This is a genomic window from Rhodoplanes azumiensis (assembly GCF_042682915.1).
Lineage (GTDB): Bacteria > Pseudomonadota > Alphaproteobacteria > Rhizobiales > Xanthobacteraceae > Rhodoplanes > Rhodoplanes azumiensis.
This window is the reverse complement of the sequence record NZ_JBHUIW010000005.1, coordinates 1-211628: the sequence shown is the minus strand read 5'-3', so window position 1 is coordinate 211628 and position 211628 is coordinate 1. Positions and strand designations below refer to the sequence as shown.

General features: G+C 69.8%; 180 protein-coding genes, 2 tRNA genes and 2 pseudogenes. 106 read left to right on the top strand and 78 right to left on the bottom strand.

All coding sequences use genetic code 11. The features are described 5' to 3' along the window. Positions 1 to 38: 38 nt before the first annotated feature. From ACFSOX_RS07315 to uvrB, 3 genes and pseudogenes are all read right to left on the bottom strand, one after another. Positions 39 to 1142 (bottom strand): annotated as a pseudogene (locus ACFSOX_RS07315) (HWE histidine kinase domain-containing protein); the annotation flags it as partial. Between the two features lie 13 nt (positions 1143 to 1155). Beyond that, entirely contained in the window at positions 1156 to 6102 is a 4947-nt protein-coding gene (locus ACFSOX_RS07310) for a HAMP domain-containing protein (protein ID WP_378477139.1), read from the bottom strand. 589 nt (positions 6103 to 6691) lie between these two features. Then, complete coding sequence (gene uvrB / locus ACFSOX_RS07305; RefSeq protein WP_378477138.1) at positions 6692 to 9970, bottom strand: excinuclease ABC subunit UvrB; 3279 nt, start codon at positions 9968 to 9970, stop codon at positions 6692 to 6694. A gap of 192 nt (positions 9971 to 10162) precedes the next feature. Here uvrB and ACFSOX_RS07300 point away from each other — a divergent pair, with 192 nt between their 5' ends. Beyond that, positions 10163 to 10561 (top strand): PPOX class F420-dependent oxidoreductase, encoded by a 399-nt coding sequence (locus tag ACFSOX_RS07300; RefSeq protein ID WP_378477137.1) that lies wholly within the window; start codon positions 10163 to 10165, stop codon positions 10559 to 10561. Between the two features lie 139 nt (positions 10562 to 10700). On the opposite strand, the gene ACFSOX_RS07295 is transcribed toward ACFSOX_RS07300, so the two are convergent. Beyond that, positions 10701 to 11417, bottom strand: coding sequence for a transporter substrate-binding domain-containing protein (locus ACFSOX_RS07295; RefSeq protein ID WP_378477136.1), 717 nt, complete (start codon positions 11415 to 11417; stop codon positions 10701 to 10703). Between the two features lie 243 nt (positions 11418 to 11660). Between ACFSOX_RS07295 and ACFSOX_RS07290 the strand changes: the two genes are divergently transcribed. Next, positions 11661 to 12776, top strand: a complete 1116-nt coding sequence (locus tag ACFSOX_RS07290) for an FRG domain-containing protein (protein WP_378477135.1) — start codon at positions 11661 to 11663, stop codon at positions 12774 to 12776. Between the two features lie 124 nt (positions 12777 to 12900). Continuing rightward, a complete protein-coding gene (locus tag ACFSOX_RS07285) occupies positions 12901 to 13134 on the top strand; it encodes an FmdB family zinc ribbon protein (RefSeq protein ID WP_378477134.1) in 234 nt (77 codons plus the stop codon). 109 nt (positions 13135 to 13243) lie between these two features. On the opposite strand, the gene ACFSOX_RS07280 is transcribed toward ACFSOX_RS07285, so the two are convergent. Next, the gene (locus ACFSOX_RS07280; RefSeq protein WP_378477133.1) at positions 13244 to 13543 is read right to left on the bottom strand and encodes an antibiotic biosynthesis monooxygenase family protein; all 300 of its coding nucleotides are present in this window, start codon (positions 13541 to 13543) and stop codon (positions 13244 to 13246) included. An 858-nt stretch (positions 13544 to 14401) separates the two neighbouring features. Here ACFSOX_RS07280 and ACFSOX_RS07275 point away from each other — a divergent pair. After that, complete coding sequence (locus ACFSOX_RS07275; RefSeq protein WP_378477132.1) at positions 14402 to 14791, top strand: H-NS histone family protein; 390 nt, start codon at positions 14402 to 14404, stop codon at positions 14789 to 14791. Positions 14792 to 14897: 106 nt separating this feature from the next. Here the strand turns inward: ACFSOX_RS07275 and ACFSOX_RS07270 are convergent, their stop codons facing one another. Beyond that, positions 14898 to 15605: a class I SAM-dependent methyltransferase gene (locus ACFSOX_RS07270; protein WP_378477131.1), complete on the bottom strand. Its 708-nt coding sequence runs from the start codon at positions 15603 to 15605 to the stop codon at positions 14898 to 14900. A 1-nt stretch (position 15606) separates the two neighbouring features. Continuing rightward, positions 15607 to 16749 (bottom strand): BtaA family protein, encoded by a 1143-nt coding sequence (locus ACFSOX_RS07265; RefSeq protein ID WP_378477130.1) that lies wholly within the window; start codon positions 16747 to 16749, stop codon positions 15607 to 15609. A 516-nt stretch (positions 16750 to 17265) separates the two neighbouring features. On the opposite strand from ACFSOX_RS07265, the gene ACFSOX_RS07260 reads away from it, so the two are divergent. The 13 genes from ACFSOX_RS07260 (at position 17266) to ACFSOX_RS07200 (ending at position 36402) form a co-directional block, all read left to right on the top strand. Continuing rightward, positions 17266 to 19311, top strand: a complete 2046-nt coding sequence (locus tag ACFSOX_RS07260) for an AGE family epimerase/isomerase (protein WP_378477129.1) — start codon at positions 17266 to 17268, stop codon at positions 19309 to 19311. A 60-nt stretch (positions 19312 to 19371) separates the two neighbouring features. Then, positions 19372 to 20919 carry a type 1 glutamine amidotransferase domain-containing protein gene (locus tag ACFSOX_RS07255; RefSeq protein WP_378477128.1) on the top strand — a complete coding sequence of 516 codons (1548 nt, stop codon included), beginning with the start codon at positions 19372 to 19374 and terminating at the stop codon, positions 20917 to 20919. Positions 20920 to 21144: 225 nt separating this feature from the next. Continuing rightward, the gene (locus tag ACFSOX_RS07250) at positions 21145 to 21843 is read left to right on the top strand and encodes an EthD domain-containing protein (RefSeq protein WP_378477127.1); all 699 of its coding nucleotides are present in this window, start codon (positions 21145 to 21147) and stop codon (positions 21841 to 21843) included. 202 nt (positions 21844 to 22045) lie between these two features. Then, positions 22046 to 24478: an alpha-amylase family glycosyl hydrolase gene (locus tag ACFSOX_RS07245; protein WP_378477126.1), complete on the top strand. Its 2433-nt coding sequence runs from the start codon at positions 22046 to 22048 to the stop codon at positions 24476 to 24478. A 326-nt stretch (positions 24479 to 24804) separates the two neighbouring features. Further along, positions 24805 to 25140 (top strand): chaperone NapD, encoded by a 336-nt coding sequence (locus ACFSOX_RS07240; RefSeq protein ID WP_378477125.1) that lies wholly within the window; start codon positions 24805 to 24807, stop codon positions 25138 to 25140. Beyond that, on the top strand, positions 25137 to 25418 hold the full coding sequence (locus ACFSOX_RS07235) for a chaperone NapD (RefSeq protein WP_378477124.1): 282 nt from the start codon (positions 25137 to 25139) through the stop codon (positions 25416 to 25418). Before ACFSOX_RS07240 ends, ACFSOX_RS07235 begins: the two co-directional genes overlap by 4 nt. 2 nt (positions 25419 to 25420) lie before the next feature. Further along, a complete protein-coding gene (gene napA / locus ACFSOX_RS07230; protein WP_378477123.1) occupies positions 25421 to 27940 on the top strand; it encodes a nitrate reductase catalytic subunit NapA in 2520 nt (839 codons plus the stop codon). 42 nt (positions 27941 to 27982) lie between these two features. After that, entirely contained in the window at positions 27983 to 28738 is a 756-nt protein-coding gene (gene napG, locus ACFSOX_RS07225) for a ferredoxin-type protein NapG (RefSeq protein ID WP_378477122.1), read from the top strand. Beyond that, a complete protein-coding gene (gene napH, locus ACFSOX_RS07220; protein WP_378477121.1) occupies positions 28735 to 29715 on the top strand; it encodes a quinol dehydrogenase ferredoxin subunit NapH in 981 nt (326 codons plus the stop codon). Before napG ends, napH begins: the two co-directional genes overlap by 4 nt. A 28-nt stretch (positions 29716 to 29743) precedes the next feature. Continuing rightward, positions 29744 to 30229, top strand: coding sequence for a nitrate reductase cytochrome c-type subunit (locus tag ACFSOX_RS07215; RefSeq protein ID WP_378477120.1), 486 nt, complete (start codon positions 29744 to 29746; stop codon positions 30227 to 30229). 64 nt (positions 30230 to 30293) lie between these two features. Further along, on the top strand, positions 30294 to 31031 hold the full coding sequence (locus ACFSOX_RS07210; protein ID WP_378477119.1) for a NapC/NirT family cytochrome c: 738 nt from the start codon (positions 30294 to 30296) through the stop codon (positions 31029 to 31031). A gap of 930 nt (positions 31032 to 31961) precedes the next feature. Next, positions 31962 to 33194 (top strand): efflux RND transporter periplasmic adaptor subunit, encoded by a 1233-nt coding sequence (locus ACFSOX_RS07205; RefSeq protein WP_378477118.1) that lies wholly within the window; start codon positions 31962 to 31964, stop codon positions 33192 to 33194. 16 nt (positions 33195 to 33210) lie between these two features. After that, the gene (locus tag ACFSOX_RS07200) at positions 33211 to 36402 is read left to right on the top strand and encodes a multidrug efflux RND transporter permease subunit (RefSeq protein WP_378477117.1); all 3192 of its coding nucleotides are present in this window, start codon (positions 33211 to 33213) and stop codon (positions 36400 to 36402) included. Between the two features lie 6 nt (positions 36403 to 36408). Here the strand turns inward: ACFSOX_RS07200 and ACFSOX_RS07195 are convergent, their stop codons facing one another. Further along, on the bottom strand, positions 36409 to 36750 hold the full coding sequence (locus ACFSOX_RS07195; protein ID WP_378477116.1) for a hypothetical protein: 342 nt from the start codon (positions 36748 to 36750) through the stop codon (positions 36409 to 36411). Positions 36751 to 37004: 254 nt separating this feature from the next. On the opposite strand from ACFSOX_RS07195, the gene ACFSOX_RS07190 reads away from it, so the two are divergent. The 6 genes from ACFSOX_RS07190 (at position 37005) to ACFSOX_RS07165 (ending at position 42769) form a co-directional block, all read left to right on the top strand. Continuing rightward, the gene (locus ACFSOX_RS07190; protein WP_378477115.1) at positions 37005 to 37901 is read left to right on the top strand and encodes a LysR family transcriptional regulator; all 897 of its coding nucleotides are present in this window, start codon (positions 37005 to 37007) and stop codon (positions 37899 to 37901) included. 497 nt (positions 37902 to 38398) lie between these two features. Further along, positions 38399 to 39277, top strand: a complete 879-nt coding sequence (locus ACFSOX_RS07185) for an amidohydrolase family protein (RefSeq protein WP_378477114.1) — start codon at positions 38399 to 38401, stop codon at positions 39275 to 39277. Between the two features lie 26 nt (positions 39278 to 39303). Continuing rightward, positions 39304 to 40329, top strand: a complete 1026-nt coding sequence (locus ACFSOX_RS07180) for a Bug family tripartite tricarboxylate transporter substrate binding protein (RefSeq protein ID WP_378477113.1) — start codon at positions 39304 to 39306, stop codon at positions 40327 to 40329. A gap of 202 nt (positions 40330 to 40531) precedes the next feature. Further along, entirely contained in the window at positions 40532 to 41248 is a 717-nt protein-coding gene (locus ACFSOX_RS07175; RefSeq protein ID WP_378477112.1) for a PIG-L deacetylase family protein, read from the top strand. Further along, positions 41245 to 41940 (top strand): 4-carboxy-4-hydroxy-2-oxoadipate aldolase/oxaloacetate decarboxylase, encoded by a 696-nt coding sequence (locus tag ACFSOX_RS07170; protein WP_378477111.1) that lies wholly within the window; start codon positions 41245 to 41247, stop codon positions 41938 to 41940. Before ACFSOX_RS07175 ends, ACFSOX_RS07170 begins: the two co-directional genes overlap by 4 nt. Positions 41941 to 41983: 43 nt before the next feature. Further along, positions 41984 to 42769, top strand: a complete 786-nt coding sequence (locus ACFSOX_RS07165; protein ID WP_378477110.1) for an SDR family oxidoreductase — start codon at positions 41984 to 41986, stop codon at positions 42767 to 42769. Positions 42770 to 42920: 151 nt separating this feature from the next. Here ACFSOX_RS07165 and ACFSOX_RS07160 read toward each other — a convergent pair whose 3' ends face one another. The 5 genes from ACFSOX_RS07160 to ACFSOX_RS07140 form a co-directional block, all read right to left on the bottom strand. Then, positions 42921 to 44033, bottom strand: coding sequence for an OmpA family protein (locus ACFSOX_RS07160; protein WP_378477109.1), 1113 nt, complete (start codon positions 44031 to 44033; stop codon positions 42921 to 42923). Between the two features lie 1392 nt (positions 44034 to 45425). Next, a complete protein-coding gene (locus ACFSOX_RS07155) occupies positions 45426 to 46718 on the bottom strand; it encodes a DUF3422 family protein (protein ID WP_378477108.1) in 1293 nt (430 codons plus the stop codon). Positions 46719 to 46949: 231 nt separating this feature from the next. Further along, entirely contained in the window at positions 46950 to 48233 is a 1284-nt protein-coding gene (locus tag ACFSOX_RS07150; protein ID WP_378477107.1) for a TRAP transporter large permease, read from the bottom strand. Positions 48234 to 48357: 124 nt separating this feature from the next. Then, positions 48358 to 48894: a TRAP transporter small permease gene (locus tag ACFSOX_RS07145; RefSeq protein WP_378477106.1), complete on the bottom strand. Its 537-nt coding sequence runs from the start codon at positions 48892 to 48894 to the stop codon at positions 48358 to 48360. A gap of 160 nt (positions 48895 to 49054) precedes the next feature. Next, entirely contained in the window at positions 49055 to 50089 is a 1035-nt protein-coding gene (locus ACFSOX_RS07140) for a DctP family TRAP transporter solute-binding subunit (protein ID WP_378477105.1), read from the bottom strand. A gap of 80 nt (positions 50090 to 50169) precedes the next feature. Between ACFSOX_RS07140 and ACFSOX_RS07135 the strand changes: the two genes are divergently transcribed. The 3 genes from ACFSOX_RS07135 to ACFSOX_RS07125 all read left to right on the top strand — a co-directional run bounded on the left by ACFSOX_RS07135 (position 50170) and on the right by ACFSOX_RS07125 (position 51352). Then, a complete protein-coding gene (locus ACFSOX_RS07135; RefSeq protein ID WP_378477104.1) occupies positions 50170 to 50544 on the top strand; it encodes a type II toxin-antitoxin system RelE family toxin in 375 nt (124 codons plus the stop codon). Positions 50545 to 50548: 4 nt separating this feature from the next. Beyond that, positions 50549 to 50923: a helix-turn-helix transcriptional regulator gene (locus tag ACFSOX_RS07130; RefSeq protein ID WP_378477103.1), complete on the top strand. Its 375-nt coding sequence runs from the start codon at positions 50549 to 50551 to the stop codon at positions 50921 to 50923. 96 nt (positions 50924 to 51019) lie between these two features. After that, positions 51020 to 51352 carry a hypothetical protein gene (locus ACFSOX_RS07125; RefSeq protein ID WP_378477102.1) on the top strand — a complete coding sequence of 111 codons (333 nt, stop codon included), beginning with the start codon at positions 51020 to 51022 and terminating at the stop codon, positions 51350 to 51352. Between the two features lie 31 nt (positions 51353 to 51383). Here ACFSOX_RS07125 and ACFSOX_RS07120 read toward each other — a convergent pair whose 3' ends face one another. After that, entirely contained in the window at positions 51384 to 52490 is a 1107-nt protein-coding gene (locus ACFSOX_RS07120) for a lysylphosphatidylglycerol synthase transmembrane domain-containing protein (protein WP_378477101.1), read from the bottom strand. A 293-nt stretch (positions 52491 to 52783) separates the two neighbouring features. On the opposite strand from ACFSOX_RS07120, the gene ACFSOX_RS07115 reads away from it, so the two are divergent. Then, the gene (locus tag ACFSOX_RS07115; RefSeq protein WP_378477100.1) at positions 52784 to 53839 is read left to right on the top strand and encodes a glycosyltransferase family 4 protein; all 1056 of its coding nucleotides are present in this window, start codon (positions 52784 to 52786) and stop codon (positions 53837 to 53839) included. On the opposite strand, the gene ACFSOX_RS07110 is transcribed toward ACFSOX_RS07115, so the two are convergent. The 3 genes from ACFSOX_RS07110 to ACFSOX_RS07100 form a co-directional block, all read right to left on the bottom strand. Further along, the gene (locus ACFSOX_RS07110) at positions 53727 to 54920 is read right to left on the bottom strand and encodes a hypothetical protein (RefSeq protein ID WP_378477099.1); all 1194 of its coding nucleotides are present in this window, start codon (positions 54918 to 54920) and stop codon (positions 53727 to 53729) included. The genes ACFSOX_RS07115 and ACFSOX_RS07110 overlap by 113 nt on opposite strands. Before the next feature lie 85 nt (positions 54921 to 55005). Then, positions 55006 to 55257, bottom strand: a complete 252-nt coding sequence (locus ACFSOX_RS07105; RefSeq protein ID WP_378477098.1) for a DUF2249 domain-containing protein — start codon at positions 55255 to 55257, stop codon at positions 55006 to 55008. A 10-nt stretch (positions 55258 to 55267) separates the two neighbouring features. Beyond that, positions 55268 to 55636: a metal-sulfur cluster assembly factor gene (locus ACFSOX_RS07100; RefSeq protein WP_378477097.1), complete on the bottom strand. Its 369-nt coding sequence runs from the start codon at positions 55634 to 55636 to the stop codon at positions 55268 to 55270. Between the two features lie 169 nt (positions 55637 to 55805). On the opposite strand from ACFSOX_RS07100, the gene ACFSOX_RS07095 reads away from it, so the two are divergent. Continuing rightward, positions 55806 to 56060: a DUF1858 domain-containing protein gene (locus ACFSOX_RS07095; protein ID WP_378477096.1), complete on the top strand. Its 255-nt coding sequence runs from the start codon at positions 55806 to 55808 to the stop codon at positions 56058 to 56060. Between the two features lie 243 nt (positions 56061 to 56303). On the opposite strand, the gene ACFSOX_RS07090 is transcribed toward ACFSOX_RS07095, so the two are convergent. Together ACFSOX_RS07090 and ACFSOX_RS07085 are read right to left on the bottom strand one after the other, a co-directional pair. Continuing rightward, the gene (locus ACFSOX_RS07090; protein ID WP_378477095.1) at positions 56304 to 57002 is read right to left on the bottom strand and encodes a Crp/Fnr family transcriptional regulator; all 699 of its coding nucleotides are present in this window, start codon (positions 57000 to 57002) and stop codon (positions 56304 to 56306) included. 37 nt (positions 57003 to 57039) lie between these two features. Continuing rightward, positions 57040 to 58008: a LysR family transcriptional regulator gene (locus ACFSOX_RS07085; protein WP_378477094.1), complete on the bottom strand. Its 969-nt coding sequence runs from the start codon at positions 58006 to 58008 to the stop codon at positions 57040 to 57042. 76 nt (positions 58009 to 58084) lie between these two features. Between ACFSOX_RS07085 and ACFSOX_RS07080 the strand changes: the two genes are divergently transcribed. Genes ACFSOX_RS07080 through ACFSOX_RS07060 form a run of 5 tightly spaced genes read left to right on the top strand, consistent with a single transcriptional unit; the run spans position 58085 to position 63773 of the window. Further along, on the top strand, positions 58085 to 58993 hold the full coding sequence (locus ACFSOX_RS07080; RefSeq protein ID WP_378477093.1) for an HTD2 family dehydratase: 909 nt from the start codon (positions 58085 to 58087) through the stop codon (positions 58991 to 58993). Further along, positions 58990 to 60246, top strand: a complete 1257-nt coding sequence (locus tag ACFSOX_RS07075; protein WP_378477092.1) for a CaiB/BaiF CoA transferase family protein — start codon at positions 58990 to 58992, stop codon at positions 60244 to 60246. Before ACFSOX_RS07080 ends, ACFSOX_RS07075 begins: the two co-directional genes overlap by 4 nt. Then, a complete protein-coding gene (locus ACFSOX_RS07070; protein WP_378477091.1) occupies positions 60243 to 61223 on the top strand; it encodes a Bug family tripartite tricarboxylate transporter substrate binding protein in 981 nt (326 codons plus the stop codon). The genes ACFSOX_RS07075 and ACFSOX_RS07070 overlap by 4 nt, the downstream gene beginning before the upstream one ends. Positions 61224 to 61272: 49 nt before the next feature. Further along, on the top strand, positions 61273 to 62187 hold the full coding sequence (locus ACFSOX_RS07065) for an HpcH/HpaI aldolase/citrate lyase family protein (protein ID WP_378477090.1): 915 nt from the start codon (positions 61273 to 61275) through the stop codon (positions 62185 to 62187). A gap of 53 nt (positions 62188 to 62240) precedes the next feature. After that, positions 62241 to 63773 carry a bifunctional metallophosphatase/5'-nucleotidase gene (locus ACFSOX_RS07060; RefSeq protein ID WP_378477089.1) on the top strand — a complete coding sequence of 511 codons (1533 nt, stop codon included), beginning with the start codon at positions 62241 to 62243 and terminating at the stop codon, positions 63771 to 63773. A gap of 237 nt (positions 63774 to 64010) precedes the next feature. On the opposite strand, the gene ACFSOX_RS07055 is transcribed toward ACFSOX_RS07060, so the two are convergent. Continuing rightward, positions 64011 to 65105: a DUF2336 domain-containing protein gene (locus ACFSOX_RS07055; protein WP_378477088.1), complete on the bottom strand. Its 1095-nt coding sequence runs from the start codon at positions 65103 to 65105 to the stop codon at positions 64011 to 64013. A 396-nt stretch (positions 65106 to 65501) separates the two neighbouring features. Between ACFSOX_RS07055 and ACFSOX_RS07050 the strand changes: the two genes are divergently transcribed. Continuing rightward, positions 65502 to 67025 carry an acetyl-CoA hydrolase/transferase family protein gene (locus tag ACFSOX_RS07050; RefSeq protein WP_378477087.1) on the top strand — a complete coding sequence of 508 codons (1524 nt, stop codon included), beginning with the start codon at positions 65502 to 65504 and terminating at the stop codon, positions 67023 to 67025. Positions 67026 to 67560: 535 nt separating this feature from the next. Further along, complete coding sequence (locus ACFSOX_RS07045; RefSeq protein WP_378477086.1) at positions 67561 to 70206, top strand: bifunctional diguanylate cyclase/phosphodiesterase; 2646 nt, start codon at positions 67561 to 67563, stop codon at positions 70204 to 70206. A 49-nt stretch (positions 70207 to 70255) separates the two neighbouring features. Here the strand turns inward: ACFSOX_RS07045 and ACFSOX_RS07040 are convergent, their stop codons facing one another. Then, positions 70256 to 71296 (bottom strand): DMT family transporter, encoded by a 1041-nt coding sequence (locus tag ACFSOX_RS07040; protein WP_378477085.1) that lies wholly within the window; start codon positions 71294 to 71296, stop codon positions 70256 to 70258. Positions 71297 to 71394: 98 nt separating this feature from the next. After that, a complete protein-coding gene (locus ACFSOX_RS07035) occupies positions 71395 to 72309 on the bottom strand; it encodes a hypothetical protein (protein WP_378477084.1) in 915 nt (304 codons plus the stop codon). Between the two features lie 565 nt (positions 72310 to 72874). Between ACFSOX_RS07035 and ACFSOX_RS07030 the strand changes: the two genes are divergently transcribed. The 6 genes from ACFSOX_RS07030 to ACFSOX_RS07005 all read left to right on the top strand — a co-directional run bounded on the left by ACFSOX_RS07030 (position 72875) and on the right by ACFSOX_RS07005 (position 77722). Beyond that, a complete protein-coding gene (locus ACFSOX_RS07030) occupies positions 72875 to 73030 on the top strand; it encodes a hypothetical protein (RefSeq protein ID WP_378477083.1) in 156 nt (51 codons plus the stop codon). A 43-nt stretch (positions 73031 to 73073) separates the two neighbouring features. Further along, positions 73074 to 73730: a bifunctional 4-hydroxy-2-oxoglutarate aldolase/2-dehydro-3-deoxy-phosphogluconate aldolase gene (locus tag ACFSOX_RS07025; protein ID WP_378477082.1), complete on the top strand. Its 657-nt coding sequence runs from the start codon at positions 73074 to 73076 to the stop codon at positions 73728 to 73730. Between the two features lie 35 nt (positions 73731 to 73765). Beyond that, on the top strand, positions 73766 to 74869 hold the full coding sequence (locus ACFSOX_RS07020; protein WP_111359615.1) for a sugar kinase: 1104 nt from the start codon (positions 73766 to 73768) through the stop codon (positions 74867 to 74869). A 174-nt stretch (positions 74870 to 75043) separates the two neighbouring features. Next, a complete protein-coding gene (locus tag ACFSOX_RS07015; protein ID WP_378477081.1) occupies positions 75044 to 76414 on the top strand; it encodes a hypothetical protein in 1371 nt (456 codons plus the stop codon). Between the two features lie 144 nt (positions 76415 to 76558). Beyond that, positions 76559 to 77335, top strand: coding sequence for a 3-ketoacyl-ACP reductase (locus ACFSOX_RS07010; RefSeq protein ID WP_378477080.1), 777 nt, complete (start codon positions 76559 to 76561; stop codon positions 77333 to 77335). A 126-nt stretch (positions 77336 to 77461) separates the two neighbouring features. Beyond that, positions 77462 to 77722 (top strand): hypothetical protein, encoded by a 261-nt coding sequence (locus ACFSOX_RS07005; RefSeq protein WP_378477079.1) that lies wholly within the window; start codon positions 77462 to 77464, stop codon positions 77720 to 77722. Between the two features lie 755 nt (positions 77723 to 78477). Here ACFSOX_RS07005 and ACFSOX_RS07000 read toward each other — a convergent pair. The 4 genes from ACFSOX_RS07000 to ACFSOX_RS06985 all read right to left on the bottom strand — a co-directional run bounded on the left by ACFSOX_RS07000 (position 78478) and on the right by ACFSOX_RS06985 (position 81570). Further along, positions 78478 to 78555: transfer RNA gene (locus tag ACFSOX_RS07000), tRNA-Gly, on the bottom strand. A gap of 56 nt (positions 78556 to 78611) precedes the next feature. Then, on the bottom strand, positions 78612 to 79424 hold the full coding sequence (locus ACFSOX_RS06995) for a DUF2927 domain-containing protein (RefSeq protein ID WP_378477078.1): 813 nt from the start codon (positions 79422 to 79424) through the stop codon (positions 78612 to 78614). Between the two features lie 67 nt (positions 79425 to 79491). Then, complete coding sequence (locus ACFSOX_RS06990) at positions 79492 to 80745, bottom strand: coiled-coil domain-containing protein (protein WP_378477077.1); 1254 nt, start codon at positions 80743 to 80745, stop codon at positions 79492 to 79494. A gap of 216 nt (positions 80746 to 80961) precedes the next feature. After that, on the bottom strand, positions 80962 to 81570 hold the full coding sequence (locus ACFSOX_RS06985; protein ID WP_378477076.1) for a DUF1134 domain-containing protein: 609 nt from the start codon (positions 81568 to 81570) through the stop codon (positions 80962 to 80964). 207 nt (positions 81571 to 81777) lie between these two features. Between ACFSOX_RS06985 and ACFSOX_RS06980 the strand changes: the two genes are divergently transcribed. After that, complete coding sequence (locus ACFSOX_RS06980; protein WP_378477075.1) at positions 81778 to 82182, top strand: YHS domain-containing (seleno)protein; 405 nt, start codon at positions 81778 to 81780, stop codon at positions 82180 to 82182. A 46-nt stretch (positions 82183 to 82228) separates the two neighbouring features. On the opposite strand, the gene ACFSOX_RS06975 is transcribed toward ACFSOX_RS06980, so the two are convergent. Beyond that, on the bottom strand, positions 82229 to 83089 hold the full coding sequence (locus tag ACFSOX_RS06975) for a 3'(2'),5'-bisphosphate nucleotidase CysQ family protein (RefSeq protein WP_378477074.1): 861 nt from the start codon (positions 83087 to 83089) through the stop codon (positions 82229 to 82231). Between the two features lie 114 nt (positions 83090 to 83203). Here ACFSOX_RS06975 and chpT point away from each other — a divergent pair, with 114 nt between their 5' ends. From chpT to ACFSOX_RS06945, 6 genes are all read left to right on the top strand, one after another. Further along, positions 83204 to 83920 carry a histidine phosphotransferase ChpT gene (chpT, locus tag ACFSOX_RS06970; RefSeq protein ID WP_378477073.1) on the top strand — a complete coding sequence of 239 codons (717 nt, stop codon included), beginning with the start codon at positions 83204 to 83206 and terminating at the stop codon, positions 83918 to 83920. A gap of 359 nt (positions 83921 to 84279) precedes the next feature. After that, positions 84280 to 87015: a hybrid sensor histidine kinase/response regulator gene (locus tag ACFSOX_RS06965; RefSeq protein WP_378477072.1), complete on the top strand. Its 2736-nt coding sequence runs from the start codon at positions 84280 to 84282 to the stop codon at positions 87013 to 87015. Positions 87016 to 87026: 11 nt separating this feature from the next. Beyond that, a complete protein-coding gene (locus tag ACFSOX_RS06960; protein WP_378477071.1) occupies positions 87027 to 87491 on the top strand; it encodes a chemotaxis protein CheW in 465 nt (154 codons plus the stop codon). A 74-nt stretch (positions 87492 to 87565) separates the two neighbouring features. After that, complete coding sequence (locus ACFSOX_RS06955; RefSeq protein ID WP_378477070.1) at positions 87566 to 87952, top strand: response regulator; 387 nt, start codon at positions 87566 to 87568, stop codon at positions 87950 to 87952. Positions 87953 to 88030: 78 nt separating this feature from the next. Next, positions 88031 to 89221, top strand: coding sequence for a protein-glutamate methylesterase/protein-glutamine glutaminase (locus ACFSOX_RS06950; RefSeq protein ID WP_378477069.1), 1191 nt, complete (start codon positions 88031 to 88033; stop codon positions 89219 to 89221). Beyond that, on the top strand, positions 89218 to 90108 hold the full coding sequence (locus ACFSOX_RS06945; RefSeq protein WP_378477068.1) for a CheR family methyltransferase: 891 nt from the start codon (positions 89218 to 89220) through the stop codon (positions 90106 to 90108). Before ACFSOX_RS06950 ends, ACFSOX_RS06945 begins: the two co-directional genes overlap by 4 nt. Before the next feature lie 110 nt (positions 90109 to 90218). Here ACFSOX_RS06945 and ACFSOX_RS06940 read toward each other — a convergent pair whose 3' ends face one another. The 4 genes from ACFSOX_RS06940 to fliI form a co-directional block, all read right to left on the bottom strand. Then, entirely contained in the window at positions 90219 to 91589 is a 1371-nt protein-coding gene (locus ACFSOX_RS06940; RefSeq protein ID WP_378477067.1) for an anti-sigma factor domain-containing protein, read from the bottom strand. Next, entirely contained in the window at positions 91582 to 92166 is a 585-nt protein-coding gene (locus ACFSOX_RS06935; RefSeq protein WP_378477066.1) for an RNA polymerase sigma factor, read from the bottom strand. The genes ACFSOX_RS06940 and ACFSOX_RS06935 overlap by 8 nt, the downstream gene beginning before the upstream one ends. Before the next feature lie 181 nt (positions 92167 to 92347). Next, positions 92348 to 92764, bottom strand: coding sequence for a flagellar export protein FliJ (gene fliJ / locus ACFSOX_RS06930; protein ID WP_378477065.1), 417 nt, complete (start codon positions 92762 to 92764; stop codon positions 92348 to 92350). 102 nt (positions 92765 to 92866) lie between these two features. Next, positions 92867 to 94189, bottom strand: coding sequence for a flagellar protein export ATPase FliI (gene fliI, locus ACFSOX_RS06925; RefSeq protein WP_378477064.1), 1323 nt, complete (start codon positions 94187 to 94189; stop codon positions 92867 to 92869). Between the two features lie 409 nt (positions 94190 to 94598). Between fliI and ctrA the strand changes: the two genes are divergently transcribed. Beyond that, the gene (gene ctrA / locus ACFSOX_RS06920; RefSeq protein ID WP_111359911.1) at positions 94599 to 95300 is read left to right on the top strand and encodes a response regulator transcription factor CtrA; all 702 of its coding nucleotides are present in this window, start codon (positions 94599 to 94601) and stop codon (positions 95298 to 95300) included. Positions 95301 to 95710: 410 nt separating this feature from the next. Here ctrA and ACFSOX_RS06915 read toward each other — a convergent pair whose 3' ends face one another. The 4 genes from ACFSOX_RS06915 to flhA all read right to left on the bottom strand — a co-directional run bounded on the left by ACFSOX_RS06915 (position 95711) and on the right by flhA (position 101890). Further along, the gene (locus ACFSOX_RS06915; RefSeq protein ID WP_378477063.1) at positions 95711 to 95917 is read right to left on the bottom strand and encodes a hypothetical protein; all 207 of its coding nucleotides are present in this window, start codon (positions 95915 to 95917) and stop codon (positions 95711 to 95713) included. A gap of 504 nt (positions 95918 to 96421) precedes the next feature. Further along, the gene (locus ACFSOX_RS06910; protein ID WP_378477062.1) at positions 96422 to 97777 is read right to left on the bottom strand and encodes a dihydroorotase; all 1356 of its coding nucleotides are present in this window, start codon (positions 97775 to 97777) and stop codon (positions 96422 to 96424) included. Positions 97778 to 97945: 168 nt separating this feature from the next. After that, entirely contained in the window at positions 97946 to 99580 is a 1635-nt protein-coding gene (locus ACFSOX_RS06905; RefSeq protein ID WP_378477061.1) for an ABC transporter substrate-binding protein, read from the bottom strand. 195 nt (positions 99581 to 99775) lie between these two features. After that, positions 99776 to 101890, bottom strand: coding sequence for a flagellar biosynthesis protein FlhA (flhA, locus tag ACFSOX_RS06900; protein ID WP_378477060.1), 2115 nt, complete (start codon positions 101888 to 101890; stop codon positions 99776 to 99778). Positions 101891 to 102181: 291 nt separating this feature from the next. On the opposite strand from flhA, the gene ACFSOX_RS06895 reads away from it, so the two are divergent. From ACFSOX_RS06895 to ACFSOX_RS06885, 3 genes and pseudogenes are all read left to right on the top strand, one after another. Continuing rightward, on the top strand, positions 102182 to 103072 hold the full coding sequence (locus tag ACFSOX_RS06895; protein WP_378477059.1) for a Spy/CpxP family protein refolding chaperone: 891 nt from the start codon (positions 102182 to 102184) through the stop codon (positions 103070 to 103072). A gap of 389 nt (positions 103073 to 103461) precedes the next feature. Further along, a tRNA-Lys gene (locus tag ACFSOX_RS06890) sits at positions 103462 to 103537 on the top strand. A 338-nt stretch (positions 103538 to 103875) separates the two neighbouring features. Next, positions 103876 to 104133, top strand: a pseudogene (locus ACFSOX_RS06885) (transposase); the annotation flags it as partial. A gap of 194 nt (positions 104134 to 104327) precedes the next feature. Here ACFSOX_RS06885 and fabI read toward each other — a convergent pair. From fabI to ACFSOX_RS06835, 10 genes are all read right to left on the bottom strand, one after another. Continuing rightward, the gene (gene fabI / locus ACFSOX_RS06880; RefSeq protein ID WP_378477058.1) at positions 104328 to 105155 is read right to left on the bottom strand and encodes an enoyl-ACP reductase FabI; all 828 of its coding nucleotides are present in this window, start codon (positions 105153 to 105155) and stop codon (positions 104328 to 104330) included. Between the two features lie 77 nt (positions 105156 to 105232). After that, positions 105233 to 106408, bottom strand: coding sequence for an acetyl-CoA C-acetyltransferase (locus ACFSOX_RS06875; RefSeq protein WP_378477057.1), 1176 nt, complete (start codon positions 106406 to 106408; stop codon positions 105233 to 105235). 99 nt (positions 106409 to 106507) lie between these two features. Next, positions 106508 to 107293 (bottom strand): enoyl-CoA hydratase-related protein, encoded by a 786-nt coding sequence (locus ACFSOX_RS06870; protein ID WP_378477056.1) that lies wholly within the window; start codon positions 107291 to 107293, stop codon positions 106508 to 106510. 22 nt (positions 107294 to 107315) lie between these two features. Beyond that, complete coding sequence (locus tag ACFSOX_RS06865) at positions 107316 to 108176, bottom strand: 3-hydroxybutyryl-CoA dehydrogenase (protein ID WP_378477055.1); 861 nt, start codon at positions 108174 to 108176, stop codon at positions 107316 to 107318. Positions 108177 to 108612: 436 nt separating this feature from the next. After that, positions 108613 to 109080, bottom strand: coding sequence for a MaoC/PaaZ C-terminal domain-containing protein (locus tag ACFSOX_RS06860; RefSeq protein WP_378477054.1), 468 nt, complete (start codon positions 109078 to 109080; stop codon positions 108613 to 108615). A 29-nt stretch (positions 109081 to 109109) separates the two neighbouring features. Further along, positions 109110 to 110735, bottom strand: a complete 1626-nt coding sequence (locus ACFSOX_RS06855; protein ID WP_378477053.1) for a LytTR family transcriptional regulator DNA-binding domain-containing protein — start codon at positions 110733 to 110735, stop codon at positions 109110 to 109112. 300 nt (positions 110736 to 111035) lie between these two features. Beyond that, on the bottom strand, positions 111036 to 111704 hold the full coding sequence (locus ACFSOX_RS06850) for a 3-oxoacid CoA-transferase subunit B (protein WP_378477052.1): 669 nt from the start codon (positions 111702 to 111704) through the stop codon (positions 111036 to 111038). 18 nt (positions 111705 to 111722) lie between these two features. Next, positions 111723 to 112457, bottom strand: a complete 735-nt coding sequence (locus tag ACFSOX_RS06845) for a CoA transferase subunit A (RefSeq protein WP_378477051.1) — start codon at positions 112455 to 112457, stop codon at positions 111723 to 111725. A 99-nt stretch (positions 112458 to 112556) separates the two neighbouring features. Then, the gene (locus ACFSOX_RS06840) at positions 112557 to 113159 is read right to left on the bottom strand and encodes an acetate uptake transporter (RefSeq protein ID WP_378477050.1); all 603 of its coding nucleotides are present in this window, start codon (positions 113157 to 113159) and stop codon (positions 112557 to 112559) included. A 541-nt stretch (positions 113160 to 113700) separates the two neighbouring features. Next, positions 113701 to 115470 carry a winged helix-turn-helix domain-containing protein gene (locus tag ACFSOX_RS06835; protein WP_378477049.1) on the bottom strand — a complete coding sequence of 590 codons (1770 nt, stop codon included), beginning with the start codon at positions 115468 to 115470 and terminating at the stop codon, positions 113701 to 113703. A gap of 258 nt (positions 115471 to 115728) precedes the next feature. Between ACFSOX_RS06835 and ACFSOX_RS06830 the strand changes: the two genes are divergently transcribed. Then, positions 115729 to 118521, top strand: a complete 2793-nt coding sequence (locus tag ACFSOX_RS06830) for an autotransporter outer membrane beta-barrel domain-containing protein (protein WP_378477048.1) — start codon at positions 115729 to 115731, stop codon at positions 118519 to 118521. A gap of 55 nt (positions 118522 to 118576) precedes the next feature. On the opposite strand, the gene pyk is transcribed toward ACFSOX_RS06830, so the two are convergent. Further along, positions 118577 to 120007 (bottom strand): pyruvate kinase, encoded by a 1431-nt coding sequence (pyk, locus tag ACFSOX_RS06825; RefSeq protein WP_378477047.1) that lies wholly within the window; start codon positions 120005 to 120007, stop codon positions 118577 to 118579. A 927-nt stretch (positions 120008 to 120934) separates the two neighbouring features. Between pyk and ACFSOX_RS06820 the strand changes: the two genes are divergently transcribed. Then, positions 120935 to 122254, top strand: a complete 1320-nt coding sequence (locus ACFSOX_RS06820) for a sigma-54-dependent transcriptional regulator (RefSeq protein WP_378477046.1) — start codon at positions 120935 to 120937, stop codon at positions 122252 to 122254. Positions 122255 to 122257: 3 nt separating this feature from the next. Here the strand turns inward: ACFSOX_RS06820 and ACFSOX_RS06815 are convergent, their stop codons facing one another. After that, entirely contained in the window at positions 122258 to 123937 is a 1680-nt protein-coding gene (locus ACFSOX_RS06815; protein WP_378477045.1) for an ATP-binding protein, read from the bottom strand. Between the two features lie 427 nt (positions 123938 to 124364). On the opposite strand from ACFSOX_RS06815, the gene ACFSOX_RS06810 reads away from it, so the two are divergent. From ACFSOX_RS06810 to ACFSOX_RS06745, 14 genes are all read left to right on the top strand, one after another. Further along, the gene (locus ACFSOX_RS06810; RefSeq protein WP_378477044.1) at positions 124365 to 125726 is read left to right on the top strand and encodes a 2-hydroxycarboxylate transporter family protein; all 1362 of its coding nucleotides are present in this window, start codon (positions 124365 to 124367) and stop codon (positions 125724 to 125726) included. A gap of 110 nt (positions 125727 to 125836) precedes the next feature. Further along, a complete protein-coding gene (gene citC, locus ACFSOX_RS06805; protein ID WP_378477043.1) occupies positions 125837 to 126877 on the top strand; it encodes a [citrate (pro-3S)-lyase] ligase in 1041 nt (346 codons plus the stop codon). A gap of 64 nt (positions 126878 to 126941) precedes the next feature. Further along, positions 126942 to 127235 (top strand): citrate lyase acyl carrier protein, encoded by a 294-nt coding sequence (gene citD / locus ACFSOX_RS06800; protein WP_378477042.1) that lies wholly within the window; start codon positions 126942 to 126944, stop codon positions 127233 to 127235. Then, a complete protein-coding gene (gene citE, locus ACFSOX_RS06795; protein ID WP_378477041.1) occupies positions 127232 to 128104 on the top strand; it encodes a citrate (pro-3S)-lyase subunit beta in 873 nt (290 codons plus the stop codon). Before citD ends, citE begins: the two co-directional genes overlap by 4 nt. A 14-nt stretch (positions 128105 to 128118) precedes the next feature. Continuing rightward, positions 128119 to 129639 (top strand): citrate lyase subunit alpha, encoded by a 1521-nt coding sequence (citF, locus tag ACFSOX_RS06790; protein ID WP_378477040.1) that lies wholly within the window; start codon positions 128119 to 128121, stop codon positions 129637 to 129639. Further along, positions 129636 to 130217, top strand: a complete 582-nt coding sequence (citX, locus tag ACFSOX_RS06785; RefSeq protein WP_378477039.1) for a citrate lyase holo-[acyl-carrier protein] synthase — start codon at positions 129636 to 129638, stop codon at positions 130215 to 130217. Before citF ends, citX begins: the two co-directional genes overlap by 4 nt. 115 nt (positions 130218 to 130332) lie before the next feature. Further along, entirely contained in the window at positions 130333 to 131283 is a 951-nt protein-coding gene (gene citG / locus ACFSOX_RS06780; RefSeq protein WP_378477038.1) for a triphosphoribosyl-dephospho-CoA synthase CitG, read from the top strand. Between the two features lie 64 nt (positions 131284 to 131347). Then, the gene (locus ACFSOX_RS06775) at positions 131348 to 131932 is read left to right on the top strand and encodes an RBBP9/YdeN family alpha/beta hydrolase (RefSeq protein ID WP_378477037.1); all 585 of its coding nucleotides are present in this window, start codon (positions 131348 to 131350) and stop codon (positions 131930 to 131932) included. A gap of 230 nt (positions 131933 to 132162) precedes the next feature. Further along, positions 132163 to 133236: a hypothetical protein gene (locus ACFSOX_RS06770; protein ID WP_378477036.1), complete on the top strand. Its 1074-nt coding sequence runs from the start codon at positions 132163 to 132165 to the stop codon at positions 133234 to 133236. Between the two features lie 17 nt (positions 133237 to 133253). Next, entirely contained in the window at positions 133254 to 134375 is a 1122-nt protein-coding gene (locus tag ACFSOX_RS06765; protein WP_378477035.1) for an AAA family ATPase, read from the top strand. Between the two features lie 38 nt (positions 134376 to 134413). Next, positions 134414 to 135772, top strand: coding sequence for a vWA domain-containing protein (locus ACFSOX_RS06760; RefSeq protein WP_378477034.1), 1359 nt, complete (start codon positions 134414 to 134416; stop codon positions 135770 to 135772). Between the two features lie 148 nt (positions 135773 to 135920). Further along, the gene (locus tag ACFSOX_RS06755) at positions 135921 to 136259 is read left to right on the top strand and encodes a hypothetical protein (RefSeq protein ID WP_378477033.1); all 339 of its coding nucleotides are present in this window, start codon (positions 135921 to 135923) and stop codon (positions 136257 to 136259) included. 267 nt (positions 136260 to 136526) lie between these two features. Next, positions 136527 to 137489, top strand: a complete 963-nt coding sequence (locus ACFSOX_RS06750) for a Bug family tripartite tricarboxylate transporter substrate binding protein (protein ID WP_378477032.1) — start codon at positions 136527 to 136529, stop codon at positions 137487 to 137489. Positions 137490 to 137705: 216 nt separating this feature from the next. Further along, positions 137706 to 138767 (top strand): LacI family DNA-binding transcriptional regulator, encoded by a 1062-nt coding sequence (locus ACFSOX_RS06745; RefSeq protein WP_378477031.1) that lies wholly within the window; start codon positions 137706 to 137708, stop codon positions 138765 to 138767. 45 nt (positions 138768 to 138812) lie between these two features. On the opposite strand, the gene ACFSOX_RS06740 is transcribed toward ACFSOX_RS06745, so the two are convergent. The 6 genes from ACFSOX_RS06740 to ACFSOX_RS06715 all read right to left on the bottom strand — a co-directional run bounded on the left by ACFSOX_RS06740 (position 138813) and on the right by ACFSOX_RS06715 (position 146265). Further along, positions 138813 to 139781 (bottom strand): Bug family tripartite tricarboxylate transporter substrate binding protein, encoded by a 969-nt coding sequence (locus ACFSOX_RS06740; RefSeq protein ID WP_378477030.1) that lies wholly within the window; start codon positions 139779 to 139781, stop codon positions 138813 to 138815. Positions 139782 to 139852: 71 nt separating this feature from the next. Further along, the gene (locus ACFSOX_RS06735) at positions 139853 to 141283 is read right to left on the bottom strand and encodes a dihydrolipoamide acetyltransferase family protein (RefSeq protein ID WP_378477029.1); all 1431 of its coding nucleotides are present in this window, start codon (positions 141281 to 141283) and stop codon (positions 139853 to 139855) included. 103 nt (positions 141284 to 141386) lie between these two features. Then, positions 141387 to 142838 (bottom strand): NAD-dependent succinate-semialdehyde dehydrogenase, encoded by a 1452-nt coding sequence (locus tag ACFSOX_RS06730; protein WP_378477028.1) that lies wholly within the window; start codon positions 142836 to 142838, stop codon positions 141387 to 141389. Between the two features lie 129 nt (positions 142839 to 142967). Then, on the bottom strand, positions 142968 to 143948 hold the full coding sequence (locus ACFSOX_RS06725; protein ID WP_378477027.1) for an alpha-ketoacid dehydrogenase subunit beta: 981 nt from the start codon (positions 143946 to 143948) through the stop codon (positions 142968 to 142970). Beyond that, positions 143936 to 144964 (bottom strand): thiamine pyrophosphate-dependent dehydrogenase E1 component subunit alpha, encoded by a 1029-nt coding sequence (locus ACFSOX_RS06720; protein ID WP_378477026.1) that lies wholly within the window; start codon positions 144962 to 144964, stop codon positions 143936 to 143938. The genes ACFSOX_RS06725 and ACFSOX_RS06720 overlap by 13 nt, the downstream gene beginning before the upstream one ends. A gap of 8 nt (positions 144965 to 144972) precedes the next feature. Next, complete coding sequence (locus ACFSOX_RS06715) at positions 144973 to 146265, bottom strand: M24 family metallopeptidase (protein WP_378477025.1); 1293 nt, start codon at positions 146263 to 146265, stop codon at positions 144973 to 144975. An 89-nt stretch (positions 146266 to 146354) separates the two neighbouring features. Between ACFSOX_RS06715 and ACFSOX_RS06710 the strand changes: the two genes are divergently transcribed. From ACFSOX_RS06710 to ACFSOX_RS06700, 3 genes are all read left to right on the top strand, one after another. Continuing rightward, a complete protein-coding gene (locus ACFSOX_RS06710) occupies positions 146355 to 147497 on the top strand; it encodes an NAD(P)-dependent oxidoreductase (protein ID WP_378477024.1) in 1143 nt (380 codons plus the stop codon). Between the two features lie 116 nt (positions 147498 to 147613). Continuing rightward, on the top strand, positions 147614 to 148513 hold the full coding sequence (locus tag ACFSOX_RS06705) for an FAD binding domain-containing protein (protein ID WP_378477023.1): 900 nt from the start codon (positions 147614 to 147616) through the stop codon (positions 148511 to 148513). Continuing rightward, on the top strand, positions 148510 to 149001 hold the full coding sequence (locus tag ACFSOX_RS06700; protein WP_378477022.1) for a (2Fe-2S)-binding protein: 492 nt from the start codon (positions 148510 to 148512) through the stop codon (positions 148999 to 149001). The genes ACFSOX_RS06705 and ACFSOX_RS06700 overlap by 4 nt, the downstream gene beginning before the upstream one ends. Before the next feature lie 51 nt (positions 149002 to 149052). On the opposite strand, the gene ACFSOX_RS06695 is transcribed toward ACFSOX_RS06700, so the two are convergent. Both ACFSOX_RS06695 and ACFSOX_RS06690 read right to left on the bottom strand, forming a co-directional pair. Next, entirely contained in the window at positions 149053 to 150129 is a 1077-nt protein-coding gene (locus tag ACFSOX_RS06695; RefSeq protein ID WP_378477021.1) for a DUF2778 domain-containing protein, read from the bottom strand. Between the two features lie 171 nt (positions 150130 to 150300). Then, positions 150301 to 151275: a diacylglycerol/lipid kinase family protein gene (locus tag ACFSOX_RS06690; RefSeq protein WP_378477020.1), complete on the bottom strand. Its 975-nt coding sequence runs from the start codon at positions 151273 to 151275 to the stop codon at positions 150301 to 150303. A 262-nt stretch (positions 151276 to 151537) separates the two neighbouring features. Here ACFSOX_RS06690 and ACFSOX_RS06685 point away from each other — a divergent pair, with 262 nt between their 5' ends. Then, the gene (locus ACFSOX_RS06685) at positions 151538 to 153763 is read left to right on the top strand and encodes an alpha,alpha-trehalose-phosphate synthase (UDP-forming) (protein WP_378477019.1); all 2226 of its coding nucleotides are present in this window, start codon (positions 151538 to 151540) and stop codon (positions 153761 to 153763) included. Positions 153764 to 153815: 52 nt separating this feature from the next. Here ACFSOX_RS06685 and paaZ read toward each other — a convergent pair whose 3' ends face one another. After that, positions 153816 to 155912 carry a phenylacetic acid degradation bifunctional protein PaaZ gene (gene paaZ, locus ACFSOX_RS06680; protein WP_378477018.1) on the bottom strand — a complete coding sequence of 699 codons (2097 nt, stop codon included), beginning with the start codon at positions 155910 to 155912 and terminating at the stop codon, positions 153816 to 153818. Between the two features lie 163 nt (positions 155913 to 156075). Here paaZ and paaG point away from each other — a divergent pair, with 163 nt between their 5' ends. The 3 genes from paaG (at position 156076) to paaK (ending at position 158751) form a co-directional block, all read left to right on the top strand. Then, the gene (gene paaG, locus ACFSOX_RS06675) at positions 156076 to 156855 is read left to right on the top strand and encodes a 2-(1,2-epoxy-1,2-dihydrophenyl)acetyl-CoA isomerase PaaG (RefSeq protein ID WP_378477017.1); all 780 of its coding nucleotides are present in this window, start codon (positions 156076 to 156078) and stop codon (positions 156853 to 156855) included. A 62-nt stretch (positions 156856 to 156917) separates the two neighbouring features. Further along, entirely contained in the window at positions 156918 to 157331 is a 414-nt protein-coding gene (gene paaI, locus ACFSOX_RS06670; RefSeq protein WP_378477141.1) for a hydroxyphenylacetyl-CoA thioesterase PaaI, read from the top strand. 88 nt (positions 157332 to 157419) lie between these two features. Continuing rightward, positions 157420 to 158751 carry a phenylacetate--CoA ligase PaaK gene (paaK, locus tag ACFSOX_RS06665; protein WP_378477016.1) on the top strand — a complete coding sequence of 444 codons (1332 nt, stop codon included), beginning with the start codon at positions 157420 to 157422 and terminating at the stop codon, positions 158749 to 158751. A gap of 261 nt (positions 158752 to 159012) precedes the next feature. On the opposite strand, the gene paaE is transcribed toward paaK, so the two are convergent. From paaE to paaA, 5 genes are all read right to left on the bottom strand, one after another. Next, on the bottom strand, positions 159013 to 160131 hold the full coding sequence (gene paaE, locus ACFSOX_RS06660; protein ID WP_378477015.1) for a 1,2-phenylacetyl-CoA epoxidase subunit PaaE: 1119 nt from the start codon (positions 160129 to 160131) through the stop codon (positions 159013 to 159015). A gap of 200 nt (positions 160132 to 160331) precedes the next feature. Further along, entirely contained in the window at positions 160332 to 160835 is a 504-nt protein-coding gene (paaD, locus tag ACFSOX_RS06655) for a 1,2-phenylacetyl-CoA epoxidase subunit PaaD (RefSeq protein WP_378477014.1), read from the bottom strand. After that, complete coding sequence (paaC, locus tag ACFSOX_RS06650; protein ID WP_378477013.1) at positions 160829 to 161599, bottom strand: 1,2-phenylacetyl-CoA epoxidase subunit PaaC; 771 nt, start codon at positions 161597 to 161599, stop codon at positions 160829 to 160831. Before paaC ends, paaD begins: the two co-directional genes overlap by 7 nt. Before the next feature lie 194 nt (positions 161600 to 161793). Next, positions 161794 to 162105, bottom strand: coding sequence for a 1,2-phenylacetyl-CoA epoxidase subunit PaaB (gene paaB / locus ACFSOX_RS06645; protein WP_378477012.1), 312 nt, complete (start codon positions 162103 to 162105; stop codon positions 161794 to 161796). Between the two features lie 146 nt (positions 162106 to 162251). Then, positions 162252 to 163244: a 1,2-phenylacetyl-CoA epoxidase subunit PaaA gene (paaA, locus tag ACFSOX_RS06640; protein ID WP_378477011.1), complete on the bottom strand. Its 993-nt coding sequence runs from the start codon at positions 163242 to 163244 to the stop codon at positions 162252 to 162254. A gap of 296 nt (positions 163245 to 163540) precedes the next feature. Between paaA and ACFSOX_RS06635 the strand changes: the two genes are divergently transcribed. From ACFSOX_RS06635 to ACFSOX_RS06605, 7 genes are all read left to right on the top strand, one after another. Further along, positions 163541 to 164200: a TetR/AcrR family transcriptional regulator gene (locus ACFSOX_RS06635; protein WP_378477010.1), complete on the top strand. Its 660-nt coding sequence runs from the start codon at positions 163541 to 163543 to the stop codon at positions 164198 to 164200. A gap of 40 nt (positions 164201 to 164240) precedes the next feature. Next, positions 164241 to 165164 carry a phenylacetic acid degradation operon negative regulatory protein PaaX gene (gene paaX, locus ACFSOX_RS06630; protein ID WP_378477009.1) on the top strand — a complete coding sequence of 308 codons (924 nt, stop codon included), beginning with the start codon at positions 164241 to 164243 and terminating at the stop codon, positions 165162 to 165164. A 256-nt stretch (positions 165165 to 165420) separates the two neighbouring features. Then, on the top strand, positions 165421 to 166611 hold the full coding sequence (locus ACFSOX_RS06625; RefSeq protein WP_378477008.1) for an ABC transporter substrate-binding protein: 1191 nt from the start codon (positions 165421 to 165423) through the stop codon (positions 166609 to 166611). A gap of 132 nt (positions 166612 to 166743) precedes the next feature. Next, positions 166744 to 167616 carry a branched-chain amino acid ABC transporter permease gene (locus ACFSOX_RS06620; protein WP_378477007.1) on the top strand — a complete coding sequence of 291 codons (873 nt, stop codon included), beginning with the start codon at positions 166744 to 166746 and terminating at the stop codon, positions 167614 to 167616. 80 nt (positions 167617 to 167696) lie between these two features. Further along, a complete protein-coding gene (locus tag ACFSOX_RS06615; protein WP_378477006.1) occupies positions 167697 to 168644 on the top strand; it encodes a branched-chain amino acid ABC transporter permease in 948 nt (315 codons plus the stop codon). Then, positions 168641 to 169429 (top strand): ABC transporter ATP-binding protein, encoded by a 789-nt coding sequence (locus tag ACFSOX_RS06610; protein WP_378477005.1) that lies wholly within the window; start codon positions 168641 to 168643, stop codon positions 169427 to 169429. The genes ACFSOX_RS06615 and ACFSOX_RS06610 overlap by 4 nt, the downstream gene beginning before the upstream one ends. Then, positions 169416 to 170117, top strand: a complete 702-nt coding sequence (locus ACFSOX_RS06605; RefSeq protein WP_378477004.1) for an ABC transporter ATP-binding protein — start codon at positions 169416 to 169418, stop codon at positions 170115 to 170117. The genes ACFSOX_RS06610 and ACFSOX_RS06605 overlap by 14 nt, the downstream gene beginning before the upstream one ends. A 282-nt stretch (positions 170118 to 170399) precedes the next feature. Here the strand turns inward: ACFSOX_RS06605 and ACFSOX_RS06600 are convergent, their stop codons facing one another. The 6 genes from ACFSOX_RS06600 to ACFSOX_RS06575 form a co-directional block, all read right to left on the bottom strand. Further along, positions 170400 to 170861, bottom strand: a complete 462-nt coding sequence (locus tag ACFSOX_RS06600; RefSeq protein ID WP_378477003.1) for an MEKHLA domain-containing protein — start codon at positions 170859 to 170861, stop codon at positions 170400 to 170402. 103 nt (positions 170862 to 170964) lie between these two features. Beyond that, the gene (gene phnC / locus ACFSOX_RS06595) at positions 170965 to 171822 is read right to left on the bottom strand and encodes a phosphonate ABC transporter ATP-binding protein (protein ID WP_378477002.1); all 858 of its coding nucleotides are present in this window, start codon (positions 171820 to 171822) and stop codon (positions 170965 to 170967) included. Positions 171823 to 171830: 8 nt separating this feature from the next. Beyond that, complete coding sequence (gene phnE, locus ACFSOX_RS06590) at positions 171831 to 172652, bottom strand: phosphonate ABC transporter, permease protein PhnE (RefSeq protein WP_378477001.1); 822 nt, start codon at positions 172650 to 172652, stop codon at positions 171831 to 171833. A 195-nt stretch (positions 172653 to 172847) separates the two neighbouring features. After that, entirely contained in the window at positions 172848 to 173783 is a 936-nt protein-coding gene (phnD, locus tag ACFSOX_RS06585; RefSeq protein WP_378477000.1) for a phosphate/phosphite/phosphonate ABC transporter substrate-binding protein, read from the bottom strand. A 75-nt stretch (positions 173784 to 173858) separates the two neighbouring features. Beyond that, positions 173859 to 174602 carry a phosphonate metabolism transcriptional regulator PhnF gene (gene phnF, locus ACFSOX_RS06580; RefSeq protein ID WP_378476999.1) on the bottom strand — a complete coding sequence of 248 codons (744 nt, stop codon included), beginning with the start codon at positions 174600 to 174602 and terminating at the stop codon, positions 173859 to 173861. Between the two features lie 141 nt (positions 174603 to 174743). After that, positions 174744 to 175322 carry a MarR family winged helix-turn-helix transcriptional regulator gene (locus ACFSOX_RS06575; protein WP_378476998.1) on the bottom strand — a complete coding sequence of 193 codons (579 nt, stop codon included), beginning with the start codon at positions 175320 to 175322 and terminating at the stop codon, positions 174744 to 174746. A 395-nt stretch (positions 175323 to 175717) separates the two neighbouring features. Here ACFSOX_RS06575 and ACFSOX_RS06570 point away from each other — a divergent pair, with 395 nt between their 5' ends. The 13 genes from ACFSOX_RS06570 (at position 175718) to ACFSOX_RS06510 (ending at position 191112) form a co-directional block, all read left to right on the top strand. Further along, complete coding sequence (locus ACFSOX_RS06570) at positions 175718 to 176713, top strand: ABC transporter substrate-binding protein (RefSeq protein WP_378476997.1); 996 nt, start codon at positions 175718 to 175720, stop codon at positions 176711 to 176713. Next, positions 176710 to 177543 carry an ABC transporter ATP-binding protein gene (locus ACFSOX_RS06565; protein WP_378476996.1) on the top strand — a complete coding sequence of 278 codons (834 nt, stop codon included), beginning with the start codon at positions 176710 to 176712 and terminating at the stop codon, positions 177541 to 177543. Before ACFSOX_RS06570 ends, ACFSOX_RS06565 begins: the two co-directional genes overlap by 4 nt. A 5-nt stretch (positions 177544 to 177548) precedes the next feature. Further along, a complete protein-coding gene (locus ACFSOX_RS06560; protein ID WP_378476995.1) occupies positions 177549 to 178298 on the top strand; it encodes an ABC transporter permease in 750 nt (249 codons plus the stop codon). A gap of 16 nt (positions 178299 to 178314) precedes the next feature. Beyond that, a complete protein-coding gene (locus ACFSOX_RS06555; protein ID WP_378476994.1) occupies positions 178315 to 179043 on the top strand; it encodes an ABC transporter permease in 729 nt (242 codons plus the stop codon). Between the two features lie 99 nt (positions 179044 to 179142). Next, the gene (gene nadC, locus ACFSOX_RS06550) at positions 179143 to 179976 is read left to right on the top strand and encodes a carboxylating nicotinate-nucleotide diphosphorylase (protein ID WP_378476993.1); all 834 of its coding nucleotides are present in this window, start codon (positions 179143 to 179145) and stop codon (positions 179974 to 179976) included. Positions 179977 to 179990: 14 nt separating this feature from the next. After that, complete coding sequence (gene phnN, locus ACFSOX_RS06545; protein WP_378476992.1) at positions 179991 to 182045, top strand: phosphonate metabolism protein/1,5-bisphosphokinase (PRPP-forming) PhnN; 2055 nt, start codon at positions 179991 to 179993, stop codon at positions 182043 to 182045. Positions 182046 to 182282: 237 nt separating this feature from the next. Next, on the top strand, positions 182283 to 182795 hold the full coding sequence (locus ACFSOX_RS06540; RefSeq protein WP_378477140.1) for a (2Fe-2S)-binding protein: 513 nt from the start codon (positions 182283 to 182285) through the stop codon (positions 182793 to 182795). Further along, a complete protein-coding gene (locus ACFSOX_RS06535) occupies positions 182795 to 186451 on the top strand; it encodes a molybdopterin cofactor-binding domain-containing protein (protein WP_378476991.1) in 3657 nt (1218 codons plus the stop codon). The genes ACFSOX_RS06540 and ACFSOX_RS06535 overlap by 1 nt, the downstream gene beginning before the upstream one ends. A 388-nt stretch (positions 186452 to 186839) precedes the next feature. Next, on the top strand, positions 186840 to 188339 hold the full coding sequence (locus ACFSOX_RS06530) for a 6-hydroxynicotinate reductase (protein WP_378476990.1): 1500 nt from the start codon (positions 186840 to 186842) through the stop codon (positions 188337 to 188339). Next, positions 188336 to 189283, top strand: coding sequence for a UPF0280 family protein (locus tag ACFSOX_RS06525; RefSeq protein ID WP_378476989.1), 948 nt, complete (start codon positions 188336 to 188338; stop codon positions 189281 to 189283). Before ACFSOX_RS06530 ends, ACFSOX_RS06525 begins: the two co-directional genes overlap by 4 nt. Then, on the top strand, positions 189265 to 189849 hold the full coding sequence (locus tag ACFSOX_RS06520) for an amino acid synthesis family protein (RefSeq protein ID WP_378476988.1): 585 nt from the start codon (positions 189265 to 189267) through the stop codon (positions 189847 to 189849). Before ACFSOX_RS06525 ends, ACFSOX_RS06520 begins: the two co-directional genes overlap by 19 nt. Further along, a complete protein-coding gene (locus ACFSOX_RS06515; RefSeq protein ID WP_378476987.1) occupies positions 189846 to 190430 on the top strand; it encodes an amino acid synthesis family protein in 585 nt (194 codons plus the stop codon). Before ACFSOX_RS06520 ends, ACFSOX_RS06515 begins: the two co-directional genes overlap by 4 nt. A 238-nt stretch (positions 190431 to 190668) precedes the next feature. After that, positions 190669 to 191112 (top strand): MarR family winged helix-turn-helix transcriptional regulator, encoded by a 444-nt coding sequence (locus ACFSOX_RS06510; RefSeq protein ID WP_378476986.1) that lies wholly within the window; start codon positions 190669 to 190671, stop codon positions 191110 to 191112. A 71-nt stretch (positions 191113 to 191183) separates the two neighbouring features. Here the strand turns inward: ACFSOX_RS06510 and ACFSOX_RS06505 are convergent, their stop codons facing one another. Then, the gene (locus ACFSOX_RS06505; RefSeq protein WP_378476985.1) at positions 191184 to 192377 is read right to left on the bottom strand and encodes an amidohydrolase family protein; all 1194 of its coding nucleotides are present in this window, start codon (positions 192375 to 192377) and stop codon (positions 191184 to 191186) included. Between the two features lie 173 nt (positions 192378 to 192550). Here ACFSOX_RS06505 and ACFSOX_RS06500 point away from each other — a divergent pair, with 173 nt between their 5' ends. Beyond that, positions 192551 to 193324 carry a ferredoxin--NADP reductase gene (locus tag ACFSOX_RS06500; protein WP_378476984.1) on the top strand — a complete coding sequence of 258 codons (774 nt, stop codon included), beginning with the start codon at positions 192551 to 192553 and terminating at the stop codon, positions 193322 to 193324. Between the two features lie 175 nt (positions 193325 to 193499). On the opposite strand, the gene ACFSOX_RS06495 is transcribed toward ACFSOX_RS06500, so the two are convergent. From ACFSOX_RS06495 to ACFSOX_RS06475, 5 genes are all read right to left on the bottom strand, one after another. Beyond that, entirely contained in the window at positions 193500 to 194225 is a 726-nt protein-coding gene (locus ACFSOX_RS06495) for an ABC transporter ATP-binding protein (protein WP_378476983.1), read from the bottom strand. Then, entirely contained in the window at positions 194222 to 195028 is an 807-nt protein-coding gene (locus tag ACFSOX_RS06490; RefSeq protein ID WP_378476982.1) for an ABC transporter ATP-binding protein, read from the bottom strand. The genes ACFSOX_RS06495 and ACFSOX_RS06490 overlap by 4 nt, the downstream gene beginning before the upstream one ends. Then, positions 195025 to 196935, bottom strand: a complete 1911-nt coding sequence (locus tag ACFSOX_RS06485) for an ABC transporter permease (RefSeq protein WP_378476981.1) — start codon at positions 196933 to 196935, stop codon at positions 195025 to 195027. The genes ACFSOX_RS06490 and ACFSOX_RS06485 overlap by 4 nt, the downstream gene beginning before the upstream one ends. A 302-nt stretch (positions 196936 to 197237) precedes the next feature. After that, the gene (locus ACFSOX_RS06480; protein ID WP_201159684.1) at positions 197238 to 198386 is read right to left on the bottom strand and encodes an ABC transporter substrate-binding protein; all 1149 of its coding nucleotides are present in this window, start codon (positions 198384 to 198386) and stop codon (positions 197238 to 197240) included. Positions 198387 to 198786: 400 nt separating this feature from the next. Then, positions 198787 to 200190, bottom strand: a complete 1404-nt coding sequence (locus ACFSOX_RS06475; protein WP_378476980.1) for a sodium:solute symporter family protein — start codon at positions 200188 to 200190, stop codon at positions 198787 to 198789. Between the two features lie 361 nt (positions 200191 to 200551). Between ACFSOX_RS06475 and ACFSOX_RS06470 the strand changes: the two genes are divergently transcribed. Together ACFSOX_RS06470 and ACFSOX_RS06465 are read left to right on the top strand one after the other, a co-directional pair. After that, a complete protein-coding gene (locus ACFSOX_RS06470) occupies positions 200552 to 201469 on the top strand; it encodes a LysR family transcriptional regulator (RefSeq protein ID WP_378476979.1) in 918 nt (305 codons plus the stop codon). 83 nt (positions 201470 to 201552) lie between these two features. Continuing rightward, positions 201553 to 202671 (top strand): pyridoxal phosphate-dependent aminotransferase, encoded by a 1119-nt coding sequence (locus tag ACFSOX_RS06465; protein WP_378476978.1) that lies wholly within the window; start codon positions 201553 to 201555, stop codon positions 202669 to 202671. 21 nt (positions 202672 to 202692) lie between these two features. On the opposite strand, the gene ACFSOX_RS06460 is transcribed toward ACFSOX_RS06465, so the two are convergent. Both ACFSOX_RS06460 and ACFSOX_RS06455 read right to left on the bottom strand, forming a co-directional pair. Then, positions 202693 to 202875 carry a hypothetical protein gene (locus ACFSOX_RS06460; RefSeq protein ID WP_378476977.1) on the bottom strand — a complete coding sequence of 61 codons (183 nt, stop codon included), beginning with the start codon at positions 202873 to 202875 and terminating at the stop codon, positions 202693 to 202695. A gap of 257 nt (positions 202876 to 203132) precedes the next feature. Continuing rightward, on the bottom strand, positions 203133 to 203345 hold the full coding sequence (locus ACFSOX_RS06455) for a hypothetical protein (protein WP_008385021.1): 213 nt from the start codon (positions 203343 to 203345) through the stop codon (positions 203133 to 203135). A 183-nt stretch (positions 203346 to 203528) separates the two neighbouring features. On the opposite strand from ACFSOX_RS06455, the gene ACFSOX_RS06450 reads away from it, so the two are divergent. Beyond that, complete coding sequence (locus ACFSOX_RS06450; RefSeq protein ID WP_378476976.1) at positions 203529 to 203924, top strand: rhodanese-like domain-containing protein; 396 nt, start codon at positions 203529 to 203531, stop codon at positions 203922 to 203924. Positions 203925 to 203967: 43 nt separating this feature from the next. On the opposite strand, the gene ACFSOX_RS06445 is transcribed toward ACFSOX_RS06450, so the two are convergent. The 3 genes from ACFSOX_RS06445 to ACFSOX_RS06435 form a co-directional block, all read right to left on the bottom strand. Then, positions 203968 to 204345, bottom strand: coding sequence for a YbaN family protein (locus ACFSOX_RS06445; RefSeq protein ID WP_378476975.1), 378 nt, complete (start codon positions 204343 to 204345; stop codon positions 203968 to 203970). Positions 204346 to 204472: 127 nt separating this feature from the next. Further along, positions 204473 to 205837, bottom strand: coding sequence for an Hsp70 family protein (locus ACFSOX_RS06440; RefSeq protein WP_378476974.1), 1365 nt, complete (start codon positions 205835 to 205837; stop codon positions 204473 to 204475). Positions 205838 to 205924: 87 nt separating this feature from the next. Then, positions 205925 to 206710: an SOS response-associated peptidase gene (locus ACFSOX_RS06435; RefSeq protein ID WP_378476973.1), complete on the bottom strand. Its 786-nt coding sequence runs from the start codon at positions 206708 to 206710 to the stop codon at positions 205925 to 205927. 126 nt (positions 206711 to 206836) lie between these two features. Here ACFSOX_RS06435 and ACFSOX_RS06430 point away from each other — a divergent pair, with 126 nt between their 5' ends. The 7 genes from ACFSOX_RS06430 (at position 206837) to ACFSOX_RS06400 (ending at position 211535) form a co-directional block, all read left to right on the top strand. Further along, a complete protein-coding gene (locus ACFSOX_RS06430) occupies positions 206837 to 207343 on the top strand; it encodes a hypothetical protein (protein ID WP_378476972.1) in 507 nt (168 codons plus the stop codon). 12 nt (positions 207344 to 207355) lie between these two features. Further along, positions 207356 to 207796 (top strand): NUDIX hydrolase, encoded by a 441-nt coding sequence (locus ACFSOX_RS06425; RefSeq protein ID WP_378476971.1) that lies wholly within the window; start codon positions 207356 to 207358, stop codon positions 207794 to 207796. 65 nt (positions 207797 to 207861) lie between these two features. Further along, positions 207862 to 208248 carry a TIGR02301 family protein gene (locus ACFSOX_RS06420; RefSeq protein WP_378476970.1) on the top strand — a complete coding sequence of 129 codons (387 nt, stop codon included), beginning with the start codon at positions 207862 to 207864 and terminating at the stop codon, positions 208246 to 208248. Between the two features lie 613 nt (positions 208249 to 208861). Beyond that, complete coding sequence (locus tag ACFSOX_RS06415) at positions 208862 to 209110, top strand: hypothetical protein (protein WP_378476969.1); 249 nt, start codon at positions 208862 to 208864, stop codon at positions 209108 to 209110. 148 nt (positions 209111 to 209258) lie between these two features. Next, the gene (ygfZ, locus tag ACFSOX_RS06410; RefSeq protein ID WP_378476968.1) at positions 209259 to 210161 is read left to right on the top strand and encodes a CAF17-like 4Fe-4S cluster assembly/insertion protein YgfZ; all 903 of its coding nucleotides are present in this window, start codon (positions 209259 to 209261) and stop codon (positions 210159 to 210161) included. A 13-nt stretch (positions 210162 to 210174) separates the two neighbouring features. After that, the gene (locus ACFSOX_RS06405; RefSeq protein ID WP_378476967.1) at positions 210175 to 210891 is read left to right on the top strand and encodes a DNA-3-methyladenine glycosylase I; all 717 of its coding nucleotides are present in this window, start codon (positions 210175 to 210177) and stop codon (positions 210889 to 210891) included. 2 nt (positions 210892 to 210893) lie between these two features. Continuing rightward, complete coding sequence (locus ACFSOX_RS06400) at positions 210894 to 211535, top strand: YfbR-like 5'-deoxynucleotidase (RefSeq protein ID WP_378476966.1); 642 nt, start codon at positions 210894 to 210896, stop codon at positions 211533 to 211535. The last annotated feature ends 93 nt before the right edge of the window (positions 211536 to 211628 follow it).

Below are 211628 nucleotides of genomic sequence, written 5' to 3'. Positions count from 1 at the left end.
CAGAAATTTCATCCGACACGCAGGCTATGCACCAACGTGAGCGAAAACCGGTCTAATTCCTCGTCGACCAGGCGGCGGACGTCGGCGCCCTCCCAGCGCGATTCGGAGAGCAGCGTGTGGGCCTGGGCGAGCGCCCGGATGCGCCCTTCGACCGCGGCCATGTAGGTCTGCGGATCGCGTGCATTGGTCAGCCGCACGATCGCCTGCACGATGGCCAGCGCGTTGCGGGCGCGGTGATCGACCTCGCGGGCGAGCAGGAGCTGGCGCTCCTCGGCGAGCTTGCGGTCGGTGATGTCGATGGTCACGCCGCTGACCCGCGCGACCGCACCGCGCGCGTCGCGGGTCACGGCGGCGGCGCAGATGCACCAGCGCTGCGCCCCGTCCGGACGCACGATGCGGACCTCGACCTGAAACGTCTGGCGGTCCGGCTCGGTGCGCAGCAGCGTGCGGATGCGATCGATGTCCTCGGCGAGGAGCAGCGGCCGCACCGTCGAGAGGCTCGGCCGGAAGCTCGCCGGATCGACGCCGAAGATGCGGAACTGACCCGGATCCCACAGGCACTCGCCGGTCGTCACGTCGAGATCCCACGCGCCCATCTGGCCGGCGGCGAGCGCGACGCTGCGACGCCGCTCGCTCTCCCGCAGCCGCTCGGTCGAGGCTTCGAGCGCCGCGGTGCGCTCGGCGACGCGCCGCTCCAGCTCGCGCGCGGCGGCCTCGAGCTGACGCGTCTTGCGGAACAGGTCGACGAACACCCGCACTTTCGCGCGCAACACTTCGGGGATGACGGGCACCGGCACGTAGTCGACCGCGCCCATGGCGTAGCCGCGCACCCGATCCTCGTCGGAGAGATGCACGGCCGAGATGAAGATGATGGCGGTCTGCTCGAAACGTGGATGATCGCGGATCATCCGGGCGAGCTCGAAGCCGTCGAGATCCGGCATGCACACGTCGACCAGCACGACGGCGACGTCGGTGCGCAGCAGATGACGCAGCGCCTCTTTGGCCGAGGTCGCGGTGATCAGCCGCTCGCCGAGCTCGCGCAGGATCACCTCGTAGCTCATCAGCTTGGCCGGCTGGTCGTCGACCAGGAGGATGTCGACCGGATCCGGCCGGGTGGCCTCGCGCGGCTGCGGGTCACGCATCTCCATGGTCCCCTCAGCGATGCAGCCAGAGGCGCAGCGCCGAGAGGAGCTGCTCGGTGTTCACGGGCTTGGCGAGATAGTCCGAGGCGCCGGCCTCCAGGCAGCGCTCGCGGTCGCCCTTCATGGCCTTGGCGGTGAGCGCGATGATCGGCAGCCGCCCGAAGCGCGGGTCGCGCCGGATCGTCGCCATGGTCTCGTATCCGTCCATCTCCGGCATCATGATGTCCATCAGCACGAGCGCGAGATCATCGGTCGCCTCGATCGTCTCGATCGCCTCGCGGCCCGTCGTCGCGGTGAGCACCCGCATGCCGCGCCGTTCCAGCACGCTGGACAGCGCGAAGATGTTGCGCGGATCGTCGTCCACCACCAGCACGGTGCGGCCGACGAGGCGATCGTCGGACTGGTGCAGCCGCTCCAGCATGCGGCGTCGCTCCGGATTCAGCCGCGCGATTTCCCGGTGCAGCACCAGCGCGGTCTCGTCGAGCAGACGCTCCGGCGACTCGACGCCCTTGACGACGATGCCGCGCGCCGCCTTGCGCAGCCGCGCATGTTCCTCGGCGTCGAGCGCCCGGCCCGTGTAGACGACGACCGGGATCTCGGCGAGCGACGGGTCGACGCTCATCGCCTCCAGCACGGCGAACCCCGTCATGTCCGACAGGCGCAGATCGAGCACGACGCAATCGTGCGGCATGTCGCGCAGTGCGGCGAGCGCGGCGTGCCCGGTCTCCGCGGCGGCGATCTCGATGTCGTCGTCGCCGAGGAGCTCGCCGACGGCGGTGTGGGTGGCGCGATCGTCGTCGACGATCAGGAGGCGCTTGCGCCGCGGCGCCGCGAAGGCCTGGAGACGGTCCAGCGCCGCCGCGAGCTGTTCCGCCGTCGCAGCCTTGCTCAACACCGCGAAGGCGCCGCGCGCGAGGCCGTCCATGCGCTCTTCGTCGACGCTGACGACCAGGACCGGGATGTGGCGGGTCAGCGGATCCTGCTTGAGGCGGCCGAGGACGCTCCAGCCAAGCATGTCGGGCAGATGGATGTCGAGCGAGATGGCGGCCGGCCGGTGGCGCCGGACGAGCTCCGGCACCTCGGCGCCGCGGGCGGCGATCACCACCTTGAAGCCGCGGCGGTGGGCGAGATCGGCGAGGAGCCCGGCATGGTGCACGTCGTCCTCGACGATCATCAGGACGGCGTCGCCGTCGGTGATGTCGTGACGGTCGTCGCGCACCGGCAGGGGGGGCGGCCCGCTCTCGGGGCGTGTGGTCTCGACATCCTGTGTCTGCACGGGTGCGGCGACGACAGGCAGCGGGCGGCGCGGCGGCGACGCCTCGGAAGCCGGCCGCGGCACCGACGGGCCGGTGTAGCGGGCCGGCAGGTAGAGCACGAAGGTGCTGCCGGCACCGGGCGTCGAGTGGAGCTGTATCTCGCCCCCGAGCAGGGCGGCGAGCTCGCGGCTGATGGCGAGGCCGAGCCCGGTGCCGCCGAACCGGCGGCTGGTCGAGGCATCGGCTTGCTGGAACGCCTCGAAGACGATCTTCTGCTTGTCGCTCGGGATGCCGATGCCGGTGTCGGCGACCTCGAAGGCGACCACGCTCGCGGCGCGGCCCAGCACCGGGTGAGTGGGTGTCCAACCCGATGTCGCGGGGCCGACCGTGAGCCGCACCGAGCCGCGCTCGGTGAACTTGAACGCGTTCGAGAGCAGGTTCTTCAGCACCTGCTGCAGGCGTTTCGGATCTGTGACGATGCTGCGCCCGAGCCGCGCGTCGGCGTCGACCGAGAAGGCGAGCGAACGCGTTTCCGCCTCGTGACGGAACGGCCGCGCCACCGCCTCGACGAGGTCGGAGAACAGCAGCTCCTCGGCCTCCACCGTGACGGTGCCGGACTCGATCTTGGAGAGATCGAGAATGTCGCTGATCAGGTTGAGCAGATCCGTGCCGGCGCCGTGGATGGTGCGGGCGAACTCGACCTGACGGGCCGAGAGGTTGGCGTCCGGGTTGTCGGCGAGCTGCTGGCCGAGAATCAGGATCGAGTTGAGCGGCGTTCGCAACTCGTGCGACATGTTGGCGAGGAACTCGGACTTGTACTTGGAGGTCAGCGCCAGCTCGGCCGCCTGCTCCTCGAGGGCGCGGCGGGCCTGCTCGATCTCCTGGTTCTTGCGCTCGACCTCGACGTTGCGCTCGGCGAGCTGCGCCGCCTTCTGCTCGAGCTGCTCGTTGGTCTGCTGCAGCTCGCGCTGCTGCGCCTGCAGCTCGGCGGCGAGCTGCTGCGACTGCTGCAGCAGGCCTTCGGTCTGCATGGTCGCCTCGATCGAGTTCAGCACGATGCCGATCGAGTCGGTGAGCTGCTCCAGGAAGGTGATCTGCAGCGGCTTGAAGCTCTCGATCGAGGCGAGCTCGATCACGGCCTTCACCTGGTTCTCGAACAGCACCGGAAGCACGACGATGTTGCGCGGCGTGGCCCGGAACAGCGACGAGACGATGGGCGGCGAGTCGGCCGGGATGTCGGTGACGAGCTGACGGCGCTTGTCGAGGGCGCACTGGCCGGCCAGTCCCTCGCCCGGCAGGAGGATCGGCTTGTGCCCGTCGTCCAGGCTGTCGGCATAGGTGGACAGGAGGCGCAGCCGCGGCACCGCGTCCATCTCCATCTGATAGATGACGCCCTGCTGGGCGCCGACCAGCGGGGTCAGCTCGTCGAGCAGCAGGCGACCCACCGTGCCGAGATCGCGCTGGCCCTGCAGCATCGCGGTGAAGCGGGCGAGGTTCGTCTTCAGCCAGTCCTGCTCGGTGTTGCGCTCGGTGGTGAGGCGCAGGTTGTCGATCATGGTGTTGATGTTGTCCTTCAGCTGCGCCACCTCGCCGCGCGCATCGACCTGGATCGAGCGGGTGAGGTCGCCCTTGGTCACGGCGGTCGCCACCTCGGCGATGGCGCGCACCTGGTTGGTCAAGTTCGCGGCGAGCAGGTTGACGTTGCCGGTGAGATCCTTCCAGGTGCCGGCGGCACCCGGCACCGCGGCCTGACCGCCGAGCCGGCCCTCGACGCCGACCTCGTGGGCGACGCGCGTCACCTCCGAGGCGAACGAGCGCAGCTGCTCCACCATGGTGTTCAGCGTCTCCTTCAGGAGCAGGATCTCGCCGCGCACGTCCACGGTGATCTTCTTCGACAGGTCGCCGCCGGCGATGGCGGTCGCCACCTCGGCGATGTTGCGCACCTGCGCGGTGAGGTTCGACGCCATGAAGTTGACGTTGTCGGTGAGATCCTTCCAGGTTCCCGCCACGCCGGGAACTTGTGCCTGACCGCCGAGCTTGCCCTCGGTGCCGACCTCGCGGGCGACGCGCGTCACCTCGGCCGCGAAGGCGTTGAGCTGGTCCACCATGGTGTTGATGGTGTTCTTCAGCTCCAGGATTTCGCCCTTCACGTCGACCGTGATCTTTCGCGACAGGTCGCCGCGTGCGACGGCGGTGGTGACTTCGGCGATGTTGCGCACCTGGGTCGTGAGATTCGCCGCGAGCAGGTTGACATTGTCGGTGAGATCCTTCCAGGTGCCGGCGACGCCCGGCACGTTGGCCTGGCCGCCGAGCCGCCCTTCGGTGCCGACCTCGCGGGCGACGCGCGTGACCTCCGAGGCGAAGCCGTTGAGCTGATCGACCATCGTGTTGAGCGTGTCCTTCAGCTCCAGAATCTCGCCGCGCACGTCGACGGTGATCTTGCGCGAGAGATCCCCCTTGGCGACCGCGGTCGCCACCTCGGCGATGCTGCGCACCTGCGCTGTCAGGTTCGAGGCCATCGAGTTGACGCTGTCGGTCAGATCCTTCCAAGTGCCGGCGACGCCCGGCACGGTCGCCTGGCCGCCGAGCTTGCCGTCGGTGCCGACCTCGCGGGCGACGCGCGTCACCTCGGAGGCGAAGCCGTTGAGCTGGTCCACCATCGTGTTGATGGTGTCCTTCAGCTCCAGAATCTCCCCGCGCACGTCGACGGTGATCTTTCGCGAGAGATCGCCGCGCGCCACCGCGGTGGTCACCTGGGCGATGTTGCGTACCTGGTCGGTGAGGTTGCCGCACATGGCGTTCACCGAGTCGGTCAGATCCTTCCAGATGCCGGCGACGCCGGGCACCAGCGCCTGGCCGCCGAGCTTGCCGTCGGTGCCGACCTCGCGGGCGACGCGCGTCACCTCGGAGGCGAAGCTGCGGAGCTGGTCGACCATCGTGTTGATGGCCTCCTTGAGCTGCAGGATCTCGCCCCGGACGTCCACGGTGATCTTCTTGGAGAGGTCGCCGTTCGCGACCGCGATCGTCACCTCGGCGATGTTGCGCACCTGGGCCGTGAGGTTGCCGGCCATCGAGTTCACCGAGTCGGTGAGATCCTTCCACACGCCGGAGACCTCGCGGATCTGCGCCTGGCCGCCGAGCTTGCCCTCGGTGCCGACCTCGCGGGCGACACGCGTCACCTCGGCCGTGAACACGCCGAGCTGCTTGATCATGGTGTTGACGATGGTGGCGGCTTCCAGGAATTCGCCTTCGAGCGGGCGACCGTCGACCTCCAGCCGCACCGTCTTCATCAGGTCGCCTTGCGCCACCGCGGCCACCGCGCGGGTCACCTCCTTGGTCGGCCACAGGAGGTCGTCGATCAGGTCGTTGACCGACGTTTCCATGTCGGCCCAGGCGCCGATGGCGGGGCTGAAGCGCACGCGATGGCGCGTGCGGCCCCGGCGCCCGACCACGTCGCCGACGCGCGCGAGCTCGGTCGCCATGCGCTCGTTGGTGGCGGCGATCTCGTTGAACGTGTCGGCGATCTTGCCGGCGAGCCCGACATGATCGCCGCGCATGCGCACCGAGAAGTCGCCGCTGCGCATCGCCTGGAGGGCGGCGAGCAGCGCGCGCAGCCCGTCGTCGTCGATGTCGCTGGCGATGGTGCGATCCGGTTTGGTCGTGCCGCCGTCGGCCAGGTCCGATGCGAGCACGGAGGGAACCATCGGAGGATCGACGTCGTTGCTCCGAGTCTCGCGCCTCGCCGTCATCTGACGCTCCTTGCTGATCCCCACCCGGAACCGGCTTGCGGGCAGTTCGATACCTCCGTCGCGGACGCGCTGCGCAGGAGTACCGTTCCGACGAACACGCCGAGCAGCTTTCGGTTCCGCTGAAAGAACTCAACGACCGGACTTTTCATCCGGTTCCGTCGCGCGGGAGGGCGTTCGTGTGAGATGTCGATCGTGATCGGTCGCCGATCGTGATGGTCGGCGTCGTCAGCGGCCGGCACGAGACCGTCCGATGGCGGACGGACGTCGCTCATTCGACGGTGAGCCCGCCGGTCGGACATCGCGCGGACCAGATTGGCACGTCCGCAGCCGCGAGGCGCGGTAGGACGGTGCCGGCCATCGAACCGTGCACACGCGATCGAGGAGAGGGCGGGGGCATGCACCCGAAGTCGAGACGGCGACATGCCGCCCTGTGCACCGCCGATACGGCGTCATTGTGATGACGGGTGACGGCGACGCGCGATCGGCGGCGGCGACGGAGGTTTTCCTCGATGCGAGCGCGAGGCGAAGACGGCGCTTCCGAAAATCACCTCCGGCGCGGCTTGAAGCCGCCGCGTTGTCCCGGGCGGCCCATGGTGGAGCGCGGGCCGGCCGGTCTGTCGCCGGGCCCCGAGCCCTCCTCGCCGCTAGCGCGCGTCGGCTTCGCGCGACCGAACGGGATCGACTCGACGCCCGGGCCCATCTCGTCCAGCGACGGTTTTCGCGGGCGCTTCACGTCGCCGCGCTTCGCGTCACGCCCCTCGGCGTCACGTCCCTTGGCGTCACTTCGCTTCGCGTCCGGGCGATGCACGCCGCGCTCGTGCCATAGGGCGATGCCCATCTCGTCGAGGTCGGGCTTGTGCGGGCGGGCACGGGCCGGCGACGCGAGCGCCGCGCGGGCCTTGGCGAGATCCACCACCTTGGCGGTCGGGTCGTCAGTGACGGCGAGGTTGGTGGCGCGCAGGCGCTTCACCTCGTCGCGCATCCGCGCCGCCTCCTCGAAGTTCAGGTCGGCCGCGGCCTCGCGCATGCGGGTCTCGAGGTCGGCGATGACGGCCTCGAGATTGTGCCCGATGGTGGCCGCCTCCTCGAAGCCGCCGGCGGCCGACAGGCCGTCGCCGCGTCCGGTCGCGACCAGAACGTGATCACGTTCGTAGGGGCTGTCGAGAATGTCGGCGATGCCCTTCTTGACGCTCTCCGGCGTGATGCCGTGCTCGGTGTTGTAGGCCTGCTGCTTCTCGCGCCGGCGATTGGTCTCCGCCATCGCCCGCTCCATCGAGCCGGTGACGTGATCGGCGTAGAGCAGCACCTTGCCGTCGACGTTGCGGGCGGCGCGGCCGATGGTCTGGATCAGCGACGTCTCGCTGCGCAGGAAACCCTCCTTGTCGGCGTCCAGGATCGCCACCAATGCGCATTCGGGAATGTCGAGGCCTTCGCGCAGCAGGTTGATGCCCACGAGCACGTCGAAAGCACCCAAGCGTAAATCGCGAATGATCTCGATGCGCTCGATGGTGTCGATGTCGGAGTGCATGTAGCGCACCCGCAGGCCCTGCTCGTGCAGATACTCGGTCAAGTCCTCGGCCATGCGCTTGGTCAGCACGGTGACGAGCGACCGGTAGCCTTGGGCCGCGACCTGGCGCACCTCGCCGACCAGATCGTCGACCTGGGTGCGCGCCGGCCGCACCTCGACCGGCGGGTCGATCAGGCCGGTCGGTCTGATCACCTGCTCGGCGAACACGCCGCCCGATTCCTCCATCTCCCAGCCGCCCGGCGTCGCCGAGACCGCGATCGTCTGGGGCCGCATCGCGTCCCACTCCTCGAAGCGCAGCGGTCGGTTGTCCATGCAGGAGGGCAGGCGGAAGCCGTACTCGGCGAGCGTCGCCTTGCGGCGGAAGTCGCCCCGGTACATGCCGCCGATCTGCGGCACCGTGACGTGACTCTCGTCGATGAAGACGAGGGCGTTGTCGGGCACGTACTCGAACAGCGTCGGCGGCGGCTCGCCCGGCTTTCGCCCGGTCAGATAGCGCGAGTAGTTCTCGATGCCGGCGCAGCTGCCGGTCGCCTCCATCATCTCCAGGTCGAACAGCGTGCGCTGCTCGAGCCGCTGCGCCTCCAGGAGCCGCCCGGCGTCGGTGAGCTGGGCGAGCCGCCAGCGCAGCTCCTTCTTGATGCCGTCGATCGCCTGCAGGAGCGTCGGCCGCGGCGTCACGTAGTGCGAGTTGGCGTAGATCTTCACGAACGACAACTCGTCGGTCTTGTGACCGGTGAGCGGGTCGAACTCCTCGATGCTCTCCACCTCGTCGCCGAACAGGTTGATGCGCCAGGCGCGGTCCTCGTAGTGGGCCGGAAACACGTCCACCGTGTCGCCGCGCACCCGAAACGTGCCGCGGGAAAAATCGGGGGTGCGCTTGTAATGCAGAGCGACGAGGTCGCCGATCAGCCGGCGCTGGTCGATGCGGTCGCCGCGCTTCAGCGTGAAGGTCATGGCCGAGTAGGTCTCGACCGAGCCGATGCCGTAGATGCACGACACCGAGGCGACGATCACGACGTCGTCGCGCTCCAGGAGCGCGCGCGTCGCCGAATGGCGCATGCGGTCGATCTGGTCGTTGATCGACGATTCCTTCTCGATATAAGTGTCGGTGCGCGGGACATAGGCTTCGGGCTGATAATAATCGTAGTAGCTGACGAAATACTCGACGGCGTTGTCGGGAAAGAAGCTCTTGAACTCGCCGTAGAGCTGCGCCGCCAGCGTCTTGTTCGGCGCCAGGATGATGGCGGGGCGCTGCGTCGCCTCGATCACCTTGGCCATCGTGAAGGTCTTGCCCGAGCCGGTGACGCCGAGCAGCACCTGGGTCTTGTCGTGGCGTCGGATGCCCTCGACCAGCTCGGCGATGGCGGTCGGCTGGTCGCCCTTCGGCTCGAAGTCGGACTTCACGACGAGGCGGACGCCGCCCTCGCTCTTCTCCGGCCGCGGCGGTCGGTGCGGCGTCCAGGCTTGGTCGGCGAGCTCGGCCCGCCCCTCGCGCAAGAGCTTTTCCAGCGACGCCGCCGTCGCCGTGGTGCCGAGCTCGGACAGCGCGGGTTTTGCGGGACGGCGGCGCGTCGGTTTGTCTTCTGGAGCGCCGGCGTCGGGATCCGCCGGCTCCCTCCCCCCTTGTGGGGGAGGGTTGGGGAGGGGGGTAGCCGCCGGCGCAGCGCTGGCGGTCTCCGAATCGTCGCCGGTCAGTCCCAGCGCGCGGGCGAGCTCGGGCGAGGCCTCGCGCAGCTCCTCGGCGTCGAGATACGTCGCCTGCGGCGCCTCGCCGAAGCTCAGCCGGCCGGGCTCCTCGGGAGGCTGCCAGGGCGAGACCCGCCGCCGCTCGCGGTCTCCCTCCCCTGCGAGCGGGGGAGGGGCGGGGAGGGGGCGCGGCGCGCCCGTGGACTTCCGCGCCGTGTGAGCGGCCGAAAAGTCGGAGCGGCGGTCACGCGAGTTGTCGGGCGGCGGCTGCAGCCGGGGGGACGCCTCGTTGCGTTCGATCGGTTTCTCGGGCTCGGATCGCCTCTCCCCGGGGGGGAGAGGCCGACGACGCGCAGCGTCGGCGGGTGAGGGGGCTGATGACTCCCGTCGGCCCCCCCTCACCCGCGCCTTCGGCGCGACCTCTCCCCGCAGGGGAGAGGTGGAAGAAGGCGAGCGCGGGTCCAGCCCGGTCTGCGAGCCAAGGCCGGCTTCGCCGCGGGCGATGCCGGGATTGAGCAGCGCCTCCAGGGCGGGCGCGATCGGCGGCAGGGTCTCGCGGGACGCCTTGGCCCGGGTCGGGCGGGCGGGGTCTTTGGGGGGCTTGGCCATGGGCCGCAATATGGGCCGGCGCGCGTGGCGGGGAAAGGGTGGGCCGGCCCCCCGACCGGACCTGTCAGCCTGGACCTGTCAGCCTGGACCTGTCAGCCCGCACCTGTCAGCGGGTGCGGGTCACCCTATATACCTCCGAGCCGGCGGCGCGCCGGCGCGCCGAGAAACCGTCAGAACCCCGGGAGACACTCGATGCTCACGCCTCCGGATGCCTATCTCGATCTCTTGAAGGACAAGAAAGCCTTCGCCAGCATCGCCACCGTGATGGCCGACGGCTCGCCCCAGGTGACGCCGGTGTGGTTCGACTACACGGACGGCGTGGTGCGGGTGAACACCGCCAAGGGGCGGGTGAAAGCCAAGACGCTCACGCCCGGCAAGCCGGTGGCGCTCGCCATCATCGATCCCGACAACCCCTATCGCTATTTGCAGATTCGCGGCACGGTCCGCAGCGTCACAGAGGACGGCGCCGACGCCCATATCGATGCGCTCGCCAAGAAGTATCTCGGCGTCGACACCTATCCGTACCGCCAGCCCGGGGAGCAGCGGCTGTCGATCGCCATCGAGCCGAAGTCGGCCTCGGGCATGAACTGAACCGGCCTGTCATTCCGGGGCGCGCGCATGCGCGCGAACCCGGAATCCAGGCACGAAGAACAAGCGTGCCGCTGGATTACGGGTTTGCCGCTGTGCGGCGCCCCGGAATGATCATGTCATCGCGGCCGTCGGTTCCATCTCACGGCGCCACCAGGCTCGGCGACTGGCCGCTCGCCGCGAGTTCCCGGGCGACGAAGCCGTTGCGCTTCATCTCGGCGATGAAGTCTTGCAGAAAGGCGAGCCCGGCGGCGCGGCCCTTGGGCACGGCGACCGCCTGCTCGATGCCGACGAAGCGGCCCGGCATGACCCGGTAGCCCGGATGCGACTCGGCGAAGGCGACCAGCTCCTGGCGCACGCCGGCGACCGCCTCGAGCCCCTCCTTCAGGAACATGGCGCGTGCCTCCGGCCCGCTCGGGGCGAGCACCAGCGCGGCCTGCTTCAGCGTGCGGGTGAGATGCAGCTCGTAGGCGCTGCCGCGGGCGCCGGCGATGCGGACGCCCGGTCGGTCGACGTCGCCGACGTCCTGCAGGGGCGAATGGTCCGGGACCAGGCAGCCGGCCTCGATCAGCACATAGGGCGCGGTGAAGTCGAGCTCGGCGGCGCGCACCGGATCGATCGCCATGAAGGCGACGTCCCATTCGTCGCGGGCGAGAGCCTCGAACACCTTGCCGGCCGCCTTGTAGGTCGCGAACTCGACCGGCACGCCGAGCCGATCGGCGAGCGCGCGCGCCAGCGCCGCCTGGGTGCCGCGCGGCTCGCCCGTCGTCGGATCCTGCTGGGCCAGCACGGCGTTGCCGAAATTGATGGCGGCGCGCACGCGGCCCTTGGGCGCGAGCGCGTTAAGCACGTCCTGCATCGGGGGCTCCTTCCCGGCCAAGTGGGTTCCTGGCTTTGTGGGCGGACCGCCGGCCGGTCGGGGCGCCGAACGTCCGTCGTCGTCGTTACTATGGTTTCGGCGGGCGGGATACAGGCCCGCGTCCCCGGGCGCCGCGGGCGATCCGCGTCTTAGGGGGCGTGTGGAAAACGTGTGTGATCATGTTTACACGTGAAACGTGTCCTATCATTATAGGACAACCTTTGTGTGCCGAGCAGGTGGCCCATGTCCGCGTCGCTGACCAGCAAGCTCTGGCGCCGGGAGCGTGTGTCGAGCTGGCTCGAGTTTCAGACGACCATCGCCCCCTTCCTGAACGGCGAATGGCTGTTTCGTGGCGTCGCCTCGGTGCGCCATACGCTCGTGCCCTCGGTCGGGCGCCCGCGTGAGGGCTTCACCTATTCGGTCGCGCTGGAGGAGGCGCTGCTCGATCAGTTCAAGCGCGAGGCGCTGCCGTTTCTGGACCATCGGCCGATCACCGAATGGGAATGGCTGGCGCTCGCCCAGCATCACGGGGTGCCGACGCGGCTGCTCGACTGGTCGGAGTCGCCGTCCGTCTCGTTGTTCTTCGCCGTGTGGGGCAACGACCACGACGACGCCGGGCTCTACATCGTCCGGCGGCCGAGCGCCGTCGTGGCGCTCGACTGTCATCCCTTCAAGGTTCGTAAGGTGTCGTTCTTCTACCCGGGCTACGTCACGCCGCGCCTCGTCTCGCAGCGCGGCCTGTTCACGGTCCATCCGAAGCCGGACGAGCCCTACCGCTGCGGCGAGATGAGGCAGATCGTCATCGACAAGAGCTGCAAGCCGGATTTTCGCCGCAAGCTCGATTCGAGCGGGATCCATCACGCGGCGATCTTCATGGATCTCGACAGCCTGTCGCGCCGGCTGGTCGCCCTGCGGACCGGGTGGGGGGGCAACGGTGCGGCGGCGCCGCGCGCGTCCCGCGACGGCGCACCGTCGCGCCGCCGCGCCGCGGCCGAGCCGGTGCGGCGCTTCGATCCGAACGATCCCAACAAGGGGCGGTTCGGGGGCGTGCCGGCGCGGGACGGCCTGGTTCTCACGGCGCGGGTGAAGGAGATCGAGGCGGACTGGTACAGCATCGCCCTGGCCGTCGCCGCGGCGCCGCGCGCCAGGACGCCGCTGACCGGAACCGTCACGTTCCACCTGCACGACACCTTCGCCCGTCCGGAGCGCCCGGTCCGGGTCCGGGACGGGCGGGCGACACTCGAGGTCTGCTCTTACGGCGCCTTCACGGTCGGAGTGGTGGCCGGGCCCGGGGGCACCCGCCTCGAGCTCGACCTCGCCGACCTCGACACCGCACCGCTGCCGTTCCGGGAGCGCTGATCGCGTCAGAATCGCATCCGGGGCTGGCTCTGTCGGCGGCCGCGGCCCCTTGCGCACGCGCGCCGCGTGAGGCAAGAACCCGGCACCCCCGCGTCCAGCATTCGTTTTACACGTCGGAGGCGTCATGCCGCTCTACGGCTTCGCATGTAAAGGCTGCGGCCACATGTTCCAGACCCTGGTGCGGTCGTCGGACGTGCCGGAGTGCCCGGCCTGCGGCAGCACCGCGCTCGAGCAGCAGCTCTCGCTGATCGCCTCGCCCCAGAAAGGCGGTGCGGACGCCGAACCGGCCTGCGCCGCCGGAGCGGGCGCCTGCGGCAACTGCTGCGGCATGGGGATGGGCATGGGCGGCTGCGGCTGACGCTGCAGCCAGCACGTCGGCCCCCGGCCGGGGGGCCGCACGGGGCGGCGCATCGGCACGTAGCCCCGTCGTCGGGGCGGGGGGCGTGCCCCGCTCGGACGTCCGGATCTCAGAAGCCGTCGACGACCTGCACGACGTGCTCGACCTCGGGGGGCGCCGCGAAGGTATGGCCGACGCATTCGCGCCACGCCTGGAAATCGGGTGAGCCGCGGAAGTCGACCGTGTGGTTCTCCACCGTCTCCCATTCGACGAACAGCCGGTAGCGCGACGGCTTCTCGTGGCTCTTCTGCAGGGTCACGCCGGTGCAGCCCTTGGCGCGGCGAAACAACGGCACGGCTTTCACAACCCCCGCCTCGAACTCCGCCTCCAGGCCGGGCTTCACCTCGATCTGCGCGATTTCCAGGACCATGAACGCCTCTGCGGTCGAAAACGGGGAAACGACGGGCGGGATAATGCGTCGGAGCCGCCGGGCCGCGCAACGGCCGGTACCGCTCGCCTGACCTGCGTGTGCGACGGTCCCGTCGGCGCCGCGCGCCGCGACGTCCGGCGAAGGCGCGCGCGCCCTTTCCGTCGCGCGGCGACGCCACGGGCGATTTCGCCGCTCAAAAGCCACGGTTTCGGCCCGGGGATTTTTCCGTCCGCTCCGACGTGTGGACCCGAAAAGCCGGCATCGCGCCGGCCGATCGGTCCGCGCCGGCCGGGCTTTTGATCCGGCTTTCCTTTCCGCCGGTCCGGACCGCCGCGTCCGCGCCGGTGTGTGACCGGTATCCGACAAAGCCACGCGACGATGCTGATTCGGTCGACCGGTTGCGGAGTGCGCAACCTACCGACACGGATATTGTTCCCGAAGGTCGGAAAATCGTGTGGAAAGTCGTCGCGCGAGCTTTTCAGCGGCGAGGTTTCCGAAGTGTTTCTCGCGCGTTTCCCCTTGCGGATGAGGCTAATTCTAATACAATCAGGTTTGTTTTGTGGCGTTTCGGGTCGATTTTGCGGCCGGGTCGGCGGATAGGTGCGAGGCGAGGCCCGGCCTCTACAAACCACCAGTAAGTATGTTCGTGTGGCGCAATTTTTTCGCGGCTATTCAAATACAGTTTTTCACTTGCGATACAGTCATGCACGTGAGAAGAGCCTCATTCATATCCCGCCTGCCGGTTAGTTCGCCGACCGGACCGAGATCGATCGCGCCGATATCGATCGTGACGAGGTGGCCCGTCACGAGGCCGGCTTTCGGAAGAAAACGTCACCTCCATTTCGGGAGAGTCGAACAATGGCTAATGTGAATCTCAAGGCCATGGACGTCGATGCGTTGCTCGCCTTGCGGGGCGAGATCGACGACACCCTGGAAGAGCGCAGCCGCGAGCTGAAGAAGCAGCTCAGCGCGCTGGAGACGGCCCGCGGTCGTCCGGCCCGCGGCGCGTCGGCCGGCGGTCGGTCGAGCGCCCTGAAGGGCGTCAAGGTGGCGCCGAAGTATCGCGGCCCCAACGGCGAGACCTGGGCCGGCCGTGGCGCGCATCCGAAGTGGCTTGCGGCGCTGCTCGCCGAGGGTCATTCGCTCGACGAGTTCTCGATCGAGGGCGCCCACGCGGCCGCGGTCGAGGAGGTCGCCGAGAAGCCGGCCCGCAAGGGGGGGGCCCGCGGCCGTCGCAAGCACGGCTGAGCGGCCGGCAGCCCCCGTCGCGATCAGGGCGCAGCGGCGATCCCGCCGCGGCGCCGAGCCTTCTCTTCGACGATCGGATGCGCGGCCGCAGGGGCGAGCGACGTCGTCAGCCGGCGATCCGCAGGCGGGCGCATTGTGCGTAGCCCCTGAACGGACGCTCCACCGTCAACGCCGCCCCGAGCGCTTGCGCCCGCGCGGCGAGACGCATCTCCAGATGATCTCGCGGCGTGACGTGAAACAGCGCCAGCCAGGCCCGCAGCGCGGTCCGCACGCCGCCGGGCAGGTGCTCCTGGCCGCCGAAGTCGACGATCTGCAGTTCGCCGCCCGGCGCCACCAGCCCGAGCGCGCGGTCGAGCGCGCCGTGCCAATCGGGAATCATCGACAGCGTGTAGGAGAAGTAGACGCGCTCGAACCGCGGCACGCCGAACACGGCGGCCGGGTCGAGCGTGACGGCGTCGGCCTGCGCGATCTGGATCCGCCCGCCGAGGCCGGCGCGGGCGATCGCCTCCGCGGCGCTCGTCAGCATTTCGGTCGACACGTCGACGCCGAAGAACCGGGCCTGCGGCCAGCGTCGCGCCGCCTGCACGAGGTTGCGCCCGGTGCCGCAGCCGATCTCCAGGACGCGGTCGCCGGGCCGCGGGGCGAGCCGTTCGATCAGGTCGTCGCGGCCGAGCAGATAGAATTTGCGCGTCGCGTCGTAGAGGTGCCGTTGCCGGCGGTACATCCGGTTCATCCGGGCCATGGTATCGTCGGCCCGGTTGCCGGCCGAGTCGGCGCGGTCGTCGGCGGCGCGATCGTCGACCCGTCCCGTCATCTCAGCCGGCATCGTCGAGCACGTAGAGATGGAAGCCGCCGTAGATGGCGGAGCGGTCGCGCGTCGTGAAGCCGCGCGAGGCGTCGGCCTCGTAGCGCCAGCGCGACAGGATCGTGTCGTCGAGACGGCCGGGCAGCAGGCTCGGCTCGGCGGCGGTGCGGAAGATCACCCGGGCGCCCGGCTTCGCCGTGCGGGTGATCTCGCTCCACAACGCGTCGAGCTGGGCGTCGGTCATCCAGTCCTGGGCGTCGAGCAGCACGTAGCGGTCGACCGACTGCGCCGGCTGTGCCGCCAGATGCTCGGTCATCGAGGCGTTGACCACGGCGACGCGGTTCGCCCTCGCGCTCACGGCGGCGAAATTGTCGCGCTCCAGATAGGGCGGCACCGGCGCGTGGTCGCCGTCGCCGTAACGGCGCCCGAAGGCCTGCCAGGCGAAATAGTTCTGGTCGAGGTCGAAGCCGCAGGTCAGGCGCTCGACCCGGCTGCGCAGCACCGCCGCCATGTCGCCGCCGCCCGCCGCGGCGAGAGCCGCGTACTGGGCCGGCGGGATGCCGAGGCCATAGAGCGCCACCGGCCGGTCGACGGCCCACCGCACGAAGCGCTTGTCGAACAGCGGCGCCAGCAGCGTCTGGAACAGCTCGAGCTGCTCCGCGCGCGAGCGCGCCGCCAGGACGCGGCGGAGGTCGACGCCGTAGAGGCGCGCCACGGCGTGGCCGAGCCCGATGAAGTGGCCGAGCAGACCGTGCTTGTAGACGTTGCGGGCGAACAGCGAGATGCGGCGCCGGCCGAGCCCGAAGGCGCCGCGGCCCTCCCAATAGGCACGGGTCGCCGCATCGAGGCGCGGCGCCAGATGGTTCCAATAGGCGTCGACATTGGCCGCCGCGTCGGCCGTGCCGAAGAACTGATAGAAGGCTCGCCACGACGGCAGATGCCGGGCCGCGGCGAGCTTCAGCCGCACCAGGGCGACATGCGCCGTGTTGACGTCGACGGCGGTGATTCGCGCCGGATTGGCGGTCAGGTAGGACAACACGTTGCAGCCGCCCGACGCGATCGCCACGACGTGATGGTCGGGCGCGATCTGGAGGGCCGCCATGTCGACCGCCGGATCCTCCCAGATCTGAGGATAGACCAGGCCCCGGAACATCCAGGCGAAGACGATTTCGGCGAAGCCCTGGCGGGACAGGGCGGGAGTGCGACGGACGGCGGCGCTGACGCCGCATCGGACCTTCGACGGCGAGGAGATCACACCGGGCCTCGATGACTGCGATGAAAGGGATGCGTCCAAAACGCCGCGCTACGAACGGTCGCGGTCGAACAACGGCGTGTGTATCGAGCCGCCGGTGACGCCTTCATGACAGTATGACGGGCCGCAGGGGACAGCCGCCTTCTCGCGGCGCGCCGACCGTCTGCCGAACCGCCGCCACTCGCCCGCGAAGTCGTGATCGGCGCGCTTGCAGTCTCAGGTTGCATATAGGAACTATATCTCCTATTAGTTGCGTCGCCGATTTCGCCGCGCCTGCGGTGGTGCGCCCGTCGATCGGCAGCGGGCGAGACAAAACCGGGCTGTTCCACGACCGCGCCGTCACCAGCGCGCGACCCGCGTCGCCCGCCAGGTTCGCCGCGTCGCCGAGAACCGGCCGAGCGACCAGGGAGGGTGCCGATGCGGCAGAACTTCACCCAGACCGTCACGATCGCCGGAACGGTTCGGGCGATCGACGAGGCGACCGGCAGCTTCACGATTCAGGCCCGCAGCGGCGACCAGTTCACGGCCTTCGTGGGGGTGACGACGAGCTATCAGGTGGTCACCAATCTCGACCAGATCTCGCGCGATCGCGTTCCCGATCCGGCCGCCGATCCACCTGGCACGGACGTGCAGATGGCGTTGCGCAAGTACATCCAGCGCGACCGGCCCGTCTTCGTCGCCGGGCTCTATCAGGAGGACGGCGACCGCGCCCGCTTCGAGGCGCGCACCGTCTATCTCCTGCATTCGGCCCCGGACCGTTACCTGTTCGAGGAGACCCACTGGTGGCTCGTGCAGGTCACCCAGATGGCGGACCGCATTCTCGACCATCTGTTCGACGAGCGGCGCAACTACACGATCGACGACTTCGCCAAGTTCTACCGCACCAACCTCAACATCCTGGGCCAGCCGGTCGACGACGACGTGCAGGAATGCGCGGTGCTGTCGCGCCTCCTCTACGACCTCTCGACCGCGTTCCTGATCACCGGCGCGGAGCGCTACTTCCTCGCGGCGCAGGCGGCCGTGAAGTATCTGCGCGAGGCGTTCCGCTCGTCGAGCCACGACGGCGAATACTGCTTCTGGGCCTATGGCCGCCGCCGCCATACCGAGGGCGAGAAGGGCGAAAGCCTGTTCTTCGCCTCGCAGGGGCCGGACGACGTCGGCACCATCCCGCTCTACGAGCAGATCTACGCGATCGCGGGGCTCACCCAGTACTACCGCATCACGCTGGACACCGAGGTGCTGGAGGACATCCGCCGCACCATCCAGAGCTTCCAGGCCTTCTATTGGGATCCGCCGAGCGCCACCGCCAAGGGTTTCGCCGGCAAGGGGGGCTACTACTCGCATCTCGACCCGGTGACGATGCGACCGGACACGCCGGCGCTCGGCGAGAACTGCCGGCGCAAGAACTGGAACTCGATCGGCGACCACATCCCGGCCTATCTGGTGAACTTGATTCTCACGCTCGAGCCGCTGCCGGGCGGCAGCGCGCGCCCCTACCTGGCCGATCTCCTCAAGACCGCCGTCGCCATCCTGGAGGAGACGACCACGCTGATCGTGGAGAAGTTTCCCGACCCGAGCTCGAAATACGTGAAGGAGCGCTTCCACGACGACTGGACCCCCGACCTCACCTATCGCTGGCAGCAGGACCGCGCCGTCGTCGGCCACAACCTGAAGATCGCCTGGAACCTGACCCGCTGCGCCAACTACTTCCACATGCGCAGCGCTCGCCACCGCGCCATGGGCCACCAGACGCAGGCGGTCGCCGACGACAATCACGCCAAGCGGCTCCTCCAGGTCGCCCGCAAGCTCGGCGACGACATGGCGACGGTCGGCCTCGACGCGGTGCGCGGCGGCATCTTCGACTGCGTCGAGCGCCACCCGAGCGGCGGCATGCCGATCCAGTTCGCCTGGGGCGCCACCAAGGACTTCTGGCAGCAGGAGCAGGGCGTGCTCGCCTATCTGATCCTGCACGGCGCCACGGTGGGGGACAGCAATTATCTGCAGCTCGCCCGCGAATGCGCGGCGTTCTGGAACTTGTTCTTCCTGGATCGCGAGCGGCAGGGCTATTACTTCCGCACCACCGAGAACGGGCTGCCCATCCTCGACGGCCAGTACGGCATGAAGAGCAGCCATGCGATCGGCTATCACGCCTTCGAGCTCGCCTATCTGGCGCATGTCTACATCCGCACCTTCGTCGATGCGGGGAACGGCGCCGACAACGGCTTCTGTCTCTACTTCCGCATTCGTCCGTCATCCAGCATGACGACCATCAACGTCCTGCCCGACTTCATGCCGCCGGGGCGACTGTCGATCGAGCGCGTGGTCGTCAACGGCATCGACATGACGGCGCAGCTCAAGCCCGCGAACCCTGACGACTTCCAGATCTCGCTCGCCAACCTCTCGGGCGCGCAGGACGGCGGGGCGATCGCGCTCGTCGTGCAGTTCGCGGCGATCGCCAATTGACCGTCCGACGGGTCGCACGTCGTTCCGAACGTCGTCACGCACGCCGAACAGGAGACCGTCATGTCGAACGCTCCGCTCGCCGGGAAGAAGATCGCTGTCCTGGTCGAGTCGCAGTACATCCCCGGCGAGATTCGCCTCTATCGCGAACGCTTCGCGTCCTACGGCGCGACCGTCGAGCTGGTGTCCCGGCTGTGGGGCCAGCCGACCGCACGCTTCTACTCGACCACCGAGCCGGGCGTGATCGATCACCTGGAATGGCTGGACGTCGACAAGGACGTCGATCAGGTGGCGCCCGAGGACTACGCCGCCGTGATCGTCTCGGCCAACTACGCCAGCGTGCGGCTGCGCTGGAGCGAGCGCGACGACGTGACGGGCGCCAATGCGGCCGAGGTGGCACGCAGCGTTCCGGCGGCGCGCTTCTTCCGCCGTGCCATGCAGAACAAGGCCATCGTCAAGGGCGCCGCGTGCCACGGCCTGTGGTTGCTCACGCCGGCGCCCGACCTGCTCGCCGGCCGCAAGGTGATCTGCAACAAGGTGGTGCTCGCCGACGTGATCAACGCCGGTGCCCTCTACACGCCCTGCGTGCCCGGCACGCCGGAGAAGGATCAAGTGGTGGTCGACGGCGACCTCGTCACCAACGCGTCGTGGCACGCGACCGAGGCCTTCGTCGACGCGATCAAGGACGCGATCCTGGCCGGCCCGCCGCCGGCCGTGGCCGCGCCGCTGCCGGCGCTGCCGGAGCCGCGCGGAAAGCGGCATGTGCTGGTGATGCTCTCGGAGTGGGGCTATTGGGGCGAGGAACTGATCGGACCGCTCGAGGAGTTCGATCGCGAAGGGTACACGGTCGATTTCTGCACGCCGACCGGCAAGCGGCCGAACGCGATTCCCGTCAGCATGGATCCGGACTTCTTCGATCCGCCGTTGCAGCGCCCGGTGACGTCGGCCGAGATGGCCGCCAAGGTGCGGCGCTACGACGATCCGTCGACGCCCGAGGGCGCCCGCCTGCAACACCCGATCTCGCTCGCCGCCTGGTTCCCCGAGCGGCCCTACTATTCGGCGCCCGCCTTCGTGCGGCTGCTCGAAGCCTACAACCGTTCCCTGGAGGCGGCGCGGGCGAGCATCGCGCGCTACGACGCGGTGCTGCTGGTCGGCGGCTCCGGACCGGTGGTCGACATGGTCAACAACCAGCGCGTCCACGACGTGATCCTGGCGTTCCTCGCCGCCGGCAAGCCGATCGCGGCGGAGTGCTACGGCGTCGCCTGCCTCGCCTTCGCGCGCGACATGAACATCCGCAAGAGCATCATCTGGGGCAAGCACGTCACCGGGCACTGCCTCGAATACGACTACAAGGACGGCACCGCCTTCGTGAAGGCGCGAAACACTTTCCTCGACTTCAACATGGGGCCGCCGCCCTATCCGCTGGAGTTCATCCTGCGCGACGCGACCGGCCCGGACGGCGGCTTCCACGGCAATTTCGGTCATCCGACCAGCGTGCTGGTCGATTGGCCCTTCGTCACCGGCCGCTCGACGCCGGACAGCGCGCTCACCGGCCGCAAGCTGATCGAGGTTCTGGACGGCGACCCGCCGTTGCGGCGCTGGGGGTGGTGAGGAGGAGATGCCCGCGCGGTCACGTCGCCCGTGCGTAACGTGCGCTCCGTCACCTCTCCCCAGCGGGGAGAGGTCGACGCGCGGAGCGCGTCGGGTGAGGGGGTGCCGAGGCCAGCGAACAGGCGCCGTAAGCCCTCACCCCGTTCGCGAGCTTCGCTCGCGCCAGACCCTCTTGTCGCGCAAACGCGCGACCCTCAGGGAGAGGGTCTAAGGCGAGGTCATCCCATGATCCACCAGTTCATCTTCGCGAGTCCCAAGCCCGGCCTGAGCGAGGCGGACTTCCAGCGCTATTGGGTCGAGGAGCACGCGGTGCGCTATGCGAGCCGCATCCCGCAGATCCGGAAATACAAGGTCGATACCCGCCTCGCGCGTCCTGGCGACACGGCCGAGCCCCTGTGGAGCGGCGTGGCTGAAATCTGGCTGGCGAACGAGACCGAACAGCTCGCCTCGTTGCAGTCGCCGGAGTTCATCGACGGTGCGCGCGCCGACGAGCCGCGCTGGGCGGCGTTCTGGCGCACGCTCGGGCTCGACACCACGGCGCATCTCCTGCTGCCCGGGCCGCCGGAGGCGCGCGACGCATCGCTCGTGCTGCTGTTGGTGCTGACAAAGCGGCGCGAGGGCCTGCCGCTCGGCGAATTCCGCCGCCACATGCTCGGGACACATGCGGCGCTGGCGACGGCGCTGCCGGGCGTGCGACGTTATCAGCAGGGCCATGTGCGCGATGGCGCCTACGCGGTCGGCGAGGCTCCGCTCGATTGCGTCGAGCAGTTCTGGTTCGACGATCCCGATGCGGTGACGACGGCCGAAGGCGCGATCGAGGGTGCGATGTTGGCCGCCGACTGGCGCCGCTGTGCCGAGCCGCGCTTCCTCCATCGCATGCTGGTGCGAGAGCACTGGATCATCGGGCCCGAGCCGCGGAGCTGACGGCACGGTCTTAACCTCTCCCCGCTTGCGGGGAGAGGTCGACGTTCGCGCGTTCAGCGCGGACGTCGGGTGAGGGGGGCGTCGCCGCGAGTCTCTGCCTTACGGAAGCGCTCCCTCACCCGACTCGGACCTTCGGTCCGAGCCACCTTCTCCCCGCGCGGCGGGGAGAGGGAAGAAGGGCGCCATGTCACTGGAGACCACGATGCCGATCCCCGTCCATTTCGAGTATCGCACCGGGCTGCGCCACATCGTGCTTCGCGACGTCAGGCTGGCGGGAAGCTGGGACGGCGCGGGCCGGCCGGCGGCGCAATGGACGAGCGTTCCGATGGAGCCGTTCGTCGCCGACGACGGCTGCCCGGCGTTTCGCGCCACCGTTCGGCTCGACGACGCGGCCGCCGGCCTGACGCTGCGCTGGAGCGTCACGACCGTGACGGAGGCCGGGACCGTCTCGGCGATGCCCACCGAGATCGGCGTCGCATCGTCCTCCGATCAGCATCGCGAATTCGTGCTCCGCGGGGCCGATCAGGTCGAACGCTACCATCTCACCCATTGCCGGCGGCTCGGCGCCAATCCGGTGCTCGGCGCCGACGGCACGCGGGTGCGCTTCGCCGTCTGGGCGCCGAACGCCCGCAATGTCGAGCTGGTGCGCGCGACGCTGTCCGGCCCCGACAACGAGAAGGGCGGCTACATCTTCGACGACGGGCGCGGTGTCGACTCGGCGACGGCCATGCGTCGCGACGACGACGGCATCTGGACGACGGTCGCGGCGGAGCTGCCGCACGGCGGCGACTACAAGGCCTACGACCACACGCTCTACATGTATCGCATCACCCGCGACGACGGCTCGATCGCCTATCGCACCGACCTGTTCTCGCGCTGCCAGATCGGCAGCGGCAACGTCGATCCGGCTCGCGGCCCGACCTGGTGCGGCTGCCGCAGGAGCCTCGACGGCACCAAGAGCTGCTCGGTCGTCGTCGATCCGGGCAACGTCACCAAGGCGTTCGAGTCCCGCGTGTTCCCGGAGACCGAATGGACGCCCGAGGAGGAGTTCTGGCGCGACGAGTTCGATCCGGACAACCCGGTGCCGCGCCGGCTCGACGATCTGATCATCTACGAGCTGCATGTCGACGGGCTCGCCGCCGGTCGCGGCCCGCGCGGAACCCTGAAGGACGCGATGGCGTTCCTGCCGTACCTGCGCCGGCTCGGCGTCAACGCGGTCGAGCTGATGCCGCTGGCCGAATACGAGGGCTGGGCGAGCTGGGGCTACGGCTCCTCTCACTACCTCGCCATCGAATACGCGGGCGGCGGACGTGATCAGTTCAAGTGGTTCGTGCGCGAATGCCACCGCCACGGCATCGCCGTGATCATGGACGTGGTCTACAACCACTACATCGCGGACGCCGAGCGGGCCGAATGGGCCTACGATTCGACCGCGCCCGAGCGCAACATCTGGTACTGGTACGAGGGGCGAACCTCGGACTACGCGCGGTCCGACGGCGGCTATATCGACAACATGTCGACCGGCTGGGCACCACGCTTCTGGGAGGAGAACGTCCGGAAGCTGTTCATCTCGTCGGCCGCCATGCTGGTCGACGAATTCCACGTCGACGGCTTCCGGGTCGATCAGACGACCTCGCTGCACGCCTATGCGGTGATCCATTCCGACGGGCGCCCCGCGGACCACGCCCGGATCTTCGGCCAGAAGTTCCTGCGGGAATGGACCCGCACGCTGCGGCTGGTGAGGCCGGACGTGATCCTGATCGCCGAGGATCATTCGGGCTGGCCGGCCGTGACCCAGCCGACGGCGGCCGGCGGGCTCGGCTTCGACGCCGCCTGGTATGCCGAGTTCTATCATCAGCTCGTCGGCGACGCGACCAACGACACGGCCCGCGCCCGGCTGCTGAAATTCGCCGGCTACGGCGACGACCGGCCGCTGAACATGACCTGGTTCGCCGGCACGATGGCGGCGAGCGCCCACGGCCATGTCGTCTATCACGAGTCGCACGACGAGGCCGGAAACTCGAGCTACGAGGAGAACGGCCGCAAGGTCTATTCGGCTCGGACCATCGTCACGGCGGTCGACGGCGCGCCGCTGATCGGGGCGACCCGGGACTTCGCCGAGGCGCGCACCCGCGTGATCGCGGCGCTCGGCCTGCTCGGCCCGGCCACGCCGATGTTCTTCATGGGCGAGGAGGTCGGCGCCCGCGAGCCGTATCGTTATGACGACTTCATCGCCCACCGCGAGGACTTCGAGGCGCTGGCGCAGGCCGAGGGGGCGCGGCTGTTCCGGTTTTATCAGGCCGTCATCGCGCTGCGCCGGCGCTCCGCCGCGTTGCGGTCGCACGCGCTCGACATTCTCCACGTCCACGACGCCAACCGGGTGCTCGCCTTCCGCCGCGCCGACGCCGGGCAGGAGCTCGTCGTCGTCGCGAGCCTGAACAACCACGCCTTCGCGGAGGGCTATCGTGTCCAGCATCCGCTGCTCGCCGACGGAACGTGGCGCGAGGCGCTGAACAGCGACGCCGCGGTGTTCGGCGGCGGCGGTCTCGTCGACGCCGAGCCGCTGACGAGCGCGCACGGCGCCCTCACGGTATCGCTCGCTGCCAACGCGGTCCTGGTGCTGGAGCGCATCTGACTCGGTCCGGCCTGCGAAAAGGCCGCGGCCCCCGGGCGGCGCCGGTCGCGGCCGCGCAGCGGTCCGACGGGCGTTCCCGGGGCGAGCCGCGGCCGGCGCCCGGCCCCGGCCGCGACCGGCGCCCACAGGAGGGATCCGCTGATCTCTCTGCCTGATCTGCCTGAAGGGTGCGCGCTCGAACGCACGAAAGGTGGGGAGGGACGGTCTTTCGGCGAGTTGATTGTCCGGGAGCAAGGATCGTTCCTTGGAATCTGCCTAATCAATGACCCGCTCACGTCCCCCGCGTGTGTCCCGCCCAGCCCTCCGCCCGGTCGAGACCGCACCGCATGCCCGACGTTCCGTCAGCCGCCGCCGCTGCGCTCGATCGCCGCCGTTTCCTCGGCGGTGCCTGGCGGGCCGGACCGGCCGAGCCGCCGCCGTTCTGTCCCACGGAGCATTCCCCCGCCCGGGTGCTGGTGCAGGCCGCGCCCGCCCGCCTCGATGCCGTCGCGGCCACCGTGGCGGCGATCGACGGCGTCCGTCTCGTCGACGTCCGGCCGCTCGGCCGGCTGACCGTCGCGATCGCGCCCGACACGGTCGCTGCGGCCATGGCGGCGCTCGCCGCCGTGCCCGGCGTGCTGACGGTGAGTGTCGTCGCCGCCGAACCCGAGGTGCACCCATGACCGACCGCGGCACGAATGTCTGCGGTGTCCTGGTCCACGCGGTTCCGTCGCGCGCCGACGATGTCGCGCAAGCCCTCCGGGCGATTCCCGGCAGCGAGCTGCACGCCGTGCTCGCCGGCGGCCGCCTCATCGTCACGCTCGAGGACACGGACCGGGCGACCGCGCTGTCCGGGCTCGAGACCATCCATCGCACGCCGGGCGTCGTCGCCGCGGCGCTCGTCTTTCACGGATTCGATCCGGACCGCAGCCCTGCGGATCCGCCCGTCATGGAGGCTTGAACATGTCCGAGCAGACGCGACGCGACACGATGAAGCTGGCCGCCGTGGCGGCCGCCGCGGCCGCCGCCGGCGTGACGCTCCCCGGGACGGCGGACGCGCAGGTCGCCCGCGGCGACGGCATCCGCTGGGACAAGGGCGTGTGCCGCTTCTGCGGCACCGGCTGCGGCGTGCTGGTCGGCGTCAAGGGCGGCAAGGTGGTGGCGACGCAGGGCGATCCGGACGCGCCGGTCAATCGCGGCCTCAACTGCATCAAGGGCTACTTCCTCTCCAAGATCATGTACGGCGAAGACCGCCTCACCCGGCCGCTGCTGCGCATGAAGAACGGCAAGTACGACAAGACCGGCGATTTCACGCCGGTGACGTGGGACCAGGCCTTCTCGATCATGGCCGAGAAGTGGAAGGCGGCGCTGAAGAAGAGCGGCCCCTCCGCGGTCGGCATGTTCGGCTCCGGCCAGTGGACCATCTGGGAGGGCTACGCGGCGGCCAAGCTCTACAAGGCGGGCTTCCGCTCCAACAATCTCGATCCCAACGCGCGCCACTGCATGGCCTCGGCGGTCGCTGGCTTCATGCGGACCTTCGGCATCGACGAGCCGATGGGCTGCTACGACGACCTCGAGCACGCCGACGGCTTCGTGTTGTGGGGCGCCAACATGGCCGAGATGCACCCGATCCTGTGGTCGCGCCTCACCGACCGGCGCCTCACCCACGACGGCTGCGAGGTGCACGTCCTCTCCACCTTCGAGCACCGCAGCTTCGAGCTCGCCGACAACGGCATGATTTTCGTGCCGCAGACCGATCTCGCGATCCTCAACTTCGTCGCCAACTGGATCATCCAGAACGGTGCCGTGAACCAGGACTTCGTCGGCAAGCACGTCGCCTTCGCCCACACCGTGGAGGACATCGGCTACGGGCTGCGGCCGACCGATCCGCGCGAGGTGGCGGCCAAGAACGCCTCGCACAAGGCGGGCCAAGGCGGCGCCATCGACCCGGCCGGCATGCGCGAGATCACGTTCGATCAGTACAAGGAGCAGGTGGCGAAATACACGCTCGACTATACGGCCAAGCTCTCCGGCGTCGAGCCCGACAAGCTGGTCAAGCTCGCCAGGCTCTATGCCGACCCGAAGAAGAAGGTCGTCTCCTACTGGACCATGGGCTTCAACCAGCACGCCCGCGGCACCTGGGTGAACAATCTCGTCTACAACATCCATCTGCTCACGGGGAAGATCTCGGAGCCCGGCAACGGCCCGTTCTCGCTCACCGGTCAGCCCTCCGCCTGCGGCACGGCGCGCGAGGTCGGCACCTTCGCGCATCGCCTGCCTGCCGACATGGTGGTGACGAGCCCGGCGCACCGCGCCGTCGCCGAGACGATCTGGCAGCTCCCCGAAGGCACAATCCCGGGCACGGTCGGCTATCACGCCGTCGTGCAGCACCGGATGCTCAAGGACGGCAAGCTCAACGCCTACTGGGTCCAGTGCACCAACAACATGCAGACCGCGCCGAACATGAACGGCGAGGGCCTGCCGGGCTACCGCAACCCGGACAACTTCGTCGTCGTCTCCGATCCGTACCCGACCGTGACGGCGCTCGCCGCCGATCTCATTCTCCCGACCGCGATGTGGATGGAGAAGGAGGGGGCCTACGGCAATGCCGAGCGGCGCGGCCAGTTCTGGCGCCAGCAGGTGAAGGCGCCGGGCGAGGCGCGCTCCGACCTCTGGCAGACCATCGAGTTCTCGAAATACTTCAAGGTCGAGGAGGTGTGGCCCGAGGAGCTGATCGCCAAGAAGCCGGAGCTGCGCGGCAAGACGCTGTTCGACGTGCTCTTCGCCAACGGCGCCGTGAACAAGTTCCCGCTCGCCGAGACGCAGCAGGGCTTCGACAACGACGAGTCCCGGGCGTTCGGCTTCTACGTCCAGAAGGGGCTGTTCGAGGAATACGCCGCCTTCGGCCGCGGCAAGGCGCACGACCTCGCGCCGTTCGACATCTATCACAAGGCGCGCGGCCTGCGTTGGCCCGTGGTCGACGGCAAGGAGACGCTGTGGCGCTTCCGCGAGGGCTACGACCCCTACGTCAAGGCCGGCGAGGGCGTGACGTTCTACGGCAAGCCGGACGGGCGGGCGCGCGTCATATTCTGCCCCTACGAGCCGGCCGCCGAGAGCCCGGACAAGGAGTTCGACATGTGGCTGTGCACCGGCCGCGTGCTGGAGCACTGGCACTCCGGCTCGATGACGCGCCGCGTGCCCGAGCTGCACCGCTCCTACCCGACCGCCCAGTTGTTCATGCATCCGGACGATGCGCAGAGCCGCGGGCTGCGGCGCGGCCAGTCCGTCAAGGTGATCACGCGCCGCGGCGAGGTGATCACGCGGGTGGAGACCCGTGGCCGCAACAAGATGCCGCCGGGGCTCGTGTTCATCCCGTTCTTCGACGAGGGCCAGCTGGTCAACAAGCTCACGCTGGACGCCACCTGCCCGATCTCCAAGGAGACCGATTTCAAGAAGGCGGCCTGCAAGGTGGTGCCGATCTGATCGGCCGCCCGCACCGTCGTTCCTGAACGTCCGAGCCTCGTCATGCCGACCGAGCCCGACCGCAAGACGCCGACCCGCCGCCGCTTCGTGCAGGCCACGCTGCGCACGGCGGTCGGGGCGGGCGCGTGCGGGCTCGGCCTCGCGGTTCTCTCCGGCCAGTCGCGCTCGCTGCCGGCCGACGCGCTGCGGCCGCCCGGCGCCTTGCCCGAGGCGAAGTTCCTGTCCGCCTGCGTGCGTTGCGGCCTGTGCGTGCGCGCCTGCCCCTACGACACGCTGAAGCTCGCCGATCTCGCGGCCGGTCCGGCCGGCGGAACGCCGTTCTTCAAGGCGCGAGGCATTCCGTGCGAGATGTGCGAGGACATTCCGTGCGTGAAGGCGTGCCCGACCGGCGCGCTCGACAAGAGCCTGGTCGACATCACGGCGGCCCGCATGGGCGTCGCCGTGATCGTGTCGCGCGACACCTGCCTCAATCTGCAGGGGCTGCGCTGCGACGTCTGCTACCGCGTCTGCCCCGTCATCGACAAGGCGATCACGCTGGAACAGACCCACAACCGGCGCACCGGCAAGCACGCCGTGTTCGAGCCGGTCGTCCACGCCGACGCCTGCACGGGCTGCGGCAAGTGCGAGAAGTCCTGCGTGCTCACCGAGGCGGCCATCAAGGTGCTGCCCGTGACGCTCGCGGTGGGCCGCCAGGACGAGCACTACCGTCGCGGCTGGGAGGAGAAGAAGAAGGCCGGCCGCGAGCTGGTGCCCGGCCTCATCGACCTGCCGGACCGCCTGCCGGAGCCGAAGCCATGAGTGCCAACACTCCGGCCGGCGCTCCGTCACGCCCCTCGTCGCCCGGCGCGGCCCGCGCCGCGGCGCGCGTTCCCGGCCGCGAGGCGCGCCGGCTTCACGGTGCCTGGACGGCGAACCGATATCTCGTCCTGCGCCGGCTGATCCAGCTCGGCGTGCTGGCGCTGTTCCTCTCAGGCCCGCTCGCCGGCCTATGGATCGCCAAGGGCACGCTCGCGGCGAGCCTCACGCTCGACGTGCTGCCGCTCACCGATCCCTTCGTCGTCGCGCAGTCGCTGGTCGCTCGCCACTGGCCGGAGACGACGGCGCTCACCGGCGTCGCGATCGTGATCGGCTTCTATCTGATCTTCGGCGGCCGCACCTTCTGCTCCTTCGTCTGCCCGGTGAACCCGGTCACGGACCTCGCCGCGTGGCTGCGCCGCCGGCTCGGCATCGAGAAAGGCTGGGCGATGCGGCGCGAGACGCGCTGGCTGGTCGCCCTCGCCGTCCTCGCCGCCTCTGCCGCCACGAGTACGGTCGCGTTCGAGCTGATCAATCCGGTGACGCTGATCTACCGCGCCGTCCTGTTCGGCACGCTGGCGGGCCTCCTGATCGTCGTCGCGATCTTCGTGTTCGATCTCGTCGTCGCGCGCGACGGCTGGTGCGGCCATGTCTGCCCGGTCGGCACCGCCTATGGGCTGATCGGCAAGGCGACGCTGCTGCGCGTCTCGGCGCGCGGCCGGGCGCGCTGCGACGACTGCCTCGACTGCTTCGCCGTCTGTCCCGAGAATCAGGTGATCGCGCCGGCGCTGCGCGGCCGCGACGACGCGACCCCGGTGATCCTCTCGGGCGACTGCACGGCGTGCGGGCGCTGCGTCGACGTCTGCCCGGAGCGCGTCTTCACGTTCACCCACCGCTTCGATCGGCGCGTGGATGCGGCCCTGCCGCCGTCACCGCCCGTCCCCGACGAACCCGCGCCGGCCGCGCTGGAGAAGGTCTGATCCGATGGCACATCGATGGAGGGCAACCATGGCCGAACCGCGAACCGGAGCCGGGCGCATCGCCCTGGTGGCGACACGTGTCGCGACGCTCGTCGCCCTTCTCGCCGCGACCGGGGGGATGGGGCTCGCGCAGGAGCGCACCTCGCTCAAGAGCCTGCGCGGCGACGTCGGGCTCGACGAGCTCGGCACGGTGCCGCCGGTGGTCAAGCAGGACACGCCCTCCGACGGCATGTTCGGCCGCGCCTATCGCCAGCAGCCGCCGCTGATCCCGCACCGAATCGAGACCTATCAGGTCAGCAAGGACTTCAACCAGTGCATGACCTGTCACGACTGGCCGGCCAACATCAAGGCGGGCGCCCCGAAGGTCTCCGAGACGCACTACAACGACCGCGAGGGCAACCGCCTCGACAAGATCGCGGGCACGCGGTTCTTCTGCACGCAGTGCCACGTGCCGCAGCTCGACGCCAAGCCGCTCGTCTCCAGCACCTTCCAGAACGCCACCGAAGTGAAGTGACGTCGCGCGATCGCCGGCGCGCGCCGACGCGCGCCCGTCGCGCGGCAGGACGAGGACAGAACCGATGACCGACAACCCCGCGCAACCGGCTTCCGCGGCGCCCGATGCCGCCTCCGGAACGCCCGCGAAAGCCCCGGGCCGCCTGCGCCGCCTGTGGCGCTGGTTCTGGAGTCCGTCCGGCACGCTCTCGCTCGGTGCCCTGCTGATCGTCGGCTTCCTCGGCGGCATCGTCTTCTGGGGCGCCTTCCACACCGCGATCGAGGCGACCAACACCGAGGCGTTCTGCATCTCCTGTCACGAGATGGAGGCGAACGTCTTCCGCGAGTATCGCCAGACCGTGCACTACACCAACCGCACCGGCGTGCGCGCCGTGTGCACCGACTGCCACGTGCCGAAGGACTGGACCCACAAGATGATCCGCAAGGTCCAGGCCTCCAACGACCTCCTTCAGCACATCCTCGGCACCATCGACACGCCCGAGAAGTTCAACGCGCGGCGTCTCCACCTCGCCACCAATGTGTGGCGCGCCATGAAGACGACGGACAGCCGCGAGTGCCGCAACTGTCACGACTTCATCCACATGGACTGGTCCGTGCAGGAGAAGCGTTCGGCCGAGAACCATCAGCAGGCGGTGAAGAACGCCGCCACCTGCATCGACTGCCATCGCGGCATCGCGCACCGGCTGCCGCCCGGTGCCCAGGAGGCCGCCGACAAGCTGTGGCGCGAGCTGTCCAACGGTTCCGCCGCCAAGGGCGCGCCGGCCGCGGCGGCGCCGTCCGGCGGCAGCGTCGCGGCGCGCTGACCGGGCGCTCGCGCCCGCCTTCGTCGCCGGCCGTTCCCGCGGCGCCCGTCGGTGCCCCGGGGCCTCGGACCGGTGCGCGCTGGCGAATCGACCGCTCGATCCTGATCGGCCCGCCCGCCTGCGAGGCGCGGCCGCCTGCGAGGCGCGGCCGCAGGCGGGCGGGGCTGATCCCGGCAGGGCGGGTCGCTCGACTTCGACCGCGATCGTCCAGGCGTCGCGGGGGTAAGCCCTTGCCGCCCGCCCCCCGCCGGCCGCGCGGCCGAACGCCGCACGGGTCGCTCCGGCCGCCCCGCCCGATCGCTCGCAACTCTCTCCCCGGAAACGTGTTTCTACGGATGCGGCAGGGCGAGGCGGGGCGCCCGCGCCATGCTGCGACATTGCGGCGCCCCCTGCCAGGTTGTCCGATGCATTGTCGATCTGTAGCTCTGAGAAGTGCGGATTCGGTTCCGGTCCATAAAACAGCAGAACGGTCGAAATAGAGATTAATGGCGTCTCGTATTGTCGTCTTCAATCGATACGGAATACGTGGTGGTAAAATGTTAAATCTGAAAATGTCTTATGTACTGCGCTGCAATAGAGGCAAAAATCTGCCGTATTCATCGGGCTCGGTCGAAAGCTGAACGGCTGTTAAGAAAGCCGTAACGCTGCCCAAGGAACACTCCAGGGGACATCGGGCAGCACAACGAGCGGGCGGACCGTCGGTCGAAGCCTGCCGGGCGGGGAGTTCCAAGGTTGCCGGAGTGCACGGCGCGATCGCGGACGGTGTCCGTTCGGGCCGCGAAATCGGCGTGAGGCGAGCGGACGGCCCCCGGCCGTTCGGCGGCGGAGCCGTGTTCGGGCCGCCGCGACGATATCGACGTGACGCTTGATCGACATGACGCTTGGACGACGTGACGCTTGGACGACGTGGTGGACTTTGGAGGTGACGACATGACGGTTCTCGATGTCCTGAACCGCCGGACCGGGACTGCTCTGGTGCTGCTGGCGGGCCTCGGGCTGGCGGCCTGCACCGAGGCGCAGACCGAAGTCGCCCAGACGAAGGCCGGCGCGGCGCCTCCCAAGGTGTCGGTGGTGACGCTGCAGCCGGCGCCGCGACCCTATGTCCGCGAGCTGCCGGGCCGCATCGCGCCGGTGCGCATCGCCGAGGTGCGGGCCCGCGTGTCCGGCATCGTGGTCGAGCGGCCGTTTCGGCAGGGCGCCGACGTGAAGGCGGGCGACGTGCTGTATCGGCTCGACTCGCAGCCCTACGAGGTCGAGCTCGACGCCGCCCGGGCGGCGCTCGCCAAGGCCGAGGCCGTGCTCGAGCAGTCCGAGAAGCAGGCCAAGCGCATCGAGGAGCTGCTCCTCGGCCGCGCCGCCTCGCAGGTCCAGCACGAGACCGCGGTGGCGACCTTCCGCCAGGCGCAGGCCGACGTCGCCGCCAAGAAGGCCGAGGTCGCCCGCGCCGAGCTCAATCTCGGTTATGCCAGCATCCGCTCGCCGATCGACGGCCGCGTCGGCCGCGCTCTCGTCACCGAGGGCGCGCTGGTCGGGCAGGGCGAGGCGACCCATCTCGCCACGGTCCAGCAGCTCGACCGCGTCTATGCCGACTTCACCCAGTCGGTGGAGGAGCTGCAGCAGCTCCGTCGCGACTTCGAGTCCGGGGCGCTGGAGCAGGTCGCGCCCGACACCGCCAAGGTGCGGTTGGTGCGCGCCGACGGCACGCTCTATCCGCACGCCGGCAAGCTTCTGTTCTCCGACGCCAGCGTCGATCCCTCGACCGGGCAGGTGACGCTGCGCGGCGAGTTCCCCAACCCGAACGGCGAGCTCCTGCCCGGCATGTATGTGCGGGTGCAGATCGAGCAGGGCATCGACGGCGACTCGCTCGCCGTGCCGCAGCAGGCCGTGCAGCGCGACGACACCGGCGAAAGCCGCCTGTTCCTGGTGCGCGACGACAACCGCGCGCATCCCAAGCCCGTGCGGCTCGGCCGTGTGGTGGACGATCAGTGGCTGCTGCTCGACGGTGCCCAGCCGGGCGACCGCGTGATCGTCGAGGGCTTCCAGAAGTTCGTGCCCGGCGACGTCGTCGAGCCGGTGCCGTACCGGCCCGGCCACCAGCGCCGCGCCGCGGCGGAAGCGCTCGAGGGCCGGGTCGAAGCGGACGCCACCGGCGCGTTGCGCTGACGGCGGAGCGAGCCGGATGCCGTCCTTCTTCATCGATCGGCCGATCTTCGCGGTCGTGGTGGCGCTGTTCGTCGGCCTGTTCGGGCTCTTGGCGCTGCCGTTCCTGCCGATCGCGCAATATCCGATCATCGCGCCGCCCTCGATCTCGATCTCGACCAGCTATCCGGGCGCCTCGCCCGAGAACCTGTACAACAGCGTCACCCGGCTGATCGAGGAGGAGCTCAACGGCGCGAGCGGCATCCTCAACTTCGAATCGACCTCCGACTCGCTCGGCCAGGTCGAGATCATCGCCAACTTCGTCCCCGGCACCGACCCGAGCATGGCCTCGGTCGAGGTGCAGAACCGCATCAAGCGGGTCGAGGCGCGCCTGCCGCGCGCCGTCATCCAGCAGGGCATCCTGATCGAGGAGGCCTCCAGCGCGGTGCTGCAGATCATCACGCTGTCCTCGACCGACGGCAGCCTCGACGAGATCGGCCTCGGCGACTTCATGATCCGCAACGTGCTGGGCGAGATCCGGCGCATCCCCGGCGTCGGCCGGGCGACTCTGTTCTCGACCGAACGGTCGCTGCGCGTCTGGCTCGATCCGGCCCGCCTCGTCGGCTACGACCTCACCGCCGACGACGTGACCAAGGCGATCGAGGCGCAGAACGCCCAGGTCGCCTCCGGCAGCATCGGCGCCGAGCCGAGCCGGCCCGGCCACCCGGTCTCGGCCATGGTGCTGGTCAAGGGCCAGCTCGCCTCGCCGGACGAGTTCGGGTCGATCGTGCTGCGCGCCAATGCCGACGGCTCGACGGTGCGGCTGCGCGACGTCGCCCGCATCGAGGTGGGCGGCATGGCCTATCAGTTCACCACGCGGCAGGACGGCAAGCCGGTCGCCGGCCTCTCGGTGCTGCTGGCGCCGACCGGCAACGCGCTGGCCACCGCGCGCGCCGTGCACGCCAAGATGGCGGAGCTGTCGACCTACTTCCCGCAGACCATCAAGTACGAGATCCCCTACGACATCACGCCGGTCGTGCAGGCGTCGATCACCAAGGTGCTGATGACGCTGGGCGAGGCCGTGATCCTGGTGTTCCTCGTGATGTTCCTGTTCCTGCAGAACATCCGCTACACCGTCATCCCGACGCTCGTGGTGCCGGTGGCGCTGCTCGGCACCTGCGCCGTGCTGCTGCTCGGCGGCTTCTCGATCAACATGCTGACCCTGTTCGCCATGGTGCTGGCGATCGGCATCCTGGTCGACGACGCCATCGTCGTCGTCGAGAACGTCGAGCGCATCATGACCGAGGAGCATCTCGGACCGCGCGAGGCGACCCGCAAGGCGATGAGCCAGATCTCGGGCGCCATCGTCGGCATCACGCTGGTGCTGATGGCCGTGTTCGTGCCGATGGCGTTCTTTCCCGGCTCGGTCGGCATCGTCTATCGCCAGTTCTCCGTCACCATGGTGGCGGCGATCGGCTTCTCGGCGCTGATGGCCCTGTCGCTGACGCCCGCTTTGTGCGCGACGCTGTTGAAGCCGGTGACGCATCACGGCCCCGGACGCGGCGTGTTCGGCGCCTTCAACCGTGGGCTCGACCGCGTCAAGGATCGCTACGGCCGCTTCGTCGGCTGGTCGCTGCGGCGCGCCGGCCGGATGCTGGTCGTGTTCGCCGTCATCGTCGCGGCGATGGGCTGGATGTTCGCGCGCCTGCCGGCCGGCTTCCTTCCGATCGACGACCAGGGCTTCATCACGGTCGACGTGCAGACGCCGCCCGATGCCTCGTTCAACCGCACGCTGGCGGTGGTCCAGGAGGTCGAGACGTTCCTGATGAACCGCAAGGGCGTCGACGGCGTCACGTTCCTCACCGGCTTCTCGTTCCTCGGCCAGGGCGCCAACACGGCGCAGGCCTTCGTGACGCTGGAGAACTGGTCGAAGCGCGGCCCGAACGACTCGGCCGCGGCCATCGTCGCCGACGTCAACAAGAGCCTCGCCGGCCTGAAGGACGCCCGCATCTCGGCGCTCGAGCCGCCACCGATCGACAATCTCGGCAACTCCGCGGGCTTCTCGTTCCGCCTGCAGGACCGCGGCCAGAAGGGCTATGCCGAGCTGATGAAGGCGAAGGACCAGCTCCTCGACGCCGCGCGAAAGAGCCCGGTGCTGCAGGACGTCTTCGTCGAAGGCCTGCCGCCCGCCCCGCAGGTCGAGCTGATCATCGACCGCGAGAAGGCGGCCGCGCTCGGCGTCGCCTTCCAGGAGATCAACGCGACCATCTCGACCAATCTCGGCTCCGCCTACATCAACGACTTTCCCAACCGCGGCCGCATGCAGCGCGTCATCGTGCAGGCCGACGATCGCGCCCGCATGCAGGCCGACGACATCCTCGGCTTCAACGTGCGCAACGCCAAGGGCACGCTGGTGCCGTTCTCGTCCTTCGCGACGGTGAAATGGTCGGTCGGACCGAGCCAGGTGGTCGGCTTCAACTACTATCCGTCGGTGCGCATCAGCGGCGCGGCGCGGCCGGGCTTCACGTCGGGTGACGCCATCGCCGAGATGGAGCGCATCGCGGCGACGTTGCCGCGCGGCTTCGGCTTCGAGTGGACGGGCCAGTCGCTGCAGGAGAAGGCGGCCGGCTCGCAGGCGCCGCTGCTGCTGGCGCTCTCGGCCCTCGTCGTGTTCCTGGTGCTGGCCGCCTTCTACGAGAGCTGGACCGTGCCGATCGCGGTGCTGCTGGTGGTGCCGCTCGGCATTCTCGGCGCCGTCGCGGCCGTGACGCTGCGCGGCCTGCCGAACGACGTCTACTTCACCATCGGGCTGATCACCATCATCGGTCTCGCGGCCAAGGACGCGATCCTGATCATCGGCTTCGCCCGTGACCTCAACCTCGCCGGCATGCCGCTGGTGCAGGCGACCGTCGAGGCCGCACGGCTGCGCTTCCGGCCGATCCTGATGACCGGCTTCGCCTTCGCCTCCGGCGTCGCCCCGATGGTGATCGCCTCGGGCGCCAGCGCCAAGAGCCAGCAGGCGCTCGGCACCGGCGTGCTCGGCGGCATGATCGCCGTCGTGGTGCTGGCTCTGATCATGGTGCCGGTGCTGTTCGTCACGGTGCAGCGCCTGCTCGGCAGCGAGGGCGCGCGCGGCCGTGGACTTCGCCTCCAGGCGCGGCGTCGCCTGATGCGGCACCGCCGGCGCAAGCTGCGCAAGCACGGCGTCGCGGTCGCGTCGCAGGAGGCGTGAGCCGGATCATTCGGGGCCGCTGCGGCGCCAGCGGCGGCCGGCTTCGCGGCGGCGCGCGCAGGCGCGGGCGATGCGTCGCGTGACGGTCGCGAGGCGCTCGGTCGCGACGTCGACCCGCACGGCGGCGAGGCGGTAGCGCCCACCGAAACGAGCGAGCAGGTCGCCCGGCGTCACGACCGGCGACGGGCCGGTGGCGGCGATCTCGCAGCGTCCGATCAGGGTGCCGGTCTCGCCGTCCCAGGCGGCGATCATCATGGTCGGCTGCGCCGCCGACCCGGCGCGGCTCACCGAGTAGCTGAATCCGGGATCCTCCGGATTCCGCAGCGGCATCACGATTGCGCGGCTCACGACACTGATCCTCGTGCTCGACCGGTCGGATCAGCATGCACGGACGAGTCTCACGGGCCGGGTAAGAAAGGCCCGCAGGGTGCGGCGTTTTCGCCGGTTTGGTCGAGGGCCGGTCGCCGGAATCGTGACAATTCTAGCGAAACGCGCCTCGGGCGCCTCTGCTTTGAACCACACGCATGGATTGGTTCCGGCGAGACCGTATCGGGGGTTGGGCTCTCCCGGTAAGATGCCGGGTCCGTGGTCGAGGACTCGCCGTGCGTATCGATTTCCTGGGGCTCGAAGCCTTTCTCAGCATCGCCGAGCGCGGCAGCTTCCATCGCGCCGCCGCCAACCTCAACCTCTCGCAGACGGCGCTGAGCCATCGGATGCGAAAGCTCGAGGACGATCTCGGCGTCAAGCTCTTGGTACGCACGACGCGGCACGTCGCGCTCACCCCGGCCGGCCTCGACCTGCTGCCCAAGGCGCGCCGCATCCTCGACGAGGCGGTGCGCTCCTTCGAGGACTTGCGCCGCCAGGGCCGCGCCCAGCAGGAGCGGCTGGCGATCGGCTGCCTGCCCACCATCTCGATCCGCTACATCCCGCGCGTGCTCGCCGAGTTCACCAGGATGTATCCGAGCCTCGACGTTCAGGTGTTCGACAACTCGGCCGGCGAGATCGCCGATCACGTCCAGTCGGGTCGCGCCGAGTTCGGCATCACCATCGTGTCGGTGAACCGCTGGGATCTCGAGGTGACCGAGCTCCTCAAGGAGCCGTTCGTCCTGGTGTGCCCGGCGGATCATCGGTTCGCCGCCGAGAAGGCGATCACCTGGGCGGATCTCGAAGGCCAGCCGCTGGTGCGGGTCAGTCCGCAGACCGGCAACCGCGTACTGATCGACGACGCGCTGGGGCCACGCCGCGAGACGCTGTCGTGGCGTTACGAGGTGCAGCACCTCTCCACCGCGGTCAGCCTGGTCGCCTCCGGGATCGGCCTCGCCGTGGTGCCGCGGCTCGCCGTCGAGGCGAGTGGTCGCACCGGCATCGCCACGGTTCCGCTGCGCAATCCGAGCGTGACGCGCTCGCTCGGCGTCGTGGTCAAGCGTGGTCTGCCGCTGTCGCCGGCCGCCGAGGACTTGTTGAAGCTGATCAGCCGCACCCTGCGCAGCCGCGAGTGACGGGCGGTCGCCGTCCGGGGGCTGCTCGACCACCCTCCGCTCCTGCCCGCGAGGCGAGGGGCTTTTCACAATTCGTCATCCCGGGGCGCGGACCGCAGATCCGCGAGCCCGGGATCCATCCCCCCCCGGTGTCGGTGGCTCACGAGAGACAGGGCGTATGGATCCCGGGCTCGGCGCTGACGCGCCGCTCCGGGGACGACGGGAGCCATTCTGCAAAATGCCCCAAGAGTGGGCTTGCTGCATACGCTCCCTGTGCGACCCTCGGCCTCCGGGGCGTGTGGGAGACCGTCCATAGATCGGTAACCATTCTCCGCACATTGCGATGAATATAATGCATCAATGCCCGCAATAATGTCATTTGATTGCGCCGGCGTCCGGCGTCATGGTCACGCCGCGGTTGGGTCGCGTCATCCTGATCGGTGGCCCACCCGCGTCACTGCCCCGGACCGGGCATCCCCGCCGCCCGGTCCGGTCGGCAGTCTCGCCAGAGGCCGGCCATGAGTCCCATCCCGACGATTCCCCCGCCCCATCCCGATCCGCACACGCCGGCCTTCGCCTTGCCGCCGCTCGCCTGCGACACGCACTGCCACGTGTTCGGCCCGGACGCGAAATACCCCTACGTCGCCGACCGGCCCTACACGCCGCCCGACGCGCCGCTCGCCAAGCTGCAATGGCTGCAGGAGCGCATGGGCATCGGCCGCGCCGTGCTGGTGAACGCCACGCCGCACGGCCGTGACAACCTGGTGGTGACGGACGCCATCGCGGCGAGCGGCGGCCGCTACAAGGGCGTCGCCAATGTCGATGCCAGCTTCTCGGACGCCGAGATCGCCAAGCTCTCCGCCGCCGGCATCGTCGGCTGCCGCTTCACGTTCCTGGCCCGGCTCGGCGGCCGGCCGGATCTCGCCACCTTCGAGACCGTGGTGAAGCGCATCGCGCCGCACGGCTGGCACGTCGATCTCTACCTGCCGGCCAAGGAGCTCGACACCTTCGCCCCGGTGCTCGACACCCTGCCGATCACCTACGTGATCGACCACATCGGCGTGGTCGACGCCAGGCTCGGCGTCGAGCAGGCCGCCTTCCGGGCTCTGGTCGCGCGTTACGAGCGCGACCCGAAGTGCTGGATCAAGTTGACAGGCGCCGAGCGAGTCTCGTCGTCCGGTGCGCCTTATCACGACGTCGTTCCCTTCGCGAAGCGCCTGATCGAGGTCGATCCGGACCGCCTGCTGTGGGGCACCGACTGGCCGCATCCCAACGTGCCGGCGATGCCCGACGACGGCGATCTCGTCGATCTGATCCCCCTCTACGCTCCCGACCCGGTCGTGCGGCAGAAGCTCCTGGTCGACAATCCGGCCCGTCTGTTCGGCTTCCCCGTCTGACCGTCCTCCGACGGAAAGGATCCGACATGAACAACGACAAGATCGGCGGACCGAGCCGCCGCACGCTCCTGCGCGTCGCCGCCGGCGGCCTCGTCGGCGGCCTCGCCGCCCCGCTGGCCACCCCGTTCGTCGTCTCGTCCGCGGCCTGGGCGCAGGCCAAGTATCCGGCCCGGCCCATCAAGGTCGTGGTGCCGTTCGGCGCCGGCGGCGTCGCCGACATCACGGTGCGCATCGTCACCGAGCGGCTCGGCGAGAAGATCGGCGGACGCTTCGTGATCGAGAACGCCCCCGGCGCCGGCGGCTCGCTCGCCGCGACGCGGGTCGCCTCGTCGGCGGCCGACGGCTACACGCTGGCGCTGTTCTCCAACGGCACCGCCGTCTCGGTCGGCCTGTTCAAGCAGCTGCCGTTCGATCCGGTGAACGGCTTCGTGCCGATCTCGACACTCGGCCTGTTCGACTTCGTCCTCGCGACCAACAAACAGACCGGCTACACCAAGCTCGCCGATCTGATCGCCGACGCCAAGAAGCGGCCCGGTGCGCTCAACATCGCGACCGTGATCGCCGGCTCGACCCAGAACCTGTCGGGCGTGCTGTTCAACAGCGAGGCCGACATCAAGACCGAGATCGTCGTCTACCGCACCACGCCGGACGCGCTCGTCTCGGTGCTGCGCAACGACGCCCAGCTCGTCATCGACTCCTACGCCTCGCTGAAGGGCTCGATCGAGGACAAGAACCTCGTCGCGCTCGCCACCTCGGGCGCCAAGCAGTCGCCGGTGCTGCCCGACGTGCCGCCGGTCGCCGCGACGGTGCCGGGCTTCGACGCCACCTCGTGGAACGCGCTGTTCGCCAAGTCCGGTACGCCCGAGGAGGTCGTGCGCATCCTCAATGCGAGCCTCCAGGAGGTGCTGGTCGAGGACGAGGTGAAGAGGAAGCTCCTCGAGCTCGGCATCGTCGCCTCCGCGTCCACGCCGGCCGACCTGTCGGCGCGGCTGACGAGCGACATCAAGCGCTGGTCCGCCGTCATCGACAAGGCCGGCATCCAGAAGCAGTAGTCGCGTCGGTGTTTCCGGGGCATCGTGCTCCGGAACAGAACGATCAGGTCATGGCCGGGCTCCTCACGGCCATCCATGTCTTCGGCGGAACGGACCGCAGGACGTGGATGCCCGGCACGGGGCCGGGCATGACGAGGCGGAGTAGCGGGCAGCGGAACGCTGTCGGGATTTCAAGCTCGGACAAGCTCGGAAGAGGTTCCTCATGAGCAAGACTGGTCTGGTCGTCACCGCCCATCCGGGCGATTTCGTGTGGCGGGCGGGCGGCGCCATCGCGCTGCACGCCAAGAAGGGCTACCGGATGAAGATCGTCTGCCTCGCCTATGGCGAGCGCGGCGAGAGCCAGTTCGCCTGGAAGCAGGCCGGCATGACGATGGAAAAGGTGAAGGCCGGCCGCAAGGACGAGGCCGAGCGCGCCGCCGCGATGCTCGGCGCCGAGATCGAGTTCTTCGACGCCGGCGACTATCCGCTGCGTCTGACCGAGGCGCATCTCGACCGCCTGATCGACATCTATCGCGAGCTCAACCCGGCCTTCGTGCTCACCCACGCGCTGGAAGACCCCTACAACGTCGACCATCCGGAAGCGACGCGCTTCGCCCAGGAGGCCCGCATCATCGCCCAGGCAATGGGCCACAAGCCGCACGCCGAGTACACCTACGGCGCGCCGCCCGTCTTCCTGTTCGAGCCGCATCAGCCGGAGATGTGCAACTTCAAGCCGCAGGTGATCCTCAACATCGACGAGGTGTGGGAGATCAAGCGCAAGACCTTCGAGATCCTCGCGGCGCAGAAGCATCTGTGGGCCTATTACGAGCGGGTCGCGCTGAACCGCGGCGTGCAGGGCGGCCGCAACACCGGCAAGCCGATGACCTACGGCGAGGCCTATCAGCGCCTGTTCCCGATGGCTCTGGAGGAGCTGGCATGACCGCCGGAGTCTGCGTCCGCAACATCGAACGCGCGTCGCCCGAGACCATCGCGGCGCTGGCCGAGCACGGCGTCGCCACGGTCCACGAGGCGCAGGGCCGGCTCGGCCTGATGAAGCCCTACATGCGGCCGATCTTCCCGGGCGCCCAGGTCGCCGGCTCGGCCGTCACGGTGCTGGCCCAGCCGGGCGACAACTGGATGATCCACGTCGCCATCGAGCAGCTCCGCAAGGGCGACGTGCTGGTCGTCGGCGTCACGGCCGACAACACCGACGGCATGTTCGGCGATCTGCTCGCCACCTCGCTGAAGGCGCGCGGCGGCGTCTGCCTCGTCATCGACGCCGGCGTCCGCGACGTGAAGACGTTGACCGAGATGAGCTTCCCGGTGTGGTCGCGCGCCGTCTCGGCGAAGGGCACGGTCAAGGCGACGCTCGGCTCGGTCAACGTGCCGGTGGTCTGCGCCGGGGCGCTGGTCGCGCCGGGCGACGTGATCGTCGCCGACGACGATGGCGTCGTGGTGGTGCCGCGTCGCGACGCCGACACGGTGGCGGCCGCGGCGGCCAAGCGCGTCGCCGCCGAGGAAGAGAAGCGCAAGCGGCTCGCGGCGGGCGAGCTCGGCATCGACATGTACAAGATGCGCGAGCCGTTGCTGAAGGCGGGCTTCCGCTGGGTGGACAGCCTCGACGAGGTGTGAGACGCAGTCGGTCCCGGTCATCGTCAAGAAAAAAGGGAACGACATGGATCTCGGTCTGGCGGGTAAGACCGCCCTGGTGCTCGGCGCCGGCGGCGGTCTCGGCGGCGCCATCGCGACGGCGCTCGCCGCGGAGGGCGCGCGCGTCGCGGTCGGCGACATCGACGGCGACGCGGCGCGCCGGACGGCGGCGGCGATCCAGCAGGCCGGCGGCAGCGCGCTGCCGCTGACCTGGGATCTCGCCGACCTCGCGTCGATCGAGACTCACGTATCGGCCATCGAAACGACACTCGGGCCCGTGGAGGTGCTGGTCAACAACACCGGTGGTCCGCCCCCGACGCCGGCGACCGGCCAGGATCCGGCGCTGTGGTCGAAGCACTTCCAGTCGATGGTCCTGTCCGTGATCGCGCTCACCGATCGGGTTCTGCCGCAGATGCGGGCCCGGAAGTTCGGCCGCGTCATCACGTCGACCTCGTCGGGCGTGATCGCGCCGATCCCCAATCTCGCGGTGTCGAACGCGCTGCGCCTCACGCTGGTCGGCTGGTCGAAGACGCTCGCCCGCGAGGTCGGCCGCGACGGCGTCACCGTCAACATCGTGCTGCCGGGCCGCATCGCGACGCCGCGCATCAGGTTCCTGGACGAGCAGAAGGCCAAGCGCGAGAACCGCCCCGTCGAGGACGTCTCGGCCGAGAGCACCGCGTCGATTCCGGTCGGCCGCTACGGCGAGCCGAAGGAGTACGGCGACGTGGTGGCGTTCCTCGCCTCGACCCGCGCCTCCTACGTCACCGGCTCGGTGATCCGGGTCGACGGCGGCTTCATCCCGAGCATCTGATCAGGTCGGGCCGAGGTCGAAGGAGCGTCATGGCCGGGCTCGTCCCGGCCATCCACGTTTTTCGGCGCTCGCCCGATCGGGCGCGGCCGGTCGGCCGCGCCGTGGATGCCCGGCACGAGGCCGGGCATGACGGAGCGTGTGGCTCGCGTGCTCACCGCGGCGGTTGCGGCTGGGCCTCGCCGGTCAGCAGCGGGGTGATGCGGCGGACCGTGACGCGGCGGTTTTCCCGCAGCGGGCCGTCGGTCGGCACCTTCAGATACTGCTCGCCGTAGCCCTGCGTCGTCAGGTTCTCGGCCGGCACGCCGAACTGCTGAGTGAGCACCAGCGCGACCGATTCGGCACGACGGTCCGACAGCGACAGGTTGTCGACGTCGGAGCCGACCGCGTCGGTATGGCCCTCGATCAGGAACACCTCCTGCGGGTTCGCCTGGATGGCGCGATTGAGGCCGTCGGCGATGCCGGCGAGCTTCTGCACCTGCGCCGGATCGAGCTCCCACGAGCCGGACTCGAACGTCACCGTGTCGAGGTCGACGCGCGGCATGCGATCGCGCAGCGGCGCGTTGTAGCGGATCTCGTCGAGCGTGTAGGGCCGCTCGATCGCCACGACGGGCGGTGCCGTCAAGGTCTCGTAGAGCAGCACCGGGTCGGCCCGCTCGGTCTCGACGATGTAGCGCTCGCGCGGGATCTGCACGACCGGCGGCTGCATGTTCAGCATGAACGCGCCGACGCCGAGCCCGACCGCGGCGCCGATCGCCATTCCGGTGCCGAAGCCGGGGCCCCGCCGATCGGGCGGCGGACCGCCCGGACCCCAGCCGCGCCGATTGTCGATCAGCACGTATTCGCGGCCGTCCGGCATCATGCGGGTGCGCCGGATCAGGTAGCCGTTCTCGTCCGTCACGGTGACGACGCGGTCCCCGTTCGGGCGCACGACGACCGTGACGTTCTCGCCGCCGCGCCGCTCGACCCGCACGTCGCGGGCGCCGTAGCGGAAGCGGTCGAGCTCGTTGTGGCGGATGATCGTCGTGTTGCCCTCGCGGATGATGGTCCGGTCGGGCTCGCGGATGATCGTGGTGTCGCCCTGGCGCTGTTCACGGCGCTCGCCGCGCAGCTCGTCCATGCGGCGCAGCGGCTGACCCTGCGCCGACTGCGGCGCCATGCCGGCGCCGGCGCCGGGTGGGGCGACCGGGATCGGCCGGGCCTGCTGCTGGGTCGGGGCCGGAACGCCGGCCGGCGTGAGCGGGGCGGCCTGTGTCGACGGCACCACGGCGGGGGCCGTCGGCGCCACAACCGGGGCCGTCGCGGCCGGGGCCGTCACGGTGCCCGGTGCCGTCCCCGGAGCGCCGGAAGGCGGTGCGCCCGTCCCGCCCTGGGCGGCCGGCGGCGGTCCCGGCGGCAGGCCGGGACGGCCCGGCCCACCCGGGCCTCCGAAGCCGCCCGGTCGCCCCGGAGCGCCGGGGGGGGCCCGGCGGCGGCGCGGCGACGGTCGGCGCAGTGCCGGACGGCGGTCCGGGCGGTGTCGTCTGCGCGGCCGGCGGCGTCGCGGGTGCCGGCGTCTGGGCCGCCGGCGGAGGCGGCGGTGTGGCGGGCGTCGTGGCGGGCGCGCCTTGTGCCGCGGTGGGCGGAGTCGCCGGCGTTCCCGGCGCGGCCGGCGGCGGCGCGACCGGGCGTCCCGGCACGCCGGGCGGAGTCTGGGCCGCGGGCGGCGGCGCGACGGGGCGGCCCGGCACGGCCGGCGGCACGCCCGGAGCACCCGGCCGGCCGGGCGGCGGCGTCTGCGCGGACGGCGGTGGCGGCGGGACCGGGCGGCCTGGCCGGGCGTTCGGATCGGTCAGGGCGGCAGGTGGCGGCCCTTGGCGTCCGGCCGGCGGTTGTCCCTGCACGGCGGGCGGCGACGGGCGGCTCGGCGGCGGCGGTGCCTGGACGTTCGGTGGGGGTTGGACGCCCGGCGGGCGCTGGACATTCGGCGGCACCGGCCGCTGCGGGGGCTGCACCTGGGAGGGCGGGGGCGGTGCCTGGCGCTGCGCCGGCGGCTGGGCCTGGGGCGGCGGAGGGGGCACGGGACGCGGCGCCGGCGGCTGCGCCTGCGGGGCGGGCGGCGGCGCCGGACGCTGCGCCGGAGGCGGCGGCGGCGCGCGCCTGTGCGGCGGCGGGGCAGGCGGCGCCGGCGGCTGGGCCGGGCGCTGCTGCTGCGGGGCGGGCGGCTGGCCCGGACGCGGCGGCGGCCGCTGGCCGGGCTTCTGCTCCTCGGTCGCGGGGGCCGGCGCCTGCGCCAAGGTCGGCGGGGCGACCAGCACCTGCGTTCCGACGAGACCGGACAGGACGGTGCCCGCCAGGAGCAACCGCTGAAGCTTGAACATACGCGTCCTCATGGGTGACGAGACGAGACTCGGGATCGGCGTGGAGCCGACATCGTCGGCGACGGTCGTCGCGACGACGTCATGCGAAGTCGGCGCGTCGGGGGTGCGGGCGCGGCCGTCGCACGGGCTGTCGTGGAGTGCTCCCGAGCGGGGTACGTTCCTTACGATAATCAGGAGGTTGACCGGATTACGGCGCGCCCGTGTCGGGTCTGTGCCGGTGGTCACGGACCGGTGTGCGCCACGCGATGGGGGGGCGATGTCGGCGCGCGCGGCCGGGCGGCCGCCCTTCCGAACGATCGTCAGGGCTCGCCGTGGGCGACCCGCTTGCGGAAGCCGCGCAAGCCGGCCCAGACCGCGCCGGCGACGAACGGGATCGAGGCGCCCATGGCGATCTCCGGGCTGACCGGGAACCCGGCCGTGTAGGCGCCCTTGGCCAGGTAGCCGATCAGGCCGACGACGTAATAGGTGACGGCCGCGACCGACAGGCCCTCGACGGTCGACTGCAGCTGCAGCTGCAGCTTGGCGCGGCGGTTCATCGATTCGAGCACGGCGCGGTTCTGTCGCTCGCGGGTGATGTCGACCCGGGTCGACAGGAGCTGGGTCACCCGCGCCACTCGGTCGGACAGCGACTGCTGGCGCTCCGACACCGCCTTGCAGGTGTTCATCGCCGGCACCAGCCGGCGGTCCATGAACTCACGCAGCGTCTGGATGCCCTGGATGCGCTCCTCCCGCAGCTCGGTGATCCGGCGCTGGACGAGGTCGTGATAGGCGAGCGCGGCGCCGAAGCGGAACAGGTTCGCCGCCTCGCGGCTCTCGATCTCGGCCTCGAGCCGGGTCAGCCGTTCGAGCAGCACCGGCTCGTCGGCCTCGCCGGCGGCGACCAGCGCGTCGGTGACCTGGGCGAGCTCCTTTTCGCGATCGCCGAGGAACGGTGCCAGCTCACGGGCGACCGGCAGCGCCAGCAGCGCCATCATCCGGTAGGTCTCGATCTCCAGGAGACGCTGCACCACGCGGCCCGCCTGCAGCGGCGTCATGTGCCGATCCTGGACGACGAAGCGGCCGAAGCCGTCGGCATGGATGCGCAGATCCGTGAAGGCGACGGCGGCGCGGTCCGACACCGGGCCGCCGACCAGCGCGTTGCCGCGGAACAGCGTCGCCGACACGGTGTCGGGATCGACCGGGCCGTTGTCGGCCTTCATCACGGCGGCATGCGCCGCGACGATCACCTGGCCGGGACGGGCCGCGACCCAGCTCGCCGGCGCGAGCGCGATCGCCGGCTCGGCGAACGGATCCTCGCTGCCGCCGAGCCCCGAGGCGATGAAGGTGTAGCGGGCGAACTCGCCGTGCCGCTCCCACACCAGGCGGAAGTCGCCGAGCTGGCCGGAATAGTGGTTGGCGCCGGGAAACGGCGCTGTCGCGCCGAACCGGCGGGCGAGGTCGCAGACCCCCTGCCATTCGAGCTCGCGGTCCTCCCACGGCGACACCAGCGCCAGATAGGAGACGCGGCTCGGCGTGGTCAGCGCCTCGGGCGGGCGGGCATGGACCTCGTCGCTCAGGGCGAAACGCTGGGCGTGGTCGGCCGGAAGAGACATGTCGATGTTCAGCACCAAATTCGTGTCACCAATCAGATCGCCGGACGACGAGAATCGTCCGGCAGACGATGCCCGCATACGGGCCGAGAGCCGCAACGGACCACATCATACTGCAAAATTGCGAATGCTGCACTGCAGCAGAATGGCGAAGTTCCGACCCGAAACGCCTGCTTCGTTGCCGGGCGACCCCGGCCCGCGAAATTTTCCCGATCCCGGGGATCGCGCCCGGGATCAGTACCCCAGCACGCGCGGCAGCCACAGCGCCAGCTCGGGCACCGCGATCAGCAGCACCAGCACGCCGAACATCGCGGCGATCAGCGGGCCGACCCAGCGCAGCGTCGCCTCCATGGGCACGCCGGCGATGCGGCACGACACCATCAGATTGACGGCCATGGGCGGCGTGAACTGGCCGATGGCGATCTTCAGCGTCAGCAGCACGCCGAACCACACCGGATCCCACCCGAACTTCGCCGCGATCGGCATCAGCAGCGGCAGCAGGATCAGGAAGGTCGAGACGCCGTCCAGGAACATGCCGATGACGATCAGCATGGCGATCAGCATCGCGAGGATGACGGTCTCGCTGCCGCCGGTCGCGACGATCGCGGTCGCGGCGCGGTCGAACACGCCGAGCGTCGAGCCGGCATAGCCGAAGATCGCGGCCAACGCGACGACGGTGAGGATCACGCCGGAGATCTCGGCCGCCTCGACCAGCATCTCGTAGAGGTCGCGCAGCGTGAGGGTGCGGTAGATCACGAAGCCGACGAAAAGGCCGTAGACGACCGCCATCACGGCCGCCTCGGTCGGCGTGAACCAGCCGGCCCGCATGCCCCCCAGGATCAGCACCGGCGCCATCAGGCCCCAACTCGCCTCGGCGAGCGACTTCCAGAAGGGCGGGCGCGGCAGATCCTTCTCGGCGATCCCGAAGCCGTGCTTCTGCGACATCCAGAAGATCGGCCCGAGCAGCGCCAGGCCGGCCAGGATTCCGGGGATCATGCCGGCGGCGAACAGCGCCGGCACCGAGGCCTGCGGCACCAGCACCGAATAGATGATCAGGGCGATCGACGGCGGGATCAGGATGTCGGTCGCGGCCGCGGCGCCGATCACGCTCGCCGAGAAGGCACGCGGATAGCCGGCGCGCGACAAGGCCCCGATCATGGCGCCGCCGACCGCCGCGGCGTTCGCCGGGCCGGAGCCCGAGATGCCGCCGAGAAACATGCTCACCATCACGGTGACGGCGGCGAGCGCGCCGGGACGGCGGCCGACCAGCACGGTGGCGAAGTTGACCAGTCGTAGCGCGACGCCGGAGCGATCGAAGATCGCCCCGACCAGGACGAACATCGGCACCGCGAGGAGCGGGTACTTGGCGATGCCCGTGTACGCCTGGGTCGGCACGCTCATCACGCCGAGATCGCCGAGCCAGATCGCGAGCGTCCCGGCGAGCCCGAGCGCCACCGCGACCGGCGTGCCGAGCACGAAGAGAACCATAAACCCGAGGAACAACGCCGCCGTGGTCATCGATCGGATCAGTCGAGTGAAAGAAACGCAGGGGCATGCCGCACGGCACGGCGCGTCGCCTCTCCGCGCGCGGGGAGAAGGAGCGCGGCGGCCGTCCCGTGTGGCCCTTCGGCTCGCCTCGTCATCACAGCGGCTCGATCACGTCGTGGGCCGGCCGGCGCCTCGATCGCAGCGTCCGGATCAGATGGCCGAGCGCGCGGGCGATCACGGCGAGCGAGAGCAGCGGCAGCGCGAGCGTGTAGATCCATTGCGGCTCGCCGAGCCCCGGCGACGTCACCTCGAAGCGGTACTCGTCCCACACCAGGCGGGCGCCGAGCCACACCAGGAGCCCGAACATCGCGATGGTGGCGAGGCTCGCGATCACCTCGGCGATCTTCTCGGCCGTCCGCGGCAGCAGGCCGGTGAAGAAGACGATGCGGATCTGCCGGTCGGCCGCCGTCGCGATGCCGGCGCCGAGCAGCGTCACCACCACCATCAGGGCGATCGAGAACTCCTCCGTGAAGGCGAAGGAGTAGTTGGTGAGATAGCGCGCGATCACGTTGCCGAGCGTGATCAGGCACAAGGCGGCCATCGCCGCAGCGGCCAGCACCTTCTCGAACGTGAGCGGCACCCGCACGGGCGGGTTCTTGGGCGCGATCAGCGGATCGGATTCGGCGGACATGGCACGGTCACGGCTTCGGCGTCGGCTGCATTGTCGTCCCGGGGCGGCCGAAGGCCGAGCCCGGGATCCATAGCCCCTGTCTGTCGTGAGCCAAAGGCGCTGGGGGTATGGATTCCGGGCTCACGGACCTGCGGTCCGCGCCCCGGAATGATCGCGCGCGTCACTTCCGCGCCGCCACGGCTTTCTCGGCGGCGTCGACCAGGGGGGCGCCGATGCGGGCCTTCCATTTGTCGTAGACGGCCTTGGTGGCATCCTGGAACGCCTTCTGCTCGGACGGCGTCAGCCGGATCACGGTGACGCCGAGCGCCTCGATCGCCTTCAGGGTCGCCGGATCCGTCTCGGTGATGCCGGTGCGGGCGAGGTGCTTGCTGTAGGCGCCGGCCTCGAGCGCGGTCTCGCGCAGGAGCTTCTGGTCGTCGGCCGAGAACGTGTCCCACACCGGCTTCGACACCGCGAAGATCAGCGGGTCGGCGACGTAGCCCCACAGCGTCAGGTGCTTCTGCCCGACCGTGTTGAGCTTGGCCGCGACATAGACGGCGAGCGGGTTCTCCTGGCCGTCGACCGCGCCGGTCGAAAGGGCCGGCTGGGCGTCGGCCCAGCTCATCTGGGTCGGGTTGGCGCCGAGCGCCGTGAAGGTTTCGTTGAACAGCGGCGAGCCGACGACGCGGATCTTCAGGCCCTTGAGGTCGGCGGGCGTGCGCACGTCGCGCTTGGAGTTGGACAATTCGCGAAACCCGTTCTCGCCCCAGGCGAGCGGCACCACGTCCTTGGCGCCGACGATGTCGAACAGCGTCTTGCCGGCCTCGCCGCCCGTGATGGCGTCGATCGCCGCGTGGTCGGGCATCAGGAAGGGCAGGGCGAACAGGTTGAGCTCCGCCACCTGGGGCGACCAGTTGATGGTCGAGCCGACCGCCATGTCGATGACGCCCTGGCGCATCGCCGTGAATTCCTTGGTCTGGTCGCCGCCGACCAGCTGGGCGCCCGGATAGACCTTCAGGTTGATGCGGCCCTGCGAACGCTCCTTGACGAGATCGGCCCAGCGCTGCGCCGACACGCCCCACGGGAACGGGGCGCCGAGTACCGTCGAGACCTTGTATTCGGGCTTGTAGGTCTGGGCGGCGGCGGGCGGCGGCAGCATGGCGGCGGAGGCGATCGCCGCGCCGAGGGCGAGCGCAGCGAACAGGCGCTTGGTCATGAAATGTCTCCCTGGAGTTCGGCGGTGGGGTTTTCGTCCGTCGCGGGCGGGTCGTCCAGCCATTTTCTTGCAGGGCCGGCGTGCCGGTGCAACCGCCGACAAGCCCGGCATTCCGGCGGTTCGATGCCATCTCGATCCGACTTCGACATAGCAGATCGCTATTTTGGCTCGCGTGCGTGCTAGCTGCCTGCTACTCTTTCGATATGCTCATCGCATACAGGAAATCCGCCCTGCGGGCGCTGTTGCGGATGCCGCCGAGCACGGCACGGTCGATCCGGTCGAAGATCGAGCAGTACGCGGCGGACCCGGCGAGCCTGGCGAACAACGTCAAACGGCTTCGGGGGCGCGACGGCTATCGCCTGCGAGTCGGAGACTATCGGGTGATCTTCGATCAGGACGGCGTCGTCATGGACATCATCGAGGTCGGTCTGCGCGGAAGCATCGACGAGGAATAGGACGATGACCAAGCCCTCCATCATCACGAGCCCGAGCGGCGACCGTCTGGCCGTCATTCCTCTCGACGAGTACGAGCGTCTGACCGAGGCTGCCGAGGACGCCGCGGATGTTCGTGCTTACGACGCGGCGAAGGGCCGGATCGCGGCCGGCGAGGACGAAGCCATTCCGGCCGCGTTCGTCGACCGGATCCTCGACGGCGAGAACAAGGTGCGGGTGTGGCGCGAGTTCCGCCGCATGACGGTCAAGGATCTCGCCGCCGCCGCGGGGATCACGGCCGCCTACCTGTCGCAGATCGAGACGGGGACGCGGGACGGCTCGGTCGCGACCTTCAAGAAGATCGCGACGGCGCTCAAGGTCTCGATCGACGACATCGCGTGACCGGCCGACGTTGCCGCCGTGCCGAGCCGGCGCTAGCTTTTCGTCGGGATCAGGCGAGGCCGCGCCGATCGGCGGCGCGGCGGGGGAGGCGGTGCCATGCCGGCCACCGACACGAAAGTCTACTCGATCATCGTGAAGTTCGAGGACGACGGCTCGCTCGCCCAGTGTGCGGCGGTCCGGCACGACGGTCGGCTGTGGCTGGTGCCGGAGTGGATCGACGATCCGGCGGCGCCGGTGATGCGGCCGGAGCGGATGGTGTGCATCGAGGGGCTGCCGCTGAAGGACGGCGGCACGCTCGGCGCGCGAAAATTCGACTGGATCCTGCGGCCCGAGATCCCGAAGGCCGTGCTCACCGGGCCGCTGCCGCCGCCGCCCGACTGGCCTTTGCCGGTGGTGGCGCGGCCGGACCTGCCGTTCCCGCGCGATTGATCCGACGCCTTGGCCGGCGACCGGGCGCGCGCTACGGCGCTTCCATCGCCTTGCGGCGGCGCACCGCCAGCACGCCCTCGCGAATTCCCATGATGGTCAGCGAGGTGGCGAACGGCACGACGAAATACATCAGCCGGAAGATCAGCAGCCCGGCGATGAGCTGCTCCTTGTCGAAGAAGGCGAGGCCGACCAGCATGGCGGCGTCGAACACGCCGATCGAGCCGGGCGCATGGCTGGCGAAGCCGAGCAGCGTCGCGGCGATGAAGATGCCGGCCAACGTGAAGAAGTGGATGTGCGGCTCGGCCGGCACCAGCATGAACATGGCGAGCGAGCAGAAGGTGAGGTCGGTGATGCCGATGCCGATCTGCAGCAGCGTCGAGCGGCCGCCCGGCAGCCGCACGTTGAGCTTCTTGACCCCGATGCTGCGCGGCGCGCCCCACACCCAGAAGACCCAGCCGGCGAGCCCGACCAGCAGCGTGATGCCGATCAGCCGGTTGACAGAAGGGGCGAGCTGGTCGACGGCGCCGACCGCGACCGGATCGTAGATCATGGCGAGCCCGAGCACGGCGAGATTGCCGAGCCAGAAGGTCAGGCCGGTGATGAAGCAGATCTTCGCCACGTCGACGAGGCGCAGCCCGTAGGCCGAGTAGATGCGCCAGCGGATCGCGCCGGCCGAGAAGGCGGTCGCGCCGATGTTGTGGCCGATCGTGTAGCTGGTGAAGCTCACCATCGCGGCGACCCGATAAGGGACGTGGCGGATGCCGAGCGTGCGCAACGCGAACCAGTCGTAGAGGGTCAGCGTCGCATAGGCCATGGCGACGCACAGGCCCGCCTTGACCAGGTTCTCGGGCGGGATGCTGGCGAGACCGACCCGGATCTTGTCGAGATCGATGTCGTGCAGGACGTTGTAGAGCACGACCGCCGAGATGCCGATGATCGTGCAGGCGAGCGCCGCGCCGACCCAGTTCCAGCGCACCCGGGCGAGGGCGGCGCGCACCGGGGCGAGCCAGGCGGAGCCCTTCGCCGGCGCGGTCGCGGCGTCGGGCGGATCGCCGGCCAGCGCCGCCGGATCGTCGCCGCGGGGGGGCTCGCCGGGCACGAAGGGCTCGGATCCTGGATTCAGCAAGGTCTTCGTCACACGTATTTTTCTGGCCGGCCGAAGGCCCGGGTCGCGCGGTATCGCGCCCGGCGGATCCGGATGTTTCACAGCCGTGCGACAGAGACACGACAGGGAGGCCGCCCCGTAGCATGCCGCGCCGCGCCCGTCACGGATCTCGGCGTCGCAGACGCGCCCGGGCGGGGTGCCGATCGCGGCGACCGGGCGGCCGTCACGGTCCCGTCAAGGCGGCGTCATAGACCAACGGGACAACGAGGATGAGTCGGGATGCGGCATCGTCGAGTGGACTGCGGGCCGACGCATCGGGGGGCCCCATGCGAATCCTGATCGCGACCGACGCCTGGCACCCGCAGGTCAACGGCGTCGTGCGCACCCTGCGCTCGCTCGCCGCAGCGGTGGAGACGCTCGGCGCCTCGATCGATTTCCTCACGCCGGAGGGCATGCGCACGGTGGCGCTGCCGAGCTATCCGTCGATCCGGCTCGCGGTGCCGCCGCCCGGCGCGATCGCCCGCCGGATCGACGCGATCCGGCCCGACATCGTCCACATCGCGACCGAGGGGCCGATCGGCCATCTGGCGCGGCGGCACTGCCTGCGCACCGGCCGGCGCTTCACCACGAGCTTCCACACCCGCCTCGCCGACTACGCCGCGGCGCGCTGGCCGATTCCGGCCGATCTCACCTGGGGTTGGCTGCGCTGGTTCCACAATGCCGGCTGCGCCACCATGGCGGCGACCCCGTCGCTGTGCGCCGAGCTGCAGGGGCGCGGCTTCCGCAAGGTGATGCGCTGGCCGCGCGGCGTCGACGTCACGCTGTTCCGGCCACGGCCGGATCGCGATCTCGGCCTGCCGCGGCCGGTCTTCCTCAGCGTCGGGCGGGTCGCGGTGGAGAAGAACCTCGAGGCGTTCCTGGCGCTCGATCTGCCCGGCAGCAAGGTGGTGGTCGGCGACGGCCCGGCCCGCGCCGCGCTCGCCGCGGCCTATCCGGACGTGCATTTCCTCGGCGAGCGGCACGGCGAGGCGCTGGCCGAGGTCTATGCGGCGGCCGACGTGTTCGTGTTCCCGAGCCGCACCGACACGTTCGGGTTGGTGCTGCTGGAGGCGTTGGCGAGCGGCGTGCCGGTCGCCGGCGTGCCGGTGCCGGCCACACGGGACGTGGTCGGCGACGCGCCGGTCGCGGTGCTCGACGAGGATCTGCGGGCCGCCTGCCTGGCCGCCCTCGACATCCGCTCGGCGGCCTGCCGCGACTACGCGATGACGCTCACCTGGGAAGAGAGCGCCCGGCGCTTCCTCGCCAACCTGCAGGGTGCGGGCGTGTGGACGGAGCCGACCGGCCGGCGCGAGGAGCGGCGCTCGCATCTGGCGCGGGCGTGACGGTGCCGGAAGCGGTACCCGGTCCGGCCGCCGGGCGCTTGCGCACGGTGCCGCCGACGATCAGGCCGACGAAGCCGACGAGCGCGACGAGCGTCAAGGGGCCGCTCCAGGCCCGGATCGTGTCCGCGGCCATGACGTCGCCGCCGATCCGCAACGCCACCGCGAGATGCAGCACGGCGAGCGGCAGATAGAGCCACGGCCGATAGGCGATCCGCACCCGCGCCACCGCCGGCAGGATGATCAGCGCGTGGCCGAACACCATCGACAGCACGAAGCCGATCAGCACGGCGTGGAGCGCTGCGTCGTAGCCGAACGTCGTGGTCGCCGGCGGCAGCGCGATCAGGAGCGCGCCGGCGAGGCCGAGCCAGACGTAGCCGGCCGCCATGCAGGCCGCCATGAAGCGGGTCTGGCCCGTCTGACGAATGGTGTGGCGGACCACGTCATGGCGGGCCAGCCAGACGGCCAGCGCGAGCAGAGCCACGCCGTAGACGATCGCGCCGAGCGTATCGGGAAGAGTCAGCGCAGCGCCCGCAGCGAGCAGGGCGACGCCCGCCACGAACAGGATCTCGCTGCCGCGCTTCTTGCCCATCAGCCGGCCGAGCTCGAGCCGCTCGCCCGCGATGGTGAGGACGAGAAAGCCGATCCACCAGCCGGCGACGGCGGGAATGTCGGCGCCGGCGGCCCAGAGCAGCGTGCCGACGAGCCAGGACACGGCGCCCGCCGCGAGCGTCGCGTTGAACAGGGTGCGCTGGCGCGACGTGATCACGAGCGTCACGCCGATCAGCAGCGCGGCCGACGCCGTGTAGGCGGCGGCGCCGATCGGGACCGGTGCGCCGGCGAGCAGCAGCACGGAGCCGGCTGCCGCGCAGGCCGGCGCGGCGTAGCCCCAGATGCGCCCGAAGGCGACGGCGCGTTCGAGCCCGATCACGGTGCCGAACAGGCCGCAGACCAGCAGCGCGCCGTGCAGCGCGGCGGCGTTCGCGGCGTGCGGCAGATCGAAGCCGAGCCGGAAGAGCCCGCCCCACAGGCCGCACGCCATGGCGACGATGCCGCCCGCCAGCAGGGCGACCCGCAATCCCATGCGAGACGCGGGCGCGGCGGCGTGCGGCGCCACCGGCGCGGGGGCGGGCGCGACGGTGGGCGCCGGGGTCGTCGCGAGAGCCGCCTCAGGCGGCGAGACGATGGATGCGGACGCGCCAGACATCGGGGCCTTCCTCCAGATAGCTCCAGCCGAACGCGTCCGGATGGGCGACGTCGAGATACTCGCGCAGCGGTGCCGGATCGTGCGGCGCGGCGACCACGAGGTCGGTGTCGGTCGGCAGGTCCGCGATGGTGCGGATGATGGCGCTGCGGCAGGTGCCGGGCGGCAGCGCCCGCACATCGATCAGGATCTCTTTGCTCGCGGTCTCGGTGCTCATCGGAAAGTCCTCAGCGGGTTCGCGGTGGGCGGCCGAGCAGTGCGAGGCCGCGGTCGGTGATGCGGTCCGGATCCCAGGGCGGATCCCAGACCAGGGCGACGTCGATTCGCGCGGCGTCGGGAAACCGCTCCGCCAGCGCGCTGCGGGTATCGTCGAGAATCATCTCGCCGAGCGGGCAGGCCTGGGCCGTGAGGGTGAGGGCGACCGTCACGACTTCGGCCGTGCGCCGTGCCTCGTAGACGAGGCCGAGGTCGACGACGCTCAGCCCGATCTCGGGATCGATCACGTCGTTCAACGGCTCCAGCACGTCGGGATCGAGCACGTCGCAATCCGGCGTGTCGGGGGTCGGGGAGGAGAGCGTCTGAGCTGAGAGCGTCATCGGAACCTCGCGGTGTTGCGATCACCATGACGAGGCGGCGCGCGGCGGTCTTTGCCGGGGCACAAACTGCCGTGCGATCCCGTTCCGCCGGCAGCTTGTGCCCGGACAAAGAGCGTTCTCGTGGTTCGCCCTACAGAAGCTGGGTCGCAATCGTGCGAGGAGGCTTCCGATGACGATCCGACCGAACCGCCTGGTCGCGGACGTCCTCGCCGACGCCCCGGCGACGCTGCGCGTCCTCCTCGACTTCCACATGCGTTGTGTCGGCTGCCCGATCGCGGGCTTCCACACGCTCGCCGACGCGGCCCGCGAGCACGGCGTCGATCTCGACCGCCTCCTCGCGGCGCTGCACGCAGCCGCGGCCATGCCGGCGATCGGAATGGTTCCGCCGACCGCGGCCGGCGCGCGGACGATCGAGCGCGGGTGAGGGGCGAGCGCTCTCGGATCTCGTGAGACGGCAAGCGGCGCCGAAGCTTCGGATCATACCGACGGCCTCCGGCACTGACTCTGACCGTCACCCTGAGGTGGCTGCGCGAAGCGCAGCCCTCGAAGGGCGACGGCCCGGCCCGGGCCGCATCCTTCGAGGCCCGGCTGCGCCGGGCGCCTCAGGATGACGGGTCAGGACTCAGGACCAGGCGCGACCCTCAGGGAGAGGGTTGACGCATCCTGATCATTTCTCGGCGTCGTCGGCGATCAGCAGGAGCTGATGAGGTTCGCGCACCGTGATCTTCTGGCGGCCGCTCTCGACCAGGCCGCGGTCCTCCCAGGCGCTGATGATGCGGCTGACCGTGTGCAGCGTGGTGCCGGTCATCTCGGCGATGTCCTGGCGCGAGATCGGGAAGTCGATGCGCACCCCGGTCTCGACCTTCTTGCCGGCCTGCTGGGCGAGGCGCAGCAGCGTGTGGGCGACGCGGCGCTCGACCTGCTCGGTCGACATCTCGACGACGCGGGTGTGGAGCTCCTGGATGCGGCCGCCGACCGTCTGCAGCGTGTTGGTGGCGAGCGCCGGATGCGCCGCGACGAGCCGCGCCCACGAGCCCGACGGCCACTGCAGCGCGATCGAATCGACCACCGCCACGGCGGTGCCGGGATAGGTGGTGCGGCCGATCGCCGAGGCGACACCGAACACCTCGCCGGGCGCGACGAAGCGCACCACCACCTGCTGGCCGTCCTGGGTCAGCTTGAAGACCCGCAGCCGACCGTGCAGCAGAACGAAGAACGAGTGCGCGTCGGCGTCCTGCTGGAACACGGTCGTGCCCTTGGGATAACGCACCGACTGCGCCTCCTGCAGCAGCGCCTCGCGCTGCTTCGGCGGCATGCCGGAGAACAGCGGCACGGCGGCGACCAGAACAGGATCGATGGCGGCCATCGGGAGCACCTCGGCATGCGGACGCGACGAACGTGATTTAGCACGCCGCTGCGGGAGCGTCGCCGTCCGGCGAGCCGACGGTGCTTCGATCCCGCCGTGTCCGTCCGAACGTCCGCAAGATGTCGTCCATCAGATCCTGCGCGGCGCCCGTCAGCACGCGGTCGCGCCGCCGCATCAGCCCGATGGTGCGGGTGAGCGCCGGGCGCCGCAGCGGCACCGCGACGACGCCGGCCGCCGCGGCGCCGGCGAGGGCCGATTCGGGCAGTGCCGTCAGCCCGGCGCCGGCGGCGACCAGCGCCACGGCGGTGGAGAGGTGCCGCACCTCGATGCGCCAGCTCGCCTCGACCCGGGTCTGGGCGAGGCCGGCCTCGATGATGCGGCGGTTCTCGCTCAGCGGGCCGATCGAGACGAGCGGCTCGCGGCCGAGCTCGTCCCACGACACGGCGTCGCGTCCGGCGAGCCGGTGGCCGCGCGGGCAGACCAGAAAGAACGGCTCCTCGGCGAGCGGGATGCATTCGATCTCCCACGGCTCCGAACCGATGGCGGCGAGCGCGAAGTCGAGCCGGTTCTGCTCCAGCATCGCCCGGATCTCGGTGGCCGAGAGGTCGAACACCGCGACCTCGCCGCCCTGCCAGCCCTGGCGGTGGCGGGCGAGCGCGCCGGCGAGATAGCGCACCGCCAGCGTCGGCAGGCAGCCGACCGCGATGTCGTGGCCGCGGCTCAAGTCGCCGGCCCGCCGCATGGCGTCGCGCAGGCGGCCGATCGCGGCCTGCGCCTCGGGCAGCAGGGCGGCACCGGCCGGCGTGAGCCGCACCGGCTGGGCGCGGCGGACCAGGAGCTTCTGGCCGACGATCTGCTCCAGCCGCTGCAATCGGCGGGTGAGCGCCGGCTGGCTGATGCCGAGCCGGGTGGCGGCGCGGTGGAAGGAGCCGAGGTCGGCGACGGCGATGAAGGCGTCCAGGCCGGGAAGGTCGAGATACATGGCGCGATGATGCATAGCATGCATCGAGTTGTCATCTCGTTGCATTGGACGGTGCGCCGCACCCTGTCGCAGTTTCCTCGCAAACGCACGAGGAGCCCCGATGAGCGCGACCCTGACCGACACCGCCCGGTCCAACTCCGACACCCTGCAGGGCTGGGTCGGCCGCCAGGAGGTCGCCGAGGACGAGGCGGCGGCCGTCCTGGTGCAGCGCGTTGCGGCGCTTCTCGACCGCGACCCGGCGGCGTTCCGCACCGGCGCCGCCGTGCCGGAGGGCTGGCACGTCGCCTTCTTCACGCCGCTCGCCGCGCAGTCGCAGCTCGGCCCGGACGGCCACCCCAAGCGCGGTGACTTTCTGCCCCCCGTGGCGCTGCCGCGCCGCATGTTCGCCGGGCGCCGGCTGCGCTTCCTGTCGCCGATCCGGATCGGTGCGGTGCTGCGCCGGACTTCGACCATCGCGGCGATCACGCCGAAGCGCGGCCGTTCGGGCGAGATGGTGTTCGTGCGCCTCGAGCACGTCATCGCGGCGGACGGCACGCCGGCCGTCGTCGAAGAGCAGGACATCGTCTATCGCGAGGAGGCGAGCGCGGCGCAAAGGCCCGCCGCCGCGCCGGCCGCCGCGGAGGTCACCGAGGAGCTGCCCGAGCCGAACGACCGTGAATGCTTCGTGCCGGACGCGACCACGCTGTTCCGCTACTCGGCCATCACGTTCAACGCCCACCGCATCCACTACGACACGCCCTACACGCAGGGCGAGGAGGGCTACCCGAACCTCGTCGTCAACGGTGGGCTGACCGCCCTGAAGCTGTGCGAGCTCGCCAAGCGCAACCTGCCGGGCGGCAGGCTCGGCCGGATCAGCCTGCGCAACGTCCGACCGTTCTTCCTCGGCCGCAAGGCGGAGCTGCGCAGCCGCTGGGAGCCGGACGGGCGGGTCTCGCTGTGGTCGGTCGACGAGCGCGGCCGCGTCCTCACCCAGGGCGAGGCGGCTGCCGAGCCGGGGAGCCCGGAATGATCACGTTACCCGACACGACCGCGATCGAGACGCCGTGCGAAACCGAGAAGCGCGGTCCGCTCGCCGGGATCAGAGTGCTCGACACCACCGGCGTGGTGGTCGGGCCGGTGGCGACCCTGATGCTCGCCGAGCAGGGCGCCGACGTGATCAAGATCGAGCCGCCGGAGGGCGATCTGATGCGGCGCCTCGGCGGTCGCCCGCGAAAACCCGGCATGTCGCCGAAGTTCCTGCACTTCAACCGCAACAAGCGGTCGATCGTGCTCGACCTGAAGTCCGACGAGGGGCGCGAGGTGATGACTCGCCTCGTCGCCACCGCCGACGTCTTCGTCTCCAACATGCGGCCGCGCGCGCTCCAATCGCTCGGCCTCACCTTCGCGGCGATGGCGGCGATCAATCCGCGCATCGTCCACTGCACCATCTCGGGCTTCGCCATCGGCGGCCCCTATGCCGGCGTGCCGGCCTACGACACCATCATTCAGGGGCTGTCGGGCGTCGCCGCCTGCCACGCCGAGGTGTTGGGCGAGCCGCGCTTCGCGCCCTTCGTGCTGACCGACCATCTGGTCGGCATCGTCGCGGCGCAGGCGATCTGCGCGGCGCTGCTCGGGCGTGAGCGCACCGGCGTCGGCGAGGCGATCGAGGTGCCGATGTTCGAGAACGCCGCGGCCTTCGTGCTGTCCGAGCATCTCGACCAGCGCACCTTCGATCCCGACGGCCACATGGGCGACCCGCGCATCATGAACCCGGACGCGCGCCCGCTCGCGACCCGCGACGGCTACATCTGCGTCTCCGCCAACACCGACGCGCAGACACGCGCCTTCTTCGACGCGATCGGCCGGCCCGCGCTGAAGGACGACCCGCGCTTCGCCTCGGTGGCGTCCCGGGTCGTCCATGTGCGCGAGTACTTCGCCGTGCGGGCGGAGGCGATGCGCGAGCGGACCACGGCCGAGTGGGTCGAGATCCTGCGCCGCCACGACGTGCCGGCGATGCCCTATCACACGCTGCAGAGCCTGCTCGACGATCCGCAGCTGCGCGGCTCCGGCGTGCTGACCGAAGAAATCCAGAACAACGAAGACGGCCAGGAGGAAAGCATGCTGGGGTTGCGACACCCGAACCGATATTCCAACACGGGCGTGCCCGCCTCGCGGCTGGCGCCGCGCTTCGGCGAGCACGGCGAGGAGATTCTGGCGGAGCTCGGCTTCGGGGCCGACGAGCGCCGGCGGCTGGCCGGCCGCGGTGCGGACGCCGCCGAATGAGGCGCCGCGACGTTCTGGCCGGGGCTGCCGCGATGCTCGCGGCCGGCCCGGTCGCCCCTGCCCGGGCTCAGGGCGAGCCCTGGCCGTCGCAGAACCTCAAGCTGATCGTGCCGTTCCCGCCGGGCGCCGCCAACGACACGCTCGGCCGCGCCATCGCCGATCAGCTCGGGCCGCGGCTCGGCAAGACCGTGGTGGTCGACAACCGGTCCGGCGCCGGCGGCTCGCTCGGCTCGACCACAGTCGCGCGCGCCGCGCCGGACGGCTACACGCTGCTGCTCGGCCATATCGGCACGCTCGCCGTCAATCCGGCGATCTATCCCAAGCTCGCCTACGACCCGGTGAAGGACTTCTCCCCGGTTGCCATGATCGCGGCCGTCACCAACGTGATGGTGGTGCATCCCTCGCAGCCGTTCCGCGACCTGCCGTCGCTCGTCGCGTTCGCCCGCGCGAACCCGAACAAGCTGCGCTACTGCTCGGCCGGCAACGGCAGCGCTGGCCACATCGTGATGCTCGCCTTCCTGCAGGCGACCGGGGTGCAGATGGAGCACGTGCCCTATCGCGGGCTGGCGCAGGGCCTCACCGATCTGGTCGCCGGCGTGGTCGAGCTGACCATCGGCGGCGCCCCGACCGTGATGCCGCTGGTCCAGCAGGGGCTGCTGCGCGCCATCGGCGTGTCGAGCCCGAAGCGGATGGCGACGCTGCCGGAGCTCGCGACCGTCGCCGAGACGGTGGCGCCCGGCTTCGACGTGCGACCGTGGTACGGCATCGCGGCGCCGGCCGGCACGCCGCCCGAGATCGTCTCGCGGCTCAACACCGAGATCAACGCCATCCTGGACACGCCGGCGGTCAAGAAGCGGCTCGACCAGGAGGGCGCCGAGGCGATGCCGATGACGCCGGAGGCGTTCGGCAAGCTGATCCAGTCCGAGGTGGTGCGCTGGGGCGACCTGATCCGGGCCGCCGGCATCACGGTGCAATGACGTGAGAAGAGGCGGGCGGCGCCGCGGCGCCGTCCGCCGGGGAGGCTCGATGTCGAAGACCGGACGCGCCGCGCCGTGGCGCTCGCTGATGTACGTCCCCGCCAATGTGCGGCGCTTCGTCGAGAAGGCGCCGCAGGCCGGCGCCGACGCCGTGATCCTCGACCTCGAGGATTCGGTGCCGGTGGCCGCCAAGGAGGCGGCGCGCGAGGCGCTGGCCGACTCGGTCGCGGTCGTCCGGCAGGGACCGTCGCAGGTGCTGGTGCGCATCAACCGGCCGCTGTCGCAGGCGGTGCGCGACGCCGAGGCGGCGGTCGCGGCCGGTGCGGACGGCCTCGTGCTGACCAAGGCGATGGGCCCCGAGCACGTGGCGCTGTTCGCCGAGCTGCTCGACCACCTCGCGCCGGTGCCGGACGGACAGCGTGGCGTCGTCATCGTGCCGATCATCGAGACCGCCGAGGCGGTGCCGCTGATCGGCGCGATCGCGGCCGCCTCGCCGCGCGTCGCCGGCCTGCTGTGCGGGGCCGAGGATCTGGCCGCCGAGCTCGGCTGCGCGCCGGACGACGAGACGGTGGCGATGATCAAGCGCCAGATGGTGATCGCCTGCGCGGCCGCCGGTGTGGCGCCGCTCGGGCTCTTGGGCACGGTCGCCGATTTCCGCGATCCGGAGGTGGTGCGCCGTGTCGCGCTCGCCTCCCGGCGCGCCGGCTTCACCGGCGCCACGTGTGTGCATCCGGCGATCGTGCCGATGCTCAACGCCGCCTTCGCGCCGACCGACGCGGAGGTGGACCTCGCCCGCCGTCAGGTCGAGGCGGCCGACGCGGCGGCCCGCGAGGGGCGGGGCTCCTTCGCGGTCGACGGCCGCATGGTCGACGAGCCGATTCTCCGCCGGGCTCGGCGCGTCCTCGCGTCGGTGCGCCCAGGTTCCCTCGGTCGGGTGGGTTGCACGGCGGACGAAACGCGGTAGAGACCAGGGCCGCGCACCCGGCCCGGGCCGGGTGGCGCCACCGGGAACCGTCCATGATCGCGCCTGTCGGCCTCCTGTCCCGCATCCTCGCGCTCGCCGCGCTGCTGCTCGCCGCTTGGCCCGCGCACGCCGCGAAGATCACCTTCGTGCTGGTCAACGACATCTACGAGATGGCCGACCAGCAGCTCCAGGACGGCAAGATGCGGGGCGGCTTCGCCCGCCTCGCCGCCGTGGTGAAGGCGGAGCGCGCCAAGGCGGCGGCGGGCGGCGGCACCGTGATCGTCGCCCATGCGGGTGACACGCTGTCGCCGTCGCTGATGTCGGGGCTCGACCAGGGTGCCCATATCGTGACGCTCACCAACATGGTGGCGCCCGACATCTTCGTCCCCGGCAATCACGAGTTCGACTTCGGCAAGGCGGTCTTCCTGAAGCGGATGGCCGAGGCGCGCTTTCCGCTCTACGCCGCCAATCTGCGCGCCCCCGGCGACGCGACGCTGCCCGGCTTCCAGGACCGCAGGATCGTCACGGTCGACGGGGTGAAGATCGGCCTCGTCGGGCTCACCTACGACGACACGCCGCGCGCCTCGAACCCCGAGGATCTGGTGTTCCGCAACTCCGTCGACGTGCTGAAGGACCAGGCCGCGGCGCTGCGCCGCGACGGCGCGGACTTCGTCGTCGCCGTCGTCCATGCCGATCGTGATCAGCAACGCGCCATGCTGGCGACCGGCGTCGTCGACCTCGTGCTCGGCGGGCACAACCACGATCTGTTCATCAGCTACGACCAGAACGCCGCGCTGGTCGAGTCGAGCTACGAGGCGCTGTACGTCACCGCGGTCGACGTCGACGTGACCGTGACGACCACGTCGGAGGGCCGGCGCGCGACGGCGTGGTGGCCGCAGTTCCGCATCGTCGACACCGCGACCGTGACGCCCGATCCGGAGGTCGCCGCCGCCGTGAAGGGCTTCCAGGCCGAGCTCGCCGCCGAGATGAACGTGCCGCTCGCCACCACGGCGGTCGAGTGGGACGCCCGCAGCGCGACGGTGCGGACCCGCGAGGCGGCGATCGGCAACGTCTTCGCCGACGCGGTGCGCACCACCATGAAGACCGACGCGGCGATCCTCAACGGCGGCGGCATCCGGTCCGGCCGGGTGTATCCGGCCGGCAGCGCGGTGACGCGCCGCGACGTTTTGGCCGAGCTGCCCTTCTCCAACCGCGTCGTGCCGGTCGAGATCGGCGGCACCGCGCTGCGCGAGGCGATCGAGCACGGCCTCGCCAAGCTGCCCGACGCCTCCGGCCGCTTCCCGCAGGTGTCCGGACTGACGATCGAAGCGGACGTCTCCAAGCCGGTCGGCAGCCGCGTGCTGTCGATCCTGGTCGACGGCAAGCCGCTCGACCCGCGCCGCAGCTACACGGTCGCCGTCAACGACTTCATCGCCCGCGGCGGCGACGGCTACGCCATGATGCGCGACGCCAAGCACCTGCTGCCGACCGACGACTCGCCGCTGCTCGCCAACGAGGTGATGGTGCATCTGCGCCGCCTCGGCACCGTGACGACCGGGGTGGAGGGGCGGATCCGGCTGAAGTGATCAGCACCAGGGTCGCGATGCGCCCGTCAAGGGCGTCGACACGGGAGGTGCCGATGGAAGCTTGGCCGATCGGGCTGTTTCACGGGCTGGTCGACGGTGCGATCGTCGCCGCCGTGGTTTGGCAACTCGGGTGGGGGCGCAGGCAGGACGCCGATCGGCTGGCGCGCCTGCGGCAGGCCCGCGCGACCGCGGCTCCGGCCGAGCCCGCCGATGCGGACAGACCGGAACGACCGACGGTCAGGCGTGGTCGTGACGGGTCCGTTGGAAGTCGAGGATCTGCTCGGCGGTCGTCCGCTTGATGCGGTCGAAGCTCGACTTCAGAAGGTCGAGATCCTGGTCGTGGCCGCCGTCGCCGCCGTCGGCGCCGTGCCGCATCTGCAGGATGGTGCGGGTGGTGGTCCAGCCGAAGCCGAGCGCCTTGGCCAGGAACAGGAGCGACTCGGCCCGGTTCTGCACCAGGATGCGCTCGACGGTCGGCAGCGGCAGGTCGGCGAGGCGCGCGAGCGCCGCCGTCGTGTGCTCGAACCTGCCGGCCTTCGCGAACCGCCGGGTCGCCGCCTCGGTCAGGTCGCCGGCCTTCTCCAGCGCCGCGACCTCGGCGGTCGCCGTCGCGTAGTCGGTCGATTCGGCCGCCGTGCGGGCCGCGATCGCGTGGGCGACGCGCGCCACGATGCTGTGGATGTCGCCGGGCTGCTCGGTCGGAGCGGCCTGGAGCTGGCTCCGCACCGCGTCCGACGCCTTGGCCAGCAGCCGGACGAAATGATGCCGCGGCAGATCGGCCCGACGGCCGACCCGGGTCGCCAGCACGTCGTCGCCGTCGGCGCGCTCGACCAGTGCCTCGAACCCTTCCTCGGAGAACCGCGAGCCGGCATTGTCGGCGACACTGCGCACCACCATGTCGCTGCCGCGCGTCACCAGGACGTCGGTGATCGGCTCGCTCACCACGGGCCGCTTGGTGATCGCCAGGAGATGCACCTGGCTGCCGGCGCGCGCGCAGGCGACGAGGTCCGCCTCGTCGAGCGCATCGGCGTGGATCAGCATCGGAGCGGCGACGGCCGGCGCCTCGTCGAGCGCCAAGGTGCGGGCCACCCGGGGCGGCGACACGGGCGCGCCGGCGAGCCGCCGGGCGAGCTCGCGCTTGGCCGACTCCTCGATGTCGACCAGCAGGCGGCCGAGCACGTCGTCGAACAACGCGACCTGCTCGTCGGAATACTGCACGGCGCCGTGGAGAAACAGATCCGTGACCCGCTGCAGGAGCCGGGCCCGGTCGGCGGCGGTGCCGGTCGTCAGGGTCTCGTCCAGCTCGTCGATCAGACGCGACGACTCGGCCATGTTGTCCACACGCCTTTCGACGAATGTGCGCGGCCCGGCCGGGCGCGCGGCGACGAACTCCGGCGGGCGCGACGCCGCGACGGCGTTCCGCCCCGTCCGGAGGCCAGATCACACGGCACGGTAATGGACGTGATTTGAGCATCCGTTAACGCGCATTCGAACGACCGCGCACACGACCTGCCGCGGGACCGGGCGACGTGATCAGTTTCGCGGCAGCGGACCTGCCGGGACGCGAGCTGCGAACGCAGTTCCACCATGAGGCGCGCGCCGCCGGCGCATGGGAGATATTCGAACGGCACCAGTAAGTTGTTCGTCGGATGGTTGAGCCAGGAGGGCGCGTATAAGTCGGCGGCGGCTGAATGAAGAACCGTGAACCCCCAGCATCGACGGAACGTCATGTCCAACGCCGACCGCATTCTCAATCCCGCCCTCCGCTCGAAGATCATGTCGGCCGACGAGGCCGCAGCACTGATCACGCCCGGCGCGAACGTGGGCATGAGCGGCTTCACCGGAGCCGGCTACCCCAAGGCCGTGCCGCTCGCGCTGGCGAACCGCATCGACGCCGCGCACGCCCGCGGCGAGCCGTTCCGGATCGGCGTGTGGACCGGCGCCTCGACGGCGCCCGAGCTCGACGGCGCGCTCGCCAAGGTCAATGGCTTCGCGATGCGGCTGCCCTACCAGTCCGATCCGAACTGCCGCAAGCAGATCAACTCGGGCGAGATGGAGTACACCGACATTCATCTCTCCCACGTCGCCCAGTACGCCTGGTTCGGCTTCCTCGGCCACCTCGACGTCGCCGTGGTCGAGGTCGCGGCGGTGCTGGAGGACGGTCGCCTCCTGCCGGCGAACTCGATCGGCAACAACAAGACGTGGCTCGATCAGGCCGACAAGGTGATCCTCGAGGTGAACTCGTGGGTCAATTCCGGCCTCGACGGCATGCACGACATCTACTACGGCACGCGCCGCCCGCCGGACCGCCGTCCGGTGCCGATCAACGCTCCGGGCGACCGTATCGGCGACCGCTACTACACGATCGACCCGAGCAAGATCGTCGCCGTGGTCGAGACCGACAGCCGCGACCGCAACAGCCCGTTCACGCCGCCCGACGCGAACTCCAAGCTGATCGCCGGCCACATCCTCGACTTCCTCGCCCACGAGGTGCGGCGCGGCCGCCTGCCGCGCAACATGCTGCCGCTGCAGTCCGGTGTCGGCAACGTCGCCAACGCCGTGCTGGGCGGCCTGATCGAGGGGCCGTTCGAGGATCTGACCGCCTATACCGAGGTGCTGCAGGACGGCATGCTCGACCTCATCAAGGCCGGCAAGATGCGGTTCGCCTCGGCGACCGCCGTGTCGCTCAGCCCGGATGCCGCGCTCGCCTTCAACAACGACGCCCACGAGATGAAGAAGAGCGTCATCCTGCGCCCGCAGGAGATCTCCAACCATCCGGAGGTGATCCGGCGGCTCGGCATCATCGCCATGAACGGCCTGATCGAGGCGGACATCTACGGCAACGTCAACTCGACCCATATCGGCGGCACCGCGATCATGAACGGCATCGGCGGCTCGGGCGACTTCGCCCGCAACGCCTTCCTGTCGATCTTCATGACGCCGTCGACGGCGAAGAACGGCGCCATCTCGTGCATCGTCCCGATGGTCACGCATGTCGACCACACCGAGCACGACGTGCATGTGGTCGTCACCGAGCAAGGACTCGCCGATCTGCGCGGCCTGTCGCCCAAGCAGCGCGCCAAGGTGATCATCGAGAACTGCGCGCACCCGGACTACAAGCCGGGGCTGCGCGCGTACTTCACCCGCGCGCTCGAGGAGTCGCCCGGCCGCCACACGCCGCATCTGCTCGACGAGGCGTTCCGCTTCCTGCCCGAGTGGAAGGCCCAGCAGGCGAGCCGCGCCGCCGAGTAGGACGTCGCGAGACGCTCGGTTTTCAGGAGGCACGTGGGGCGGCGTACCGGTGCGCCGCCCCACGGTTCGTTTCAGGGTGATGACGCGATCCCGATCCTCGCCCCGAGGGAGAGGGGTGCAGCGACGGCGGCCGTGGTGGCGGCCGGTCCTCGACCCGCTTGACGACGGTGGTGGGCGGCTCCATCCGGGCCGACAGCTCGTCCTTCATGGCGCCGCGGGCGACCGCCACGGTTTTGCCCGGGAGATCCGCGAAAGATTTGATCTCGGTCGCTTCGAGCGCGAAGACGCCCCGGCAAAATAAAGCAGAGGCGTGGCCCAATGTCCGCCCGCTCCGCGAGCGCCGTCGAGCGGCCTTTGCGGCTATCGAATTGTGCAGGATGATCAGCGGCATAAGCCGGACGTTTCCAGCTCCGACGGAGCCCTTGGCTTAAGTCCAAATTATCTAAGACTCGAAGGTACCCCGCACTGTTAAGCCGAATGAAACGGCGACGGAAAAAGATCGGGGCGCACTGTTAAGACACCCAAAACCAGTCCGATGACGCTGCCGATCCTCCAGTTGCCGAAGCTGATCGCCGAGCGGCGGAGCTCGGCCATATTCGGCGTCGTCATCATCGCGATGCTGTGGGCCGGCATCGCGTGGAAATACTACGAGGGTGTCCGGGTCGACGAGCGCGAGGCGGAGCGCACCAACCAGAACTTCGCCATGGTGTTCGAGGAGAACGTGCTGCGCTCGATCGGCGAGATCGACAAGGCGCTCCTCTACATGCGCCGCAGCATCGAGACCCGCAAGGACTCGACCGACTTCCACACCATCGTCGCCACCACCGACGTGCTGAGCGAGATCATCGTCCAGGTGGCGATCATCGACGCCAAGGGCATCATGCGGGCGTCGAATGCCGGCCCACAGCCGGCGCCGCCCACCGACCTGTCGGACCGCGAGCACTACCGGGTCCATGTCGACAGCCCCGACGACGTCCTGTTCATCTCCAGGCCTCTGGTCGGCCGCATCAGCGGCAAGTGGTCGGTCCAATTCACCCGCCGCTTCCTCAACACCGACGGCAGCTTCGCCGGCGTCGTGGTGGCCTCGCTCGACCCCGCCCACCTCACCCAGTTCTACGACAAGATCGATCTCGGCCCGTCGGCCTCGATCTCGCTGATCGGCACCGACGGCGTCGTCCGCTCCAGCGGCGGCAGCGCCGGCGGTCTCGGCCTCGGCACCGACCTGCGCGGCACCCGCGTGCACGACGCCATCATGGCCGGGGCGAACACCAGCTTCGACATGATCGACGGCGCATCGGGCGATCCGCGGCTCGTCACCCTCCGCAAGGTGCGGGGACACCCGCTGTGGGTGAGCGTCGCCGTCGACAAGGCGGACATCTACAAGGGCGCCATCTCGACGCTGCAGCTCCACGCCACGGTCGGTCTCCTGCTCACCGTGCTGATCCTCGTCGCCGTGAACCGCATCCTGCGCTCCGAGGCGCGCGCCGTGCAGAAGAGCGAGCAGCTCCGGCTCACCCTCGAGCATATGAGCCAGGGCATCATGCTGGTCACCCCGAGTCACGAGATTCCGGTGATCAACCGGCGCTGCGCCGAGCTGCTCGACCTGCCGCCCGAGTCCGCCGAGCATCCCCCCAGGCTCGACGATCTCGCCGAGCGGACCACCCGGCGCGGCAAGCTGCGCGACGTCGTGATGCCGGCGCGCGGCAGCGCCGACCAGACGACGACGGCGGGCCAGCGCCGTGTCACCGTGTGCGAACGCATCCTGCCGGACGGGACGGTGTTGGAGCTGCGCACCGCCCATCTCGACGACGGCAGCTTCATCCACACGCTCTCCGACATCACCCAGCGCTGGCAGGCCGAGGCGCGCGTCGCCCGCCTCGCCGCCGAGGATCCGCTCACCGGACTGCCCAATCGCCGGGTCTTCCATTCGGCGCTCGAGCAGATCGGCCGCGGCGGAACGAGCCCCGACGGTGCGCCGGTGCCGGATCACGCGGTGCTGTTCCTCGACCTCGACCGCTTCAAGGTGATCAACGACACGCTCGGCCATCGCATCGGCGACCGGCTGCTGCAGGAATCGGCGCGCCGCCTGCGTGGCGCGATCCGCGACACCGACGTGCTCGCCCGCCTCGGCGGCGACGAGTTCGCCGTGGTCGTCTCGCCGGTCGACTCGCGTGACGCGCTCGAGGCGTTGGCCGACCGGCTGGTCGAGACCATCGCCAAGCCCTGCGACATCGACGGCCACCACATCTGCCCGAGCGTCAGCATCGGGATCGCGGTCGGCCCGCAGGACGGCCACGGGGCCGACGATCTCCTGATGGCGGCCGATCTCGCCCTCTACGCCGTCAAGGCGGAGTGCCGAGGCACCCACAAGTTCTATCATCCCTCCATGAACAAGGAGGTCAACGACCGGCGCCACGTCGAGATGGATCTGCGCGAGGCGATCGACCGCGACCGTCTCGAGCTGCACTACCAGCCGATCGTCGACCTGAAGACCGGCGCCATCACGGGCTTCGAGGCGCTCGCCCGCTGGCGTCATCCCGACAACGGCATGGTGCCGCCCAACGTGTTCATTCCGGTCGCCGAGGATTCCGGCCTGATCCTGCCGCTCGGCGAATGGGCGCTGGCCGAGGCGTGCCGGCAGGCGGTGCACTGGCCGGATCGGATCAAGATCGCCGTCAACCTGTCGCCCGTTCAGCTCGCCGCCCCGAATCTCGTGGACATGGTCGAGCGGACTCTCGCCGCGACCGGCCTCGCGGCCGATCGGCTCGAGCTCGAGATCACCGAACGGGTGTTTCTCGACGACAGCGAGAAGACGCTGCGGACGCTGCGTCGCCTCAAGCAGGCCGGCATCCGCATCGCCATGGACGATTTCGGCACCGGCTACTCGTCGCTGAGCTATCTGCGCAGCTTCCCGTTCGACAAGATCAAGATCGACCGCGGTTTCGTGATGGATCTGGACGACGGTTCGGATCGGATGGCGATCGTCCAGGCGGTCGTTCACATGGCCCGCGCGCTGGGCATGCGGACGACGGCCGAAGGCGTCGAGACGCCGCATCAGCAGGAGCTGCTCGCCGCGATCGGCTGCGACGAGGCGCAGGGCTATCTGTTCAGCCGGGCCCTGCCGATCGACGAGATCGTTCGCCTGATCGCGGAATGGCCGACGAAGCGCTCGGTCGCCTGATCCGGGCGCGGGCCTTCCTCCGGTCCCTTCGCCGGCGTGTCGCCGGCGCTCAGCGGCCCGCCGACACCGACGGAACGCTCGTTCCCGGGATCGCCACCCGGCGCGCGTCGGCCTGCGCGGCGCGCTTCGTCCGTGCCTCGTGCCACAGCAGGAACAGGCCGGAGGCGACGACGACGGCGGAGCCGGCGAGCAACGCCAGGGTCGGCTGGTCGTTCCACACCAGGAAGCCGAGCAGCATCGCCCAGACGAGGCTCATGTAATAGAAGGGCGAGACCGCCGCGGTCGGGCCGAGCGACAGCGCGCGCGTCCAGCAATACTGCTGGATCGTGTTCGCCACCCCCATGCCGACCAGAAGGCCCGTGTCGATCAGGGTCGGCATGCGGAAGCCGAACACCAGAAGCCCCGCGTGGCAGACCGACATGACGACGAGCTGCCACATCAACAGCGTGTTCGGCTGTTCGGTCTTGGTCATGCCGCGCACAGCGACCGTGACGCTGCCGTACATCACGGCGTTGCCGAGCGCGTAGAGCGCGCCGAGCGACAGCGAGTCGGCGCCCGGCTCGGTGACGATCAGCACCCCGGCGAAGCCGACCACGAGGGCCGTCCAGCGCGCCGCGCCGGCTCGCTCGCCGAGCCACAGCACCGAGATCAGCGCCGCCCACAAGGGCGCCGAGAAGCCGATCGCGATGGCACCGGCGATCGGCATCATCGACACGGCGAGCACCGTCAGGGTCTGCGAGATCGCCTGCGAGACGCCGCGGGCGACGTGCTGGCCGGGCTTCCTGGTGGCGAACACCGAGAGCCCGGTGAACGGCAGCACGAACAGCGAGCAGACGAGGAGCGAGGAGAGCGAGCGGAACGCCATCACCTCGCCGACCGGGTAGATCGCCACCAGCCATTTGGCGAGCGCGCTGGAGACCGCGAACATCACGGTCGACCCGACCATGAAGAGGATGCCGAGCGGCACGTTGTCGACGCGCCGCGAGGCCGGAGCGCCCGATGCCGCGGTCGATGCCGCGGTTGATGCCGCGGCCGATGCGGCGCCGGGTGCGGCCGCGGTGGCGGGCGCCGGGAGAGCGGAGGCGGTCATGGCGGGATCCTCGTGGGGCGGCTCGGCCCCGCGAGCCGGTGCATCCGACGCGTTCGCGCGGCGCACCGCCTCGCGGCCCGGGTGTAACGCCGGTGCCATCAGTCCGGCAGGGTCTCGCCGCCGCGGCAGCGGCAGCCCTTCGGTCCACACAGCTCCTGATCGGCCGGCAGGAACCACGGCTTGACGCTGAACCCGCGCCGCAGCGAGTACATGTAGAAGATCGGCATCCGGGCCGGGAACAGGCAGCGCAGCTTGCTGCCGTTGAAGGTGACGAAAATCGCGCCCGGGAAGGCGAGCTCGACGGCCCGCTTCTCCACCATGTTCATGCGGTAGTAGGCGAGCGCGCCGTCCTCGGCCGAGCCCGCGCCGCGATACCACTTGCCGGCGCTGGCCGCGAGGCTGTCGAGCACGTCGGCCGCGACGGGCGCGTCGAGATCGGCCGGCACCGCCGCGACGCCGGCGTCCGCCACCACGCGGGACAGCCGACAGGTCTGAAAGCCGCGCCGCGTCGCCTCGTCGGCGATCGCCGCGAAGTAAGTGTCGATGCTCTCCTCCGGGTGCCCGTTGTGGCGGGCATGGGTATCGGTGAGGATCAGCGTCACGGCGACGCCGGGCCGATGCGCATCGCGCACCCGCGCCATCATGCTGCCGAGGTAGTCGAGGCACTCGATGTCCTCGACGCCGATGCTGCAGCGCGGACCCTTGCCCCAATACATCACGAAGCGCAGCGGCTCGGCGCGGCCGACCGCCGTGGCGACGACCTGCATCAGCAAGTGCGGGTTCTCGGGCTGCTCGCGCTTGAACGCCCAGGTGTTGAAGGCCCGCAGCACGGTCTCGGCCGACGGCTCGGGCGACGGACGCTGTGGCTGGCCTTTCCGCTTCGAGCGGTCGGATGGAACGATCGGGGATCGGTTGGGTGCGGGCCGCTCGAACGACGAGGGGCTGGTGGTCCAGACGCGGTCGAGATTGCCGGCCGCCGAGTCGGCGGCAGCAAGGACGGTGCTGCGGAACATGTCCCTCTCCATGTGCGGGTGAGGGTTAATATTCGTTAAGACTTCATCCTCGTCAATTTGAATTAAACTTTCAGAAAGGTTTAGCGAACGTTAACCTTAACGCCTTGATGAGTCGCTGCGCGGCCGTCAGTCTCGATCGGCGCAGCATGAAAATTATGTGTCTTTGCGCCTTCATCATTCGAACGAGTGCCGAATCCGCTCTGTCATCTTGCGGTAATGCTGTAAGTTGCTGTGCCCTGACGTCGCAGGGACCGGCTGTGCCGACGATCGACCTGGCGCGGCCCACGGCTCGCGGCCACGGCTCACGGCGCGCGACGCTTTCGACGTCTCTGTCACCGGCGCCGGAATCGTGCGTAAGAGGGCGCACCTCGCCTGACGGGGCGACGAACCAGCCATGCCGGGTCGTGGTCCCGATCTGCGTTCCGGGAAAGGCTCGCGACCTTGACGATGGGGGCGCCCCGGTGGTCTTGTAACTAGACGGTTACTTGGCCGTCGGGCCGACGTCCCGCCGGCCGCCGCTCCCTTCCCGTCCCGTCCGCCTGTTCACGCCCTGCGAGACATGCCAATGGCCAGCGACGAGCTCGCCCGAGTCGGGCAAGGCGACGCGCTCCACGCGGCCTTCGCGCGCGGCGCGACCGGGACGGGACGCGGGATCGAGATCATCGACGGCGGGCCCCGCGCGGCGGCCGCCCCGGCCGTCGCCACCGGTCGAGGAGACTGACGACATGGCACCCTTATCGGCCCCCCATTCGGCACACGATCGCATGACCGTTCTGACGGCCATGATGGACCAGGGCGTGATCCCGGTGTTCTACCACCCGGACGTCGAGGTCTGCAGGAACGTCATCCAGGCCTGCGCCGACGGCGGCGCCAAGTGCATCGAGTTCACCAACCGCGGCGACTTCGCCTCGCAGGTGTTCCTCGACGTCGCCCGCCACTTCGCCAAGGCCGATCCGAGCGTGATCATGGGCGTCGGCTCGGTCGTCGACGCGCCGACCGCCGGCATCTACATCGCCGCCGGGGCCAAGTTCGTGGTCGGCCCGCTGCTCAATCCGGACGTCGCCAAGGTCTGCAACCGGCGCAAGATCCCCTACAGCCCCGGCTGCGGGACGATGTCCGAGATCAGCCAGGCCGAGGAGCTCGGCTGCGAGATCGTCAAGATCTTCCCCGGCGACATCGTCGGCGGCCCGGCCTTCGTCAAGGCCGTGCTGGCGCCGTGCCCGTGGACCCGGTTGATGCCGACCGGCGGCGTCGACGCCTCCGAGGCGTCGCTGCGCGCCTGGTTCGAGGCCGGCGTCGTGTGCGTCGGTATCGGCTCCAACCTGATCACCAAGACGCTGCTCGAGGCGAAGGACTACAAGGGCATCGAGACGCGGGTGCGCGACACCATCGCGCTGATCCGCTCGATCCGCGGCAAGTGACCGTTCGTCGAAGCGACAATCCGGGACAAGAAAACATGAGCGAGATTCTGAAGATCCGGCCCGCCTCCGAGACGAAGTGGGACTGCTGTTCGTTCGGCGAGGTGATGCTGCGCTTCGATCCCGGCTTCGGCCGGGTGCGCAACGCCCGCTCGTTCCAGGTGTGGGAGGGCGGCGGCGAGTACAACGTCGCCCGCGCCATGCGCAAGTGCTGGGGCAAGCGCGCCACCGTCGTCACGGCGCTGCCGCAGAACGACCTCGGCTGGCTGGTCGAGGACTTCATCATGCAGGGCGGGGTCGACACCTCGCACATTCTGTGGCGCGAGTTCGACGGCATCGGCCGCAACACCCGCGTCGGCCTCAACTTCACCGAGAAGGGTTTTGGGGTGCGCGCCGCGCTCGGCTGCTCGGACCGCGGCCACTCGGCCGCGTCGCAGATCAAGCCCGGTGAGATCAATTGGGAGAAGCTGTTCGGCGAGGAGGGCGTGCGCTGGTTCCACACCGGCGGCATCTTCGCGGCGCTCGCCTCCAACACGTCGGAGGCCGTGATCGAGGCGGTCGAGACCGCGCGGAAATACGGCACCATCGTCTCCTACGACCTCAACTACCGCGCCTCGCTGTGGAAGAGCCAGGGCGGCAAGGCCGGCGCGCAGAAGATCAACCGCGAGATCGCCAAGTATGTCGACGTGATGCTCGGTAACGAGGAGGACTTCACGGCCTGCCTCGGGTTCGAGGTGGAAGGGCTCGACGAGCACATCTCGGCGATCGACCCCGTCAACTTCAAGAAGATGATCGCCACCGCCGTGAAGCAGTATCCGAACTTCAAGGTGGCGGCGACGACGCTGCGCAACGCCAAGACCGCGACCTTCAACGACTGGGGCGCCATCATCTGGGCGGGCGGGCAGTTCTACGAGGCGCCGATGCGCGAGAACCTCGAGATCTACGACCGCGTCGGCGGCGGTGACGGCTTCGCCTCGGGCCTCGCCTACGGCTTCCTCGAGGGCAAGGGCCCGCAGGCCGCGGTCGAGTACGGCGCCGCGCACGGCGCCCTCGCCATGACGACGCCGGGCGACACCTCGATGGTCAACGTCAAGGAGGTCGAGGCGATCATGAAGGGCAAGGGCGCCCGGGTGATCCGCTGACGCCGAAGCGGAACGCGCGCCCGCATTCTCGCGGGAGCGTTTCCGCATGGTCATGGCCGGGCTTGTACCGGCCATCCACGTCTGCTCGTGTCGCATCGGCCGACGATCGTGGATGGCCGGCACGAGGCCGGCCATGACGAGTCACAAAGACAGGCCAAGAGGGGGCGAACGCTCATGAAGATCGACACCGCACTCACGCCGAACGACCTTCTGCCGGCGATCCGCCGCATGTGGGATCTCTCGGCCGGCAAGATCACGGCCATCGACCGCACGATGGACCGCGCCGCCGGCGCGCCCGTCCACACGGTGGCGGGCCGGTACAAGCCGCGTGGCTGGACCGACTGGACGCAGGGCTTCGAGTTCGGCAGCGCCATCCTGCAGTTCGACGCCACCGGCGACGAGAGCTTCCTGGCGCTCGGCCTCGACCGCATCTGCTCGGACATGCCCGTGCACGTGACGCATTTCGGCGTGCACGACCACGGCTTCAACCAGGTCTCGACCTACGGCAATCTGCGCCGGCTGGTGAACGAGGGACGCATTCCGGAAGATCCCTGGCAGATGGAGTATTTCGAGCTGGCGCTCAAGTGCTCCGGCGCCGTGCAGGCCGCCCGCTGGACCGAGCTCGGCGACGGCTTCGGCTACATCCAGTCGTTCAACGGCCCGCACTCGCTGTTCATCGACACCATGCGCACGCTACGCGCGCTGGCGCTCGCCCATCAGCTCGGCCACGTGATGAAGGGCGAGGGCGACCAGGTGATCCCGCTGCTCGGCCGCCTGATCGCGCACGCCCGCACCACGGCGAAATACGGCGTCTTCTACGGCGAGGGCCGCGACATCTATGACGTGCGCGGCCGCACCGCCCACGAGGCGATCTTCAACACGGCCAGCCGGGCGTTCCGCTGCGTCGGCACGCAGCAGGGCTATTCGGGCTTCTCGACCTGGACGCGCGGCCTCGCCTGGGCGATCACCGGCTACGCCGAGCTCCTGGAGTTCATGGAGACGCTCGACGACGCCGAGGTGGAGGCGTTCGGCGGCAAGGCCGAGGTGATCGCCATGATGGAGAAGGCGGCGGCGGCGACCTGCGACTTCTACATCGCCCACACGGCGACCGACGGCATTCCGTACTGGGACACGGGCGCGCCGGATCTCGCGAAACTCGGCGATATTTATAACAAGGAGTCCGAGCCCGAGAACGACGTCGAGCCGGTCGATTCCTCGGCCGCGGCGATCGCGGCGCAAGGGCTCCTGCGCTTCGGCGCCTGGCGCGAGGCGACCGGTCGGGCCGATGCGGCGCGCTACCGCCAGGCCGGCCTCACGGTGGTGCGCACGCTGCTCTCCGATCGTTATCTGAGCATCGATCCCGATCATCAGGGGCTGGTGCTGCACAGCCAGTATCACCGCCCCAACGGCTGGGACCACGTGCCGCCGGGCCGCGCCAATCCGTGCGGCGAGGCGACCATGTGGGGCGACTATCACATGCGCGAGGTCGCCCTCTACGTGCAGCGCCTCGCCGAGAACGGCCCGTACCTGACCTTCTTCGGGTGAGGCGACTCGTCGCCACCAGACTCCGACTCGTCATGCCCGGGCTCGTCCCGGGCATCCACGACCCGACATCGCCGCGGGTCAGAGACGTGGATGGCCGGGACGAGCCCGGCCATGACGGTCGCCACGCTTCGGGAGTGAAGAACCATGAATCACAAGACCAAGCGTCGCGTCGCCCTGGTGACGGGCGGACGCCGCGGCATCGGCCTCGCGGTCGCCGAGGGCCTCGCGCGGGACGGCTACGACGTCGCCATCACAGGCACGCGCGACGACGCGGTGGCGCAGGCCGCCGTGAAGGCTCTGGAAGGCCACGGCGTCGCCGCCACCTATGTGGCCGGCAACGTGCAGGACGTCGCCGACCATGCGCGCGTGCTCGACGCGGTCGAGGCCGCGCTCGGCCCGATCGACGTGTTCGTGTCGAACGCCGGCGTCGCCCCGCCGCAACGGCTCGACGTGCTGGAGACGACGCCCGAGAACTTCGACTACGTGCTCGGCGTCAATCTGCGCGGCGCCTTCTTCCTCGCGCAGTCCGTGGCCAACCGCATGCTGAAGGTCGCGAGCGAGACGCCGCGGTCGATCGTCGTCGTGTCGTCCTGCTCGGCCGAGATGGTCTCCAACAATCGCTTGGAATACTGCATCTCCAAGGCCGGCCTCGCCATGGTGGTCGAAGGTCTCGCGGCGCGGCTCGCCGGCGACGGCATCGCGGTCTTCGAGGTGCGCCCCGGCATCATCAAGACCGACATGACGGCGGGCGTGACGTCGAAATACGACACGTTGATCGAGCAGGGCCTGGTGCCGGCGAAGCGCTGGGGCCGGCCCGAGGACATCGCCGCCGCCGTCGCGGCGCTGGCGAACCCGGCCGTGGTCTTCTCCACCGGCACGGTCGTGAACGTCGACGGTGGGCTCACCATCACGCGGCTTTAGACGCCGCTCCGCGGGGGACGGTCGCGCCGCCGCTCGAAGCGTACTCCTCCGGACCGAATCGCGGTGTCGACTCGTCTCGTCAGCGCCGCCGATGATCACCACGACCGGCCCGGGGGCCGTTCTTCGATGACGACGCTCACCGTGCTCGAGACGCTGCGCAAGGCGCGCGGCCTTGTCGCGGACGGCACCTGTTCGGGCGCGTTCGAGGCGGTGCGCTCGCTCGCCGGCGAGGCGAGTGGGCTGACCCGCGACTGCGTCTGCTACGCGCTGCTCGACACGGTGGCGACCGGAGAGGCCGTCTCGCTCGCCGGCTTGCAGCGCACCGACGGCGCGGCGCTCGCGCTGTTCGACGCCACCATCGCCCGCCTCGCCGCGCGCCTGCTCTGAGGCGGCGCGCTTCGCTTCGGGGTGCGACGATCGTTCCATCGGCCGCCGCACCGACGCCCCGATGCTGTCGGAAAATCGTCATCGAGCGTCGCTAGGGTCGCGTCGGGTGACGGGCAGTGCGCCCGGTTGCTCGCGGACCACCGGGGTCTTGGAATTCGCGTTCGAGCCCCCATATGAGGTCCGAGCGGCACGCCGACAGGCGATCGCCGCACCCGTTCTCACGCGCCGCCTGACCGCGGATGTACCGGCAGGCCTCGGCCGTGAGACGGGATCCGGCGCCGGGAGGTGCCGGCAGGCTTCCGGCCGACGACTGGTTTCCCGACAGCGCGAAACGGCCCCGACAGGGGCGGCTTCCGACCGCGCGGGATCGGATCACGGCGAGGATCGTTCATCAGGACGAGGATGCGTCGGTGCGCCGAAGGGTGTCGCCGATGGATCGGTGCGACCGGACGATCCACGCTGCCGCTCGTCGGTGCGGGGTGTCGTCCATCCCCCTCACGCGACGTCTGACCGTGGATGTACCGGCAGACGATCGCCGTGAGGCGGGATGCGCGCCGATCCTCGTCTGGTGCCGACGGGTGGTGCGAGCTCCGTCTTCTCCCGCGTCGTCTTCTCCCGCGTCGTCTTCTTCAGCGTCGTGGTCTGATCACGTCGCGCGGCATCGCCGCGCAGGCGCGCCGTCACCGTGGTCGCGGACGCAGCATTTGGTTCGACGCGGCGCTGCGCGATGCCGAGGGGCACTGCGCGAGGAGGATTGGAGGCCCAGCCTGGACTCGAACCAGGATGTGGGAGGGCGGTCGGCACTCCCCGCGTCACCATTCCGCCACCGGGCCATCATCGAAGCCTAGTTGGCGCGGCGTCTCGCCGCAACCGGAACGAATCGTTAAGCTTACTGCCGCGGCGCGGCGGCGGTTCCCTTCGGCGACGGCGCGCGGGTGCCGATCCGGCTGTTGTCGACGAACGCCCGCACCTCGGGCAGCACCGACCGAGCGATCGCGACCGCGTCGTGCCGCGTTGTGCCGGGCCGCATCCGCGGATGGTAGAGCAGGCCGAGCAGATAGCGATCGTAACGGCCGAAGCGGCCGGTGCGCACCGCGTCGTTGAACATGGTCCACGGCAGCCTGGTGTCGTCGATCGGGCCGAGTGCCTGCAGGGTCTCCTCGATCGTGCAGTCGCGGAAGATGAAGTCGGACGTGTCGGCGACCAGGATCACGGCCGCCTGGCGGATCCGGAAGGTGTCGTCGCGCACGAAACCGCTGAGGCAATCCGGCCGCAACCGGCGCAGGATCGTCTTGGCGCGTCCGGGGCCGAAGACATCGGTCACCGTGGCCGCGAGGGCGCGGCGGCGGACGATCACGACGGTGAGGTTCGCGGCGGCGCGGTCACGCGTCGTCGCGATGTCGAGGTGCTGCACGCCGCGGCCGATCTCGGCCACCACGGCCTCTGCCGTCGCGGTGCGGGCCGCCGCGACGGCAGGCGGCGCGCCGGTGGCGTCGACGAACACCCGGACCGGGCCGTCGAAGCGGCGGATGCGGTCCGTCGCGCCGGTGGCGTACTCGGCCCCGAAGGCGACGGCCAGGAAGCCACGCAGGATCTGGCGATCGGTGAAGTGTACGGGCGACGCCGCCGGCCGCGGCTCCGCGGCCGTGGCCGGGAGCGGTGCCGCCAGCGCCATGAAAGCCGTCACGCCGGAGAGGAGCATCGCGGCGGCTGCGGCCGGCGGCCGACGGCATGTCCGAGGGGACATCGGATCGCGGCCGCGCCGCCGCTCAGGGGGCGGCCGTCGCGGGCTTCGCCAGCGCGCCGTTCGCGGCGGCGGGCTGAGCGACCCGCGAGGCGCGGGCCTGCAGGGCGCGGATGCGGCTGACCAGATCGCCGCCGCGCGGCGCGCCGTCCGCCGTGGCGCGTCCCGCCGCGACGGAGCGATCTTCGGCGGCGCGATCTTCGGAGGGGCGGTCGTCGGCCAGGATCGCGGCGATCGGCGAGTCGTCGCCTTCCAGCGCCATGGTGAGGCGGACCACCTCGGCGGCGACGTCGTTGATGCGCTCGCGCAGCAGGGCGGTCTCCAGCCGCTCGGCGGCCCAGGACTCCTCGGTGCCCTTGCGGACGGCGAGAAGCTCCTGCTGCAGCCGGGCATTCTCGGCCCGGGCCGCGGCCAGCTCCTGCTCCAGCCGGGCCGCCTCGCCGCGCGAGCCCTCGACGGCGCCGGCCGCCTCCTCGCGCGCCTTACGGGCATCGTACTCGCGCTCGACCAGCATGCGGCCCTGCTCGGTCAGTCGCTCCTCCAGCTCGCGGATGCGCTTGCCGAGCCCGTCCGCCTCGCCGGTCTGCTCGGCGAGCTGGCGCTCGAGCTCGGCCGCGCGGGTACCGAGCTCGGTCGCCCGGGTCCGCTCCTGGGCGAGCTCGGCGGCGGCGGCGGCGCGCTCGCGATCGAGCCGGGTCTTGGTGTCCTTGAGGTCGTGCTGGGCTTGCTCGACCCGCGACTTGAGCGACTCGATCTGGGTCTTGAGGGTGGCGATCTCGATGCGCTGGCTGTCCGACACGGAGCTGCGCTCGGTCAGCGCCGCGGTGAGCTTGGCGAGCTCGGCCTCCTTGCCGACCAGCACGCGCTCCACCGTCTGGGCCTTGTCGCTCTTGAGCGTGTACTCGTGCTCGGTCGACTGGAGCTGCTCCTGGAGGGCCCGCTCGCGCGCCTCGATGGCGGCGAGCGCCGCGGTCTTCTCGTCCAGCTCCTGCCTGAGGCGGGCGATCGCCATCGACTTGCGGCCGAGATCGGCGAGCTGGCCGGCGGCCCGGCTCTTGAGCTGCTCGACGCTCATCTCGAGCCGGCGGGTCGACATCGCGAACTCGGCCCGGAGCTGGTCCTTCTCGGCCTGGATCTCGGCCATCGAGAACGGCGTCGAGGCCTCCAGCCGGCGGGTGGTCAAGCGGACGGCGCGGTTGTGCACCAGCGGCACGAACAGAAGGTTGAACAGGCTCGCGACCAGGAACCCGATCCCGAACAGCATGGCCTGTTCGATCATGACGAACGCCTCCGGCTCCGCGCCGCGCCGACCCCGCCGGCGGACGACTTGATGTCGCGCTTCTAAAGGGAATTCAACAACCTGACCACTGTTTTGCAAGGGGCGGGAAAGCCGTTTCGGCGGCGATCACGCAACAGTGTCCGGGCCGCATGATACCCGCGCGCCCGGTCGGCGGCTGCGCTGCGGGAACCCGGGCGAGCGCGGCGGACGACCCGATCAGAACGGGTTCCAGGTCGATTGCGGCGTGAACTTCAGGTAGCCGATGCTGGCCCCAAGCCGCAACCCGACGCCGGAGCGGATCGGCACGACCACGACATTGTTGGCGGTCAGCGCCGTCATGCCGAGCCCGCCGATGAAGTAGGCGGAGCCATCGATGCCACCGAAGCGCTGATAGATCGCTTCGGTCGCGGGCAGGTTGTAGACCAGCATCATGGTGCGGGCGCCTTCGCCGCCTACGTCCCAGCCGAACGACGGGCCCTGCCAGTACACCTTCAGGTCGCCGGCGTTCTTGGTGTAGAGCACGCCCTCGCCGTAACGCAGGCCGCCGAAGAAGGCGCCGCCGCCCTCCTCGCCGAGCACGTAGCCGTTGGGCAGGCCCCACTGGCTGGCGGCGCGCTCGACGAGGGTCGCCAGGCTGCGCGACACACCGCCGAAGAAGCGGTGGCCGGCCGAGACGATCTCGCCGGTCGTGAAGGTGTCGTTGCGCTGCGGATGCGCCGGCACCGGCTGGCTCTGCGCGACGGCCCGGATGGGCACGGCGCAGACCAGGAAGACCGTTGCGCCGAAGGTTACCGCGGCCGCGATCCGACGCCAGGCTGTGCGCATGTCCGACCTTTCCGACAACTCGACCCGGTTTTCTCGCAGTGCGCTAACGGCTTGATCACGAAGTCGCGCTAGGACTGTCGCATCCGAATCGAGAGAGCTTCCGGCAACAGTATGACGCCACGGCGGCGAACCCTGCAAACTGCGCGCCTTGCGGCCGCCCTCGTCATCGCAGTCCTCGGCCTCGCGCTCGCCCCGGCGGGCGGCCCGATGGCCGCGATCAGCGAGCGGGTCGTCACCGACCGCTATTCCGGCCTCGCCCTCGCGGGCTTCGACCCGGTCGCCTATTTCGTCGACGGCCAGCCCGAGCTCGGCCGTCCCGAGTTCGAGTACGATCACCAGGGCACGGTCTGGCGGTTCCGCAACGAAGGCAACCGCAACGCCTTCGCCGACAATCCCGGCGTCTACGGGCCGCTGTTCGGCGGCTACGATCCGGTCGGCGTCGCGCGCGGCGTATCGCGTCCCGGCCACCCCGAGATCTTCCTCGTCGTCCGCGGCCGGCTGATGCTGTTCTACAGCGACGCGGCGAAGGCGAAGTTCCTGGCCGATCCGGTCGGCGTGCTGACCGAGGCGCAGTCGCACTGGCCCAAGGTACAGAGCCAGCTCGCCCAGTGAGCCGGCGCGCCGGCTTCCGCCTTCCTGCGGGCGGCCGAAATCCGGATCACGGCCCGGGCGGCGGCGGAGCCCCCCAAGCGACGAAGCCCGACACCAGGAAACCGCGGGGGCCGTCCCCGTAGCGCAGCGGGGTGCCGTCCGGCCGCAGGACGACGCCTCCGGCGGCCGTCAGCACCGCGTCGCCGGCCGCCACGTCCCATTCCCGCACCGGCGCGAAGCGGGGATAGACGTCGGCCGTGCCTTCGGCCAACAGCCCGAACTTGAGCGCCGAGCCGCGCGGAACGCGGTCGACGACGCCGTTCGCGACGAGGAACCGGTCGCTGTCGGGATCGAGATGTGACCGGCTGACCGCCGCGACGAGCCCGTCGGCCGGGGGGCGCCGGGTCCGGATCGGCGCCGCCGGGCCGTCCGACGCGCCGGCCGGCAGGGCGACGCGCTCGGCGCCGCGCCCGACCCGGCCGCGATAGAGCACGCCGCAGGCCGGCACGAAGACCAGGCCGGCGAGCGGCCGGCGATTCCGCACGATGGCGATGTTGACGGCGTAGTCGTCGGTGCCGGCGACGAACTCGCGGGTGCCGTCGAGCGGATCGACCAGCACGAAGGGCGCGTCGCCGAAGTCGCGTCCGGCATTGTCGTCACTCTCTTCAGACACCACCGGCACGCCCGGCAGCAGCCGGGCGAGGCCGGCGAGGATCACGTCCTGGGCGGCGCGGTCCGCCGCGGTCACGGGCGAATGATCGGCCTTCTCGGTGACGGCCAGCGGCCCGCGCGCGACCTCGAGGATGGCGCGGCCGGCCCGCGACACCAGCGTCGAGAGCGCGGCGGCCAGGCGGTCGTCGACGAGGTCGTGGAGATCGTGGCGGGCGGAGCGCGGGGCGGCGTCGCGGGCGTCTCGGGTCGGCTCCATGCGGTCGGTCCGGCGGGGTGAGCGGTGGTTTGCGTTGATGCTTTGCGCCGGTGTATCACATCGCACCACCGCGGCGCGGCGCCGATTCGGTGGCCCCCGCGGAGACCCGACCCGATGTCCAGCGCAGTGCCCGGCAGCACCGTGCCCTCCAGCACCGTGACGCTCGATCCGCTCGATCTGACCGCCCTGCTGTGCTCGCGGGTCTGCCATGACCTGATCAGCCCCTCGGGCGCCATCGTCAACGGTCTCGAGGTCTTGGAGGACGCCCAGGACGAGGAGACCAAGACCTTCGCGCTCGATCTCATCAAGAAGAGCGCCGGGCGGGTCTCGGCCCGGCTGCAGTTCTGCCGGCTCGCCTTCGGCGCCGCCGGCTCGGCCGGCGCCCAGATCGATCTCGGCGACGCCGAGAAGGTGGCCCGCGGCGCCCTCGAGGACGAGAAGGTCAAGCTGTCCTGGAGCCTGCCGCGGCTGCTGCTGCCCAAGAACCGGGTCAAGCTGGTGCTCAACCTGCTGCTGCTCGCCGGCCAGACGATTCCGCGCGGCGGCACGCTCGCGATCGATCCGGTCGGCGAGGGCGAGGGCATGGGTTTCCGGGTCGAGACGCGCGGCATGAACGCGCGCGTGCCGCAGCATCTGCCCCACCTTGTCGCCGGCACGCCGGAGGATCCGGCGCTCGACGCGCATGCCGTCCAGCCGTTCTACGCCGGCCTGCTGGCGAAGGCCTGCGGGCTCGAGGTCGCCTTCGCGGTCGAGGGCGAGGCGATCGTGATCACGGCCGTCGCGCCGGCCGGTGCCGGTGCCGGCGCCGAGCCGGTGGCGAATGTCGGCTGAACGACCCTCGTACAAAAGGGTTATTTCAAGCCTTTCCGAGTGTTAGTCGAGCAGCGCGAACGCGGCGCCACGCAAAATTTTTCGCGGCCCGCGGATCGCTGCGGGGCCCCTTAAGGCAATCTTAACGGGCCCGGTCGCGTCCCCATATTCTCTCTAATTTTCAACAATTCCGATGCTTCGTCGCGGAGCCCGCGAGGGCGGGGCGCGACGAACGCCCGCGATCGTCGCGCAAGAACATCGCCAGGATGCGTGTTTCCGCGCCCTCGTCCGCAACGAAACTTAAACGCTTTCCCAAGAGACTGCATTCGCTCCCGAATTCCTCTCCGGGCTGCGCGGTCCTGTAACGCGAGTTTTATCCGATGGACGACTTGCTCCGGGAATTCCTGACCGAGACGAATGAAAGCCTCGATGTCGTCGACGTCGAACTCGTTCGTTTCGAGCAGGATCCAAACAACGCCAAGATCCTCGACAACATCTTCCGGCTCGTCCACACCATCAAGGGAACCTGCGGGTTCCTCGGGCTGCCCCGGCTCGAAGCTCTGGCGCACGCCGCCGAGACGCTGATGGGCAAGTTCCGCGACGGCACGGCCGTCACGGGCGAGGCCGTCACCCTCATCCTCTCGACCATCGACCGGATCAAGTCGATCCTGGACGACCTCGAGCAGAACCAGGAAGAGCCGGCCGGCCAGGATCGCGATCTGATCGACGAACTCGAGCGGCTCGCCATCAACGCGCCCGCGCCCGCCAAGGCGGCCGAGGCGCCGGCCCCCGCCGCGGCGGCGCCCGCCGCTCCCGCCGCTCCCGCCGCGAAGGCCGATGCCGACGTCACCAAGGGCGAGCTCACCTATCAGGTGCTGGAGCGTCAGCTGCGTCCGGGCGAGGTGTCGCTCGACGAGCTGGAGCGCGCCTTCCGCGAGACGCCCGGGCCGGTCTTCAATCCCGACATGGCGCAGACCACCTCGGCCGCCAAGGCGGCCGCCGCGCTCGCCGCCAAGGCGACCGAGCCCAAGGGCGACGACGAGAAGAGCGGCGACGGCAAGGTCGCGAACCAGTCGATCCGCGTCAACGTCGAGACGCTCGAGCACCTGATGACGATGGTGTCGGAGCTGGTGCTGACCCGCAACCAGCTGCTCGAGATCGTCCGCCGTCACGAGGACTCCGAGTTCAAGGTGCCGCTGCAGCGGCTCTCCAACGTCACGGCCGAGCTGCAGGAAGGCGTCATGAAGACGCGCATGCAGCCGATCGGCAACGCGTGGCAGAAGCTGCCCCGTATCGTGCGCGACCTCGCGACCGAACTCGGCAAGCAGATCGAGCTCGAGATGCACGGCGCCGACACCGAGCTCGACCGCCAGGTGCTCGACCTGATCAAGGATCCGCTGACCCACATGGTCCGCAACTCGGCCGACCACGGCCTCGAGTCGCCGGCCGAGCGGCGCGCGCTGGGCAAGCCGGACAAGGGCACGATCCGCCTCTCGGCCTATCACGAGGGCGGCCACATCATCATCGACATCTCGGACGACGGCCGCGGCCTCAACACCGAGAAGATCAAGGCCAAGGCCATCTCGAGCGGGCTCGCCACCGAGGCCCAGATCGAGAAGATGAGCGAGGCGCAGATCCACAAGTTCATCTTCGCGCCGGGTTTCTCGACCGCCGCCAAGGTGACGAGCGTGTCGGGCCGCGGCGTCGGCATGGACGTGGTCCGCTCCAACATCGACCAGATCGGCGGCACCGTCGACGTCAAGTCGGTGGCCTGCTCGGGGTCGAGCTTCGTCATCAAGATCCCGCTGACGCTGGCGATCGTCTCGACCCTGATCGTCGAGGCCGGCGGCGACCGCTTCGCGATCCCGCAGCTCTCGGTCGTCGAGCTGGTGCGCGCCCAGACCAACTCGGAGCACAAGATCGAACGGATCAAGGACACCCCGGTCCTGCGCCTGCGCAACAAGCTCCTGCCGCTGATCCGGCTCAAGAGCCTGCTCAAGATGGACGAGGGCGAGACGCAGTCGAACGACGACGCCGAGAACGGCTTCATCGTGGTGACGCAGGTCGGCACCCAGACCTTCGGCATCGTGGTGGACGGCGTCTTCCACACCGAGGAAATCGTGGTCAAGCCGATGTCGAGCAAGCTGCGCGACATCGCGATGTTCTCCGGCAACACCATCCTGGGCGACGGCTCGGTGATCATGATCATCGATCCGAACGGGATCGCCCGTGCGCTCGGCACCATCGCCACCACGCAGGCGCAGTCCGAGGAGAGCAACGCCGTCCAGCATCACGTCGGTCAGGACAACACGACTTCGCTGCTCGTCTTCAGGGCCGGCTCGCCGGAGCCCAAGGCGGTGCCGCTGTCGCTGGTCACCCGGCTCGAGGAGATCGACGCGACCAAGATCGAGATCTCCAACGGCCGTCGTCTGGTCCAGTATCGCGGCCAGCTGATGCCGCTGGTGCGGGTCAACGACGAGGTGCAGATCCGCACCCAGGGCACCCAGCCGCTGCTCGTCTTCTCCGACGACGGGCGCTCGATGGGTCTCGTGGTCGACGAGATCGTCGACATCGTCGAGGACACGCTCAACATCGAGGTGTCGAGCGACGTTCCGGGCGTTCTCGGTTCCGCCGTGATCAAGGGCCAGGCCACCGAAGTGCTCGACATGGGCTACTTCCTGCCGATCGCCTTCGAGGACTGGCTGCGCCGCAAGGACAAGGCGCTCGGCGGTCCGGTGACCCGCACGTTGCTGTTCGTCGACGACTCGGCGTTCTTCCGCAACATGCTCACTCCGGTGCTCAAGGCCGCCGGCTATCAGGTCACCACGGTCGCCGCCGCCCAGGAAGCGCTCGAGGTGCTGAAGTCGGGCAAGCGCATCGACGTCGTCGTGACCGACATCGACATGCCCGGCATGAACGGCTTCGAGCTCGCCCAGGCGGTGACCTCCGATCCCGAGACCAAGGACGTCCCGATCATCGCCCTGTCGGGCCTGACCTCGCCCGAGGCGATCGAGCGCGGGCGCGAGGTCGGCTTCCACGACTTCGTAGCCAAGTTCGACCGGCCCGGCCTGATCGCCGCCCTGAAGGAACAGACCGCCCACGCCGAGGCCGCGTGATGGAGACGAGGATGGCGAACGACAACACTTCGAGCGACCAGCTCACCGAATACGTCACCGTCATGCTGGGCGAGCAGCTCTTCGGGCTGCCGATCTCGCGGGTGCAGGACGTGTTCATGCTCGAGCGTCTCACGCGGGTTCCGCTCTCGCAGCCGGAGATCGCCGGCGTGCTGAACCTGCGCGGCCGCATCGTCACGGCGATCGACATGCGCCGAAGGCTCGGCCTGCCGAAGCGCGAGGACGGCAAGAAGCCGATGGCGATCGGCATCGAATCGAAGGGCGAGTCCTACGGCCTGCTGATCGACTCGGTCGGCGAGGTGCTCAAGCTCGACGAGACCGCCCGCGAGCCGAACCCGGTCAATCTCGACGCGCGGCTCGCCCGCGTGTCGGCCGGCGTCCATCGGCTCGAGGGACAGCTCCTGGTCGTCCTCGACGTCGACCGGGTGCTCGACATGGGCGAGGCCATCGCGGCCTGAGCCGAAGCGTTCAACGATTGCGGGTGCGCCGGCGGCACGATCGCGGCCGGGGCACGAGAGAGACGAGGCACGCGATGAAGACCTGTCTGGTTGTCGACGACTCGAGCGTCATCCGCAAGGTGGCGCGCCGGATCCTGGAAGGCATGGACTTCGCCATCACCGAAGCCGAGGACGGCCAGGAGGCACTCGACGCCTGCCAGCGCGAGCTTCCCGACGCGGTCCTGCTCGACTGGAACATGCCGCGCATGGACGGCTACGAGTTCCTGCGCACGCTGCGGCGCATGCCGGGTGGCGACCGCCCGAAGGTGGTGTTCTGCACCACCGAGAACGAGGTCGCGCAGATCGCCCGTGCCCTGCACGCCGGCGCCGACGAATACATCATGAAGCCGTTCGACAAGGACATCGTCGCGGCGAAGTTCCAGGAGGTCGGCCTCGTCGCCGCCGATCCGGCCCAGACCTGATCGGCGCGTCCCGGCCGGACGCTCCACGTTCGCAAGCCATCTCCGTCGTCTCTTCTGCGTAACCGAGTATCTCGCGTTATGGCACTCGCCGTCACATCCACGTCCAGGGCATCGACCGCCACCGGCGACCGGGTTCGGGTCATGGTGGTCGATGATTCGGTCGTGGTGCGCGGCCTGATCTCCCGCTGGCTCGAGGAGCAGCCCGACTTCGAGGTCGTCGCCTCGCTGCGCACCGGCCAGGAGGCCGTCGACCAGGTCGAGAGGCTCGATCCGGACGTCGCCATCCTCGACATCGAGATGCCCGTGCTCGACGGAATCTCGGCCCTGCCGCTGCTGCTCGCCAAGAAGCGCGATCTCGTCGTCATCATGGCGTCGACGCTGACGCTGAAGAACGCCGAGATCAGCCTGAAGGCGCTCTCGCTCGGTGCCGCCGACTACATCCCGAAGCCGGAGACGGCGCGCGGCGTCACCACCTCGGCCGACTTCAAGCGCGATCTCGTCGAGAAGGTCCGTCATCTCGGCTTGCGCCGGCGGCGGATGCGCGCGCCCCGTCCGGCCACGCCGGCGGCGCCGGCTCATCCCGACACGCGCCTCGCCGGCGGCGGCGCTCGTCCGTCCGTCGCGCCGCCGGCGCACACGATCGAGAAGACCGTTGCCCTGAAGCTGCGGCCGTTCTCGCACACCCTGCCGCGCGTGCTGCTGATCGGCTCCTCGACCGGCGGCCCGCAGGCTCTCAACGAGGTGATCGCGCAGCTCGGCCGCGTGATCGATCAGGTGCCGGTGCTGATCACCCAGCACATGCCGCCGACCTTCACCACGATTCTGGCCGAGCATCTGTCGCGCGCCAGCGGTCGTCCGGTTCGGGAAGCCCAGGACGGGGAACCGGTCGTCGCGGGTCGCGTCTATGTCGCTCCGGGCGCCATCCACATGCAGGTGGCCCGGCGCGACGGAAGCCCGGTGATCGTCCTGCGCGACGGTCCCCTGGTGAATTTCTGCAAGCCCGCCGTCGACCCGTTGCTGTCGACGGCCGCGCAGGTCTGGGGCGGGGCGACGCTGTGCGTCATCCTCACCGGAATGGGATCGGACGGGGCCAAAGGGGCGGCCGAGCTCGTCGCCGCAGGCGGCAGCGTCATCGCTCAGGACGAGGCCTCGAGCGTCGTGTGGGGAATGCCGGGGGCCGTCGCCCAGGCGGGATTGTGCTCCGCAATCCTGCCGCTGGGGCAGATCGCCCAGAAAGTAACGCGTATTTTCTCGGGAGAGCGCTCGTGACGCCGTTCGACTACGACTACCTGCGAAAGCTGCTCAAGGACAGGTCCGGCCTCGTGCTCTCCGCCGACAAGGAGTACCTGGTCGAGAGTCGCCTGCTGCCGATCGCCCGCAAGAACAATCTCGGCGGCCTGAGCGAGCTCGTGCAGAAGCTCAAGGGGCCGGGCTCGGAGAGCCTGCTGGTCGCCGTCGTCGAGGCGATGACCACGAACGAGACCTTCTTCCTGCGCGACAAGGTGCCGTTCGATCACTTCCGCAACTCGATCATTCCGTCGCTCCTCAAGGCACGCGAGGCGAAGCGCAAGCTGCGCATCTGGTGCGCCGCCGCCTCCACGGGGCAGGAGCCCTACTCGCTCGCCATGTGCCTGAAGGACATGGGCTCGCGGCTCGACGGCTGGCGCATCGAGATGATCGCCACCGACCTCTCGATGGAGGTGCTCGACAAGGCCAAGGCCGGCGTCTACTCGCAGTTCGAGGTGCAGCGCGGCCTGCCGATCCAGATGCTGCTGAAGTACTTCACGCAGACCGGCGAGACCTGGCAGATCTCCTCCGAGATCCGCTCGATGGTGCAGTTCCGCACGCTGAACCTGCTCGGCGACTTCACCAGCCTCGGCCCGTTCGATCTCGTCTTCTGCCGCAACGTGCTGATCTATTTCGACCAGGCCACCAAGGTCGACGTGCTGGAGCGGATCCGCAAGATCACCGAGCCGGACGGCTTCCTGGTGCTCGGCGCCGCCGAGACCGTGGTCGGCCTCACCGACGCGTTCAAGCCGGTGCCGGATCAGCGCGGCGTCTACGCCCCGAACGCCGCTTCGGCGGCGGGCAAGCCCGCAGGCTTCGCCATGCCGGCGACTCAGCGACTCGCCGCCAATTTCGGCGCGGTGCGCTGATCGGTTCGGTTCCCGCGCGGCCCAGAAGGGCCGCGACTCCCCCGACGTAGACGCCCGGCGAAAGCCGGGCGTTCTTGTTGTGCGGGGCGCGGCGGTGCTGTTGCCGGGCGTTACGGCGCGCTGCTGCCGCTCGGGGGGGCGGCGGGCATCTCGGGGACGGCTTCGATCAGGCGGCCCGAGGCGACGACCGGAGTGGAGGGGCCGTCGATCGGCGAGCCGGTCTCCGCCTCCAGCGACACCGCATAGACGGCGGCCGCGACTACGTCGGGCGGAAAGTCCGCGACCGCCGGCACGATGGTGAACTCGGCGGTGCCGAGCAGGCCGAGCGAGCGCGGCGCCGGATACTTGTCCGAGACCAGCCACAGCTCGTAGCGCTTGTCGCCTTCGTCGGCAGCCTTGACGCGGCGGACCATCAGGCTCTTGCGGTCGGGCTGCAGCGACACGATGAACGCCGGCGTCGTCCCCTCGGCCTGCAGCACCGCGACATGGCGGGCCGGGTCGGTCGGCGGCGCCGCGGGCGGGGCGGGGGACGGCGCGATCGGAACCTCGACGGTGCGCACCACCTCGCGGATCTCGACCCGGCCCGGGAGGAGGCGCAGCTCCGGCGGCAGCCGATCGGGTGCGAAAAGCGCCGCGGCGGCGAGACCGCCGAGCGCCAGAACGAAGGCCGAAAGCCCGACCGCGAGGCTGCGCCAGCGTTGCACGCTACGCACCAGCCGCCGCACCGTCGCGTCGTCGCCGCCGGTCGGCAGCGGAATCAGGGCGCCGCCGGGGGCGCCTCCCGACGGACCTGGCGCCGGTCCGATGTCCGGCACGCCGGCCGGACCGCGCGGATAACCCGGCACCGTGGCGTCTTCGTCCGGAAAGATTTTGATGTCGACCGCCGTGGTGTCGCGATCGCCGGCCGTGATCGGCGCCGGGCCGGCCGGAGCGGTCGTCGCGGCCGGTGTCCGGGGCGGGGCCGAGGCCGGGGGCGTCACGCGAGCCTCGGTCTCCGCGAGCGGCATCGCCAACGCCTCGGCGACGGCGCGCAGGACGTCGGGCGACGAGGCCGCCGGCGCGGGCGTTTTGTCGGCGCCCGCCACCGCGGGAGCGATCAGCTCCGCCGCGATCGGCTCGAACGGGGGCGGCGAGGAGGAGACCGGCGGCGTCGGTGCGGCCGCCGCGACCGGGATCTCCGGTGCGACCGGTGCGACCGGCGGCTCCGGTGCCACCGATTCCGGCACCACCGCTTCTGACACGGGTGGCGCAGCGGCAGACGGCTCCGGCAACCGGGCGCGCAGCGCCATCCAGATCGCCGCCGGCGGCGTCACCGGATCGACCATCGTGTCGAGCTCGCCGAGCCGGCGTTCCCACGCCGCGACCTGCGCCGCGAAGGCCGGATCGCGCGCGATCAGCGCGTCCGCCTCGTCGCGTTCGTCGGCGTCCAGCGTGCCGAGCACGTACTCGGCCGCCAGTCCGGCGCGGTCGTCGTCAGTCATTCCCCAAATACTCCCGCAGGTCGGCGAGCGCGCGCCGGAGCTGCGTCTTGATGGTTCCGACCGGCCGGTCGAACTCGCTCGCGAGGCCGGCGCGATCGACCCCGTTGAAATACGCGCGCAGGATCATGCGCCGGCGGTCGGGCTCCAGCCGGCCGATGGCGCCGAGCAGCTGCTTGAGCGTCTCGCTCGGCGGCGGCGCGGGCGCCGCCTCGACCTCGGCGTCGCCGTCCGATCCGGACCCGTCCTCGCCCTGTCCGCCATCCTCCGTGTCCGCGTCGCCGGGGGCGTCGCGCCCGATGGCGCCGTCGCGGCGCGCCACGGCGATCGCCTCGCGCCGGGCGATCGCCACCATGAAGGTCGTCGGCGTCGCCCGCGCCGGGTCGAACCGCGGCGCCTCGGCGAAGATGCGCAGATAGGCGTCCTGCAGCACCGCGGCGGCGACCGCGGGCCGGCGCACGATGCCGAGCACCACGGCATAGAGGCGCCCTCGCGTCGCCATGTACAGACGCTCGAACGCCGCGAGATCGCCCTTGGCGACTCCGGCGAGCAGCCACACCAGTTCGGCCGACGACAGCATCCCGGCGCCCCGTTCCCACCCGGCCGCGATTATGGCCGAAGGTCGCAGCCCCGCAAGCACCGCGGGGCGAGGGGGAGCGAGCGCCGCGGATGCGTGCCGCCGCAACGACGAAGGCCCGGGCGGCAGGCCCGGGCCTTCGTGAGCGGCAGGAAACCAGAGACCGGCAGGAGGCGGGAATCGATCAGGCGACGGCGCCGCGCGCCCGCAGGCCGGCGATCGAATCGAGCTCGTGCTGCTCGCGGGTGTTCTCGGCGACGCGCTCGCGGTGCTGGTCGCGCTCGTCGAGCAGCTCGACCTTCTTGAGCTCTTCGAACGATTCCTGCAGCGCCGCGCGGGCCTCCTCGAGCTGGCCGGACAGCTCGTCGGCCGAGCGCTTGAGGTTCTCGCGCCGCTGCATCGCGGCCTTGGCGTAGGTCGGATAGGCGAAATGCGCCGGATCGGCGATGCCGGCCCGCTCCTGCTCGACCTGGATTTCGCGGTCGAGATCGCCGGCCATCCGCAGGAACTCGGCGATCATGGTCTCGATCTGGGCGACCTTGCGACGGTGCTCGTCGACCTGAAACTTCTTGAGCCGAATAAGTGTATCGCGCGACTTCATCGACTGTTACTCCCCAGAAGCCCCGAGTGCGGCCTCGAATGCAGCCTGGCACGACAGGGCCGAGAGCCGCTCCGAACAGGTCGCCATTCTGGGAGCATAGTCTTAGTTTTCGGTTTCTGCGCCCATGAGGATTTGCTGCAATCTCCTGTAGCCGTCGGCCAGCGAGGTCGACTCGCTCTTGCCCTGCTTCAGGAAGGTCTCCAGCGGCTCGTGCAGCTTGATCGATTCGTCGACCTCGGCGCTGGAGCCGGGCCGATAGGCGCCGAGCCGGATCAGCTCCTCCATGTCGGCATAGGTCGCCATCACCTTGCGGGCCTGCATGATCACCGGCAGGTAGTCCGGGTCGCAGGCGCGCGGCATGGTCCGCGAGATCGATTTCAGGACGTTGATGGCCGGGTAGCGGCCGCGCTCGGCGATCGATCGCTCCATCACGATATGGCCGTCGAGAATGCCGCGCACCGCGTCGGCGACCGGCTCGTTGTGGTCGTCGCCGTCGACCAGCACGGTGAAGATGCCCGTGATGGCGCCCGCATTGGTGCCGGGGCCGGCCCGCTCCAGCAGGCGCGGCAGCTCGGTGAAGACGGTCGGGGTGTAGCCCTTGGAGGTCGGCGGCTCGCCGGCCGAGAGGCCGATCTCGCGCTGCGCCATGGCGAAGCGCGTGACCGAATCCATCAGCACCAGGACGCTCTTGCCGGCGTCGCGGAAATATTCGGCGATCGCCAGCGTGAGATACGCGGCCTGGCGGCGCATCAGCGCCGGCTCGTCCGAGGTGGCGACGACGACGACCGAGCGGGCGAGGCCCTCCGGCCCGAGGTCGTCCTGAAGGAACTCCTGCACCTCGCGGCCGCGCTCGCCGACCAGGCCGATCACCGAGACGTCGGCATCGACGTTGCGGGCCAGCATCGAGAGCAGGACCGACTTGCCGACGCCGGAGCCGGCGAAGATGCCCATGCGCTGGCCGCGGCAGCAGGTGATGAATGTATTGAGCGCGCGCACGCCGAGATCGATCGGCCCGCCGACCCGCTGGCGGGCATGCGCCGAGGGCGGACTGTTGCGGAAACGACACGGCGTCGGGCCAATCGGCAGCGGACCCTGCCCGTCGACCGGCTCGCCGAGCGCGTTGACGACACGGCCGAGCCACCCCTCCGAGGGGCGGACCGCGGCGGCCGCCGACATCACCACGGCGCGGCAGCCGCGGCGCACGCCCTCGAGTGCCGCGAACGGCATCAGGAGTGCGTGGTCGCCGGAAAAACCCACGACTTCACAAGGGATTGTGCGGCCCGTGGTCTCGATTCCGACACGCGCCCCGACCGACATCGCGTGCAGCGGCCCGGCCACCTCGACCATCAGGCCGCGCACGCCGACGACGCGGCCGAACACCTCGACCCCGTCGATCTCGGCGATCTGCTCGGCGAGTGTCCTCACCTGCGCCTCCTCACCTGGGCCGCCCTGCGGGGGCCGACCGATTCGCGCCACCGGGGGCCGATCCGCCGACTTTAACGCGATGTTTACCCGCACCGTTAATCATTGGATCACCGTCCTCGGGTCCATCCGGAAATCTCGTCTCCCCGCCGACGGAGGGGCGAGTCGACTGAATCGGTTACGGCCACTTCCTAAAGTGAGATGTGAGCGTGAACGTGCTCAAAAAACCATCCCGCCACAACATTTTAGGCCGATTCTGGCGAAATTGCCCAGTGGTGTCTTGCGCTGGGGAATCAGACTTTGTTAAGGATTGGCCGTTAACCTTTCGAATCAGTTGGGTCCCGAGGCGTCAGAGTTGGCCGGCAGTGCGGCGGGCCGCCCTCAATCCGACGCGGCATGGAAGGGGACTGGCATGCGCGTTCTCCTGATCGAAGACGACAGCGCGACTGCGCAATCCATCGAGTTGATGCTGAAGTCGGAGAGCTTCAACGTCTACACGACCGATCTGGGCGAAGAGGGCGTCGATCTCGGCAAGCTCTACGACTACGACATCATTCTGCTTGACCTCAACCTGCCGGACATGTCGGGCTTCGAGGTGCTGCGGGCGCTGCGGGTGTCCAAGGTCAAGACGCCGATCCTGATCCTGTCCGGCCTCGCCGGCATCGAGGACAAGGTGAAGGGGCTCGGCTTCGGCGCCGACGACTACATGACCAAGCCGTTCCACAAGGACGAGCTGGTGGCGCGGATCCACGCGATCGTGCGCCGGTCGAAGGGCCACGCCCAGTCGGTCATCCAGACCGGTGACCTGATCGTCAATCTCGACACCAAGACCGTGGAGGTCGGCGGCCAGCGGGTGCATCTGACCGGCAAGGAGTACCAGATGCTGGAGCTCCTCAGCCTGCGCAAGGGCACGACGCTCACCAAGGAGATGTTCCTCAACCATCTCTACGGCGGCATGGACGAGCCCGAGCTGAAGATCATCGACGTGTTCATCTGCAAGCTGCGCAAGAAGCTGGCGAACGCGTCGCAGGGCCGCAACTACATCGAGACCGTCTGGGGCCGCGGCTATGTTCTCCGCGAGCCGTCCGACGACGAGGCCCGCATCGCCATCTGACCCTGATCGACCAAGGGTCGCCGGCCCGGCCGGCGACCGACCTGACCGGGCTCTGCCGATCCGCTCCGTCGGTCCGTCCTTGCCGATCGCGTCGATTTCCGTCCCAGCTGTTCGGCGTTGTCCGTGAGCCGTGGGCTCTCCTCCCGAACTCGGACGTCTTCCGACCCCCGCCGCGAATGGCGGGGTTTTTGTTTTCGCGCCACGTGATTTCGGCATCGTGCCCTGGCGGCAAGCCTCTCGTGCCGATCGCTCTGGGTCTCGGTTCGCGTCGCCGGTCGACGCGCCCGGGACACGAGGAGGCGCCCGCCAACGCAAAACGGCCGGGGCGGGGCCCGGCCGTTTGCGACGTCTGGAGGTTCGACGTGACTGGCGTTCGGCGGGGCAATCGCCGAGGCCAGGAGGAAAACCGATCAGCGCACCAGGGTGCGCGCGTCCGTGGTGGAGACCATGACCTTGCCGGCCTTGATCGGGGTCGCGGCGACTCCGTAGGCGCGGGTGTCGTCCACCGCGTGCGCCGTGATGCCGATCACCATGATGGCGATCGAGGCGATCAGCGCGAGCACGACGACCTTCAGGTGGGTGACTCGGTCGGCAGTGGCGAGCGACGCGTTGTTCATGTGACCCCTCCCATCGAACGTGTCCGTTGGTCGCCGGCGATCGGGGCTCGGTTCAATCCACCTCTGTCGGTCGGGAACGCGTGTTCGGTCACGAACCCGTGTTCATCCCGGACGTGGCGTGGAAACCGAAAATCCCCGTGCAGCGCACCATCCCCTGCCGCAACAACCGATACGGGCCCGGAAGGTTTCCCCTCCGGTCGCTCACGTTGTCGTGATCGGCGACCCGAGGCAGACTATAAATCTCTTGTTCTTAGAACGATTTACAAAATTCACCAGGATTTTAATCAACTCCCCCGAAAGCGGCCTGAGGTGCTGCGGTAATGTTCCGCGCCGGATGCGGCCCGGCTGGTCGCCCACGATCAAACCCGAGCGACCAAGCCCCACGGTCCCCGTCCCGTATCCTCACGCCGTGACGATCGATGCCCTCAACTCGGTGAAAACGTTTTCACCAAGTCCGAGGCGCCATCGCCGATCCGCGCTGGTTCCGCCTCGAGGACCGACACGTCACCCCATCCCGGCCGGTACGTTGAGACAGCGGGCGGGGCGGGCCGCGGTGTCGTCGTAGGCGCCGTTCTCGGCCACCACGGCGCCGGCCACGATGGTCGCCACCGGCCAGCCCTTCAGCCGCATCCCCTCGTAGATACAGTGGCCCTTGCCCTGGTGGGTGACGGTCTTTTCGAGATCGAGGTCGACCAGCACGAGGTCGGCGTCGGCGCCGACCTGCAGGGTGCCCTTCCTCGGCGCGAGGCCGAAGCGGCGGGCCGGATTGAACGAATTGATCTCGACCAGCCGGGTGAGCGGCACACCGCGCGCGTGGTGGCCGAAATGCAGCATCAGCGGCAGCTCCCACTGGAAGCCGACCGCGCCGGGCGACTCGGTCCATAGATCGACGCCCGTCTTGGGCCGGAACGGCACATGGTCGGTGCCGATCGAGAAGATGCCGCCGTCGGCGACGCCGCGCCACAGCGCCTCCTGCTCGTCCTTGGTGCGCAAAGGCGGGCAGATCTTCGCCTTCATGTCGAGATCGGGATCGTAGGAGGTGCGGGTGAGGTAATGCGGGCAGGTCTCGATCGTGACGTCGACACCGCGGGCGCGGGCCTCGACGCCGAGCCTCACGCCGGCCCCGATGGTGGTGTGCACGACATGCAGCGGGCAGCCGGTCAGCTCGGAAAAGAAGATCATTCGGCGGATCGTCTCCTCCTCGACGAAGCCCGGCCGCGATTCCTGATAGGCGCCGAGATCCTGCCGGCCGGTCGGGCGGAGCTCGCGCTCCAGCCAGGTGCCGACCGCCGTGTTTTCGCAATGGACGTTGATGACGCCGCCGGGGATCGTCACCAGCGCCCGCATGGCCCCGAAAATCCAGCCGTCGGTCGCCGGGACGATGCCGATGGCGTTGTCGGGCTCGTAGCCGAAATAGAACTTGTAGGAGGTGACGCCCGTGTCGGCCGTGATCTGCGCCAGCCGGTGGACGTCCTCCTCGCGCTGGATGATGAAATGGAAGCCCCAGTCGATCGCCGAGCGGGTCTCGATCTGCCGGCACTTCTCGCGGAAGAAGCCGAGATGGTCGGCCGTGACCAGCGGCGTGTAGTCGAGCGCCGAGGTGACGCCGCCGACCGCCGCGGGCGGTGTCTCGGTGGCGAGATCCTCGTCGTAGGGATAGTGGAAGCCGAGATGGCAGTGGGTGTCGATCACGCCGGGCATCAGCACCCGGCCTTCGGCATCGATCACCCGCGTGGCATCCGGCAGCATCGCGTTCGCGCCCAGCATCGCGATCGTGCCGTCCACGACGGCGACGCCGCCGAAGAACTCGCCGTCGTGGCGCACGACGCGCGCATTGCGCACGACGAGATCCGTTTTCATCAGATCGTCTCCCGGGTCTCGATGCGGCTCATGCCAGTGGCCGCGAATTCAGACTCGTCGTGCCCGGCCTCGTGCCGGGCATCCACGTGTTTGATGTTGCTCTGAAGCAGTGCCGTGGATGGCCGGGACAGGCCCGGCCATGACCACGTCCGGCGCTCGGAGCCGGGATCACCCCATCGCGACCGGCGTAAAATCGGCGAACCAGTTCTGCGGCTGCACGAAGCCCTTCAGCTTGGCCGACATGGCGCGCGGATTGCGGTCGTGCACGACCATCAGGGCCACGGCGTCGTCGACCAGCAGTGCGTGCGCCTCGGCCATCGCCTGGTCGCGGGCCGCGACGTCGCGGGCGAGCTGCGCGGTCTTGAAGGCGGCGTCGACGGCCGGGTTCGCGTAGTGGCCCCAGTTGGTGCCGCGCGGCGACACCAATGCGGAGTCGAAGCAGCGGACGAAACCGCTGGTCGGATCCTGGGTCGGTAGCGACAGGTTGAGCCCGACCGGATTGTCGGCCGGCGGCTTGGCGCCGTTGCGATAGGCCGTGAACAGCGTGATGAAGTCGACCACCTGATACTCGACCACGATGCCGACCTCGGCGAGGCTCTGCTGGATCGCCTCGTTCATGGGCAGGGGCTGCATCTGGCCGCCGCCCGAGTTGGCGATCAGAATCTTGGCCCGCGCCGGCTTGCCGGCGCCGTAGCCCGCCTCGGCGAGCAGCGTTTTCGCCGCCTGCGGATCATGCTTCAGCACGAAGCCGGGCTTGCCGAACCACGGCGAGGTGCGCGGCACCAGGCCCTCGGCCGCGATCGCCGTGCCGTTGAGCATCTCGACGATGCCGGCGCGGTCGATCGCGAGATTGGCGGCCCGGCGCACCCGCTTGTCGGCGAAGGCCGAGCCTGGCAGCACCGAGAGATACCAGATCCAGGTGTGCGGATAGACGTTCTGGGTCACGGTGAAGCCGGCGCCCTTCAGGCTCGGGATCGTGTCGGGCGGCACCGACTCGATGAAGTCCACCTGACCGGCGCGCAGCGCCGACACGCGGGCCGTGCCGTCCGGGATCGGTACCAGCACGAGCGTCGCGCTCTTGGCCAGCCGCGGCTTGTCCCAATACGCATCGTTGCGAGCGAGTTCGAGGCGCACGCGCGGCTCGAGCCTGACGACCTTGAACGGCCCGGTGCCGGCGGGCTCGGCCGCGAACTTCATCCAGTCGTTGCCGAGTGCGGCGTAGCGGGCCGGGCTCGCGAACAACAGGAACGTGAGCTGATAGGGCAGCAGCGAGTCCTCGGCATGGGTGAGGATCGCGATCGTCGTCGCGTCGATCTTCTCGGCGCCCTTGACGCTCGGCAGGCGGCCCCGGATCCCGAGCGCGCGCTGGGCGAGATACTGCGGCGCCTTGTCGTCGAACACCGAGGCGAAGTTCCACACGGCGGCGTCGGCGTCGAACGGCGTGCCGTCGTGGAAGGTCACGCCGGGCCGCAGCTTGACGATCCAGCGGGTGCGGTCGGCCGGGTCCATGCTCCAGGATTCGGCGAGGCCCGGCACCAGGGTCGAGGGCTTGTCGGCACTGGACAGATCCCATGCGACCAGCGCGTCGAACACCGTGTAGCCGCCGAAGCGCAGGCCCTCGAAGCCGCCGTCCGGCCCGGCCCACAACCGCGGGACGTCGCCGAGCGACATCGCGATCGTCACCTTGGCGGCCGTCTGTGCCGCCGCGCCGTGCAGCGTGCCGAGCACGCCGGCAGCGGCACCGCCGATCAGGACGTGACGGCGCGTGAGCGCGGAGGCGCGGGCGTGCGCATGGTCGATCATGGGAACCTCCAAAGACAGCGGCGGAGCGGGGGTGTCCGGACCGGCAGGGGGTGGGGGGATCGGGCCAGAGGTGGCTCGACCGTGGCCGCCTTGCATAGCAAGTGCCGTGCCGGACATGGCCGTTGCGCCGAACGCCGAAGCGCCCCGGACGGGCCGCGTCCGGGGCGCTTCGAAGACCGCTTGACGTCCGGAGGATCAGATGCTGCCCACCGTGCGCAGCCGGGCGCGCGGGTGAATCTCGGATTGCGAGAGCACTGGCGTCTGGGCGCGGAAGCGCTCGACGATCGAGCGCACGAACGGCCGGATGCCCGGCGAGGTGACCAGCACGGGCGCCTCGCCCATGCGAGCCGCCTCCTCGAACCGCTCGCGCACCAGCGTGATGAACTCGGACAGCCGCGACGGCTGCATGGCGAGCTGGCGGTCGTCGCCCTGGCCGACGATCGATTCGGCGAAGGCCTGCTCCCACCGGGCCGAGAGCGCGATCAGCGGCAGGTGGCCGGCCGGCGTCGTGTACTGGGCGCAGATCTGGCGGGCGAGGCGGCTCCTCACATGCTCGACCAGCACGTTGGGGCTGCGCGTGAACGACAGCGCGTCGGCGACGCCTTCCAGGATGGTGCCGAGGTCGCGGATCGAGATGCGCTCGGTGAGCAGGAGCTGCAGCACCCGCTGGATGCCCGTGATGGTGATCTGCCCGGGCACGATCTCCTTGACGAGCTCGCCCTGCTCCTTGGGCAGCTCGCGCAGCAGCTTCTGTACCTCGGCGTAGGAGAGCAGCTCGGAGATGTTCGCCTTGAGCTGTTCGGTCAGATGCGTCGCCAGCACGGTCGCGGCGTCGACCACGGTGTAGCCTTTGACCGCCGCCTCCTCCTTCAGGCTCGCGTCGATCCAGGTGGCGGGCAGGCCGAACGTCGGCTCGGTGGTGTGCATGCCGGGCAGGTTCACCTGGCCACCCATCGGGTCCATCGCCATGTACTGCCCCGGCCAGACCCGCCCGGTACCGCCCTCGACCTCCTTGATCTTGATGACGTAGCTGTTGGCGTCGAGCTGCACGTTGTCGAGGATGCGCACCGCGGGCATCACGAAGCCCATGTCCATGGCGAGCGACCGGCGCAGCGCCTTGATCTGCTCGGTGAGACGATCGCTGCCGTCCGGCGAGTTGACCAGCGGCAGCAGCGCGTAGCCGAGTTCGATCTTGAGGTCGTCGATCTTCAGCGCGGCCGAGATCGGCTCCTCGGCCGGCGCCGCGGCGGCGGCCGCCGCCGAGGTGGTCGTGGCGACCTGCACCTCGTCCTTGGCGCGCTTGTCGATCACGTAGGCGAGCGCGCCGGCGCCGCCGCCGAGCAGGAAGAAGGGCAGCATCGGGATGCCGGGCAGCAGCCCCATGGCGATCATCACGGCGGCCGACATGCCGAGCGCCTTCGGATAGCCGGAGAGCTGGCGGAGCAGCACCTTGTCGGCGGCCTCCGAGAGGCCCGCCTTGGACACCAGCAGGCCGGCGGCGGTCGACACGATCAGGGCCGGGATCTGGGTGACGAGGCCGTCGCCGACGGTGAGCAGCGTGTAGGTGCGGCCGGCCTCGGCGAACGAGATGCCCTGCTGGGCGATGCCGATGATGATGCCGCCGATGATGTTGATGAAGACGACCAGCAGGCCCGCGATGGCGTCGCCGCGCACGAATTTCGAGGCACCGTCCATGGCGCCGTAGAACGAGCTCTCGTCCTCGAGGTTCTTGCGGCGGGTGCGCGCCTCCTTCTCGTCGATCAGGCCGGCCGAGAGGTCGGCGTCGATCGCCATCTGCTTGCCCGGCATGGCGTCGAGGTTGAAGCGCGCCGCCACCTCGGCGATGCGGCCCGAGCCCTTCGTGATCACCACGAAGTTCACGATCACCAGGATCGTGAACACGATGATGCCGATGACGAAGTTGCCACCCATCACGAAGTTGCCGAACGCCTCGATGACGTGGCCGGCGGCGGCCGTGCCCTCGTGGCCGTGCGACAGGATCAGGCGGGTCGAGGCGAGGTTCAGCGACAGCCGCAGCATCGTCGACATCAGGAGCACGGTCGGGAAGACCGAGAACTCCAGCGGCTTGTGGATGAACAGCGCCGTCATCAGGATCAGCACCGAGGTGATGATCGAGACCGCGAGCGCGAAATCGAGCAGCAGCGGCGGCAGCGGCAGGATGAGGACGACCAGGATGGTCATCACGCCGACGGCGAGCGCGATGTCGCCCGACCTCAGCGTGTCGCCGATCTCGCGCAGGCTCGGGAACTTGAACCCCGATCCGCCTTGACCCGCCGCAATGTCCGACATGACCTCAGCCCCGCGCACGCGCTCCGGCGAAAAAGCCGGCCCTCGGCAAAATTTGCCGGGTTCATGGTTACCGACTGGTTAACGCGGGCGTTTATTCGGGACTTTGCAGGGGATTACGGGCGGGCGTGGCGGCGGGGTGGCCCTGCGTCGCCGCCGCTCCGCCCCGGCGCCGACAAATGCGCATGGCGAAACCGTGGCCGACATTGCCGTCTCGTAATTCTTACCCAAGTTTAACTTGCCGGTTTCGAGGGCGAATACTAGCGTTCGCATAGTAATCGACGGGAGGCGGTCATGTGGAAGTCACTCCTCGCCGGCACGGCCGCGCTCGCGCTGGCGGGAACCGGGCTCTCTCTGGCCCAGCAGGGACCGGGCACTCCGACACCGCCGGCCCAGACGGTGCCCGCCCAATCCGCGCCGGCCCAGACGGCCCCGCAGGGCCGGGTCGGGTCCGGTGCGACGAGCGACATCCAGGCGTATCGCGACGCCCGCATCGCGGCGCTGCGGGCCGGCCTCGCGCTCACCCCCGAGCAGGAGAAGGCCTGGCCGGCCTTCGAGCGCGCCTGGCGGGCGTTCATGGAAGAGCGGGCCGCCGCCCGCGACGAGTTTCGCGATCCGATGCGCGAGCGCCGGGCCGACCGGGATCGCAGCGAGCGGGACCGCGGCGAGCGCGACGATCCGCTCGACCGGCTGCAGCGCTTCGCCGACCGGGCGAGCCGGCGGGCCGCCGCCCTGAAAAATCTGGCCGACGCCACGGCACCGCTGGTGAACGGGCTCGACGACGCGCAGAAGCGCCGCTTCTGGTCGCTCGCCCGGCCGTTCGGGTCCGGCTTCGCCGGCCGAGAAGGCTTCGCCGGCCGAGAGGGCTTCGCCGGGCGCGACGGCCACGGCCCGCACGGTGGTCCCGGCTGGCACCATGACGGCCGCCGGCACGATCGGTTCCACGACCACGGCCGTTACGGCTTCCGTGGCCCCGACCGGTGGCGCGACGGCGGCGACGGTTTCGGGCGCGGCTACGACCGGTATGGCCACGGTCGCGGCGACGGCTACGGCTACGGCCGGAACGACTGGCGCGACGGCCGCGGCTGGCGCGAAGGTCGCCGCGACGACGACCGCCGCGGCGACGGCCCGTTCCGCCGCCCAGACGATCGGCGTCCGCTCGGCCCGATGGAGGAGCGGCTCTGATCCGAGCCGAGTGGCAGGGTCGGTCGACGGTCGACCGGTTCCGCCAGCAGACCAAGGAGATACGGACAAGCCTCGGACGCCCCATCCCGAGGCTCGCTTAGAGGCCCGGCGTCGCACCCCGATGCCTCCCCCCAGCCCCCCAGCGACGGCAGGGCCTCGAAGGCCGCCGGGTTTCGGCCCGGCGGCCGACGCCTTTCATCGGGCCGGGCCGGCTCCGGGCGAGGCGCCGAGTGCATCGGGCCGGGCAGGGCGCGTGATCCCGACATCGGCGAAAATCGCAGCAAAACGTGGCTCCGACCGGGACGCATCCGGCGCATGCACATTTTGTGACGCGACGCGGTGGACACGGCCGGCAGCGTTTGCTACAGACGCGCGCCGCCAAGGCGTGCGGGCGCATAGCTCAGTTGGTAGAGCAGCTGACTCTTAATCAGCGGGTCCAAGGTTCGAGTCCTTGTGCGCCCACCACCGCACTCCACTTTATTCGTGCTTACCAGAGCTGTACCCGCAGGTCCGCCTCAGGGTGAGGTTTTCGTGCCACGGGTGGACGCACGAAACTGTAGCCTTTCGCGGCCGAGGGTGACTCTACGATGGCGTGGTGGGGTCGTGGACGCTGTGCGCGACGAGGAGCACCGTCCAGGAAATTCACAACCCAAGAAAGCTACAACCCAGGAAATTCACAACCCGAGTCCGGGTTCGCTCATGGGGCGAACGCGGTGGTGCTCCGCGGGCCCACGAGGGGCGGATCCATGAAATTGTCGGCGGCGTGAGAGGGGTGTGATTCACGGTTTCCGAGCGAAGCCGCGATGAACCGAGATCGCTTCTGGCTGACCGACGCGCAGTTCGAGCGCATCCGTCCGCGTCTGGCGACCGACACGCGCCGCAAGCCGCGAGCGGACGACCGTCGGCTGATCAGCATCGCGCATGGTCTCAAATCCGGCGGCCGATGGGTCGACGCGCCGGCCGTCTACGGACCGCGCAAGACGCTCCACAATCGCTTCGTCCGATGGGCCGAGAAGGGCATTTGGAAGAGGCTCCTTCAGGCCCCGGCTGCGGCGGGCGGCTGACGCCGCCGTTCCGTCGGGCGCCGCACTGCCGCGGCCGGTCACGTCTCGGGGGGGACCATCGGAGGCGTTCTGGTCGACCACGTCTCCGATGATCACCGGCGCGAAGCGTCGGCCCTGCCGCACGGCTCTCGAAGGGCTTGTCGATCCCGGCCGATCGCCGACCGGCGGAGCGCTCCCCTCGGATGGCGGGATCAGGCGATGTTGTGGAGGCCGGCGTCGACGAAGATCGTGTCACCGGTCATGCCGGACGCGCCACCACCGACGAGAAAGGCGACGGTGCGTCCGATCTCCGCGATGTCGACGAGGCGTCCGGCCGGGCTTCTCGCGACGGCGTCGGCGACGAGATCGTCGAACGCGGCGATGCCGCTCGCTGCACGAGTCTTCAGCGGTCCGGGCGAGACCGCATACACCCGGATGCCGGCCTCGCCCAGTTCGGCCGCGAGATAGCGTGTGGTCGACTGCAGGGCCGACTTCACCGGACCCATCATGTTGTAGTTGCTGACGACCTTGTCGGCCCCGTAATAGCTCATCGTCACCATGACGCCGCCGTCGCTCATCAACGGTTCGGCGAGGCGCGCCATCTCGATGAAGGAATAGCACGACACCCGCATCGCCTGCTGGAATCCGGAAAGCGAGCAGTCGATCACCCGACCGTGCAGATCGTCGCGCGGCGCGTAGGCGATCGAGTGGACGATGAAGTCGAGTCGGCCCCACTCCGCGCGAATACGCTCGAAGACGGCCTCCATCTCGCCCGGCCGCTCGACGTCGAGCGGCATCAGCAGGCTCGCACCGATCTGCTCGGCGAGCGGGCGGACGTACTTCTCGGCCTTCTCGTTGAGATGGGTCAGCGCGAGCTCGGCGCCGAAGGCGCGCAGCTTGGCGGCGCAGCCGAACGCGATGCTCTGTTCGTTCGCGACACCGACCACCAGTCCGCGCTTGCCGGCCAGCATTTCGCCGATTCGACTGTCGGGGTTCCAGACCTTCGGCAGTGGATCGATCGGCTTCGTTGCACTCGTCATGACTCGTTCCTTTCTTTCCTCGAAATCCTCGGGGGAGAGAGACGCGCGGCGCACCGCGCACCTTTCGAATCGGCGCATCAGCGCTCGAGGCACACGGCGATGCCCATGCCGCCGCCGATGCAGAGGGTGGCGAGACCCTTCTTCGCGTCGCGCCGGCGCATCTCGTGGAGCAACGTGACGAGGATGCGGGCGCCGGAGGCGCCGATCGGATGACCGAGAGCGATGGCGCCGCCGTTGACGTTCACCTTGTCGACGTCGAAGCCGAGATCGCGGTTGACCGCGCAGGCCTGGGCCGCGAACGCCTCGTTGGCCTCGACCAGGTCGAGATCGCCCGCGGTCCAGCCGGCGCGCTTCAGGGCCAGACGCGAGGCCGGGATCGGACCGGTGCCCATGATCCTGGGATCGACGCCGGCATGACCCCACGAGGCGATGCGGGCGAGCGGGGTCTTGCCCGCTTTCGCCGCCCGGCTCGCCCGCATCAGCAGCAGCGCGGCGGCGCCGTCGTTGATGCCGGAGGCGTTGCCGGCCGTCACCGTGCCGTCCTTGTCGAAAGTCGGGCGCAGCTTGGCGAGCGCCTCGAGCGTCGTGCCGTGCTTGGGGTGCTCGTCGGTGTCGACGACGACGTCACCCTTGCGAGACTTGACCGTGACCGGAACGATCTCGTCCGCGAACGTGCCGGCCTTCTGTGCGGCCTCCGCCTTGGCCTGCGACCGGCAGGCGAACTCGTCCTGCATCCGCCGCGAGATCTCCCACTGCTTGGCGACGTTCTCGGCGGTGTTGCCCATGTGATAGCCGTTGAAGATCTCCCACAGCCCGTCACGGACCATCGTGTCGAGCATCTCGAGATTGCCCATCTTCGTTCCGGCGCGCAGATGGGCGCAGTGCGGCGCGAGGCTCATCGATTCCTGCCCGCCGGCGACCACGACGTCCGAAGCGCCGGTCGCTATCGCCTGATAGGCGAGCACGACCGAGCGCAGACCCGAGCCGCACACCTGATTGATGCACGTGGCCGGGCTCTCGACCGGAATGCCGGCGCTGATGGCGGCCTGACGCGGCGGGTTCTGGCCCTGCCCTGCGGTGAGAACCTGCCCGAAGATCACTTCGGAGACCTGATCGGGCGCGACACCGGCGCGTGCGAGCGCGGCCGCGATGGCGACCCCGCCGAGCACGTGCGCCGGAACGCCGGCGAAGGCCCCGTTGAACGCGCCGATGGGCGTGCGCGCGGCCGATACGATGACGATGTCGTCCGTCATTTGGAGAAGTCCTTGATCAATGCTCCCGGATGCGACGTGGCGTCGGGACCGGTCGCGGCGTGCGCCCTCGCTTCGGGGAACACGGGAGAAACAGGGGTGTCAGCGGGTGCCGTAGACGGGCTTGCGCTTCTCGACGAAGGCGGTCATGCCTTCCTTCTGGTCGGGAGCCGCGAAGCAAAGGCCGAACAGCTCGGCCTCGTAGGCGATGGCGGATCCGAGATCGACCTTCATCCCCTCGTTGGCCGCGGCCTTGCAGTAGCCGACGGCGACCGGGCTGCGCGAGGCGATCTTCGCGGCCATCGCGAGCGCCTCCTCGAGCGCCCGACCGACCGGGACGACCTTGTTGACGAGACCGATCCGGAACGCTTCGGCGGCGTCGATGACATCGGCCGTGAAGAGCAGCTCCTTGGCGCGGCCCGTCCCGACGAGACGCGGCAGCCTCTGGGATCCGCCGAAGCCCGGCGTGATGCCGAGACTGCTTTCCGGCTGCCCGAAGCGGGCGTTCTCGGCGGCGATGCGGATGTCGCAGGCCATCGCCAGCTCGCACCCTCCACCGAGCGCGAAGCCGTTGACGGCGGCGATCACCGGCTGCGGCAGGGACTCGATGGCGGCGAAGACCTTCTGACCGAACTTTCCCCAGTTGCGCGCTTCCGTCGCCGACATCGCCTGCATCTCGGTGATGTCGGCACCGGCGACGAAGGCCTTCTCGCCGCAGCCGGTGAAGATCACCACCTGAACCGACGTGTCTTCGGCCAGGGTGCCGACCACCTTCGACAGCTCGGCGAGGGTGGCGGCGTTCAGCGCATTGAGCGCTTTCGGCCGGTCGATCGCGACGATGGCGATACCGTCCCGGTGCTCGACCAGGATATTCTCGTAGGTGTTCATGGGAACGCTCTTCGGAGGCGGATCACTTGGCGGCGTAGTCGTAGAAACCCTTGCCGGACTTGCGGCCGAGCCACCCGGCGGCGACGTACTTCTTCAACAGCGGACAGGGCCGATACTTGGGATCGCCGAAGCCCTCGTGGAGGGTGTTCATGATGGCGAGGACGGTGTCGTTGCCGATCAGGTCGGACAAGGCGAGCGGACCCATCGGGTGGTTGAATCCGAGCCTGGCGACGTTGTCGATGTCTTCGACGCTCGCCACGCCCTCCGACAGCGCGTAGACGGCCTCGTTGATCATCGGGATCATGATGCGGTTGCCGCAGAATCCCGATGCGTCGCTGACCTTCACCGTCGTCTTGCCGAGGCGGGTGACGAGCTCGTCCACCGCCGCGAAGGTCTGCGGCGACGTCGCCAGGCCGCTGATCACCTCGACCAGCTTCATCACCGGCGCCGGATTGAAGAAATGCAAGCCGATGAACTGCGCCGGCCGCCCGGTGAAGGCGGCCAGAGCGGTGATCGGCAGCGAAGAGGTGTTGCTGGACAGGATGGTGTGCTCGGGGCAGAGCGCGTCGAGAGTCGTGAAGATGTCCTTCTTGATCGCCGGGTTCTCGCTCGCCGCCTCGATCACCAGATCGACCGTCGTCGCCTCGGCATCGAGCTCGATCACGCCGGTGATGCGGCCCAGCACCGCGGCCTTCTCGTCCGCCGTCATCTTGCCTTTGTCGACGTTGCGGCCGAGAGCCTTGTCGATGCCGGCGAGACCCTTCTCGACGAGCCCGTGCTCGACGTCGCGCAGAACGACCGGGATTCCGGCCTGGGCGACGACCTGGGCGATGCCGCTTCCCATCTGGCCGGCGCCGATGACCAAGACGCGGTTGATTGGCATGTCTTTCCTCTTTCTGAACTCGGTGTTGAACGGGCCGTACGAGAGTTCGGAGGAATCGGATCGTCGCCGCGCCGGCTGCCCGGCGGTTCTCGGCGAGGTCCGGCGTCACGGTCGATTCGGGGGGCTCGATCGCGGTCGCCCGCTCTCTCGGATGGCGGATTGTCGACCCGCGGCGAGAGTCTCGGGTGACGAAAACGACCGGGCGTCCTTATTCGCTCCTGAAGCGGCGAATATCGCCGACCGGCGGACAGCGGGGGACACCGGCTGCGACGGCGGAAGACCGCATTCGGCAGACCGGGCGACGGAGCGACGAAAGGCCGGGTCGGATGCGGCGCGGCGCCGCGCGTCGGACGGCACGCGCCGTCATCGCGGTCGCCGCGCCGCCATGTCGTGACGGCACGGCCGCTTCGTCCGCGACGTGCCGAAGGGAAATCGGTCAGAACTGGACGTAGAGGCCGGCCACGGGCGTCTCGAGCCGCTTGTCGGCCGGCGCCTCGACGACCGCGAGTCCGGTGAAGGCGGTGTCGCCCTTCTGATTGATGCCGTTGCACTCGAAGGTCACCATCCTGTCGGCGGGCTCGAGCCCGACGACCGTGATCGTGACCGTCAACGTATCGCCCAGCATCACCGGTGCGGCGAATTCGATGATCTGCTTCTTGTAGACGGTGCCTGGGCCGGGAAGTTCGTTGCCGAGAAGCGCCGAGACCAGCGCGGCACCCCACATCCCGTGGCCCCTCACCCGCCGCTCTCGGGAGTCCCGCTCGAGATCGTCGTAATGGGTGGGGTTGGCATCGCCGGTCAAGACCCCGAACAGATAGATGTCTTCGACGGTCAGCGTCCGCGTGAGCTTCGCCGATTGTCCGACCCTGATTTCGTCGAACGTCTTGTTCTCGACGACGACCATGTGACTGCTTCCGCTGCTCATCCTGCTCGTCAGTCGAACTCGAAATATTTCTTCAGATGCTTGACGAAGACCCGGCTCACGGGAATCTCCGTCTTCGTCGTGCTTCTCAAGGTCAACAGGTATCCTCGATTGAACCAATTCGTGAGATACTCGATCTTGTTCATGTTGACGATGTAGTTTCGATGGCATCTCATGAACTGGCTTCCGTCGAGCTTTTCTTCCAGCTCGCTGAGGGTCGAGCGGATGGAATGCTGCCGTCCGTCCTCGGTCTGGACGAAGACGAGTCGATCCTTGGCGAAGAAGAGCTGAATGTCCTGATTGTCGATGACCTTCAGCCGGCCGGCGTGGTGGAAGCAGAATTTCTTGGGATAGTCGCGGCGCTGCTCCGGCCGTTCCGTGCCGTGGTCGAGGGTGCGCTTGCCGATGCCGGCTGCATCGCCACCTCGCATCTTCTCGACGGCGCGGTGGATGTCCATCTGCTTCAGGATGTAGTCGACGTTCTCGACCTTGATCAGGATCAGCATCCGGACGTTGCCCCAGAGGCGCCCTTTGATGAAGATCGGTGACGAGACGTCTTTCAGAATCTGGGTGCGGTCACCCAGCCTGCGGCGAAAGACCGTCACAAGGAAGGGCTTGGTCGATCTGGCGATGCGCGCCGAGATGCGGTCGCGGTGGCGGATGCGATATCGCGAATGGGTGGCGTTCCACGCCGGGTCGTTGGTCGGCGGGTGCGAGAACTTGAGATTGTTGACCGGCATGTAGGCATTGCGGTCGGTGATCGTGCAGAGGACCACGTCCGGAGCCATGGTCGAGAGGGGTTCGCAGATCGGCGGGATCAGCTTCTCGATCAGTGGGAGCCAGCGTGTCGTGTATTTCGGCGGCTCGATGTCGGGCATCTGCACATAGTCTTCGTCGAACAGCGTCTCGAGGTCGATCTCGTCGTCGTCGAGGGCCTCCTCCAGCGCCGCCGAGATGGTCTTCGCGGTCTCGATGACCACCTCGATGAACGGCGTGTCGGCGGTTTCCACCCCGCTCGCGAGGATGGTGTAGTAGAGCTCGGCTCCGAGATCGGAAAGCTGCAGGCACTGATTGGAGACGTTCTTCGAATCCTCCTTCGTCTCCAGCTCGGCGTCGTTCAGCTGGGCGACGTCCTCGAGGATCTCCTCGCAGTGCTCGCGGTTTCGGGCGGTCGACTCGGCGATGGACGCGGCGCGCCGCACCACCCGGTCACGCAGTCTGGCGACCTCGCCGAAGCCGTCCACCGCCCGCGCGATCTCGTCGAGAGCCCCCTTGATCGCCGGCAGGCGGTCCACGATCGTCGCGGTGTCCTCGATCAGGCCGATCGCTTCGCCGATGGAGCGCGTGGCCGCCGCCTGGACCTCGCTCATGCGGTCGGTGACGATGTTGGCCCCGACGAGGAGCTCGTGCGCCGAGGTGGCGATGCGGGTGTTGATCTCGGTCATGTCCTTGATCGACGAAGCCACCGCGCCGAGCAGTTCGGTCTGCTCGACGATCCGGTTGGTGATGTCCTCGACGTGACCGGTGATGTCCGCGGCGTTGATGACGACCTGATAGGAGGCGTCCGCCATGCTCTTGGCGAGGTTCAAATCGTTCGCACGAGAGCGCGTCTCACGATCCGGCAGCACTTGAAACATGGAGCACGTCCTTCTCGGGCCAGTTCACCTGGTCATTCGAACCTTGTTCCTCGCCAACGGAAGAGAGATTGGCGTACTTTCGACAAGTCATTGTGCATTCGTCGAAATCGATCGCAATCCGGCAAAGACCGGTTCCGCACCGGACGAGCGGGGGCGCAACCGGCCTTCGGAGTCACGGCACCACGACGCGGCGGTCGGGCGCCCGCACGCAACGGCAGACGCGCCCGGCACGGGGGGCCGGGCGCCGGGACGTTCGTTCCGCGTGTGCGGGCGACCCCGTGTCGTCGGGCGGGACGAGGCTCAGGCGTGCAACCGATACTCGCAGACGTCCTGCGAGACGACGAACTCGGCGTCGGTGATCTCCTTCAGTTCGTCGACCGTCAAGTTCGGGGCGATCTCCTTCAGGACGAGACCCGTCGACGTCACCTCGAAGACCGCCTTCTCCGTGATGATGGTCTTCAGCACGCCTTTGCCCGTGATCGGCAGCGTGCACTTCTTCAGAACCTTGGAGCGCCCCTTCTTGTCGGTGTGCTGGAGCACCGCGACCACCTTGCGGGCGCCTCCGACCAGATCCATGGCTCCCCCCATGCCGGGCGAGTACTTTCCGGGAGCGACGGGCATGGCCCAGTTGGCGATGCAGCCTTCCTGATCCACCTCCAGCGCGCCGAGAATGGTGGTGTCGACGTGACCGCCACGGATGATGCCGAACGACGTGGCGAGATCGAAGATCGACGCTCCCGGCAGCAGGGTGATCGGCTGCCCGCCGGCATTGGCGACGTCGCCGTCCTGCTGGCCGAGCGACGGGGTCGGTCCGAACATCAGGCAGCCGTTCTCGGACTGCAGAATGACGTTCACGCCTTCCGGAATGTGGTTGGCGACGGCGGTCGGCATGCCGAAGCCGAGATTGACGACCTCGCCGTCCGCCAGTTCGAGCGCTGCTCGCAGAGCAATGGCGTCCTTCGCTTCCATGACCTGAGCTCCTTTCTTCTACGCTGCCGTCGCGGGTGCCGCGAGGCGCCCGGTGCTCACCCAGAGGCGTTCGAAGACCGCTTGATGCTCGGCGAGCGAATGGCCTTGCACGACGGCATCGACGAAGAGGCAGGGGGTGCCGACGCGCGCCGGGTCGATATCGCCGACCTCGACGATCTCGTTGACCTCGGCCACGGTGAAATCCGCGGCCGTCGCGATCACCGGATTGCTGTTGAGGCTGACGCCGCGGTACTCGACATTGCCCATGGTGTCGGCGCGATAGCCGGCGATGAAGCCGTAGTCGGCGCGGAGCGGCACCTCGACCAGATAGGACTTGCCGTCGATCTCGAGCCGCTGCTTGCCGGCCTCCACCAGGGTTCCGAGACCGATCGGCGTCAACACCCCTCCCAGACCGGCGCCTGCGGCGCGAACCTTCTCGATCCAGGTTCCCATCGGGTAGAATTCGACGTCGAGGTCGCCGGCCTTCATCGCCTCGACGGCTTCCGGGCACGTGCCGGTATGGGCGGTGATGAACTTCCGGACCCGGCGATTCTTGAACAGCGGCGCCAGATCGAAACCGCCGCCGGGATAGGAATTGACCACCGAGACGACGGTCAGATCCGTCACGCCGCTGTCGACGATCTTCTCGATCGATCTGAGGGGAGAGCCGACGCCCAGAAATCCCCCGAACATGATGGTCGCGCCGTCCTTTATGCCGGCGATGACGTCGTCGAGTTGCCTGATTTTGCTCATGAGATGTCGTCCTTGTGGAAACGGAGTCGTCGGCGGGCCGCGACGTGGTCTCGAACCCGCGCCGTCGCCGGCGCGCGATCGCGGCGCGGCGTCACCGACTCAGAGGAGAGGCTTGCCCACGGGCAGCACGTCGCGCCCGAACATGTCGGCGAAGACGATGTGCGCCATCACGTACCAGACGCAGGCGACGGTCCCGAGCAACGAGACGGCGGACAGGGTCGTCAGCGCCGCGCCGCCGCCGAAGTGCTCGGCGACCAGCGCCACCAGCCCGACCATCAGGGTGGCGAAGGCCGCGAACAGCACCTTGCTGGTGCGCATCGAGGCGATCGTCATGATCCCGCTGTACAGCGTCCAGCCGACCAGAAACCAGCCGACATCGGTCTTGCTGGCGGGAAACAGGCCGTACTTGCCGGCGACGACGATGCCGCAGAAGGACAGCCAGAAGCAGCCGAAGCTGGTGAACACCGTGTAGCCGAAGTTGTTGCCGTTCCTGTGCTCGTGAAGACCGACCACCACCTGGGCGGCACCACCGTAGAAGACCCCCAGCCACAGCACCGGACCCATGCCGACGATCCCCAGCGCATGCAGCTGCAGCAAAAGCGTGGTCATCCCGAAGGCGGCGAGCCCGACGGCAGCCGGATTGCCCAACTTGGGAGCGGCCGCGACGAGTTGCCGAGACGGAGTTTCGTTCAGTTGCGTCATCAGGTTTCATCCCTTCTTGTAATTTCCCTGCCGGAAGCGGTCCGTCGGATGCGACAGCGGACAGGGGCCGGCGATGGTGCAGGCGCAAGCCGCCCTGCCCCCCGGAGATCCCCTCGGGATCGCGTCGGGAAGCTCACCTGCGACTGCTCGTGCGGAGGTTTAGGGTGGGATGTCGGAGATCGAGCCGGAAAAACGACCAGACGGACAAATGGGCGGCTGAAGAGCCCATAACGGCCACGGCCCGGTTCGGTTCGGCCGGATCCAGGACGCCGAGACGGTCCGCCGCAGCGTCTTCGACCCGGACAACCGGAACCATCGCCACGCCGGACTCGGCCCGATGACGCCGGACCAAGGCCGCTCCGGTCAGGCCGACGATATCCAGGCGTCCGCGAAGCGCCGCGAAGCCATCGACGGGACGAACGGATCGCGGTTCCTGAAGACTTCGTAGTTGCAGAGAAGGCGTGGAACGGCGGCGGCGAACCGGACGACGGGTCGGGCGACGGTCACGTCCGTCGGTGGACGTCACCGGCCGTTTCCAGGGTCACTGCTCGGGCAGGCCGGCCGCGACCATCAGCGTGATCAGACGGGTCGCACCCTCGACGAACAGCGGGCTGGCGTTGCGGGTCGGCGGCGCGACGGTCTTCGCCGTCGTGCCGGGCCGCAGCCGCAGGCCCTCCTGCATGGCCGCGCGCGCCTCGTCGGTCCGCCCCGCCTGCTGCAAGGCCGCGGCGAGCAGCATGTGCGAGCGCCCGGTTCCCGGCGTGATGGCGATCGACTGCTCGATCCACGGCACGGCATCGTCGCCGCGGCCGAGCATCAGCTGCGCCCAGCCGGCGCCGAGCCGCCACGTCCAGCGCGACACCGCCGGTGTGTCGAACTGGTCGGCCTGCCGGAAGGTCGCCAGCGCATCCTCGAAACGGCCGAGATGGAGCTGGCCGAGACCGATCAGATAGAGCGCGAGCCCGTTCCACGGATCGAGGCTCGCGGCCCGGGCGCAGCTCACCAGGCTCTCGACGAAACGATTGGTGGCGCTGAGGAAGCGGCACTGCGTCTCGAGCACCGCGATCGCGTTCGGCTTGGCCGCGAGGGCGCGCTCCAGCGCCGCGCCGGCCTGCGCCTCGGCGGCCGCCGCCTCGTCCGGGGTGTACCAGACCATCTGGATGCCGCGCATCTGCAGCGCCGCCAGCGCGACGGCGAGATCGACATTGTCGGGCTCGGCGGCGAGCGCGCCCTCGAGCATGGTCTGCGCCATGCCGAACCGCTCGCGCGACGTCTGGTTGATCGCGGCGGTGGCCTGCTCGATGACGACCTTGGTGCGGCCGGCGCTCGCGGCCGCGCTTTGCGATCCGGCCTCCAGGCTCTCGTTGAGCCGGCGCGCCAGCGGGTGGCCGACGCCGGCGGCGAGCCGCGACTGCTGGAGCTGCGGGTCGGGCATGTGGGCGTCGACCGAAACGGTCGCGACCGCCTGGATCTCGCCGGTCGCGGGGCGGATCAAGCGGGCGCGCAGAACCCACGATCGCCCGGCGCGCTGCAGCTCGCCGCGCAGCTCGTAGTCGGACGACGCCCGGGAAAGCGCGGCCGGCTCGGCGCGCGAGGCGCTCTCGGCGACGCGCGGCGCCACCACCCGGATGGTGTCGATGTGGGCGAAGCCGTCGGTCAGCCGCGCCGTGACGTCGGCGGCGACGCCGGCGCCGCGCGGATCGCCGCTGGCGTCGACGATCGCCGTCACGGCGAGCGTCGGCGGCGCCCGCCGGACCACGAGGTCGGGCCGGATGACCTGCGGGATGACTTGCGTGGCCGCGGCGAGCGCGACGACGGCACCGACCGCGACCCCGGCGGCGACGGCCGCCGGCCGGCGCAGGCGGGTCTTGGCCGGCGGCGTCTGGGCTCGTCCGGATGGACGATCGGCCGCCGGCTCCGGCGTGCCCCCCGTCGTGGGCGCGACCTCCGGGAGGGTCGGCTCGGCCGGCGCGGGCGCTGCCGGGCGAAGCGCCGGGGCGTCCGCCGCGACCGTCACCTCGGCCGTGAACAGGTAGCCGCGGCCGGAGACGAGCTTGACGGTCTGGCGGGTGTCGTCGCCGAGCGCCGCACGAATCTCGCGAATGCACTGGAAGAGATTGTCGTCGCCGACATGGACGTCGGGCCAGACCGCCTCCATCAGCTCCTGCTTGCGCAGAACCCGGCCGGCATTCTGAACGAGCAGCCGGAGAATCTCGAAAGTCTTCGGGCGCAGCTTCACGACCCCGGCATCGGGGCGATGCAGCTCGGCCCGGTCGAGATCCAGTCGACAGCCGCAAAAGTAAAGCATCATCCTACCGCAGGAGCCTCGTTGCTCTCCGACGCCGCGCCGGGATACCGGACAGAGTGTGCCTCGACGGTAACGACGGCGCCCTGAAAGCGCAAATTTCAGGGAAATTTCAGAATCGCATCCGCGCCGTTTCAGGACATCGCCGTTGCCGTTTCCCACCATTGCGCCAGCCGCCGGGCCTTCCCGGAGGCCGAACGAAGGTCCGCCCTGTCCCCGGTCCGGGGCGGCGTGGCCCGGGATGGCGAACGGGGAGGCCGGGCGGTGACCGAGATCGAACAACAGAAGGAGCGGCGGCGGCGCGTGCGCGCCGCCTTGCTGACGTCGACCGCGCTGGTCGTCGCCGCCGCGTGGCCGGCCGGGCCGGCGCGGACCCAGAACGCGACCTGGCTCGCCAATCCGGGCTCGGACAATTACAGCAGCGGCGGCAACTGGAGCACGGGCAGCGTGCCGACCGGCACGGCCTATTTCGACACGTCCGCCGTCACCGCCCTGTCGGTCTCGGGCAACCTCTCGATCGGCGGCTGGACGTTCAACGGCGGGGCGAACGCCTACAACTTTTCGAACTTCTATATCCTCACCTACTACGGCGCGGGCATCGCCATCAGTGGCGGCAGCGCCACCATCACCAATTACGGCGTCCTGTATTTCACCAGCACCAGCACGGCCGGGGGCGCCACCATCACAAACGTTGGCGCGGTTTATTTTTACGATTCCGGCACGGCCGGCGGCGCCAGCATCACAAACGCCATCGGGGGCCTCGTGTATTTCGCGAACAGCAGCACGGCCGGCAGCGCCACCATCACAAACGACCATGTCCTGTATTTTCAGAACACCAGCACGGCCGGTAATGCCACCATCACCAACAATGGCGGCATCTCGTTCGATCAGTCCAGCACGGCCGGCAGCGCCACCATCACCATCAACGGCAGCGTGACGTTCCACGACAACGCCACGGCCGGAAATGCCGTCTTCACCAACAACGGCGGCCTCGCCTTCGAGCACTTCAGCACGGCCGGAAGCGCCACCATCACCAACAACGTCGGCGTGTTCTTCCTCGACAACAGCACGGCCGGTAATGCCGCCATCGTCAACACCGCCGGCGCCTCGGTCGATTTCTCGAGGTCGACGGGCCAAAACGGCGACGGCAAGCTCACCGCCGGCTCGATCGCCGGCGGCGGCATGTTCCATCTCGGCGCCGTCGAGCTGACGGTCGGCGGCAACGACCTGTCGACCCTCGTGAGCGGCGTGGTCGCCGATGGCGGCGTCGGCGGCGGCACCGGGGCCTCGCTCATCAAGGCCGGCACCGGCACGCTGACGCTTGCCGGCACCAACACCTACACGGGCGCGACCGTCGTGAACGGCGGCACGGTGAGCGTCGACGGCTCGATCGCCGCCTCCAGCGGCGTGACGGTGAACGCCGGCGCGACGCTCGGCGGCACCGGCATCGTGCCGACGACCACGATCGCCGGCGGCGCGACGCTGGCGCCCGGTAACTCCATCGGCACCCTCACGGTCGCCGGTGACCTGAACTTCGCGGCCGGCTCGATCTACCGGGTCGAGGTGTCGCCGAGCGCGGCCGACCGCACCGACGTCACCGGCGTCGCGACTCTCACGGGCGCGACCGTGCAGGCGGTGGCGCTACCGGGCAGTTTCCGCCCGCGGAGCTACACGATCCTCAACGCCGCCGGCGGCTTTGGCGGCACGCAATTCGCCGGCGTGTCCGTCGCCGTCAACTTCGGCTCCGGCGTGCGCAATCCGCATCTCGCTTACGACGCCACCAACGCCTATCTGGTGCTCGATCAGGACACGCTCCAGCTCCCCGCGGGCGCGAGCGGCAACCAGTCCAGTGTGGCCAGCGCCGTCAATCGCGCGGTGGAAGGGGGCGCGACGCCACCGGCGGGCTTCGACGTGCTCCTGAACATGAGTGGGCCGCAGCTCTCGACTGCGTTGAATCAGATCTCGGGTCAGCCCGGCGCCGCCGGCACGCAGGTGTCGCTCGGCGCCATGCAGCAGTTCGTCATGATGCTCGACCCGGTCTCGGGCGACGCCGGCAATCCGGGCGGCGAGCGTGGCGTCACAGCCTACGCACCCGAGGAGGCGGCGCTGCGCGATCCCGCCCTGCGCGCCGCCTATGCGGCCGTGACCCCGGCCGACGCGCGAACGTCGCAGCAGTTCGATCGCATCGGCGAACGCTGGGGCGTGTGGGCGTCCGGTTACGGCGGAACCAGCACCGTCAACGGCAGCGGCACGGTCGGCGCGAGCGCCACCACCAGCCGGGTCTACGGCACCGTCGTCGGCGCCGACCGCCGCGTCTCGCCGGACACGCGCATCGGCGTCGCGCTCGGCGGCGCCGGCTTCGACTTCGCGGTGGCGGAGGGGCTCGGCAGCGGCCGCGCCGACGTTTTCCAAGCCGGCGTCTACGGCCGCCACGTCGCCGGCCCGGTCTATCTTTCGGGCGCGCTCGCCTATGGCTGGCAGGACGTCGAGACCGAGCGCACCGTGTCGGTCGCGGGCTTCGACAAGCTTTCGGCACGCTACAAGGCGAGCACGCTGTCGGGGCGTGCCGAGACCGGCTGGCGCATCGCGCCGTGGCCGGACGCCGCGGTCGGGCTCGCGCCCTACGGCGCCCTGCAGGTGTCGCGCTTTCTGTTGCCCGGCTATCAGGAGAGCGCCGTCGCCGGCAGTAGCCAGTTCGCGCTCGCTTACGACTCGCAGACGACGACCAATCTGCGCAGCGAGCTCGGCGTCCGGCTCGACGCCGCCGTGCCGCTCGCTCACGGCCTGCTCGGCGACGGCCTGATCACGTTGCGGGGGCGGCTCGCCTGGGCGCACGACACGAACACGGAACGGCCCGTGACGGCGGCCTTCCAGATGCTGCCGGGTGCGACCTTCACGGTGAGCGGGGCACGGCCGGCGGCCGACTCGGCGCTCGCCACGGCCGGCGCCGAGATGCGCTGGCGCAACGGCGTCTCGCTCGCCGGCACGTTCGAGGGCGAGTTCTCCGACACCACCCGCACCTATGCCGGCAAGGGCACGCTGCGTTATGCGTGGTGACCACGAGGGCGCCGCCGCGGCGCCCATCCCGCATGCGCCGAACGATCGGACCTGATCAGGCCTCGCGCCGATCGGCGATCTGCACGACGCGGAGATTGTTGGTCGTGCCGGCGCGGCCGAACGGGATGCCGGCGACGATGACGACGAAGTCGAACGGCTGGGCGAAACCCTCGCCGGCGGCGACGGCCGTGCCGCGCTCGACCATCTCCTCGTAGGAGCCGACATCGCCGGCGAGCGTGCCGTGGACGCCCCACAGGAGGCACAGGCGGCGCGCCGTCTCGCGGTGCGGCGTGATCGCCAGGATCGGCAGCGCCGGCCGCTTGCGGGCGATGCGGCTCGCCGTGGTGCCGGACGACGTGAAGGCGACGATGACGGGAGCGCCGACCGACTGGGCGAGATCGGCCGCGGCGGCCGCGACGGCGTGCGGCGCCGTCTCCTCGGTGCCGGGCTGCGAGGCCTGGACGATCGAGTGGTAGAGCTTGTGGGCCTCGGTGGCGCGGATGATGCGGTCCATCATCGCGACGGTCTCGACCGGATAGCGGCCGGTCGCCGACTCGGCCGAGAGCATCACGGCGTCGGCGCCGTCGTAGATCGCGGTGGCGACGTCGGAGGCCTCGGCGCGCGTCGGCGTCGGGGCGCCGACCATCGAGTCGAGCATCTGGGTCGCGACGATCACGGGCTTGGCGGCCTGGCGACAGGCCCGCACCAGCTCCTTCTGGCGGCCCGGGACGTGTTCGTGCGGGATCTCGACGCCGAGATCGCCGCGCGCCACCATCACGCCGTCCGAGAGCCGGAGAATGTCGTCGATCGCCTCGATGGCGCTCGGCTTCTCGATCTTCGCGATCAGCCCGGCGCGATCGCCGACCAGACGGCGCGCCTCGATCACGTCGGACGCCTTCTGCACGAAGGACAGCGCCACCCAGTCGACCCCGAGCTCGAGCCCGAAGGCGAGATCGCGGCGGTCCTTGTCGGTCAGCGGCGAGACGTCGAGCACGGTGCCGGGCAGGTTGACGCCCTTGCGGTTGGAGATGGTGCCGCCGAGCAGCACCTCGGCGTCGATCGTGTCGTCGGTCAGGCCCGTGACCTTCACACGCACCCGGCCGTCGTCGATCAGCAGCTCGTGGCCGGGCAGCACGGCGGCGAAGATTTCCGGATGGGGCAGGGGGATCGACATCGCGTCGCCGTCCGAGCCGGTGCGCACGAAGCGGATTCGATCGCCGGCCTCGACCGTGATGGCGCCGCCCGCGATGGTGCCGACGCGGATTTTCGGGCCCTGCAGATCCTGCAGGATGCCGATCGAGCAGCCCATCTCCTGCTCGAGCGCCCGGATCGCGGCGTGGACGCGGGCGTGATCCTCGTGGGTGCCGTGGCTGAAGTTCAACCGGAACGTGTCGACGCCGGCGAGCAGCAGGGCGCGCAGCATCTCCGGGGCGGCACTGGCCGGACCGACGGTGGCGACGATCTTGGCTCGACGAAAACGGCGCATGATGAACCTGCCTGTTCGAAACGCGAGGGAACGGGCGGCCGGTGCCGCCCGGTCCGGTCGCTCCGCTCCGCGAATCGATGCGGGAGCCGAGCGGGCCGGTGTTGGTAACCAGGGACGTCACGTCCCGCAATCGGCATCGCACGCGCAGCCGACCAGACCGTGATCACGTGTTCACGATGTCGCGTGTCCACGGTGTCGCGTGTCCACGGTTTCGCGTGTCCACGGTGTCGCGTGTCCACGGTGTCGCGTGTCCACGGTGTCGCGTGTCCACGGTGTCGCGTATCTACGACGTCGCATGTCCACGACGTCGCGTGCTCACGCGATCGGTTCACGCCGCCGACGGCGCGTCGCAAGCGGCGTGCCAGACCGCGGCGCGTCGGCGAGCGATCGTAACATCTTGAATGAGCTTCCATTCGTTAAGCGAGTGTGACGACCCGCGCGCGCTCCGCGACTGGATTCCCGGAAAAACCGATGAAACGGCCTCCGGCGATCCGGACATCGCCGATCGTCGCCGCCCCGACGACGCAATGCGTCGCCGACGCGCCCCTTTCATGCCGTCGGATGCAGGCTGCGGCCGCGTTCGGGACATTTTCAGAACGCGCCGGCTTCGTCCTCCGGATCGCGGATGTGCCGCAGCCGTGCCGCATATCGGACATGTGCGCCGCGGATCGAAGCGAGCGACGCCGTCTGCCATTTCGCAGATCGTCCTCCGAGACGGCTAGGCCGGAGTTCCAGCGAGTGGAACCGGAGTCGATTCATCAGAACCGAAAAACGGCTCTAAGTAGGTTGCCATATTGTTGATGATGTCGTCTCCGAACTAAACCTCCGGCGTCCGGCGCGCCGCTTGCCCGCGTCTTGCTTGCGTTCGGATCCCGAAGTGGCGTAACCCCCTCTCCCCCGTGAGCGCGCTTCGGCAGGAGGCCCGTCGTGTCCGACCCGCAGGTGCTGATCATCGAAGACGACGCCGACGTCCGGCTCGGCTGCGTCCAGGCGCTGATGCTGGAGGGCATCAGGAGCCAGGGCGTCGAGTCGACCGAGAAGGCGCAGCGTCTGCTCGGACCGGGCTTCACCGGCATCGTCGTCTGCGACATCAGGCTGCCCGGCCAGGACGGACTTTCGTTCATGCGCGAGCTCTTGGCTCAGGACGCGGCCCTGCCCGTCATCCTGGTGACCGGGCACGCCGACGTCGCCACCGCCGTGCAGGCGATGCGCGACGGCGCCTACGACTTCATCGAGAAGCCGTTCACGTCGCAGCATCTGGTCGAGGTGGTGAAGCGCGCGCTCGAGAAGCGCGCCCTCACGCTCGAAGTGCGCGGCCTGAAGAAGCAGCTCGCCGGGCTCGGCAGCCTGGAGGGCCGGATCATCGGCCGCTCCGCCGCGATCGGCGGGCTGCGCCGCACCGTGTCCGAGATCGCGCCGACGTCGGCCGACGTGCTGATCCTCGGCGAGACCGGCACCGGCAAGGAGCTGGTCGCCCGCTGCCTGCACGACGCCTCGGGCCGCCGCGGTCCGTTCGTCGCGCTCAACTGCGGCGGCCTGCCGGAGACGCTGTTCGACAGCGAGATCTTCGGCCACGAGGCGGGCGCCTTCTCGGGCGCCGTGAAGCGGCGTGTCGGCAAGATCGAGCACGCTCAGCACGGCACCCTGTTCCTCGACGAGATCGAGAGCATGCCGATCCCGATGCAGATCAAGTTCCTGCGCGTGCTGCAGGAGCGCGTCATCGAGCGGCTCGGTTCCAACCAGCAGATCCCGGTCGACTTCCGCGTCATCGCGGCGACCAAGGCGGATCTCGCCGCCGAGAGCGCCGCCGGGCGGTTCCGCAACGACCTCTTTTTCCGCCTCAACGTGGTCACGCTGGAGCTGCCGCCGTTGCGCGCGCGCCGCGAGGACGTGCCGCTCCTGTTCGAGCACTTCGTCACCCAGGCGGCGCTGCGCCACGGCCGTGAGCCGCCCGCCGTGACGGAGGCGACGGTGCGCGAGCTGATGGCGCATCCCTGGCCCGGCAACGTCCGCGAGCTGCGCAACTGCGCCGAGCGCCACGTGCTCGGCATCAAGGTGTCGACCGCGGCGAACGACCGCCCGGTGCCGCTCGCCGAGGCCGTCGACCTGTTCGAGAAGTCGCTGATCGCCGAGGAGCTGCGCCGCCAGCACGGGAACGTGCTGCGTGCCGCCAAGAACCTGTCGACCGCGAAGTCGACCCTGTTCGACAAGATCAAGAAGCACGGGCTCGACGGCGAGCCGACGTGAAGGTCACGAACTCTCGCCGACGGGCGCCTCCGCCCCGCCCGAAGCGTCGGCGAGCGGCAGCGTCAGGGTGAACACGGCGCCGCCGTCCGGCGCATCGGCCGCGGTCAGCGAGCCGCCGTAGACGCGGGCGATGTCGGCCGAGATGGCGAGGCCGAGGCCGAGCCCGCCGCCGCTCTTCGACTTGGTGGTGAAGAACGGCTCGAAGATGCGGGTGAGGATGTCGGGCGCGAATCCGGGGCCGTTGTCGGTCACGGTGAGAGCCGCGCATCCGCCCGCCGCCCTCCAGGCGATCACGGCGACGGCGTCCGTCGTCCCCCGGGTCGCGTCGAAGGCGTTCGAGATCAGATTGACGAGGATCTGCTCGATCCGGACCGCGTTGGCGTGGACGAGCACCGGCGTCTCCGACGGATCGAGCACGATCCGCATGTGCTCGCGGTCGTGGCGGTGACCGAGCAGGGCGAGCGCGTTCTCCACCGATCGGCCGAGATCGATCACCTCGCGCTCGGCGCCGGTGCGCCGCGCGAACGAGCGCAGCCGGCTGGTCAGGATGCCCATGCGGTCGACCAGGCGAACGATGCGGTCGAGATTCTCGCGCACCGTCGCCTCGTCGCCGAGGTCGAGGAAGCGCACCGAGTTCTGCGACAGGGTCGCCAGCGCCGCCAGAGGCTGGTTGAGCTCGTGGGCGATGCCGGCGGAGAGCTGGCCGATCACGGCGAGATTCTCGGTGCGGATCAGCTCCTCCTGCATCGACTTGAGCTGACGGTTCGCCTTGTCGCGTTCGTCGACCTCGGCCTTGAGCGCGGCGTTGGCGACCCGCAGCTCGGAGCTTCGCGCCTCGACCTTGCCTTCGAGATCCTCGTAGGCGCGCTCGAGCGCCGCGCGCGCGGCGTCGCGCTCGATCAGATAATTGCGGAACACGTCGACGGCGGCCGCCATGCGGCCGATTTCGTTGCTGCCCTCGAGGCCGGCCACCGACACGGTGCGGTCGCCCTCGGCGAGTCGCCGCATCGTCTCGGTGATCCGCTCGATCGGCCGGCCGATCGAGCGTACGACGATCACGACGAAGGCGGCCATCAGCACCAGCGCGAAGAAGAACAGCGTCAGGTTCAGCCGCATCGCCTGGCGGAACGTGGCGACCGCGTCGGCACCGGAGCGGTCGGCACCGCTGTTGTAGAACGCGATGGCGCGGTTGATCGCCGCGTAGACGGCGTCGAAGGCGAGCCGCGACGGACCGTTGACCAGCGCCGCGATGTCGCTCGGCGAGCGGCTCGCGAGGCCGTCGCGGATGCGGCGTTCTTCCGTCAGATAGACCTCCCAGGCCGCCATCGCGTCGGCGAAACGCTGGGTTTCTTCAGGATCGGACAGCCGGGACGAGAAGGCGCGACTGAGCTCGGCCACGTCGCTGCGCCGCCGATCCGCCGCGTCGAACACCACGGCCTGCTCGTCGAGCGTCGGCGTCAGAATGGCGCGGATGAAGCGCAGCCGGTGGCTCGCCATCACGTATTTGATCTCGGAGAGCTCGTGCACGGCCGGCAGCCAGCGCGCGTAGAGATCCTTGGTGGCGCGGTCGACGGTGGCGAGCGCATCGAGCGAGGACAGGCCGATCGCGACCAGCAGCACGAGCGAGAGCGCCATGGCGAGGATCAGCCGGGCGCGGATCGTGACGTGAGAGAAGAGCGTCAAGGCGGAACTCCGGGGATGTCGCGAGGCGCTACGTTCTGATCGGCGAGATGGCGCACCGCGCCTCCGACGTGCTGCCTCGCGTCGAGGCGCCACGCCATCCCGAGTTCTACTCATCCGAACACCGTCGCCCCGCCTCTACGCCGGCGGCCGGAACCGTGCGGATTTCCGGATTCTCGGAAATCGCTTCGCCGGACCGTCCGACGGACCGTCCGGAACGGGGTCCGCAGACATCCGGAGTCGCCGTAAATTATCACGTCTTCCTAACGACTTGGAAATCCTTCGCGGGGTGGCACGGCGATTGCGGAGCGTCTCGCGTCCGAGAGTTCGGGCGTCGTCGGAAGTCCTCGTGTCCGGTCCCGCCAGAATGTCGGAGCGGCACGAGCGGGCAGCTCGATCCCGTGAGAATCGCGGTCGTTTGGAGGATGTCATGACGTTGCAATTGGAAGGATCGCTGCCCGAGATGGCCGCGGTGGATCGGGCGAAGCCGCGCGGCACTTGGCTGCGCACCTGGTGGAAGATCGTCGACACCAATATCGGCGTCGTGCCGCTGCCGATCTTCGTCGCCCTGGTCGGTATCATCGGCTACTACTCGTATCTCGGAAAGCTCTCCGGCGAGATCACGATGGCGATCGGCATGCTGTCGGTCGGCGGCTTCGCCTGCGGGGAGCTCGGTAAGCGGATGCCGATCCTCAACAAGGTCGGTGCGGCGGCGATCTTCGCCACCTTCATCCCCTCGGCGCTGGCCTTCTATCACCTGTTGCCGGGCGAAGTGGTGCGGGTCACCACCGAGTTCTCCAAGCAGACCCAGTTCCTCTACCTGTTCATCGCCTGCATCATCGTCGGCTCGATCTTCGCGATGGACCGGCAGGTGCTGATCAAGGGCTTCCTGAAGATCTTCATCCCGCTGGCGATCGGCTCGGTCGCGGCCGGCATCGTCGGCACGCTGGTCGGCGTCGCGCTCGGCAAGTCGGCCTACGAGACCTTCTTCTTCATCGTCGTGCCGATCATGGCCGGCGGCGTCGGCGAGGGCGCCATTCCGTTGTCGATCGGCTACTCGGAGATCCTGCACCAGCCGCAGGGCGAGATGTTCGCGACCGTGCTGCCCTGCGTGATGCTCGGCAGCCTCACCGCGATCCTGCTCTCCGGCGCGCTCAACACGCTCGGCAAGCGCTATCCGCACCTCACCGGCGAAGGCCAGCTCCAGCCGGGCGTCGCGAACGACGTCGCGGCGACCGAGGAGCGGGTCGATCCCTCGACCATCGGCCCCGGCGTGGTCGCCGGCGCGCTGATCACGGCCTGCACGTTCTATCTGCTCGGCATGCTGGTCTACAAGCTCACCGGCCTGCCCGGGCCGGTCGCCATGCTGTTCCTCGCGGTCGCGATCAAGCTCGGCCGGCTGGTGTCCCCCAAGCTGCAGGCCGGCGCCGGCGTGGTCTACAAGTTCTTCCAGGTCTCGGTGACGTTCCCGCTCCTGTTCGCGGTCGGCGTCTCGATCACCCCCTGGGACAAGCTCGTCGCCGCCTTCAACTTCACCCATCTGGCGATCATCATCTCGACCGTGGTGACCCTGATGGGGACCGGCTTCCTGGTCGGCAAGCGGATCGGCATGTATCCGATCGAATCGGCGATCGTGAACGCCTGCCACTCCGGCCAGGGCGGCACCGGCGACGTCGCCATCCTCACGGCGGCGAACCGCATGGTTCTGATGCCGTTTGCGCAGATCGCCACGCGCATCGGTGGTGCTATCACTGTCACGCTGGTGCTGATCTTCCTGGCGCAGATCGTCTGAGGAGGCCCGAATCGGCGCGTCGCCCCGTGCGGCGCGCCGGTTCTTCCGAGCGGAGCACGGAGTTTCGCCGCAATCCGGCGGCACCACCCGCTCGATCGAGAGTGAATGCGATGACCGCCGAGCTGCAGTCCTACACGGTCGACCCGGCCCGCGAGCCGGACGAGCGGGAGGACATCCGGGCCTTTCTCGCGACCTGCGGTCTGGATTACGAGGTCGGCGTCCAGGCCTTCGTGGTGTTCCGGCGCGGTCATGCACTCGTCGCGTGTGCCGGGCTCGAGAAGAATATCGTGAAGTGTGCGGCGATCGCGCCCGGGCTTCGCGGCGAATCGCTCGGGCTGACGCTGCTCACCGAGATCAGCCATCTGGCTCACGAGCGCGGCCACAGCCACCTGTTCCTCTACACGAAACCGGACTGCGTCGATTTCTTCCGCGCTTGCGGCTTCTATCTGCTCGCCGAGGTGCCGGATCTCGTCGCCCTGATGGAGAACACGCCCATCGGGATTCGCACCTACTGTGATCGGCTGAAGCGACTACGCCGGCCGGGTGCGAAGATCGGCGCCGTCGTGATGAACGCCAATCCGTTCACCCGCGGCCATCGTTATCTGGTCGAGCAGGCCGCCGCGGCTTGCGACTGGCTGCACGTCTTCGTCGTCGCCGAGGATGTCTCGCTCATCTCCTACCGGGATCGCTACGCCCTCGTCGCCGCCGGCATCGCCGACATCCCGCGCACCACGTTGCACCACGGCTCCGAGTACATGGTGTCGCGCGCCACGTTCTCGGCCTACTTCCTCAAGGAGAAGGGTCTGGTCGAGAACTGCTGCACGGCGATCGATCTCCTGATCTTCCGCGAGCACATCGCCCCGGCGCTCGGCATCACGCACCGTTTCGTCGGCACCGAGCCCTTCTGCCCGACCACCTTCAAGTACAACGCCGACATGCGGGAGTGGCTGATGGGCGACGTGTCGCCGATGCCGCCCGTCGCGATGGTCGAGATCGCGCGCACCGAATGCGACGCGACGCCGATCTCCGCATCCGAGGTCCGTCGCCTCCTCGCGGCCGGCGACTTCGCCCACATCCGGCGGCTGGTGCCGCCCGCCACCCTGCAGCTCCTGGAAACCAAGTATCGCGCGCCGCGAACCTCCGCCGCCTGAGGCCCCCTGCGGGTGCTCTCCCGCCGAAGGTCGCCGACGCCGCGCAAAGCCGGAAGGACACCGCATGAAGATCGTCAGAGAGGCCCTGGCCGGGACGCTCGAATCGAGCGACCTGATGGTCAGGATATCGCCGCGCGAGGGCGAGCTCGCCATCGTGCTGCAGAGCGAGGTGGTTCATCAGTTCGGGGCGCAGATCGAGGCGGTGGTGCGCGACTGCCTGGCCAAGCTCGGCATCGACGAAGGCCTCGTGATGATCGAGGACAAGGGCGCGCTCGACTGCGTCATCGCGGCCCGGGTCCAGACGGCGGTCGCACGTGGCGTCGACGCGTGGACCGCCGACTGGAGTGCCTTGTCATGACACTTCGCCGCAGCATGCTGTTCCTGCCGGGCGCCAACGCCGCGATGCTGTCGACGGCGTTCGTCTTCAAGCCGGACACCATCATGTTCGATCTCGAGGACGCCGTCTCGCTGCGCGAGAAGGACTCGGCGCGCCTCCTGGTGTTCCACGCGCTGCGGATGCCGGTCTACCGGACCATGGAGACGGCGGTGCGCATCAACCCGCTGTCGACGCCGTTCGGCCTGAAGGATCTGGAAGCGGTGGTGCGGGCCGGCGTCGACGTCGTGCGGTTGCCCAAGACCGACACGGCCGACGACGTCCACGCTCTCGAAGCCGAGGTCGAGCGCATCGAGCGCACCTGCGGCCGCGAGGTCGGCTCGACCAAGCTGATGGCGGCGATCGAGAGCGCGTCCGGCGTCGTCAACGCGGTCGCCATCGCGACCGCCTCGAAGCGGCTGGTCGGCATCGCGCTCGCCGGCTTCGACTACGTGATGGACATGCAGACCGAGCGCGGCGACGGCACCGAGCTGTTCTACGCGCGCTGCGCCGTGCTGCACGCCGCCCGCTTCGCCAAGATCGACGCCTTCGACGTCGTCTACTCCGACGTCAACGACGACGAAGGGTTCCTCAAGGAGGTCGAGCTGATCAGGAAGCTCGGCTTCAACGGCAAGTCGTTGATCAATCCGCGCCAGATCGAGCTCCTGCACAACGCCTTCGCGCCGACCCAGGAGGAGGTCGACTACGCCCGCCGCGTCGTCGCCGCCGCCGAGAAGGGCGAGCAGCAAGGGCTCGGCGTCGTCTCGCTGAACGGCAAGATGATCGACGCTCCGGTGATCCAGCATGCGCGCGTGGTGCTGCAACGCGCCGCGGCCTCCGGCGTCCGGCAGTGAGCGAGGACGAAGCCATGACCCGCAATATCCAGACCCGTCTCGCCGGCTTCGCCGCGCCCGCCGGCGTGCCGCTGTTCGCCGGCGTCGCCGCCGCCGCGCCGTGGCTCGCCGATCGCGAGGAGAAGCACGGCCGCAAGCTGGCGAAGTCCCTCGAGGACGCGATCCGCGCCTCCGGCCTGAAGAACGGGATGACCATCTCGTTCCACCACGCCTTCCGCGAAGGTGATCAGACGATCAACTTCGTCGTCGCCAAGCTCGCCGAGATGGGATTTCGCGACCTCACGCTGGCCCCGTCGTCGCTGCTGTCGTGCAACACGCCGCTGATCGAGCACATCAAGTCCGGCGTGATCCGGCGCATCTTCACGTCGGGCATGCGCGGCAAGCTCGCCGAGGCGATCTCCAACGGCCTGATGGACGAGCCGATCAACGTCCATTCGCACGGCGGCCGGGTTCATCTGATGGACCGCGGCGAGATCGCGATCGACGTCGCCTTCCTGGGCGTCTCGACGGCCGATCCGTTCGGCAACGCCAACGCCGTGTCGGGCAAATCGCGCTGCGGCTCGCTCGGCTACGCCATGGTGGACGCCGCGCGCGCCAGGACCGTGATCCTGCTCGCCGAGGAGATCGTCGCCTATCCCAACGCCCCGGCTTCGATCCGTCAGGATCAGGTCGATCTCGTCGTCAAGGTCGACCAGATCGGCGACCCGGCCAAGATCTCGGTCGGCGCGGCGCGCATCACGTCGAACCCGCGTGAGCTCTTGATCGCCCGCTGGGCCGCGGACGTGATGGAGCATGCCGGCTATTTCGAGGACGGCTTCTCGATGCAGACCGGCACGGGCGGCTCGGCCACCGCGACGGCGCGCTTCCTCGAGCAGAAGATGCGCCGCAAGGGCATCAAGGCCGGCTTCGCGCTCGGCGGCATCACCGGCTCGATCGTCGATCTGCACGAGAAGGGCCTCGTCGGCCGCATCCTCGACACCCAGAGCTTCGACGCGGTCGCCGCGGCCTCGCTCGGCAAGAACCCCGAGCATCTGGAGATCTCCACCAACTACTACGCCAATCTCACCGCGAAGGCCGCCTCGGTCGATCAGGTCGACATGGTGATCCTCTCCGCCCTGGAGATCGACCTCGACTTCAACGTCAACGTGATCACGGGTTCGGACGGCGTCATGCGCGGCGCGTCGGGCGGACACTCCGACACGGCGGCCGGCGCCAATCTGCCGATCGTCGTCGGCCCGCTGATCCGCTCCCGCATCCCGACCGTGGTCGAGCGCTGCACCACCGTGGTGACGCCGGGCGAGACGATCGGCGTGCTGGTCACCGACCACGGCATCGCGGTCAATCCGCGCCGGCCCGAGGTCGCCGAGCTCCTGAAGGCGGCCGGCTTGCCGGTCACCACCATCGAGGATCTCTACGGCCGCGCCTGTGCGCTGACCGGCAAGCCGCAGCCGATCGAGTTCCTCGACAAGGTCGTCGGCATCATCCGCTACCGCGACGGCTCGGTGATCGACGTGGTCCGTCAGGTGAAGGGATGACGCGCGACGCGAAGGTTCCCGCGGCGGATGATCGTCGGGCCGGACCGGCCGTGACGATCGAGGCGATGCTCGCGGCGCGCGAGCGCCGCGTCGCCCGCCGTCGCGACGCCTTCGCGGTCCGTCCCGACCGCCCGCTCGTCACGCTCTCGGTGGTGATGCCGGGTCCGGTGAAGGACTGCGCCGTGAGTCGCACGGCGGCGGCTGCCGCGCGGGACGCGCTCGACCGGCTGTTCGCCGCCCGCGGCTTTGCCGCGACGAGGCTCGCGACCGAGATCGGCCCGACCGGGCCGGAAGATCTGATCGCGGTCGAGGCCGATCCGCGCGCCCTCAAGCGGGCGCTGGTCGAGCTGGAGGAACTGCATCCGCTCGGCCGGTTGTGGGATCTCGACGTCGCCGCACCGGGCGACCGGGCCGTGTCGCGCCGCGACCTCGGCCTGCCGCCGCGGCGCTGCCTCGTCTGCGACGCCCCGGCGCATGCCTGCGCCCGCTCGCGTGCGCATCCGCTCGATGCGCTGCTGACCGCGATGGAGGAGAGGGTCGATGCCTGGCAGGCGCGCATCGGCGATCCGACCCTCTGAGGTCGGCGGTCCGTTTCCCTACGTCGCGTCGTCCGCTCGTCCCCGCGTCGGCGGGGATCCAGGGCCGGCACGGCACGACGCCCCGGATGTCCGCTTGCGCGGGCATGAGCGGAGTGTGGGGCCTCGTCCGGAGACTGCAGGTCGGCCCGTTCGTCTCCGGGGGCGAGCCGACGTCGCTCGGCTCGCCGGCACGCTCGCCGATCTCGTCGTCGAGGCGCTGCTGCGCGAGGTGTGGCTGACGCCGAAGCCCGGTCTGGTCGATCGCCGCAACACCGGCTCGCATCGCGACATGGACGTCGCGACCTTCGAGCGATCGGCGGCGGCGCTGCGCCCCGGCTTCGCGGACTTCGTCATGCTCGGCGCCGAATGCGCCGCCGTGCCGGCCGATGCCGTGCTGGCGCTGGCACGCCCCGCCGGGCTCGCCTGCGAGCGCGCGATGTTTCGCGCCACCGGCGGCGTCAACACCCACAAGGGCAGCATCTTTGCGTTCGGGCTGCTGCTCACGGCGGTCGGCCGGCTGTGGGTCGCCGGCGCACCTTCGGCAGGACCGTCCATCGATGCCGACGCGGTCTGCGACGAGGTCGCCCGGATCGCCACGGGCATCGTCGCCCGCGAGCTGCGGCGGCCCGGCGAGCCGCGCACCGCCGGCGAGCGGCTGTTTCAGGCGCACGGCCTGACCGGGGCACGCGGCGAGGCGGAATCGGGCTTCGCGACGGTGCGGCACGGCGCCCTGCCGGCGCTCCAGCGCGCGCTCGCTGCCGGCCATGACGCGGACACGGCGCTCGCCGCCGCCTTCCTGCATCTTCTCGCCCGCAACGCCGACACCAACCTGGCGGCCCGCGGCGGCATCGCGGGATTGCGCTTCGCCCGCGCCGAGGCGGCGCGTGTCGAACGGGCCGGCGGCGTCGAAGCGCCCGGTTTCGTCGCCCGCATGGAGGCGCTGGACGACGCCTTCATCGCGAAGAATCTCAGTCCGGGCGGCAGCGCCGACCTGCTCGCCGTCACCTGGACGCTGCACCGGCTCCCCCGTCTTCTGCGCAGCGGCCCGGCGTCGCGGTCGTATTGAAGCAGTCGTCCGGCCCGCCTATTGTCCGGGCGGGCGTCCGCCCGACGGATCAAGGCCTTCGGAGATGATCGCGTTCCTCTCGGGAGGCACCCGGGACATTCTCGTGCAGGCCGCGAGTCGCCTCGATCTCGTGCTCGTGCCGGGATTCAAGGATTCGGGTCCGGATCATTGGCAGAGCCTCTGGCAGGACGGCCTTCCGATCTTCCAGCGCATCGCCCAGAAGCGGTGGGACGACCCCGACATCGAGCTGTGGATCGCCGCGATCCTGCGCCTGCTCGGCGAGCGCCGGCGCCCGGCCGTGCTGATCGGCCACTCGCTCGGCGCGTTGGCGGCGGCCTGCGTCGCCGGTGACCGCCATCCGCAGGTCGCCGGCCTCATGCTGGTCGCCCCGGCCGAGCCGAGCCGCTTCGAGGCGGAGGAGCGCGTGCCCGACGGGCCGCTCGGTGTGCCGGCCCTGGTGGTGGTCAGCCACAACGATCCGGTGATGCGCTTCTCCCGCGCCGAGCACTGGATCCGGACCTGGAGCGCCGTGCCGGCCGATCTCGGCGAGGCCGGGCACATCAACGCCGAAGCCGGCTTCGGCCCATGGCCGCACGGGCTCGACCTGCTCGCCGCCCTCACCGGCATGGTGCGCTTTTCGCCCGGGTGACGGCCGGTGCGACGACGCGCGGTTCGGCACGGCTCCGGAGGCTCGCATTTCGGCCACGGCGTGATCCGACGATCGGCCGGCCGCGTATCCGCCCCGGGCCGTCGCGCGTTCCGCGCAGGGGGCGGCGGAGGGCGGATCGGGACGATGTCGCCCGCGACGAGGTCGGTCGGAGCGATACCGGTCGGCACGATGCCGGTCGGGACGATGCCGGTCGGGACGATGGTGCGCGCATGACACCGATGACCCATCACGAGATCCTGCGCCTCGTCGCGCCGTTCACGCGGCGCGGCCTGCGGCTCGACCCGGCGGCGAGCGATCGCCAGAGGCGCCGCCTGGTGTTCGCGCCGCACCCCCCGGCGGCCGACCCGCACTCGACCGATGCGGGCGAGCCCGTCGCAGGCGATGCCGTGGCGGACAGGGCCGACGGTGTCGCGCCGTTCGCGAACGTCGCCGCCGGCCGCATCACCGTCGTGCTCGACGCGCCCGCGCCGGAGGCCGGCGAGGCGGCGCCGTGGCGTCTCACCCGGGTGCTCGACGATCCGGCCGGCGTCACGGCGCGGCTGGAAGCCGAGGGCCGCGATCTCGACGCGCTGCTCGACCGGCTCGCCGCGGTTGCGCCGGAACGCCACATTCGCACCGGACCCGGCTGGGTGATCGCGACGAGCTGGCGCCTCGATTCGTCCGGTGGCGGGTCGGACGCGCTGGTGCTCACCGGTGGCGTCGCCCGGCTCGGTGACGTGGTCTTGACGCTGAAGATGCCGGCGCTGCGCCGCTATCTCGCCGACCTCGAGATCACCACCGTCGACGGCAGCCGGCTCGATCTCACCGAGGATCTGCTCGCCGTGCTCGGCACCGACTGGTCGACGCTGCGACGCTACGGCACGAAATGGGTCGGCACGCTGAAGCCGCACGGTCGCGAGCCGGGACGGAGCCGTGCCGCCGAGGCGGCACTGACGACGAGCGCCGACCATCTCGCCCGCACGCTCGCCGAGCCGCCCAGTCGCTTCCATGCGCGGCTCTATCGCGCCCGCTGGGGCGTGGTGCTGCGCCGCGCCGTGCCGCTGCTCGTCAGCCTCGTCCTGCTGGTCGGCTCGCTGTTCGTCTCGAAGCTCGACCTCGATCAGAACTCCGGCCTGTGGGTGGTCATGTTCCACGCCCCGCCCTTGATGCTCGTCGTCTTCTTCTGCTTGCGCGAGATCCCGCGCATCGAGATTCCGCCGCTCCCGCGCATCTCCGCGACGGCGACATGGCGGCCGACGGACGTCCCCGGCGCGCCGGCCGCGTCCGACATGTCGCGCGGCTGAGCGGGCGGTTCGGTGCGATGCACGGAAATCCGATGAACCTCCCGCCGGTCTCGATCGCCGCCGCCAAGGCGGCGCTGACCGAGCAGTATGCCGATCCGGTGCTGCGGCGGCGCGCCTCGATGCTGTGGGGCACGCGCGGCGTCGGCAAGTCGTCGATCGTCCGCCAGGTCGCGGCGCATTTCGGCGTGCCGCTGGTCGACCTGCGGCTCACGACGATCGAGCCGGTCGACATCCGCGGCGCGATCTTCGCCGACGACACGCTCGAGAAGACCGTGTGGTTCCCGCCCGAGTTCCTGCCCGGCGCCGACCAGCCGGACGGCATCCTGTTCCTCGACGAGCTGACCGCGGCCGACCAGCGGCTCCAGATCTCGGCCTACTCGCTGATCCTCGACCGTCGCGTCGGCAACTACCGCCTGCCGGACGGCTGGCTCGTCGTCGCCGCCGGCAATGCGAGCTTCCACGGGGCGGTGAGCCACGACATGGGCACGGCGCTCGCCGACCGCATGTTCCATTTCAACATCCAGACCGCCATCGACGCCTTCCTGGCCTATGCGATCGAGCACCGTTTCGCCCCCGAGGTGATGGCCTATCTCAAGGTCCGTCCCGACAAGCTCGACGACACCCAGGCGCAGCTCGCCGCCGACCATCTGGTCGGCGCCAGCCCACGCGGCTGGGAGGACATCTCCAACGTGCTGAAGTCCGGCCTCTCCGAGGCGGGCCGGCGGCTGTTCGTGCAGGGGCGCATCGGCGCCGCCAACGCGGCCGAGTTCTTCGGTGTGCTGCGCGAGATTTCGGCCGGCGCCGACGTCGTCCGCCTGCTCGCCGCCGCGCCGGGCGCCGAGACGGCGGCGCTGCTGCCGAAGACGCTCGACGGGCTCTACGGGCTGATCTACGGCCTCTTGGCCGCAGCGACCGATGTCGTCGCGATGGGCCGCGCGGTTGCCATCGTCGAGCAGCTTCCCGACATCCGCGGGTCGGTGCCGCTGCCGATCCGCGAGGCGCAGACGCTCGCCATGGAGCTCTTGATGCAGAAGGCGCTCGCCGACGGCACCGAGGGCGCGATCCTGGCGAGCGAGGCCTACCGCCGTTACGACGCGCGGCGCGAGGACGAGCGGCGCCGCGACGGCACGGGCCGATGACGGCGGACCCGAAGGGCGCGGCCCCGACCGATACCTCTGTGTCCGGGGCGCCGGCCCTCTACGCGCATCGCGGCACCCGCGCGATCCAGCGCATGGTGGAGTTCGCGCCGTCGACCGGTGGTCTCGCGCTGTGGGTCCGGCATCACGACCTGCCGCCCGACAGCCCGGCGCCCGTCGTCCACACCGATGGTGATGCGGTTTTCTACGGCGCCGCCTTCGCGAGCCTGCCGCTCGCCCGGCAGACCGGGCTGGTCGCCCACGAGGTGCTGCACATCGCGCTCCGCCATCCGCAGCGTTTCGTCGATCTGCAGCGACTCGTCGGCGACGTCGATCTCGAGCTGTTCACGATCTGCGCCGACGCGATCGTCAACAGCACGCTCGATCATCTCGCCTGGCTGGAGCTGCCGCCCGGCGCCGTGACGCTCGATCGTCTGCTCGACCGTGCGCTCGGCGAGAAGCTCGATGTCGAGGCGGCACTGCTCGCCTGGGACGTCGAGCGGCTCTACCGGGCGATCGACGATCGGCGGCGGCCCGACCCGGAGGCACAGGCGCGCTCCAAGCGACGCGGCGATCGCGGCAGGGCGGCGCGCACCGGCGGATCGGGCGGGCGACCGGCTCCGGGCGACCCGGTGTCGCAGTTCGGCGCCCGCGAGGACGGCCCGTGCGCCGCCGCGGCCCGCGTGCTCGGCCGCGACGGGCTCGCCGATCTGCGGCCCGACCCGGCAGCCCTCGGCGCGCCCGAGGCGGAGGCCGAGGCCATGCGACAGTGGAGCGAGCGCCTCGTGCGAGGCCACGCCGGCGACGGCGCCTTCTCGATGCTGCGCGCCCTGATCGCCGATCTGCCGCGCTCCCACACGCCGTGGGAGCAGGTTCTGCGCACCCGTCTGGCGCGAGGGCTGGCGAGAAAGCCGGATCTCTCGTGGTCGCGGCCGTCGCGCTCCTATCTCGCCAACCAGAGCCGCGCCGGTGGGCGCCGAATGCCGTGGGAGCCGGGCACCACGACGGCCCGGCGGGTGCCGCGCCTCGCCGTCGTGGTCGACGTCTCCGGCTCGATCGACGACGCCCTGATGGGACGCTTCGCCGACGAGATCGACGCCATATCCCGCCGCCAGGAGGCCGGCCTCGTCTTGATCATCGGCGACGACCGGGTCCGCCAAGTCGCGCATCGCGAGCCCGGCCGCTCGGATCTCCGCGACGTCGTCTTCGAGGGCGCCGGCGGCACCGACTTCACGCCGCTCCTGGAGGAGGCCGACCGGCACGCGCCCGACATCATCGTGGTGCTGACCGATCTCGACGGCCCGGCCCGCATGCGGCCGCGCGCCCCGGTGATCTGGGCGGTGCCCCCCGCCCATGCCGGTGCTCCGGCGCCGTTCGGCGCGGTGCTGGCGCTGCGCTGACCCGCGGGCCGGCCGCACTCCACCTGCAGACCTGGATGGTCCGCCCACTTCTTGCCCGGCGCGATCCCGCCAAGCGGCACGTCCGGCTCGCCACGCGGCCGGACCGGGCCGGCGAGTTCACCTTCGCCCGGGGCCCTGGTGGTGACGCGTGGGCTCGGCCTTGAAGTGGGCGGCGGTGCCGAAGACGCACTGGCCCGACGCGCACTGGCCCGACGACGGCGAAGCGCTCGCGCGCATGCGGGAGCAGAGGGATCCGGTGTTCGGCGACCGTCCTCAGGATCTGGTGTTCATCGACACGCGCGGCACCCTCAACCGGGCCCGCATCGCGACGACGCTCGACCGCGGCCTGGTCGAGATCGAGGCCTGGTCGAGACCGAGGCGTTCCAACCGGACGCGTGGGCGAGCCTCGACGATTCGTTTTCCGCCTGGGGAACCCGCAAGGCGGCCCGTCTCCCCCACGACACCGTCGGCGCCGCGATACGATTAATCGGGAGCTAATCACCGTCCGGCGGGACCGCTGGATCGAGCTCGCATCCGTCGCCACTCTTGTCAGCGCGCGCCGAACGTCCTTACATGCCGAGTGGGGCGAACGTCGCATGCGCGCAGATTCGATCGTCGATCGAGTCGAGATGGGAGGTGTGCGGACGTGAGATCGACCGGTGTCATCCTCGTGTCGACGAACCTCGCGGGTCGGCGATCCGTAACCTCGGCGACCCGATCCGAGGCGTCTCCGTCCGGCAGCCGACGGGCCGCGATGATCGGTGTCGCCGTGGCGCTGACGTGGCCGCTGGTCGGAGCCGACGACGGCGAGGCCGTGGAGGCCTGGCCGACGCGGCCCATCACCCTGATCGTGCCGTATCCGACCGGCGGCGCCAACGACATGCTGGGGCGCCTGATCGGCCAGAAGCTCGCCGACCGACTGAAGCAGCAGATCATCGTCGACAACCGGCCCGGGGCCGGAACGCTGATCGGCGCGAGCCAGGCGGCTCGCGCCGTGCCGAACGGCTACACGCTGTTCCTCGGCGGCTTCGCCTCCAATGCCGTGACGCCGCTGCTGGTCAAGACCGACTTCCATCCGGTCGACGACTTCGCCCCGATCGGGCTGATCGGCACGGCGCCCGTGGTCGCGATCACGCACGACGGCTCGCCCTACCGGACGCTGACGGATCTGATCGAGGCGGCCAGGGCCAATCCCGGCCGCCTGACCTACGGCTCGTCCGGCAACGGCTCGCCGCTGCACATGGCCGGCGTCAGCTTCTGCCTGAAGAACAAGCTCGACATGGTCCATGTTCCCTACAAGGGCGGCAGCGCGCACATTCTCGATCTGATGGCCGGGCGGCTCGACGTCATCTTCGATTCGACCACCAATGCCACGCCGCTGATCACCGGCGGCAAGGTGCGCCCCATCGCCATCTCGGCGAAGCGACGCAATCCCGATTTCCCCGACGTTCCGACCTTCGCCGAGCTCGGCGTCGCCGATCTCGACGTCAACGGATGGTACGCGCTGTTCGCGCCGCGCCGGACGCCCACGTCGATCCTCGCGACGCTCAGCGACGCGCTGCAGGAGGCTCTCGCGGCGCCCGACGTGATCGAGCGGCTGCGCAGCGTCGGCGTGACGCCGGGCACCGGCACGCGCCGCGAGCTCGCCGACTACACGGCGCGCGAGCATGCCAAGTATCGCAATCTGGTCCGCGACGGCCGCATCAAGGCCGACTGACCGGCGCCGCGGTTCGGTGGCGTCGCGTTCCAAGTCGGTCCGTTCCAAATCGGGGCGCTCCAAGTCGGGGCGTTCAATCTCGGTCCGGTCCGCAGCGCGCCGGGCCGATGTCGCGGCGCCCTCCGTAATGCAAAGGATTGCATTGCGTCGCCTCGACCGTGCAAATACTATCTTCGCCACTCCCCGTCACGACGACGGGGCCACGGCGAACCGGACATGCGCAGCCGTCCGACCATGAGCGACATCGCCCGGATCGTCGGCGTCCACGTGTCGACGGTGTCGCGCGCGCTCGACCCCAAGACCTGTCATCTCATTTCTCCGGACGTCGTCGCCAAGATCGGCGAGGTCGCGCAGAAGCTCGGCTTCCGCCCGAACGCGGCCGGCGCCTCGCTGCGCACCAACCGCTCTCGGACGATCGGCATCGTCGTGCCGGACATCACCGACCCGGTGTTCCCGCCGATGATCCGCGGCGTCGAGGACGTGCTCAGCGAGCGCGGCTACGCCGTCGTGCTCGCCAACACGGACGGCGACGAAGGGCGCGAATCCGAGATCGTCTCCTCGATGCTGGCCCGTTCCGTCGACGGGCTCGCGCTCGCGAGCAGCCGTTTCGAGGACAAGCTCATTCCGCGCATCGGCGACGTGCCGGTCGTCACGGTGTTCCGCGAGACGAAGAAGCCGGTCGCGCCCTGCGTGATCTTCGACGAGCGCGCGGGCATTCGCCATGCGTTGACGCATCTCGTCTCGCTCGGGCACCGACGCATCGCCAACATCGCAGGGCCGCGCACGATCTCGACCGGCTACACGCGCTGGGAGGCGTTCGAGGCGACCCGGCGGGAGCTCAGGCTGCCGCTCGACAAGCGGCTGATGGTATTCGCCGACGGATTCAACGAGCAGGAGGGCGCGCGGTGCGCCGAGGCGCTGCTCGCCCGCACCAGCGACTTCACGGCGATCCTGTGCGCCAACGATCGTCTCGCCGTCGGCGTGATCGACGTGCTGCGTCGCTACGGCCTGCGCTGCCCCGAGGACGTCTCGGTCACCGGCTTCAACGACATGCCCTATGCGGACCGCTTCGTGCCGGCGCTGACGACCGTGCGAGTCCAGCAGTACAAGGCGGGCCGGGAGGCGGCGCGCTTGCTGATCGAGGCGATCGAGGGCGGCGCGGCGCGGCGGACGCGTCCGCTTCGGATCGTACTTCCGGTCGAATTGGTCGTCCGCGCCTCGACCGGCGTGGCGGCCGTGAAAGGAAAAACGCGCCGCGGGATCGCCGCGGCGCGTTGAGGGCAGGGGCGGGCGGCCGGAGGGCCGATCACTCGACACACGTGATCACTTCGCTGCGACGCCGGCCTCCTGCAGCAGCTTCGCGTAGAGCTCGACCTCGCGCTTGACCTGGGCGTCGAGTGCTTCGGGCGAGGTCGGTGCCGGCACGGCGCCCTGCTGCTTCAGCTTCTCGACCACGTCCGGCATCTTCAGGACGGTCGCCATGTCGCGGCTCACCTTGGCGATGACGTCCTTCGGCGTGCCGGCCGGCGCCAGCACGGCGAACCACGAGTCGTAGTCGTAGGACGGCACCGTCTCCTTGACGGTCGGGATGTCCGGCATCTGATCGCTGCGGGTGCCGGAGTTGATGGCGATCGCTCGCACCTTGTTGCCCGCGGTGAGCTCCTGGGCGAGCGGGATCGGCGTGAAGTAGAGCTGCGAATCGCCGCGGATCACCGCCGTGGTCGCCTCCGGCGTGCCCTTGTAGGGGACGTGCTGGACGTCGATCTTGGCGGCCTGCTTGAGCACCTCGGCCGAGAGGAACGTGGTCGAGGCGAGACCGGCGGAGGAGAAGTTCAGCTTGCCGGGCTTCTCCTTGGCGAGCGCGATGAACTCCGCGAGGTTCTTCACCGGAAGATCGGGTGGCACCACGGCGACCATCGGGACCGAGGCGATCTTGGTCACGCCGGCGAAGTCGGCCACCGGATCGAAGGAGATGTTCTTGTTGATCGTCTTCGCGATGGTGTGGCCGTTCGACGTGAGCATCAGCGTGTAGCCGTCGGCCTGGCCCTTGGCGACGCTCGTCGTGCCCGGCAGGCCGGGGCGGTTCTCGACGATGACCTGCTGCTTCCAGATCTCGGCGAGCTTGTCGGTCATGATGCGGGCGAGCGTGTCGGTGACGCTGCCGGCCGAGAACGGCACGACGATACGCACCATCTGGCTCGGCCAGTTGCCCGATGATCCCTGCGCCAGGACCGGGGCCGCGAGAGCGAGCAGCGCCGCGCCGGCGAGGGCCGCCGTCTTGTAGAATCTCATAGCCGTTCCTCCAGTTTGTTCGTTCGAAAGTCCCGCCGCTTTCGTGCGGCGGTGACGGGGGCGTCCGGACGTTACATCAGGAGCCCCGTGGGATGCTCGATCGCGTGCCTGAACGCGGCGAGAAGTCGCGCACCGAGCGCGCCGTCGACGACGCGATGGTCGCAGGAGAGGGTCACCGTCATGCGGGTCTCGAAGCGCATGCCGCCGCTCTCGGCCTCGACCGGCCGGCGCTCGGCGGCGCCGACGGCGAGCAGCGTCGACTGCGGCGGGTTGATGATGCCGGCGAACTCCCTCACGCCGTACATGCCGAGATTGGACACCGTGCCGACCCCGCCCTGGTACTCGCCCGGCTTCAGCTTCCTGGCGCGGGCGCGGGCGATCAGATCCTTCGTCTCGGCCGCGACGACGCTCATCGCCTTGCCGGCCGCGTCGTGCAGCACCGGCGTGATCAGGCCCTGGCCGTCGTCGAGCGCGACCGCGATGCCGATGTCGACACGCTCGAATCGCAGGATGCGGTCGTCCGCCCATACGGCGTTGGCGGCCGGCACGGCGACGAGGGCACGGGCCAGCGCCCGGACGACGAGGTCGTTGACCGAGAGATGCCAGGCCGGCTTGCCGTCGCCGTCGTGCGGGGCCGAGGCGTTCGCCTCCTGGCGCAGCGCGAGCAGGCGATCGAGCGTCACGTCGCACGAGAGATAGAAGTGCGGCACCGTCTGCTTGGCCTCGACGAGGCGCGCCGCGATGGTCTTGCGCATGCCGTCGGCCGGTGCCTCGACGTAGCGGCCCGCCTCGTAGAGCGCCTTGACGCGCTCGGCGCTCGGTCCGGTCGCGAGCGCGGTGCCGGCATTCGCGGCGCCGGCGTCGACGGCGGCCTGCACGTCGCGCGCGACGATGCGACCGTAGGGGCCCGTCGCCGTGATCCGCGACACGTCGATTCCGGCCTCGGCGGCGAGACGGCGGGCGAGCGGCGTGATAGTGCGGCCACCGGCGAGCCGTGCCGGGCCGAAGTTCTTCTCGGGCATGCGAACCGCATGGAACGGATCGAGCGGGCCGTTGCGCAGGCTCGACGTGACGAGCCCACTCGCGTGAGCCGGGGCCGCCGGCGGAGCTGATTTGGTCTGGGTAGGCGCCTGCGTGGGGGCAGGGGCGGAGGCTGGCGCGGTGTCGGCGGGCGGCGCGCCGGTCTCGGTGGCCGCGCCGGTCTTGGCGGCCGCGCCGGTCGCGGGCGCCGCGGCGGTGCCGTCACCGGACAGGATCGCGACGACCGCGCCGACCGGCGCGGCCTGGCCGGCCGGCACGCGGATCTCGGCCAGCACGCCGCCCGTGATCGCCGGCACCTCCATCGACACTTTGTCGGTCTCGATCTCGAACAGATTGTCGCCGGGCGCCACCGTGTCGCCCGGCTGCTTGAACCAGGTGGTGATCTTGCCTTCGGCGACCGTCTCGCCGAGCTGCGGCATCAGGATGTCCATCGTGTATCCCCGCACTCTCACGGTCGTCATGCCCGCGCGCGTCGCGGGCGTCCACGATCTATCGGTTCGACGCTGCTCGGCGTGGATGGCCGGGCGAGCCCGACCATGACGACGAGAGAGCATCTGCTCGGCATCACCAGTTCACGGAGACGTATTGCGTCTCCAGAAACTCCATCAGCCCCTCGTGCGCGCCTTCGCGGCCGAGGCCGGACTGCTTCATGCCGCCGAACGGCGCCGCCGGATCCGACATCAGGCCGCGGTTCAAGCCGATCATTCCGAAGTCGAGCTTCTCGGAGACCCGCAGCCCGCGGCTCAGATCCTTGGTGTAGAGATAGGCGGCGAGCCCGTATTCGGTGGCGTTCGCCTCACGGATCGCCTCGTCCTCGGTCCTGAAGGTCTTGATCGCAGCGACCGGCCCGAAGATCTCTTCGCGCAGCAGCTTGGCGTCGTCGGAGACATGCGTCAGCACGGTGGCCGGATAGAAGAAGCCCTTCCCGTCCGGCCGCGTGCCGCCGACCGTCACCTTGGCGCCCTTGGCGACGGCGTCGTCGACCAGCTCCTGCACCTTGTCACGAGTGTCGGCGTTGACCAGTGGACCGAGTGCGACGCTCTCGTCGAGGCCGTTGCCCATCTTCAGCGCGGCCATGCGGGCCGTGAGCTTCTCGGCGAAGGCGTCGTGGACGGCCTCGTGCACATAGAAGCGGTTCGCCGCCGTGCAGGCCTCGCCCTGGTTGCGCATCTTCGCGATCATGGCGCCGTCGACGGCGGCGTCGATGTCGGCGTCCTCGAACACCAGGAAGGGCGCGTTGCCGCCGAGCTCCATGGCGGGGCGCACCACGTTGTCGGCCGCCTCGCGCAGCAGCTTCACGCCGACCTCGGTCGAGCCCGTGAAGGAGACCACGCGCACCCGCATGTCGTGCAGCATCGCCGAGACGACGGCCCCGGAGCGGCGTGACGGTACGACGTTGACGACGCCGTCCGGCACGCCGGCCTCCTTCAGGAGCGGCATCAGGGCCAGCATGGTGAGCGGCGTCTCGGAGGCGGGCTTGAGCACCACGGTGCAGCCGGCGGCGAGCGCCGGCGCGATCTTTCGAGTCGCCATCGCGGCCGGATAGTTCCACGGAGTCACGAGACACGCGACGCCGGCCGGCCGGTGCTGCACCATGATGCGGGCGCCGGAGGAGGGTGCGTTGTAGAGCTGGCCGAGATTGCGCACGCCCTCCTCGGCGAACCAGCGGAAGAACTCGGCCGCGTAGGCGACCTCGCCGCGCGAGTCCGGCATCGCCTTGCCGTTCTCGAGCGTGATCAGCTTGGCGAAGCGCTCGCTCTCCCGGGTGAACAGCTCGAACGCCTTGCGCAGGATTTCGCCGCGCTCGCGAGGCTTCTTCGCCGCCCACTCGGCGCCGGCCGCCGCGGCCGCGTCGACGGCTGCCTTGGCGTCCTCGACGGTGCCGCTCGCAACCGACGTGATCACGTTCTCGGTCGCCGGGTCGATCACGTCGAAGCGCGATCCGTCCGAGGCCTTCTTCCAGGCGCCGCCGATCCACAGGTCGGTCGGAACCCCGGCGATCAGATTGTCGTACATGTCTCGTCCTCGAATTCTTCCGGTCGTTCCAGGGCGCTGCGAAGCCGCGAGCCTGGAATCCAGCGGCAAGTTCGGAGATCTCGGCTGGAGTCCGGGCCGGCGCGTCGCGCCGGCCCGGAGTGACCAGGATCAGCTCCCGAGACTCCGGCGGATCGTCTCGACGATCCGGGCCGGCGTCGGCAGCACCATGTCCTCGAGCGCGTCGGCGGCGGGCAGCGGAATGTGCGGCGTCGTGATCCGCACCGGCGGGCCGTCGAGATCGTAGAACGCCTCTTCGACCGCGATCGACACGATCTCGGCGCCCCAGCCGCACAGTCGCGGATTCTCCTCCACGGTGAACAGCCGGTGGGTGCGCGCGACCGAGCCGAGGATGGTCTGCATGTCGAGCGGCACCAGCGAGCGGACGTCGACCACCTCCACCTCGATGCCGTGCTCCGCCGACAACGTCTCGGCGGCGGCGAGGGCGCGCGGCACCATCAAGGCCAGCGCCAGCACGGTCGCGTCCTTGCCGGGGCGCAGGATCTTCGCGGTGCCGAGCGTGTCGACGATCTCGCCGTCCGGCACCTCGCCCTTCACGGCGTAGAGCGACTTGTGCTCGAAGAAGATCACCGGATCGGGGTCACGCACCGCGGCGGCGAGCAGGCCGACCACGTCGACCGGGCTCGACGGCGCGACGACCTTGAGGCCCGGGATCATCATGCACCAGTTCTCGACCGACTGGGAGTGCTGCGCACCGAAACGCGAGCCGGCGCCGTTGCCGGTGCGCACCACCAGCGGGCATTTCACCTGCCCGTTGGTCATGTAGCGGCTCTTCGGGAACTCGTTCGCCACGTAGTCCCAGCACACCGCGAGGAAGTCCGAGAACATGATCTCGGCGATCGGCTTCAAGCCCGTCATCGCGGCGCCCATGGCGGCGCCGAGGATCGCCTGCTCGGAGATCGGCGTGTCGCGCACGCGGATCGGGCCGAATTGATCGAGCAGCCCCACCGTCGCCTTGAACACGCCGCCCGCCTTGGCGACGTCCTCGCCGAAGAAGATCACGTCGTCGTCGCGCGCCATCTCCTGGGCGATTCCGCGGGCCACCGCGTCGCGATAGGTCAGTTCCGCCATGCCCAGCCTCCATCGGCATACACGTCGGTGAAGAGGATGTCGGCGGGCGGCATCGGCGCCGCCTTGCAGGCCTCGGTCGCCGCATCCACCATGCGGGCGACCTCCTGGTCGATACTGGTCATCACGCTCTCGGCGATGCCGAAGCTCCTCAGGCGCTCGCGGTAGATCTTGATCGGGTCGCGTTCCTTCCAGCGCTCGAGCTCGCCTTCGGGGCGGTACTTGGCGGGATCGGCACGCGAGTGGCCGCTGTGCCGGTAGGTGAGGCACTCGATCAGCGACGGGCCGTCGCCGGCCCGCGCCTTGGCGAAGGCGGCCTGCGCGGTGCGGTAGACGGCGTCGGCGTCGTTGCCGTCGACGACGATGCGGTCGAGCCCGTATGCGGTCGCGCGATCGGCGGCGGGATGCTTCACGGCCGTCACCTCGTGGATCGCCGTGTACTCCATGTAGAGATTGTTCTCGCACACGAAGACCACCGGCAGCTTCCAGATCGCCGCGAAGTTCAGCGCCTCGTGGAAGGCGCCGATGTTGGTCGTGCCGTCGCCGAAGAAGCACACCGCGACGTCGCCCGTGCCCTTGTACTGGGCGGTCAGCGCCGCCCCGCAGGCGATCGGCAGATGCGCGCCGATGATGGCGTAGGAACCCATCACGCCGTGCTCGACCGAGGTGAGATGCATCGAGCCGCCCTTGCCGCGCATCAGGCCGTTGTCGCGCTGCATCAGCTCGCCGAGCATCTTCTCGACCGAGACGCCGCGCGCGAGCGTGTGGGCATGGCCGCGATAGGTGCAGAAGGAGAGGTCGCCCGGCTTCATCGCGGTACCGAAGGCGGCGGCGATCGCCTCCTGGCCGAGTGAGAGGTGGCTCGTGCCCTTGACGAGGTTCTGCAGGAACAGGTCGTAGGCGCGCTGCTCGGCCTGCCGGATCACCTGCTGCTTGCGGTACAGCTCGAGGCGAACCGCCTCGCCGATGTCGTCGTTGCTGCGGTCGAGCACGGGGGTCTCCGCGGTCTTCTTGGCCATCGCGCGCCTCACCAGCGGCCGGCGATCGGCAGCTCTTCGGCCGGGAAGAGCGTGATCAGCTTGCAGCCCGTCGCGGTGACGACGACCTCCTCCTCGATGCGGGCGGCCGAGTAGCCGTCCTTGGCCGGGCAGTAGGTCTCGATCGCGAACACCATGCCTTCCTTGATCTCGGTCGGGTGGTCCATCGAGACGACACGCGAGATGATCGGCCGCTCGTGCAGGGCGAGGCCGAGGCCGTGGGCGAACTGCAAGCCGAAAGCGGCGAGTTCGTCCGGGAAGCCGAACTCGTCGGCCTTCGGGAACACCTCGCAGATGTGCGCCGTGGTGACGCCCGGCTTGATGCGGGCGATGGCGTTGTCGAGCCACTCGCGCGCCTGCTTGTAGGCGTCGTGCTGCACCGGCGTCGCCTTGCCGACGTTGAAGGTGCGATAGTAGCAGGTGCGGTAGCCCATGAAGGACTGGATGATGTCGAAGAATGCCTGGTCGCCGGGGCGCAGCATCCGGTCGGTGAAGTTGTGCGGGTGCGGATTGCAGCGCTCGCCCGAGATGGCGTTGATCGCCTCCACGTCGTCGGAGCCGTGCGTGTAGAGGAACTTGTTCACCTCGGCGACGACGTCGTTCTCGCGCACGCCCGGGCGCAGTATGTCCCACACGACCTGATAGGCGCCGTCCACCATGGCGGCGGCGCGGTTCAGAAGCGCGATCTCGTCGGCCGACTTGATCTCGCGCGCCTCGAGCAGCACCTGCTGGCCGTCGACGACCTTCACGCCGGCCTTCTGCAATTCGAACATCATCGGCGGCTCGACGATGTCCATGCCGATGGGCATGTCGAGGACGCCGGCCTCCTTCAGGAGCGCCGCGATCTCCTTGGCGTGCTTCTCCATCAGGCCGAAGGCCGGGTTCACGGTGCCGCGCAGGCCGACGAGGCCGGCCTTGCAGTTCTCCGGCTTCAGCCACGGTGCGTAGAGCTTGTGATGCATGGCGGCGGAGCCGAAGTCCCAGACGATCGGCTCGCCGCCGCGGGTCAGCAGCGCCCACCGCGCCAGTTTGTCGCGCTCCCACTCGCCGATCTTGGTCGAGGTGAGATAGCGGATGTTGTTGACGTCGAAGACCAGCAGCGCGCCGAGCTCGGAGTTCTCGAGCGCCTGACGAGCCCGCGACAGGCGATAGCGGTGCAGGCGGCGGTAGTCGACGCGCTCCTCGAAGTCGACCCCCATGGTTCCGAGCGCCGGCAAGGCGCGGCCCCAGTCGTGACGCGGATCGATGTCCTCGGCGCGGATGGCGCGCAGATGCTGGTCCATGCTGATCTCCCGGAAGAACGACGGCGCGGGCCCAGGGCGGCCCGTCTCGCAGGCAGATTGACATGACTTCGGGCAGCGTGCAATGAGAAATGCAAACGATTGCACGACGGCTCGTGCTGCGGCGCACAAGACGCGCCGCGATCGCCGCGGTGCCGTCGTCGACACGCCGTGCCGTCCCGTGTATCACGCCCGTCGACGTGATACACGCCACCCGGTCGGCGCCCCGAAAACGCATCCGACCGCGCGGGTCGAGAACGAGCGAGGAGAGCACGAGGATGGCGCAGAACACGCAGAAGGTCGGCTGGATCGGCATGGGCCGCATGGGCTACGCGATGGCCGAGCGGCTGGTGAAGTCCGGGCACGACGTGTCGATCTGGAACCGCACCCGGGCCAAGGCCGAGCCGCTCGCCGCCTACGGCGGCAAGATCGTCGACAAGCCGTCCGATCTGGCCGGCGTCGACGTGCTGTTCTCGATCGTGTCGACCGGCGACGATCTGAAGCAGGTCTATTTCGGCGAGAACGGCGCCGCCACCGGTGCCAAGGTGCCGCCCGTGCTGGTCGACTGCTCGACCATCTCGGTCGAGTCCTCGGCCGACATCCGCGCCGAGCTGACGAAGCGCGGCGGAGAGTTCGTCGCCTGCCCGGTGTCGGGCAACGCCAAGGTGATCAAGGCCGGCAAGCTGTCGGCGGTGGCGTCCGGGCCGGAGGCGGCGTTCCGTAAGGCCGAGGCTCTGATCAACGTGATCGCGCCGCACGGCGTCTCCTACGTCGGCGACGGCGAGCTCGCCCGCGTCTGCAAGATCGCCCACAACGTGATGCTCGGCGTCGTGATCGAGAACCTGATCGAGATCACGCTGCTGGTGAACAAGATGGGCGTGTCGCGCAGCGCCTTCCTCAAGTTCCTCAACAACAGCGTGATGGGCTCGACCTTCACGGCCTACAAGTCGCCGGCGCTGGTCAACCTCGACTGGACCACGACCTTCACGCCCGAGCTGATGCGCAAGGACATGGATCTCGGCCTCGCGCTCGGCCGCGAGATGGACGTGACCATGCCGGTGACGGCGGCGGCGCGCGAGATGATCCAGACGCATTTCGGCGCAGCGCAGCTCCAAAAGGATCCGGACGCCTATCTGGAGAAGGACTTCGCGGCCCTGATGGAGACCATGGCGCTGCTGTCCGGCATGAAGATCGAGCCCGAGAACGTGCCGACCCCGACCGGCCTCGAGCACTGATCGTTACGACGAGCCGGGGGACGGCCGCTGCCGTCCCCCGCGTTTGCCGTGCGCGGCCGTTTCGCTAAACTCCGGCGCATGCCGTCTCCCGCCCGTCCGCCCCGCCGGGGCCGCCCGTGAAGCCCGCGCCGTTCGTCCACCATGTCCCGCGCACGCTGGACGAAGCGATTGCCATGCTGGCGGACGTCGCCGATCAGGACGGGCGCATCCTCGCCGGGGGGCAGTCGCTGGTGCCGGCGATGGCGCTGCGGCTCGCCCGGCCCGCGCATCTGGTCGACATCAACGCCGTGCCGGAGCTGGCCGGTCTCGCGACGCGCGACGGCGCGCTCGTCGTCGGCGCCTGCGTGCGGCACGCGGCGTTTCATGAACCGGTCGAGCCGGGCCCGCTCGGGGCGCTGCTCGCCGACGTCGTCCGCCACATCGCCCACTGGCCGATCCGCACCCGCGGCACCATGGGTGGTAGCCTCGCCAATGCGGATCCGGCTTCCGAATGGTGCCTGGTCGCCGAGACGCTCGGCGCCGAGGTCGAGCTCGTCAGCTTGCGCGGCGGGCGCCGGCTCGGCGCGAGCGACTTCAATCGCGGCACCATGGAGACGGCGCTCGCTGCGGACGAGCTCCTGGCCTTCGTCCACCTGCCGCTGCTGCCGGAGGGCACGCGCTTCGGCTTCTGCGAGGTGAGCCGGCGCGCCGGCGACTATGCCCAGGCGATGGCGCTGGTCGTCTTCGAGCAGACGGACGGGATCATGCGCAACCTGCGCGTCGGGGTGGGCGCGGTCGAAGGCAAGCCGCGGCGAATCGCCGAGGTGGAGGCGGTGCTCGAAGGCGCGCCGCCGGACCCCGAGCTGTTCCGCCGCGCCGGCGCGGTCGCGGCCGCGCACATCGCCCCGGCCGAGCTCGACGAGGACGTGGCCGCCTACAAGCGCCACCTCGCCGGCGTCGTGGTCGAGCGTGCGCTCGTCCGCGCGATCGCCGGCGATAAGGCCGCCGCCGAACCTGCCTCCGCGGAGCCGAGATGAGAGCGCGCGAGATCACGCTGATCGTCAACGACGCGACGCATCGCGTCGCGGTCGAGCCGCGTCGAACGCTGGTCGATGTCTTGCGCGAGGATCTCCGGCTCACCGGCACGCATGTCGGTTGCGAGCACGGTGTCTGCGGCGCCTGCACGGTGCTGGTCGACGGCGATCCGGTGCGGGCCTGCCTGATGTTCGCCGTCCAGGCCGACGACAGGACGGTCCGCACCGTCGAGGGGCTCGCCGACGGCGACACGCTGCATCCGCTGCAGCAGGCCTTCGTCGATCATCACGCCCTGCAGTGCGGCTTCTGCACGCCCGGCTTCTTGATGCTGGTGGTCGGCGTGCTGGAGCGCCATCCCGATCTTCCGGACGAGGCGCTGATCGAGGTTCTGTCGTCGAATCTCTGCCGCTGCACCGGCTATCACGGCCTCGTCGCCGCGGTGCGGGCCTACGCGACGCAAATCCGCGGCACGCAAGTCCGCCGAGGATGAGCCCGTCCGGTCGGGACGAAGCTCGGAGCGTCACGATCGAAACCGAACGCCTCAGTTGGCGCCGGCTTCGGCGTACTGGTCGGTGCTGCCGTCGCTCTTGAAGAGCTTGCCGAGCGTGTCGGAGAGCCAGTTCGAGGAGGCGACCTGGGTGGCCCCGGGTGCCGAGTCGAGCCGCTCGACCACGACGATCTTGTTCACCTCGCCGCGCAGATAGGCGTCGAGGAACGCCTGGTAGTCCTTGAACGACACGCAGCCGTTCGACTGGCCGCTCGGGCCGAGCATGTAGGAATGCGCCAGGATGCCGGCGCGGCCGTACATCTTGCTCTGGTCGACCGGCGTCATCCGCAGTGCGCGCACGCCGTGGAACAGGCTCTCGCGCATCGTCAGCCGGTAGACGTTGGGCGGGGTCGCGCCGTGCATGCGCACGTTCACGTGGCGCGGATCGTCCATCTTCGGGCCGAGCCCGGAATGCGCCTCGAGCCGCTTGCCGTTCGGCATGTACACGGTCTTGGCGGTGATGTCGTAGATGGCGGTCTTCCCGTCCTCGGTGAGCGAGGGCAGCGCGTTCGGCGACAGCGCCGCGAGCTTCGGCTGCTGGCCCGGACGGACGCGACGACGGGGCTCCTCGGCGCCGGTCGGTGCGGTGCCGGACGGCGCGGTGGCCTCCTGGAGCCGGCCCATCGGGCGGGCGGTGGCGGTCTGGGCCGGGCGACCGAGCGTCACCGGCACGCTGCCGGCGCTCGCCAGCCGTAGGCCGGCGGCGGCCGCCGGGCGCGGGCCGCCGAAGCGGGTCTCGAACGAATCGGTGGGATCGAAGGCGGCGAAACGCTCGTCGAACGAGGCGCCGCGGCGGGGCTCGCCGAGCGCGGCGACGAGGTCGTCGTCCTCCATCAGGGCGCCGGCGGTGATCTCGGGATCCAGGCTGGCGAGGCGAATGCCGGACAGCGGCGCCTGTGCGGTCGGGCTCGGCAGCCGGATCAGGGCCGGGTGAATGGTGCCGAAAACCGAGAGAGTCGTGCGCTCTGCGAGCAGCCCGATGTCGGACGGCCCGGCATGCGTGCCCGGTGACTTGAGCACGAATCCCAGCGCGACGATCGCGATCCCGAACGGGATCGAGCGGACACCCACTCGAATCAAAGGCTTCCCCACCCGTGTGTCGCGCCGCTGCGGGTTTCGCCCGCGACGCACGTCCCCCGACGCAATACTAGCAAGCGCTCCGATTACGGCAACAATGGTTCGGCCGCCCTGCGATACCGCATGGCTCCCGCACGCCAGGGTGGTGGCGAAATTTACCCGGCCTTAACCATGTCGTTCGCGCGGCAGTAGAATCCGCAGCGCGCCGGGCGCGACTGTGACCCGGACCGGGGTCGCGGCGACGACCTCGCCGTCCACCGAGACCGGACGAGGCCGGTCGGTCGCGATCGTGGCGGAGCGGGTGCGCAGGGTCACGACGTCACTCGGTGCCGGTGGGACGCCCCGCAGCGCCCGCCACCAGGTCCGCAGAAGCCGATGTGGCGACGGCCCGGGAATCACGCGGACCAGCAGGTCGCCGGTCGCGAGGCCGGCGTCCGGCGCGACCAGGACGCCGCCCTGCCAGCCGCCGTTGGCCACCCGCAGGTCGAGCGCATCGAACACCGAGGTACCGCCATCGTGAGCCACGGTACAGCGGAACGGGCGGTGCCGCGCCAGCCGGCCGGCGGCGACCATCAGATAGGTGGCGCGGCCCGCCCAGCGCTTCGCCAGGTGAGCCGATCCGTGAGCCGATCCCCGCGCAATGTCGGCCGCCAGACCGATCGCGACCGCGTTGGCGAACCAGCGCTCGTCGAGCCGGCCGAGATCGATGTTCGTCGCGACGCCGTCGCGCAGCACGTCGACGGCGCGGTCCAGCTCCAGCGGCAGCCCGAGCGCCTTGGCGAAGCTGTTGGCGGTGCCGAGCGGCAACAGGCCGAGCAGCGGCCGCGCCGCCTCGCCGCGGGCCGCGACGATGCCGGCGACCGTGCTGATCGTGCCGTCGCCGCCGCCGACCACGACGAGATGATCGCGCTCGGCGGCCGCCGCCTCGGCGACGTCGCCGAGCCGCGCCGGATCCGTGACGGCGTGCGCCGCCGTGATCAGGAACCCGCGCTCGCCGAGCAATCGCAGCGCCGTGTCGAACCGACGCTGTCCGCGGCGTGAGCGCGCGTTGACGATCAGCACGACGCGGCGCGGGTGGCGCGCGTCGTCGGCCGCGTGCGATTCGCCCTCGTCGCCGTGCGTGGCGGTCACGTCGCTCATCGGTCTCCTCGCCGCACGTTCGTCGTCGTGAGATGCCGGAACGCAATGCGCGAGAGGACGTTGCGTTCCTTCGCCGGGATCCGCGCGGGGCCGATAAGCGCGGCGGTCGGTCCGGCAGGGTCGACACGGTCGCCGATTTGGTCGACAACAGGACGACCCGGGCGGCGGGGCGCCCACGGAACGGAGATCGACGCGCGGCGACGGCGCGGCCGGCAGCGAAGACGGAGGGCGTGGCGTGACGGGCGAGGCAACGACGAAGCTGATGTCGTCACGCGCGTGGTTGCGGAGCCCCACACTGCGCTACGTCGCGCTCGGCGTCGCCGCGGCTGTCGTCATGGTGATCGCGCTGGCGCCGCTCGGCTCGGCCATGGTCGAGGGCTGGTCGCGCCGCGACGTCGAGCTGCGCTCGCGCCTCGTCTTCCGCTCCATTCGTGATCAGGTCGCGGCGGGTCTCGTCGCGCCGCCCGGCTTCGACCTCGCGCCGTTCTTCGAACGGCTGTCGGAGGACGAGCGGATTCTCGGCCTCGGCTTCTGCACCGAAAACGGCACGCTGCGCTACGCGACCCGGCAGTGGCCGCAGGCGATCTCCTGCGCGAGCCTGAAGCGCGACCGCACCGACTCGTTCGCCACCGTGACGGATCAGGGGCGGCGTATTCATGTGAGCGTGTTCCCGATCGCGGCCGGGCCGGTGTCGGGTCATCTGCTGCTGCTGCACGATCTCGCCTTCGCCGACGAGCGCGCCCGCGACGCGCGCTTCTACACGATGCTCTCGGTGATCGGCGTCGCCGTCGGTCTCGGCCTGCTGGCGCTCGCCATGGTGCTGGCGCTGCAGCGCAGCTGGGTTCGATCGGTGCGCACCATGGTGGCCGACATGCGCGCCCGCGGCGTGATCGACGCGCTGCCGTCCGGCGATTCGCCGCTCGGCCGCGAGCTGCACGGCCTGCTGGAGGAGCTGCGGGTCGAGCGCACCTATGCCGACGGCATCCATGTCGAGTGGTCGCCCAAGACGCTGCACCGTTTGCTGATGGAGGAGCTGCCGGGCGCCGAGGTGCTGGTCGTCTCCAACCGCGAGCCCTACATCCACAACCGCGTCGACGGCGAGATCGTGCTTCAACGCCCGGCGAGCGGTCTCGTCTCGGCGCTGGAGCCGGTGATGCGCGCCTGCGGCGGCACCTGGATCGCGCACGGCAGCGGCTCGGCCGACCGCGATACCGTCGATCGGAACGACCGCGTGCCGGTGCCGCCCGGCGATCCGACCTACATGTTGCGCCGCGTCTGGCTCTCCGACGAGGAGCAAGACGGCTATTATTATGGCCTCGCCAACGAAGGCCTCTGGCCGCTCTGCCACATCTCCTTCGTGCGCCCGATCTTCCGCGACGAGGATTGGCGCCGCTACAGGGCCGTCAACGAACGTTTCGCCGACGCCGTCGTGCAGGAGGCGAGCCGCGACGATCCGATCGTGCTGGTGCAAGACTATCACTTCGCCCTGCTGCCCCGGATGATCCGCGAACGGCTGCCGCGTGCGACCGTGATCACGTTCTGGCACATCCCGTGGCCGAACGCCGAGACCTTCTCGATTTGCCCGTGGCGCGAGGAGATCATCGACGGACTTCTGGGCAGCACCATCCTGGGCTTCCACACGCGCTTCCACTGCAACAACTTCCTGGAGGCGGCCGACCGTTTCATGGAGAGCCGCATCGACCGCGAGCACGCCTCGGTGACGCTCGGCGGCCACGAGACCATGGTCCGCGCCTATCCGATCTCGATCGAATGGCCGCCCTCGGCGCTCGCCGGCCAGGCGCCGGTCGCCGAATGCCGGGCCGCCGTGATCGGCCGCTTCGGGCTGCCGCCCGACGCTCACATCGCGGTCGGCGTCGAACGCTTCGACTACACCAAGGGCCTTCTCGATCGCATCCACGCGGTCGACGATCTGCTCGGAACGCATCCCGAGTGGCGTGGCAAGTTCGTCTATCTGCAGGCGGCGTCGCCGACGCGCAGCAAGCTCGGCGCCTACAGCGCGCTGCAGGCAGAGACCGTGCGGCTCGCCGAGGAGGTCAACGCCAGGCATGGTCGCGACGGGTACACGCCCATCGTGCTGTCGATCCGCCACCACGAGCCGACCGAGGTGTTCGAGATCTTCCGCGCCGCCGATCTGTGCATCGTGTCGAGCCTGCACGACGGCATGAACCTGGTGGCGAAGGAGTTCGTCGCGGCGCGCGACGACGAGCAGGGCGTGCTGGTGCTCTCCGGCTTCGCCGGGGCGTCGCGCGAACTGTCCGAGGCGCTGATCGTCAACCCCTACGACACGCGCAGCATGGCGGCCGCCATGGACGCGGCGCTCCGCATGTCCACGGCCGAGCAGCGCGAGCGCATGCATCTGATGCGCGACATGGTGCGCCAGCGCAACGTCTATCGCTGGGCCGCCCAGATGCTGCTCGACGCCGCCCGCCTGCGCAAGCGCGCCCGCATCCTGGCCGGCGCGGCATGAGGCATCCAGGCGTCGCCTGCGCGAAGGGGGGCGCCGTCACCCGCCGTCACCTCTACGCCGCGGCGGCGCTGCTCGCGGCGTCGCGCCGCGCGCTCATGGTGAGCAGATCGTAGCGCGCGACGGTTTCGCCGTCCTGATTGAACACCTCGACGTCCCAGCGCACCTCGCCGTAGTCGGGCTTTCGCGCCGGCCGTTTCTCCTTGACGGTGAGCCGCACCTTGATGGCGTCGCCCGGCGACACCGGCTTCAAGAAGCGAAGATTGTCGAGCCCGTAGTTCGCGAGCAGCGGGCCGGGCGCCGGATCGACGAACAGGCCGGCCGCGAACGACAGGATCAGATAGCCGTGGGCGACGCGGCCCGGGAAGAACGGGTTCGCCTTGGCGGCGGCCTCGTCCATGTGGGCGTAGAAGGCGTCGCCCGTGAAGTCGGCGAAATGCTCGATGTCGGCGATCGTGATTTGTCGCGAGTCCGTCTCGACCGTGTCGCCGACCGCCAGTCCCTCGTAGTCGCGCTTGAATGGATGCACGGCGGCGACCGGCGCCGGTGCGCCCTTCAGCCAACGCCGCGTCAGCGCGGCGAGGCGGGCCGGCGAGCCCTGCAGCGCGGTGCGCTGCATGTAGTGGAAGACGCCGCGAAGACCGCCCATCTCCTCGCCGCCGCCGGCGCGGCCCGGCCCGCCGTGCACGAGGCCCGGCAGCGGCGAGCCGTGGCCGGTCGACTCCTTGGCGCAGTCGCGGTCGACGATCAGCACGCGGCCGTGGAACGGCGCCAGCCCGAACACCAGCGCGTCGGCGACCCGATCGTCGTGCGTGAACACCGACGCGACCAGGCTGCCCTCGCCCTTGGCGACGATCGCCACCGCCTCGTCGAGCGTGTCGTAGGGCATCACGGTCGCGACCGGGCCGAACGGCTCGACGGTGTGGACGCGCCGCGCCGCGAGCGGATCAGCGCAGGCGAGCAGCACCGGCGCCATGAAGGCACCGGTCGCCATGTCGCCGCCGATCGGCGCGGCGACGAGCGGATCGCCGGCGACGATCTCGGCTTCGGTCAGGAGGTCGGCGACCGCCTCGCGCACCGCGGCGCGCTGCGACAGCGAGGCGAGCGGACCCATGCGCACCTCGTCGTGGCGCGGATCGCCGACCGTGATCTTGTCGAGCTGCGCCTTGATCGCATCGATCACCGTGGCCTCGAGAGGCCGCGGCACGACGACGCGGCGGATCGCCGTGCATTTCTGCCCGGCCTTCACGCTCATCTCGCGCACGACCTCCTTCACGAACAGATCGAACTCCGGTGCCCCCGGCGACGCGTCCGGCCCGAGCACGGCGGCGTTGAGCGAGTCCCGCTCGGCGATGAAGCGCACCGCGTTGCGGCCGATCACCGGATGGTTGCGCAGCCGGTCCGATGTGTCGGCCGATCCCGTGAAGGACACGACGTCCTGGCCGCCGAGATGATCGAGCAGGTCGCCGGCCGCGCCGCAGACGAGCTGCAGCGCGCCCTTGGGCAGCAGCTCCGCCTCGACGATCAGTCGCACCACCGCTTCGGCCACATAGGCGGTCGCGGTCGCCGGCTTGGTGATCACCGGCACGCCGGCCAGGATCGCCGGTGCGAGCTTCTCCAGCATGCCCCAGCACGGGAAGTTGAAGGCGTTGATGTGCACGGCGACGCCGTTCAGCGGGGTCATCACGTGAAGGCCGACGAACGTCCCGCCGCGCGACAAGGGTTCGGTGTCACCGTCGATCACGAAGCGCTCGGCCGGCAGCTCGCGGCGCCCGCGTGACGCATACGCGAACAGCGTCCCGATGCCGCCGTCGATGTCGAAGAGGTTGTCGCGCTTGGTCGCGCCGGTGTCGGCCGAGAGGGCGTAGAGCTGCTCCTTGCGCTCGGACAGAAACGTCGCCAGCGCCTTCAGCCGGTCGGCGCGCTCGTGGAAGGTCAGCGCCCGCAACGCCGGCCCGCCGATCGTCCGGGCATGCCGCACCGCGGCGGAAAAGTCGACGCCGTCGCTCGACGCGAACGCCACGACCCGGCCGTCGATCGCGCTCCTGATCGCGGCGAGGCCGTGCGCCGGCGTGACCCAGCGGTCCTGCACGAAGCTCTGCAGGGTGGGCGGCGTCGTCGCGAGAGTCGGGGCGGGTGTCGGTGCGGTCATGCGGGCGTCCTCCTGCCGGGCTGCGGCGTTGTCTCGTTCGGGACGCTCCGGTACGCCCTTGCGGAACGTTGACACCGGCGCCCCGTGCGCTATCTTGGCTCGAAAGATTAACCGATCGATCGGTTAATTCAAGGGCCGCCAGAGCCCGACAAGGGAGACTCGCGTGGAGCCTTCGGTTCTCGTCGACCGGCGCGGCGGATGGGTGCGGCTCGTGCTCAACCGCCCCGACCGCCTGAACTCGTTCAACGAGGAGATGCACGAGCGCCTCGCCGCCGCGCTCGACGCGGCGGGCGCCGACGAAGCTTGCCGCGCCGTGCTGCTCACCGGCGCCGGCCGCGGTTTCTGCGCCGGCCAGGATCTGTCCGATCGCGTCGGGCCGGCCGATCTCGGCGCCACCATCGAGGCCTTCTACAATCCGCTGGTGCGGCGCATCCGCGCGCTGAAGAAGCCGGTCGTCTGTGCCGTCAACGGCGTCGCGGCCGGCGCCGGCGCCAACATCGCGCTCGCCTGCGACATCGTGGTCGCGGCGCGCTCGGCGAAGTTCATCCAGGCGTTCTCCAAGATCGGCCTCGTTCCGGACTCCGGTGGCACCTTCTTCTTGCCGCGCTTGATCGGTGACGCGCGCGCCCGCGCGTTGGCGATGCTCGCCGAGCCGCTGCCCGCCGAGAAGGCCGAAGCCTGGGGCCTGATCTGGAAGGTGCTCGACGACGCGGCGCTGGCGACCGAGGCGGAAAAGCTCGTCGCGCATCTCGCCACCCAGCCGACGGTCGGATTGGCGCTCACCAAGCAGGCCTTCGCGGCCTCGGCGACCAACGATCTCGACGCGCAGCTCGACCTCGAGCGCGATCTGCAGCGCAAAGCGGGCAGCACGCCGGACTATGCCGAAGGCGTGCGCGCCTTTCTCGACAAGCGTGCACCGAACTTCACCGGGAGGTCGTCGTGACCGCTGCCGTGGTTCCCGCGACCCGCACGGCCGAGGAGGCGGCGCGGCTCGCCGCCGACACCATGTGGGCCGGCGACGCGGCCTGCCGGAATCTCGGCATCGAGATTCTCGCCGTCGGGCCGGGCACCGCGACGCTCGCGATGAGTGTCAAGGACACGATGGTGAACGGCCACGACACGGCGCATGGCGGCTATATCTTCGCGCTCGCCGACACGGCCTTCGCGTATGCCTGCAACTCCTATGGGCTCGTCACGGTCGCGGCCCAGTGCAGCATCACGTTCATCCGCCCGGGCCGGCGCGGCGGCCGGCTGATCGCCGAGGCGCGCGAGGTGTCGCGCGCCGGGCGCAACGGCATCTACGACGTGCGCGTCTCGTCCGACGGCGTCGTGATCGCCGAGTTCCGCGGTCATTCGCGCACCATCGGCGGCTCGTTCATCGACGGCGGCGAGGGCGCGGCCGAGGCGCCCTCGGCCTGAGCGAACCCGAGAGACGTCGATGCCGGCGCCGCGCCGTGCATCGGCGACGATACATGAACAAACAAACACCAGTGGAGGAACGATGACCATGGCTCCCCCGGTTGCCGCTTTCGGCCGCAGCATCGTCGACGGCCTCGACCCCGCCGAGCGCGCCTCACGCGACGCCATTCAGTCGCTGCAGCGCGAGCGCCTCGCCTGGTCGCTCCGCCACGCCTACGAGAATGTGCCGTTCTATCGCAAGAAGTTCGAGGAGGCCGGGCTCCACCCGTCGGATTTTCGCGAGCTGTCGGATTTGTCGAAGTTTCCCTTCACGATGAAGACGGACCTGCGCGACAACTATCCGTTCGGCTTGTTCGCCGTGCCGCGTGAGAAGCTCGCGCGTATCCATGGCTCCTCCGGCACGACCGGAAAGCCGATCGTGGTCGGCTACACGCAGGCCGACGTCGACATGTGGGCCGACGTGATGGCGCGCTCGATCCGCGCCGCCGGCGTGCGGCCCGGCATGATGGTGCACGTCGCCTACGGCTACGGCCTGTTCACGGGCGGGCTGGGCGCGCATTACGGCGCCGAGCGGCTCGGTTGCACCGTCATCCCGATGTCGGGTGGCATGACCGAGCGGCAGGTCCAGCTCATCCACGATTTCCAGCCCGACGCCATCATGGTGACGCCGAGCTACATGCTCACGATCCTGGACGGCTTCACGAAGGCCGGCCTCGATCCGCGCGCCTCGTCGCTGAAATTCGGCATCTTCGGCGCCGAGCCGTGGACCAATGCGATGCGCGAGGAGATCGAGAGGGCGTTCGGACTCGACGCGACCGACATCTACGGGCTCTCCGAGGTGATCGGGCCGGGCGTCGCCCAGGAGTGCGTCGAAACCAAGGACGGGCTGCACGTCTGGGAAGATCACTTCTATCCGGAGATCATCGATCCCGTCACGGGCGAGGTGCTGCCCGACGGCGAGAAGGGCGAGCTGGTCTTCACCTCGCTCACCAAGGAGGCGTTCCCGATCGTGCGCTATCGCACCCGCGACCTGACGCGGCTGATGCCCGGCACGGCGCGCCCCGGCATGCGTCGCATGGAGAAGGTGACGGGCCGCTCCGACGACATGATCAACCTGCGCGGCGTCAACGTCTTTCCGACCCAGATCGAGGAGATCCTGCTCGCCACCGACTTCTGCTCCGGCCACTATCAGATCGAGCTGACCCGCGAGGGCCGGCTCGACGAGATGACCGTGCACGCCGAGGTGCGCGAGGACCGCGCCGACGCGGTCGATCGCGCGGCGCGCGAGAAGGAGCTGGTGCGCCACATCAAGAACCTGATCGGCGTGACGACCCGGCTCGCGCTGCATCCACCCGGCGGCGTCGAGCGCACCGTGGTCGGCAAGGCCAAGCGCATCGTCGACAACCGCCCGAAGGAGTAGGGGCGGCTGCGGCCCGGGGCGGATCACGGGATGAATTGCGGCGCCGCCGCTCCCTCTCCCCGCTTGCGGGGAGAGGGTGGCTCGCCGCGTAGCGGCGAGTCGGGTGAGGGGGCGCTGCCGCGAGTCTCTGCGTCAGCTCTCTGCATCGGGGATAGGCCCCCTCACCCGACGTCCGCGCTGAGCGCGCGAACGTCGACCTCTCCCCGCACGGCGGGGAGAGGTGCCGAGACCAAGCCCGTCCGCGGAATCGATGAACGGCATTCACACCTGATCGTAGTCGATCACCACGGTCGCTGACGTCGGACGCGCCTGGCAAGTGAGGACGTAGCCGGCCTTCAGCTCCCACGGCTCCAGCGCGTAGTTGACCGCCATCTCGACCGTGCCCTCCACCACTTTGGCCCGGCAGGTCGAGCACATGCCGCCCTTGCAGGCGAAGGGCAGATCGAGGCCGGCGCGCAGCGCGGCGTCGACGATCGCCTCGCCTTCCGCCACCGGCACGTCGCGGCGCTTGCCGTCGACGATCAGCGACGCGATGTGCGCGGGCGGTGCATCGGGCGCGACCGGCACGGGCGGCCGCGGGCGGCCGCCGAGCGCCGAGACGAAACGCTCGACATGGATGTGCGCCTCCGCAATCCCGAGCGCGCGAAGCGTCGGCACCAGCTCTTCGATCATCGCGGTCGGGCCGCACACGAAGGCGTGGTCGATCACGGCGGCCGGCACGACGCTGCCGAGGAGGCGCCGCACCTTGTCGCCGTCGAGCCTTCCGTTGAGGATGTCGAGATCCTGCTCCTCCTGGCTCAGCACGTGGAACAGCGACAGCCGACCCAGATAGCGGTCCTTCAGCTCCTCCAGCTCTTCCAGGAACAGCATGCCGGCCGTCGAGCGGTTGCCGTAGAACAGGAAGAAGCGGCTGTCGGGCTCGCGCGCCAGCACGCCGCGCAGGATCGAGATCACCGGCGTGATGCCCGATCCCGCCGCGAAGGCGACGTGCACGCGGCCGTTGCCCGGTGTGTGGGAGAGACCGAAGCGACCCGTCGGCGTCATCACGTCGAGCGTGTCGCCGGGCTTCAGATGATCGTTGATCCAGGCCGAGAACACGCCGTTCGGAACCCGCTTCACCGCGACCCGCAGCTCGCCGTCGTCGGGGCCGGCGCAGATCGAGTAGGAGCGCCGCACCTCCTCGCCGTCGATGTCCTTGCGCAGCGTCAGGTATTGTCCGGGCTCGAACTGATAATCCGCCGCCAGATGCGGCGGCACGGCGAACGCGACCGACACGGCGTCCGGCGTCTCGCGCCGGACCTCGGCGACGGTCAGCGGGTGGAAGCGGGGGACGACTCCAACTGCGGTCCGAGAATCATCTCCGGCGCCGCTGCCCCCCACCCCCGACCCCTCCCCGCCACGAGCTTCGCTCGCGGGGGGAGGGGAGTCGAGGCGCTGCGGCTCCCCTCCCCCCGTTCGCGTCAGCGAATGGCGGGGAGGGGTCGAAGGTGGGGGGCTGCTTTGCGATGCCCGCTCAGCAGCGGAATGCGGAAGGGCCGTCGATCCGTTCGCGGGGGTCATGTGTCACCTTCGGCGCATGCTCAATGGCATTTGAAATAGTCGAACGGCTCGCGGCAGGCGTTGCAGCGCCACAGCGCCTTGCAGGCCGTCGAGCCGAACTCGGCGATCGGCGCCGTGTCGGTCGCGCCGCAGTGCGGACAGGCGACCTGCTCGATGCCGAACAGGGCGCGGCGGCCGGCGCCTTTTGGGGGCGGTGCGATGCCGTAGTCCTTCAACTTGGCGCGGCCCTCGTCGCTCATCCAGTCGGTGGTCCAGGCCGGTGACAGCACGGTCTTCACGGTCGGCCGGCCGAGACCGGCCCTCTCCAGCGCGATCGCGATCTCCAACGCGATGGTGGTCATGGCCGGGCAGCCGCAATAGGTCGGCGTGATGTCGACCTCGATGCCGGCGTCGTTCACGCGCACGTCGCGCAGCACGCCGAGATCCGCGATGGTCAGCACCGGGATCTCGGGATCCTGCACGGCCCCGGCGATGCGCCACACGTCGTCGCGCAATGCTGCAGAGTCCGGGGCCTGGCTCACCACGTCGCTCCCGGGATCGTGCGCTGCAGGTATTGCAGCTCGGCGAGCAGATGGCCGAGATGCTCGCTGTGGCGGCCGCCACGCCCGCCGCTCTGCATCCAGCCGTCCTCCGGTATTTTCAGCGTGGCGCGATCCAAGACCTCGATCAGCGTCCGGCACCACGTGTCGCGCAGCGTCGCCGGATCCACGGCGACGCCGGACATGATCATCTCGCGCTCGATCTCGTCCGTGTGAAAGAGCTCGCCCGTGAACGGCCAGAGCTGTGCGAGCGCGCGCCCGGTCCGCCGTCGGCTCTCCTCGGTGCCGTCGCCGAGCCGCACCACCCATTCGGCCGAATGGCGCAGGTGATAGGCCATCTCCTTCTCGGCCTTGGCCGCGATGGCGGCGAGCGTCGGGTCGGAGGAGCCCATCATGGCGCGCCAGTAAGGGTCGGCATAGGCCGCGTAGAGGAGCTGGCGCACCATCGTCAGGGCGAAGTCGCCGTTCGGCTGCTCGACCAGCAAGAGATTGCGATAGGCGCGCTCGTCGCGCCGATACGCGAAGGCGTCCTCGTCGTGGCCCTGCGCCTCGGCCTCGCCCGCATAGGTGTAGAGTGCGCGCGCCTGGCCGATCAGGTCGAGGCCCATGTTGGCGAGCGCCATCTCCTCCTCCATCACGGGCGCCTTGCCGCACCACTCGGACAGCCGATGCCCGAGCACCAGCGCGTCGTCGGCGCGGCGCAGCACGTAGGTGACGAGCGGAGTCTCGGTGACGCGGATGCTGGTCATGAGCGGGGTCTCGGGCTGCGGTCGAGATGATTGATACGGATCACGTGGTGCAGATCACATGGTACAGATCACATGGTGTAGATCGCACGGTGCAGATCGCACGGTGATAGGGGCTCTGCGTCGATCCTGGTGTTTCCTCCCCCACAAGGGGGAGAGAGCACGCTGCGCGAGGAGAGAGGTCGCGAGACGCACGCTCACATGTGCCCGACCTCGTCGGGGATCTCGTAGAAGGTCGGATGGCGATAGACCTTCGAGGCGGTGGGCTCGAACATCATGCCCTTCTCGGCCGGGTCCGACGCCGTGATGGCGGCGGACGGCACCACCCAGATGGAAAGCCCCTCGCCGCGCCGCGTGTAGAGATCGCGCGCCGCCTGCAGGGCCAGCGTCGCGTCGGCGGCGTGCAGCGAGCCGACATGCTTGTGGGCGAGTCCGTTGCGGGCGCGGATGAACACCTCCCACAAGGGGATCTTCGGCTCGGGTTTCGCGGGCGCGGCGGGCTCTGTCACGGCGGCTCCTCGGGCGTTTCCTGATCTTGTTTGTTCGTCATTCCGGAAGCCGACCGAAGGTCGGCTGTCCGGAATCCATAGCCCCTGTTCGTGGGCATGAATTCCGGGCTCGCCGCTGCGCGGCGCCCCGGAATGACGGAGTGTTGCTACGCGGCCACGCGGTGGCGGCGCTTCTCTTTCTCGGCAAACGCCCGAGCCGCCTCGCGGACCCAGGCGCCGTCCTCCTCGGTCTGCCGGCGGCGCTCCATGCGCTGGGCGTTGCAGGGGCCGTTGCCGGCGATCACCTGCTTGAACTCCTCCCAATCGATGGCGCCGTGCTGCCAGTGACCGCTCGCCTCGTCGTATCTCAGCTCCGGGTCCGGCACCGTGAGCCCGAGGTAATGCGCCTGCGGCACCGTCGCATCGATGAATTTCTGCCGAAGCTCGTCGTTGGTGAAGCGCTTGATCTTCCACTTCGTCGACGCATCGGTGTGCTGGCTCGCGCTGTCCGGCGGCCCGAACATCATCAGGCACGGCCACCACCAGCGGTTCAGCGCGTCCTGCGCCATCTCCTTCTGGGCCGCGTTGCCGCGGCACAGGGTCAGCATGATCTCGTAGCCCTGCCGCTGGTGGAACGATTCCTCCTTGCAGACCCGGATCATGGCGCGGGCATAAGGCCCGTAGGAGCAGCGGCACAGCGGGATCTGATTCATGATCGCGGCGCCGTCGACCAGCCAGCCGATCGCCCCGATGTCGGCCCAGGTCAGCGTCGGGTAGTTGAAGATCGAGGAGTACTTGGCCTTGCCGGCGAGAAGCTGGTCGACCATCTCCTCGCGCGCCACACCGAGCGTCTCGGCGGCGGCGTAGAGATAGAGGCCGTGGCCACACTCGTCCTGCACCTTGGCGAGCAGAGCGGCCTTGCGGCGCAGCGACGGCGCCCGTGTGATCCAGTTGCCCTCCGGCTGCATGCCGATGATCTCGGAATGAGCGTGCTGGGAGATCTGGCGCACCAGCGTCCTGCGATACGCCTCCGGCATCCAGTCGTTCGGCTCGATGCGCTCCTCGGCGTCGATGCGCTCCTGAAAGGCGCGGAGCTTGTCGGCGTCCTCGATCCGGCGGTCGGCGGCGTCGGGAGCCTGAGCGAGGCCCTGCGTGTACATGCGCGTTCTCCCGGGTGTCTCGAGGTTCGTCCTCGTGCTCGTTGGTGAAAATCTTATGTAACAAGATTTGCGGCCGCAACGGCATTCTGTAACATGATCGCGAGGCGCAGCCGTTTTTGCGCGGCGTCGGTCCGCTGCTCCGGTGTTCGACCACGGACCGATCCGCGAAACGCCCGCCGGCAAGCTCTTGGTCGGACTATTGATCGACCATCCGGTTAATGTATTTTCGGGTGAGCCGCCGAAGCGACCTGCGCCGCCGGCCGCGACAATCGACCGCAGGGGAGGGGATCGCCGGAATGGCTCGCACACGCGCCCAGGATTACGACGCCAAGCGTGGGGCGATCCTGCATCGCGCCGCCGAGCTGTTCGCCCGCCACGGTTACTCCGGCACCTCGATCACCATGATCGCGGAGGCCTGCGGCATGTCCAAGGCGCTGCTTTATCACTACTACCCGGATAAGGAGGCGGTCCTCTTCGACATCCTCTCGGCGCATCTCGCGGTGCTGATCGGTGCGGTCGAGAAGGCGGCGGCCGAGAGCGCGAACGCTCCGCCGGAGGAGCGGCTCTACGCGATCGCCGCAGCGCTGCTCGACGAGTATCGCGACGCCGACGCCGAGCATCAGGTGCAGATCGCCAATCTGAAGCTCCTGCCGCAGGACAAGCAGGATCAGCTCCGCGCCATGGAGCGCACGCTGGTCGGCCATTTCTCAGAGGCGATCGCGGCGGCGGTGCCGTCGATCGGCCACGGGCCGCTGCTCAAGCCGCTCACGATGTCGCTGTTCGGCATGCTGAACTGGCATTACCTCTGGTTTCGGCCCGGCAAGGGGCTGAGCCGCGAGGATTATGCGCGTCTCGTCACGCGACTGCTCGCCAGCGGCGCGGAGGCGGCCGCCGCGGCGGTGACGTCGCCGGCCGCGGCCGTCGCGGTGCCGGCGCGCCGCGTGCGGGGCGCATGAGACCCGAACCCGCTGGACCGGGGCGCATGAGGGGCGCCGCATGAGCACGCGGAAACGCTCGGCGGCCGGCGGGGCGAGCGCGACGCCCGCCCGCAAGCTGCCGCGTGGCGCGCTCGCGCCGATTCTCGACCGGTTCCGGGCCGAGCCGTCGCGGACCTGGTCGATCATCGTCACGGTCTACGGCGACGCCATCGTGCCGCGCGGCGGCTGCGTCTGGCTCGGCACGCTGCTGGCGTTCTTCAAGGCGCTCGGCATCGCCGAGGGCGTGGTCCGCACCGCGATGTCGCGGCTGGCCGCCGACGGCTGGCTGGAGCGCCGGAAGGCCGGCCGCAACAGCTTCTACGGGCTCGCCGACAAGGGCCGCGAGACCTTCGCGGCCGCCACCCGGCACATCTATGCGGCGAGCCCGCCGGCGTTCCCCGGGCATCTCGATCTCGTCCTGCTCGCCAACGGCCCGGGCCGCGAGGCGGCGCGCGCCGCGCTCGAGGCCGCCGGCTGGGGCGCGCCGACGCCCGGCGTGTTCGTCGCGCCCGGCTGGCCGCTGCCGGCCGCGGCGCGCGACGAGCTCGCCGTGCGGGCCACGGGGGACGATGCGGCGCTGCGCGATCTCGCGGCGCGAGCCTGGTCGCTCGACGCCACGGCCGACGCCTATCACGGCTTCCTCGACACTTTCGCGCCGCTGTGCGCCGCGCTCGCCGACGGCGCCGTGCCGGACGAGGCCGAGGCGATGGTCGCCCGCGTGCTGCTGATCCACGAGTATCGCCGCATCGTGTTGCGCGATCCGCTGCTGCCGGCAGCGCTGCTGCCGCCCGATTGGCCGGGCGCCGCTGCCCGCGCTCTGTGCGCCGATCTCTATCGTGATCTGCTGGAGCCTTCCGAACGCTGGCTCGACGCCCATGCGATCGACGAGACCGGCGCTCCGCTGCGACGCGGCGGCGACGTCACGCAACGCTTCAGCGCCTGAGCGCCGCGTCCGCGACGGAAACGCACGACGAAGGTCGATCTCGGCGGTCGCGCGTCCGCGCGGTACAACCAGGGCCGCACGAGCGCCACGTGCGACCAAACGGCCGCCCCGAGGCCGTCGAGAAATCATTGACCAATCGTTCGGTTAATCTTACGCTTTGATCATGCCGCTCGTCCGCGTCCGCGGACGACGGCGCCCCGAGAAGGCGGATCAACCGCCCTCGTCGAGCCGATCGACCCTTTGGGAGCAACGCCAGATGTCTCAGTCCGCCGCCCGCCGGGCGCTGCGTGCCGCCGCCGTCCTCGCCTCCACGGCCGTGACGGCGACATTCACCACCGTCTTCACGACCGCGCCGAGCCTCGCCGCCGATCCGATCAAGATCGGGTCGGTCGTGTCGGCCACCGGCCCCGCGTCGTTCCTCGGCGATCCCGAGCAGAAGACGCTGAAGCTCTACGTCGAGGCGCTCAACAAGAAGGGTGGCCTGATGGGCCGGCCGCTCGAGCTCGTCCTCTACGACGACGGCGGCGACGCCAACAAGGCGCGCACCTTCGCCACCCGCCTGGTCGAGGACGACAAGGTCGTCGCCATGGTGGGCGGCACCACCACGGGCACCACGATGGCGATGATCCCGGTGTTCGAGGACGCCAAGATCCCGTTCATCTCGCTCGCCGGCGCGATCGAGATCGTCGAGCCGGTGCGCGCTTTCGTGTTCAAGACGCCGCACACCGACAAGACTGCCTGCCAGAAGATCTTCGAGGACATGAAGGCGCGCGGCTTCACCAAGGTCGGCATGATCTCGGGCACCGACGGCTTCGGCAAGTCGATGCGGGCCCAGTGCCTGAAGGTGGTCGGCGACTACGGCATCACGGTCGCGGCGGACGAGAGCTACGGCCCGACCGATGCCGACATGACGCCGCAGCTCAACAAGATCAAGAACACCGACGGCATCCAGGCGGTGCTCAATCCCGGCTTCGGCCAGGGCCCGGCGATCGTGACGCGCAACTACGCGCAGCTAGGCATCAAGCTGCCGCTCTACCAGTCGCACGGCGTCGCCTCGAAGAGCTTCATCGAGCTCGCCGGCCCCGCCGCCGAGGGCGTGCGGCTGCCGGCGCCCGCGCTGCTGATCGCCGACAAGCTCGCCGACAGCGACCCCCAGAAGAAGGTCGTGATGGAGTACAAGAAGAGCTACGAGAGCGCGACCGGACAGCCGGTCTCGACCTTCGGCGGCTACGGCTACGACGGCATCCAGCTCCTGCTCGCCGCCATCGAGCGGGCGAAGTCGACCGAGCCGCAGAAGATCCGCGACGCGATCGAGCAGACCAAGGGCCATGTCGGCACGACGGGCCTCTACACCATGTCGCCGAAGGACCACCTGGGGCTCGGCACCGAGTCGTTCCGCATGCTCGAGATCAAGGGCGGCGACTGGGTGCCGACCGAGACGAAGTGAGCCTCGCCTCGTCGTCGTGGCCGGGCTCGTCCCGGCCATCCACGTCTTTTCTGCCGTGCGGCAATGTCGATCGTGGATGCCCGGCACAAGGCCGGGCATGACGAGGCAGAGGGTGCCGCGCCGGGTAAGGTCATGGCCGAATTCCTCCAGCTCGTGTTCTCCGGACTGACGGTCGGCGCCGTCTACGCGCTGGTCGCGCTCGGCTTCACGCTCGTCTACAACGCCTCAGACGTGATCAACTTCGCCCAGGGCGATTTCGTCATGATCGGCGGCATGGGAACCGTGTTCCTGATGGCCGCCGGCCTCGCGCTGCCGGTCGCCGCCCTCATCGCGATTCTCGCCGCCGTTCTGGTCGGCCTGCTGCTGCACCGCCTCGCCATCGAGCCGGCGCGCGGCGCCTCGCCGGTGTCGCTGATCATGATCACGATCGGCGCCTCGATCTTCATCAAGGGCGTCGCTCAGCTCGTCTTCGACAAGCAGTTCCATTCGTTGCCCGCCTTCTCGGGCTCCACGCCGATCGCGCTCGGCGGCGCCACCCTGCTGCCGCAGAGTTTTTGGGTGATCGGCGGCATGCTGGTTCTCGTGCTCGGCCTGTGGCTCTTCCTCGAGCGCACGCTGATCGGCAAGGCGGTGCTCGCCACCGCGGCGAACCGGCTCGCCGCCAAGCTGGTCGGCATCAACGTGACGGTCGTGCTGGCGCTCGCCTTCGGCCTGTCGGCGGCGATCGGCGCGATCGGCGGCATCCTGGTCACGCCGATCACGCTGACCCGCTACGACGTCGGCACGCTGTTCGCCCTCAAGGGCTTCGCCGCCGCCATGGTGGGTGGCATGGGCAACCCGATCGGCGCCGTCGTCGGCGGCCTGCTGATCGGGCTGATGGAAGCCTTCGGCGCCGGCTACGTGTCCTCCACGTACAAGGACGCGGTCGCTTTCGTCGCCATCCTGGTGGTGCTGCTGGTGATGCCGCAAGGCCTGTTCGGCCGCCGCGCCGTGGAGCGGGTGTGATGACAGGGACGTGTGATCAGATCGCGGCGCGCTGTCGGGGGGGGGGCCGCGGCGCCCGCCGCGCAGTCGGACGTCCACTGATGATCAGAAAAATCCTCTCCTCCCGGCTCGCCGTTCTCGTGCTTCTCGCCGCGATCATCGCAATCGTGCCGGTGCTGGCGCCGTCGTCGTTCTATCTGCGGGTCGCGGCGCTCGTCTGGATCTTCTCGCTCGCCGCTCTGGGCCTCACGATCCTCACCGGCTATGCGGGACAGGTGAGTCTCGGCCACGCCGGCTTTCTCGGCATCGGCGCCTATGCGGTGGCCGTAGGGCCGGCGAAGCTCGGGCTCGATCCGCTGCTGTCGCTCGTCCTCGGCGCCGTCCTGTGCGGGCTCGTCGCCTACGCGGTCGGTCGGCCGATCCTGCGGCTCAAGGGCTACTATCTCGCCATCGCGACGCTCGGCTTCGGCCTCATCGTCGCGCTGATCCTCACGAGCGAGTCCGCCGTCACGGGCGGCCCGGACGGCATGCAGGTGCCGCGCATGGTGCTGCTCGGCTGGCGCGTCACCGGCGTCTCGACCTGGTACTGGATCACGGGCGGTGCGCTTCTGATCGGCGCCGCGCTGGCCCTCAACATTCTGGCGAGCCCGAGCGGGCGGGCGTTTCGCGCCCTGCACGACAGCGAGGTCGCAGCGGCGGGCGTCGGCATCGACGTCGCGAAGAAGAAGCTCGCCGCCTTCGTTCTGAGCGCGATCTTCGCCGGCGTCGCCGGCAGCCTGTTGGCCCTGATGAACGGCTTCATCACGCCGGACGCCGCCGGCTTCATGCACTCGATCGAGCTCGTCGCCATGGTGATCATCGGCGGACTCGGCTCGGTGGTCGGCGCCGTCGTCGGGGCTGCGTTTCTGGTCGTGCTGCCGCAGGCCCTGACCGTGCTCCAGGAGTACGAGCAGGCGGTGCTCGGGCTTCTGATCATGGTGTTCATGATCGCGCTGCCGGCCGGCATCGTGCCGTCGCTGATGCGCTTCGTTCGGGAGCGCGCCGCATGACCATCTTTCAGGTCGAGGATCTCGGCATCACGTTCGGCGGCCTGCGCGCCGTCGACGGCGTATCGTTCTCGGTCGCGCTCGGCGAGGTGTTCTCGATCATCGGGCCGAACGGTGCCGGCAAGACGACGCTGTTCAACCTCGTCACCGGTATCTACCGGCCCGGTCGGGGGCGCATCCGGCTCGCCGGCGAGGACGTGACGAATGTCGCGCCGCATCTCCTGGTCCGTCGCGGCATGGCGCGCACCTTCCAGAATCTGCAGATCTTCTTCCGCATGACGGCGCTCGAGAACGTGATGGTCGGCAATCATCTCGCCGAGCGCACCTCGTTCCTGGCCGACCTGTTCGCGTGGCCTTCGGTCGCTCGGCAGAACCGCCGCACCCGCGCCCGCGCCCTGGAGCTTCTGGAGCGCGTCGGTCTCGCCCATCACGCCGAGACGACGGCGGGCGATCTGCCCTACGGCGTGCTCAAACGTCTCGAGATCGCCCGCGCGCTCGCCGCCGATCCCAAGGTGCTGCTGCTGGACGAGCCGGCCGCCGGCTGCAACGCGGTCGAGACCGAGGCGATCGACCGGCTGATCTGCCAGATCGCCAAGGACGGCGTCGCCGTGGTGCTGATCGAGCACGACATGAGGCTCGTGATGAAGATCTCCGATCGCGTGCTGGTGCTGGCGCACGGCAAGCGGCTCGCCGAGGGGCCGCCGCGCGTCGTTCGCAACGATCCCGCCGTCATCGCCGCCTATCTCGGCGAGCACGGCGCCAGGGAGGCGGATCGTGCTCACGGTTGACGGGCTCTCCTCGGCCTATGGGCGCATCGAGGTGCTGCACGGCGTCTCGCTCGACGTCGCGGCGGGCGAGATCGTCGCGCTGGTCGGCTCGAACGGGGCCGGGAAGACGACGCTGCTGCGCACGCTCTCCGGTGTGCAGCCGGCGACCGCCGGTCGCGTCGTCTTCGAGGGCGAGGACATCGGCCGGCTGCCGGCGCACGCCCGCGTGGTGCGCGGCATCGCCCAGTCGCCCGAGGGCCGGCAGGTGTTCGGTCCGCTCACCGTCGAGGACAATCTGCGGCTCGGCGCCTTCCGCCGGAACGATGCGACCGTCGCGGCGCGGCTCGACGCCGTCTATGCGATGTTCCCGGTGCTTTCCGAGCGACGGCGCACGCCGGCGTCGAGCCTCTCCGGCGGCCAGCAACAGATGCTCGCCATCGGCCGCGCCCTGATGGCGCAGCCTAAATTGTTGTTGCTGGACGAGCCGTCGCTCGGCCTGGCGCCGCTGCTCGTCGATCAGATCCTCGCCGCCGTGGTGGATCTGAAATCGCGCGGCATCACGGTGCTGCTGGTCGAGCAGAACGCTTCGGCGGCGCTCGCCATCGCGGACCGCGGCTACGTGCTCGAGGTCGGCCACATCGTTCACGAGGGCGCGGGCGCGGCGCTGCTGCAGGATCCGAAGGTGCGGGCGGCGTATCTCGGGGTGTGAGGGTTTGTCTTTACGTGCCGCGGTGGCGAACGGGACGTCGTGCCGTGAAGCACCCCCGCCTCCCTGTCCCTCCCCGACAAGGGGGGAGGGAACGCTGGAGCCGTTGCGTCCGTTTTCTCGCACGAATTTCGAACGCCCGGAGCAGCGCGTTCGGTGTTGGTTTGAGGCTCAGTAGTTTCGGCGCTCCGCAGCCGGCTCCCTCCCCCCTTGTGGGGGAGGGGTGGGGAGGGGGGTAGGCCGCAGACTCCGTGATCGTTGGAAGCCGTAACTGTCGGCGCGGCGCTACTCCACATCCGTCCACTGTGAAAACACCGCGGCGGTGCCGCGCAGCGTGCCGGTGTGGTCGACGAGCTGCCAGACGACGCCGTCCTCGATCCAGAACGTCGCGCCCGACTTCTTCACCCGCAGGCCGCGATAGCCGGCGACGTAGCCTTGCGCCGCCACCGTGTCGAGAAAACGCTGGCGCTCGGCGCGCTCCGGCGCCTGGGCCGACAGGCGCGACGGCACGCCGACGAACGCGTCCCAGTCGTATCCGAAGCGCGCCTGCGCGGCCTTGTTGGCATAGACGAAGCGCGGATCGGCCTGCGTGTCGTGGGCGACGCAGACGAACGGCGCGTCCGCGTAGAGCCATGCAGCGTTCGTGCCGGCAGGCACGAGCGGCCGGCCGACGAGGCGTGAAAAGCTGCCTGTCAGCAGCGCGAAGAAGCTCGGATCGGTGCGCAGGTCGGCGCTGGCGGAGGACATCGTGGCGCTCGCGGAGGCGTGGGCGGACCTGCGGCGTCCATAGCGGATTCGGTGCGGCTCTCCCAGACCGCACGAGCCCGTCGTCTCGCCCCTGCTCGCCCGGTCATGCGAGGTCCAGCGCGGCCTCCGCACCGTAGACGCGCGAAAACGCCCCGTCGTCGAAGTCGCGGGCCGGCGCGTCGAGCACCAGCCGTCCGGCCCGCAACGCGACGATGCGGTCGGCATAGTCGCGCGCGAAGTCGACCTGATGGAGCGCGCACAGGACACCGATGCGATGCTCGCGGGCGATGTCGCGCAGCACGCCGATGACGTTGGCGGCCGAGCTCGGATCGAGGCTCGACACCGGCTCGTCGGCGAGCACGACGCGCGACTGCTGAGCGAGCACGCGGGCGATGGCGACGCGCTGTTGCTGGCCGCCCGACAGCGAGTCGGCGCGCTGATAGGCTTTGTCGAGCAGGCCGACGCGATCGAGCGCCGCGAGCGCGATCTGCCGGTCCGCCTGCGGAAACAGCCGGGTCGCGACGCGCCAGGTCGCGACGTGCCCGAGTCGCCCGGCGAGCACGTTGTCGAGCGCGGACAGCCGTCCGATCAGGTTGAACTGCTGGAAGATGAGGCCGATCTTTCGGCGCACGTCGCGCAGCGCGCGACCGTGCAGCGTGTCGATCCGGTGACCCAGCACCTCGACATGGCCGGCATCCGCCGTGACGAGCCGCGTGAGGCAGCGGAACACCGTGGATTTGCCGGCCCCCGATGGCCCGACCAGGGCGACGAGCTCGCCGGGCCGAACCGAGAAGGTGACGTCGTCGAGTGCCGTCGTCTCGCGATAGCGTTTCGTCACCTGCCGGAGCGCGAAGGCCGCGCCCTCGACCGGAGCGAGCGACTCCGGCCGTGCCGTCGTGGTGGCGGGGGCGGGTGCGTCGAGCGGGAGCGCGGCGAGCGGCAGATGAAGATGAGCGGTCATGGGCGTCCTCACACCAGCCGGCGGCGCAGCCAGGCCGAGAGCTGGTCGATCACCGTCACCATGATCAGCACGATGACCGACAGGGTGAGCAGCTTCTGGAAGTCGAGCAGGTCGATCGCCGCCTTGATCTCGATGCCGATGCCGCCGGCGCCGACGATGCCGAGGATCGTCGAGGTGCGAACGTTCGCCTCCCACACGTAGAGCGACACCGAGGCGAGGTTGGGCAGCACCGACGGCAGCATCGCGTAGCTGACGATCTTGGTGCGATTGGCGCCCGACATCGCGGCCGCCTCGAGCGGTGCGTTCGGGATGGTCTCGATCGCCTCGGCATCGAGCTTGGTGATCACGCCGACCGAGTGGACGATCATGCCGAGCACGCCGGCGAACGGCCCGAGCCCGACCGCGGTGACGAACAGGAGCGCGAACACCACCGTGTCGATCGCGCGGAACGTGTTGACGACCCAACGCACGGGGAACGACAAGAGCGGCGAGGGCGTGACGTTGCGGGCGACGAAGACGGCGAGCGGGAAGGCGATCAGGGTCGCGGCGGCGGTGCCCACCGTCGCGATCGCCACGGTTTCGACGGCCCGCCACGCGAACACGTCGAGATCGTCGAGATAAGGGGGCCAACCCTTCGAAGCCCACTCGAGCAGACGCGGGAAGCCGCGGGCGAGCGCGGCCGGATTCACCTCGGCGAGCTTCAGGCAGAAGGCGAACGCCACGGCGAGCGCGAGCAGCACCAGCGCCCGCACGACGACGGTGCGGGAGAGCGGGTCGAGCCGCGGCTCCAGGTAACGGCCGTCGGCGGCGCGAACGGGATGGTCGGCCAAGGCGAAGCTCCTGAAATGATCATGTCGAGTCCGGCACGACATGCCGGACCCGGACGTCGCCGGACGTGTCGGACCGGGTCAGGTCGCGCCTCGTCGGGCCGACGAAGGAATCGGTGTCCGTTCGTCCCTGCGACGGCGAGGATCCGGGTGCGACACGGTACGGCGTTCCTGGGCGGCGGATCCGGCGAAAAGGCTCTACGCCTTCAGCACGCCGAGCTCGCGCCCCATCTTCTCCAGCACCTCGTAGGGCGCGTGCGTGCCCGGCACGAAGCCGGTGTAGGGCCACGGCAGCAGCTTCCTCTGCTCGTCCGTCAGCCCGACCAGCGCGTCGCGCAGCGCGACGCGCATCTCCTCCGGGAAGCTGCGGCGCACCGCGACGACCTCGTTCGGCAGCGGATCGGACTGCCAGACGACCGTGTTGGCGTCGGCTTTCAGCGTCCCGTTGCGGATCATCGTGTTGCGGTGGATGTCCCAGCCGGTGGCGAGGTCGACCTGACCGTTCGCGGCGGCGACCTGGGCGGCGGCCGCCGAGGCGCCCTCGGCGTAACGGCCGAAGAAGGTCTTGGGCTCGAGCCCGCGCTGGCGGAACCAGTGGGTCGGCACCATCCAGCCGGTGGTCGAGCCGACGTCGAGCATCTGCATCGAGAGGCCGCGGGCGTCGTCGGGCCATTTGTCGATCTTCAGTCCGGGGCGGGCGACGATGACGGCCCGATAGGTCGGCTCGCCGTTCACCAGCATGGTGCAGGCGATGCGCGCCTCGCCCTTGGCGCGGGCCAGCACATAGCCCCACGGCCCCATCTGGGTGGCGTCGATCTGCTCGCTCGCCAGCGCCACCGAGATGCCAGCCCAGTCGTTGGCGACGGTCAGCTCGAGGCCGACGCCCATGCGGTCGGCGACGATCTTGTAGATCGGCTCCCACACCTTGCGGGTCTCGGCCTGGGTCGCCTGCTGGGGCGCGAGGCCGATCTTGATGGTCTGGCGCGCCTGCGCGCGCACGGCCGGGGCGGCCAGCGTGGCACCGGCGGCGGCCGTGGTGGCGAGGAAGCGACGGCGGTTCATCATGGGCTTGGTCTCCGGATCGGCGAGCCCGGAGGCGGACGGCACCGGGCCGATCACGGCCCCGCGCCGCATGGACGGCCGGGCAACTTGTCTAGGTTATTTGGACAAGCTGACGGAGATATGACACCTGCGCCTTCCCGCCGCGGCTCACGGGCTGTCGATCCGGAATCGCAGCCGCCCGGCCGGCACGACGTTGGAGCCGAACAGGATCGGCGCGCCGTCGCGTGCGGAATCGACGTAGCTCATCACCATGACGGGCGTGTCGGAGGCCACCGCGAGGGCCCGCGCCTCGTCCGCGCGCGGCAGCCGGCCGTCGATCCAGGTTCTGGTGCGGAAGAACTCCGGGTGGCCGAGCTCGGCGAGTGCCGGCGTGTAGCTGCGCAGGCGCCGGAACGCCTCGTCGATGCCGGCGAAACGGGCGTGCTCGAACACGTGGTAACAGTAGGCCGACACGCCCGGACCGGCGCGCCGCAGCGACTCGACGACCAGAAGCTCGGCGCCCGGCGCGATCGCGAGCAAGGCGGCGAGCTCGGCATTGGCGGTCCGCCGGGACGATCGGAGCATCTTGCCGTCCGGATGCGCGGCGAGTTGTTGCTCGAGCTCGCTCCACTTCGATTCGCGCGTCACGGCGTACTCGACCGGCCGCCGCGCCACGAACACGCCCTTGCCCTGGCGGGCGACGACGAGGCCCTCGTCGGCGAGCCGTGCCAAGGCGACCCGCACGGTGTGCCGATGCACGCCGTAGGCCTTCGCCAGCTCGGCCTCCGACGGCAGCCGGTCTCCCGGACCGTGGAAGCCCGTGCGGATCTCGAAGGTCAGGTCGATCTCGATCTGCCGCCACACCGGGACGGGCTCGCCCCGGCGCACGCGGCGGCGCGCCGCAGCCGCCATGCCGTCCTCCTGCTGCGCGCGCCTTGTGGCACGGAACCGTGCGCGAGGAAAAGGGGGCCGGCGGAGTCACGGCGCCCATGGCCGGATCGACGAACGATGGCGACGACCACGGATCGCGAGCGTCGGCCCGTCGGCGAACAGTCACGGCTCGACCGTGTCGCTCGTCATCTTGCGCAGCAGATGGACGAGCGCGACGCGCTCGACCGGATCGAGCTCACCCATCGTCAGCTCGGTGATGCGATGTGCGCTCGGCACCATGCGATCGATCATGGCCGAGCCGCGGGACGTGAGATGAACGATCACCTTGCGGCGATCACCGCCGTCGGTCGCGATCGCGACCAGGCGACGCGCCGTCAGCCGCTCGATGACGCCCCGGATGGTGCCCTGGTCGACCGCGGTCGCGCGCACGAGCTCGCTCTGCGAGCTCGGTCCGCGCTCGCGCAGGGTGCACAGCGTGACGAACTGGACGGCCGTGAGTTGTGGATCGGCGGCGTTCTGCTGGAAGATGGCGACGTGACGCTGGTAGGCGCGGCGCAGCAGATGGCCGATCTGCTCGCGGAAGTCGTAGGGTCGGGACGGCGAGGCCGCCGGGACGGTCGGTGCGGACGTCGCCGCGAAACCGTCCGCCTTCGGGGCACGGGCGTGCTCCCGTGCCGCGGACCGCAACGAGGCGCTGGCGCCGACGACCTCCGATCGAGCCTTTCGATCCTTGTATGTCATGTGTCGCCGCGGCCCTTCCGTCGCGTCCGTCGCCACCGAGACTAGTGTACACTCTTCACCTCGCACAAGCCGGACGAGCGCGTTCGGATTGAACGAATTCGCGCCGCATTGCCCGACGCGGCATCATGCGATGCACAAAATATGAAAGACGACGCGTCGACATTCCGGTTGTCGCCGCGCCTCGCGCGGTTATAGTGAGTACACTGTTCCGTGCGTGTCTGACCGAACCTGCCGTTGCCGACGCCTGCCGTCCAGGTCGTCTGGCGTCCAGGTCGTCTGCTGTTCGAGAGCTGATGTTCGAGACCTGCTGTTCGAGAGGTCTGCCGCGAAGAGACGACCGCGTGCGCGGACCGACAGGCTCCGCGGCCTGAAACCCCCACCGTGAGAGACCGGCGATGTCGTTCAAGCAAACCCTTCGTGCCTTCGTGATCGGCGCCGGGCTCTCCGGCGCCGTGCTCGGTGCGCTCGTCCCGAGCGCCTCCGCGGTCGCCGACGAGATCTCGGTGACGCAGTGGGGCACCAGCATGTACGGCGCGCCCTATGCGGTGGCCATGTCCGAAGGTCTGTTCAAGAAGGCCGGTGTCGACATCACCTCGATCATCGGCTCGGGCGGTGGCGGTACCACGGTGCGCAACCTGCTCGCCAGCGAGACGCCCTACGGCGACGTGGCGATCGCGGCCGCGTTGGCGGCGCAGCGACAGGGTCTAGACGTGATCATCGTCAACACCGGCACGCGCTCGACCGCCGAGGCGTCGCTGGTGACGATGCCGGATTCGGCCGTAAAGTCGCTCAAGGATCTGGAAGGCAAGAAGGTCGCCATCACGTCGCCCAAGGGCGTCTCCGAGATGCTGCTCCTGATGGCGCTCAAGCAGGAGGGCGTCGACGCCTCCAAGGTCGAGCGCGTCGCGTCGGGCGGCTACGTCAACGGCCTCACCATGCTGGAGCAGGGCGCGGTCGCCGCCGCGGCGCTGATCGAGCCCCTGTCGATCATCCGTGCTGCGAAGTACCGCACCGTCGTCAACTACGGCAAGCTCCTGCCGCCGATGACCACCTCGGTCGGCATCACGACTCGCGCCTTCGCCAAGAAGAATCCGGAGAAGCTGAAGGCGATCATCGCGGGCCGGGCCGCCGGCGTCGAGGCGCTCTACGCCGATCCGGCCAAGGCCGCCGAGATCGTCGGCAAGGCGTTCAAGCTCGAGCCGGCCATCGCCAAGGTCGCGGTCGACAACATGCTGGGCCCGCGCATGTGGAGCGTCGGCGAGTTCAACCAGGCCGAGCTCGATCGCACCATCGACGGGCTGCGTCTGATCGGCGAGGTCACCGGGCCGGTGGACTGGTCCAAGCTGCTCGATCCGTCGTTCCTGCCGGCTTCGATCCAGGGCAAGAAATGACCGTCGCGGCGCTCGCCGAGATCGCGCCGGTGGCGGATACCGACGATCGTCACGCCCGCCTGGCCGGCGTCACGCGGGTGTTCGGCAAGCCCGGCGCGGCGAAATCCGTCCACGCGCTCGGGCCCGTCGATCTCGATCTGCACCGCGGCGAGTTCTTCTCCGTCGTCGGACCGTCGGGCTGCGGAAAGTCGACTCTGCTCGACGTGCTGGCCGGCCTGTCGAAGCCGACCGAAGGCACGGCCGAGTTCGAAGGTCGGCCGATCGACGGCGTACCGGCCGGCGTCGGCGTGGTGTTCCAGGAGGACGCGTCGTTCCCCTGGCTCAGCGTCGCCGACAACGTCGCGTTCGGGCTTCGCCGCGCCGGTGTCGATGCGGCCGAGATCGCGCGGCGCGTCGACTACGCGATCGGCTTCATGGGTCTGCGGCAGTTCGCCGGCGCCTATCCGGCGCAGCTCTCCGGCGGCATGCGTCAGCGCGTCTGCATCGCCCGCACGCTGGTGATGCAACCGCGCCTGATCCTGCTCGACGAGCCGTTCGGTGCGCTCGATCAGCAGACGCGACTGCTGATGGGCGACGAGCTCCTGCGGCTGTGGCGCGAGACCTCGGCGACCGTGCTCCTGATCACGCACGCGCTCGACGAGGCCGCGATGCTGTCCGACCGTGTCGGCGTCATGTCGGCGCGCCCCGGCGTGTTCATCGACATCCTGGAGACCGGCTGGGAGGTCGAGCGCGACAGCCGCATCGTCTCGCATCCGCGCTTCGGCGATCTCACCGGCCATCTGTGGGAGAAGCTGCGCACCGAGTCCCTCAAGCATCTGCGCGACGGTTGATCGCGATGACACGCGAAGGCTGGATCAGGCTTCTCGTCGTCGCGCTCGCCGTGGGTGCGCTGGAGCTCGCCTGCCGGATCGACTGGATCCCGGCCTCCGTGATGATCCCGCCGTCGGCCATGGCGACGAGCCTGTGGGACATCCTGGTCTCCGGCACGCATCGGAAGGACATCCTGGTGAGCCTGCGCAGCGTCGTGGCCGCCGCGGTCCTCGCGGTCGTGCTCGGCTTCCTGATCGGCGCCGTCATCCACGCGCTGCCGTTGGTGCGCAGCGCCGTCGAGCCGCTGCTCGCCAGCTACTACGCCGTGCCGACCTTCATGTTCTATCCGGTCTTCATCATCCTGTTCGGCGTCGGGCCGGCCGCGATCGTCGCGATCGCAGTGCTGCTCGCCGTCGTCGCCATGATCTCGGCGACCCTGACCGGGCTCGATCGCATCCCGCGGGTGCTCGGCAAGACGGCGCTGATCATGCGCATGGGGCCGGTGGAGCGCGCGTTCAAGATCAGCCTGCCGGCCGCGATGCCGTACCTGTTCACCGGCGTGAAGCTCTCGGTCGCCTACGCCTTCATCGGCGTCATCGCGTCGGAGTTCATCCTGTCCGGTGCCGGCATGGGGTACGCGATCGCTTACGCCTACAACAACTTCAACAATCGCGAGATGTACGGGCTGATGCTGCTCATCGTGCTGCTCGTCACGATGGTCAACACGGCGCTCGACGCGGTCGACAAGCGCCTGCAGGCGCGGTTGCGGCGATGACGGCGGGAGCGTCCGGATGAAGAACGTGCTCGGCCCCGCCGCCGTGTTCTGTGTGCTGCTGCTCGCCTGGGAGGGGCTGCATCTCGTCGTCGCGAACAGCGGCCTGCCGTCGCCGGTGACGACGCTGTGGCGCCTCTTCGGACTGTTCGGCGAGGCCGAGTTCTGGTCGCAGGCGAGCGAGACGGCGCGCGCCTTCGCGGTCGCGGTGGTGCTTTCGACCGTCGGCGGCATCGCGCTCGGCATCCTGCTCGGGATGAACCGGACGGCGGGCGCCGTGTCGGAGCCGATCCTGGTCAACCTCTACTCGCTGCCCAAGGTGACGCTCTATCCCGTCGTGCTTCTGATCTTCGGTCTCGGCATCTCGGCGCGCATCGCCTTCGGCATCATGCACGGGATGATCCCGTTGACGCTGTTCACCATGAACGCGATTCTCCAGATGAAGCCGGTCTATCGCCGCAGCGCCGCCGTGATGGGGTTGACGCCCTGGCAGACGTCGCTCACCGTGGTGCTGCCGGCGATCCTGCCCGAGGTGATCACCGGGGCGCGGCTCGGCGTCTCGCTCTGCCTGCTCGGCGTGCTGATCGGCGAGATGTTCGCCTCGCGCAACGGGCTCGGCTACATGGTCATGCATGCGATGGAGCGCGGCGAGATGCCGACCGTGCTCGCCGTCGCGTTGCTGCTCGCCGTGGTCGCGCTCGTCGTCAACGCGCTGCTGCTGATGCTCGACCGGGCATGGCGCCATTGACCCCTCACGTCGGCCGTCCGGTTTCTTCGCTGCGCGTGGCGCAGGAGGATCGAACGGCCGTGCACCCCGCCGACGCAGAGTGAACCGAAAGGCCCGACCATGTACGACAGCTTCGCCGTCGCGCGTCTGATCGATCTCTGGCTGACCGAGGACATCGGCTACTGCGACCTCACGGCTCAGACCATGATCGAGCCGGACGAGGAGGGGCATTTCGCCATGAACGCCCGCCAGCCGATGACGGTCGCCGGCATCGAGATCGCGGCCGCCGTGTTCCGGCGCTACGAGCCGCGGCTCGCGATCGACGTGAAGGTGAAGGACGGCGACGTCGTCGGGACGGGCGCGATCCTGATGACCGTGAAGGGGCCGGCGCGCGGCATCCTCACCGGCGAGCGCACCGCGCTCAACATCGTCCAGCACATGTCTGCGATCGCCACCGAGACGGCCCGCTACGTCGCGATGATCTCGCACACCAAGGCCCGCCTGATCGACACCCGCAAGACCACGCCGGGGCTTCGTATGATCGAGAAGCACGCCGTCACCTGCGGCGGCGGGCTCAACCATAGGCTCGGCCTCGACAACGGCGTGATGATCAAGGACAACCACATCGCAGTGTGCGGTGGCATCGCGCCGGCCGTCGCGCGCGCCAAGACGAAGCTCCCGACGCTGACCAAGATCGAGGTCGAGTGCGACCGGCTGGAGCAGGTTTCCGAGGCGCTGGCCGCCGGCGCCGACGTGATCATGCTCGACAACATGTCGTGCCCCGACATGGCCAAGGCGGTGGCGCTGGTCGGCGGGCGCGTTCCTCTGGAGGCCTCGGGCGGCATTCGGCTCGACACCATCAAGGCGATCGCCGAGACCGGCGTCGACTACATCTCCACCAGCAAGATCACCCAGGCGGCCCCGGCCGTCGACATCGGTCTCGACGAGGCGTGAACGGGCGGGCAGCGATGACCCCGGGCCTTCTCTTCTTCGTCGTCGGGCCGAGCGGATCCGGCAAGGACACGCTGCTCGATGGTGCGCGCGCCGCGCTCGCGAACACGGGGCGATTCGCTTTCGCCCGTCGCGTGATCACGCGGCCGGCGGATGCCGGCGGCGAGGCGCACGAGGCCGTCGACGACGCGACCTTCGCGGCGATGAAAGGGGCGGGTGCTTTCCTGATCGACTGGGCGGCGCACGGGCTTCGCTACGGCGTACCGGTGCGTTGTCTCGACGATCTCGCCCGCGGCGTCCACGTCGTCGCCAACGGGTCGCGCGCCGTGGTGGGAGAGCTGCTCGCCCGCCTGCCCGATCTCGTCGTCGTCGAGATCACGGCGCCGCCCGACGTTCTCGCCCGGCGTCTCGCCGCGCGCGGGCGGGAGAGCGTCGACGTGATCAGGGCGCGGCTCGACCGCACGACGCCGCCGTTCCCCGAGGGTGCGGCCGTGGTGCGAGTCGCGAACAACTCGACCCCGGCAGTCGGGATCGAGCGGTTCGTCGCGGCCCTGGAGGCCCAGACGGTGCGACTGCGGCTCGAGCGTCTGCCGATCGCGGCCGGCCAGCGGGCGATCGCGGTGCTGCCGCGCGACTCCGCGGTGGTGCGGGCCGACGACTATCTCGGCCCCGGCCGCATCGACCTCGCCGCGCGGGGGCGCAGCATCAGGGCCGAGGTGGCGATCGCGGAGCCCGGCGTCGTGGCTCCCGATGCCGTCGCACTCACCCGCGAGGTGTTCGACAGGCTCGGCCTGCCGGAAGGGACACCGGTCGTTCTCACCCGCACGCCGACCCCGGCGAGCCGCACCGCCTTGCGCAAGAAAATCCGCGGCGGTTCGCTCGACGAGGCCGAGTACGCGCGCGTCGTCGGCGACATCGTCGAAGGGCGGTATCCCGACAGCGAGGTGGCGGGGTTTCTCGTCGCGGCCGACCGCGGGCTCGACGACGACGAGGTGCTGGCGCTCGCCAAGGTGCGGGCACGCTTCGCGGCGCGGATCGCGTGGGGCGAGCCGATCGTCGCCGACAAGCATTCGATGGGCGGTATCCCGGGCTCGCGCGTCACCATGGTGCTGGTGCCGATCGTCTCCGCGCACGGACTCGCGATCCCGAAGACCTCCTCGCGCGCCATCACGTCGGCGGCCGGCACGGCGGACGCGATGGAGACGCTGGCGCGTGTCGATCTCGATGTCGAGGACGTCCGTCGGGTGGTCGGGACGGCGCGTGGCTGCATCGCCTGGAACGGGCGGCTCAACCATTCGACCCTCGACGACGTGATGAACGCGATCACGCGCCCGCTCGGTCTCGAGTCGACGCGCTGGTCGGTCGCCTCGATCCTGTCGAAGAAGCTCGCCGCCGGCGCGACCCATGTGGTCGTCGATCTCCCCTATGGTCCGCGCGCGAGAATCAAGAGCTTGGTCGAGGCGACCACGCTGGCGCGGCTGTTCGAGCGGGTCGGTGAAGGGCTCGGTCTGTCGGTCGAGGCGGTGCCGACCGACGGCACGGCACCGATCGGCCGCGGCATCGGCCCGGCACTCGAGGCGCGTGACGTGATCTGGGTGCTGGAGAGCAATCCCGAAGCGCCCGGCGATCTGCGCGACAAGGTGCTGCATTTCGCCAGCCGTATTCTCGCCTGGGATCCGGCGCTCCGCGACCGTGACGTGGCGCGTCGCCGCGCCGAGGAGTTGCTCGCTTCCGGCGCCGCGCGCGAGGCGCTGGACCGGATCATCCAGGCCCAGGGGGCCCGCGAGCCGGTGCGGCCGGGGCGGCTGACCCACACGGTCGTCGCGTCGCGGCCCGGCGTCGTCGCCGACATCGACGGCTTCGCGGTCGCCGGCATCGCCCGGGTGGCGGGGGCGCCGCTCGACAAGAGCGCCGGCATCGATCTTCGCGCCCGGGTCGGCGACACCATCGGCCGCGGCGATCCGTTGTTCGTGATTCACGCGAGCTCTGCCCCGGACCTCGAAGCGGCCGCCCGGATCGCGGCGGACTTTTCGGGCTTCACGATCGGCGAAACCCGGGAGGCCTCGGCCTGATCGGGTCTCGCACGGCCGCCTCGTCGATGCCCGTTCGCTGAGCGTCGGCTGCCTCGCGACGCTGCAATGCAGCGCGTCTCGCCGCGCTGCAGCGCCGAAGACCCTCGAATCACTGCCGCCAAAGACGGCAGGACGACTGCGAACAAACAGTCGCGCACGGCCGGCTTTTTCATTAGTATACGAATGAAAACGGCGGGACGGCTCCCGCCGCACGTGCCCGCCCGGGACTGCCGCCCGATGACGACGACCCGCGACGACACCATCACGCTCAGCGTCAACGGCACCACGCACGCGCTGGCGCTGCCGGCGACGACGCCACTGCTGACGGTGTTGCGCAACGATCTCGGCCTCAACGGGCCGAAGTTCGGCTGCGGTCTCGGCGAATGCGGGAGCTGCACCGTGTTGGTCGACGGCGTCGCGGCGCGCGCCTGCGTGCTGCATATCGGCGACGTCGCGGGCCGCAGCATCACGACACTGGAAGGACTGGGCGGGCCGGACGCACTGCATCCGGTTCAGCAGGCCTTCGTCGAGATGGCCGGCGCACAATGCGGCTACTGCCTCAACGGCATGATCATGACGACGGCGGCGCTCGTCGAATCCGATCCGGAGCCGACGGAAGAGCAGATCCGCGAGGCGCTTCGTTACAATCTCTGCCGCTGCGGCACGCATGTGGAGATCCTCGCCGCAGTGCGGCGCGCCGTCGCGCATGTCGGTGCGCAACGGCGCGATGCCGAGCGGGGCGGGCGCTGATGCTGCAGCCCCAGGGCCTCACCCGAACCGACTATCTGACGCGGCGCGGCTGCCTCGCCGTGGTCGCGCCCCCGGCCGGCGTCAGGGATCCTGCGACGGCCGATCCCGAAACGCTCGAGCCGTTCGTGATCGTCGAGGCGTCGGGCGCCGTCACGGCGTTCAACGGGCATGTCGATCTCGGCACCGGCATCCGCACGGCGCTCGCCCAGATCGTGGCGGAAGAGCTCGACGTCGGCTTCGCGCGCGTCGCGATGGTGCTCGGCGACACCGCGCTGACCCCCGACCAGGGGCCGACCATCGCCAGCGAGACGATCCAGATCACGGCGCCGCCCTTGCGGCGCGCGGCCGCCCAGGCGCGGCACGCCCTGGTCGCGCGCGCTGCCGAAAAGCTCGGCGTGCCGGTGGCCGATCTGGTGGTCGAGGATGGCGTGGTGCGGCGCCGATCGGCCGCGCCGGGCCACGACGAGGTGGTGCGCGCGGCGGATGACGCGGCGGTGCTGCGCGACAACCGTTTCGTCACCTACGGCGAGCTGATCGGCGACGATCGCATCGTGCTGGCGCTGGCCGACGACGTGCCGGTGAAACCTGTGTCCGAGCACCGCATCGTCGGCCGCTCGCAGCCGCGCGTCGACATTCCGGCAAAGGCGACCGGCGGGCTCGTCTTCGTGCACGACATGCGGCTGCCCGGCATGCTGCACGGCCGGGTGGTGCGGCCGCCCTATGCGGGCGTCGACGCAGGCGATTTCGTCGGCACCAGCCTGATCAGCGTGGACGAGGGTTCGATCGCGCACATCTCCGGGATCGTCGCCGTGGTGGTGATCGGCGACTTCGTCGGCGTCGTCGCCGAGCGCGAGGAGAACGCCGAGGCCGCGATGCGGGCCCTGCGGGTCGTGTGGAAGCCGACCCCGAAGCTCCCCGACATGGGCGATCTCGCGACGACCATCACGGCGAATCCCTCGACGCCGCGCCTGCTGCTCGACCAGGGCGACGTCGATGCGGCGATCGCCGGCGCGGCCGCGCGGCTGCAGCGCACCTATGTGTGGCCCTATCACATGCACGCCTCGATCGGCCCGTCCTGCGCGGTCGCCGAGGTTTCGGACGGGCGGCTGCGCGTATGGTCCGGCACGCAGAACCCGGTTCCGCTGCGGCGCGACCTCGCCAACCTGCTCGACCTGCCGGAGAGCGCCGTCGAAGTGATCAGGATGGAGGCGGCCGGGTGCTACGGCCGCAACTGTGCCGACGACGTGACGGCCGACGCGGCGCTGCTCGCGCGCGCGGTCGGCAAGCCGGTTCGGGTGCAGCTCACCCGTGATCAGGAGCACGCCTGGGAACCGAAGGGTGCCGGCCAGGTGATGACGGTCGACGGCGGCCTGAACGCCGACGGCTCGGTCGCGGCCTACGACTTCCAGACGCGCTATCCCTCCAACGTCTGCCACACCCTGCCGCTCCTGCTCACCGGCAAGGTCGCGCCGACCCCGATGGTGGCGCAGATGGGCGACCGCACCGCCATCGGCCCCTACGACTTCGCCAACAAGCGCGTCGTCTGTCACGACATGGCTCCGATCGTGCGCGCCTCCTGGCTGCGCGGCGTCTCGGCGCTGCCCAACACCTTCGCGCACGAGTGCTACATCGACGAGCTGGCCGAGAAGGCCGGCGTCGACCCGATCGAATATCGGCTGCGCTACCTGAAGGACGAGCGCGCTCGTGATCTGGTCGAGCAGCTCGCCGACCGCGCGAACTGGGAGCCGCATGTCGGCGCCCGGCTGCGCGAGGACGAGAACGGCATCCGGCGCGGCCGCGGCTTCGCCTATGCGCTCTACGTGCACTCGAAGTTCCCCGGTTACGGCGCCGCCTGGGCCGCCTGGGTCGCGGACGTCGCCGTCGACACGACGACCGGCGAGGTCGCGGTCAGCAAGGTCACGGTCGGCCAGGACTCCGGCCTGATGATCAATCCGGACGGTGTGCGCCATCAGATCCAGGGCAACGTCATCCAGTCGACGAGCCGGGTGCTGAAGGAGGAGGTGACGTTCTCGGACGTCGCGGTGGCGAGCCGCGAGTGGGGCGCCTATCCGCTCCTGACCTTCCCCGAGCTGCCGCCGATCGACGTGATGATGGTGGAGCGGCCCAACGACGACCCGCTCGGCGTCGGCGAGTCCGCCTCGGTGCCGAGCGCCGCCGCCATCGTCAACGCGGTCTACGATGCGACCGGGGTCCGCTTTCGCGAGCTGCCGCTCACGCCCGAGCGTGTGCTCGCGGGCCTGCGCGCCGCCGGCGTCGCCCCGCCGGCGCCGGCGGCCGCAGCGCCGTGTCTGCCACCCGTCGCGACCGCAGCGAAGCCGTCGCGGCTGCGGACGATCGTGTGGCCGCTGGTCGCCGCGGCGGTCGGGGCGATCGGCTCGCTCGGCGTGATGACGTCGCCGTGGCGCGCGGCCATCGCGCCGATCGCGCGGCCCGACCCGTCGGTGTTCTCGGCGGCGACCATCGAGCGCGGCCGCGTGCTCGCGCATCTGGGCGCCTGCTTCGTCTGCCATACGGCGGAGGGCGGCGCGCCGCTCGCCGGCGGCCTGCGGCTCGACACGCCGTTCGGCGTGATCACCACGACCAACATCACCCCGGATGTCGAGACCGGTATCGGCGCCTGGTCCTATCCGGCGTTCGAGCGGGCGATGCGCGAGGGCCTGCACCGCGATGGCCGCCACCTCTATCCGGCCTTCCCGTACACGTCGTATGCGAAGACGACCGACGCCGACCTGCAGGCGCTCTACGCCTATCTGATGTCGGTGCCGGCGGTGCGCAACGCGACGCCGGCGCCGGAGTTCGAGTTCCCGTTCAACCAGCGCTGGTTGATGGCGTTCTGGAACACGATGTTCCACAAGGCGGCGCCGTTCACGCCCGATCCGGCCAAGTCCGAGCTGTGGAACCGTGGCTTCTATCTGGTCGAAGGGCTCGGCCATTGCTCGGCCTGCCACACGCCGCGCAATCTTCTGGGCGCCGAGGAGACCGGCACCCGCCGCTTCGCGGGCGGCGTCGCGGAAGGCTGGGAGGCGCCGGCCTTGAACAGCGCGAACCGAGCGCCGGTGCCGTGGGACGAGACGGCGTATTATGATTATCTACGCACCGGCTGGTCGCGCCACCACGGCGCCGCGGCCGGTCCGATGGCGCCGATCGTCGCCGAGCTGAAGGTGCTGCCCGACGCCGACATTCGTGCGATGGCGCATTATCTCGCCGCGCTCGGTGACGCGCCGAAGAGCGCGGCCGAGATCGATGCGCTGGCCGCGGCCCGCGAGGCCGCCGCGGCGGCGCGCGCGAGATCGCCGGTCTCGGTGCCGGGCGGACGCATGTTCGAAGGCGCGTGTGCGGTCTGTCACGAGCCGGGCAAAGGAATGGTGCTCTACGGCACCAAGCCGTCGCTGGCTCTGGTGACGGCCGTGCAATCCGATACGCCCGACACCGTGGTGCGGGTCATGCTCGAGGGCATCCACCCGAAAGGCCTCGGCGAGCTCGGCGCCATGCCGTCCTTCGCCGATCACATGTCCGACTGGCAGATCGCCGAGATCGTGCGTTACGTCCGCGGCCGCTTCGCGCCGGAGCGGCCGGCCTGGACGGGCCTCGAAGCGACGGTGGCGAGGCTGCGCGCACATGCGGGAGCGCGGTGATGCGAGGGACGGCGAAGCAGCCCTGCGACCTTCGTCTCGCCTCTCCCCAGCGGGGAGAGGTCGGATCTCGCGCGACGGCGCGAGATCCGGGTGTAGGGGTGCCGAACTCTCCGACTGGCGCCGTAGACCCTCGCCTCGGCGCGCTCCGACGGCGCGCCCCGACCCTCTTGTCGCGCAAGCGCGCGACCCTCGGGGAGAGGGTGAAGAGCAAGTCGCGCCGGTCCGTTCTCGCGCCGTACCTTGACAATGCTCGTGCAATGCAAGATCATTTGTGTACAAACGAAATGCCGGCCCGGCGGCCGGCCGCGACGCGCCGTTTCCCCCGGGCGCATCCGATGCGGCCCTCGCACGCTCCGATCGGCCGGACCCCGAACGAGACGAGGCCGTGATGAAGGATCCTCAGCCCGCTGCCGAGACGTCGGCCGACCTCAAGGTGCGTTGCGACGCCTGCCCGGTCGCCTGCTGGATTCGCCCCGGCCTGTCGGGCGCCTGCGATCGCTACGCCAACCGAGACGGCGAGCTGATCCGGGTCGATCCGCACGTGATCCTGGAGCGCACGCTCGACAACGGCGGCCGCGTGGTGCCGTTCAACCAGCGCAAGAGCGAGTGGGCCGGCGAGATCGTGCCGGAGGAGGAGCTGTTCGTCACCGCCATCGGGGCCGGCACCACTTATCCGGACTACAAGCCGGCGCCGTTCATCGTCTCGTCCCAGGTCGACGGCGTCGACATGGTCACGGTGGTGACGGAGGGCATCTTCAGCTACTGCGGCGTGAAGGTGAAGGTCGACACCGACCGCTTCCTCGGCCCCGAGCAGGCGACCGTGCGGGCGCAGGGCGAGGCCGTGGGCCACGTCACGACGGGCGAGTACGGCTCGCAGATGCTGTCGCTCGGCGGCGTGCACCATCTCACCGGCGGTTCCAAGAAGGAGGGCCGCGTCACCTGCGAGGCGCTGCTCGATCTCTCCAACGGCAAGCCGGTCGAGCTGACCATCGACGACGGCTCGACCATCATCGTCGAGGCCGGCAAGGCGCCGATCATCAACGGCGTGCCGGAAGAGCGCATGCGGGTCGGCTGCGGCTCGGCGACGATCGGCATCTTCGCCAAGCAGTGGTTCGGCAAGGTCGACGAGGTGGTCGTCGTCGACGATCATATCACCGGTGTTCTGTCGGAGCATGCCTCCGGCAAGGTTCTGGGCATCGCGCCGACCGGGATCAAGATGCGGGGGCGGCGCTCGACGCCGGGGCGCTACTTCCAGGTCGCCGATCCGGGCACCGGCTGGGGCGGCACCAGCATCACGGACCCGCTGTCGATCCTCGATCCGTTCGACAAGACCGTCGCGAGGCCCGGCATGACGCTGTTCATGGTCTCGACCACGGGCGAACACGCCGCCTATTTCGTGCTCGACGAGAACCTGAAGCCGGTCGAGACCGAGATGCCGGAGGTGCTGCGCGCCTCCACCGAGCGCATCAAGGAGAACTGCGAGCCGGCACTCTGCACGGTGCTGTTCATCGCCGGTGCCGGCGGCTCGCTGCGGGCCGGCGTCACCGAGAATCCGGTGCGGCTCACCCGCTCGGTGAAGGACACGCTGACCCGCGTCACCTGCGGCGGCGCACCCGTCTATGTCTGGCCGGGGGGCGGCATCACGTTCATGGTCGACGTCACGCGCCTGCCCGCCAACGCCTTCGGCTACGTGCCGACGCCGGCGCTCGTCGCGCCGATCGAGTTCACGCTGAAGCTCGACGACTATGCGGCGCTCGGTGGCCACATGGACCACGTGCGGCGTCTCGGCACGCTCGGCGATCACGACAGCAATCTGGTGCCGCCGGTCGAAGGAAACGTCTGGCCCTATGCGGCCGAGGGGCCGAGCTGGGGCCGGGGACGATCATGACGGCCGCTCCGGTCGTCTCGGCGCGCAACACGCGGCGTCCCGGCGCCCGCATGCTGCCGGACGGCCGCCGCCTGCATCTGCAGGACGGACCGATCGACCTGATCATCGAGGCGTTCGGGCCGCGCGAGATCGTCGAGGTGGCTCATAGGACCGCGTTGCAACGACTGACCGGCCTGCTCGACGCGCTGTGCGAGGAGTTGCCGGCGCTGCGGCGGCCGGTGACGACGACCTCGCCGGCGCCGACGGGGTCGGTCTCGGGCCGCATGGTCGCCGCTGTGCAGCCGTATGCGGGCAGGATCTTCATCACGCCGATGGCGGCCGTGGCCGGCAGCGTGGCGGACGAGATCGTCGCCGCGATGGTTTCGGTTGCGGGTGCCGGGCTCGTGCGGGCGTATGTCAACAACGGCGGCGACATCGCGCTCCATCTGACGCCCGGCACCCGCTTCACGACCGGCCTGGTCGACCGGCCCGATCACCCGACGATCTTCGGCACGGCCGAGATCACCGCCGATGACCCGGTGCGCGGCATCGCCACGTCGGGCGCCGGTGGCCGCAGCTTCTCGCTCGGCATCGCCGACGCCGTCACGATCCTGGCCCGCGATGCCGCGAGCGCCGATGCCGCCGCGACCGTCGTTGCCAATGCGGTGAACATCGCGCATCCCGGCATCGTCCGGATACCAGCCCGCGACATCCAGCCCGACAGCGATCTCGGCGATCTTCCGGTCACGCGCGCCGTGCCGTCGTTGGCGCAGCCGGAGATCGATGCGGCGCTCGATTCGGGTGTCGTCGTCGCGGAACAGTTGCGCGCCAGAAACCTGATCGTCGCCGCCGCGCTCCGTCTGCAGGGCACGACCCGCACCGCGGGACCGCTCCTGCGGTCGGCGATCTCCGAACCATCGTCATTCATCCGACAGGGCAATCGTTCATGGCCGACGTTCTGGTGAGAAAGCGTCTCGTCACCGTGGAGGAGATCTTTCACGAAGGCGGGCCCGTGACGGGTCGCACGATCAAGCGCGGCGCCGCCATCGCCGTGATCAAGAATCCGTTCGCCGGGCGTTATGTCGAGGACATCGCCTTCTTCATGAAGGATCTCGAGCCGCTCGGCGTGTCGCTCGCGCAGGCGCTTCTCGATGCGCTCGGCGGCGTCGCCGGGACGATCGAGGGCTACGGCAAGGGCGCGATCGTCGGCGAGGCCGGCGAGCTGGAGCACGGCGCCCTGTGGCATGTACCGGGCGGCTACGCGATGCGCGACGTGCTCGGCAGCACCAAGGCGATCGTCCCGTCGACCAAGAAGGTGGGCGGGCCGGGCACCCGGCTCGACGTGCCGATCACGCACGTCAATGCATCCTATGTGCGCACGCATTACGATGCCATGGAGGTCGGCGTGCCGGACGCGCCGCGCGCCGACGAGATCGCGCTGGTGCTGGTGATGACGATGGGTGGCCGCGTGCACGCCCGCATCGGCGGCCTTCTGGCGCATCAAATCGAGAAGTGGGATGGATTACGATGAATCTTAAAATCCGCAAGCTGGTGACCGTCGTCGACGAGACCCTCACGGAGATGGGCCACGCGGTCGAGCCGCCGGTGCGCCGTGCGGCGGCGATCGCCGTGATCGACAACCCGTATGCGGGCATTTATGTCGAGGATCTCGGGGCTCTGATCGACTTCGGCGAGGAGCTGGGCAAGCTCTTGTCCGAGCGGGCCGTGGCGGCGCTCGGTGTGCCGGGTGAGACGTGCGAGAGCTACGGCAAGGCGGCGCTGGTCGGCGCCGACGGCGAGCTCGAGCATGCCGCGGCATTGCTGCACCCCAAGATGGGGGCACCGGTGCGCAAGACGCTCGGCAAGGGCGCGGCCCTGATCCCGTCGTCGAAGAAGCGCGGCGGCCCGGGCCAGGAGCTCGACATTCCGCTCGGCCACAAGGACGCCGCCTTCGTGCGCAGCCATTTCGACGGCATGCAGGTGTCGATCAACGACGCGCCGCGCGCGAACGAGATCATGGTCGCCGTGGCGATCACCACGGGTGGTCGTCCGCTGCCGCGCGTCGGCGGCCTGAAGACGAGCGAGATCAAGGGCGAGGACGGCCTGCGTTGATGTTTGCCGGGCTCGTGGTGAGGAGCGTTCGCGGCGCGCTTGCGCGCCGCGAGCGCGTCTCGAACCATGGGCAGGCACCTCGGCCGCCGTCCTTCGAGACGCCGCCATTCAAGTCGGCTGTTACCGATTCGGCGACCCACGGGTGCCGATCTCGGGCAAGCCCGAGATCGGTGGCGACTCCTCAGGACGAGGCGGTCGGACGCACGCCGACTCGCCTGTTTGAGCACGAGGGCAGGGCATGACGAAGGTCGCGGCGACGAAGTCTCGCGCGGGCAGCTACTGCCTGGACGAGCAGGTCGGCTTCATGCTGCGCCAGGTGAGCCAGCGCCACACGGCGATCTTCGCCGAGAAGATCGGCTGCGATCTCACCTCGATGCAATGGGCCGTGCTGTCGAAGCTGCGCGAGGTCGGTGCCACCTCGCAGAACCAGCTCGGTCGCGCCACCGCCATGGACGTCGCGACCGTGAAGGGTGTGGTCGACCGCCTCACGGCGCGCGGCCTGATCAGCATCGCGCCGGATCCGGACGACGCCCGCCGTCGCCTCGTCGATCTCACGCCGAAGGGCCGCGCCTTGGTCGACGCTCACGTCGAGGAGGCGCACGCCATCTCGGACGAGACGCTCGCCCCGCTCTCCGCCGCCGAGCGCAAGACCTTCATGAGCCTGCTCGCCAAGCTGCGGTGAGTGCTGAGTCGCCCTGGTTCACCTCTCCCCGCGCGCGGGGAGAGGGAAGGACGGCGCCGTCGTGATCGAACTCACACCACCGCGGGCACCTTGGTGGCGGGTGGCGTGTTGCGGCTGCGGTCGGTGCGCACGATGCCGTCGATGACGGTCATGCCGATGCCGGGCAGGTCGCCGAGTTGGATCGACTCCAGAAAATCCTTGCCGGCCGAGTGCTGCGCCTTGTCCATCAGCACGAAGTCGGCGGCGCGGCCGGTCTCGATCAGGCCGACGTCGAGGGCGCGCATGCGGGCCGTGTTGCCGGTGGCGAAGCAGAAGGCGATCTCGGCCGGCACCTCGCCGAGCGCCGAGAGCATCGACACCATGCGGATGATGCCGAGCGGTTGGACGCCGGAACCGGCCGGGCCGTCGGTGCCGAGGATGACGCGCTCGAGCTGGCCGAGCTCGCGGGCGGTGCGCAGCGTGTACAGCGCGGCGCGCTCGTTGCCGTTGTGGACGATCTCGAGACCGCGCCGGCAGCCCTCGCAGATGCAACGGATCTCGCGGTCGGGCAGCGCGGTGTGGCCGCCGTTGATGTGGCCGACGACGTCGGTGTCGGCCTCCAGCACCATGTCGGCGCCGATCAGCCCGGAGCCCGGAATCGACGGGCCGCCGGTGTGGATGGTCGACTGGATGCCGTATTTGCGCGCCCAGGCGACCATCTCGCGCGCGTTCTTGCCGTCCTTGACGCCGCCGAGGCCGACCTCGCCCAAGAGCTTCACGCCGGCGGCGGCGAGCTCCTTGAAGTCCTCCTCGGTCATCCCGTGCTCGAGCACCGGCGCGCCGGCGTGCAGCTTCACGCCCGCCACCCGGAACGCATCGAAGCAGCGCTGCGCCGTGATCGCCATCGCCTTGAGGCCGACGATGTCGCGCGGCCGGCCCGGCGTGTGCACCTCGCCGGCCGAGATCATGGTGGTGACGCCGCCGTGCAGCGTGGAATCGATCCAGCCGAGCTGATTCTGCCGCGGCGTCCAATCGCCGGCGACGGGATGGACGTGACTGTCGATCAGCCCCGGTGCCAGCACGGTGCCGGCGGCGTCGACCACCGTGGTCGCGCCCTCGACGTCGACGTCCTTCAGCTTGCCGATCGCCGAGATTCGCCCGTCGACGGCCACGACGGTATCGGCGTCGAGAATCGGATTCTCCAGCGCACCCGACAGGAGAAGCCCGATGTTGCGGATGACCAGCTTGGTAGGACCGCTCGGTCCCGCCGGCACGTCGTGAGCCATGGTTTCTTCTCCTCGTTGCCGGACGGACCGCGCTTCGCCCCGGTATCCGGCCGTTTCGGGCCGTTGACAAGGCCGCCGCGGCTCCGTCATATTGTTAGTACACTAACGAATGTCGGTCGCCAAGGCGGTGGCCGCGACTCCCGACTTCCTGGAATTCCTCGAAGGTTCGACCCATGAGCAACTTCTTCGAAGAGCAGGTTCTCGACGTTCACCACTGGACCGACAGGCTCTTCAGCTTCTCGACGACGCGCGATCCCGGGTGCCGCTTCAAGAGCGGCCAGTTCGTGATGCTGGGCCTTCCGGGCGAAGGGCGGCCGCTCATGCGCGCCTACTCGATCGCCTCGCCGCACTATGCCGACGTGCTCGACTTCTTCTCGATCAAGGTGCCGAACGGGCCGCTCACCTCGAAGCTGCAGCAGATCCGGCCGGGCGACCGCATCGTCATCGGCCGCAAGGCGACCGGCACGCTGGTGATCGACAACCTGAAGCCCGGCGCGACGCTCTATCTGCTCGCGACCGGAACCGGCCTTGCGCCGTTCATGTCGACGATCCGGGATCCCGAGACCTTCGAGCGGTTCGAGAAGGTGGTGCTGGTCCACGGCGTGCGCACCGTCGCCGAGCTGGCCTATCGCGAGAAGATCGAGCGGGAGCTGCCGCAGGACGAGTTCCTGGGCGAGATGATCGCGCAGCAGCTCATCTACTATCCCACGGTCACGCGCGAGGAATTCCGCAACCAGGGCCGCATCACCCATCTGATCACGTCCGGAAAGCTCTTCTCCGACATCGGCCTGCCGGCGCTCGATCCGGTCCGCGACCGCGTGATGATGTGCGGCAGCCCGGCGCTGCTCGCCGACATGACGCCGATCCTCGAAGGCATGGGATTCGTCGAGGGCAACACCGGGGAGCCCGGCGACTACGTGATCGAGAAGGCCTTCGCGGAGAAGTGACGACAGCCGCCTGCGGCTCGGTCCAGTCTCTCCTTCGTCATGGCCGGGCGCGTCCCGGCCATCCACGTCCGTGACTGGTGTTCGGCAGTATCGCGGATGCCAGGCCAAAGGCCGGGCATGACGGCTCGGGGTTTGCCGGAGAGGGTCACGAACCACACGGTTCGCGACTCGGTCCTCACACGGCCAGATAGGCATCGCGCACATCGGGGCGCGCCTCGAGTTCGGCGAGCGTGCCGGTGAACTGCACGCGGCCCTTTTCGATGATCACGGCGCGATCGGAGATCAGCCGCGCGAAATGCAGGTTCTGCTCGGAGAGCAGGATCGACAAGCCTTCCTTCTTCATCGCCAGGATGGCGCTCGCCATCTGCTCGACGATCTTCGGCGCGAGGCCTTCGGACGGCTCGTCGAGCAGCACCAGCGACGGGTTGCCCATCAGGGTGCGGGCGATGGTGAGCATCTGCTGCTCGCCGCCGCTCATCCGGCCGCCCGGGCGCTTGCGCATCTCGGCGAGGTTCGGGAACAGCGTGTAGAGCTTCTCGGGCTCCCAGGTCGGCGCACCCTCGCGCGGCTTCTGGCGGCCGACCATCAGGTTCTCCTCGACGGTCAGATCGGAGAAGATGCGGCGGTTCTCCGGCACGAAGCCGAGCCCGCGCCGCGCGATCTCGTAGGTCGGCAGCGCCGTCACCTCCTCGGCGTCGAACCATACCGTGCCGGTGCGGCGCGCCACCATGCCCATGATGGAGAGGAACGTGGTCGACTTGCCGGCGCCGTTGCGGCCGAGCAGCGCGACGACCTCACCGGTGTGAACCGAGAACTCGACGTCGAACAGGATGTGGGCCTGGCCGTAGAAGGCGTTGAGCTTCACGACGTCGAGCTGCGACGTGTGCGGACGTTCGATCATCGGTGCGCCCCGGTCGATGTGGCGGCGCCCGCCGCGCCGTCCTGGTGGCGGGCGTCGTAGACGAGGCCCTCGCCGAGATAGATCGCCTGCACCTCGGGGTCGCGCCGCACCTGCGCGGGCGGTCCCTCGGCGATCAGCATGCCGCGCGACAGCACCATCAGACGGTCGGCGTGCTCGAACACCACGTCCATGTCGTGCTCGGTGAACAGGACGCCGATGCCCTCGCGCCGGGCGATCTCGGCGGTGAGCCGCATCAACTCGATGCGCTCCTTCGGCGCCATGCCGGCGGTCGGCTCGTCCATCAACAGGAGCCTCGGCCGGTTGGCGAGCGCGATCGCGAGCTCGAGCCGCTTGAGGTCGCCATAGGCGAGCTCGGCGGCGGCGCGCTCCGCATAGGCGCCCATGCCGACCAGCCCGAGCAGCCGGTCCGCCTCTTCGGCGTCCTTGGCGGCACTGCCCCAGAAGCGGCGCAGCGCGTGGGCGTGGGAGAGCAGCGCGACCTGCACGTTCTCGCGCACCGTCATCGATGCGAAGGTCGCGGTGATCTGGAAGGTGCGGCCGACGCCCATGCGCCACACGGCGCGCGGCGGCTTGCCGACGGTCGGCTCGCCGTCGATTCGGATGGTGCCGGCGTCGGGGCGGATCTGGCCGTTGAGCATGTTGAAGCAGGTGCTCTTGCCGGCGCCGTTCGGACCGATCAGCGCGAGGATCTCGCCGCGATCGAGGCCGAAGGAGACGTCGCGCACGGCCTGCACGCCGGCATAGGATTTCGAGAGGCTCTCGACCTCGAGCAGGCGGGTCACGGCTGCGCCTCCTTGATCACGGCGTCGGACGGTGCGGGCGCCGACGCGGCGGCGCGGCGGGCCGCGCGCCCGGCCTCGAAGCGCGCCCGCCAGTCGCCGAGCGTGCCGACGATGCCCTTCGGGAAGGCGAGCACGATGAACACGATGGCGGCGCCCAGCACCAGCTTCGAATAGTCGGTCTGGCTCATCAGCCAGATCGACAGCGCCTTGAACACCAGCGCGCCGACGATCGGGCCGAGCACCGTCTCGATGCCGCCGAGCAGCACCATCACGAGGCCGTCGACCGAGGTCGGGATGCCCATCACGTCGGGGAAGACGCTGCCTTTCAGGAAGGCGAACAGCGCGCCGCCGAGGCCGGCCGCGGCGCCCGCCATCACGAAGGCGACCCACTGGATGCGCTTGCGGTCGATGCCGATCGCCTCGGCGCGCAGCTCGGAGTCGCGGGTCGCCCGCAGCGCGTAGCCGAACGGCGAGAAGATCACCATCTGCAGGAAGGCGAGCGCCGGCACCACGAAGGCGAGCGTCACCCAGAAGAACGCCGCCGGTGTCGACGCGAAGGGCGCCGGCCAGATCCCCAGAATCCCGTTGTCGCCGCCCGTCACCGACACCCACTGGAAGGCGATCGACCAGACGATCTGCGAGAAGGCGAGCGTCAGCATCGCGAAATAGACGCCGGTCAGCGACACGGCGAACCAGCCGACGATCGCGGCGCCGACCGCGGCCAGCACCGGGCCGGCGCAGATCGCGAGCAGCATCGGCAACCCGGCGGCCTTCACGGCGAACGCGGCGCCATAGGAGCCGAGCCCGAAATAGGCGGCGTGGCCGAACGAGGCCAGGCCGCCGACGGTCATCAAGAGATGCAGGCTCGCCGCGAACAGCGTGAAGATCAGGAGCTCGCTGCCGACCGTGAGAGCGTAGTCGGAGAGCCACAGCGGCTGAAGCGCGACGACCAGGACGCAGGCCGCGGCGATCGTCAGCTCCGTGCGGCCGAGCGGCCGCCACGGCCGCACCGTGGCACCGACCGCCGCCTGCGCGGGGGGCGGCATCTTGCCGAACAGGCCCCACGGTCGCACGACCAGCACGATCGCCATCACGACGAAGACGAGGACCAGCGAGATCTTCGGGAAGACCAAGATGCCGAAGGCGTTGAGCTGCGAGACGATGATGGCGGCGACGAAGGCGCCCGTGGTCGAGCCGAGCCCGCCGATCACCACCACCACGAAGGCCTCGACGATGATGCGCAGATCCATCGAGTGGTTGACGGCGTCGCGCGGGATCTGCAGGGCGCCGCCGAGCGCGGCGAGGAAGACGCCGAGCGCGAACACGCCGGTGAACAGCCATTTCTGGTTGATGCCGAGCGCCGCCACCATGGCGCGGTCGTGGGTCGCGGCGCGCACCAGCACGCCCCAGCGGGTGCGGTGGAACAGCACCCAGAGCGCGGCGAGCACCAGCGGGCCGAGCACGATCAGGAACAGGTCGTAGGAGGGGATTCGCTTGCCGAACATCTCGACGGCGCCGGCGAAACCCGGGGCGCGCGGGCCGACCAGATCCTCGGGGCCCCAGATCACCAGCACCAGATCCTCGACCATCAGCGTCACGCCGAAGGTGGCGAGGAGCTGGAACAGCTCGGGCGCGTGATAGATGCGCCGCAGCAGCGTCATCTCGAGCAGCGCGCCCAGCACCGCGACGACCGCGGCGGCGGCGAGCAGCGACAGCCAGAACCCGTAGGCGCCGGCGAAGCGTTCGGTCAGCGTGTAGGCGACGTAGGCGCCCAGCATGTAGAACGCGCCGTGGGCGAAGTTCACGATGCGGGTGACGCCGAAGATGATCGACAGGCCGGAGGCGACCAGGAAGAGCGAGGCCGCGCTGGCGAGGCCGGTCATGAACTGGACGAAGACGAGCTGCATCGGCGGTCACGATCGGGTTGGGGCCGACCAGGTCGGCGAGGCTCCGCGACGCAGGCGCGGCTCTGACGGCGGGGCCGTCGTTTCGACGTCGAAAGTCACGACACGGGGGTGGGACGCATCGGTCTCCCCTGCGGCGGGGAGAGTCGGAGCTCGCGCGTATCGCAAGTGCGCAGGGCACCAGCGCACGGCACGAGCTCCGGGCGAGGGGACACGGCGGCAGGAACGGGCGCCGGCATCCATCTCGCCGTCGGAAGCGCGGGTCGGCGCGCTCCCGACGGGGCCGTCCGCGAGGGACGGTCCGCTCAGTTCTGCGGGCGCAGCTTCTTCACCTCGTCGTCGCTCGGCAGATACTTGGCGCCGTCGCGATAGCTGTAGTCGACCATGATGCCCTTGCCGTCCTTGACGGCGGTCTTGCCGACGAAGGCGCCGAGCGTCGACTGGTGATCGATGTCGCGGAACTTGACCTTGCCGAACGGGGTGCCGACCTCGAGGCCCTTGGTGGCGGCGATCAGCTTGTCGGTCTCGGTCGAGTTCGCCTTCTTCAGCACCTCGGCGGCCGAGTACATGAGCGCGTAGCCGACCACCGAGCCGAGGCGCGGATAGTCGTTGTACTTCGCCTGGTAGGCCTTGAGGAACGCCTGATGCTCCGGCGTCTCGACGCCGTACCAGGGATAGCCGGTGACGAGCCAGCCTTCCGGCGTCTCGGTCTTCAGCGGGTCGATGTACTCGGGCTCGCCGGTCAGGAACGACACCACGGTCTTGCCCTGGAACAGGCCGCGGGTGTTACCCTCGCGGACGAACTTCACGAGGTCGGGACCGAACGTGACGTTGAGGATCGCCTCCGGCTTGGTCGCGGCGAGCGCCTCGACGACGGCACCGGCATCGATCTTGCCCTGCGGCGGCCACTGCTCGCCGACCCACTCGATGTCCGGGCGCTTCTCCGACAGGAGCTTCTTGAACACGGCGACGGCCGACTGGCCGTACTCGTAGTTCGGCGCCACCGTGGCCCACTTCTTGGCCGGCAGCTTGGCGGCCTCCTCGGCCAGCATGGCGGCCTGCATGTAGTTCGAGGGCCGCAGGCGGAACGTGTAGGGGTTGCCCTTCGACCAGACGATCGCGTCGGTGAGCGGCTCGCCGGCCAGATAGTAGATCTTCTTCTGCGCCGCGAAGTCGGCGATGGCGAGGCCGATATGCGAGAAGAAGGCGCCGGTCAGCATCACCACGCCTTCCTTGGAGACCAGCTCGTTGGCCGCCGTCACGGCGTCGGCCGGCTTGCCGGCGTCGTCCTTGGAGATCACGACGAGCTTGTTGCCGTTGATGCCGCCCTTGGCGTTGATCTCCTCGACGGCGAGCTGCCAGCCCTTGCGGTAGGGCTCGGTGAAGGCGGGAAGGCCGGAATAGCTGTTGATCTCGCCGATCTTGATGTCGGCGGCGAGGAGCTGCCCGGGCATCGCCAGCGCGAAGGCGGCGGCCAGGACGTGACGGCGCGATACGGTTTTCGACACGGCGATGATCCCTCTCTTCGCTCGACAAGACCGGCTCCGACGGCCCGGGCGACGGGTCGTCGGCGTCGACGCGGATGCGTCGGGGGAGAGTGCGCCGTCGGCCTGGCTCGTCGTCCGCGAGGACCGCGAATTCGTTAGCACACTAACGGTATCAACTCCTCGTTCCCGCGCAAGGTCGAAACGCAGGCAGCGCCGTGGCATTCTTGCATATTGTTTGGACGTGTCGACCGGCAAAACGGCGAGACCGCACCGCACCGTCGCGCTTTTTCGAAGCGCTTCCGACGGATCTTTGCCTGCTTTTCCTTCAGTTTCGCCGCAGTGCGAAAACCCTGCGGGGCGCGCGTGATCAGGCCGAGGGGGTGTCGCGACGGTTGGTCGCGGCGGCGCGCAGGACGCCGAGCCCGACCACGCCGGCGCTCACCGCGAGGCCGGTCATCAGCGGGTTGATCGGCAGCGGCAGCACGAGGCGGACCAGCACGGCCGCGGCCGTGCTGCCGACGATCGAGGCGATCGCCCACGCCGCCGGCAGCCGGCCCGGGCAGAACACGGCGAGCGACAGCGGCAGGAACACGGCGGCGCCGCGCAGCGCCATCGACATGTAGTTCCAGTCGAGCACATAGGAGTCGAGCGCCGACAGCGCGATCAGCATCGACAGCACGGTGACGCCCAGGACGCAGGCGCGGTTGATGGTCAGGAGCCGCGCGTCGTCGCGCACGCCGAGCAGGCCGCGGCCGATGTCGTTGGCCATCATGGTGCCGATGCCGAGCGCGAGTCCTGCGATCGAGCCGACCACCGAGATCAGGATCCCGGCGAGCCCGATGCCGCCGATCCAGCCCGGCACGTAGCGGATCAGATAGACGGGCAGCGCGAGCACCGGCGCGAGCTCCGGATGCTTGGCGTGCATCAGCATGCCGATCGCGATCGAGGGCAGGCCGATCGGGATGGTGATCAGCGCCGCCGTCGCCGCGCCGATCGCGGCGACGCGGGTGTCGGAGGCCGCGTAGATCGCCTGCACGTAGGTCTGGGTGCAGACCACGCCGATGATCAGCGACATCAGGTTGTACAGCGTCTCGCCGGTGCCGCGGCCCCACAGGCTGAACCACGGGACGGCCGGAAAGACCGCGTCGAAGTCGGGCATCTGCCAGAGCGACACGGTGGCGTAGCCGCCGGCGATCATCAGCGACAGCCACAGCACGCCCATCTTGACGATACCGGAGACGCCCGCCCCCTTCAGGCCGCCGAACATCCCGTAGGCGACGACGAGCAGCACCAGCACCACGGCCGAGAGCCACGGCGAAAACCCGACCATCGCGACCATCAGGTGGATGCCGGCCAGCGCGCTTGCCACCGCGCTGAACAGGATGCCGAGCGACGAGACGAGACTGGTCAGCGGCCCGGCCGAGCGGCCGTAGGGGATCGTCAGATATTGCGGGATGGTCTCGAGCCCGCTCCGCCGCAGCGGGCGGGCGTAGAAGACGGCGAGTACCAGCAGCGCGAGGCCGGTGCCGAGCGTGAACCACCAGCCCGACAGCCCGACTGCGGCCGCCATCTGGGCGGTGCCGACCGTCGAGGCGCCCCCGATCGCCGTCCCCGAGATGCTGCCGGCGATCAGGATCGCGCCGGCCGAGCGGCCGTTCAGGCTGTAGGCTTGCGCGGACCGCACGTTCCGGGACGACCAGGCGCCGAACACGACGACGAGCGCGAGGGTGGCGACGAGGGCGGCGAGCTGGGCGACCGAGAGGGAGAGCATTTTCGAGACGTGCTCGCGGGGGTGGTCGCGCGTGCGGCGCGCGACGTCGGGTCGATGGTGCGATGCACCATGCGCCCGGAGCCGGCGGCAGGTCCAATGCTCAGTTGCATTTTTATAATCGCAGAAATGGATTAAAAGACATCGGCTCGCCATTCCGGGGCGAGAGCCGAAGGCTCGCGAACCCGGAATCCATTACCCCGATCCGAGTGGCTCGCGGTGGACAGGGCGTATGGGTTCCGGGCTCGGCGCACCGAAGTCGGCTTCGGCCGACTTCGGCACTCGACAAGACGGATTGCGGGCAAGCCCGGGATCCGGCGCGCCGCCCCGGAACGACGGCGTCACGTATGAAGTCGGTGCGTTCATGGACCTCAAATCCGTCCGCTGCTTCGTCGAGGTCGCCGAGAACCTGCATTTCGGCCGCGCCGCCGAGCGGCTGCGGCTCGCCCAGTCGGTGGTCAGCCGGCAGATCGCCGGGCTCGAGGCGGAGCTCGGCGTGCGGCTGATCGAGCGCCACAAGCGCGCCCCGATCCGCCTCACGCCGGCCGGCGCGCTGTTCCTCGACGAGGCACGCGCCGCCCTCGCGCAATTCGAGCGCGCCGAGCTCGTCGTCCGCCAGGCGGAGCGCGGCGAGCGCGGCCGGCTCGAGATCGGCTACGTCGCTTCCGCCACCTGGTCGGGGCTGTTGCCGTCCGCCGTGTTCGACTTCCGCCGCGCGCGGCCGGGCGTCACCGTCTCGCTCACCGAGATGGAGAGCTGGCGCCAGCTCGAGGCCCTCGCCGAAGGCCGCATCGACGTCGGCTTCCTGCGCCCGCGACCCGACTATCCGGCGAGCCTCGCGGTGCTGCCGCAGCTGCGCGAGCCGGTGCTGGTCGCGCTGCGCGCCGATCACCCGCTCGCCGCGTTGCACGGCGCGATCCCGGCGGCGCGGCTCGCCGGCGAGGCCTTCGCGGTGCCGCAGGCCGACGAGCGCGGGGGCTTCGTCGGCCACACGCTGGCGATCGGCAAGGCCGGTGGCTTCTCGCCCCGCATCGCCCATCACGTGCGCGACTTCATCTCGGTGCTGAATCTCGTCGGCGTCGGGCTCGCCGTGGCGGCCGTGCCGTCGTCGTTGCAGCGCCTGCGGCTGCCCGACGTGGTCTACCGCCCGCTCGCCGACTGCGAGGTGTTCGCCGAGCTGGCCGCCGCGTCGCGGCGCAGCGGCAACGCGGCCGTGGTGCGCAGCTTCGTTCGGGTGCTCAAGGCCCGCGGCGAGACCGTGCTGCCGGTGAGCCTCGATTGACGCGCTGCCTTACAAAGTGATTGCCACGTCGCGGCGGCGGCGGCACACAACGTCGCCCCCGCCGCTCCGCCACGGCCGAGACCATGCCCGACCGCTTCACCGCCGCCCGCTTCACCGACCTCGTCGACAGCCTACCCGCCACCGTGCCGTTCGTCGGCCCGGAGACGCAGGAGCGCGCCCGCGGCAAGGTCTTCCGCGCCCGCATCGGGGCGAACGAGAACGCGTTCGGGCCGTCGCCGTCCGCCGTCGCCGCCATGCGGGCCGCCGCGGCCGAGGCGTGGAAATACTGCGACCCCGAGAACCACGACCTGAAGCAGGCGATCGCCGCCGCCCACGGCGTCGCGCCCGAGCACGTCCATGTCGGTGAGGGGATCGACGGGATCCTCGGTCTCGTCGTGCGCATGCTGATCGCGCCGGGCCAGCCGGTCGTCTCGTCGCTCGGCGCCTATCCGACCTTCAACTTCCATGTCGCGGGGTTCGGCGGGCACCTCGTCACCGTGCCGTATCGCGACGACCGCGAGGATCCGGAGGCGCTCGTCGATGCGGCGCGCTGCGAGGGCGCCGCGCTCGTCTACATCGCCAATCCCGACAACCCGATGGGCACCTGGTGGCCGGCCGCCGACATCCGCCGCATGGTCGAGGCCGTGCCGGACGGCGCGCTGCTGCTGCTCGACGAGGCCTATGCGGAGTTCGCGCCCGACGGCGTCTCGCCCGCGCTCGATCCCGCCGACCCGCGGGTGCTGCGTCTGCGCACCTTCTCCAAGGCGCACGGGCTCGCCGGCATAAGGGTCGGCTACGCCATCGGGGCGGCACCGCTGATTCGCAGCTTCGACAAGGTCCGCAACCATTTCGGCATCAGTCGGATCAGCCAGGCCGGGGCGCTGGCGGCGATCCGGGATGCCGACCACGTCGTGCGGGTGCGCCGCGAGGTGGTGAAGGCGCGCACCCGGATCGGCGCGATCGCGCACGCGAACGGGCTCGCGGTGCTCCCCTCGGCGACCAACTTCGTCGCCGTCGACTGCGGCCGTGACGGGGCCTATGCGCGCCGCGTCCTGCAGGCACTGGTCGCGCGCGACGTGTTCGTCCGCATGCCGGGCGTCGCGCCGCTCGACCGCTGCATCAGGATCGGGTGTGGCCGGCCGGAAGAGCTGGACATTCTTGCCGCCGAGTTGCCGGCCGCGCTCGCCGAAGCGGCGGCCTGAAGGGCGCGTCCGGGCGAACGGTCAGGCTGGCCGGGAGCCGGTGTCGCTTCCCTGGCGGGGGCGGCGCGCTCGCGGTGGCAGGGTGCGGGCGAGGTGCATCATCAGGTCGATGGCGGCCGCCCGGATCAGGGTCCGTTCGTCGGCGCCCAGCGCCGGACGGGCGCCGTGCTGATCGCCCGGGGGCCCGTGTCGTCGATCGGTCATGGTCCGCTCCTGTTGCGCATCGCGGCAGGGCGGTGGTCGCCGACGGGCAGCCATCGCCTCGGTGCGCGGGGATCCGGGCCTGCGCGGAACCATCCGCGGGCCGGCGCAGGCGAACCGTTAACATCGCGCCGTCATCCCCGTTCCATGCAAAGGAGGTCGGGCCGGTATTCCGGCACGGCCGCGGTGTGTTTCGCACACTTCTCCCTGCATGCGGGGAGAGGGAGGAACAGGCGCGGCGGCGCGGTTCGATGCCTCGGTCAGTCGTGGTGGTTGTTGGTGCGGGAGTTGTCGCGGATCGCCAGCAGCCCGTCCTTGATGGCGTTGCGGATGCCTTCCTCGATCAGCGTGCGAGCGACCCCCGGCACGCTGGTGCCGTGGGTGCCCTGCCGGACCAGACGCTCCAGGTAGCCGATGGTCGCCAGCGACAGGGTGATCGGGATGCGGTCGGTCTCGGCTTTCTCGGTGGCCATGACCGAAACGTTAACCCGAGCAATCCTGTACGGAAAAGACTCTATTTCGACTCTCCGACGTGATCGCGACGTGCTCCGGACGGCCGCCGCGCCGGTCGCCGCACCGGTCTTCGCATTGCGGATCGGGCCGCAGAGAGTTAGACCGAGCCGAATATGTCTTCACCCGACGAACGAGGTTCGAGAATGGCCGGAAGCGTCAAGGACATGCTGGCGGCGGCGAATGCCGTGGTGCCGAAGATCACGCCCGACGAGGCCAAACGGATGATGGCGGACGGCGCCGTCCTGGTCGTCGACGTGCGCGACGCGCCGGAGCTCGCCGCGAGCGGCAAGGTGCCGGGTGCCATGCATGTGTCGCGCGGCATGCTGGAGTTCCGCGCCGATCCCGAGTCGCCCTATCACGACAAGGCCTTCGACAAGGCGAAGCCGGTGATCCTCTACTGCGCCTCGGGCGGCCGCTCGGCGCTCGCCGGCAAGGTGCTGAAGGACTTCGGCTACGAGCGCGTGTTCAACCTCGGCGCGTTCAAGGACTGGGTCGCGGCCGGCGGCGCCATCGACACGCCGCTCGACACCGGCATGTGACGGCGGATCTGTCGCAAAGTGCGGGTCGCGGCGCGGCCGCCGGTCAGCGCCGCACCTGCCCGCGTGGCTCGGGGCGTGTCGCCACATAGGCGGCGCAGACGACGAGGGCCGCCGCGACCGGGATCGCGACGAGCGGCCCGGGCGAGGCCGTCGTCCAGAAGATCACGAAGCCCAGCGCCATGCCGGTGCAGGCGAGGAGCTTCGAGCCGCGCGAGATCGCCCGCTGGTCGCGCCAGGCCCGCAGGGCCGGTCCGAAGCGCGGATGCGCGAGCAGCCATGCCTCCAGCCGCGGCGACGAGCGCGCGAAGCACCAGGCGGCCGCGATCAGGAAGATGGTCGTCGGCATCAGCGGCAGCACGGCGCCGATCGCGCCGAGCGCCAGCATCAGGCAGCCGAGGCCGAAATAGAGCGCGCGCGTCATGAGGCTCCGACCCGATGGTCGCGTCGTCGTTTTCGGCGCGGCCGTTCCTCGTCCCGGATCCGAGACAGGTGGTGGGTGCCTCGCCGGTGCGCAAACTCGCGGTCGATCGTCGTCCGTGGAACCCCGTTCACCCGTAGCGCCGCTGCGCCTCGATGGTGAGGCCGAGGCCGACGGCGCCGAAGCGGTCGCCGTCGACCACGGCGGCCTCGGGTAGCACGGCGCGCACCGCGGCGCGCACGCTCGGCACCAGGCTGCCGCCGCCGGTGAAGAACACCGCCTCGATCTTGCCCGGCGTCAGGCCGGCGGTCGCGATGGTCGCGGTGACGGTCGTCCGCAGCCGCTCGGCGAGCGGCGCGGTGGCGTCGTCGAACTGCGTCCGGGTCGCGGGGACGGCGAGACCCGGCTCCACCCAGTCGAGCGGGATCGTCGTCGCGGCCGCGTCGCTGAGCGCGATCTTGCCGCGCTCGACTTCGATCAGCACCGAATGGCCACGCCGCATCTCGATCAGATGGATCAGCCGGCCGAGGAGCTGCGGCGCCCGCGCCTCGCGGCGCACGAGCTTGAGCTCGGGCAGCACGGCCTTGTCGTAGAGCCGGTTGACGGTCGCCCAGGTGGAGAGGTCGAAATAGGGGCCGGACGGCACCTCGACGTCGCCGCGGTTCATCAGCGAACGGAAGCCGAGCGCCGGCATCACGGCGGCGAGCGACAGGGCGCGGTCGTAATCGGTGCCGCCGAGCCGCGTGCCGCCGCTCGCCAGGATGTCGCCCTTGCGATCGTCGCGGTCGCGCCGCTGCGGCCCGAGCCGCACGACGGAAAAGTCCGAGGTGCCGCCGCCGATGTCGGCGACGAGCGCCACGGTCTCGGCCGCGACGGCGCGCTCGTAGTCGAACGCCGCCGCCACCGGCTCGTACTGGAACGACACCTCCGAAAATCCCGCCGCGCGGGCGATGTCGGCGAGCGTCGCCTCGGCCTGGCGATCGGCGGCGTCGTCGCCGTCGACGAAGTGGACCGGGCGGCCGTGCACGACGCGGTCGAGCGGGGCGCCGCACTGCGCCTCGGCGCGCTGCTTCAGCGCCTCCACATAGGTGCGCACGATGTCGCGGAAGGCGACGCGGCGGCGGGCGAGCTGGGTCTTCTCGTCGATCAACGCGGTGCCGAGGATCGACTTCAGCGACCGCATGAAGCGGCCCTGCACGCCGTCCACATAGGCCGCGATGGCGTCGCGGCCGATCAGCGTGTGGTGGGCGTGGTCGAGCCCGAAGAACACGGCGCTCGGCACCGTCGTGCTGCCGTGGTCGAGGGCGAGCAGCACCGGTGCGCCCGCGGTCGCCAACCCCAGCGTCGAGTTCGAGGTGCCGAAGTCGAGCCCGCAGGCGCGGCCGTTCGGGGTCCGCGGGGCCGATCCTCGTGGGGCCGGCGCGGAAGAACGCGGCGCAGAGGGGCGCGGCGCAGAGGGGCGCGACGCCGGTGCTCGCGAGGACGATGGTGACATGGGGCAGGGATCCGGGTGCCGAAGGGCCGGCCTGGATAGTCGATGTGCGGGGCCGCATCAACCGGCGACGGTGCCGCGACGCAGGTGTCAGAACAGCGAGCCCTGGCCGCCGTCGGGCTTCGACGCGAGGGGCCGCCGTGGTGCGGCCCCGGCAGCGCGCTTCGCTCGGGGCCGCGGCGCGGGCACCGCAGGCACCGCGGCGGCCGACTTCTCGGCGAGCGGCGCGATCAGGTCGGGCGAATCGTTCGCGGTGCGGTTGACCGCGGTCGACACCGGCCACGTCTCCAGCAGGTCGTCCGGGGCCGGCGCGATCAGGGCGGCGGCGGTCGGTGCGTCGACGGCCGGGTCGAGCCACAGGTCGAACGCCTCGGGGGCGACGATCACGGGCATGCGGTCGTGGATGGCGCGAAGCGTGCGATTCGCCGTGGTGGTGACGATGCACACCGTCTCCAGCTCCTCGCCGTTCGGCCCCATCCAGGCCTCCCACAGCCCGGCGAAGGCGATCGGGCCGCCGCCGCGCCGGGCGATGTAGAAGGGCTGCTTCGGTCCGCCGGTCGCCTGCCACTCGAAGAAGCCGTCGGCCGGCAGGAGGCAGCGCCGCCGCTTCATGGCGTTGCGGAAGGCCGGCTTGTCGCGGACCGATTCGCCCCGCGCGTTGATGAGCAGCGGGAAGGTTCGCGGATCCTTCACCCAGGCTGGGATCAGGCCCCAGCGCAGCAGCGCGAAGGAGCGGGCGCCCTCGGCGAGTCGCACCGCCGGCACCGGCTGGGTCGGCGCGACGTTGAAGCGAGGCGGGAAGTTCGGCACCTCGCCATAACGAAATAGCGCCCTAATCGCTTCGGGCGAGGAGGTGATGGCGTAGCGACCACACATTCGTGGATTGCCTCTCCGGTGGCGTTCAGATGTGCAACCTTTAATGCGCCCTTAACCCGCCGCCCCGAGAGTTTTCTGAAAAGCGCGCAAGCCGTTCGGTCCATGAGTCAACAACCAAAACTATCCTTGGACGAGCTGCGCGCGCAGGCCCAGAACCCCGCGGTGCTGGCCAAGGCGAACATCAATCCGCTCACCCGCCTCGCGACCGATTATCTCAACCACTACAACGAAGTCATCATGCTGCTCGAGATGCTCGAGTCGTGTCCGGAGTTCGCCGCCGACATCCTCGGCTGGGAACCGCGCGGCTACGACGCCTATTTCGAGAAGTCGCACTTCAAGGACAAGGATCTCGCGCGCGTCGCCTACGAAATCGCCGAGCCGAACTCGCGGCGCGAGCTGGAAGGCATGATCGACCACATGGACGCGATCCTGGCGGCGACGCTCGATGCGCTCCGCCAGAACCTGTCGCCGACCGCGGTGGCCCGGCTCGGGACGGAATCGTCGGGCTGGCTCAAGCCGCTGGTCGCGCGGGCCGGCTCGGTGATCAACGGCGAGCACATCATGCCGGCCGCGATGTCGGACGAGACGGCGCGCCAGGACATGGTCGACGCCGTGTTCCAGCGCGGCGCCTGAGCGGGAGCGCCCGTGAGCGACGATCGGCGCTATCCCCCCCGTCCGTTCCTGGCCGTCAGCGCCGCGGTGTTCCGGGCCGGGCAGGTGTTGCTGGTCCGCCGCGCCCGGGCGCCCTCGGCGGGGCCCTGGACCCTGCCGGGCGGCGTCGTCGAGGCCGGCGAGACCCTTCACGAGGCCCTGGTGCGGGAGCTGCGGGAGGAGACCGCGCTGGAGATCGCGCCGATCGCGCTCGCCGGCCACCGCGAGGTGATCGTCCGCGACGCCGCGGGGCGGGCCGAGCGGCATTTCGTGGTGCTGTCCTTCGCGGCCTGCTGGGTCGCCGGCGAGCCGGTGCTCGACGCCGAGCTCGCAGCCTTCGCCTGGCACGATCCGGCCGCCGTCGCGGGCCTCGACACGACCGAAGGCCTGGCCGAGATCGTCGCGGCGGCGCACGGGATCGTGGGGGAGGGGTAGGAGACGCCTTGCCGCCGACGCGATTGCGTCGCAGATAGGGGCGTCGAGACCCGTGAACACCCCGCATGAACCGCGCTTTTTCCCGTTTCGCCTGTGCGCTCCTGGTCGTCCTGTCGCTCCTGCCCGCGGCTCCGGCCGCGGCCCAGCAGACGATTCCGTTCGACGGCGACCTGCGGCGCCTGTCGGAAATCCTCGGCGCGCTGCATTACCTGCGCGAGGTGTGCGGCGCCGCCGAGGGCCAGAAATGGCGCAACGAGATGCAGCAGCTCGTCGATGCGGAGGCGCCGACCGGCGCCCGCCGCGCCCAGATGATCGCCAGCTTCAACCGCGGCTACCGTCTCTACCAGCAGAGCTACCGCACGTGCACGCCGGCGGCCGACGCGGCGATTCGAAAGTACCTCCAGGAGGGCACCAAGATCGCCCGCGAGGTGACGGCCCGCTACGCCAACTGACGCCGCCGCGCGGGACGCCAAGGCGCTTCGGGCCGAGCGCCCGGCCGCCCGTTGTCCTCCGGTCTCTCGCCTCGCCATGGTGAAAATGTTTTCACCGACAGTCGCGGTGCAGGACGAGCGGCGGCACCGCAGGGCCGGGCGCGGTGCGCAACGAGCACCGCGCGCGGAGCGCCGAGCCCGCGAGGGCGGCCGCCGACTGGGCTCCCGGCCGCCCGCTGCCCCCCGCCCCAGTGAAAACGTTTTCACCTTGGTCTGGCGCGACGCGGTTGACGGCATCGGAAGGTTGTCCGGTACTGCACTCCGCACTCCGCACTCCGCACTCCGCACTCCGCACTCCGCACTCTGCACTCTGCACTCCGCACTCCGCGTAAGGATCCTCGAATTGCCTCCCCGGTCGTCCGTCCGCCCCGCTTTGGTGAAAACGTTTTCATCATGGCTGTCGCGGGGGTGGTGAGCGGCCGGCGAGGGGGGAACAAGACGGCGCGCGCCGATTTTCTGCCCATTAACCTTCCGTAAAGGATCAGCTGGTCGGGCGCCGGACATCTGGTAAGACATCCTTAAGAAACGTTGACGGCTGGGGCCGGGGACCGGGTGGTCGAGAATGTCGATGGGCATGGAAGAAGCTTCTGATCACTACTCGGATCAGGAGCAGAAGCGGGCGGCTCTCGGTCACATCAAGGAGGCTTGGGCGGAAGCTTGGGCGGACGGCATCGACGGCGACTGCCTGGCGCAGGCCTCGCTGTTCTGCGCCCTGACCGAGCTGGTCGCGACCTATGGGGAGGACGCGACGGCCCGCTTCGCCGAGGGCCTGCCGAAGCGCATCGCGGCGGGCGAGTTTTCCATCGTGCTGTCGCGCCAGTAAGGCGCCGCGCCGAAAGGCGCCATGTCGACGGACGCCGCCCCGGTGCGCGACGGCGCCGGGCGCTCACCGGACATCTGCCTGCAATCCGGCCTTGAGCCGCCGCGCCTGCCGCCCTACCTTTCGGATCGACCCTGGTCCGAACAGAATCATGCAGGTTGCGCCCCTTGCCGATCGCGGCATCGTCCTCGTCTCCGGCGACGACGCCCGCCACTTCCTCAACGGCCTGGTGACCGCGAACGTCGCGACCATGTCGCCGGCGCATCCGCGCTTCGCCGCGCTGCTCACCCCGCAGGGCAAGATCGTCGCCGACTTCATCGTCGCCGAGATCGCGGCCACCGACGGCGGCGGGTTCCTGCTCGACGTGCCGTCCGCGCTGGTCGACGGTCTGCTCGCCAAGCTCAAGATGTACAAGCTGCGCGCCAAGGTGACGGTCGAGGACCGCTCGGCCGCGCTTCTCCTGCTGGCGCTGTGGGGCGACGGCGTCGATTCGCTCGACACGGCGTTCGTCGACGGGCTCGTGCTGCGCGATCCGCGCCTGCCGGGGCTGGGGCTCCGCGCGATCGTCCCGGCCGGCACGGCGGCCGCGGTGGCCGGCCGGCTCGGCGCCGCGCTGGTCGCGCCCGAGGCCTACGAGGCGCATCGCATCGCGCTCGGCGTGCCGCGCGGCGGCGTCGACTTCGCCTATGGCGACGCCTTTCCGCACGAGACCGACATGGATCAGCTCGCCGGCGTCGACTTCAAGAAGGGTTGCTATGTCGGCCAGGAGGTGGTGTCGCGCATGCAGCATCGCGGCACCGCGCGCACCCGCGTCGTGCCGGTCACGGTCGAGGGCTTCCCGCCGCCGCCCGGCGCGCCCGTGACGGCCGGCGAGATCGCGGTTGGCACCATGGGCTCGGGCGTGGAGGGCCGCGGCCTCGCGCTGCTGCGGCTCGACCGCGTCGCCGACGCGCTCGCCGCCGGCGCGCCGCTCGTCGCCGGCGGCATCGCGCTCGTCCCGGTGAAGCCCGCCTGGGCGACCTTCGCGTGGCCTGGCGAGGCGGTGCCGGCGTGACGAGGCGCGTGTCGTGAGTTCGGTCGTGCATGCCGACGGGCTGAAGCGCTGCACCTGGCCGGGCCAGGATCCGCTCTACCTCGCCTATCACGACACCGAATGGGGCGTGCCCGAGTGGGACGACCGCGCCCTCTTCGAGAAGCTGGTGCTGGACGGCTTCCAGGCCGGCCTCTCCTGGATCACGATCCTGCGCAAGCGCGAGAATTTCCGCGCCGCCTTCGACGGCTTCGATCCGGAGAAGATCGCCCGCTACGACGCGGCCAAGCAGGCGGCGCTGATGCAGGACGCCGGCATCGTGCGCAACCGCGCCAAGATCGAAGGCGCGACGCTCTCGGCCCGCGCCTATCTGGACGCGATGGAGAAAGGCCCGGGCTTCGCGGCGCTGCTGTGGGGCTTCGTCGACGGCGCCCCGATCGTCAACCGCTTCCGCTCCAGCGCCGAGGTGCCGGCCGAGACGCCGGTTTCGCGCGCCATGTCGAAGGAGCTTTCCGGACGAGGCTTCAAGTTCTGCGGGCCGACCATCGTCTACGCCTTCATGCAGGCGGTCGGCATGGTCAACGACCATCTCGTGACCTGCCACCGCCACGCCGCGCTGGCCGGCGGCGTCCCGCGCTCGCCCAAGGCGAAGGGCCTAACGTCGAAGGCCCTGACGTCCAAGGCCCTAACGTCGAAGGCCGCGAAGACCAAGGCCGTGACGGCTGCGCCGTCGGCGCGGACGAAAAAGGTCTGATCATGCCGGCCAAGACCAAGCCTGCTCCCAAGCCCGCGCCGGCCGCGGAGGCCGAGGCGCCCCGCGCCTGGCAGCGCATGTTGTCGGGTCGGCGGCTCGACCTGCTCGATCCTTCGCCGCTCGACGTCGAGATCGAGGACATCGCCCACGGGCTCGCTCGCGTCGCCCGCTGGAACGGCCAGACCTCGGGTGACCACATCTTCTCGGTCGCGCAGCACACGCTGCTGGTCGAGGAGATCGCGCGGCGGCGCTGCGGGGCGCTCGACCGCCGGCTCGGCCTCGCGCTGCTGCTGCACGACGCGCCCGAATACGTGATCGGCGACATGATCTCGCCGTTCAAGGCCGTGATGGGCGGCGCCTACAAGAGCGTCGAGCACCGGCTTCTCGCCGCCATCCATCTGCGCTTCGGCCTGCCGCCGACGCTGCCCGACGAGACCGTGAAGATCGTCAAGGACGCCGACCGCGGCGCCGCGTTTCTCGAGGCGACCCGCCTCGCCGGCTTCGCGGTGGCGGAGGCGAGGAAGTTTTTCGGCACGCCGCCCGACCTGCCCGCCCGGATCGAGCAGGACTTCTTGCATCCCTGGCCGGCCGGCGTGGCGGAGCGACGGTTTCTCGAGCGGTTCTCGAAGATCGAGGGGGGGTAGGCCATCACGCTCCGACCTCGTCATGCCCGGCCTCGTGCCACGGCTGTCCGGCACGGATTGTGCTTTATGCGGCGAGCCTCGGTTGGTGGCGCG

Coding starts and splice junctions, on each gene's coding strand:
- citC (WP_378477043.1), top strand. CDS start 125,837: ATGACCGCCGAGCTGCAGTCCTACACGGTCGACCCGGCCCGCGAGCCG.
- napH (WP_378477121.1), top strand. CDS start 28,735: ATGAGTGCCAACACTCCGGCCGGCGCTCCGTCACGCCCCTCGTCGCCC.
- ACFSOX_RS06510 (WP_378476986.1), top strand. CDS start 190,669: ATGACGAAGGTCGCGGCGACGAAGTCTCGCGCGGGCAGCTACTGCCTG.
- ACFSOX_RS06835 (WP_378477049.1), bottom strand. CDS start 115,470: ATGATGCTTTACTTTTGCGGCTGTCGACTGGATCTCGACCGGGCCGAG.
- ACFSOX_RS07035 (WP_378477084.1), bottom strand. CDS start 72,309: ATGTTCCGCAGCACCGTCCTTGCTGCCGCCGACTCGGCGGCCGGCAAT.
- ACFSOX_RS06415 (WP_378476969.1), top strand. CDS start 208,862: ATGGAAGAAGCTTCTGATCACTACTCGGATCAGGAGCAGAAGCGGGCG.
- ACFSOX_RS06965 (WP_378477072.1), top strand. CDS start 84,280: ATGGACGACTTGCTCCGGGAATTCCTGACCGAGACGAATGAAAGCCTC.
- ACFSOX_RS06905 (WP_378477061.1), bottom strand. CDS start 99,580: ATGATCGACCATGCGCACGCCCGCGCCTCCGCGCTCACGCGCCGTCAC.
- ACFSOX_RS07005 (WP_378477079.1), top strand. CDS start 77,462: ATGACGACGCTCACCGTGCTCGAGACGCTGCGCAAGGCGCGCGGCCTT.
- ACFSOX_RS06440 (WP_378476974.1), bottom strand. CDS start 205,837: ATGTCACCATCGTCCTCGCGAGCACCGGCGTCGCGCCCCTCTGCGCCG.
- fabI (WP_378477058.1), bottom strand. CDS start 105,155: ATGACGAGTGCAACGAAGCCGATCGATCCACTGCCGAAGGTCTGGAAC.
- phnC (WP_378477002.1), bottom strand. CDS start 171,822: ATGACCGCTCATCTTCATCTGCCGCTCGCCGCGCTCCCGCTCGACGCA.
- ACFSOX_RS07025 (WP_378477082.1), top strand. CDS start 73,074: ATGACCGTTCTGACGGCCATGATGGACCAGGGCGTGATCCCGGTGTTC.
- ACFSOX_RS07200 (WP_378477117.1), top strand. CDS start 33,211: ATGCCGTCCTTCTTCATCGATCGGCCGATCTTCGCGGTCGTGGTGGCG.
- ACFSOX_RS06915 (WP_378477063.1), bottom strand. CDS start 95,917: ATGAACAACGCGTCGCTCGCCACTGCCGACCGAGTCACCCACCTGAAG.
- ACFSOX_RS07285 (WP_378477134.1), top strand. CDS start 12,901: ATGCCGCTCTACGGCTTCGCATGTAAAGGCTGCGGCCACATGTTCCAG.
- ACFSOX_RS07280 (WP_378477133.1), bottom strand. CDS start 13,543: ATGGTCCTGGAAATCGCGCAGATCGAGGTGAAGCCCGGCCTGGAGGCG.
- ACFSOX_RS07245 (WP_378477126.1), top strand. CDS start 22,046: ATGCCGATCCCCGTCCATTTCGAGTATCGCACCGGGCTGCGCCACATC.
- ACFSOX_RS06565 (WP_378476996.1), top strand. CDS start 176,710: ATGACCGTCGCGGCGCTCGCCGAGATCGCGCCGGTGGCGGATACCGAC.
- ACFSOX_RS07095 (WP_378477096.1), top strand. CDS start 55,806: ATGACGATCCGACCGAACCGCCTGGTCGCGGACGTCCTCGCCGACGCC.
- ACFSOX_RS06975 (WP_378477074.1), bottom strand. CDS start 83,089: ATGGAGCCGACCCGAGACGCCCGCGACGCCGCCCCGCGCTCCGCCCGC.
- ACFSOX_RS07070 (WP_378477091.1), top strand. CDS start 60,243: ATGAGGCGCCGCGACGTTCTGGCCGGGGCTGCCGCGATGCTCGCGGCC.
- ACFSOX_RS07115 (WP_378477100.1), top strand. CDS start 52,784: ATGCGAATCCTGATCGCGACCGACGCCTGGCACCCGCAGGTCAACGGC.
- ACFSOX_RS07270 (WP_378477131.1), bottom strand. CDS start 15,605: ATGACGGGACGGGTCGACGATCGCGCCGCCGACGACCGCGCCGACTCG.
- ACFSOX_RS06685 (WP_378477019.1), top strand. CDS start 151,538: ATGTCGTCACGCGCGTGGTTGCGGAGCCCCACACTGCGCTACGTCGCG.
- ACFSOX_RS07235 (WP_378477124.1), top strand. CDS start 25,137: ATGACCGACCGCGGCACGAATGTCTGCGGTGTCCTGGTCCACGCGGTT.
- ACFSOX_RS06840 (WP_378477050.1), bottom strand. CDS start 113,159: ATGACGCAACTGAACGAAACTCCGTCTCGGCAACTCGTCGCGGCCGCT.
- ACFSOX_RS07130 (WP_378477103.1), top strand. CDS start 50,549: ATGACCAAGCCCTCCATCATCACGAGCCCGAGCGGCGACCGTCTGGCC.
- ACFSOX_RS06775 (WP_378477037.1), top strand. CDS start 131,348: ATGATCGCGTTCCTCTCGGGAGGCACCCGGGACATTCTCGTGCAGGCC.
- ACFSOX_RS06470 (WP_378476979.1), top strand. CDS start 200,552: ATGGACCTCAAATCCGTCCGCTGCTTCGTCGAGGTCGCCGAGAACCTG.
- ACFSOX_RS06895 (WP_378477059.1), top strand. CDS start 102,182: ATGTGGAAGTCACTCCTCGCCGGCACGGCCGCGCTCGCGCTGGCGGGA.
- ACFSOX_RS07060 (WP_378477089.1), top strand. CDS start 62,241: ATGATCGCGCCTGTCGGCCTCCTGTCCCGCATCCTCGCGCTCGCCGCG.
- ACFSOX_RS06570 (WP_378476997.1), top strand. CDS start 175,718: ATGTCGTTCAAGCAAACCCTTCGTGCCTTCGTGATCGGCGCCGGGCTC.
- ACFSOX_RS06555 (WP_378476994.1), top strand. CDS start 178,315: ATGAAGAACGTGCTCGGCCCCGCCGCCGTGTTCTGTGTGCTGCTGCTC.
- ACFSOX_RS06960 (WP_378477071.1), top strand. CDS start 87,027: ATGGCGAACGACAACACTTCGAGCGACCAGCTCACCGAATACGTCACC.
- ACFSOX_RS06770 (WP_378477036.1), top strand. CDS start 132,163: ATGACACCGATGACCCATCACGAGATCCTGCGCCTCGTCGCGCCGTTC.
- ACFSOX_RS06720 (WP_378477026.1), bottom strand. CDS start 144,964: ATGGCCAAGAAGACCGCGGAGACCCCCGTGCTCGACCGCAGCAACGAC.
- nadC (WP_378476993.1), top strand. CDS start 179,143: ATGTACGACAGCTTCGCCGTCGCGCGTCTGATCGATCTCTGGCTGACC.
- uvrB (WP_378477138.1), bottom strand. CDS start 9,970: ATGGCCAAGCCCCCCAAAGACCCCGCCCGCCCGACCCGGGCCAAGGCG.
- ACFSOX_RS07275 (WP_378477132.1), top strand. CDS start 14,402: ATGGCTAATGTGAATCTCAAGGCCATGGACGTCGATGCGTTGCTCGCC.
- ACFSOX_RS06855 (WP_378477053.1), bottom strand. CDS start 110,735: ATGTTTCAAGTGCTGCCGGATCGTGAGACGCGCTCTCGTGCGAACGAT.
- phnF (WP_378476999.1), bottom strand. CDS start 174,602: ATGGCGGCTGCGGCGCGCCGCCGCGTGCGCCGGGGCGAGCCCGTCCCG.
- citX (WP_378477039.1), top strand. CDS start 129,636: ATGACGCGCGACGCGAAGGTTCCCGCGGCGGATGATCGTCGGGCCGGA.
- phnD (WP_378477000.1), bottom strand. CDS start 173,783: ATGCGGCGCGGGGCCGTGATCGGCCCGGTGCCGTCCGCCTCCGGGCTC.
- ACFSOX_RS06610 (WP_378477005.1), top strand. CDS start 168,641: ATGACCATCTTTCAGGTCGAGGATCTCGGCATCACGTTCGGCGGCCTG.
- chpT (WP_378477073.1), top strand. CDS start 83,204: ATGTCCAGCGCAGTGCCCGGCAGCACCGTGCCCTCCAGCACCGTGACG.
- ACFSOX_RS06530 (WP_378476990.1), top strand. CDS start 186,840: ATGAAGGATCCTCAGCCCGCTGCCGAGACGTCGGCCGACCTCAAGGTG.
- ACFSOX_RS07020 (WP_111359615.1), top strand. CDS start 73,766: ATGAGCGAGATTCTGAAGATCCGGCCCGCCTCCGAGACGAAGTGGGAC.
- ACFSOX_RS06710 (WP_378477024.1), top strand. CDS start 146,355: ATGCAAACGATTGCACGACGGCTCGTGCTGCGGCGCACAAGACGCGCC.
- ACFSOX_RS07180 (WP_378477113.1), top strand. CDS start 39,304: ATGAACAACGACAAGATCGGCGGACCGAGCCGCCGCACGCTCCTGCGC.
- ACFSOX_RS07110 (WP_378477099.1), bottom strand. CDS start 54,920: ATGGGATTGCGGGTCGCCCTGCTGGCGGGCGGCATCGTCGCCATGGCG.
- ACFSOX_RS06445 (WP_378476975.1), bottom strand. CDS start 204,345: ATGACGCGCGCGCTCTATTTCGGCCTCGGCTGCCTGATGCTGGCGCTC.
- napG (WP_378477122.1), top strand. CDS start 27,983: ATGCCGACCGAGCCCGACCGCAAGACGCCGACCCGCCGCCGCTTCGTG.
- ACFSOX_RS07040 (WP_378477085.1), bottom strand. CDS start 71,296: ATGACCGCCTCCGCTCTCCCGGCGCCCGCCACCGCGGCCGCACCCGGC.
- ACFSOX_RS07165 (WP_378477110.1), top strand. CDS start 41,984: ATGGATCTCGGTCTGGCGGGTAAGACCGCCCTGGTGCTCGGCGCCGGC.
- ACFSOX_RS06455 (WP_008385021.1), bottom strand. CDS start 203,345: ATGGCCACCGAGAAAGCCGAGACCGACCGCATCCCGATCACCCTGTCG.
- ACFSOX_RS06990 (WP_378477077.1), bottom strand. CDS start 80,745: ATGATCGAACAGGCCATGCTGTTCGGGATCGGGTTCCTGGTCGCGAGC.
- ctrA (WP_111359911.1), top strand. CDS start 94,599: ATGCGCGTTCTCCTGATCGAAGACGACAGCGCGACTGCGCAATCCATC.
- ACFSOX_RS07075 (WP_378477092.1), top strand. CDS start 58,990: ATGATCACGTTACCCGACACGACCGCGATCGAGACGCCGTGCGAAACC.
- ACFSOX_RS06420 (WP_378476970.1), top strand. CDS start 207,862: ATGAACCGCGCTTTTTCCCGTTTCGCCTGTGCGCTCCTGGTCGTCCTG.
- ACFSOX_RS07175 (WP_378477112.1), top strand. CDS start 40,532: ATGAGCAAGACTGGTCTGGTCGTCACCGCCCATCCGGGCGATTTCGTG.
- ACFSOX_RS06495 (WP_378476983.1), bottom strand. CDS start 194,225: ATGATCGAACGTCCGCACACGTCGCAGCTCGACGTCGTGAAGCTCAAC.
- ACFSOX_RS07015 (WP_378477081.1), top strand. CDS start 75,044: ATGAAGATCGACACCGCACTCACGCCGAACGACCTTCTGCCGGCGATC.
- ACFSOX_RS07045 (WP_378477086.1), top strand. CDS start 67,561: ATGACGCTGCCGATCCTCCAGTTGCCGAAGCTGATCGCCGAGCGGCGG.
- ACFSOX_RS07310 (WP_378477139.1), bottom strand. CDS start 6,102: ATGGTTCCCTCCGTGCTCGCATCGGACCTGGCCGACGGCGGCACGACC.
- ACFSOX_RS07105 (WP_378477098.1), bottom strand. CDS start 55,257: ATGAGCACCGAGACCGCGAGCAAAGAGATCCTGATCGATGTGCGGGCG.
- ACFSOX_RS06560 (WP_378476995.1), top strand. CDS start 177,549: ATGACACGCGAAGGCTGGATCAGGCTTCTCGTCGTCGCGCTCGCCGTG.
- ACFSOX_RS06620 (WP_378477007.1), top strand. CDS start 166,744: ATGGCCGAATTCCTCCAGCTCGTGTTCTCCGGACTGACGGTCGGCGCC.
- ACFSOX_RS06525 (WP_378476989.1), top strand. CDS start 188,336: ATGACGGCCGCTCCGGTCGTCTCGGCGCGCAACACGCGGCGTCCCGGC.
- ACFSOX_RS06875 (WP_378477057.1), bottom strand. CDS start 106,408: ATGACGGACGACATCGTCATCGTATCGGCCGCGCGCACGCCCATCGGC.
- ACFSOX_RS06995 (WP_378477078.1), bottom strand. CDS start 79,424: ATGCTCCTCTCCGGCGTGACGGCTTTCATGGCGCTGGCGGCACCGCTC.
- ACFSOX_RS06635 (WP_378477010.1), top strand. CDS start 163,541: ATGGCTCGCACACGCGCCCAGGATTACGACGCCAAGCGTGGGGCGATC.
- ACFSOX_RS06745 (WP_378477031.1), top strand. CDS start 137,706: ATGCGCAGCCGTCCGACCATGAGCGACATCGCCCGGATCGTCGGCGTC.
- ACFSOX_RS06535 (WP_378476991.1), top strand. CDS start 182,795: ATGCTGCAGCCCCAGGGCCTCACCCGAACCGACTATCTGACGCGGCGC.
- ACFSOX_RS07300 (WP_378477137.1), top strand. CDS start 10,163: ATGCTCACGCCTCCGGATGCCTATCTCGATCTCTTGAAGGACAAGAAA.
- ACFSOX_RS07090 (WP_378477095.1), bottom strand. CDS start 57,002: ATGGCCGCCATCGATCCTGTTCTGGTCGCCGCCGTGCCGCTGTTCTCC.
- ACFSOX_RS07150 (WP_378477107.1), bottom strand. CDS start 48,233: ATGACCACGGCGGCGTTGTTCCTCGGGTTTATGGTTCTCTTCGTGCTC.
- ACFSOX_RS06615 (WP_378477006.1), top strand. CDS start 167,697: ATGATCAGAAAAATCCTCTCCTCCCGGCTCGCCGTTCTCGTGCTTCTC.
- paaC (WP_378477013.1), bottom strand. CDS start 161,599: ATGACCAGCATCCGCGTCACCGAGACTCCGCTCGTCACCTACGTGCTG.
- ACFSOX_RS07170 (WP_378477111.1), top strand. CDS start 41,245: ATGACCGCCGGAGTCTGCGTCCGCAACATCGAACGCGCGTCGCCCGAG.
- ACFSOX_RS06730 (WP_378477028.1), bottom strand. CDS start 142,838: ATGTACGACAATCTGATCGCCGGGGTTCCGACCGACCTGTGGATCGGC.
- ACFSOX_RS06540 (WP_378477140.1), top strand. CDS start 182,283: ATGACGACGACCCGCGACGACACCATCACGCTCAGCGTCAACGGCACC.
- ACFSOX_RS06810 (WP_378477044.1), top strand. CDS start 124,365: ATGACGTTGCAATTGGAAGGATCGCTGCCCGAGATGGCCGCGGTGGAT.
- ACFSOX_RS06950 (WP_378477069.1), top strand. CDS start 88,031: ATGGCACTCGCCGTCACATCCACGTCCAGGGCATCGACCGCCACCGGC.
- ACFSOX_RS07260 (WP_378477129.1), top strand. CDS start 17,266: ATGCGGCAGAACTTCACCCAGACCGTCACGATCGCCGGAACGGTTCGG.
- ACFSOX_RS07030 (WP_378477083.1), top strand. CDS start 72,875: ATGGCCAGCGACGAGCTCGCCCGAGTCGGGCAAGGCGACGCGCTCCAC.
- ACFSOX_RS06480 (WP_201159684.1), bottom strand. CDS start 198,386: ATGCCCGGGCAGCTCCTCGCCGCCGACATCAAGATCGGCGAGATCAAC.
- ACFSOX_RS07210 (WP_378477119.1), top strand. CDS start 30,294: ATGACCGACAACCCCGCGCAACCGGCTTCCGCGGCGCCCGATGCCGCC.
- flhA (WP_378477060.1), bottom strand. CDS start 101,890: ATGTCGGACATTGCGGCGGGTCAAGGCGGATCGGGGTTCAAGTTCCCG.
- ACFSOX_RS06520 (WP_378476988.1), top strand. CDS start 189,265: ATGGCCGACGTTCTGGTGAGAAAGCGTCTCGTCACCGTGGAGGAGATC.
- ACFSOX_RS06910 (WP_378477062.1), bottom strand. CDS start 97,777: ATGAAAACGGATCTCGTCGTGCGCAATGCGCGCGTCGTGCGCCACGAC.
- phnN (WP_378476992.1), top strand. CDS start 179,991: ATGACCCCGGGCCTTCTCTTCTTCGTCGTCGGGCCGAGCGGATCCGGC.
- ACFSOX_RS06435 (WP_378476973.1), bottom strand. CDS start 206,710: ATGTGTGGTCGCTACGCCATCACCTCCTCGCCCGAAGCGATTAGGGCG.
- ACFSOX_RS06505 (WP_378476985.1), bottom strand. CDS start 192,377: ATGGCTCACGACGTGCCGGCGGGACCGAGCGGTCCTACCAAGCTGGTC.
- ACFSOX_RS06955 (WP_378477070.1), top strand. CDS start 87,566: ATGAAGACCTGTCTGGTTGTCGACGACTCGAGCGTCATCCGCAAGGTG.
- ACFSOX_RS06450 (WP_378476976.1), top strand. CDS start 203,529: ATGGCCGGAAGCGTCAAGGACATGCTGGCGGCGGCGAATGCCGTGGTG.
- ACFSOX_RS06575 (WP_378476998.1), bottom strand. CDS start 175,322: ATGACATACAAGGATCGAAAGGCTCGATCGGAGGTCGTCGGCGCCAGC.
- paaI (WP_378477141.1), top strand. CDS start 156,918: ATGTGGGCCGGCGACGCGGCCTGCCGGAATCTCGGCATCGAGATTCTC.
- ACFSOX_RS06740 (WP_378477030.1), bottom strand. CDS start 139,781: ATGAGATTCTACAAGACGGCGGCCCTCGCCGGCGCGGCGCTGCTCGCT.
- ACFSOX_RS06460 (WP_378476977.1), bottom strand. CDS start 202,875: ATGACCGATCGACGACACGGGCCCCCGGGCGATCAGCACGGCGCCCGT.
- ACFSOX_RS07010 (WP_378477080.1), top strand. CDS start 76,559: ATGAATCACAAGACCAAGCGTCGCGTCGCCCTGGTGACGGGCGGACGC.
- ACFSOX_RS06750 (WP_378477032.1), top strand. CDS start 136,527: ATGATCGGTGTCGCCGTGGCGCTGACGTGGCCGCTGGTCGGAGCCGAC.
- paaK (WP_378477016.1), top strand. CDS start 157,420: ATGGCTCCCCCGGTTGCCGCTTTCGGCCGCAGCATCGTCGACGGCCTC.
- ACFSOX_RS06475 (WP_378476980.1), bottom strand. CDS start 200,190: ATGCTCTCCCTCTCGGTCGCCCAGCTCGCCGCCCTCGTCGCCACCCTC.
- paaX (WP_378477009.1), top strand. CDS start 164,241: ATGAGCACGCGGAAACGCTCGGCGGCCGGCGGGGCGAGCGCGACGCCC.
- ACFSOX_RS07100 (WP_378477097.1), bottom strand. CDS start 55,636: ATGACGCTCTCAGCTCAGACGCTCTCCTCCCCGACCCCCGACACGCCG.
- ACFSOX_RS06715 (WP_378477025.1), bottom strand. CDS start 146,265: ATGGACCAGCATCTGCGCGCCATCCGCGCCGAGGACATCGATCCGCGT.
- ACFSOX_RS06515 (WP_378476987.1), top strand. CDS start 189,846: ATGAATCTTAAAATCCGCAAGCTGGTGACCGTCGTCGACGAGACCCTC.
- ACFSOX_RS06845 (WP_378477051.1), bottom strand. CDS start 112,457: ATGAGCAAAATCAGGCAACTCGACGACGTCATCGCCGGCATAAAGGAC.
- ACFSOX_RS07065 (WP_378477090.1), top strand. CDS start 61,273: ATGTCGAAGACCGGACGCGCCGCGCCGTGGCGCTCGCTGATGTACGTC.
- ACFSOX_RS07080 (WP_378477093.1), top strand. CDS start 58,085: ATGAGCGCGACCCTGACCGACACCGCCCGGTCCAACTCCGACACCCTG.
- ACFSOX_RS06765 (WP_378477035.1), top strand. CDS start 133,254: ATGCACGGAAATCCGATGAACCTCCCGCCGGTCTCGATCGCCGCCGCC.
- ACFSOX_RS07140 (WP_378477105.1), bottom strand. CDS start 50,089: ATGACCAAGCGCCTGTTCGCTGCGCTCGCCCTCGGCGCGGCGATCGCC.
- ACFSOX_RS07250 (WP_378477127.1), top strand. CDS start 21,145: ATGATCCACCAGTTCATCTTCGCGAGTCCCAAGCCCGGCCTGAGCGAG.
- ACFSOX_RS07145 (WP_378477106.1), bottom strand. CDS start 48,894: ATGTCCGCCGAATCCGATCCGCTGATCGCGCCCAAGAACCCGCCCGTG.
- ACFSOX_RS06935 (WP_378477066.1), bottom strand. CDS start 92,166: ATGCTGTCGTCGGCCGAACTGGTGTGGCTGCTCGCCGGAGTCGCCAAG.
- ACFSOX_RS06400 (WP_378476966.1), top strand. CDS start 210,894: ATGCCGGCCAAGACCAAGCCTGCTCCCAAGCCCGCGCCGGCCGCGGAG.
- paaA (WP_378477011.1), bottom strand. CDS start 163,244: ATGTACACGCAGGGCCTCGCTCAGGCTCCCGACGCCGCCGACCGCCGG.
- ACFSOX_RS06865 (WP_378477055.1), bottom strand. CDS start 108,176: ATGCCAATCAACCGCGTCTTGGTCATCGGCGCCGGCCAGATGGGAAGC.
- pyk (WP_378477047.1), bottom strand. CDS start 120,007: ATGCGCCGTTTTCGTCGAGCCAAGATCGTCGCCACCGTCGGTCCGGCC.
- ACFSOX_RS06940 (WP_378477067.1), bottom strand. CDS start 91,589: ATGACTGACGACGACCGCGCCGGACTGGCGGCCGAGTACGTGCTCGGC.
- citF (WP_378477040.1), top strand. CDS start 128,119: ATGACCCGCAATATCCAGACCCGTCTCGCCGGCTTCGCCGCGCCCGCC.
- ACFSOX_RS07295 (WP_378477136.1), bottom strand. CDS start 11,417: ATGCAGGACGTGCTTAACGCGCTCGCGCCCAAGGGCCGCGTGCGCGCC.
- ACFSOX_RS06850 (WP_378477052.1), bottom strand. CDS start 111,704: ATGGAAGCGAAGGACGCCATTGCTCTGCGAGCAGCGCTCGAACTGGCG.
- ACFSOX_RS07185 (WP_378477114.1), top strand. CDS start 38,399: ATGAGTCCCATCCCGACGATTCCCCCGCCCCATCCCGATCCGCACACG.
- ACFSOX_RS07265 (WP_378477130.1), bottom strand. CDS start 16,749: ATGTTCCGGGGCCTGGTCTATCCTCAGATCTGGGAGGATCCGGCGGTC.
- ACFSOX_RS07240 (WP_378477125.1), top strand. CDS start 24,805: ATGCCCGACGTTCCGTCAGCCGCCGCCGCTGCGCTCGATCGCCGCCGT.
- paaZ (WP_378477018.1), bottom strand. CDS start 155,912: ATGACCGCACCGACACCCGCCCCGACTCTCGCGACGACGCCGCCCACC.
- ACFSOX_RS06735 (WP_378477029.1), bottom strand. CDS start 141,283: ATGACGACCGTGAGAGTGCGGGGATACACGATGGACATCCTGATGCCG.
- ACFSOX_RS07125 (WP_378477102.1), top strand. CDS start 51,020: ATGCCGGCCACCGACACGAAAGTCTACTCGATCATCGTGAAGTTCGAG.
- ACFSOX_RS07085 (WP_378477094.1), bottom strand. CDS start 58,008: ATGCATGCTATGCATCATCGCGCCATGTATCTCGACCTTCCCGGCCTG.
- ACFSOX_RS07215 (WP_378477120.1), top strand. CDS start 29,744: ATGGCCGAACCGCGAACCGGAGCCGGGCGCATCGCCCTGGTGGCGACA.
- ACFSOX_RS06985 (WP_378477076.1), bottom strand. CDS start 81,570: ATGCGCACAGCCTGGCGTCGGATCGCGGCCGCGGTAACCTTCGGCGCA.
- ACFSOX_RS06625 (WP_378477008.1), top strand. CDS start 165,421: ATGTCTCAGTCCGCCGCCCGCCGGGCGCTGCGTGCCGCCGCCGTCCTC.
- ACFSOX_RS07255 (WP_378477128.1), top strand. CDS start 19,372: ATGTCGAACGCTCCGCTCGCCGGGAAGAAGATCGCTGTCCTGGTCGAG.
- fliJ (WP_378477065.1), bottom strand. CDS start 92,764: ATGAAGTCGCGCGATACACTTATTCGGCTCAAGAAGTTTCAGGTCGAC.
- ACFSOX_RS07205 (WP_378477118.1), top strand. CDS start 31,962: ATGACGGTTCTCGATGTCCTGAACCGCCGGACCGGGACTGCTCTGGTG.
- ACFSOX_RS06690 (WP_378477020.1), bottom strand. CDS start 151,275: ATGAGCGACGTGACCGCCACGCACGGCGACGAGGGCGAATCGCACGCG.
- ACFSOX_RS06700 (WP_378477022.1), top strand. CDS start 148,510: ATGAGAGCGCGCGAGATCACGCTGATCGTCAACGACGCGACGCATCGC.
- ACFSOX_RS06600 (WP_378477003.1), bottom strand. CDS start 170,861: ATGTCCTCCGCCAGCGCCGACCTGCGCACCGATCCGAGCTTCTTCGCG.
- ACFSOX_RS06870 (WP_378477056.1), bottom strand. CDS start 107,293: ATGAACACCTACGAGAATATCCTGGTCGAGCACCGGGACGGTATCGCC.
- napA (WP_378477123.1), top strand. CDS start 25,421: ATGTCCGAGCAGACGCGACGCGACACGATGAAGCTGGCCGCCGTGGCG.
- ACFSOX_RS07050 (WP_378477087.1), top strand. CDS start 65,502: ATGTCCAACGCCGACCGCATTCTCAATCCCGCCCTCCGCTCGAAGATC.
- ACFSOX_RS07055 (WP_378477088.1), bottom strand. CDS start 65,105: ATGGCCGAGTCGTCGCGTCTGATCGACGAGCTGGACGAGACCCTGACG.
- ACFSOX_RS07290 (WP_378477135.1), top strand. CDS start 11,661: ATGTCCGCGTCGCTGACCAGCAAGCTCTGGCGCCGGGAGCGTGTGTCG.
- ACFSOX_RS06485 (WP_378476981.1), bottom strand. CDS start 196,935: ATGCAGCTCGTCTTCGTCCAGTTCATGACCGGCCTCGCCAGCGCGGCC.
- ACFSOX_RS06980 (WP_378477075.1), top strand. CDS start 81,778: ATGGCCGCGATCAGCGAGCGGGTCGTCACCGACCGCTATTCCGGCCTC.
- ACFSOX_RS07155 (WP_378477108.1), bottom strand. CDS start 46,718: ATGTCTCTTCCGGCCGACCACGCCCAGCGTTTCGCCCTGAGCGACGAG.
- ACFSOX_RS06725 (WP_378477027.1), bottom strand. CDS start 143,948: ATGGCGGAACTGACCTATCGCGACGCGGTGGCCCGCGGAATCGCCCAG.
- ACFSOX_RS06465 (WP_378476978.1), top strand. CDS start 201,553: ATGCCCGACCGCTTCACCGCCGCCCGCTTCACCGACCTCGTCGACAGC.
- ygfZ (WP_378476968.1), top strand. CDS start 209,259: ATGCAGGTTGCGCCCCTTGCCGATCGCGGCATCGTCCTCGTCTCCGGC.
- ACFSOX_RS06500 (WP_378476984.1), top strand. CDS start 192,551: ATGAGCAACTTCTTCGAAGAGCAGGTTCTCGACGTTCACCACTGGACC.
- citD (WP_378477042.1), top strand. CDS start 126,942: ATGAAGATCGTCAGAGAGGCCCTGGCCGGGACGCTCGAATCGAGCGAC.
- ACFSOX_RS06860 (WP_378477054.1), bottom strand. CDS start 109,080: ATGGTCGTCGTCGAGAACAAGACGTTCGACGAAATCAGGGTCGGACAA.
- citE (WP_378477041.1), top strand. CDS start 127,232: ATGACACTTCGCCGCAGCATGCTGTTCCTGCCGGGCGCCAACGCCGCG.